Annotated in this window: 210 protein-coding genes, 5 tRNA genes and 7 pseudogenes (2 of these 222 cut by a window edge); 110 read left to right on the forward strand and 112 right to left on the reverse strand. The window is 62.9% G+C overall.

Features of this window, described 5'->3' with window-relative positions; all coding sequences use genetic code 11:
• The 10 genes from J3E64_RS06470 to J3E64_RS06515 form a co-directional block, all read right to left on the reverse strand.
• Positions 1-21, reverse strand: the beginning of a protein-coding gene (locus J3E64_RS06470; RefSeq protein ID WP_253341172.1) for a biliverdin-producing heme oxygenase. It extends 585 nt beyond the left edge of the window; 21 of the gene's 606 nt are visible here — the first part of the coding sequence; its start codon is at positions 19-21; its stop codon lies off the left edge, out of view.
• A gap of 45 nt (positions 22-66) precedes the next feature.
• Positions 67-1509, reverse strand: coding sequence for a surface lipoprotein assembly modifier (locus J3E64_RS06475; RefSeq protein ID WP_253341179.1), 1443 nt, complete (start codon positions 1507-1509; stop codon positions 67-69).
• Between the two features lie 163 nt (positions 1510-1672).
• Complete coding sequence (locus J3E64_RS06480) at positions 1673-2560, reverse strand: Slam-dependent surface lipoprotein (RefSeq protein WP_253341181.1); 888 nt, start codon at positions 2558-2560, stop codon at positions 1673-1675.
• Positions 2560-5583: a TonB-dependent receptor gene (locus J3E64_RS06485; RefSeq protein WP_253341183.1), complete on the reverse strand. Its 3024-nt coding sequence runs from the start codon at positions 5581-5583 to the stop codon at positions 2560-2562. Before J3E64_RS06485 ends, J3E64_RS06480 begins: the two co-directional genes overlap by 1 nt.
• 245 nt (positions 5584-5828) lie before the next feature.
• The gene (locus tag J3E64_RS06490) at positions 5829-6878 is read right to left on the reverse strand and encodes a FecR domain-containing protein (protein ID WP_253341185.1); all 1050 of its coding nucleotides are present in this window, start codon (positions 6876-6878) and stop codon (positions 5829-5831) included.
• Entirely contained in the window at positions 6875-7399 is a 525-nt protein-coding gene (locus J3E64_RS06495) for a sigma-70 family RNA polymerase sigma factor (protein ID WP_253341187.1), read from the reverse strand. Before J3E64_RS06495 ends, J3E64_RS06490 begins: the two co-directional genes overlap by 4 nt.
• 58 nt (positions 7400-7457) lie before the next feature.
• On the reverse strand, positions 7458-7766 hold the full coding sequence (locus tag J3E64_RS06500; protein ID WP_253341189.1) for a DUF3325 family protein: 309 nt from the start codon (positions 7764-7766) through the stop codon (positions 7458-7460).
• On the reverse strand, positions 7759-9465 hold the full coding sequence (locus tag J3E64_RS06505) for a PepSY domain-containing protein (protein ID WP_253341191.1): 1707 nt from the start codon (positions 9463-9465) through the stop codon (positions 7759-7761). Before J3E64_RS06505 ends, J3E64_RS06500 begins: the two co-directional genes overlap by 8 nt.
• Positions 9466-9481: 16 nt before the next feature.
• The gene (locus tag J3E64_RS06510) at positions 9482-9754 is read right to left on the reverse strand and encodes a hypothetical protein (protein WP_253341193.1); all 273 of its coding nucleotides are present in this window, start codon (positions 9752-9754) and stop codon (positions 9482-9484) included.
• Positions 9755-9821: 67 nt separating this feature from the next.
• A complete protein-coding gene (locus J3E64_RS06515; RefSeq protein WP_253341195.1) occupies positions 9822-11981 on the reverse strand; it encodes a TonB-dependent siderophore receptor in 2160 nt (719 codons plus the stop codon).
• 318 nt (positions 11982-12299) lie between these two features.
• Between J3E64_RS06515 and J3E64_RS06520 the strand changes: the two genes are divergently transcribed.
• Both J3E64_RS06520 and J3E64_RS06525 read left to right on the forward strand, forming a co-directional pair.
• Positions 12300-12923, forward strand: coding sequence for a glutathione S-transferase family protein (locus J3E64_RS06520; protein ID WP_253341197.1), 624 nt, complete (start codon positions 12300-12302; stop codon positions 12921-12923).
• A 318-nt stretch (positions 12924-13241) separates the two neighbouring features.
• The gene (locus J3E64_RS06525) at positions 13242-13478 is read left to right on the forward strand and encodes a hypothetical protein (protein WP_253341199.1); all 237 of its coding nucleotides are present in this window, start codon (positions 13242-13244) and stop codon (positions 13476-13478) included.
• A gap of 136 nt (positions 13479-13614) precedes the next feature.
• Here the strand turns inward: J3E64_RS06525 and J3E64_RS06530 are convergent, their stop codons facing one another.
• The 3 genes from J3E64_RS06530 to J3E64_RS06540 form a co-directional block, all read right to left on the reverse strand.
• Complete coding sequence (locus tag J3E64_RS06530; RefSeq protein ID WP_253341200.1) at positions 13615-13917, reverse strand: hypothetical protein; 303 nt, start codon at positions 13915-13917, stop codon at positions 13615-13617.
• A gap of 206 nt (positions 13918-14123) precedes the next feature.
• Positions 14124-15386, reverse strand: coding sequence for an RNA polymerase sigma factor (locus J3E64_RS06535; RefSeq protein WP_253341202.1), 1263 nt, complete (start codon positions 15384-15386; stop codon positions 14124-14126).
• The gene (locus J3E64_RS06540; protein WP_253341204.1) at positions 15370-15747 is read right to left on the reverse strand and encodes a YciI family protein; all 378 of its coding nucleotides are present in this window, start codon (positions 15745-15747) and stop codon (positions 15370-15372) included. Before J3E64_RS06540 ends, J3E64_RS06535 begins: the two co-directional genes overlap by 17 nt.
• 292 nt (positions 15748-16039) lie before the next feature.
• Between J3E64_RS06540 and J3E64_RS06545 the strand changes: the two genes are divergently transcribed.
• The 5 genes from J3E64_RS06545 to J3E64_RS06565 all read left to right on the forward strand — a co-directional run bounded on the left by J3E64_RS06545 (position 16040) and on the right by J3E64_RS06565 (position 18822).
• Positions 16040-16444, forward strand: coding sequence for a DoxX family protein (locus J3E64_RS06545; RefSeq protein ID WP_253341206.1), 405 nt, complete (start codon positions 16040-16042; stop codon positions 16442-16444).
• A 65-nt stretch (positions 16445-16509) separates the two neighbouring features.
• Positions 16510-16953 (forward strand): SRPBCC family protein, encoded by a 444-nt coding sequence (locus J3E64_RS06550; protein ID WP_239807338.1) that lies wholly within the window; start codon positions 16510-16512, stop codon positions 16951-16953.
• Between the two features lie 45 nt (positions 16954-16998).
• Complete coding sequence (locus tag J3E64_RS06555) at positions 16999-17430, forward strand: SRPBCC family protein (RefSeq protein ID WP_253341208.1); 432 nt, start codon at positions 16999-17001, stop codon at positions 17428-17430.
• Positions 17431-17635: 205 nt separating this feature from the next.
• Positions 17636-18160 (forward strand): DUF899 family protein, encoded by a 525-nt coding sequence (locus tag J3E64_RS06560; protein ID WP_253341210.1) that lies wholly within the window; start codon positions 17636-17638, stop codon positions 18158-18160.
• A gap of 8 nt (positions 18161-18168) precedes the next feature.
• Entirely contained in the window at positions 18169-18822 is a 654-nt protein-coding gene (locus J3E64_RS06565; protein ID WP_253341212.1) for a glutathione S-transferase family protein, read from the forward strand.
• Positions 18823-19221: 399 nt separating this feature from the next.
• On the opposite strand, the pseudogene J3E64_RS06570 reads toward J3E64_RS06565, so the two are convergent.
• Positions 19222-19515: pseudogene (locus J3E64_RS06570) on the reverse strand (cobyric acid synthase CobQ); the annotation flags it as partial.
• 121 nt (positions 19516-19636) lie between these two features.
• Entirely contained in the window at positions 19637-20089 is a 453-nt protein-coding gene (locus tag J3E64_RS06575; RefSeq protein WP_253341218.1) for an Rrf2 family transcriptional regulator, read from the reverse strand.
• Between the two features lie 88 nt (positions 20090-20177).
• Between J3E64_RS06575 and J3E64_RS06580 the strand changes: the two genes are divergently transcribed.
• The 12 genes from J3E64_RS06580 (at position 20178) to chrA (ending at position 28500) form a co-directional block, all read left to right on the forward strand.
• Positions 20178-20585 (forward strand): group III truncated hemoglobin, encoded by a 408-nt coding sequence (locus J3E64_RS06580; protein WP_253341220.1) that lies wholly within the window; start codon positions 20178-20180, stop codon positions 20583-20585.
• 2 nt (positions 20586-20587) lie between these two features.
• The gene (locus tag J3E64_RS06585; protein ID WP_253341699.1) at positions 20588-20866 is read left to right on the forward strand and encodes a DUF1971 domain-containing protein; all 279 of its coding nucleotides are present in this window, start codon (positions 20588-20590) and stop codon (positions 20864-20866) included.
• 45 nt (positions 20867-20911) lie between these two features.
• Positions 20912-22123 (forward strand): NO-inducible flavohemoprotein, encoded by a 1212-nt coding sequence (gene hmpA / locus J3E64_RS06590; protein ID WP_253341222.1) that lies wholly within the window; start codon positions 20912-20914, stop codon positions 22121-22123.
• Positions 22124-22134: 11 nt separating this feature from the next.
• Positions 22135-22599, forward strand: coding sequence for a hypothetical protein (locus J3E64_RS06595; RefSeq protein WP_253341224.1), 465 nt, complete (start codon positions 22135-22137; stop codon positions 22597-22599).
• 105 nt (positions 22600-22704) lie between these two features.
• Positions 22705-23373: an HPP family protein gene (locus J3E64_RS06600; RefSeq protein ID WP_253341226.1), complete on the forward strand. Its 669-nt coding sequence runs from the start codon at positions 22705-22707 to the stop codon at positions 23371-23373.
• 304 nt (positions 23374-23677) lie between these two features.
• Entirely contained in the window at positions 23678-24043 is a 366-nt protein-coding gene (locus J3E64_RS06605) for a hypothetical protein (RefSeq protein ID WP_253341228.1), read from the forward strand.
• Positions 24044-24110: 67 nt separating this feature from the next.
• Entirely contained in the window at positions 24111-24464 is a 354-nt protein-coding gene (locus J3E64_RS06610) for a helix-turn-helix transcriptional regulator (RefSeq protein WP_253341230.1), read from the forward strand.
• Positions 24461-24982, forward strand: coding sequence for an arsenate reductase ArsC (locus J3E64_RS06615; protein ID WP_253341232.1), 522 nt, complete (start codon positions 24461-24463; stop codon positions 24980-24982). Before J3E64_RS06610 ends, J3E64_RS06615 begins: the two co-directional genes overlap by 4 nt.
• A complete protein-coding gene (arsC, locus tag J3E64_RS06620; RefSeq protein WP_253341234.1) occupies positions 24979-25407 on the forward strand; it encodes an arsenate reductase (glutaredoxin) in 429 nt (142 codons plus the stop codon). Before J3E64_RS06615 ends, arsC begins: the two co-directional genes overlap by 4 nt.
• Positions 25408-25416: 9 nt before the next feature.
• Entirely contained in the window at positions 25417-26505 is a 1089-nt protein-coding gene (gene arsB / locus J3E64_RS06625; RefSeq protein ID WP_253341236.1) for an ACR3 family arsenite efflux transporter, read from the forward strand.
• 22 nt (positions 26506-26527) lie between these two features.
• On the forward strand, positions 26528-27292 hold the full coding sequence (gene arsH / locus J3E64_RS06630) for an arsenical resistance protein ArsH (RefSeq protein ID WP_253341245.1): 765 nt from the start codon (positions 26528-26530) through the stop codon (positions 27290-27292).
• On the forward strand, positions 27292-28500 hold the full coding sequence (chrA, locus tag J3E64_RS06635) for a chromate efflux transporter (protein ID WP_253341247.1): 1209 nt from the start codon (positions 27292-27294) through the stop codon (positions 28498-28500). The genes arsH and chrA overlap by 1 nt, the downstream gene beginning before the upstream one ends.
• A gap of 560 nt (positions 28501-29060) precedes the next feature.
• On the opposite strand, the gene J3E64_RS06640 is transcribed toward chrA, so the two are convergent.
• Genes J3E64_RS06640 through J3E64_RS06655 form a run of 4 tightly spaced genes read right to left on the reverse strand, consistent with a single transcriptional unit; the run spans position 29061 to position 32364 of the window.
• Complete coding sequence (locus J3E64_RS06640; RefSeq protein ID WP_253341249.1) at positions 29061-29960, reverse strand: plasmid partitioning protein RepB C-terminal domain-containing protein; 900 nt, start codon at positions 29958-29960, stop codon at positions 29061-29063.
• Entirely contained in the window at positions 29953-30834 is an 882-nt protein-coding gene (locus tag J3E64_RS06645; RefSeq protein WP_253341251.1) for a plasmid partitioning protein RepB C-terminal domain-containing protein, read from the reverse strand. The genes J3E64_RS06640 and J3E64_RS06645 overlap by 8 nt, the downstream gene beginning before the upstream one ends.
• Positions 30831-31544 carry a recombinase gene (locus J3E64_RS06650; protein ID WP_253341252.1) on the reverse strand — a complete coding sequence of 238 codons (714 nt, stop codon included), beginning with the start codon at positions 31542-31544 and terminating at the stop codon, positions 30831-30833. Before J3E64_RS06650 ends, J3E64_RS06645 begins: the two co-directional genes overlap by 4 nt.
• Entirely contained in the window at positions 31528-32364 is an 837-nt protein-coding gene (locus tag J3E64_RS06655; RefSeq protein WP_253341254.1) for a recombinase family protein, read from the reverse strand. Before J3E64_RS06655 ends, J3E64_RS06650 begins: the two co-directional genes overlap by 17 nt.
• A gap of 100 nt (positions 32365-32464) precedes the next feature.
• On the opposite strand from J3E64_RS06655, the gene J3E64_RS06660 reads away from it, so the two are divergent.
• From J3E64_RS06660 to J3E64_RS06670, 3 genes are all read left to right on the forward strand, one after another.
• The gene (locus J3E64_RS06660; protein WP_253341256.1) at positions 32465-32845 is read left to right on the forward strand and encodes a hypothetical protein; all 381 of its coding nucleotides are present in this window, start codon (positions 32465-32467) and stop codon (positions 32843-32845) included.
• Between the two features lie 112 nt (positions 32846-32957).
• Positions 32958-33218 (forward strand): ribbon-helix-helix domain-containing protein, encoded by a 261-nt coding sequence (locus tag J3E64_RS06665; RefSeq protein WP_253341262.1) that lies wholly within the window; start codon positions 32958-32960, stop codon positions 33216-33218.
• A 3-nt stretch (positions 33219-33221) separates the two neighbouring features.
• Positions 33222-33644 carry a putative toxin-antitoxin system toxin component, PIN family gene (locus tag J3E64_RS06670; RefSeq protein WP_253341264.1) on the forward strand — a complete coding sequence of 141 codons (423 nt, stop codon included), beginning with the start codon at positions 33222-33224 and terminating at the stop codon, positions 33642-33644.
• A gap of 416 nt (positions 33645-34060) precedes the next feature.
• Here the strand turns inward: J3E64_RS06670 and J3E64_RS06675 are convergent, their stop codons facing one another.
• The 4 genes from J3E64_RS06675 to J3E64_RS06690 form a co-directional block, all read right to left on the reverse strand.
• Positions 34061-34516, reverse strand: a complete 456-nt coding sequence (locus tag J3E64_RS06675) for a hypothetical protein (protein ID WP_253341266.1) — start codon at positions 34514-34516, stop codon at positions 34061-34063.
• Positions 34517-34532: 16 nt separating this feature from the next.
• A complete protein-coding gene (locus tag J3E64_RS06680) occupies positions 34533-35387 on the reverse strand; it encodes a hypothetical protein (RefSeq protein WP_253341268.1) in 855 nt (284 codons plus the stop codon).
• Between the two features lie 88 nt (positions 35388-35475).
• A complete protein-coding gene (locus J3E64_RS06685; protein ID WP_253341270.1) occupies positions 35476-36345 on the reverse strand; it encodes a hypothetical protein in 870 nt (289 codons plus the stop codon).
• Positions 36346-36512: 167 nt separating this feature from the next.
• A complete protein-coding gene (locus tag J3E64_RS06690; protein ID WP_253341272.1) occupies positions 36513-36716 on the reverse strand; it encodes a hypothetical protein in 204 nt (67 codons plus the stop codon).
• A 328-nt stretch (positions 36717-37044) separates the two neighbouring features.
• Here J3E64_RS06690 and J3E64_RS06695 point away from each other — a divergent pair, with 328 nt between their 5' ends.
• Complete coding sequence (locus J3E64_RS06695) at positions 37045-39078, forward strand: ParB/Srx family N-terminal domain-containing protein (protein ID WP_253341274.1); 2034 nt, start codon at positions 37045-37047, stop codon at positions 39076-39078.
• 90 nt (positions 39079-39168) lie between these two features.
• Here J3E64_RS06695 and J3E64_RS06700 read toward each other — a convergent pair whose 3' ends face one another.
• The 7 genes from J3E64_RS06700 to J3E64_RS06730 all read right to left on the reverse strand — a co-directional run bounded on the left by J3E64_RS06700 (position 39169) and on the right by J3E64_RS06730 (position 46435).
• Positions 39169-39981, reverse strand: coding sequence for an energy transducer TonB (locus J3E64_RS06700; protein WP_253341276.1), 813 nt, complete (start codon positions 39979-39981; stop codon positions 39169-39171).
• Positions 39978-40259 (reverse strand): DUF3325 family protein, encoded by a 282-nt coding sequence (locus tag J3E64_RS06705; protein WP_253341278.1) that lies wholly within the window; start codon positions 40257-40259, stop codon positions 39978-39980. The genes J3E64_RS06700 and J3E64_RS06705 overlap by 4 nt, the downstream gene beginning before the upstream one ends.
• Complete coding sequence (locus J3E64_RS06710) at positions 40256-40561, reverse strand: hypothetical protein (RefSeq protein WP_253341280.1); 306 nt, start codon at positions 40559-40561, stop codon at positions 40256-40258. Before J3E64_RS06710 ends, J3E64_RS06705 begins: the two co-directional genes overlap by 4 nt.
• Positions 40558-42135, reverse strand: a complete 1578-nt coding sequence (locus J3E64_RS06715) for a PepSY domain-containing protein (protein ID WP_253341282.1) — start codon at positions 42133-42135, stop codon at positions 40558-40560. Before J3E64_RS06715 ends, J3E64_RS06710 begins: the two co-directional genes overlap by 4 nt.
• A 47-nt stretch (positions 42136-42182) precedes the next feature.
• Positions 42183-44741, reverse strand: a complete 2559-nt coding sequence (locus J3E64_RS06720; RefSeq protein WP_253341284.1) for a TonB-dependent siderophore receptor — start codon at positions 44739-44741, stop codon at positions 42183-42185.
• 131 nt (positions 44742-44872) lie between these two features.
• Positions 44873-45832 (reverse strand): FecR family protein, encoded by a 960-nt coding sequence (locus J3E64_RS06725; RefSeq protein WP_253341286.1) that lies wholly within the window; start codon positions 45830-45832, stop codon positions 44873-44875.
• Between the two features lie 93 nt (positions 45833-45925).
• Positions 45926-46435, reverse strand: coding sequence for an RNA polymerase sigma factor (locus tag J3E64_RS06730; protein WP_253341288.1), 510 nt, complete (start codon positions 46433-46435; stop codon positions 45926-45928).
• A 39-nt stretch (positions 46436-46474) separates the two neighbouring features.
• Here J3E64_RS06730 and J3E64_RS06735 point away from each other — a divergent pair, with 39 nt between their 5' ends.
• The 5 genes from J3E64_RS06735 to J3E64_RS06755 are packed head-to-tail and all read left to right on the forward strand — an operon-like array spanning position 46475 to position 52500.
• Positions 46475-46765 (forward strand): hypothetical protein, encoded by a 291-nt coding sequence (locus J3E64_RS06735; protein WP_253341290.1) that lies wholly within the window; start codon positions 46475-46477, stop codon positions 46763-46765.
• The gene (locus J3E64_RS06740) at positions 46762-47004 is read left to right on the forward strand and encodes a DUF2188 domain-containing protein (protein ID WP_253341292.1); all 243 of its coding nucleotides are present in this window, start codon (positions 46762-46764) and stop codon (positions 47002-47004) included. Before J3E64_RS06735 ends, J3E64_RS06740 begins: the two co-directional genes overlap by 4 nt.
• A gap of 33 nt (positions 47005-47037) precedes the next feature.
• On the forward strand, positions 47038-48798 hold the full coding sequence (locus tag J3E64_RS06745) for a hypothetical protein (RefSeq protein WP_253341294.1): 1761 nt from the start codon (positions 47038-47040) through the stop codon (positions 48796-48798).
• Complete coding sequence (locus J3E64_RS06750; RefSeq protein ID WP_253341296.1) at positions 48795-50606, forward strand: hypothetical protein; 1812 nt, start codon at positions 48795-48797, stop codon at positions 50604-50606. The genes J3E64_RS06745 and J3E64_RS06750 overlap by 4 nt, the downstream gene beginning before the upstream one ends.
• A 49-nt stretch (positions 50607-50655) precedes the next feature.
• Positions 50656-52500, forward strand: a complete 1845-nt coding sequence (locus J3E64_RS06755) for a hypothetical protein (protein WP_253341298.1) — start codon at positions 50656-50658, stop codon at positions 52498-52500.
• 100 nt (positions 52501-52600) lie between these two features.
• On the opposite strand, the gene J3E64_RS06760 is transcribed toward J3E64_RS06755, so the two are convergent.
• On the reverse strand, positions 52601-53101 hold the full coding sequence (locus J3E64_RS06760) for a hypothetical protein (RefSeq protein WP_253341300.1): 501 nt from the start codon (positions 53099-53101) through the stop codon (positions 52601-52603).
• A 195-nt stretch (positions 53102-53296) separates the two neighbouring features.
• Between J3E64_RS06760 and J3E64_RS06765 the strand changes: the two genes are divergently transcribed.
• Both J3E64_RS06765 and J3E64_RS06770 read left to right on the forward strand, forming a co-directional pair.
• Complete coding sequence (locus tag J3E64_RS06765; RefSeq protein ID WP_253341302.1) at positions 53297-53884, forward strand: DUF433 domain-containing protein; 588 nt, start codon at positions 53297-53299, stop codon at positions 53882-53884.
• Positions 53881-54255, forward strand: coding sequence for a DUF5615 family PIN-like protein (locus J3E64_RS06770; protein ID WP_253341304.1), 375 nt, complete (start codon positions 53881-53883; stop codon positions 54253-54255). Before J3E64_RS06765 ends, J3E64_RS06770 begins: the two co-directional genes overlap by 4 nt.
• Here J3E64_RS06770 and J3E64_RS06775 read toward each other — a convergent pair.
• From J3E64_RS06775 to kdpF, 7 genes are all read right to left on the reverse strand, one after another.
• Positions 54240-54728: a DUF6088 family protein gene (locus J3E64_RS06775; protein ID WP_253341306.1), complete on the reverse strand. Its 489-nt coding sequence runs from the start codon at positions 54726-54728 to the stop codon at positions 54240-54242. The two genes, J3E64_RS06770 and J3E64_RS06775, sit on opposite strands and share 16 nt — an antisense overlap.
• A gap of 140 nt (positions 54729-54868) precedes the next feature.
• The gene (locus J3E64_RS06780; protein WP_253341314.1) at positions 54869-56137 is read right to left on the reverse strand and encodes a site-specific integrase; all 1269 of its coding nucleotides are present in this window, start codon (positions 56135-56137) and stop codon (positions 54869-54871) included.
• 329 nt (positions 56138-56466) lie between these two features.
• Positions 56467-57174 (reverse strand): response regulator, encoded by a 708-nt coding sequence (locus J3E64_RS06785; RefSeq protein WP_253341316.1) that lies wholly within the window; start codon positions 57172-57174, stop codon positions 56467-56469.
• A 9-nt stretch (positions 57175-57183) separates the two neighbouring features.
• Complete coding sequence (kdpC, locus tag J3E64_RS06790) at positions 57184-57771, reverse strand: potassium-transporting ATPase subunit KdpC (RefSeq protein WP_253341318.1); 588 nt, start codon at positions 57769-57771, stop codon at positions 57184-57186.
• Positions 57772-57780: 9 nt separating this feature from the next.
• Complete coding sequence (kdpB, locus tag J3E64_RS06795; protein WP_253341320.1) at positions 57781-59808, reverse strand: potassium-transporting ATPase subunit KdpB; 2028 nt, start codon at positions 59806-59808, stop codon at positions 57781-57783.
• An 11-nt stretch (positions 59809-59819) separates the two neighbouring features.
• A complete protein-coding gene (gene kdpA, locus J3E64_RS06800; RefSeq protein ID WP_253341322.1) occupies positions 59820-61523 on the reverse strand; it encodes a potassium-transporting ATPase subunit KdpA in 1704 nt (567 codons plus the stop codon).
• Between the two features lie 15 nt (positions 61524-61538).
• Positions 61539-61628, reverse strand: coding sequence for a K(+)-transporting ATPase subunit F (kdpF, locus tag J3E64_RS06805; protein ID WP_253341324.1), 90 nt, complete (start codon positions 61626-61628; stop codon positions 61539-61541).
• A 252-nt stretch (positions 61629-61880) separates the two neighbouring features.
• On the opposite strand from kdpF, the gene J3E64_RS06810 reads away from it, so the two are divergent.
• The 3 genes from J3E64_RS06810 (at position 61881) to ligD (ending at position 68489) form a co-directional block, all read left to right on the forward strand.
• Positions 61881-64562 carry a sensor histidine kinase KdpD gene (locus tag J3E64_RS06810; protein ID WP_253341325.1) on the forward strand — a complete coding sequence of 894 codons (2682 nt, stop codon included), beginning with the start codon at positions 61881-61883 and terminating at the stop codon, positions 64560-64562.
• Between the two features lie 359 nt (positions 64563-64921).
• Positions 64922-65785 carry a Ku protein gene (locus tag J3E64_RS06815; RefSeq protein ID WP_253341327.1) on the forward strand — a complete coding sequence of 288 codons (864 nt, stop codon included), beginning with the start codon at positions 64922-64924 and terminating at the stop codon, positions 65783-65785.
• 184 nt (positions 65786-65969) lie between these two features.
• Entirely contained in the window at positions 65970-68489 is a 2520-nt protein-coding gene (gene ligD, locus J3E64_RS06820; protein ID WP_253341329.1) for a DNA ligase D, read from the forward strand.
• Between the two features lie 121 nt (positions 68490-68610).
• Here ligD and J3E64_RS06825 read toward each other — a convergent pair.
• The 9 genes and pseudogenes from J3E64_RS06825 to J3E64_RS06865 form a co-directional block, all read right to left on the reverse strand.
• Positions 68611-68752, reverse strand: a pseudogene (locus J3E64_RS06825) (IS3 family transposase); the annotation flags it as partial.
• A gap of 62 nt (positions 68753-68814) precedes the next feature.
• Positions 68815-69186 (reverse strand): tRNA-binding protein, encoded by a 372-nt coding sequence (locus J3E64_RS06830; RefSeq protein ID WP_253341331.1) that lies wholly within the window; start codon positions 69184-69186, stop codon positions 68815-68817.
• A 6-nt stretch (positions 69187-69192) separates the two neighbouring features.
• A complete protein-coding gene (locus J3E64_RS06835) occupies positions 69193-69867 on the reverse strand; it encodes a DUF2490 domain-containing protein (protein ID WP_253341333.1) in 675 nt (224 codons plus the stop codon).
• 142 nt (positions 69868-70009) lie between these two features.
• The gene (locus tag J3E64_RS06840; RefSeq protein ID WP_253341335.1) at positions 70010-72007 is read right to left on the reverse strand and encodes an acetyl/propionyl/methylcrotonyl-CoA carboxylase subunit alpha; all 1998 of its coding nucleotides are present in this window, start codon (positions 72005-72007) and stop codon (positions 70010-70012) included.
• Positions 72007-72288 (reverse strand): hypothetical protein, encoded by a 282-nt coding sequence (locus tag J3E64_RS06845; protein ID WP_253341337.1) that lies wholly within the window; start codon positions 72286-72288, stop codon positions 72007-72009. The genes J3E64_RS06840 and J3E64_RS06845 overlap by 1 nt, the downstream gene beginning before the upstream one ends.
• A 130-nt stretch (positions 72289-72418) precedes the next feature.
• On the reverse strand, positions 72419-73414 hold the full coding sequence (gene bioB, locus J3E64_RS06850; RefSeq protein WP_253341701.1) for a biotin synthase BioB: 996 nt from the start codon (positions 73412-73414) through the stop codon (positions 72419-72421).
• 2 nt (positions 73415-73416) lie between these two features.
• On the reverse strand, positions 73417-75570 hold the full coding sequence (gene scpA / locus J3E64_RS06855) for a methylmalonyl-CoA mutase (RefSeq protein WP_253341339.1): 2154 nt from the start codon (positions 75568-75570) through the stop codon (positions 73417-73419).
• Between the two features lie 112 nt (positions 75571-75682).
• Positions 75683-76126, reverse strand: a complete 444-nt coding sequence (gene mce / locus J3E64_RS06860) for a methylmalonyl-CoA epimerase (protein ID WP_253341341.1) — start codon at positions 76124-76126, stop codon at positions 75683-75685.
• A 13-nt stretch (positions 76127-76139) separates the two neighbouring features.
• Positions 76140-77672, reverse strand: coding sequence for an acyl-CoA carboxylase subunit beta (locus J3E64_RS06865; protein ID WP_253341343.1), 1533 nt, complete (start codon positions 77670-77672; stop codon positions 76140-76142).
• 121 nt (positions 77673-77793) lie between these two features.
• Between J3E64_RS06865 and J3E64_RS06870 the strand changes: the two genes are divergently transcribed.
• The 5 genes from J3E64_RS06870 to J3E64_RS06890 all read left to right on the forward strand — a co-directional run bounded on the left by J3E64_RS06870 (position 77794) and on the right by J3E64_RS06890 (position 83108).
• Positions 77794-79209 (forward strand): short-chain fatty acyl-CoA regulator family protein, encoded by a 1416-nt coding sequence (locus tag J3E64_RS06870; RefSeq protein ID WP_253341703.1) that lies wholly within the window; start codon positions 77794-77796, stop codon positions 79207-79209.
• A 68-nt stretch (positions 79210-79277) separates the two neighbouring features.
• Positions 79278-80378: a redox-regulated ATPase YchF gene (gene ychF / locus J3E64_RS06875; protein WP_253341350.1), complete on the forward strand. Its 1101-nt coding sequence runs from the start codon at positions 79278-79280 to the stop codon at positions 80376-80378.
• A gap of 51 nt (positions 80379-80429) precedes the next feature.
• Positions 80430-80924 (forward strand): DNA-deoxyinosine glycosylase, encoded by a 495-nt coding sequence (locus tag J3E64_RS06880; RefSeq protein ID WP_253341352.1) that lies wholly within the window; start codon positions 80430-80432, stop codon positions 80922-80924.
• Positions 80925-81013: 89 nt separating this feature from the next.
• Positions 81014-82564, forward strand: a complete 1551-nt coding sequence (locus J3E64_RS06885) for an alkaline phosphatase (protein WP_253341354.1) — start codon at positions 81014-81016, stop codon at positions 82562-82564.
• 79 nt (positions 82565-82643) lie between these two features.
• Positions 82644-83108, forward strand: coding sequence for a MaoC family dehydratase (locus J3E64_RS06890; RefSeq protein ID WP_253341356.1), 465 nt, complete (start codon positions 82644-82646; stop codon positions 83106-83108).
• A gap of 7 nt (positions 83109-83115) precedes the next feature.
• Here J3E64_RS06890 and J3E64_RS06895 read toward each other — a convergent pair whose 3' ends face one another.
• The 8 genes from J3E64_RS06895 to dusB form a co-directional block, all read right to left on the reverse strand.
• Positions 83116-83619 (reverse strand): hypothetical protein, encoded by a 504-nt coding sequence (locus J3E64_RS06895; RefSeq protein WP_253341358.1) that lies wholly within the window; start codon positions 83617-83619, stop codon positions 83116-83118.
• A 72-nt stretch (positions 83620-83691) separates the two neighbouring features.
• Positions 83692-85008: a GTPase HflX gene (gene hflX / locus J3E64_RS06900; RefSeq protein WP_253341360.1), complete on the reverse strand. Its 1317-nt coding sequence runs from the start codon at positions 85006-85008 to the stop codon at positions 83692-83694.
• Positions 85009-85135: 127 nt separating this feature from the next.
• Positions 85136-85618: an RNA chaperone Hfq gene (gene hfq / locus J3E64_RS06905; protein ID WP_253341362.1), complete on the reverse strand. Its 483-nt coding sequence runs from the start codon at positions 85616-85618 to the stop codon at positions 85136-85138.
• Between the two features lie 148 nt (positions 85619-85766).
• The gene (locus J3E64_RS06910) at positions 85767-87137 is read right to left on the reverse strand and encodes a sigma-54 dependent transcriptional regulator (RefSeq protein ID WP_253341364.1); all 1371 of its coding nucleotides are present in this window, start codon (positions 87135-87137) and stop codon (positions 85767-85769) included.
• Positions 87127-89394: an ATP-binding protein gene (locus J3E64_RS06915; protein ID WP_253341366.1), complete on the reverse strand. Its 2268-nt coding sequence runs from the start codon at positions 89392-89394 to the stop codon at positions 87127-87129. The genes J3E64_RS06910 and J3E64_RS06915 overlap by 11 nt, the downstream gene beginning before the upstream one ends.
• A gap of 108 nt (positions 89395-89502) precedes the next feature.
• The gene (ntrC, locus tag J3E64_RS06920) at positions 89503-90948 is read right to left on the reverse strand and encodes a nitrogen regulation protein NR(I) (RefSeq protein ID WP_253341705.1); all 1446 of its coding nucleotides are present in this window, start codon (positions 90946-90948) and stop codon (positions 89503-89505) included.
• Positions 90948-92057, reverse strand: a complete 1110-nt coding sequence (locus J3E64_RS06925) for a nitrogen regulation protein NR(II) (RefSeq protein ID WP_253341368.1) — start codon at positions 92055-92057, stop codon at positions 90948-90950. The genes ntrC and J3E64_RS06925 overlap by 1 nt, the downstream gene beginning before the upstream one ends.
• Positions 92054-93076: a tRNA dihydrouridine synthase DusB gene (gene dusB / locus J3E64_RS06930; RefSeq protein WP_253341370.1), complete on the reverse strand. Its 1023-nt coding sequence runs from the start codon at positions 93074-93076 to the stop codon at positions 92054-92056. Before dusB ends, J3E64_RS06925 begins: the two co-directional genes overlap by 4 nt.
• Before the next feature lie 99 nt (positions 93077-93175).
• On the opposite strand from dusB, the gene J3E64_RS06935 reads away from it, so the two are divergent.
• Both J3E64_RS06935 and J3E64_RS06940 read left to right on the forward strand, forming a co-directional pair.
• Positions 93176-94363: a bifunctional 2-C-methyl-D-erythritol 4-phosphate cytidylyltransferase/2-C-methyl-D-erythritol 2,4-cyclodiphosphate synthase gene (locus tag J3E64_RS06935; protein WP_253341372.1), complete on the forward strand. Its 1188-nt coding sequence runs from the start codon at positions 93176-93178 to the stop codon at positions 94361-94363.
• A 4-nt stretch (positions 94364-94367) separates the two neighbouring features.
• Positions 94368-94886: a CinA family protein gene (locus tag J3E64_RS06940; protein ID WP_253341374.1), complete on the forward strand. Its 519-nt coding sequence runs from the start codon at positions 94368-94370 to the stop codon at positions 94884-94886.
• Here J3E64_RS06940 and J3E64_RS06945 read toward each other — a convergent pair.
• Together J3E64_RS06945 and lipA are read right to left on the reverse strand one after the other, a co-directional pair.
• Positions 94832-95308, reverse strand: a complete 477-nt coding sequence (locus tag J3E64_RS06945; RefSeq protein WP_253341376.1) for a type II toxin-antitoxin system RatA family toxin — start codon at positions 95306-95308, stop codon at positions 94832-94834. The two genes, J3E64_RS06940 and J3E64_RS06945, sit on opposite strands and share 55 nt — an antisense overlap.
• A gap of 8 nt (positions 95309-95316) precedes the next feature.
• The gene (lipA, locus tag J3E64_RS06950) at positions 95317-96318 is read right to left on the reverse strand and encodes a lipoyl synthase (protein WP_253341708.1); all 1002 of its coding nucleotides are present in this window, start codon (positions 96316-96318) and stop codon (positions 95317-95319) included.
• A 7-nt stretch (positions 96319-96325) separates the two neighbouring features.
• On the opposite strand from lipA, the gene J3E64_RS06955 reads away from it, so the two are divergent.
• From J3E64_RS06955 to J3E64_RS06970, 4 genes are all read left to right on the forward strand, one after another.
• Positions 96326-96979, forward strand: coding sequence for a carbonic anhydrase (locus tag J3E64_RS06955; RefSeq protein ID WP_253341378.1), 654 nt, complete (start codon positions 96326-96328; stop codon positions 96977-96979).
• On the forward strand, positions 96979-97719 hold the full coding sequence (locus tag J3E64_RS06960) for an NYN domain-containing protein (protein ID WP_253341380.1): 741 nt from the start codon (positions 96979-96981) through the stop codon (positions 97717-97719). Before J3E64_RS06955 ends, J3E64_RS06960 begins: the two co-directional genes overlap by 1 nt.
• On the forward strand, positions 97719-98000 hold the full coding sequence (locus tag J3E64_RS06965; RefSeq protein WP_253341381.1) for an acylphosphatase: 282 nt from the start codon (positions 97719-97721) through the stop codon (positions 97998-98000). The genes J3E64_RS06960 and J3E64_RS06965 overlap by 1 nt, the downstream gene beginning before the upstream one ends.
• A gap of 99 nt (positions 98001-98099) precedes the next feature.
• Positions 98100-99134, forward strand: a complete 1035-nt coding sequence (locus J3E64_RS06970) for a cytochrome-c peroxidase (protein ID WP_253341710.1) — start codon at positions 98100-98102, stop codon at positions 99132-99134.
• Between the two features lie 164 nt (positions 99135-99298).
• On the opposite strand, the gene ettA is transcribed toward J3E64_RS06970, so the two are convergent.
• The gene (gene ettA / locus J3E64_RS06975) at positions 99299-100984 is read right to left on the reverse strand and encodes an energy-dependent translational throttle protein EttA (protein ID WP_253341382.1); all 1686 of its coding nucleotides are present in this window, start codon (positions 100982-100984) and stop codon (positions 99299-99301) included.
• Between the two features lie 97 nt (positions 100985-101081).
• Here ettA and J3E64_RS06980 point away from each other — a divergent pair, with 97 nt between their 5' ends.
• The 3 genes from J3E64_RS06980 to J3E64_RS06990 all read left to right on the forward strand — a co-directional run bounded on the left by J3E64_RS06980 (position 101082) and on the right by J3E64_RS06990 (position 103141).
• Complete coding sequence (locus tag J3E64_RS06980) at positions 101082-102455, forward strand: M28 family peptidase (RefSeq protein ID WP_253341383.1); 1374 nt, start codon at positions 101082-101084, stop codon at positions 102453-102455.
• A gap of 157 nt (positions 102456-102612) precedes the next feature.
• Positions 102613-102813: a hypothetical protein gene (locus J3E64_RS06985; protein ID WP_253341384.1), complete on the forward strand. Its 201-nt coding sequence runs from the start codon at positions 102613-102615 to the stop codon at positions 102811-102813.
• Between the two features lie 251 nt (positions 102814-103064).
• Positions 103065-103141: transfer RNA gene (locus J3E64_RS06990), tRNA-Pro, on the forward strand.
• Between the two features lie 323 nt (positions 103142-103464).
• On the opposite strand, the gene J3E64_RS06995 is transcribed toward J3E64_RS06990, so the two are convergent.
• A complete protein-coding gene (locus J3E64_RS06995) occupies positions 103465-103881 on the reverse strand; it encodes a pseudoazurin (protein WP_253341712.1) in 417 nt (138 codons plus the stop codon).
• Between the two features lie 163 nt (positions 103882-104044).
• Positions 104045-104587, reverse strand: a complete 543-nt coding sequence (locus J3E64_RS07000) for a rhodanese-like domain-containing protein (protein WP_253341385.1) — start codon at positions 104585-104587, stop codon at positions 104045-104047.
• Positions 104588-104711: 124 nt separating this feature from the next.
• Here J3E64_RS07000 and J3E64_RS07005 point away from each other — a divergent pair, with 124 nt between their 5' ends.
• Together J3E64_RS07005 and J3E64_RS07010 are read left to right on the forward strand one after the other, a co-directional pair.
• On the forward strand, positions 104712-105470 hold the full coding sequence (locus J3E64_RS07005; RefSeq protein ID WP_253341714.1) for a quinoprotein dehydrogenase-associated SoxYZ-like carrier: 759 nt from the start codon (positions 104712-104714) through the stop codon (positions 105468-105470).
• Entirely contained in the window at positions 105467-106411 is a 945-nt protein-coding gene (locus J3E64_RS07010) for a quinoprotein relay system zinc metallohydrolase 1 (protein ID WP_253341386.1), read from the forward strand. The genes J3E64_RS07005 and J3E64_RS07010 overlap by 4 nt, the downstream gene beginning before the upstream one ends.
• A 44-nt stretch (positions 106412-106455) precedes the next feature.
• Here the strand turns inward: J3E64_RS07010 and J3E64_RS07015 are convergent, their stop codons facing one another.
• From J3E64_RS07015 to J3E64_RS07030, 4 genes are all read right to left on the reverse strand, one after another.
• Positions 106456-108747: a TonB-dependent receptor gene (locus tag J3E64_RS07015; protein WP_253341716.1), complete on the reverse strand. Its 2292-nt coding sequence runs from the start codon at positions 108745-108747 to the stop codon at positions 106456-106458.
• A gap of 78 nt (positions 108748-108825) precedes the next feature.
• Positions 108826-110847, reverse strand: a complete 2022-nt coding sequence (locus J3E64_RS07020) for a TonB-dependent siderophore receptor (protein WP_253341387.1) — start codon at positions 110845-110847, stop codon at positions 108826-108828.
• A 107-nt stretch (positions 110848-110954) separates the two neighbouring features.
• Positions 110955-112340, reverse strand: coding sequence for a porin (locus tag J3E64_RS07025; RefSeq protein ID WP_253341388.1), 1386 nt, complete (start codon positions 112338-112340; stop codon positions 110955-110957).
• Positions 112341-112459: 119 nt separating this feature from the next.
• On the reverse strand, positions 112460-113416 hold the full coding sequence (locus J3E64_RS07030; RefSeq protein WP_253341389.1) for a PQQ-dependent catabolism-associated beta-propeller protein: 957 nt from the start codon (positions 113414-113416) through the stop codon (positions 112460-112462).
• A gap of 149 nt (positions 113417-113565) precedes the next feature.
• Here J3E64_RS07030 and pedF point away from each other — a divergent pair, with 149 nt between their 5' ends.
• Together pedF and J3E64_RS07040 are read left to right on the forward strand one after the other, a co-directional pair.
• Positions 113566-113991, forward strand: a complete 426-nt coding sequence (pedF, locus tag J3E64_RS07035; protein ID WP_253341395.1) for a cytochrome c-550 PedF — start codon at positions 113566-113568, stop codon at positions 113989-113991.
• A 44-nt stretch (positions 113992-114035) separates the two neighbouring features.
• Positions 114036-114854 carry an ABC transporter substrate-binding protein gene (locus tag J3E64_RS07040; RefSeq protein ID WP_253341719.1) on the forward strand — a complete coding sequence of 273 codons (819 nt, stop codon included), beginning with the start codon at positions 114036-114038 and terminating at the stop codon, positions 114852-114854.
• Between the two features lie 104 nt (positions 114855-114958).
• Here J3E64_RS07040 and J3E64_RS07045 read toward each other — a convergent pair whose 3' ends face one another.
• Positions 114959-115819, reverse strand: a complete 861-nt coding sequence (locus tag J3E64_RS07045) for a hypothetical protein (RefSeq protein ID WP_253341397.1) — start codon at positions 115817-115819, stop codon at positions 114959-114961.
• A 476-nt stretch (positions 115820-116295) separates the two neighbouring features.
• On the opposite strand from J3E64_RS07045, the gene J3E64_RS07050 reads away from it, so the two are divergent.
• Positions 116296-118047 (forward strand): methanol/ethanol family PQQ-dependent dehydrogenase, encoded by a 1752-nt coding sequence (locus tag J3E64_RS07050; RefSeq protein WP_253341399.1) that lies wholly within the window; start codon positions 116296-116298, stop codon positions 118045-118047.
• 12 nt (positions 118048-118059) lie between these two features.
• Entirely contained in the window at positions 118060-118851 is a 792-nt protein-coding gene (locus J3E64_RS07055; protein ID WP_253341401.1) for a response regulator transcription factor, read from the forward strand.
• Between the two features lie 9 nt (positions 118852-118860).
• On the opposite strand, the gene J3E64_RS07060 is transcribed toward J3E64_RS07055, so the two are convergent.
• From J3E64_RS07060 to adh, 5 genes are all read right to left on the reverse strand, one after another.
• Positions 118861-121107 (reverse strand): NahK/ErcS family hybrid sensor histidine kinase/response regulator, encoded by a 2247-nt coding sequence (locus J3E64_RS07060; protein ID WP_253341403.1) that lies wholly within the window; start codon positions 121105-121107, stop codon positions 118861-118863.
• Positions 121104-122246, reverse strand: coding sequence for an FIST N-terminal domain-containing protein (locus J3E64_RS07065; protein WP_253341405.1), 1143 nt, complete (start codon positions 122244-122246; stop codon positions 121104-121106). The genes J3E64_RS07060 and J3E64_RS07065 overlap by 4 nt, the downstream gene beginning before the upstream one ends.
• 33 nt (positions 122247-122279) lie before the next feature.
• On the reverse strand, positions 122280-123575 hold the full coding sequence (locus tag J3E64_RS07070; protein ID WP_253341407.1) for a DUF3422 domain-containing protein: 1296 nt from the start codon (positions 123573-123575) through the stop codon (positions 122280-122282).
• Positions 123575-123967, reverse strand: a complete 393-nt coding sequence (locus J3E64_RS07075) for a DUF779 domain-containing protein (RefSeq protein ID WP_253341409.1) — start codon at positions 123965-123967, stop codon at positions 123575-123577. The genes J3E64_RS07070 and J3E64_RS07075 overlap by 1 nt, the downstream gene beginning before the upstream one ends.
• A 117-nt stretch (positions 123968-124084) precedes the next feature.
• Positions 124085-125605, reverse strand: a complete 1521-nt coding sequence (gene adh / locus J3E64_RS07080) for an aldehyde dehydrogenase (RefSeq protein WP_253341411.1) — start codon at positions 125603-125605, stop codon at positions 124085-124087.
• Between the two features lie 273 nt (positions 125606-125878).
• Here adh and J3E64_RS07085 point away from each other — a divergent pair, with 273 nt between their 5' ends.
• Complete coding sequence (locus tag J3E64_RS07085; RefSeq protein WP_253341413.1) at positions 125879-126364, forward strand: ECF-type sigma factor; 486 nt, start codon at positions 125879-125881, stop codon at positions 126362-126364.
• Here the strand turns inward: J3E64_RS07085 and J3E64_RS07090 are convergent.
• From J3E64_RS07090 to J3E64_RS07100, 3 genes are all read right to left on the reverse strand, one after another.
• Positions 126352-128739, reverse strand: coding sequence for a serine/threonine-protein kinase (locus J3E64_RS07090; protein ID WP_253341415.1), 2388 nt, complete (start codon positions 128737-128739; stop codon positions 126352-126354). The genes J3E64_RS07085 and J3E64_RS07090 overlap by 13 nt on opposite strands.
• Before the next feature lie 16 nt (positions 128740-128755).
• Complete coding sequence (locus tag J3E64_RS07095) at positions 128756-130585, reverse strand: autotransporter outer membrane beta-barrel domain-containing protein (protein WP_253341417.1); 1830 nt, start codon at positions 130583-130585, stop codon at positions 128756-128758.
• Positions 130586-130655: 70 nt separating this feature from the next.
• A complete protein-coding gene (locus tag J3E64_RS07100) occupies positions 130656-133940 on the reverse strand; it encodes an autotransporter domain-containing protein (protein WP_253341418.1) in 3285 nt (1094 codons plus the stop codon).
• 220 nt (positions 133941-134160) lie between these two features.
• Between J3E64_RS07100 and J3E64_RS07105 the strand changes: the two are divergent.
• Positions 134161-134462: pseudogene (locus tag J3E64_RS07105) on the forward strand (transposase); the annotation flags it as partial.
• 85 nt (positions 134463-134547) lie between these two features.
• A pseudogene (locus J3E64_RS07110) lies at positions 134548-134637 on the forward strand (IS5/IS1182 family transposase); the annotation flags it as partial.
• On the opposite strand, the gene J3E64_RS07115 reads toward J3E64_RS07110, so the two are convergent.
• Positions 134609-134896 (reverse strand): PepSY domain-containing protein, encoded by a 288-nt coding sequence (locus J3E64_RS07115; protein ID WP_367398609.1) that lies wholly within the window; start codon positions 134894-134896, stop codon positions 134609-134611. The pseudogene J3E64_RS07110 and the gene J3E64_RS07115 sit on opposite strands and share 29 nt — an antisense overlap.
• A 285-nt stretch (positions 134897-135181) precedes the next feature.
• On the opposite strand from J3E64_RS07115, the gene J3E64_RS07120 reads away from it, so the two are divergent.
• The 6 genes from J3E64_RS07120 to J3E64_RS07145 all read left to right on the forward strand — a co-directional run bounded on the left by J3E64_RS07120 (position 135182) and on the right by J3E64_RS07145 (position 141777).
• A complete protein-coding gene (locus J3E64_RS07120) occupies positions 135182-137443 on the forward strand; it encodes a TonB-dependent receptor (protein ID WP_253341420.1) in 2262 nt (753 codons plus the stop codon).
• Complete coding sequence (locus J3E64_RS07125) at positions 137440-138018, forward strand: hypothetical protein (RefSeq protein WP_253341422.1); 579 nt, start codon at positions 137440-137442, stop codon at positions 138016-138018. The genes J3E64_RS07120 and J3E64_RS07125 overlap by 4 nt, the downstream gene beginning before the upstream one ends.
• Positions 138015-139547 carry a PepSY domain-containing protein gene (locus J3E64_RS07130; RefSeq protein WP_253341424.1) on the forward strand — a complete coding sequence of 511 codons (1533 nt, stop codon included), beginning with the start codon at positions 138015-138017 and terminating at the stop codon, positions 139545-139547. The genes J3E64_RS07125 and J3E64_RS07130 overlap by 4 nt, the downstream gene beginning before the upstream one ends.
• Before the next feature lie 16 nt (positions 139548-139563).
• Positions 139564-140319 (forward strand): SIMPL domain-containing protein, encoded by a 756-nt coding sequence (locus tag J3E64_RS07135; protein ID WP_253341426.1) that lies wholly within the window; start codon positions 139564-139566, stop codon positions 140317-140319.
• Between the two features lie 320 nt (positions 140320-140639).
• Positions 140640-141086, forward strand: a complete 447-nt coding sequence (locus J3E64_RS07140; RefSeq protein ID WP_253341428.1) for a DUF6326 family protein — start codon at positions 140640-140642, stop codon at positions 141084-141086.
• Positions 141073-141777 carry a DUF4386 domain-containing protein gene (locus J3E64_RS07145; RefSeq protein WP_253341429.1) on the forward strand — a complete coding sequence of 235 codons (705 nt, stop codon included), beginning with the start codon at positions 141073-141075 and terminating at the stop codon, positions 141775-141777. Before J3E64_RS07140 ends, J3E64_RS07145 begins: the two co-directional genes overlap by 14 nt.
• 282 nt (positions 141778-142059) lie before the next feature.
• On the opposite strand, the gene J3E64_RS20820 is transcribed toward J3E64_RS07145, so the two are convergent.
• The 7 genes and pseudogenes from J3E64_RS20820 to J3E64_RS07180 all read right to left on the reverse strand — a co-directional run.
• Positions 142060-142518, reverse strand: a complete 459-nt coding sequence (locus tag J3E64_RS20820; RefSeq protein WP_367398610.1) for a LysR substrate-binding domain-containing protein — start codon at positions 142516-142518, stop codon at positions 142060-142062.
• Positions 142467-142592, reverse strand: a pseudogene (locus J3E64_RS07155) (VOC family protein); the annotation flags it as partial. The pseudogene J3E64_RS07155 and the gene J3E64_RS20820, both read right to left, overlap by 52 nt.
• Positions 142589-143680, reverse strand: a complete 1092-nt coding sequence (hppD, locus tag J3E64_RS07160) for a 4-hydroxyphenylpyruvate dioxygenase (RefSeq protein WP_253341433.1) — start codon at positions 143678-143680, stop codon at positions 142589-142591. The gene hppD and the pseudogene J3E64_RS07155, both read right to left, overlap by 4 nt.
• 23 nt (positions 143681-143703) lie before the next feature.
• Entirely contained in the window at positions 143704-144090 is a 387-nt protein-coding gene (locus J3E64_RS07165) for an SDR family oxidoreductase (protein ID WP_253341435.1), read from the reverse strand.
• A 6-nt stretch (positions 144091-144096) separates the two neighbouring features.
• Positions 144097-144366, reverse strand: coding sequence for an NAD-dependent epimerase/dehydratase family protein (locus J3E64_RS07170; RefSeq protein ID WP_253341437.1), 270 nt, complete (start codon positions 144364-144366; stop codon positions 144097-144099).
• Positions 144363-145601, reverse strand: a complete 1239-nt coding sequence (locus J3E64_RS07175; RefSeq protein WP_253341439.1) for an amino acid aminotransferase — start codon at positions 145599-145601, stop codon at positions 144363-144365. Before J3E64_RS07175 ends, J3E64_RS07170 begins: the two co-directional genes overlap by 4 nt.
• A gap of 35 nt (positions 145602-145636) precedes the next feature.
• Positions 145637-145756, reverse strand: a pseudogene (locus tag J3E64_RS07180) (phenylalanine 4-monooxygenase); the annotation flags it as partial.
• Between the two features lie 327 nt (positions 145757-146083).
• Between J3E64_RS07180 and J3E64_RS07185 the strand changes: the two are divergent.
• The 3 genes from J3E64_RS07185 (at position 146084) to J3E64_RS07195 (ending at position 148075) form a co-directional block, all read left to right on the forward strand.
• Positions 146084-146554: an Lrp/AsnC family transcriptional regulator gene (locus J3E64_RS07185; protein ID WP_253341441.1), complete on the forward strand. Its 471-nt coding sequence runs from the start codon at positions 146084-146086 to the stop codon at positions 146552-146554.
• Between the two features lie 401 nt (positions 146555-146955).
• Positions 146956-147558, forward strand: a complete 603-nt coding sequence (locus J3E64_RS07190) for a YitT family protein (protein WP_253341723.1) — start codon at positions 146956-146958, stop codon at positions 147556-147558.
• Between the two features lie 4 nt (positions 147559-147562).
• On the forward strand, positions 147563-148075 hold the full coding sequence (locus J3E64_RS07195; protein ID WP_253341443.1) for a hypothetical protein: 513 nt from the start codon (positions 147563-147565) through the stop codon (positions 148073-148075).
• A 7-nt stretch (positions 148076-148082) separates the two neighbouring features.
• On the opposite strand, the gene J3E64_RS07200 is transcribed toward J3E64_RS07195, so the two are convergent.
• From J3E64_RS07200 to J3E64_RS07210, 3 genes are all read right to left on the reverse strand, one after another.
• Positions 148083-149381, reverse strand: a complete 1299-nt coding sequence (locus J3E64_RS07200) for an MFS transporter (protein WP_253341445.1) — start codon at positions 149379-149381, stop codon at positions 148083-148085.
• A gap of 353 nt (positions 149382-149734) precedes the next feature.
• On the reverse strand, positions 149735-151162 hold the full coding sequence (locus J3E64_RS07205) for a CapA family protein (RefSeq protein WP_253341447.1): 1428 nt from the start codon (positions 151160-151162) through the stop codon (positions 149735-149737).
• A 63-nt stretch (positions 151163-151225) separates the two neighbouring features.
• The gene (locus tag J3E64_RS07210; protein WP_253341449.1) at positions 151226-153487 is read right to left on the reverse strand and encodes a TonB-dependent receptor; all 2262 of its coding nucleotides are present in this window, start codon (positions 153485-153487) and stop codon (positions 151226-151228) included.
• Positions 153488-154189: 702 nt separating this feature from the next.
• Between J3E64_RS07210 and J3E64_RS07215 the strand changes: the two genes are divergently transcribed.
• From J3E64_RS07215 to J3E64_RS07260, 10 genes are all read left to right on the forward strand, one after another.
• Complete coding sequence (locus J3E64_RS07215) at positions 154190-155770, forward strand: hypothetical protein (RefSeq protein WP_253341451.1); 1581 nt, start codon at positions 154190-154192, stop codon at positions 155768-155770.
• Positions 155771-155781: 11 nt separating this feature from the next.
• Positions 155782-156792, forward strand: coding sequence for a membrane dipeptidase (locus J3E64_RS07220; protein ID WP_253341453.1), 1011 nt, complete (start codon positions 155782-155784; stop codon positions 156790-156792).
• The gene (locus J3E64_RS07225) at positions 156789-158033 is read left to right on the forward strand and encodes an aromatic ring-hydroxylating dioxygenase subunit alpha (protein ID WP_253341455.1); all 1245 of its coding nucleotides are present in this window, start codon (positions 156789-156791) and stop codon (positions 158031-158033) included. The genes J3E64_RS07220 and J3E64_RS07225 overlap by 4 nt, the downstream gene beginning before the upstream one ends.
• Before the next feature lie 36 nt (positions 158034-158069).
• Positions 158070-159047, forward strand: coding sequence for an ornithine cyclodeaminase family protein (locus tag J3E64_RS07230; RefSeq protein WP_253341457.1), 978 nt, complete (start codon positions 158070-158072; stop codon positions 159045-159047).
• 90 nt (positions 159048-159137) lie between these two features.
• Positions 159138-160394, forward strand: a complete 1257-nt coding sequence (locus J3E64_RS07235; protein WP_253341459.1) for a sarcosine oxidase subunit beta family protein — start codon at positions 159138-159140, stop codon at positions 160392-160394.
• A gap of 7 nt (positions 160395-160401) precedes the next feature.
• Entirely contained in the window at positions 160402-160707 is a 306-nt protein-coding gene (locus J3E64_RS07240; RefSeq protein ID WP_253341461.1) for a sarcosine oxidase subunit delta, read from the forward strand.
• Positions 160704-163625 carry a sarcosine oxidase subunit alpha family protein gene (locus J3E64_RS07245; RefSeq protein WP_253341463.1) on the forward strand — a complete coding sequence of 974 codons (2922 nt, stop codon included), beginning with the start codon at positions 160704-160706 and terminating at the stop codon, positions 163623-163625. Before J3E64_RS07240 ends, J3E64_RS07245 begins: the two co-directional genes overlap by 4 nt.
• Entirely contained in the window at positions 163618-164157 is a 540-nt protein-coding gene (locus J3E64_RS07250) for a sarcosine oxidase subunit gamma (RefSeq protein ID WP_253341465.1), read from the forward strand. Before J3E64_RS07245 ends, J3E64_RS07250 begins: the two co-directional genes overlap by 8 nt.
• Positions 164154-165014 (forward strand): formyltetrahydrofolate deformylase, encoded by an 861-nt coding sequence (purU, locus tag J3E64_RS07255; protein WP_253341467.1) that lies wholly within the window; start codon positions 164154-164156, stop codon positions 165012-165014. Before J3E64_RS07250 ends, purU begins: the two co-directional genes overlap by 4 nt.
• 24 nt (positions 165015-165038) lie before the next feature.
• Positions 165039-166571, forward strand: coding sequence for a hypothetical protein (locus J3E64_RS07260; RefSeq protein WP_253341469.1), 1533 nt, complete (start codon positions 165039-165041; stop codon positions 166569-166571).
• Between the two features lie 20 nt (positions 166572-166591).
• Here the strand turns inward: J3E64_RS07260 and J3E64_RS07265 are convergent, their stop codons facing one another.
• The 7 genes and pseudogenes from J3E64_RS07265 to J3E64_RS07295 form a co-directional block, all read right to left on the reverse strand.
• Positions 166592-167863, reverse strand: a complete 1272-nt coding sequence (locus tag J3E64_RS07265; RefSeq protein ID WP_253341471.1) for an MFS transporter — start codon at positions 167861-167863, stop codon at positions 166592-166594.
• Positions 167864-167886: 23 nt separating this feature from the next.
• Entirely contained in the window at positions 167887-170292 is a 2406-nt protein-coding gene (locus tag J3E64_RS07270; protein WP_253341472.1) for an FAD-dependent oxidoreductase, read from the reverse strand.
• A gap of 72 nt (positions 170293-170364) precedes the next feature.
• Positions 170365-171009 carry a TetR/AcrR family transcriptional regulator gene (locus tag J3E64_RS07275; protein WP_253341474.1) on the reverse strand — a complete coding sequence of 215 codons (645 nt, stop codon included), beginning with the start codon at positions 171007-171009 and terminating at the stop codon, positions 170365-170367.
• A gap of 640 nt (positions 171010-171649) precedes the next feature.
• Positions 171650-171826: pseudogene (locus tag J3E64_RS20650) on the reverse strand (ATP-binding protein); the annotation flags it as partial.
• A 635-nt stretch (positions 171827-172461) separates the two neighbouring features.
• Positions 172462-172537 (reverse strand) — tRNA-Ile (locus tag J3E64_RS07285).
• A 33-nt stretch (positions 172538-172570) separates the two neighbouring features.
• On the reverse strand, positions 172571-173608 hold the full coding sequence (locus J3E64_RS07290; RefSeq protein ID WP_253341476.1) for a polysaccharide deacetylase family protein: 1038 nt from the start codon (positions 173606-173608) through the stop codon (positions 172571-172573).
• A gap of 48 nt (positions 173609-173656) precedes the next feature.
• The gene (locus J3E64_RS07295) at positions 173657-175381 is read right to left on the reverse strand and encodes a HAMP domain-containing sensor histidine kinase (RefSeq protein WP_253341478.1); all 1725 of its coding nucleotides are present in this window, start codon (positions 175379-175381) and stop codon (positions 173657-173659) included.
• A gap of 201 nt (positions 175382-175582) precedes the next feature.
• Here J3E64_RS07295 and J3E64_RS07300 point away from each other — a divergent pair, with 201 nt between their 5' ends.
• Positions 175583-176056, forward strand: a complete 474-nt coding sequence (locus J3E64_RS07300; protein ID WP_253341480.1) for an Lrp/AsnC family transcriptional regulator — start codon at positions 175583-175585, stop codon at positions 176054-176056.
• Positions 176057-176071: 15 nt separating this feature from the next.
• On the opposite strand, the gene J3E64_RS07305 is transcribed toward J3E64_RS07300, so the two are convergent.
• Both J3E64_RS07305 and J3E64_RS07310 read right to left on the reverse strand, forming a co-directional pair.
• Positions 176072-177322 carry a lipopolysaccharide assembly protein LapB gene (locus J3E64_RS07305; protein ID WP_253341482.1) on the reverse strand — a complete coding sequence of 417 codons (1251 nt, stop codon included), beginning with the start codon at positions 177320-177322 and terminating at the stop codon, positions 176072-176074.
• A gap of 100 nt (positions 177323-177422) precedes the next feature.
• Complete coding sequence (locus J3E64_RS07310) at positions 177423-178694, reverse strand: hypothetical protein (RefSeq protein WP_253341484.1); 1272 nt, start codon at positions 178692-178694, stop codon at positions 177423-177425.
• A 263-nt stretch (positions 178695-178957) separates the two neighbouring features.
• Here J3E64_RS07310 and gyrA point away from each other — a divergent pair, with 263 nt between their 5' ends.
• Together gyrA and J3E64_RS07320 are read left to right on the forward strand one after the other, a co-directional pair.
• A complete protein-coding gene (gene gyrA, locus J3E64_RS07315) occupies positions 178958-181648 on the forward strand; it encodes a DNA gyrase subunit A (protein WP_253341486.1) in 2691 nt (896 codons plus the stop codon).
• Positions 181645-181992 (forward strand): DUF952 domain-containing protein, encoded by a 348-nt coding sequence (locus J3E64_RS07320; protein WP_253341488.1) that lies wholly within the window; start codon positions 181645-181647, stop codon positions 181990-181992. Before gyrA ends, J3E64_RS07320 begins: the two co-directional genes overlap by 4 nt.
• A gap of 10 nt (positions 181993-182002) precedes the next feature.
• Here the strand turns inward: J3E64_RS07320 and J3E64_RS07325 are convergent, their stop codons facing one another.
• Positions 182003-183121 carry a glycosyltransferase gene (locus tag J3E64_RS07325; protein ID WP_253341490.1) on the reverse strand — a complete coding sequence of 373 codons (1119 nt, stop codon included), beginning with the start codon at positions 183119-183121 and terminating at the stop codon, positions 182003-182005.
• Positions 183122-183166: 45 nt separating this feature from the next.
• On the opposite strand from J3E64_RS07325, the gene J3E64_RS07330 reads away from it, so the two are divergent.
• From J3E64_RS07330 to J3E64_RS07360, 7 genes are all read left to right on the forward strand, one after another.
• On the forward strand, positions 183167-184045 hold the full coding sequence (locus J3E64_RS07330) for a lysophospholipid acyltransferase family protein (RefSeq protein WP_253341492.1): 879 nt from the start codon (positions 183167-183169) through the stop codon (positions 184043-184045).
• 33 nt (positions 184046-184078) lie between these two features.
• Positions 184079-184723: a phosphoribosylanthranilate isomerase gene (locus J3E64_RS07335; protein ID WP_253341494.1), complete on the forward strand. Its 645-nt coding sequence runs from the start codon at positions 184079-184081 to the stop codon at positions 184721-184723.
• Positions 184724-184822: 99 nt separating this feature from the next.
• Entirely contained in the window at positions 184823-186064 is a 1242-nt protein-coding gene (trpB, locus tag J3E64_RS07340; RefSeq protein ID WP_253341496.1) for a tryptophan synthase subunit beta, read from the forward strand.
• A gap of 2 nt (positions 186065-186066) precedes the next feature.
• Positions 186067-186882 carry a tryptophan synthase subunit alpha gene (trpA, locus tag J3E64_RS07345; RefSeq protein ID WP_253341498.1) on the forward strand — a complete coding sequence of 272 codons (816 nt, stop codon included), beginning with the start codon at positions 186067-186069 and terminating at the stop codon, positions 186880-186882.
• The gene (accD, locus tag J3E64_RS07350; RefSeq protein ID WP_253341500.1) at positions 186879-187730 is read left to right on the forward strand and encodes an acetyl-CoA carboxylase, carboxyltransferase subunit beta; all 852 of its coding nucleotides are present in this window, start codon (positions 186879-186881) and stop codon (positions 187728-187730) included. The genes trpA and accD overlap by 4 nt, the downstream gene beginning before the upstream one ends.
• Before the next feature lie 27 nt (positions 187731-187757).
• Complete coding sequence (locus tag J3E64_RS07355; protein ID WP_253341502.1) at positions 187758-189089, forward strand: folylpolyglutamate synthase/dihydrofolate synthase family protein; 1332 nt, start codon at positions 187758-187760, stop codon at positions 189087-189089.
• A 69-nt stretch (positions 189090-189158) separates the two neighbouring features.
• Entirely contained in the window at positions 189159-189599 is a 441-nt protein-coding gene (locus J3E64_RS07360; RefSeq protein ID WP_253341515.1) for a DUF6628 family protein, read from the forward strand.
• Here J3E64_RS07360 and J3E64_RS07365 read toward each other — a convergent pair.
• Both J3E64_RS07365 and J3E64_RS07370 read right to left on the reverse strand, forming a co-directional pair.
• Complete coding sequence (locus tag J3E64_RS07365; protein WP_253341517.1) at positions 189584-190909, reverse strand: MFS transporter; 1326 nt, start codon at positions 190907-190909, stop codon at positions 189584-189586. The two genes, J3E64_RS07360 and J3E64_RS07365, sit on opposite strands and share 16 nt — an antisense overlap.
• 81 nt (positions 190910-190990) lie before the next feature.
• On the reverse strand, positions 190991-191449 hold the full coding sequence (locus J3E64_RS07370; RefSeq protein WP_253341519.1) for a response regulator: 459 nt from the start codon (positions 191447-191449) through the stop codon (positions 190991-190993).
• A gap of 175 nt (positions 191450-191624) precedes the next feature.
• Between J3E64_RS07370 and J3E64_RS07375 the strand changes: the two genes are divergently transcribed.
• A complete protein-coding gene (locus J3E64_RS07375; RefSeq protein WP_253341725.1) occupies positions 191625-192545 on the forward strand; it encodes a pseudouridine synthase in 921 nt (306 codons plus the stop codon).
• On the forward strand, positions 192542-193081 hold the full coding sequence (gene rsmD, locus J3E64_RS07380; RefSeq protein ID WP_253341528.1) for a 16S rRNA (guanine(966)-N(2))-methyltransferase RsmD: 540 nt from the start codon (positions 192542-192544) through the stop codon (positions 193079-193081). Before J3E64_RS07375 ends, rsmD begins: the two co-directional genes overlap by 4 nt.
• A gap of 555 nt (positions 193082-193636) precedes the next feature.
• On the opposite strand, the gene J3E64_RS07385 is transcribed toward rsmD, so the two are convergent.
• Positions 193637-194035 carry a GFA family protein gene (locus tag J3E64_RS07385; RefSeq protein ID WP_253341536.1) on the reverse strand — a complete coding sequence of 133 codons (399 nt, stop codon included), beginning with the start codon at positions 194033-194035 and terminating at the stop codon, positions 193637-193639.
• A 106-nt stretch (positions 194036-194141) separates the two neighbouring features.
• Here J3E64_RS07385 and J3E64_RS07390 point away from each other — a divergent pair, with 106 nt between their 5' ends.
• Both J3E64_RS07390 and J3E64_RS07395 read left to right on the forward strand, forming a co-directional pair.
• Positions 194142-196418, forward strand: coding sequence for an ATP-dependent helicase (locus J3E64_RS07390; RefSeq protein ID WP_253341727.1), 2277 nt, complete (start codon positions 194142-194144; stop codon positions 196416-196418).
• Complete coding sequence (locus J3E64_RS07395; RefSeq protein ID WP_253341538.1) at positions 196415-196717, forward strand: putative quinol monooxygenase; 303 nt, start codon at positions 196415-196417, stop codon at positions 196715-196717. The genes J3E64_RS07390 and J3E64_RS07395 overlap by 4 nt, the downstream gene beginning before the upstream one ends.
• A gap of 51 nt (positions 196718-196768) precedes the next feature.
• Here the strand turns inward: J3E64_RS07395 and J3E64_RS07400 are convergent.
• From J3E64_RS07400 to J3E64_RS07410, 3 genes are all read right to left on the reverse strand, one after another.
• Positions 196769-196844 (reverse strand) — tRNA-Ala (locus J3E64_RS07400).
• 69 nt (positions 196845-196913) lie between these two features.
• Positions 196914-196989: transfer RNA gene (locus J3E64_RS07405), tRNA-Ala, on the reverse strand.
• Positions 196990-197080: 91 nt separating this feature from the next.
• Positions 197081-197416: a TIGR02300 family protein gene (locus J3E64_RS07410; RefSeq protein WP_253341540.1), complete on the reverse strand. Its 336-nt coding sequence runs from the start codon at positions 197414-197416 to the stop codon at positions 197081-197083.
• A 178-nt stretch (positions 197417-197594) separates the two neighbouring features.
• Between J3E64_RS07410 and aroA the strand changes: the two genes are divergently transcribed.
• The 7 genes from aroA (at position 197595) to J3E64_RS07445 (ending at position 204119) form a co-directional block, all read left to right on the forward strand.
• Positions 197595-198905, forward strand: a complete 1311-nt coding sequence (gene aroA, locus J3E64_RS07415; RefSeq protein ID WP_253341729.1) for a 3-phosphoshikimate 1-carboxyvinyltransferase — start codon at positions 197595-197597, stop codon at positions 198903-198905.
• Entirely contained in the window at positions 198902-199153 is a 252-nt protein-coding gene (locus J3E64_RS07420; protein WP_253341542.1) for a hypothetical protein, read from the forward strand. The genes aroA and J3E64_RS07420 overlap by 4 nt, the downstream gene beginning before the upstream one ends.
• Complete coding sequence (gene cmk / locus J3E64_RS07425) at positions 199150-199779, forward strand: (d)CMP kinase (RefSeq protein WP_253341543.1); 630 nt, start codon at positions 199150-199152, stop codon at positions 199777-199779. The genes J3E64_RS07420 and cmk overlap by 4 nt, the downstream gene beginning before the upstream one ends.
• 175 nt (positions 199780-199954) lie before the next feature.
• Complete coding sequence (rpsA, locus tag J3E64_RS07430) at positions 199955-201667, forward strand: 30S ribosomal protein S1 (RefSeq protein WP_253341545.1); 1713 nt, start codon at positions 199955-199957, stop codon at positions 201665-201667.
• A 161-nt stretch (positions 201668-201828) separates the two neighbouring features.
• Positions 201829-202125, forward strand: coding sequence for an integration host factor subunit beta (locus tag J3E64_RS07435; RefSeq protein ID WP_253341547.1), 297 nt, complete (start codon positions 201829-201831; stop codon positions 202123-202125).
• A gap of 52 nt (positions 202126-202177) precedes the next feature.
• A tRNA-Leu gene (locus J3E64_RS07440) sits at positions 202178-202263 on the forward strand.
• A 71-nt stretch (positions 202264-202334) separates the two neighbouring features.
• Positions 202335-204119: a cation:proton antiporter gene (locus tag J3E64_RS07445; RefSeq protein ID WP_253341549.1), complete on the forward strand. Its 1785-nt coding sequence runs from the start codon at positions 202335-202337 to the stop codon at positions 204117-204119.
• 8 nt (positions 204120-204127) lie between these two features.
• Here the strand turns inward: J3E64_RS07445 and J3E64_RS07450 are convergent, their stop codons facing one another.
• From J3E64_RS07450 to J3E64_RS07475, 6 genes are all read right to left on the reverse strand, one after another.
• Positions 204128-205066 (reverse strand): glutaminase, encoded by a 939-nt coding sequence (locus J3E64_RS07450; RefSeq protein WP_253341556.1) that lies wholly within the window; start codon positions 205064-205066, stop codon positions 204128-204130.
• A 45-nt stretch (positions 205067-205111) separates the two neighbouring features.
• Positions 205112-205603, reverse strand: a complete 492-nt coding sequence (locus J3E64_RS07455; protein WP_253341558.1) for a methylated-DNA--[protein]-cysteine S-methyltransferase — start codon at positions 205601-205603, stop codon at positions 205112-205114.
• 252 nt (positions 205604-205855) lie between these two features.
• Complete coding sequence (locus J3E64_RS07460; RefSeq protein WP_253341559.1) at positions 205856-206983, reverse strand: glycosyltransferase family 1 protein; 1128 nt, start codon at positions 206981-206983, stop codon at positions 205856-205858.
• A 91-nt stretch (positions 206984-207074) separates the two neighbouring features.
• Positions 207075-209969, reverse strand: a complete 2895-nt coding sequence (locus tag J3E64_RS07465; protein ID WP_253341561.1) for a pitrilysin family protein — start codon at positions 209967-209969, stop codon at positions 207075-207077.
• A 100-nt stretch (positions 209970-210069) separates the two neighbouring features.
• Positions 210070-211446: a DEAD/DEAH box helicase gene (locus tag J3E64_RS07470; protein WP_253341563.1), complete on the reverse strand. Its 1377-nt coding sequence runs from the start codon at positions 211444-211446 to the stop codon at positions 210070-210072.
• A 286-nt stretch (positions 211447-211732) separates the two neighbouring features.
• On the reverse strand, positions 211733-212203 hold the full coding sequence (locus J3E64_RS07475; RefSeq protein ID WP_253341565.1) for a pyridoxamine 5'-phosphate oxidase family protein: 471 nt from the start codon (positions 212201-212203) through the stop codon (positions 211733-211735).
• 98 nt (positions 212204-212301) lie between these two features.
• On the opposite strand from J3E64_RS07475, the gene J3E64_RS07480 reads away from it, so the two are divergent.
• The 11 genes from J3E64_RS07480 to J3E64_RS07530 all read left to right on the forward strand — a co-directional run bounded on the left by J3E64_RS07480 (position 212302) and on the right by J3E64_RS07530 (position 221458).
• Positions 212302-212877 (forward strand): NifU family protein, encoded by a 576-nt coding sequence (locus tag J3E64_RS07480; protein WP_253341731.1) that lies wholly within the window; start codon positions 212302-212304, stop codon positions 212875-212877.
• An 88-nt stretch (positions 212878-212965) separates the two neighbouring features.
• Entirely contained in the window at positions 212966-213595 is a 630-nt protein-coding gene (gene tsaB, locus J3E64_RS07485) for a tRNA (adenosine(37)-N6)-threonylcarbamoyltransferase complex dimerization subunit type 1 TsaB (protein WP_253341575.1), read from the forward strand.
• Entirely contained in the window at positions 213592-214071 is a 480-nt protein-coding gene (locus J3E64_RS07490) for a GNAT family N-acetyltransferase (RefSeq protein WP_253341577.1), read from the forward strand. Before tsaB ends, J3E64_RS07490 begins: the two co-directional genes overlap by 4 nt.
• A gap of 122 nt (positions 214072-214193) precedes the next feature.
• Positions 214194-214616: a MucR family transcriptional regulator gene (locus J3E64_RS07495; RefSeq protein WP_253341579.1), complete on the forward strand. Its 423-nt coding sequence runs from the start codon at positions 214194-214196 to the stop codon at positions 214614-214616.
• 125 nt (positions 214617-214741) lie between these two features.
• The gene (locus J3E64_RS07500; RefSeq protein ID WP_253341581.1) at positions 214742-215164 is read left to right on the forward strand and encodes a Fur family transcriptional regulator; all 423 of its coding nucleotides are present in this window, start codon (positions 214742-214744) and stop codon (positions 215162-215164) included.
• A 4-nt stretch (positions 215165-215168) separates the two neighbouring features.
• Positions 215169-215927 carry a 1-acyl-sn-glycerol-3-phosphate acyltransferase gene (locus J3E64_RS07505; RefSeq protein ID WP_253341583.1) on the forward strand — a complete coding sequence of 253 codons (759 nt, stop codon included), beginning with the start codon at positions 215169-215171 and terminating at the stop codon, positions 215925-215927.
• A gap of 9 nt (positions 215928-215936) precedes the next feature.
• Positions 215937-217286 (forward strand): tRNA (N6-isopentenyl adenosine(37)-C2)-methylthiotransferase MiaB, encoded by a 1350-nt coding sequence (miaB, locus tag J3E64_RS07510; RefSeq protein WP_301287167.1) that lies wholly within the window; start codon positions 215937-215939, stop codon positions 217284-217286.
• 103 nt (positions 217287-217389) lie between these two features.
• Positions 217390-218388, forward strand: coding sequence for a PhoH family protein (locus tag J3E64_RS07515; RefSeq protein ID WP_253341585.1), 999 nt, complete (start codon positions 217390-217392; stop codon positions 218386-218388).
• Positions 218389-218406: 18 nt separating this feature from the next.
• Positions 218407-218919 carry an rRNA maturation RNase YbeY gene (gene ybeY, locus J3E64_RS07520; protein WP_253341593.1) on the forward strand — a complete coding sequence of 171 codons (513 nt, stop codon included), beginning with the start codon at positions 218407-218409 and terminating at the stop codon, positions 218917-218919.
• A gap of 8 nt (positions 218920-218927) precedes the next feature.
• Positions 218928-219875, forward strand: a complete 948-nt coding sequence (locus J3E64_RS07525) for a hemolysin family protein (RefSeq protein ID WP_253341595.1) — start codon at positions 218928-218930, stop codon at positions 219873-219875.
• 95 nt (positions 219876-219970) lie between these two features.
• A complete protein-coding gene (locus J3E64_RS07530) occupies positions 219971-221458 on the forward strand; it encodes a DUF2142 domain-containing protein (RefSeq protein ID WP_253341597.1) in 1488 nt (495 codons plus the stop codon).
• Here J3E64_RS07530 and J3E64_RS07535 read toward each other — a convergent pair.
• Genes J3E64_RS07535 through J3E64_RS07550 form a run of 4 tightly spaced genes read right to left on the reverse strand, consistent with a single transcriptional unit; the run spans position 221432 to position 225144 of the window.
• A complete protein-coding gene (locus J3E64_RS07535; RefSeq protein WP_253341735.1) occupies positions 221432-222070 on the reverse strand; it encodes a phosphatase PAP2 family protein in 639 nt (212 codons plus the stop codon). The genes J3E64_RS07530 and J3E64_RS07535 overlap by 27 nt on opposite strands.
• On the reverse strand, positions 222048-223442 hold the full coding sequence (gene lpdA, locus J3E64_RS07540; RefSeq protein WP_253341605.1) for a dihydrolipoyl dehydrogenase: 1395 nt from the start codon (positions 223440-223442) through the stop codon (positions 222048-222050). Before lpdA ends, J3E64_RS07535 begins: the two co-directional genes overlap by 23 nt.
• 11 nt (positions 223443-223453) lie before the next feature.
• The gene (locus J3E64_RS07545) at positions 223454-223858 is read right to left on the reverse strand and encodes an acyl-CoA thioesterase (protein ID WP_253341607.1); all 405 of its coding nucleotides are present in this window, start codon (positions 223856-223858) and stop codon (positions 223454-223456) included.
• A complete protein-coding gene (locus J3E64_RS07550; protein WP_253341609.1) occupies positions 223858-225144 on the reverse strand; it encodes a pyruvate dehydrogenase complex dihydrolipoamide acetyltransferase in 1287 nt (428 codons plus the stop codon). The genes J3E64_RS07545 and J3E64_RS07550 overlap by 1 nt, the downstream gene beginning before the upstream one ends.
• 181 nt (positions 225145-225325) lie before the next feature.
• Between J3E64_RS07550 and J3E64_RS07555 the strand changes: the two genes are divergently transcribed.
• Complete coding sequence (locus tag J3E64_RS07555; RefSeq protein WP_253341619.1) at positions 225326-225781, forward strand: universal stress protein; 456 nt, start codon at positions 225326-225328, stop codon at positions 225779-225781.
• A gap of 15 nt (positions 225782-225796) precedes the next feature.
• On the opposite strand, the gene rnr is transcribed toward J3E64_RS07555, so the two are convergent.
• Positions 225797-228094 (reverse strand): ribonuclease R, encoded by a 2298-nt coding sequence (rnr, locus tag J3E64_RS07560; protein WP_253341737.1) that lies wholly within the window; start codon positions 228092-228094, stop codon positions 225797-225799.
• 87 nt (positions 228095-228181) lie between these two features.
• Here rnr and J3E64_RS07565 point away from each other — a divergent pair, with 87 nt between their 5' ends.
• Both J3E64_RS07565 and J3E64_RS07570 read left to right on the forward strand, forming a co-directional pair.
• Positions 228182-229300, forward strand: a complete 1119-nt coding sequence (locus J3E64_RS07565) for a 2OG-Fe(II) oxygenase (protein ID WP_253341621.1) — start codon at positions 228182-228184, stop codon at positions 229298-229300.
• A gap of 45 nt (positions 229301-229345) precedes the next feature.
• Positions 229346-230413, forward strand: a complete 1068-nt coding sequence (locus J3E64_RS07570) for a PA0069 family radical SAM protein (RefSeq protein WP_253341739.1) — start codon at positions 229346-229348, stop codon at positions 230411-230413.
• A gap of 4 nt (positions 230414-230417) precedes the next feature.
• Here J3E64_RS07570 and dnaE read toward each other — a convergent pair whose 3' ends face one another.
• Positions 230418-230686 carry the 3' portion of a DNA polymerase III subunit alpha gene (gene dnaE, locus J3E64_RS07575; protein WP_253341624.1) on the reverse strand. It continues 3280 nt past the right edge of the window, so 269 of the gene's 3549 nt are visible here — the last part of the coding sequence; the start codon falls outside the window, past its right edge; the stop codon is at positions 230418-230420.

Raw genomic sequence — 230686 nt, forward strand, 5'->3', positions numbered from 1 at the left:
TGCGGATATTGTCGTGGTCATGGGTAATCACTCCTGTTGAGGTTGGTCGAAGAAATCTGCGGGACGCTAGAAGGCATGGCTGAGCCTCAGGCTGGCGCTGGTGCGGTCGTAGGAATACAGCCAGTCGATGTTGCTCTCGATGTGGGTGTGCTGGACCACGATCTCGGGCACGAGCCCGGCAAATTTCAGTGCGGGAAAACGCGCGATCGCAGTGGCGTTGAACTGGTCGTCCTGGCGCTGCGCCGCGAACAATTCGCTATAGGCCCGGTATCTGCGATATCGGTAGGAACCGATCAGCAGCAGGCTGGCGTCCGTTCCGAAAGACTTGTTGAGACCAAGCCGCACGCCCCCCTGGTCATAGGAGTCGACCGGATCGTCAGTGTCCTTGACGGAAAAATCCGGGCCGCCGAACAGCGTCCAGCCCGGTGCCACCGCGTACCAGGCGGTAAGGCTGATATCGGTCAGAGGGCCGTCTTGCCGGTCGTAGGTAGCCAATCGGTAACGGAAATCGCGGTAGGCGCCCTCAAACCGAAGCGTCGCGCTGGGCGATAGAATATGCGTCCATTCGGCATTGATGCCGGGCGCGTCATAGAGGATCGACGACCCAAGCGAGCCGATCTCGAACGATGGGGACAGGGCAATCGTGTTCCGGGCGGACTGGTATCGATAGCCGACGCGACCGATCGCGGTCGCTTGCGAATAATCGTGCTGATCGGGATAGATGTCGCCGTAGAGCAGTCCGCGCGCCCTGATGCCGTGGTGGCCGCCAAGCGGGATATCGCGGCCCAACGTCGCCTCGAAATTGACACCGGCAGCGGCGATCGGGTCAGGAACCTTGCGGTCGAACAGACATGTCCCGTCATCGGCTTCGAGCAGACAGGTATAGCTGGCCGAGGACTGATTGAGATTTGTGCTGTAGGTCGGCCCGACTGCGATCCTGCCTTGCCATCCGCGCCGCCGCTCCAAAGCATGGAGAAAGGCGTCTACCGTCTGACGCACATTGACGGCCTGATCGCCTTCTTCGGCCAACAGCGTGTGTGCAGCTTGGAATGCGCGACGCGCTTCACGATCCTTGTGATTTTCGAACAGCACGCGCGCGAGTTCGAGCTGGCCGGGAAGAAAGTCGGCTTGGAGCGCCAGCAGCGCACGATACTCGGCTTCCGCAGCGGACAGATCTCCACCTTCGCGTGCCAGGCCGCCCTTGCCATAATGGACCAGCATCGGGTCGCGATCGGGATAGCGCCGATAGGCGGCGAGGAAGCGCTGTACGTCGGGCCATTGCTTGCGCGTGATCGAGATATAGAGCGCCTTCCCCATATCATTGGCATTGTCACCGACCGAATAGGTCTGGCCGTCGATTTCAAGCGAGGTCGGAACATCGAGCGCATCGGCGTCTTCGAGCAGTTCGGATTCGCTTTCGCGCTTCTGCCCCTCCATTTGTTGATCGAGGCGCAGCCTCGTGTCCTGATCGGCCGAGCTTTGCGCGAAAGCGGTGGAAGGCAGGGCCATGGCACCGGCGCACAGCATCACGCCCCAAAGGCGGAGCAAGGAAATGGATTGGACGGAGCCAGCCTGCTTGTCAGGTGTCAGATACAATCGCGGTTCGTTTCGATAGGAGAAAAGGCCGGAACCGATTGGGGGTCCGGTTCCGGCCAAAGTCATTCAGGGTTAATCAGTTCTCTCCGCCGAACGCGGTATCGTACTGGTTGCTGCTGAAGCTCACGATACCAGCCAGGGCTTGCGCAGCCGACCCGAAGAACTGTCCGCTTACGTCGCCATTGCTGGCCAGAGTGGCGGTGGTGCTTGGGTTGGTCGCATCGGCCGTGCCAAAACCTGAAATCGCGGATCCGAAGATGTCAGCCGTTCCGATATCGATCTTGAGAGCCGAATTCTGAATCGAGCCGGTCAGCTCACCGGCGCCAAAATTGGCCGTGAACGTGCCGCTCAGCGGCGTTCCACTCGATGCATAGTTGCTTATGCCCTTGACGGTGTAGTTCGCCGAACCGCTGCTCGGCATATTGCCGCTGCTCGTGGCGCCTGTGCCACCATAATAGACGGTGTGGTCGCCCGCTGTGGCGCTGCCGGTCTGCGACCACTCACCGAAATAGAGGTCATATGAGCCGACCTTGGCGAAGTCGAAGCGACCGTAAGTGCTGTGATCGTCGACGTCGGTCGTCGTGGCCGTGAATGTCGTGACACCATTGCCATCGGTCCCGAGGACATTTTGCAGGCCCAGAAAGTCGACATATTGAGTTGAGGTCAGGGCCGGCACATTGATGCCGACCTCGCCCGAACTGTGCGGTCCGCCATTGACGGTACTGACATCGATCTTGACCTTGGCGGTATTGCTGGATTCACCGACGACCTGCGCATGGGCACTGCCGGCAAAGGCGGCAGATGCCAGAAGTGCAGCCGCAGCGAGCTTGAGATGTGTATTCAACATGGTATTCCTCCTTGGGTTGAGGCACCCGACCATTCGGGCGCTGTCATCCAGGGTCGTCACCAGCATCTCCGATTGAGAAGATTGATAGATGTGGTGGCGGCCCTGAATTCGGTGCATCAGAACCTCCCGGTCAGGCTCAACCGCACGGTGCGCCCAGGGGCTGGCAACAGCGATCGCGACAAGGGATCCAGATAGTAACGGTTGTTGAGATTGAGGCCGGTCAGTTCCGCGGTGAAGCGCTCGTTGATCCGGAATTTCGCATAGGCATCGAAGGTGAGAATCTCGTCCCAAGTGAACGGGATGTTCAGCACGCATCCGCCAACGCAATCGTCCGGGTCCGTGAACTCGTCGAGCTGCGGGTTGTCATATTTGCTGTACCAGGTCAGGCGGCCGCCCAGTTCCAGGCGCCGGTCGAAAAAGCGTCCACCGACCGTCCAGTTAAGGGAGTCCTCCGGTATCGCCTGGGTCAGCAGGAAGCTGGAGAGAAAACCGTATTTCACGCAGTCGGGCACGCGCCCTCGTGACGGATCCATGGTCGCGGCGACACTTTCGTCGCAAACCTTGTTGGTGGTCATATGACCGGCGCTGAGATCGGTGAAGAAGCTTCCGTTATCATAGCGGGCCTGTAGCTCGAAGCCGGCGATTACCTGCCTGTCCAGATTGCTGAACATCAGGTTGGTATCCCGTTCGATCACATCGTGGGTCGTGTTGTGATACCAGGTGAGCTTGAGGTCGGCGTGCTGAGCCTCGCCATGAAGGTTGAAGAGCGGGCGTAGATCCTGGATGAATGCCGCCTCCCAGGAATGGATGCGTTCGGGCTTGAGGTCCGCGAGTGGGTTGAGCGATGCCGAAAAGCCGACCGTGCTTTCGAACATGCTCGGGAAGCGATAGGCCTGCGCATAGCGCAGGTAGGCGCGGCTGCTGCCGCTGAGATAGACCGTCGCCGAGGCGCTCGGCGCCCAGCCATGGTCGGACCTTCGTTTGGCTTCGGTAACGGCGACGGCCATGTTGTTGGCGCTGACGACGCAGCTGCCGTCTGTGTAGTTCTCAACGCTGGCCAATGAGCCATTTAGGCAGACATTGTCAGCGCGGTGAAAATTACCATCAGCATCAGGCTCCCATATGCCGGTATGGGAAACGCCGAATGGATAAGGGTCGGCCAGATATCTCTCGACATTCCGCGGAACAATTCTCTCGATTTGCTCCGGCGTAGCGCCAAGCGCGGCGTATCGTTCCCTTAGATATGCTTCGTAAGCCTCTGCGCCATATTCCGTCGTTTCATATTCAACATCAAAAGTCGGAGTCACATATCGGTCGATGGAGCCGCCATTGAATTCCAGAAGTTCGGGCAGGAAGTCGTCCTGCGCCCAGTAGCCGGAATAGGTGATTCCGGCATTGAGCTTCAGAAACGGTGCAGGCCGCCATTCGCCGCTGAAATTGATGCGATATTCCTCGCGGCGGCCGGCGCGAGGATATTGACGCCAGCCATTGGCCACCGCATCGGTGTATTCATCATCCGAGCGCAGCTTCTCATGCTGCCAGCTGCCTTCAAGCAAAAAATCGAGCGTCGAGGTCGGGCTGAACTGATTGCTGGCGGTAAAGCCATAGCGGTCATTGTCAGCGTTCGAGACTGCGCTGTTGATGATGATCGGGTCTTCGACCGATGCCGAATTGGGAAACCCGCCTGCACTATAAGTGTCGCTGACGGTATCGGTCGCCCAGATATTGGCTTTGAGATCGATCCAGCGGCCCTCCGGCTGCCATTTATATTCGGCGTTGTAAGCCTGGAGATGAACCTTACTCAGCGGCCATTGCACATTACCGAAGGAATCGACGCTGCCGCTGAACACGCGCGACGGCATGATCTCACCGAATTTCGTGCGGCTGTCCCGGAAACCGAGCTGGAGATACTTATCGTCGGCAATCCGCCAGGTGCCTTTGAGGAGGAACGATTCCAGCTCACTCGAAGTGTTGGGAATCTCATTGCCCGGCTCATAGTTCAGCCCGAGCCTGCGCACATAGTTGTCGGAGAGATTGGCCGCCAGATCCTCCTGCTGGTAGTAATCGGGCGCTGTCTTGCCGGAGAAGTAATTGCCGCGTTCGCGGAAGGCATAGGCTCCGAAAAGATCGAAGTCGCTGATCCGGCCCGCAGCGGCAATCCGGATCGCTCGGTCCCCGAATGAAAATGCCTCGTTGTCGTCTTCAGTTCGCAGGTTCACGCGCAGTGAGGGGTCGCCATAGGGATATGTCGGGCCGATCCCTCCATCGGTGAAGCCGGGAACATCGCGGTAGTCCTGGCCGGTGAGTAGCGTCGGCAAGCGCGGGTTGATGGAGTTGTTGCCGCCCTCCAGCCTGAGTTCGAGACCGAAATTTCGACCGGGCTCCAGAATGTCATCGGCATCGAGCGTATTGATAACAACGGCACCGCCGGTCGACCCATTCACACCGCGGATGGACACAGGCCCCTTCAAGACCTGCACGTCCGATATGAGGCTGGGATCGATGTAGTTGCGATTGCTCGCACCGTTATAGCCGCGCCAGACCGTCAGCGCCTGTTCGGTCCCGTCGACGATGACCGGTACGCGTCCGGGCCCCTGGACACCGCGAATACTGGGATCGAGCGCGCCACCATTACGGGCATCACCGCTAAAGACGTTGACCATGCCCTTCAGCACATCGGCCGTGTTCACGCCTTTGTAGCGCTCGACCTCTTCCCTGCCGGCGAAGGATGATGAAATGTCGAGATCATAAACCTCGTTGTGGCCGCGCGCATCCCGTTCCGCGCCGGTTTCGCGCTCAACCGTGGTCGCGCCTTCGATCTGCAGCGTGTCGAGTTGAATGGTGCCGTCGCCATTTGTCGCCGCTTCCGGGGCGCGCTCGAGTGCGATGCTGTTGCCATTGACCCAGCGGAAGCCAATCCCCGTGCCGCTCAATAGCCGATCTAGGGCCTCGACCGGAGTGAGGTTGCCGCTGATGGGCGTTGACGTCAGGCCGGACAGGATACTGCCGTCCACTGTCACCTGAATTGCGGCCTGGTCGCCGAAAGCCGTGACCGCACTGGTCAGGGGCTGTGCGGGAATATCGAAGTAGCGTGTGTTCCGTGCCTGCTCTTCGTCAACCGAAGAAGCCTGCTGCGCCATGCACGGCACTGCAACCAACGCGAGCGCTAAAGCCGTGCTCCCAGCCAGTGTCCGTACTGAAATCCTTGCGCCATATGTGGTGCCCCCCGATGCTTTCACAAAACCGTCCTTCCATCCTTATTGCTCCTGCGAGTTAATCGCATAAACTGCGTGCAAGGATGAGACGAAATGGATCGCGCGATCTTCGGTCGGATCGCGAATTTTTTTCGAGAACTCGTTAGAAGATTGAAAAGACGCCGGGAATTTTAGTCAGCAGATACAATCAGGAGCCAAGGCGTGACGGAGCGGACACTGGCTCCATGTTGCCGGACCATCAGGCGCAACGCCTCTTCGGGAGCGTGAACGTCAAACACGCCAGTGACCCTGCGCTGCCCAAGCGCTGAACTGGTCAGCACGATCGCTCCCGAATAATAACGACGCAGTTGGTCGATCCCTTCCGAGAGTGGCACGTCTTCGATTATCAGCCGCCCGTGCCTCCAGCTTCCCATAGAGGAAATGGCCATGCGGCTCCGGTCTACCGAGTGGGACGGTCGAGCAAGATGGATACGATCGCCGGGCCTTAGCATGATGGGCGCTTTGTCATCCCAGGCTACCTGGACACCGCCCCGTGCGAGCATCACATCGATCGAGTCATCGTCAAGGCCGACATCGAAGGCGGTGCCCGTCACCCTAACCCGTGCATTGGCAGCCGAGACCGTGAAGGGGTGCTTCTCGTCAGGTGCGACATCGAACCAGGCTTGCCCTGCGAGCAGGCGTACACCACGCTGGCCATCTTCGTAGTTTACGGCAATTGCACTGCCGGTATCGAGCGTTACGGACGATCCATCCGGCAGCGTCACATTACGCATTTCTCCGGTACCAGTGCGATAATCGGACTGCCACATCAGCAACAAGGTAGGAGCACTGACGACGGCAAGACACGCGGCGGCGGCAGCGCCGACCATGGCGGTGATCGCTCGCTTCGGGCGAAAATGCCATCGGCTTGCCCTGCCCCGGTGTCTGACAGGCGGTATGGACGCAGACGGTGCCAATTGTCCGGCGAGCGTCCAGCTCTCCTTAGCGGCGGAAAAAGCTCGCTCATGATCGGCGCTTCGCGCGCACCATTCGTCGACTTCACTTTGCAGTTCGGGATCGGCCTGAAGCTGTAGCCACAAGTCGGCCGCCTCGCGCACCAGTTCATTGCGTGACATGCCGCCTTCGTGATGTTTCAACTCATCGCGCATCAGATCGTCCGGTTTCCCTTTTGGACTAGACGAAACTGCCGGGAAAATCTTCGGTGTTGCAGCCGAATTCATAAATGGCCGCCATCCATCAGCTTGATCATGCAATGTTCGAGCGCGGCACGAACAAGCTCGTATGCACGCGTCTGTGAGAGCTCGAGCGCTACGCCAATCTCGGCGTAGGTCAGCCCTTGCATGCGATGCATGTCAAAAGCCAAGCGCTCGCGCTCAGGCAGCTCGGCAAGGGCGCGATGAAGAGCCTTCAACTTTTCGCGTCCTTCCATCGCGCGGTCGGCATCCACAGCAAGATCGGGAATTTCTGGTAGGCGTGTTTCGTCTGCCCAGTTTTCCGAAGCCTGACGACGCGAGATATCGAGAGCCAGGTTGCGGACGATACGGTAGAGATAACCGACCGGCTGCCGGATCAGGCGCGTTTTGGCATCATGCGAACCGGCTTCGGAAAAGCGCAGCCACGCGTCCTGTACCACGTCCTCGGCAAGCGCCCGGTCGCCTACGATCGGTGTGGCATAGTCGATCAATTCCGCGCGGTGACGCAGATAGAGGTTCAGTTTTCGGCTATGCTGCTCCGATCCCATATCCGTTCCGATCTATGGCGCCATAACAACGCCAGCGGATTATCGCCAAAATGGAACCTCAATCCCTATTCGGTGACACCGCAAATCGCGCATGCAGCGTGAGCGACGCTGCGACTGTCGCCGCTGCGACGGTCAGAAGCATGGGCCACACCAATGCGGCCATCGACACGGGATCGGCGGCGGCACACGGCAGGAAGGCAATGGCAAGCAGCGCTGCACCCGCAAGCCGCAGCCTGCGTCTTGACCTCGCAGGCCGCACACGGTTGCCCATCACCTGCCGCCAATGCGCCTCGATCGAGAGTGCCAATGTCCCCATCCCGACAAGGGACATGAGGAAGGCCAGGAAGGTCAGGGCGCCGTCAGACATGGGCCTGCCGTCCGATTGAGGCTGTTTCAGGGGAGGCTTTCAGCGTATGCGAGGTCATCGCAGCACGTCGCCCGAGCCGATATGCGGCCAAGGCGGCCGCCCCCGCCCCCGCCAGCAACACCAGATCGACGCCCGCGACCGGCCAGTACCCCATGCCGACAGTTGACAACAAGTGATCACCTGTCGTTGCCCAATTGGCCAGTACAGCCGCAAGTGCGAGTCCTGCAATCATCCAGCACTGATCGCGCCAGGCAGGAGAGGTACCGCCGACCGCGACCCGAGGTGAACGAATGGCGGCATGCAGCAACGAGAACAGCCAAGCGAACCAGAAGACTCTCATCTGCCACACGTCATGACCGGCCAGATCTATGGGCAGCAGTCGATTTGCGAGCAGCATTGCGCATGTGGCGACAAGCATGCCGCTCACGCTCGCTACCGCCAGCGCATCGACAATCCGGGCGCCCGGTATGCTCGTCTCGGCGTGCTTGCGCTTGCGCTTTTCCACGAAGAACAGGAACCCGGTCGCAATGCACGCGCATCCCATCAGGCCGCCGATGAACAGAAGCCAGCGGAGCGGCCAGTGCCGGAAGAACTGGAAATGCAGGCCGTAAAGGAAGCCGTCCACCGCCTCGACGGCGCTGGCAGGTGGATCTTCGTAGATGAGCTCGCCGGTAGCGGCGCTAAAGTGCAACGTTTCGCCAGTGGCTACGCGGTCGACTGTGTCACGGCTGATCGAAACATAGGAATCGGCATCTCCAAGATGCGCAATGTAAACCTCTCCCACTTCCCCCGGGACGCCATTCGCCGCCCAGCGCGCCCTGGCGTCCTGCATCATGGCATCGACCGAGGCGAGCCCGCCCGGCCTGCCCGAGGGTTCGGCAGCGAGGCCGGTGCGCTCGGCATCCGCTGCCTCCTGCACTTCCATCAATGGATTCATCAACGCCGTCGGCGAGGGGAAATACATATAGGCAAAGATCAGCAGGCCCGACAGCGAGATCAGGAACAGGAATGGCAGCGCCAGCACGCCGGTCATATTGTGCAAATCCAGCGTCGAGCGCAGCCGCCCCTTGCCCGGCCGGAAGGTGAAAAACTCGCGGAAAATCTTGCGGTGCATAACCACGCCCGTGACCAGCGCCACCAGCATCCCCATTCCCGCCAGGCCGACGATCCAATAGCCGAGATTCTTCCACTCCAGATGCAGCATGTAATGTAGCGGAAAGAAGAAGCCGGTACCCAGCGCCAGCCGGTCCTGCAGGTCTGGCGGCAAGCGTTCGCCGGTCTGAGGGTCGATCGACGCATAGCCATAGACATGGACGTGATCGAGAAGAGGATCGCGGGGTTTGTTGGGTACATCGAACGCCACGTACATCCGCACCAGCGGGTCACGGTGGTTGGTGTAGACGCCCATGTCGGACGCCTTCATGTCCTCAGCCGCCGGCAGTGTTCCGATCACCTCCGCCGCAGTGTGCTCCACGCTGTGGGGATCGGGCCGGACCTGCGCGATCACAGGACGCACATCACGATCGAAGGAAGGGAATGGCGCTGCTTCGGCCCGCGTCTCCGGCACACTCCAGCGGTCGATCTCTCGATCGAACACCGACAGCGAGCCGAAAAAGAAGACCACCATCAACACGAAGCCGAGTATGAGGCCCAGCCAGGTGTGAAGATATGCCATCGACAGGCGAAACGTTTCGCGCATCGTCCCTTCCCTTTCTCTAGAGCAACTGCCGCGAAAGCAGCCATGCGCCCACACACAGCGCCAGCCCACCACCGCCCAGCACCAGCCATACGCGGGCCAGACGGCGCTCGGCGAAGGCCCACAGCATCGCCGCCAGATAGACGATGACGCTCAGCAGCCAGGCCAGTGTCTGCGCCTCGAAGTAACGCAACCCGAATATGAAGCCGGTCAGCGTGGTCGACACTACGAAGCCGTTGGTAAAGACGTATCCACCTGCGATCGCCGCGGCAAAACGGCCGAGTGTCGGCATCCAGGCGACTCGCCTCGCTCGCTGGGAAGCACTCATATGGGTCTTCCCATTCGCGATGACCGCGCGATCAAAATCCATACCGCAAGGTCACGCGGGCATTGCGCGGTTCGCCGTAAATATAACCTCCGAACCACGAATTGGTATTATAGTAGGTCTTGTCGAAGACGTTGTTGACGTTGAGCTGAAGTGACAACTGATCCGTCAGATCATACGCGGCCATCAGATTGACCAGCGCATATGCTTCCTGACCCACGGATTCTGTTTCGCCAGTTTCCGGATTGTCAGCTGTCTGTGGCGGGCGACTTTCCCAACGAAGCGATCCGCCCAGACTGAAACCATCGAGCGCGCCGCTGAAGTCGTACCTTGTGGCCATTCGGAACACGCTGCGCGGTTGATGGGCCTGCACGTCGATACCGTCGGGATCCTGGGCCTTGAAGTGGCTCCACCCGACGCTGATATCCCAGGCAGGGAGCAGTTCGCCCTGCATTTCCAGCTCATAGCCTTTCGAAACGACGCCCTGCGCCGGGCGCGAAGCAACGTCTGTCGTACCGGGCACAAAGTAGCCGTCATCCGGAACGGCAAAATTGTTCTGCTCGATACGGAACACGGCCGCCGAAGCACGCAGACGGCCATCCATCAGGTCCGCCTTCAGCCCCGCTTCGTAGTTGTTACCTTCGAGCGGATCGAGATAACGCCCATCGCGATCGCGCGCGGTCTGCGGATTGAAGATGCTGGTATAACTGACATAGGCGGACAAATAGTCGTTGAAGTCGAAGATCAGGCCAGCATAGGGCGTGAATACGTTGTCGTGCTCGATCGTGTAGGGTTCGGGCGTATAGAGCGCCTCCTCCTCATCCCGCTTCCATGAACTTAGCCGCGCGCCGGCGATCAGTTTCAGGCTGTCGAGAATCTGGAAGCGAGTAGCGGCGTAAACGGCGCTTTGCTTGGTCGTGCCGAACCCGCTCATGCGGTAGCGTTCACCCCATACCGGTTCAGGATAGCTGCCGTCCCATTCGTTGAAATTGCCAACAGGAGCGACCGTGGCAGCATCTGGATCGCGATTGGTCCAACCGTTTTTGAGACGGTTGTGCATCGCGCCCACCACCAGTTCATGCTGGCGACCGAACAAGTGGTAGTCACCCTTGAGCTGAAGGTTGAAGTTCCATTGCTTGGGATTGGTTAGATACCAGTATGGCCATACATCCATTCCCAACCCGGTTTCGCGGTCCGGATTGCCCCAGAGCCAGATGAGCTTGGAATCCTCAGTCTGCTCGGCATAGGACACATCGCCGCGCAGTAGCCAGCTTTCCCCCAGTTCCTGTTCGATCGTGACGAAGGCGGCCTTTTCGATCGTGTCCCACTCGTTCCATTCGGCACCGGTCGTCCTCGATCGCGACCATTCGGCGACCGAGCCGTCTGCATACCAATAGGGCAACTGCGCCCACATCACGCCGTCGCGCTCGTCCTTCTGGTAACTCGCGCCTGCACTGATCCGCGTACCCGGTCCGAGATCCGCGCCAAGCACACCATAAAGGGTAATGCCTTTGCTGCTTTCCAGATCGATGAAGGCATCCTGAGCATAGACTTCGGCCACGAGCCGGGCACGCACCGAACCATCGGCTGTCAACGGCGCGCCCACGTCGATCATACCCGAATAGTGATCCCAGGAACCTGCCTCCACCGTGATCTCGCCGGTAAGCTCGCGCGCGTCGGCCTTCTTGCGCACCATGTTTATCGAGGCTGAGGGTTCGCCCGCACCCTGTAACAGCCCGGTCGAACCACGAATAACTTCGATCCGTTCGTAAATTGCCGCGCTGGTTTCTTCGAGGCCGACATTGCCCGTGGCGAAGGGCATCCCGTCGAGCTGGAAATTGGTGATGTCGAAGCCGCGCGCGGAGAGGAGATTGCGACCGCGATCCACCCTCTTCACCGAAATGCCAGTGGTGTATTCGAGCACGTCGGCAACGGTTGCGGCCCCCTGATCATCCATCTGCTCACGGGTGATGATCGAAATCGACTGCGGCGTTTCGCGCGGGGTCAGGTCAAGCCCTGTGGCCGCAGCGTTCGCTTCGATCCCGCGGCCATAGACGATGATGGTGTTGCCTGTCTGAGCGGCCTTGTCCGGCTCCTCCTGCGCATCGCCCCTGTCCTGCGCCAACACAGGAGCCGAGAGCGCACTTGCCGCACACAAGGCAAGCCTGAAACCTGGAAAAAGCGGACGCAACACATTGACCCCCTGAGATATGCAAATGTCCGCAGGCAACTAGTCTAAATGATAATGCGAATCAATAGTGTGTTGCGATTATGGTGCGCTCAGCAGATTGGCGCCTCTTCCCAGCATCAACGACAGGCAGTTTCCTTGATGCTGGGAAGAGACGACTTCCCCGGCATGTTGCCGAGTCGCGAAGGCAATTATGGATCCTAGTCGGGGAGCAGAAGGGAAAGACCTGCCTGTCGGACGCCTGAGCTTAACTGTCCCATTTCTCTGTAGCATCGAACCAGACACCTGTATGCGGTCGGCAATGACAGAGGGAGATGCCGCAATATGAACGAGTTGGTTATTTGGACGCTCGATTGGGTGCCGGAAGGGCCACAAGGTTTCGTGCGAGACCTTCGCTTGCGGTGGGCTTGCGAAGAGGCCGGTTTCGACTACTCAGTGCGGACAGTGCCGTTCGAAGGTCGTGAAACCAATCATCTCGACATGCAGCCTTTCGGCCAGGTTCCGATGCTGTCCAATGGAGAACTTCAAATGTTCGAGAGCGGTGCGGGGCTACTGCATCTAGCTCGAAGAAGCGAAAAGCTGATGCCCCGCGACCAGATCGGAGAAGCCGAAACGCTACAGTGGACAGTCGCCGCGCTCAATTCAATTGAGATGGTGACCGTCCCTTGGTGGTTTCTGGAGGTGACCGGAGTTCAGGAAAACCACCTTACCGATTGGATGGAAAGCCGCCTCGACCACATGGAACGCGTTCTGAAGGAGCGGGAATGGCTGGCCGCCGGTCGTTTTACCGTTGCAGATCTGCTGATGGCTGATGTGCTGCGTGTCGAGAAAGTGCGTGCATTTGGAGATCGCCCCGCGACCGAGGCTTACGTCACGCGCATCACGAAGGGTCCGGCATTCAACAGGGCGCATGCCGATCAGATGGCACACTTTGCCCCTGCTAGCTGAAGTCTCCCAATCGAACCCGCTTCTGCCATATCCGGCCGAGAACCCATCGCTGCGCATGCCGGCCGTAGTTACTTGGGGGCCTTGTATCGGACCTAGCGATCGATCCGGATTTCGCGCATCAATCCAAATGCCTCCGGTGTACCCGTACCGGCACGGTGAAGCGCTCCTACAAGCGGTAAAGGGTGCCAGGCTGGTGAACTCGACGGCGGAGGCCACGAGTTGCATCCGGTTCACTGGGACCAAATAATCGGTGGGACTCGGGCATTCGGACAGCGCGAAAAACGTGCCCGTTCAACAAATGAAAGAAGGGAGGAGGCCATGACCAAGGTGATCGTTTCGGGTTTTTCGCTTTCAATCGACGGCTACGGCGCCGGGCCAGACCAGAGCCTCGACGAGCCGCTCGGAAAGCGCGGCGAGGAACTGCACACGTGGATGGTCGAAACGGCCATGTTCCACGAAATGCTGGGCAAGGGCGGCGGCTCGCGGGGCGTCGACAACGACTATGTCTTCGGCCTCGAATTCGAAAACATCTTTTGGTTCGATGCGATTCTCTGAGAAAATGAGCGTGTATTGCATTGTAAACCTCTCCCGGATCAACGTGGCGCCCCGACGGGCATGCCGTTCAAGAGACTGCCTTACGCCAACTAGATTGGGCAGAATCAACAACCTGCGAGATAACCGGTTGCAGTACCTACTCGTCGGGCACTCCATCCTCGTCCTTGTCCATCGTTTCGGGCTGACCGTCTCCGTCCCGATCATATGCGTCGGGTTTACCGTTGTTGTCCGTGTCCCAGGCGTCGGGCTGCCCATCGCCGTTCGTATCCCAAGCATCGGCTTTGCCGACGCCATCCGTGTCCCAGGCGTCAGGTGTTCCATCACCGTTCGTATCGACAGTTGGTTCGGACCCTTGAGCTGCAACGCTCTGCATTGTCGCAGGAGACATGAGTAACCCGGCAGACAGACCAGTCGTCTTAAATATTGAGGGGAAATTCATGATAGATACTCCAAACAGTACGTGTTCCCCTGATGATCGAGTGATATGAAAACTCGGAATTTTCTCAAGCGACATTAGATGGGCGGTTAGGAGCACAAGGTGCGCGGACATGGATTTTCAGCTCATCGACAGAGCGAAGCGCCCCGTCGTTCCCACCAGCGCGAGACCGGGCGATGCTGGGTTAGCTGGGACCTGTTGGATTCCGCTCAGCTGGTTTGCGCCCCGCTCCTTTCCAATCTATCGAGCTGTTTGCGGATATGTGTTGCATCGGCGGCGGTGCTGGCGAGCCCAATGGCAGCACCGAAAGCATCACGCGCTTCATCGTTGCGCCCCAACTCGCGCAAAAGCGCCCCGCGCACCCCGTGAAAATAGAAATATCCGCCGAGCGCGTTGTCCAGAGGTGCGATCATGTCCAGCGCGGATTGCGCCCCTTCAAGCTTCCAGACGGCAACTGCCCGATTCAGCGTGACGACCGGCGACGGGGCGCGCCGTTCAAGCGCTTGGTAGAGCTGATCGATACCCGCCCAGTCGGTATCTTCAGGCTTGCCTGCACGGGCATGCAGCGCCGCGATCGCCGCCTGGATCTGATAGGGGCCGGGCTGGTGGTGCAACATGGCCTTGTCGATTATCGCCAAGGCTTCTGCGATCATGGAGCGGTTCCAGAGTGAACGGTCCTGATCCTCGAGCAGGATCGGCGCGCCGGTTTCATCGAAACGGGCGCCCTGACGCGAATGCTGAAGGAGCATCAGCGCCAGAAGCCCCATCATTTCAGGCTCGGCGGGGAACATGCGCAGCATCAGCCGCGCCAGCCGGATCGCTTCGCCGCACAGGTTCGCGCGTTCGCTTGCCGGATTGGCATCCGTATAGCCTTCGTTGAAGACGAGGTAGATCATTGCCGAAACCGCCGCGAAACGCTCCGAGCGCTCCACCGGTCCCGGCGTTTCGAACGGAACGCCGGCCTTGGCGATGCGTGCTTTTGCCCGCGTGATGCGTTGTTCCATCGCGCGTTCATGGACGAGGAATGCACGGGCAATGTCGCGCACGGAAATTCCGGAGACGATACGTAGCGCCAGCGCGATTTGCTGGGTGGCGGGTAGGTCCGGATGGCAGCAAACGAAGAGAAGGCGCAGGATATCGTCCCGGTAGTCGGCAGAATCGAGCCGCTCGGCAAGAACCGGCTCGACATCCTCTCTGTCCGACATGGCATCTTCCGGCGGTAGCTCTGTTAGCTTCGACTGCCGCCGCACATGATCGAGCGCCGTGTTGCGCCCCACCATGATCAGCCAGCCTTCCGCATCGCGCGGCGGGCCGTTTTCCGGCCAGGACTTCAGTGCGCGCAGGCAGGCTTCCTGGAAGGCTTCCTCCGCCAGGTCCAGGTCGCGGAAATAGCGCAGCAAAGCGGCGATCGCGCGCGGGCGGGCGCCGATAAGCCGGGATTCAATCCAGTCGGGATCAGGCGGCTGGGGCATCGTCGATTGCCGATCCGTCAGGATAGTAGAGCATCACCGGCCGGATCTCGTAGGCGCCGCCGGGATTGGCCACCGCGAGTTCCCGGGCGATGGCGAGCGCCTGGTCGAGATTGTCGACATCGACCACATAAAACCCGAGCAGCTGCTCCTTGGTTTCCGCATAAGGCCCGTCAACAACAAGATTTTCCGACTTGCGCAGCGTCGTCGCGGCACTCGTCGGCATAAGCCGCAGCATGGGTCTGAAGTTGTCGGCCCATTTGCGATGGACCTCATCAAGGCGCGCCATGACAGCGGCGTCCTCTTCCTTCGTCCAGGCGGACGTTACCATCTCGTCATTATAGCACAGCAATGTGTACAGCATTTTTGAGTCTCCGTTCTCCAAGGACGCTGCCGCCGGCCGCGATCCGACATCCGATCCAAATAAATTGCCGCCGGGATTTCGTCGGTTCCGGAGGGTCGGCACAATCGAAGAGAGCATAGCTCCCCGCATGGTGGCGTCGAGGGGTGTTTCCCATGTCGGGAAGTAGGCCGCGGTCCTTCCATGGGCTCACTTGCCCTTCGGAAAGAGGCGTCAAAAAAGTTGTGGTGCATGTCGGAATGACGCGCAGGCATTCGTCCTCGGGCTGACTTCAATGTCCAAGAGGAAGAAACACATGAACCCCAAATCCATGACGTGGACGGGCCGCGTGCTGACAGGAGTATTCACGCTTTTCATGCTCAGCGCTTCAATTCCGCCGAAGCTGCTCGGGATGCCGATTGCAGGGGAAACCCTGGCGCAGCTCGGCTGGCCGCCGGGCTATGCGCTACCAATTGGTATCCTCGAACTCATCTGCCTGGCGCTATACCTGATCCCACGCACCAGTCTCCTTGGCGCTGTGCTGATGACCGGATTGCTTGGCGGTGCCATGGCAACACAGATACGCGCGGAGAGTCCGCTCTTCAGCCACATCCTGTTCGGTCTGTATCTCGGGCTCTTCATGTGGGGCGGACTGTGGCTGCGCAGCCCACAGCTCAGGGCCTTGTTTCCCTTTGCACGCGTGGCGGCGGAAAAAAGTTAGACCCGATGTCGGGACGCCGGGGATCCATTCGTCCTCGGGACACCAGTATTCAAGAGGAGAGCAAAATGCCGAATACAATTCGCCTGCACCGCGTCATCGCGGCCAAGCCGGAAAAGGTCTTCCGGGCTTTCATCGAACCGGACGCAGTCGCCAGCTGGCTTCCGCCCTACGGCTTCATCTGCACGGTCCACGAGTTGGAGGCCAAGGTCGGCGGAACGTACAAAATGTCCTTTCGCAACTTTACCACCGGCCACAGCCACAGCTTTGGCGGCGAATATATCGAATTCCTCCCCGGCGAACGCCTGGTCTATACCGACAGCTTCGACGATCCGAATATGCCTGGTGAAATGCGCACGACCGTCACCTTCAGGGCTGTTTCGATGGGCACGGAAATGACTGTCGAACAGGAAGGCGTGCCAGACATGATCCCGCCCGAGGCCTGCTATCTCGGTTGGCAGGAATGCCTCGACAAACTGATCCGGCTCGTAACGCCCGAAATCGAGCAATAGCGCCGAACTGCATCTTTCATCCTCATTTCCGAAGGAGCCAATCATATGACCAGCCAAAAGATCACGGTAGAAACGACCGTAAACGCACCGGTCGAACGGGTATGGCAGGCCTATACCAGTCCCGAGGACATCAAGCAGTGGAACGCGGCGTCCGACGACTGGCACACACCGACTGCAACAGTCGATCTGCGCGAAGGCGGGATCTTTTCCTCCCGCATGAAGGCCAAGGACGGCAGCATGGGTTTCGACTTTGCCGGAACCTACACGAAGATCGAGACGCACAAGCTGATCGAATATGAATTCGGCGGTCGCCACGCCAAGGTCGAATTTACGCCCGGTTCCGAGGGTGCGCGCGTTAGTGTGACGTTCGAAGCGGAAGGAGAAAATTCGATCGAGATGCAGCGCGATGGATGGCAGTCGATCCTCGACAACTTCAAGCGCCATGTCGAGGCGCGGCAAAGGGAGACCATCGAATGACCGACGAATTCCCCCACATGTCCTTCCCAAACGAGAGTCAGGAATATCGCGAGGCACGCAACGCGCTGCTCGATGCGGAGATCGCGCTGCGACGGCAGGCTGAATCCGTTGCAAGAATCCGTCGTGACTGCCACCCGGTGGAACGATCCCGGAGGATTTTGTCTTCGAACGGATCGGCGCCCATCAACGGCCGGAACAAGTGCATTTGTCGGAATTGTTTGACGATTTCCCGACCCTGCTGATCTACAGCTACATGTTCGGGCCTGAACGTGACGTTCCCTGTTCTGGCTGCACGCACCTGCTCGACTGTATCGAGGGCGCGGCGCGCCATGTGCCACAGCGCGCGCCGTTCTATGTGGTGGCCGCCTCCCCGATCGCCCGGCTTGCCGCCTGGGCGCATGAGAGGGGATGGACGCATCTTCAGCTGCTCTCCACGGCTGGCAATGACTATAACGCGCATTACTATGGCAACACCGCTGCGCTGACACAGGACATGCGCGCCGCGCGCGGTTACAAGCCCGACGAGAACTGGGACGAGCCGATGCTCAATGTCTTCCGGAAGGAAGGCGATACGATCCGGCACTTCTGGGGCAGCGAACTGGTGTTCGCGCCCGACGATCCGGGGCAGGATCATCGCGGCCTCGATTGTGCTGATCCGGTCTGGGGCCTGCTCGATACGACGCCGGAAGGGCGAGGAGACTGGTTCCCGAGTGTCGACTACGGAAAATGAGGCGTCCCATGACACCCACCATAACCGCCTTTGCCAACTCCCCCGATCGCGGGCAGGGTCTCGCACGTGACATGCGGATCCGCTGGGCGCTTGAAGAGGTCGGCCAGGCTTATGAAGTTCGCCTGCTCTCGTTCGCCGAGATGAAAGAACCCGCGCATTTGACGCTGCATCCGTTCGGACAGATTCCGACCTATGAGGAAGGCGATCTCGCGCTGTTCGAGACGGGGGCGATCACCTTTCATATCGCGGAGCGCCATGCTGGTCTGCTGCCGCGCGATGCTGAGGGGCGGGCACGCGCGATCGCCTGGATGTTCGCCGCGCTCAACACGGTGGAGCCGCTGATTGTCGAACGCGAAGCCGCCTCGTACATGGAGCGCGACAAGCCGTGGCACGAGCATCGGCTGCCGATGATGGAAGATCGCATCCGCACGCGGCTCGACCAACTTTCCGCGCGGCTCGGTGAAGCGAAATGGCTCAATGGGGCATTCAGCACCGGCGATCTGATGATGGTATCGGTGTTGCTCCGGCTGAAGGCATCGTCGGATATGTTGGCCGAATTTCCGAACCTGTCGGCCTATGTTGCTCGCGGAGAAGCGCGGCCGGCATACAAGCGCGCGTTCGCGGCGCAGCTGGAAGTGTTCGAGGCTTCGTCGGAAGGCTGACGGAAACCCTTTGGGAGACGCGCTATGCTCAGGACCACGCTTGCACTGTCCGCATTCTATCTCGCTGCTGTTGGGATCGGACTGACATTCTTCCCGCTGGCTTTCGGGGTCGGTGCTGTTCCGCCAGATGCTTCGCTGGAACTCATTTCACTGCTCCGTCTGCTAGGCGGGCCGTTTTTCGGCATCGCGGCGCTCAACTGGCTGTCGCGCGGGCAGGAGCCTTCCGCGCTGAGCAACGTCCTGATTGCCAATCTGATCGGATTCGGGGCGGTGGCCGTCAACGATATGTGGGGTGTGGCAACCGGAGAAGCGCGGGAAATCGCGAAAATCTTTCTGATCATCCATCTCCTGTTCACGATGGCGTTTAGCCTGCTTATCCGAAAAGCCCGTCGAGCGCCGAGTGCCGCACAGTAAGGGATGATCCATGACGAGCTGCGAAGTCCGATCCGCCTGCGGTTTCAGCAGCACAGGGTTCATGTCGGTATGCAACTCGACGCGGGCGGCCACTACCTGGAGAGCCAGCGCGCGACCGATCTCCCCACCATCGACCGTGACGGCAGTGTTGTTCGACATGTTCTGCGGCTTGAACGGCAGGACATTAAGCCCGCGATTGACGGGCGCGCGGCATGGTCCGGCGACAAGCACCGACTTGCCGACATCCGATCCGGTTCCCTGCAGCATTACAGCACCCATGCCATCGCTCCCGCAATCATCCATAGAAACACCCACGCACGCATAAGCATCGTGTGCCTCTCACGGCTGCCTCCGACCATCAGAGAAGGAGCAGATTTTCTTGACCGGCTTCGCCTGGCCCTCAGTTTGCAGGGCCAGCCATCCGTGGATGGTCGGTCGTGGAATTGAGCAGATGCCCAAAATCTCCGCGCCTTGCCAGCACATCGGCGAGCGAATAGCCGTCGAGGATGGTGAGGAAGCCCCGCAGCGCCTCGTCCAGCACGCTGGTCAGGCCGCAGGCGGGCGCGATCAGGCATGAGCCACATTCGACGAGATCGAAATCGTCCTCGGTGTGGCGGATCAGTGCGCCGACATTGATTTCTTCTGCGGAACGCGCAAGCCGGATACCACCTTTGCGCCCGCGCACGCTTTCCAGATAGCCGGCGTTTACCAGGTCGTTGACGATCTTCATCAGATGGTTTTGCGAGATGGCATAGGCTTGTGCGATCTCGGCGATCGAGCATAGCCGATCGGGTTGCCGACCCAGATAGAGCAGCACACGCATCGCATAATCGGTGTAGCGCGTGAGGCGCATCGTCTGATCTCCAAAAAATGTATAATTGTTGCATGTTTTATTGCATCAGTATAGATGCATTGTTGATACATGATTTGGAGTCGTGGCAATGGCCGGATTGAAACTGGACGATGCGGGATTGGAAGCGTTGGTGCAGGCCTTCTATGCCCGGGTACGGGCGGATGCCGAACTCGGCCCCATCTTCAATGATGCGATCGATGACTGGCCGTATCATCTGGAAAAGCTAACCGCCTTCTGGTCCTCGGTCATGCTCACCAGCGGGCGCTACAAGGGGCAGCCTGTTCCCGCGCATGTGAAGCACAAGGGCAGGATCACGCTCGAGCTGTTCGACCGCTGGCTCGGCCTGTGGGAGCAGACCACCGGTGAGCTGATGGAACCCAACGCGGCCGCCGCCCTTCAAGCCAAGGCCGCGCGCATCGCCGAAAGCCTTCAACTCGCCATGTTCTTCCGACTGGATCGCCGGACCGTCGCTGGCGATACCCGCAAGGTCGCATGACGATGGACGACATTCGCCCTTATCGGTCCACGCCGGTATTCGACCAGGACACGCTTCCAGCCGCCCTGCGCGCCCGCCACGATACTAAAGCAGGAGTGTGGGGCCTGGTCCGTGTCATCGAAGGTGAACTCAGGCTCACCTATCTGGATCCGCCTTCGGAAGTCGTACTGACGCCCGGCACCCCCGGCCTGATCCTTCCGCAACAGCCGCATTTCGTGACGCCGCTCGGCCCAATGAAAATGCAGGTCGATTTCTACGATCAGCCGCCGCCTGACGGCTGATCCGCGCATTTTCTTTCCACTTCCCATTCATCACAGGAGATTTCGATGTCGCAACCTCTTAGCGATCAGACCATTGGGCTCGTCAAGGCCACCGTTCCGGCCCTCGAGGCCCACGGCCTCGACATTGTACGCGAGATGTATTCGCGCATGTTTCAGAACCCGGAAATCCGCGACCTGTTCAACCAGTCGCATCATGGCGATGCCGGTTCGCAGCCGCGCGCACTGACGGGTGCGATCCTGGCCTATGCCAGCAATATCGACAATCTCGGCGCGCTGGCGCCTGCCGTTGAGCGGATCGCGCAGAAGCATGTCGGCCTGCAGATCCTGCCCGAACATTATCCCTATGTTGGCGAAGCGCTGCTCGGTGCGATCAAGGCGGTGCTGGGCGACGCAGCGACGGAGGAAATTCTCGAAGCCTGGGGCGAAGCCTATTGGTTCCTCGCCAATATTCTGATCGCGCGTGAAGACCGCATCTACACCGAGCAGAAGGAAACGGCCGGTGGCTGGAACGGCTGGCGCGACTTTCGCGTGGATGAGGTCATCCGCGAAAGCAGCGTGATCAGTTCCTTCATCCTGCGCCCAGCCGATGGCGGGCCGGTGATGGACCACAAACCGGGACAGTATCTGACCTTCTGGTTGGAGATTCCGGGGCATCCTCCGGTCAAGCGCAACTATTCAATATCCTCTGCGCCGAATGGTGAGAGTTATCGCATCTCGGTCAAGCGCGAGCCACGGGGTCTGGCCTCGGGATGGCTGCATGACGGGGCGAAGCCCGGAACCATCCTGAAAGTCGCGGCGCCAGCCGGCGAATTCTTCCTCGCTGAACATGCCGAGAGGCCAGTGGTGCTGCTGTCGGGTGGCGTCGGCCTGACGCCGCTGGTGGCGATGCTGGAAGCCCTGGTCAAAGCCGATGCTGATGTTCCCGTGCAGTACATTCACGGGACGCACGATCGGGAAACGCACGCCATGCGCGGGCACATTCGCGCTCTAGCGGAACGCAGCAAGGTGGTGAAGGTTGTCGACTTCCACCAGACGCCGCTGGCCGATGAGGTCAAGGACCTGGACTATGATGAAGCCGGGATCATCACCGACGAATGGCTTGTCGCCAACACGCCTGTTGCCGAGGCCGACTATTACATTTGCGGACCGCGTCCGTTCCTGCGCCATGCGGTCTCAACTCTGTCGCTGGCGGGCGTCCCGTCCGATCGCATCCACTATGAGTTCTTCGGTCCCGCCGACGAGCTGCTGGCCGCCTGACGGAGAGACCTATGGACGACATCATCATGGCGCGCGCGATCCATGTCCTTTCAGTCCTCTTCTGGATCGGAGGGGTGGGCTTCGTGACGCTCGTGGTGATGCCGTCCATTCGCGGCTCCACCGCCCCGGATGACAGGCTTGCCGCATTCCACCGGATCGAGGGGCGCTTTGCGCCGCAAGCCCGGGTCTGGGTTCTGCTCGCCGGTGCCAGCGGCTTCTGGATGATCCATCGCGCGCAAATGTGGGATCGGTTTGCCTATCCGCAGTTCTGGTGGATGCATGCGATGATCGGGTTGTGGGCGATCTTCTTCGCCATGCTGTTCCTGGTCGAGCCGCTGTTTCTCCACCGGCGCATGCAGAATTCGTCCGACCCTGCAAAGGACTTCAGGCGCATGGAGCGGCTGCACCGCATTCTTCTCCTGATCGCGGTGGTTACGGTGCTTGGCGCTGTCGCGGGCAGCTACGGCCTGTTCTGAGCCTCGAAACGGATCGAACCGCGCCCTGCAGGCGCCTTTCACAATCCCAATTAGCATTGGTCTCGCCCCTCGGGGTGGGAACGATAGAATCTGGACCATTCATACGTGAAGTTTTTCAAGCCCATTCTGGCGGGCGCGCACCGCAAAGATCGAATTCTTGCCTGCATCGGCGCGATACTCGGTATCATAGTGACTGTGATGGTCTGCGCGACCATTCCGCACGAGATCGCGGATCTCCCGATCATCGTTGCGCCGCTTGGCGCATCGGCGGTTCTGGTTTTCGCCGTGCCTTCCAGTCCTTTGGCGCAGCCATGGCCCGTAATTGGCGGCAACATCATATCCACGCTGATTGGCGTGGCCGTCTTTCAGGCAATCCCGAACCCAACGATCGCCGCCGGCGTTGCGGTGGGCGCCGCCATATTGGCGATGTCGATGCTTGGCTGCCTCCATCCCCCCGGCGGAGCGGCCGCGCTGACAGCCGTGATCGGAAGTCAGAACATTCACATTGCCGGCTTTGCGTTCGCTTTCCTGCCCATAGGGCTGAATTCGATCACTCTTGTCATTGCGGCGATGCTGTTTCACCGAATGAGCGGCCACAGCTATCCACACCGGCTCATCGCTCCGCTTCCACTGCCCACAACCGGCGTACAGCTTCAGGACATCGATGCCGCCCTCGACGACATGCATGAGAGTTTCGACATTACGAGGGAAGACCTCAAAGCCCTGCTTTCGCGCGCTGAACATCACGCAGCCCAGCGGCAGGCTTCGCCGTAGGCCAGAACATATCGAGGGATTGCGGAGGAGTCGGGCGCCGCGAACATTCCGGTCATTCCAGGCCGATCTCGCCGTATCATACATTCCCGTTCGATCGCCAGCCATAATGACCACAAGTGGACAGGAGAACGGATCGACAGCTTCAGCTTCTCGAAGGGCGGTAGCCGCTGCATAGGTGAGCAATCGCTCTATCGTGCGACGGCCCGGCCCGATTTCGCATACCTATTCGCGATTCCATATTTCCATGGTAGTCGAACTATCGAATCGATTCGATCATTGTCGGTTCGTGCATGGGAGAACGTCTATGAAACGGATAGCCGCAATAGCTGCGCTGTCGCTTATCTCCGCTCCGGCCGTGGCACAGTGGGAACCCCCGGATGAAGTTCTTCAGGTCCGTATCAAAGGCGATGGCGACTGGTTTGTGCGATGCCAGTACAAGAATCGCAAAGGCGAGGACGTAACGGACGAAGCACGCGGACCGCGTGACGAGCGCCTGCATATCCGAACATCACAAGGCAGTTGCACCTACCAGAGCGCTGCAAGTGAAACGCTGACGATCCGGCTCAAGAGCCCGCTTTACCGGTGCACCCTGCCGGAGCCCGGCGAGGGGTGCGAACAAACCTTCCCTGCGGGCATTTCGGGACAGTTCGAAATCCGCCGGAGGAACTAGGTCCATGGTACGTCATGAGAGATTGGCAACAGCTTGCTCAGTTCCATCTTTCCGCTACAGGAGAAATATGGAACTGAAAGATGCCGCCGCTGCCCTGTCCGCCCTCGGTCACACCGGACGCCTCTCGGTGTTCCGCCTGCTGGTGCAGGCGGGACCAGAGGGGGTTGCCGCCGGCGAGATCGCCCGGCACCTCGACGTGCCCCCGAACACGCTTTCGACAAATCTTAACATTCTTTCGCATGTCGAACTGATCGAGAGCCGGCGCGAGGGACGCTCGATCATCTACACCGCGCGCTATGCGGACATGACTGCGCTGCTCGAATTCCTGATGCAGGATTGCTGCAATGGCGCACCGGAAATCTGTGCGCCTTTGGCCGATGTCGCGCTCAAGAGCCATTGCCGTCCGGAAGGCCGTGCATGAGCGACGGAAGCTACAAGGTGCTGTTTCTCTGCACCGGAAATTCGGCACGTTCGATCCTCGGGGAAGTATTGATGAACCAACTCGGGCAAGGCCGGTTCAGGGCCTATAGCGCTGGAAGCCAGCCCAAAGGCCAGGTCCATCCGATGGCAATCGAGGTGCTGAAAAGCGCCGGTCTTCCGACCGAAGGCCTGCGCTCGAAGAACTGGAGCGAGTTTTCACGTTCTGATGCGCCGGAGTTCGATTTCATCTTCACCGTCTGCGACAATGCTGCCGGAGAGAGCTGCCCGGTCTGGCCAGGCAAGCCGCTGACGGCGCATTGGGGAATCGAGGATCCAGCTGCCGTCGAGGGCGATGGTCAGCGCAGAGCGTTCGAAGATGCGCTGCGTTTCCTGCGCAACCGCATCTCGCTGTTCCTTGCCCTTCCGCACAGTGCCCTGGACGAGATGGCGATGCGCGGGAAGCTCCGGGAAATCGGGCGCAGCGAAGGAGCCAGTGCAAAAGCGGAGGACGCACAATGAGCGCCGATCTGGTCATCTATCACAATCCCGAATGCGGCACGTCGCGCAATGTGCTGGGCCTGATCCGCAATGCCGGGATCGAACCGCATGTCATCGAATATCTCAAATCCCCGCCCTCGCGCGCGATGCTGGTCCAACTGCTCGAACGCGCCGGACTAAGTCCGCGAGAACTGCTGCGCGAGAAGGGCACCCCGTTTCACGACCTCGGATTGGGTGACGAGACGTTGTCAGACGATGTGCTGATCGATGCGATGATGGAGCATCCGGTCCTTATCAACCGTCCGCTGGTCGTCTCGCCGCTCGGGGTCGGGCTTTGCCGCCCCTCGGAAGCCGTGCTCGACCTGATCCCGACCATGCAGCAAGGCGCCTTCGCCAAGGAAGATGGCGAACAGGTAATCGACGAACGCGGCGAGCGGGTGGGTTGAGAGGAACGCATGGCAACGGAACCGCAAGACATCGCCGCAGCAAACGAAGCGGGTAACCCATCTGCCTCTCCGCTCGGGATCTTCGAGCGCTGGCTCTCACTGTGGGTGGCACTGTCGATCGTCGCGGGCGTTGTGCTCGGCTATCTGGCTCCCGGTGCGTTCGGTGTGCTGGCACGCTTCGAGATCGCCTCGGTCAATCTGGTCGTGGCGGTGCTCATCTGGGCGATGATCTACCCGATGATGATCGGCGTCGATTTTGCCAGTGTGCGCGACATCGGCTCCAAGCCGCGCGGCCTCATTATCACACTGGTGGTGAACTGGCTCATCAAACCCTTCACCATGGCCGGACTTGCCGTGCTGTTCTTCAACGTTCTTTATTCCGGGATCATCCCTTACGAGGACGGGCAGCAATATATCGCCGGGCTGATCCTGCTCGGGGCCGCGCCCTGCACGGCGATGGTGTTTGTCTGGGCACAGATGACGAAGGGCGATCCGGCTTACACGCTGGTGCAGGTATCGGTGAACGATCTCGTCATGATCGTTGCCTTCGCTCCGATCGTGGCGCTCTTGCTCGGCGTGACCGACATTGTTGTGCCGTGGCAAACGCTGCTCCTCTCGGTCGTTCTTTATGTCGTGATCCCATTGGCGGCTGGTGCGATTACACGCCGCCGGGTGATTGCAGCCCATGGCGGCGACAGTGCTGCTGTCGATGCCTTTACCGCCAGGCTGAAGCCGTGGTCGATCATCGGTCTGCTCGCGACTGTGGTGCTTCTGTTCGCCTTTCAGGCGGGAACGATCATCGGCCAACCGTTGCTGATCCTGCTGATCGCAATACCAATCATCATCCAGTCCTACGGCATCTTCGTTATTGCCTATGGCGCGGCCTGGTTGTGGCGCTTGCCGCATGCGATTGCCGCGCCCTGCGCACTGATCGGGACATCCAACTTTTTCGAACTGGCCGTCGCGGTGGCCATTGGTCTGTTCGGCCTATCAAGCGGCGCCGCGCTGGCAACGGTGGTCGGGGTGCTGGTGGAAGTGCCGGTGATGCTTTCACTGGTCGCCTACGCCAACCGGACACGTGCGCGGTTCCCGCAATAACCTTTGAGCCAACGGACCTTGCATGACGCGCCTGCGAACTCTTCCCGATCCCGATAGTTTCCCCGCCCTGAAACCCGAATACCTGCGTGCGCAGCCTGCGCTTGGTCTCGGCCCGCTCGATCCGCCGCCCCGGATATTGTTGCTTTACGGTTCGCTGCGCGATCGCTCTTATTCGCGGCTGGCCGTGGAGGAAGCGGCGCGCCTGTTGCAGCTATTCGGGTGTGAGACGAGGATATTCGACCCTTCCGACCTGCCGTTGCCCGATCAGGTCGAAGATGACGATCACCCGGCCGTGCACGAACTCCGGGAACTCTCGCTTTGGTCGGAAGGGCAGGTCTGGTGCAGCCCCGAACGCCACGGCCAGATCACCGGACTCATGAAGGCGCAGATCGATCACCTGCCGCTCGCCTATAAAGGCCTGAGGCCCACGCAGGGCCGGACTCTGGCGGTCATGCAGGTCTGCGCGGGCTCGCAAAGCTTCAACAGCATCAATGCGCTGCGTATTCTCGGCCGGTGGATGCGCATGTTCACGATCCCCAATCAGTCGAGCATCGCCAAGGCCTATGAAGAGTTCGACGAAGCCGGCCGTATGAAACCCTCGAGCTATTATGACCGGATCGTCGATGTGATGGAGGAACTGGTGCGCTTCACCGTGCTTCTGCGGCCCCATGCAAACCAGCTTGTAGACCGCTACTCGGAGCGAAAAGAGCGGGACGAGCCCGTCGATACCCACGTAGAGTTAGCTGGGCTGGAAGCTCCCTGCGTATCGCGAGATAGGCGGAGTTAATGCCCAGTCAGGCCGACGAAAGTGCCAAGGCCGGAACCGCGGCCGAGGTCTTCCTGGCATTCCTTAAACTGGGCTGTACCTCATTTGGCGGGCCGATCGCGCATCTGGGATATTTCCGCGAAGAACTCGTCGTGCGCCGCCGCTGGCTCGATGATCGCGACTATGGCGAACTCCTCGCCCTGTGCCAGTTCCTTCCGGGACCGGCTTCGAGCCAGGCTGGATTCGCGCTCGGATTGATGCGCGCGGGGCCGCTGGGCGGACTTGCGGCATGGACTGCGTTCACGTTCCCCTCGGCCGTGCTCATGTTCGCCTTCGCATTCTTCACCGGGATATTGTCCGGGCCTTTATCCGACGCAGCACTACATGGACTCAAGCTCGCAGCCGTGGCGATCGTTGCCCAGGCGCTGTTCGGCATGGCCCGCAACCTCACACCTGATACGCCGCGATTGATATTGGCGATCGCCGTGACCATCGCCATGCTGCTTGTCGCGACACCTGCAGCGCAAATCGCGATGATCGTATTCGGTGCTCTCGCTGGCCTCATCATCCTTCGGGCACCCGGAATGACACCTGCCGAGAATGTCGGCTGGATGCCGGGACTGCGAACCGGAATAGTGTGTCTCGTGCTGTTCGCCGCTCTTCTGTTCCTGCTTCCTCTTGCGGCGATGCTGGGAAGTCCGTCGCTTGAGCAAGCGGACATCTTCTATCGCGCGGGCGCTCTGGTGTTCGGTGGTGGGCATGTGGTCTTGCCCTTGTTGAGCGCAGGCCTTGTTCCGGGTTGGATGAACGCGGACACCTTCCTTGCCGGATATGGCGCGGCACAGGCCTTGCCGGGGCCGCTGTTTGCGATTTCAGCCTATCTTGGTGCAGAGGCTATGCCGTCCGCGAGACTGGGCGGCGCCTTGCTGGCCCTCGCTATGATCTTTTTGCCGGGCATGTTGCTCATCGCCGCTGCGCTTCCGTTTCGCGCGGTCGTGACTGGCAGCGCACGAGCGCAATCTGCCATTGCCGGGGCCAATGCCGCCGTGGTGGGGATACTGGCTGCTGCCCTGTATGATCCGCTCTGGACGGCCACCGTCGTTTCGCTAGAGGACGCCGCAATCGCAGTGGCAGGTTTTTTGCTCTCGGTGCGCTTCAAAGTGTCGCCGCTCATCGTCATTGTCGGCACGATTGGCGCAGGCTGGGCAATCACGGCTTTCCGAACGTAGACGCGGCCGTTCGCGTGGGGCTGTGCCTCAAGGAGTAAGAGAGCGCCCGCATAGTCATCGAACTCGGCCGCCTACCGCTTTCGCACCTCGCCAGAGCTGCCTGTAGGACTGACCCTCGCCTCAGACACATCATTGGTGCAACCATCATGTCTGCTGTCGGGTGAAGGTTAACGACGGGGATGGCACGCACACCACCACCTCAGATCACGGCTTCCAATGGGAGCTATCCTAAATTGAACAAGAAGAATCTGCCATTCCCGATCGTCCCAATTGCCGCCACAGACGTTCCTTGCCGTCTAATCGCCCTCCAACCACTTTTAGGCCGCGCTGGAAAATAACCCCCTTGTGTTTGCATGAGCCTCAATCGGACCTACGGCCCTATTAATAGGTGGAGGAACATCTAAATAGGGGATGAGCATCGAGATTTAGACAATAACCTCCATACGGTCGAGAGTTCTATATTGTCTAGCATACAATAGTCAGCGAACTGCAGATGTATATGAGACTGCATAGTGCGGAATTATAACGTATTCCTAGAATCTTATGGTGCAAATCCGTGTTCAACTTGCTCCCATCTGCTCCAGGGAAGCTGCGCCGATGATGACCTGAAACTCAGCCAGAATATCAGGATGATATTTGGTGAGATAGCCCTGGATATTTTCGTTCTCCACCAACCGGCCAAGATAGCGTGACGCCAGCACGAGCTGGAGAACATCGTCACCATAGGTTTCCTCGACCGCCTTGAAATCCCGGTTCAGGCTTTCCAGTTCGCGCTCCATCCGCGCCATCTGCTCGGGCGTCATGCCGTCGATCTTCTTGGGTTGATCGGGCTTGGTGAGATCCGATTGCTTCGTCGCCGCCAGGATCGCCTTGGCATAGGCGAGCGTAAAATTGTTGACCGAAATCATCAGTTCCGCAGCCTCGATCTGGCGCAATGGCTTCATCTTGCGCAGCACATCGAAGGCATGGCTGTTGACGTTCTTGTCTTTGAGAAGATTGGCGACCTCCGGGGAAATGCCGGACAGCAAGGTCTTCCTGCGGTGGAGCGCCGACTTGTTGATACCGAGAGCCTGAGCGATTTTCTCTTCTGAGGCCCCTCGCTCGATAGCTCGCAAGATCATATAATGCTCCTGCACCGTTGCCAGGCGATTGACTCGCTTGTTGTAGGTGAAAGTGTCATCGTCATCGGCAACGATGCAGCGCGCTTCCTCAATGCCGTGTTCGCGCAGAGCATGATACCGCAGGTGGCCATCGAGGAGCATCCGGCGCCCCTCCTTGTCCGCTTTCGCGACCGCCAAGGGCTCGACCAGACCTATTGCCAGAATCGACTTCTTGATCCGGCCATATTTGCGCGACGAAGCAATGCGCGGTGTCATTTGCCGAAGCGGAAGGAGGTCGTCGAGCCGCACGACGATGGCGTCCTGTTCAAATGCAATGCGAATGGCGTCAATATCAGCCATCGGTCATCCCCAGTCGTTCGGCGAGCGGCAGTGGCAAGGTGGCCATCGCTTCGGCGCGTAGAAGAGTGACAAAATGCTCCTCCTCCAGCAGCTTCTTGAGCGCGTTGACGATAAACAGCAGGCGGCCCTGGGTGAGTGACGCCTTTTTCACCAACGCCTTCTGCCGATCGACTTCCTTCTGATACGCCCGGACCAGCGATGCGGCGGTAGGCTTGCGGCTGGCCGCGCGAGATGCGGATCGAAGTCCCTGGATGCCTTTTCCGAGTTGATTGCGTTCCTCGACGATCCTGCGGATGGCGACGACCTGGTCGCCGGGCAAGGCTTTGGTTTCATAAGCTTCCGTCAGTGCGCGTTGAACCTCGTGATCATTGGCGCGGGCGATTTCGATAGCGATCGTCGGCGGGATGATCTTGCGCTCGACAGCATCGAGAAGCCGATCCTCGCCTTTGTCGAGAAGCATGCAGATCAAGGAAATATACTCGCTGCTGAAACCGAGCTTTTTTCCGAGTTCTGTATGGTTGTAGCCGCGGTCGCGGATGGCGCCGATTTCCCGGACGAGTTCGAGCGGTGACATATCACGTCGCGCCATGTTCTCGACCAGACTCATCACGAAACAATCCTCGCGGTCCACCGCGACGACCATGGCCGGGATCGTCGATTGCCCAAGTTGCTGGAACGCCTCCATGCGACCCTGACCGCAGACGAGTTCATACCGCTTACTTCGGGGAATCTGCCGCACCGTGACCGGCCGTTTGAGGCCAACGGAGGCAATGCTCTCGACCAGCTCGTCAAATACCTTGCGATTGCGCGCACGGGGGTTGAGAATATCGATGTTCGCGATCGGGATCGTCCTGATTTCGGCGGTGTCTGTCATGCGCTCCTCACAAGAGAATGGCGCCGTGCGAGATGATAAAGCGGCGCAAGGTCGTCGGTCCGATAGGCGTCGAGATAGAGCCCGTTGTCTTCCGCCATGCGGATGCGTTGGCTGGAACCCACATCCAGCCAGGGCAGGAGATAGTAGTCGCGCGGATGCTTGTTGCCAGCATCGAGCCGGACCGCGACGGTGATATCGGGCTTGAGGCTTGTATCCAGACGGATCTTCCAGCGGAGCGATCCCGCCGCTGTCTCCTGGCAGCGCACGATGGCAATGGAGAGCGACACCTCGCCATTCAATGTCAGCAAATCAGTGACTGGATCGACCGATACCGTCGCACCGACACGCTCTATCTCTGCAATCGTCGCTGCGACGATTTCGGGATGCATGAGGCGCAGGGCGCGATTGGTTTCGAGATAGCGGTAGTCCCGAAGGGGCCTGTAGCCGATCAGCTGATAGGCGCGCAGCAGACTGCCGAAACGATGGCGATATGCCGCGCTCGACGGCATGTCCTCTACCTGGTCGATAATCAGGCCGGACAGAGCCCCTTTGCTGGAGAGAAGAGCGGCCAGCAATTGCAATAACTCGTCGTCCGTGAAGCGACGCGCGCGCTCAGCAAGAATCTGCTGGGCTGCCGTGAACATGCGAAGGTCCACGATCGGCTCGAACGCGCCTACGTCCCTGACCCACATATCAGGCGTGTTGGCCACGCGCTTCTGCTTCAGCTTGAAGGAAAACGCGGTTGTAGACGTTGTTGCCGATGTATTTCTCGTTGATCAGAATTTGGCGAATGACCGCCCGGTTCCACGGCTTGCCGAGATCGGTTCGATGGCCCTCACCATTGAGTATTTCGGCAATTTCGCGCTCGGATCGATGCTCATTGACGAACAGCGCATAGATGCGTTGGACGACGGCTACCTCAGCGGGCGGACCTGGCACGAGTATGACCCGGTCCGTCTGCAGACTCTTATGTTCACCGCGCGCGAGCGGAGCCTTCAGCTCGTTGCGTTCATTGACGAGATGGCGGCGAAGTCCGTAGCCGGCCGGGCCGCCCTGGCGATAGCCGAGTTTGATCAGTCGGCATTGGCCAGTGAAAACCTTGGCCGAAAGCTCGCGGCTATATTCTCCCGCCATCGCGCGCTTCATGCTCTTGATGATGGTGGCGCTCAGGCTGCCATCATTCTCGAACTGCTCCGCGCAATAATGAACCGTGATGCCGGCTTCCCGGCAGATGAACTCATAATAGGCGCTTTCATCGGCGTCCTGGAAGCGCCCCCAGCGGGATACGTCGTACACGAGTATGTGCTGATAATCCGCCGCGCCGGAACGAACGTCGCCGATCAATTGCTGAAGTGCATCGCGTCCGGCAATGTTAAGACCGCTTCGTCCTTCATCGGCATAAGTTCGAACAATCTCAAACCCGCGTTCCGCAGCATAGGTGGCGATAATGTCGGCCTGATTCTCGGTCGAATATTTCTGATGATCTGTCGACATGCGAACGTATTGCGCGGCTGGGCGCAGCGTCGTCATCTCCTTGTCGTTACCGTTCTCCGGCACCCGCACCTCGGTCTCTGACGGGGCAGGCCCCAGACTTGGTGAAATGGTGCTCTTCTATGGACGGGAGAGCGGTATGTCGTTTTCAAAGAAGGCGCGAAATCTTCGCGCCAATGAAGGAAAAGAAGTTCCAGCGGAGGCGGGTAAGAGCTTTGCATCCGCCATCGCTGGAGCACTTGAGGAAGAGTTCGGTGACACGCCAAGCAAGGTGAAGGTCGTGGCGCGGCTTACTGGCGCCAATGAGAAGACCGTCAAGAACTGGTTTTACGCAAGGAACGGTCCCAGCGGCGAAAGCCTGGTGGAACTGATGCGGCATTCGAGCGTGATCTTGCACCTGATCCTCAACATGGCGGGACATGACGAGCTTCTCGAAGCCTTGAAGATCGCTGCCGCCCGAGATCAGCTGCGCTCAGCATTGTCCACACTGGGCGAATTGCTGGGAGAACCACGCGCGTAGACGAAGCGAGGCCCGTCGAATGAGAACTTGCCCTACCGGGGCAAGGGCTTCCCTTGATAAAAAGTTCGCGAGTCGATATATGCGCTTAGACACATAAACGCACAGGTGACTTATGGGCGAACTGGCTCGGTGGAGTTTGAAAGTATCGCGGGAAACGGACATCGCGCTTCGCACTTTGCTTGCCACGCGCGGCGGCAAGAAGGGTGATATGTCGCGGTTCGTTGAAGATGCGGTCAATCGAGAAGTGCTGCGGGAAACCGTCCGGGATATTCAGGCTCGCAATACGGATGCTGATCCGGACGAGTTGGAACGGCTGATCGAAGAAGAGGTCGGCGCCGCTCGGCAGTCTTTCTGGACACAAGACCGTCACTAACAGATGCGCGTCATTCTCGATACAAATGTGCTGTTGAGCGGGCTCATATCCCCCAACGGTATTCCCGCCCGCCTCATAGAAGCATGGCTGGATCGCCGGTTTGTGCTTGTCAGCCATGCGCTCCAAATTGATGAGATCCGGGAAGTCTCCCGGCGCGACAAGATACGCGCCCTGGTCCGTCCCGCCGAGGTCGGACGTTTGGTAAACCAAATCGGGTTGGTGGCAGACATGCCTGTCGCCCTTCCCCATGTAAGGCGATCGCCCGATCCCCGGGATGATTTTCTCCTTGGCCTATGTGAAGCCGGAAAAGCCGATTGGCTCGTCACGGGAAACAAGGACGATCTGCTCGCGCTCGAACGTCATGGATCAAGCCGCATCGTCACCGCCACAACCCTGGCCCATCAACTGGGTATTGGCAAAAGCTGACGGTTTCGATCACAACTCAGCGAGCGTTTATCTTGATGTCGAAGATTGTGCCGTGAACATCAGCGGATCGGAGTTGGACGTGAAACTGTGCCGTGGCCTGTTGAGAATCGTTGGTTTTCGGTGTTGTTCAATGTTAAGTTCAAAAGTGCAAAGACGCAGCTAGATACCTGTATAAACTGGAAATTTCTCTTCGAAATTCCCTTCTCTTAATCAGCGGGTCCTAGGTTCGAGCCCTAGTGCGTCCACCACCTTTTCAATGACTTAGCAGGAAAATTGACCGTCCCTGGAGGCTCAATTTTCGCCACGTAATCACCACGTAATCAAAAGTGCGCGATGGGCTGTTTGCGGGTGAATCGTTGGGCGATTGCGACGAATTGCACCCCAGGAATCTGGCGCGTCCCTACGGGGACCGGCGCCTAAGCTGGATCGGTCGAGATCGCCCGCAACGCCTTTAACGCGTCGACAAATGGCTGGACGAGCTGCCGTACGGATTGCCGAATCTCGTCGATCATCGCGCGCATCGCGTCCGTTTGTGCGTCCTCGCCGTGCACCATGATGAATTTGGAATAGGCCCTTGCTAGCATGAAAAAGCCGTCGAGGGGCGTGAGCTCACGTTCGTTGCCCGGAGCATCATGCTTGAGCCAGTCGCGAACGTGATTCAGGTGCTGCGCGACGACGTGCTTTTCCGGAATTTGCAGCGCTTCGGCGCCCGCGACCCTGAGCCACCCGAACAATGTCCCGCCCTCGGGTTCCGGCAGCGAACTCTCGGCTGCGCCGGCCAACGTCACCGACGACGCGTAGAATCCTTCCTGCCAAAGCCTGATCGCCTGGTCGATCTGCTCCGCGGCGGCTGCTTTCTTCGTCGTCGGCATCGAGTGAAAATTCCTCTCAAGGCGATCGCTGGTCAAAGCGCCGAAGCAGCAGTCGGGCGGTCACCAGATTGATCTGGAGACGGAACGTCGCATCCTCTTCCTCGGAGAGGCCGGGATGTCCTCCATGGGGATGCATCCGGCTCATCAGGCCCTGAATATATTGCGGCTTCTGATTGTTGATGTTCCATTCGTTGTAGTCGGACAGCAGAAACGGTGGATTGAGCTGGCCGAGAAAGTCGCGTCTCGCCTTGCTGTCCTGTGGCCCGATGTAGCCAAGTCTGTCCGCTATTTCGTTGAGGTAGGACTCGTAGAAGTTGCGCAATGCGCCATTGGCGGACGCCCATTCTCCCCGACCGAAGGCGGACAAGGCATGCTTCAAATGCCCTTTGGTGACGGTCAGGCCATGCCGATCCATCAGCATCACGACCTCGCTTTCCGCTTCCCGAAAATCGAGTTCGGGAATGGCTGTGGGCAACATCCGAACAAGCTTCAATGACGAGCGGGTTCTCCCGCTCCGCCAGGGAAAATCGGCCTCCCCATCGGTTTGGTCTTCGACCAGCTCAAATCCATCGAACCGCAAGCCGGCGATCAATCTTGTCCATTCCGGGCTCGCCTTCGTCTTGGGAGGCGCCTCAATGGCAGTCTCGATCAAAGCCCTGCCCAATGGGACGAGCCCGTGCTCGGTGATTGCATCGATCTCTTCGTCGATGGCGATCTTCGCCAGACTTGCCACGCGTGCAGGCTTGCTGGAGGCGTCGCACCGACCGTCAATACCCCATTGAACCTCAAGAACCGCCATGTCGCTGTGCGACTTGAAGTCGGCCACAACTTCGGCGGCGGCCACGAGGGTCAGGCGATTGAATTTGATCATGACACCTATCTGCCCGAACGCGCCGCGGAGGGGGAGAAAAATCCATGGGTCGATCGACGACTATGCGCCTTGGGCTGACGTGGCGGCGCTAAGCCCGGTCGGCCGGCGGCGGCGGCACCGCATTTTCACGGATGGCGCCGGCAAGGCGCTGTAGGCTTGGCGAACCGCCGAGCGCCTGCCCAATGGACAGCAGCTCGAAATAGAGTCCTTCGGTCTTGTCGCAGGCGATCCGCTGTTCGAGCTCGGCCACCAGGTCGAACAGCGCGCGCTTTTCGGCATTGGCATTGCCAGCCGCGCGATCGAGATGGACCCCGCCGGCATAGTTGGCGAAATAGTCGATGATTTGCTTGCGGGAGATGGTCTGGCCGCGCCGGACTGCTGCCGGCGCATCGAGATAGGCGTTCAAGCGCCATTCTCGCTCAACAAGAGGTTTGAGGGCATTGTCCTCGCTCTTGCCGCGTGTGTCGCGCATGATCGCGCCGGTTTGGACGGCGAAGCCTTCATCGGCATCGGCTGGCACCCCGGTCGTTGGATGATCCACGCGCCAGACCCCCACCATGCTCATTTGCGCTTGGTCGACGATCGCGCCACCTGCGACGAGTGAAGCCGCGTGACGCAGTTCCATCCCTTGATGCTCGGCCAGCCCTGCCAGATCGGGCGCGATAACCGTAGGCGCCCCGTCCAAGCCGTGATGGCGCCAAGCGCGCTGGATCATGTTCTCGTTTAGCAACCGCCGCAAGGTCGCACTGCCTCGGCGAAGCTCGCCGTCCGTCGGCGGCTTGAGCGCGTGCAGCCAAGTGTCGCGGAGCCAATCGAGATCCTCGGCGATAGGCAAATAAGGCGACACCGCGATCCGCTCGGCGCCGGAGCGCAGCACGTTGCGGAAGCGAATTGGCTTGGGTTCCGGCGCAGCCGCTTCATGGGGTGGCACGATGCTTGCGGCTTCTTCCTCATCCATATCGCTGCCTTCCCGATTCCCGGTTCGGCGAGTTTAGCCCAGAAGAATTGTAAAAGGATAATCTGGCGCTTCCCTTCGGGACCGACGCTCTATCTAGGCTCATACTCCACCGAACACTTCGGGCGATTTGGCGCGTTGCGTTAGGATCGTCTGGCGGCGAGCCTACCTTAGCCTGGCGGATTGATGTCAGCCCAATGGGTGACCTCTTCGAGCAGTTGCATGCTTACCGGCTCCTCCCAACCTTGGCGATCCTGATCCCATTGCCCGATCATCGGGCAATCGGTCTCCCAGAACAACAAGCGCCTGCCATCCTTGCGATCATCGGGGAGCGTGGCGATCGGCTCCCACGGGATATGTTTTGCGGTAATCATCGGCGGTACCTCATGAAATCAACGGACATCGCCTTGTAAAGCGCAGTACCCCTATCGCAAAAGGGTGGTGCCGATAGCTCGGCGCAATGACGCCGCAGACGCCAAGTGCGCACGCTTCTTGGCTGGCGCCGCTTTCGCGGCGCGGTGCTTGGGGCTCCGCCCCTGGCGCACTTCGGAGCGTCTTCCGCCCAGCTTCCTCCACGCGCAAGCGCGTTCCGTGCAGCCGGTTCCCCGCGAAGCCGCTCCTCCGTTTGCACCCCCGGTCTCGCCGACGGGCAGGGTTTCAGCGCGGGCTGTCCGCTCGCGCGGAAACCCAAGGAGCAAGGACATGACCAAGCATGCACATATGGAACCCGCTACCGCCCAGCCGGTATCGGGGGTCGAGATTTTCGTACCTTTGAACAAGCTCAAAAAGTCGCCCCGCAACGCGCGCAAGGTACCGCACGGGCAGGACGCCATCGACGCGCTGGCGGCATCGATCCAGCACAAGGGCATGATCCAGAATCTGGTGGTGGAGCCGGAAACGAAGGATGGCGAACCGACCGGCTGCTATCTCGTGACCGCTGGCGAGGGCCGCCGGCTGGCGCAGCTGCTGCGCGCCAAGCGCAGGCAGATTAAGCGGACGCAGCCTATCCGCTGCTATGTCGATACCGAGAATGACGCCGCCGAGATCAGCCTCGACGAGAATGTCACCCGCACCGCGATGCACCCCGCAGACCAGTTCGAGCGGTTCCACGAACTGTCGCAGACCAAGGGATGGGGCGCGGAAGAAATCGGTGCGCGCTTCGGCGTCAGTCCGGAGATCGTCAAACGGCGGCTGCGGCTCGGCGCGGTCAGTCCCAAGCTTATGGAGATTTACCGGCAGGACGGCCTGACGCTGGACCAGCTTGCCGCCTTCGCCATCACCGACGACCATGCGCGGCAGGAACAGGTGTTCGACAACCTCTCGTTCAACAAGGAGCCGTGGATCATCCGGCGCGACCTCACCGCCGACAAGGTGCCCGCCGACGACCGGCGCGCCCTGTTCATCGGCGCCGAGGCCTATGTCGAGGCGGGCGGCACGATCATCCGCGACCTGTTTACCGACGATCGCGGCGGGTTCTTCGAGGATGCGGGCCTGCTTGATACGCTGGTGATCGAGCGGCTGCGCGAGATCGCGGGCGATATGCTGGCCGAGGGATGGAAATGGGCCGAGGTGTCGATCGACTTCCCGCACGATCATGGCCTTCGCCGCCACTATCCGCAGGCGGTGCCGCTCAGTCAGGACGACGAGGCGCGGCTGTCCGAAGCGGTTAGCGAGCATGACACGCTGATCGAGGGCTATTCCTCCTATGACGAAATGCCCGAGAAGGACGCGCGCAGGGCGGAGGACCTGCTGGCCGAGATCGATGCGATCAGTGCGAAGCGGTCGGCCTATGATCCCGAAGTGGTCGCGCGGGGCGGCGCGTTCGTTGCCCTCAATTCGCAGGGGTCGGTGCGGATCGAGGCGGGTTACGTGCGCGCCGAGGACGAGCCGCAGCCCGAACCGGAGCCGGAAAGCGAGGGTGCCGAGGGCGCGGCGCGGTCAGTCGAGGACGGCGGCACCGACACGGACGATATCGGGATGGAGGCCGAGGACGGCGGAGCGGGCAAGCCGCTGCCGGACAGTCTGATCCGCGATTTGACCGCGCATCGGACGCTTGGCCTTCGCCTTGCGCTCGGCACGCGGCCCGATGTGGCGATGGTGTCGCTCACCCATGCGATGGTGCTGCAGGTCTTCCATCATGGCTATGGCCGGTCCTGTCTCGACATCGCGGTGAAAAGCGAGGCGCTTGGCAGCCATGCCGAGGGGATTGCCGATACCGAGGCGGCAGAAACGCTGGCGGCGCGGCATGACGCGTTCGGCGCGGCGCTTCCCGATGATGTGGGCGACCTCTTCGCCCATATCGCGGGCCTCGACACCGAGCGCCGGATGGCCCTGCTCGCGCATTGCGTGTCATTGACCGTCAATACGGTGAAAGTGCCGTGGGAGCGGTCCAGCGGAAATGTCGTGGCGGGCGATGTGCTGGCGCGCGCGCTCGACCTCGACATGACAGCGCATTGGACGCCTGACACTCGCGGCTTTTTCGGGCGGATCACCAAGGCGCAGATCGGCGACGCGGTGCGCGAGGCGGTGTCGGCGGAGGCGGCGGAGCGCATCGCGCCGATGAAAAAGCCTGACATGGCCGAGGCAGCGGCGCAGTTGGTCGCGGGAACTGGATGGCTGCCCGTCCCGCTGCGGACACCGGCAGCCGTCGAGATCGAGCAGGCATCCGACACCGTGATGAGAATGTCGGAGCCGGAAACGGCGGACGAGGACGCCTATTCGATCGCTGCCGAATAGATGACGGGCCGGGGCCGCGCGAGCGGTCCCGGCCTTTTCTCTTCACCTGAAAATTTGCGGCCGCGCCCGATGGGTCGCGGCCGCTATTGCTCATCGCCCCTTCATGAAGAACTCGACCGGCACGACGAGTTCGATCGTATCGCCTCCGACGGTGGCGGGCGGCGACGGTAGCGGCTCCGCGCGCCTGGGCAAGGCGACCGCCTCGCGGTCGAGCGAGGCATAGCCCGAGGAGCGTTCGAGACGCGACGACAGCACGCGGCCTTGGCGATCGATCACGAAGCGGATCCAGGGCACGCCCTGCTGGCGGGCGAACTGGGCGTCGCGCGGATAGCGCTTGGCCTTGTCGAGCGCGGCGAGCACCATGCCTTCCCAGGTCGGGCGGCCCGTGCTTATGCGCGGCGCGGGCGGCAAGGGCTTTGCCGATGGCGCGCTGGTGCGCTCGGCCGGTTCGGCGGTCTGTGGCGCGGGTTGCAGCTCGGAGGCCATCGCCGGCCAATCGATCGGGAGCACGATGTTCGGCAATTCGGCGCGCGGAGGCTCGGGACGCGGTGATGGTTCGGCTTCCGGCTGCTCGATTTGCTCGGGGCCTTGCGGGCGTTCGCTTTCGGGCTTGGGGGGCGCGGCGGGCGGCGCCACGTCGAACACGGTGAGCGCCGGCGCGTCCCGCGCGATATGGCTCGCGCCCCATTGGATGAAGAATGCAGCAACAAAGAATAAATGAACGGCAAGCGTGACGAGCGCGCCCTTGATCCGCGAATCGGTCTGGCTGGCGGCGAGATAGCCACCGGCCCGGCGATATGAGGCGCGCGGTTCGCGTTCGGGCGGCTCCGGTCCGGGGCCGGCAGTATAGCCGCGAGCGGCATCGGCATTTTCCCTCAGGCCGCGATGCCGCTCGAGAATCATGCACGCCGTCCCGAGCGCCAGAGGGCGAGGATGAGGGCGGCCGCGGCGGCCGCGAGCGCTGCCAGCCCGAACCAGAGCACGATCCCGAGAGAAACGCCCAGGTCGTGAATGGACGGAACGAAGGCAGCGGCGAGCAGCGCCCAGCCGGCACCGCGCAGCGCCAGCTTTCGCGATGCCGCCGGCGCCCCATACTGCAACTTGCGGTAATGCTGCGCCATCGACAGAGCGAGCGCGGCAAAACCGGCAGACAGCAGCAGGAAGGCGAGCAGCGCCATCATGCCGCGCCTCCCGGCAGAAGCAGCCAGGCAAACGCCGCGAGCGAAGCGGCGGCGATAACCAGTGCGGCCCACGCCCGCGCCGCGCTGCGGGCATGGAACACCGCCATGATGATCGCGGCGTAGAGCGGGAAGCTGGCCATTGTCGCGGCCAGCAGCGCCTGCGCCTGGCTCACGCCGAGCCGGCCCAGCAGGAGCGCTATCGCCGCAGTGACGAGGCTCGCGAGCACATAGCCGCCGGCGATCGCCGCCAGCGCGCGCGAGGCGAGCGATAGCTTACGGATCGCGGCGGGGGCACGGCTCATGCCAGGGCCTCGACGGGTTCGGCGCTCACGGCCCTGGATTTGACGGCGGCCTGACGCGCGAGAAAAGCGAAAAACAGTCCGACAGCGAGCATGCCGAGATCGAGCGCGGCCAACGCCCAGTCGCCCACGGCAAGCGAATGGCCGAGATGCCGGTCGGTGTTGATCGCGTTCAGCGCCGGAAGCAGCCCCCAGGCGGCGGCCGCGAACCAGCACAGCTCGCGCCATGCCCGTGCCCGTTGCCGCCAGATCGCGAGGATGTAAGCGAGCCCCCAGGCGAGGAACAGAATATGCACCTCCCACGCGGCGCGCCCCTCCATGCCGGCGGGCAGCAGGCGGTTGGCCCAGAAATAGGCGGCGATGCCGACCGGAAGGCCGACGATCGTTCCGAGATTGAGGGTGTCGACGAGAGCGAGGCCGCGATCGGGCGGCGCAGCAGATGCGCGCCGCGCCCGCCTTTTCTCGGTCCACAGGATGAGACCGGTGCCGATCATCGCGGTTCCGGCAAGGCCCGCGCCGATATAAAGAAAGCGCAAAATCGGTCCCGCGAAGATGCCCTCGTGCAGATTGAGAATTGCGGTCCGAAAGCGGCCGGGCGCCGTGGGCTGTTCGAGAGCGAGGATCGGCCGCCCGCTGGCGCCTTCGAAGCGCAACGCCGGCACGTCCTCGGCATAATCGGTGGTGCGCTTGTGCAGCGCGATGCGGGCATCGGCGCGGCCCGGATCCTCGACGCGGATAAAACCGATGCTGCCCGCTCCCCATCGTGCCTCCGCGCGGGCGACGAGCGGCGCGAGGGGCACGAGCGGCGCGGGTGCGGCGTTCACGGCCACGGGTTCCTCCGGCGCGAGGCGGCTGCCTTCGGCGACCGCCCGGTCGCGCGCGGTCGGATCGGGATAAAGCGTCGCAAGCGGGAGCGGCATATAGAGGAACAGATACATGATCAGCCCCGACCAGGTGATCATCAGGTGGAAGGGCAGCGATGTCACCGCCAGCAGCGTGTGCCCGTCGAGCCAGCTGCGCTGGCCCTTGCCGGGACGGAAGGTGAAGAAATCGGCGAAGATCTTGCGGTGAATGACGGTCCCCGAGAGCAGCGCCACCAGCATCGCCATCGCCGCTGCGCCGGTGATCGCGAGCCCGGCCTCCCGCGGCATATAGTGAAGCGCGTAATGCATCGCGTAGAGCGTCTGCCCACCACCCGTCTCGCGGATCGCATCGGTGATCGGCTCGCCGGTACCGGACGAGAGCGCTTCGTCCTTGAATGCCTGCTTCCCGTTCTGGTCGGGGCGTGTGCGCCATGATGCCATGAGCGCAGGCGTTTCGCGATCCCCGGGCAGGCGGATGAACCAGCTTTCCGCAGTTGGCGCCTTGTCCCGCAGCCTGGCTTCGGCGAGCGTGACAAGCCGCGTCGCTGGCGGCCAAGCGGTGGGCGCCGGCAGTTCGGGCCGCATCCAGCGATCGATCTCGCTGTCGAGAAAGCCAAGGGTGCCGGTCAGAAAGATGAAGAAGAGCAGCCAGCCGAAGAGCAGCCCGACCCAGCGGTGAAGCCAGGCCATCGACTGGCGCAAGCCGGTCCCCATCAGCCAGGGTCTCGCCGATCACGCGGCCGTCCTGCCGCCGGCATCGCTCAGAAGCTCCCGCGCAGCGACACCAGCACATTGCGCGGCTCGCCATAATATTGGCAGCAGCGAATGTCCGAGAGCAGCGTCTGGTAGTAGGTCTTGTCGAAGATGTTGTTGAGATTAATCGCCGCCGACCAGTTGTCGGTCAGGCGATAATCCGCGCGCAGGCTGAAGATCGCATAGGCATCCTGCGTCACATCATAGGAGAAGGTGCCGGTCGGCGTGCCGCCCGGCGTGTAGTTGGTGGCGGTCCCGCGAACGAAGCTCTTCGACTGGGCGTTGATGCCGCCGCCGAGACGCAGGTCGGACAGTGCGCCGCGCAGTTGCACCATCGTCCACAGCTTGAACAGATGTTTGGGTGTCAGCGGCTGGAAGATGTTGCCGTCATTGGCGCCATAGCCGGTCTCATATCGGTTCTCGTTATAGGTGTATCCGGCAAAGACCTGCCAGCCGGGCAGCACTTCGCCGGTCAGTTCGGCCTCGACGCCCTGGCTGCGCACTTCGGCGGCGGCGATGTAGCAGCAGCCGGAGATCGGGCTCACCTCGTCGGTCCTGAGGCCTTCGTTCTTGCGCTCGATCCGGTAGGCGCTGAGCGATGCTGTCAGCCGGCCGTCGGCCCAGCTGCCCTTGGCGCCGATCTCGTAACTGGCGCCGGTGATGGGGCCGAGCGGCTCGCCGGAGGAGGCGATCCGGTTGGCCTGCGATTTGAAGATCTCCGAATAGCTCGCATAGAGCGAGACCGACGCGGCCACGTCGTAGGTGACCCCGGCAAAGGGGGTGACGACCCCGTCGTCCTTGTAGCGCGTGACCCCGCTGCTCGTCTGCGCTCCCGTCAGGTAATTGAAACGGTCGAGGACGGAGTTGTACTCGAACTCGCTGTAGCGCAGCCCGATCACCGTGTGCAGCCGCTCGGTGACGTCCGAGCGCAGGCTGCCATAGGCGCCGAACTGCTTCTGCCCCCGCTCGGTGTAGACGATATCGAAAAAGGCGGGTTCGCCCGGATCGGCAAAGCCATCGGGCTCGAAGCTGAAGATGTCGACCGGAATGGCGTCCCGGATCGGGAAGGCATAGCGCGCGCCGTCGGCGTTGACGTCCTGCCAGCTGGTCCCGAGCAAAAGCTCGTGCCCCATGCCGAAGAGCGCGAAACGCCCGTGGAGATTAGCGTCGATGAGCGTCTGGCGATTGGGGAAATGATGGATGCGCCCGTCGAGGAACGGACCCTCGAGCGTGAAGGGGTTCACCGCGCCGATCGAATAGGCGTAGCGCGCGTCGGTATCGGCATAGCGGCGCGAAAGATTGGCCTTGAACGTCCAATCCTCGCCGATCGCCTGCTCGAGCTTGGCGAAGAGTTCGGTCGTCTCGGTGTCCCAAGTGGACCAACTCGTGCATATGCAGGTGCTGCGCGACAGGCCGATGTCCTCGCCGGTCAAATAGCGCGGCAGGCCGATGCCATTGGGAACGGAATCATTCTTCTCGTGGCTCGCGCCCAGCGTCAGGAGCGTGCTGCCCGTCAGGTCGGCCTCGACGATGCCGTAAAGCACCGTCTTCTTGTTCTCGGCCACGTCGTAGAAATAGTCGCGGTCCTCATAGGCCGCCACGAACCGGCCGCGCAGCCGCCCGCCCGCCGCCAGCGGTCCGGTCACGTCGATCTGGACACGATAATGATTCCAGCTCCCGGCAAGCGCATCGAACAGGACCTGACTGTGTTCGAGAGGGCGCTTGCGCACGAGATTGACGGTGGCGCCGGCCTCGCCGGAGCCCGAGAACAGCCCATCGGCGCCGCGCAGCACTTCGACATGGTCATAGGGCGCGAGATCGGGCAGCCCGTAGGAGAGATAATCGTTGAAGATGGTCGGCGAGCCGCCATCGAACTGGACATTGTTCACCGGCAGGCCGCGCGAATAGATATTCTGGCTGCCCTGCACGCCAAGATCCATCACCGTGATGCCGGTGGTCTGGTCGAGCGCCTCGTTGACGTCGATCAGGCCCTGGTCCTGGATTCGCTGCTGCGTGATGACCGAGACGGATTGCTGGATTTGCCGAGGATCGCGGGCCGTCTTGCCGCCGACACCGATCCCGCGCGTGGTGTAGGACCCTGTCCCCTCGGTCATCAGCGGATCGCTGCTCGCGCGGTTGACCCCGCCGCTGCCTGTCGCCCCCTCGACCCGCACCGGGCCGAGTTCGATCGCGCCCGTGGCCGATTGCGGCGCGAGTTCGAGCGTGAAAATGTTCGTTCCCGTCTGGCGGAAGGTCACGCCCGACCCGGCGAGCAGGCGCGACAGGCCTTCGGCGACGCCGAACCGGCCCTCAAGACCCGGCGAGCGGCGTCCCTCGGTCAGCGCGGCATCATAGAGAATCTGCGCGCCGCTCTGCTCGGCGAAGCTGTTGATCGCGTCGGCGAGCGAGCCAGCCGGAACAGTATAGCCGCGGACGGTCTGCGCCGTCGCCGGACCGGCGGGCAGCAGTACGGCCCCCGCCGCCGCAGTGGCAAGAAGAAGCGCGCCCAGCGCCGGGCGTAAAGCGCGGCGGCGGCCTGCGCGGCGTGCGTTGAAAGCTGCAATCATATGTCCCCCATGCGTCGTCGTCCGAAAGGGAGTTTTCGCTAATGCGAAGCGTCCTCAATAGTCTGACGACAGGAGGAGCGATTTGGAAACCTCGCCCGGAGAGAATATTTTTGCGCGGGGTGAGCTGCGTCTCAGCTGTGAAGCAGGATCAGGTGATCGGTGAGGCGCGTCGAGGCGATACCGAGCGTGCGTTCGATCACGCCGATCGCCCCGACCGGATCGCCGATATCGAAGGTGCCGCTGACCGGCCGCTTTGCGAGCTCGGCGTTCGTCACGGCGATATAGCCGCGGTGGTAGCGCGCCAGTTCGGCGACGACCTCGCCGAGCGGCCGGTTGACCACACGGATGCGCCCGCGCGTCCAGGCATCGGCATCGGGAACCGCGATCGAACGCGTCGGACCCACGCCGTTCGGGCCATAGGTGAGCGTCTCGCCTTCGCGCAGCACGGCCGACTGTTCGTGCGCGCTGACCCGTACGCTGTGTTCGGTCACTGAAACGCGCGCTGTGTCCTCGATCCGCCGGACGATGAAGCGCGTGCCGAGCGCGGTCGTGCTGCCGGGTCCTGCGATCACCGAAAAGGGATGATCGGGATCGCGCGCCACGCGGAAAGCGGCCTCGCCCCTGAGCAGCCGGACCGTGCGGCCGTCCTCGTCGAAGGCGATCGCGCTGCCCGTATTGAGAAGGGCGATGGAGCCGTCGGGCAACCTGACTTCACGCCGCTCACCGGTGGCGGTCATGGCGTCGGCCTGGAGCCGCGTCGGCACATCGGCGGCGAAAACCAGCATGAGTGCAAGGCTGGCCGCGATTGCGCCTCCCGCCCACCGGCGCCGCACTGCCCCTTGTCCGCCTATGAAGCGGCGCGCGCGGCGGCGGGCGGGCGGCGGCGGTGCACCGATCCTCGCCCCGCCGAGCCCCTCCCAGACGGCCTCAGCTTGCGCGAAGGCGTGGGCGTGGAGCGGGTCGGCGGCGAGCCATTGGGCCAGCCGGACTTCGTCATCCGCGCTGAGCTCGCCGGTCTCGCGCTGCGCGAACCAGCGTGCAGCCTGCTGGCGGACCGGTTTCGGGATGGGCTGTGCGTCTGGCATCGTCATTGCGCCTCCGGGCGCGGTCGGGCCATGCGGCGGCGCGCCCCTTTCCTCTCTATGACGACCGGAAGCTGGAATTGGAAACCTGCCGCAATGGCCTCATGCACCTGGCTCGAGCCGGTCGAGGCAATGCTCCATGGCCTGCGCGATGTAGCGCGTGACCATCTGGCGGCTGATGCCGAGCCGCAGCGCGATCTCGCTTGCCGGCAATCCCTCGATGCGGCGCAGATGCAGTATCTCCCGGCAGCGCGGTGACAGCTCCGCCACGGCCGCTTCAACGAGGAGCAGGGCTTCCCGGTCCAGCAACTGCCGTTCCGCGAGCGGGCTGCCATCAGCCAACTCTTCGGGCAGCGGGCCGGCCTCGAACAGCGCCGCGCGCCGGCGGTCCGCCTTGGCATGGTCTGCGGCGAGGTTGCGCGCCAGGCGGAACAGATAGGCGTGTTTGTTGGCGATCGGTGGATGGTCAGCGATCTGCTGCACTTTGAGCCACAGGCTCTGCGCCACATCCTCGGCCACGGCCTCGCTGCCAACGATGCGCCGCGCCAGCCGCAGCAGCGACGGGCGTTCGTCGATCAGTAGTCGCGTCAGCGAGGCGGCGTTGGTCAACATATTGGGCGATTCGATTCCGGGACTTGAGGCATAGCCATAATGCGAACGGCTCGCAACAATCACGGGTGGTTGATCATTGGACAAGCGCTCCCTCGATCGCCCGCTTTTCCTTGCCCCGCCCGTGGTTCGTGCGTCTACACCCGCGATCACTATGTTTACGGCTATGCGAGCGCTGACGAAGTGCCGGCGCTCAACGCCGTCTTCGTTCTGTCGCTGAGCGGCATTGATGACGGGGCCGACATCTACAACCAGCTGCGCGACCAGCTCGGCGTCTTCGTCGAGCCGTCCATTATCCATTCCGATATCGAGATCGAAGGAGGTGATCTATGAGTGACAATGACCGCATGGTGTATCGCCGCGCGAGCGACCAGAAATGGGTCGACAAGCGCAACTCCGCTTCCCGCGGCTTCACCTATGATACGCAGACGGCTGCGGCAGCTGCCAGCAAACAGCGCCTGCTCAATTCTGGCGGCGGCGACCTGACGATCAAGGGCCGCGACGGGCAGATCCGCAGCAAAGACACGATCGGGCGTAAGGATCCCTTTCCGCCGCGCGATCGCGAGCATTGATTGACAAATCTCCGGTCGAAGAAGGCAGAAGCCGTGACGGACGACGAAAATCCGAGCGAAATTCGCGCCGAGATCCTTAGCCATGCGGCGAACGGCACGCTGCTCGACGCGATTTTCAACAGCTATGGTCGACGCTGGCTCGATGACAACCACCCGACAATCCTCGCGCTCGCCGAACTGCACAATACCGGCGACATCGATCTTCTGGCGCTCGTAACGCCGCAGACGGTCCAGCCCTATGAGGGCCCCGTCTTCTTTAATGGGCAAAATGTCTTCCGCGCCCTCATCAGCCGATTGCAGTCGTCGGCCGAAGCGCTCCTGCAGACCGTCCAGATCTTGATCGACGCCGCGGGTCAGGACTTGGCCGCTGGCCTTCCGGTTGAGGAGTTCGCCAAATGGTGCGGGTCGGATCCCGCCCGCCCGGCCGAGCTGCTGGCCCTAATTGATCGCAAAGTGCCGAACGCCGAGCGCTTCCTGACGATCGCGCTCAAAAGCGGGGTCGCGGTGGACCGGCATCTTTTTCTCGATCGGGCCTATGACTTTCTCCGGAGCGGCACCGAGACCGAGCAACAAGGCGCAATCAATGCGCTCGGCCAGATCGCGCTTCCCGACGCTGCCGATTGGGATCGCCTGCTCGACGGCTTTGCTGCCCTGCTGGCGCACAATCCAAGCGATACCGTGCGCGCCGCGCTGATAACCGCCGTGGCTCGCCGGCTGAACGGCGCGCCGGGGGACCGTCAGAACAAACTTGCCGAACTCGGTAGCCTCGCGGTGAGGCCGCTGGGAGATCACACGCTCGATACGGCGGCACGGACGATTGCCTTCTATGGCGAGCACCTCACCGAGGCGCTCACCGAAACTCTGCTCGAGGCCCTTGCCGCGATCAACGGCAAGAACAAGGGCACCGTCGAAATTCTCGACATGGCCATGATGAAACTGATCGAGCGTGACGACGCAGAGCGCGCCCGCTGCTATCTGGAGCCACTGTTGCGCCGCGATGACGATCGCATCGAACTCAAGCAGCTCGACTCGCTATGTTACAAGCTGCGCGAAAAAGGTGGCCAGACGCTCGATGATTGGGTGGTGGCCTGGCTGCTGGACGGGGATCGCGACCTTTGCAGCGCGCTCGACGAGGCGCTGTTCGGACCGGGTTCTGACGACTTTCTGTTCCGGGTCGACTTTTCCCGGTTCGGCCTTGTGCCGGCCGACTATCCCTATCTCGCCCGCAAGGCGATCGGCACCTTCTTCCTCAAGCCCAATCTTATGGCGTCGCTCTTGGTATCGCTGTTGCGATCGACGCCAGAGACTGCGGAAGAGGTCGTGAACTTACTGATCGATCCCATTTTGATCAACTATGCCGGGATCGCGGAAACCTATTTGAAGCCAATCGCGCAGGACCGAAATGATCCGGCAAGTGGGGCGGTTCAACGCGCCCTCGAGGGCCAAGAGGCGTATCTCGAAGGCCTGCGATCAGTGGGCAATGTGCCAGAACTCCATCCGTCGGAGCGTGAACGAAGGCTTGAATGGCAACGCCACGCCGACAGCATGGCGGAGGCATATCGCGCCGCCCGGCAGAAATCCGTCTTGGCGTCGATCGCCACGGAGTCGCTGATCCTGTACGGCACGCGAGCCGTCTCCTGGTTTGAGGATCGCGGTACGGACGACAGGCGCCGCATCGAGACGCCAATGGCGAGCATCAGCCATTCTTTCGAGATGCCGCGCGTCGACATTGTCGATCCAGGCGGGCTTCAAATGATGCTGCTTCACTTTCGCGGAGAACCGCGCCCGTCATGAAACTGGTCTTTCGCCAATACCTCGCTTCGTTGCGCGAACGCCGTGAGCTCGACGCGGTCCTTCCGGACCTGCTGAGCGAACTCGGCTATACGGTGATTTCGCGGCCATCGATCGGCACACGGCAATACGGTGTGGACGTTGCAGCAATCAGCCCGCCGAGCGAGACCGGCCAGCGCAAACTCTATCTCTTCTCGATCAAACAAGGCGATCTCACACGTGCCGATTGGGACGGTACGCCGCAAGCGCTGCGCAGCTCGATCAACGATATCATCGATGTCTACATTCCCACGCGCGTCGCCAAGGCCCACCGCAAGCTGGAGATCGTGATCTGCCTGTGTTTCGGCGGCGATGTCCACGAAGCGGTGCGTGACAATGTCACCCAGTTCACCAATGGGCTGTCGCGCGACGGGCTTTCGTTCGAAGAATGGAATGGCGACTATCTCGCAGGACTTCTCGTCGAAGGCGTATTGCGCGAACAACTTGTTCGCCCCGAATTGCGCGCCCGCTTTCAGAAGGCGGTCGCCATGGTCGACGAGCCTGAGGTCGCCTTTACCCATTTTGCCGCGCTGATCGAGAGCCTCTGTGCGACGAGCGAGACAACGCCGCGCCAGCGTGCGACCATTTTACGCCAGCTCTACATCTGTCTTTGGGTGTTCTTTGCCTGGGCTCGCGACACCGGCAACATCGAAGCGCCCTATAGGGCCAGCGAACGCGCCTTGCTGCATGCTTGGCAGCTCGTGCGCGAGGACATCGCCAAGACAAGCAAGGCAAGTGCCGAGATCGGGTCCGCTTATGGCGACCTGACCAACCTCCATTTCATCATCTGGGACACACTCGTCGGCAAGAAAATGCTGACCTTTGCCGAGGTCCGCCATGGTCTGTCCGTCGCCGTAGATTCGGCCTCATCTGCCGACGTCAATCTCAAGCTTTTCGAGACCCTGGGACGCGTCGCCATGCGAGGTCTCTGGTACCTATGGTTGCAAGGGGGCAAGGCCATGTTGCCGGAGGTGCGACCCGATTGGGACTCGCCCGAAGCGCACGCCTTGGCGCAGCAGATCGTTCATATGATCCGCAATAATCCGGTCCTGCTCGCGCCCATCACCGACGAACAGGTCGTTGATATCAGTGTGGCGCTCTTATTCCTCACGATGATGGAAACGTGGAAGCCTGCCGCGCAGAATTATGCCGAAGCGCTTATCGAAAGGATTAGCGTCGCCTACCGAACGCATGGTCGCTACCCAACAATTCACAGCGACTATCGGACCTTGGTCGAACATCCCCGCGAGCGCACAGATGAGTTTCGTAAGGCGCAAACCAAAGGCAGCACGCTCATGCCACTGCTCTCGCTTTGGGCCTCCTCGACGGGGGCCGTACAGGGAGCAACCCACCTCGCCGATTTTTTCTCCAAATATCTGGCCCATTGCAACGCGCAGCTGTGGATCGCAGGCGAGGACACCGAAGAGCGACTCTATGTCGGCAACACCCATCATGGCCTCTCGCTCGGCAGTCTGCCGATCACGGCCGATGGAACTAAATTGGTGAGCATTCTCGAAGATGAGTGCTCCGCCTCGTCGCCCTTCCAGCAACTATCCGCGATTCGTCTTGGGCATTGGCCCATCCTCGCGCTGGCTTGTCGGCACTATCGCTTGCCGCTGCCCCCAGACCTCTGGCTTGGCGTCCTGCAGCAGCTACGCAATGCCGGTGCTGCGAAGTCCGCCAAGGCCGCCGCGCAACGCCGCACCCGGAATCGGGCTTCCCGTGCGGGACAGACGAAGCCCCGGCCGCGGCGCACGAGAAAAGCCCTATGATGATCGAGGATCGAGACGGACTTGGCCCGGGCGGACGGAGGCGGCACGCATGAACGTGCCGAGCGCGCCCGTAGCCTTGCAGGCCTTGCTTGAGGCATCGCCGGACAGCCTGCTTGCAAAACTGCGCTCGGTCGACTGCTCGGATTTCTGGACCGTTTTCGCCAAGGCGCGCGACATTGCGATGGAGGCCCAGGAAAGCGAACGTGCGGCGGCGTTGGATGTCCTGGCGGGGGCGAGCTCGCTCATTCTGCGGCCCGCCGACCCGCTGCAGCCTTTTGCGCCGCTCATCGAGATGGCCCATGGTTCGAGCGCTCGGCCGGAAGCCTATCGCGGCCCGCAGGCCGAAACGTTTGGCGACCTGGCACCTTCGCTGGAGCAGCCGGCGCTAAGGGCTCGCCTCGCCGATCTGGCTTGGGTGCTCGCCAAGCGTGCCGACGCGGCCCGCGTCGCGATCGACGCCTATCTCGAATGCATCCAACGCCTGGTCCAGCGTCGCGGACATATGCGTGGAGATCGTTACAATGCCAGCACGGACCGTGCACTAGACCTCCTCGCTCGCGTTTGCGTCATCCAGCGCCAGCTTGGAGGTAAGGATCAACCACCGAGCCACATTGCGCTGGCCAAACGTGTCCGTGATCAAGCCCGCCGTCGCGGTGACGGGCGGGGGTATCTGGGTGCCGCCGAACTTGCGTTGAATTTCGGCCTCGCCAAGCCGCTATTTCTCGCTCGTGCGGCGGAAAAGCTGGCGTCGAAAGATGCCGACTTCGATGGTGAGCATGTGCAAATTGGCCTGCTTGAGCATTCGGCGCGCGCCTATCAACGCGCTGGCCGCAAGGCAGAAGTTGACCGCGTGCTGATCGCGCTCGCGGAACGGCAGGTGCAAATCGCCGATCGGATGACCAAAGCGCCCTTCCAGGAAGTACATTGGCTCGAACTGGCGATCGCGACACTCCGGCAAATTCGAGGAACCAATGAGCGGCGCGCAGAACTCCAGGCGCGCCTAATCCGCGCGCAAGGTCGCATCGGCGAATTCATGATGCCGGTGTCGACCAAGATCGAAGGCGGCGAGCTGGTCGATAGCACACGGGATCATTTGGAAGGGCTCGATCTATGCGGTGCACTGCTCGCCTATTGCGACCTCTCCCGCTCGCCTTTCGTTCCTGATCTGTACGCCGAAGCGGCGAAATCCTTCGCCAGCACACCGCTCGCCGGACTTTTTGCGCCGCTCATCTTCGACCCAAAATTTAAAGTGGCATCGCGGCTCCCCGCGATCGATTTCGCGGGCCAACCCGACGAGGGTAATCTGCGCTTCAAGATCATCCAGCACGAGGAGATACGTCGCGCGGTCACGGTCGCCGGCCAGATCGAACCGGGCCGTATGCAGATCGTGCTCGATCATCAACCCGACGAGCGCACGCTGATCCGACTGGCATCTGCCAGTCCCCTCGTGCCGCCTGGACATGAACTGTTCTTTGGACGCGGTTTCACCCATTTCTTCAATGCCGACTTCATCGAGGCCGCCCACTTGCTCCTATTGCAGCTGGAGCCGTTACTGCGACATGTTCTCGTTCATGCCGATACGGATATCACACGCTTTCGAGCGGATCAGACGCAATCGAGCGCGACGTTGAGCGTGTTGTTGAACCCACAAGGTCCCTATCGTACTCCGCTCGAGTCGCTTCTCGGTGAAGCAACGATCTTCGAAATTGAGAATCTGTTCGACAGGCAGGAAGGACCTGCGCTCCGCCACCGCCTTGCCCATGGCCTGCTGACGCACGGATTCTTTGGCCGGGCGGACACCATCTATGCGTGTTGGTTCATGTACCGATTGTGCATCGCGCCGTTGCTCGATCATGAGGAAGAGCTGCGACATCACTTGGGGGCTAGCCGCTAGCCCGCATTCTGCATGATGACGCCCGCTAATACTGGAATTGTGAAGCTCTAGAACCGCGCTGCGTCTGCGCATCCCCAAAATTGCGGACGGCCCACTCATATTAGGGCGGCGTGAACGTCCAAAGCGATAGCATAGCCTTCTGACCGGTCCACTCAGCGCCGGCTCTTAGAAAGCCAACTCTCGACAAGTTGGCTTTCATGATTGGGTTATCCGTTGTGGCGAATGCGCGTTCGCGGATTTGCGTCACAATCAGGCCGACAAGGCGATCAGAAAGTCCCCTTCCCCGCATCCTGCTGGCGACGACGACATAGCCCAATTCGGGCGCATCTTCGAAACCAGCGATCGGAAACCCTGCCTTGGCGAACGTGCGGGATCGATACCCGGCGTTCGGTTGCTTCAATGAAGCGGCGCCGACGATGCGGCCCGCCGGGCCCTCGCGCAGCAAAGCGAGCACGCGCACATTCGCCAGTCGCAATGCGATCTGTTCGCGGGTGCCAATGACGGCGCCGCCCTCAACGACGAGTTGTGCCGCCGCATACTGATCGCCATGGTCGAGATCGCTGTACGATCCAACCCAGGAACCCAGCTCGCTTTCATCCATGGATCGCCCGCCTGAAAATGTGGGTGCGCCGGTCTTGATTCATGAGGTTCCCACCCAGCCGAAATATGAGCATGAACGGGCGCAGTAGACGGCACATTTCGCCACCCATGCATCAACGACGCGAGCGCTTCCCCTAGCAAACTTGAATCTGAAAGCGGATGCCCGTATATAGCTCCCTAGCTAGGGAGATATTTTATGGTCGATGTGTTCACGACGCGTGAGGTCGCCGAGTTGGCGAATGTTCCCGTGCGCGCTATTGACAAGGCGGTGGAGGAAAATGTGCTGACAGGCATCCGCCACGTTGTCTGGCGTGGCAAGAAGCGCCGGATGCTACCGCTTCACGCTGTTCCCTATGCGGCCATCGTCGGACGTCTATCGCTAACTCTGACCCGGGGCGACAAGCGGAAGCTCGCGCGCGTACTCGCAGCGCGCTCGCCCGGTAACATGACAGTCGAACCGCTCGAGATCGCGCCGGCTGTATCCGTTGACGTCGCCCGCCTGGTGAATCGCGACCTTGCGGAACGCGCCGTTCGTTACGCGCGTGCTCGCCAGGAATATGTCGAGGAAAATCCTGACATTCTGGGCGGAACGCCGGTCATCAAGGGAACGCGGCTGACCGTTTATGCCATTCAGGGACGGCTTGATGGCGGCGAGAGCATTGACGCGATCCTCGAGGATTATCCCGATCTCAGCCGGGACGCTATCGAAACGGCAGCGCTCTATGCGCGGAGCCACCCGCTGGTCGGCCGCCCCGCTGGCCGGCCGTGGAAGAAGGCGGCTTGAAGCTCTTCATCGATGAATGCCTATCGCCTTCGCTCGCCCGGCTCCTCAACGAGTCGGGCGAGCATGACGCGCTACATCCGCGCGACTATGGCCGCCTGGGCGAACGCGACGATGAGGTGCTTGCTCGCTGTCTTGCAGAGGATCGCATTATCGTCACCGAAAACGCGATCGATTTCCGTAAACTGGTCGCGCGAGAGGAGATTCACCCCGGCCTCATCATATTGCCGAACGTCACTCGTGACGCGTCGTTTACGCTTCTATTGGCGGCCGTCGCACATTTGGACACGCTTGGCGTCGGCTCCGACGTCATGGTCAATCACGTCCTCGAAATCGATGTTGCCGGGACTTTGCAGCTCTATTCACTGCCCTGACGGCTCCCCTCCGCCTGACCTCGCCGCACTCCGTTCAGACCGACGCCATCGCCGCCCATACGACGTTCGAAAACGACATAGTTACCGCCATACCCGATGCGGCGGCGCACGCGATCCGTTACGGCGACCGTCCGACCGGTCGGCACCTGAGCCGATCGGCCGCCAACATATGCGGCGTCAAGCGTTGACGCGCTTGTCGATTTTCCCAGCCGAGCCAGCGCCTCGGTGGCAAGCCGCCTGATGCCCACGATCGGCACGGGCTCGCCCGAAAATGGCGATCGTTCGGCCTTGGCATAAAGACCGTAGCCAATCCGCACTAGCTGCCCATTGTTCATCAATTGGCGAAGCGCGCGACCTACGCTGTCGTAGCTGCCCAGCTTTGTAAAATCTGAACGGATGAACACGTTGCGCGGCGAGCGCGCAATGCGCCGCGCGATGCGCGTCTCAATCGAAAGTGACGCATTAGCATTCATGTTCGCTAGACGCTCCAATTCGCACCAAGGTCACTAGTCACTCATTCTACGCAATCGGGGGGCGGCGGTTGCCGCTTTATAAAGGTACAGCTTCATTCGGCGCTCCCGCCATTTAAGCTGTGGCTTTAGCGCAGGGACGGTCACGCAGCATAACGAACGAATGGCACAACATTCTCGATCGAAGTTCTTGCAGCGATCATGTGCTGCAGTTGCGCGCACCAGGTTTCGAGCGCTTTCTGTTTTTCCGCCTCGTACCGGAAGCGATTATAGACGCCTGCGATCCCGCCGCGCGTCCCGCTGATGTGATTGAGCACAGCTTCGGTCACCTCGACTGGAACGCCAAGTGCCTGAAGGTTGGTCGCACCCGTCCGCCGCAAGTCATGATAGCGCCAGGGCGTGAAGATCACCTCGTCGGGATCCTCGCCTCGCTTCTCCGCCCGCTCGCGCATGATCTCGAGCATGCGCTTGTCCAGCGCGCGCTTGCTCTTCGAAAAGCCCGACGCTGCGGTGATGCCAGTCGTTGTGAACACAATCCCCGACCGCTTTCCTTTGAGGCGATCGAGTTCCGCCACAGCAAGCTGGCTGAGTGGCACGCGGTGTTCTTCACCATTTTTGGCTCGCTCTGCTGGCAATTCCCAGATAGCATTCTCAAGGTCGAGCTCGGACCAGTTGAGCGAGGCAACTTCATCACGGCGTTGCAGAGTCAGGATAAGCAGCCGCACGATCGGACGGAAGATGTCGCTGAGCTCGCCCGAAGCGAGCCAAAGGCAGACCAGTTCTTCGGGCGACAGCACACGCTTGCGGGACGGAACCGCCTTGGGCGCCTTCATTCCAGCGATAGGCGAGACTTCCAAATCGCCTTCGTCCACCGCCCAATTGAACAGCTTGCGCAGCACGGAGTGGATGAGCTTCCGCTGCGCCGGTCGATCGACATAGCCATCGAGCAGCTCGGAAACATCCTTGCGACGAATGGCGGTCAGCGGCCGATTTTTAAAGTGCGGCTTCACTTGCCGCAGAATGCTTTCCGTGCGCTGTCTGGTGCCCTTCCAGTGGGTCTTGAGGTAAAGTTCATCGAACCGATCGACATACGCATCGAAGGCTAATTCCTCGGCCGCCTTCTTCGCTTCCACTTTCTCCTGAACCGGATCGCATCCCTGTTTGACCCGATATAAGAATTCTTCAGCAAAAGCGCGGGCTTCTCCTGGGGTCCACGGACTGCCGTGCATACCGATCGTCGTGCGGCGAGTTGGGCCGCCATCAACGCGATACTGGATCACATAGGACTTCACGCCAGACTTCGTGACCCGCAGGCCAAACCCCTTCAGCACACTATCCCAGATAAACGTGTCGCGCTTCGGATTTGCGGTTGCCTCATCCACCGCCCGTTTTGAAATCTTTCCTTGCGCCATCGCCGCTCGCTTTCGCCAAAACGTTCCAGCGTCGGGAGCGCATCAGCTGCTCCCTCTGCGTAAGCGAGGCGTAACTTTTTGGGATCAAGATTACGCCAAGCCAAGCAAGCTCTAGCAAAGTAGATTCACTTTTTCTAGTTGCAACTTAAGCACTTATCCCACTGGAGCGCACTCGATCCAACTCCAGAAAAGTGGCAAATTGGCGCTCTTAATCAGCGGGTCCTAGGTTCGAGCCCTAGTGCGTCCACCATTTTTCCTACATTAGACCAATAACTTGCACGGCCTGGAACTTGGGCCGAGACGATAGGTCGTCGCACTATGTGGCAGGCCTAGAGCCCGTTGTCTGACGGTCGAATATGCAAGCGATAGCCGACCGCCAATTCGTTGAGGATCAGCTTGGGGCGGGCTGCATCTCGCTCCAGCTTCTGCCGCAGGCCGCGAACCACTATACGAAGATAATCCACCCGATCCTCATGCGCCGGTCCCCACACGGCGCGGAGAAGTTGGGTGTGGCCAATCACGCGGTCGGGCCTGCGTGCCAGTTCGGCCAGGATGCCATATTCCTTGGGAGTGAGATGGACCTCCTCTCCGTCCCTGGTTACGCGGCGATGTGCGAGATCGATACAAACGCCGCCTGTTTCGATCGGGTGATCCTCGCCGTTTCCCGATATCCGGTGCCGGAGCGCGGTTCGGACACGGGCTAGAACCTCTTCCGTATCGAACGGCTTGGTCATATAATCGTCCGCGCTGAGATCGAGGGCGGCCACTTTTTCAGATGTATCCTCCCGGGCGGAAACCACCACCACGGTTGCCCCGGAACGCTGCTTGAGCGGCTGGATCAGTTCCATCCCGTCGCGATCCGGCAAACCGAGATCAAGCAGAACGATCTCTGGCTTTTCGATGTCCGCCAGCGACAGGCCCTCGCGCGCGGTCGCTGCCTCCGATACCGTGTGACCGGCGCGCTGGAGCGCGGCACGCAACAGGCGGCGGATATGTGCTTCGTCCTCGATCACCAGTATCTTTGCGCTCTGCGCCATGGCAAATGATTAGCGGACTGGCGCCATGCGGTCGAGAGCGCGGTTCAGGGCCAGCACATTTACGCGAGGTTCGCCGAGGAAATCCAGTAATGGATTGTCTTGCTCCGATTTGACCAGATCGCGCACAACGTCCTTCGGCAACCCGCGCGCCCTGGCGATGCGATCGACCTGATAGAATGCCGCTTCGGGACTGATATCCGGGTCCAGGCCCGAGCCAGAGGTCGTCACGAGATCGACAGGTACGGCGCGTCCCTGCCCTGTAGCCGCCATGGCGTTCATGTCGGCTTTGACCCGTTCGACCAGCGCCTTGCTTGCCGGACCCAGGTTGGAACCGGCCGAAGCCGAAGCGTCGTAGCCATCCGCGCCGGCGGCGGAGGGGCGTCCGTGAAAGTAGGCATCGCTGGTGAATTTCTGGCCGATCAATTCGGAGCCGATCACACGGCCGCCGTCTCGGATCAGGCTGCCGTTCGCCTGATGCGGAAAGAGGAGCTGCCCCAAGCCTGTCAGAGCGAGCGGGTAAGCGATGCCCAGGAGCGCGGCGAACAAGCCGGAAAGCACGATTGCGGGCCGCAGGGCGGTCTTGAGGTCGGTCAGCATGGGATATCCTTAGGCAAGGTTGAAGCCGGTGACGGCTAGATCGATCAGCTTGATCCCCACAAATGGCGCGACGAGCCCGCCCAAACCATAAACCGCAAGATTGCGGGCCAGCAGCGGCCCGGCCGGCATTGGGCGATAGCGGACACCCTTAAGAGCCAGCGGAACGAGAAGCGGAATGATGATCGCATTAAAAATGATCGCCGACAGCACTGCGCTTTCGGGCGTGCCGAGCCCCATGACGTTGAGCACGCCGAGGCCCGGATAAAGCGCGACGAATATGGCAGGGATGATCGCGAAATATTTGGCGAGGTCGTTGGCGACGGAGAACGTCGTCAGCGCGCCGCGCGTCATCAGGAGCTGCTTGCCGAGGCCGACTATCTCGATCAGCTTGGTCGGGTCGCTGTCGAGATCGACCATGTTTCCGGCTTCGCGTGCTGCCTGGGTGCCGGTGTTCATCGCCACGCCGACATCGGCCTGGGCAAGCGCTGGAGCATCGTTGGTGCCGTCACCGCACATGGCGACGAGTCGGCCCTCGGCCTGTTCCCGGCGGATCAGTGCGAGCTTGTCCTCTGGCGTCGCCTGGGCGAGAAAATCGTCCACCCCGGCCTCGGCCGCGATGGCGGCAGCGGTGAGCGGATTGTCGCCCGTTATCATCACGGTGCGGATGCCCATCTTGCGCAGTTCGCCGAAGCGGTCGCGGACGCCCGCCTTAACCACGTCCTTGAGATGGATAGCGCCCAACAGCCGGCCATCCCGAACCACCGCCAGCGGCGTGCCGCCGGACCGCGCGATCTCGTCGGTGATACGGCGCAGTTCCTCGGCAGCAGGACCATCGGCTGTTTCACCACCAGCGCGGAGCACCGAATCCACCGCTCCTTTTTGGATGAGGGTTCCGGAGACGCGAACGCCGGAAAGGCGTGTCTGTGCTGAAAAGGCGATGACGTCGGACCCGACCGGCAACGTATCAACCCTGAGCGCATGGTGCTCGCGCGCTAGTGTGACGATCGAACGGCCCTCCGGCGTTTCGTCGGCCAGGCTGGATAGCAACGCAGCCTCCGCCAGCGTGTCGATATCCACTCCTGTGAGCGGCTTGAACTCGCTCGCCTGGCGGTCGCCGATGGTGATCGTGCCTGTCTTGTCGAGCAGGAGCACGTCGACATCGCCCGCTGCCTCGACCGCGCGACCGGACTTGGCGAGGACGTTAAAACGGACCAGCCGGTCCATTCCGGCAATGCCGATGGCGGACAGCAGTGCGGCGATCGTGGTGGGAATGAGCGTGATGAGCAGCGCGGCCAACAGGGCGACCGGCACCGAACCGCCTGCGTAGGCCGCGAAGCCGGGGATGGTCGCGACAGCGATGAGGAAGATGATAGTGAGACCCACCAACAAGATAGTCAGGGCCACTTCGTTGGGCGTCTTGCGGCGTTCCGCGCCTTCGACCAGTGCGATCATCCTGTCCAGGAAGCCCTGGCCCGGTTCTGCCGTCACCCGCACCTTGATCCGGTCGGAGATCACGCGCGTGCCTGCGGTCACGGCCGAGCGATCACCGCCGGCCTCGCGGATGACGGGCGCACTCTCGCCGGTGATGGCGGCCTCGTTAACCGATGCGACACCCTCCATCACCTCACCATCGGCAGGGATGAGATCGCCCGTCTCGACCAGGACGATTTCGCCTTTCTCCAACCTGCTGGCCGGCACGATCTCATAGGTGTCGCCCACGCCCAACATCAGCTTCGCCTTAAGCTCCGCCTTGGTCGCCCGGAGGGAGGCAGCCTGTGCGCGTCCGCGCCCCTCTGCCAAGGCTTCCGCGAAAGTCCCGAACAGAACCGTCAGCCACAGCCAGATGACCAGCTGGACCTGGAACCCGATCGACAGACCGGGCTCGCCGAGGATGAGCAGCAGGGTGAGCAGCAATGCGACGCAGGCGGTCACGAACATGACCGGATTGCGGATCAGCTCGCACGGATTGAGTTTGCGGAAGGCGTCGCGGCCCGCTTGAAGCACCAGCGCGGCGCTGAACATGGAAGTGGAAGCCATGATTGCGTCCCTTAGAAGAGCTTGCCCTGGACCATCGCCAGGTGATCGGCGATCGGACCAAGAGCCAGGCTAGGCAGGAAGGTCAGCCCGCCGAGGATGAGGATTATGCCGACAAGCAGGCCGATCCACAGACCGCCCGTGGTCGGGAACGAGCCGCTGGTGGCGGGCGTGTAGCGCTTGGCAGCCAGGCTGCCGGCGATCGCCAACACCGGCACGATCACGAAGAAGCGACCCAGCCACATCGCGATACCGATCAGTCCGTTGTAGAAGGGCGTCCCCGCCGTCAGGCCGGCGAAGGCGGATCCATTGTTTCCCGCTCCCGACGTGAAGGCATAGAGTATTTCCGAGAAGCCGTGCGGTCCCTTGTTGAGCGGACCCGCAAGCCCTGCCGGCAGTACGCTTGCCAGCGCGGTCATGCCTAGGATGACAAGGGGCGGGACGGCGATCGCCAGGATTGCGAGCTTGACTTCGCGCGCTTCGATCTTCTTGCCGACATATTCGGGCGTGCGGCCGACCATCAGGCCTGCGACGAAAACCGCGAGGATGGCGAACAGCAGAAAGCCGTAAATGCCCGCGCCGACGCCGCCGACGATAACTTCGCCAAGCTGCATGTTGAACAGCGGCACCATTCCGCCCAGCGGCATGAAGCTGTCGTGCATGGCGTTTACCGCCCCGCAGGACGCGGCCGTGGTGATGACCGCGAAAAGCGCGGAGGCGGCGATGCCGAAGCGCGTTTCCTTGCCCTCCATGTTGCCGCCGGTCGTGCCGAGGCCATGAAGAAGCGGATTGCCCGCCGCCTCCTGCCAGTAGGTGAAGGCTGTGCCCAGGAGGAACAAAAACAGCATGGCCGCCAGAATGGTCCAGCCCTGCCGCGTGTCGCCGACCGCCTTGCCGAAGCACCAAGTGAGGCCGACGCCGATCGCGAAGATCGAAAGCATCTGGACGAAGTTGGTGAGCGCGGTCGGGTTCTCGAACGGATGCGCGCTATTGGCGTTGAAGAAGCCGCCGCCGTTGGTGCCCAGCATCTTGATGGCTTCCTGGCTGGCGACCGGCCCCAGCGCGATCGTCTGGCGTGCGCCTTCCAGGGTTGTGGCATCGACCGATGCAGCCAGGGTCTGAGGCACGCCGCTGGCGATCAGGAAGATCGCATAGACCGCACAAATCGGCAGCAGCAGATAGAGCGTCACGCGGGTCATGTCGGCCCAAAAATTGCCGACGCCTTTCACCTCTTTGCGAGCGAATCCCCGGAAGAGCGCAAAGGCGATGGCGATACCCGTGGCCGACGACAGGAAGTTGTGAATGGCAAGGCCCAGCATCTGGCTGAGGTTCGAAAGCGTCGCCTCGCCGGAATACCACTGCCAGTTGGTGTTGGTCGTGAAGCTGACGGCGGTGTTGAACGCCCCGTCGGCATTCATCCCCGAAAATTCGCGCGAATTGAGCGGTAGTACGCCCTGCAATCGCAGTACCAGGTACGTCAGCAGAAGTAGAGCCACGTTGAACAGGAGCATGTGGACGGCGTAGCGTCGCCATCCCTGTTCCTCGTCGGGATCGATGCCGGCCAGTCGGTAGAAACCGTGCTCGACCGGCCCGAGGACACGGTGCAACGGCGTCGTGCGCCCCTCGTAAAGCGCGAAGAGCCACATGCCCATCGGCTTCGCCAGTGCGGTGGTCATGGCGACGAACAGCAGGATCAGTGCCCAGCCTTGATAGGTCATAGGAGATGCCTTCGATCAGAAGCGCTCGGGCCGCAACAGGGCGACCACGAGATAGACAAGCAGGGCGACCACGACCGGGCCGGCGATGAGCAACGATGAGGGCATGGCGTCAGGCTCCCTCGCACAGCCGTGCGTAAGCGAGAGTGAGCCCTACGAGACCTAAGATGAGGCCGAGCCAGAGGAGATCGGACATGGTGCATCCTTGCACAGGCGACGTTCCTGAATTGGACCGTCCCGCAGCAGATAGGAGCGACCCGCATTAATTTTCGCGGGCGAAAACCGGCACCGGCATTAAATCGGCATTAAGTCGAAGTTCAATGTTTGGCGTCCGATCTGTCGGCAGGCTAAGCACATGCGATGGCAGATCGCGCGAGCCCTGAGAAACGTCCCTCTCCCGATGCCCTGCTGCGTCAGGCGCGCCGGGAAGAGCGCGGCCAGCTAAAGATTTTCCTCGGCGCGGCACCGGGGGTCGGCAAGACCTATGCGATGCTCGCGGAGGGCGCGGCGCTACTGGCCGAGGGAGACGATGTGGCCGTCGCGGTCGTGGAAACCCACGGCCGGGCGGAGACCGAAGCGCTGCTCCAACCCCTCGAGATCATCCCACGCCGCCAGATCGAATATCACGGCCGAACGCTGACCGAGATGGCACTCGACGCCGTCTTGGCCCGCAAGCCCACGCTCGCACTGGTCGATGAATATGCGCACACAAATGCCGAAGGGTGCCGGCATCCCAAGCGATGGCAAGATGTAGAGGAGCTCCTCGACGCCGGGATCAACGTCTTTACAACGCTGAATATCCAGCATGTCGAAAGCCTGAACGACATCGTCGCCAGCTTCACACGCGTCCGGGTGCGTGAGACGGTACCCGACAGCGTGTTCGAGAACGCCGAGATCCAGGTTGTGGACCTACCACCCGACGAGTTGATCGAACGGTTGAAGGAGGGAAAGGTCTATGTGCCCCATGAGGCGACCCGCGCACTCGGTCATTTCTTCTCGAAGCCCAATCTCTCGGCCCTGCGCGAGATGGCGCTTCGCCGCGCGGCGCTCAGTATCGACCGGCAAATGCTGCAGGATTTGGATGCTACGGCGCTGCAAGGCACGTTCGGTGCCGGCGAGCGGATACTCGTCGCCGTCAGCGAGCAGCCCGGAGCCGATGCCCTCGTCAGGAGCGCGAAGCGCCTTGCCGATGCCCTGCGCGCGCCTTGGATGGCCGTCCATATCGAGACACCGCGCAGCGAAGCCTTCGACGAGGATGCGCGCCGCCGGATCGCTGCTGCAATGGGGCTGGCGGCGACACTTGGTGCAACCATCGCGACCGTGCCGGCGGAAAGCGTCGTTGCCGGTCTGCGCAATCAGGTCGAAGGGATGCGGGCGACCCAGATCGTCATCGGCCGCTCGCGGCGGAGCTGGTGGTTTGAGTTGCGTCATGGCTCGATCGTCGAGGCAATCGTCCGGCATCTGCAGGGTGTCGCCGTTCATGTCATTCCGTTTCCCCCGGCGAAGGGCGATGCCGCACGGGGCCTGAAAGACCTTGTCAGCGGGTGGGGAAGCCCACGGGCATACGGCGTCATCACGTTGCTGCTCACGGTGACCACCGGGCTGGCGGTCCTCGCCTTGCCCTGGATCGGAAACGGTGCGGTCGATCTTCTCTATCTCGTTCCGGTCATCATATCCGCGAGCCTGTACGGCCTGCGTCCGGGCCTGGTCGCGAGCCTCGCGGCCGCGCTGGCCTTCAACTTCTTCTTCCTCGTGCCGACATTCACTTTCACCATCACCGAGCCGCAAAGCGTGCTGACGATGCTGATCCTGACGGCGGTCGCCGCTTTTACCAGCAACCTGGCCGGTAGGCTCCGAAACCGGGCCAGGATCGGCGTTCGAAGCGCCCAGGAAAGCGCGGCTCTTGCCGCTTTCTCGCAGGTTCTGGCCCGCGCGTCCGACCGTGAGGCGACAGCCAGATCAGTATGTGAAGAGGTAGCGCGCCTCTTGAACGTGCAGACCATCCTCTTGGCGGACAAGGACGGATCGCTCCAGACGATCGCTGCGCAGCCCGAAGCCCCCAGCCTCGATCCTATCGATCGTGCCGCGGCCGATTGGGCTTGGAACCGGGGCGAACTCGCTGGCTGTGGCAGTTCCACATTGCCATCGGCGGATTGGCAGTTCCATCCGCTCAAGACGAGCTTAGGCGTGCTTGCCGTGCTGGGCCTTGCGCGCGACGATGGCCGCGACCCAGTACCGGCAGATCGCGCCGTGCTGCTTTCTACGCTGGTCGGCCAGGCTGCCCTGGCGCATGAACGGCTGCATCTGGAGGACGAGATGCGCGGCATGTCGGTCTTGAAAGAACGCGATCGGCTGCGTGCTGCACTGCTCTCGTCGATCGGTCACGACCTGCGCACACCGCTAACCGGCGTCACGAGCGCGATCGAGGCGATCCGGGCCGAACATCCCGACGCGGCGGCGCTGCCCCTTGCGCGCGCGGAGCTTGCACGGCTTAGGCGATTCCTGGATAATCTGGTTGATATGGTCCGGCTCGATGCCGGCGCGCTGAAGCTGACCCCCGAACCGATAGACCTGACTGACGCGGCCGCCAGCGCGGTTCATGACCTGAAGGAAACGCTGCGCGGGCATCACATCGATTTTCAGGTCCCGCCGGACCTGCCGTTAGTGCGAGCGGATGCACGCCTGCTTCATCACATTCTCATTAACCTGCTCGCGAATGCGGTCCAGCACGGAGGCAACGATGGACCTATTACGCTAGGCGCCAAGCGTACGTCCGACGCCGTATTGCTTATCGTGCGAGATTCCGGCCCTGGCCTCGAACCTGGAACAGAGGCAACGATCTTCGAGACATTCACGCAAGGCTCCGGTGGCGATCGTCATGGCGGCAGCGGCCTGGGGCTCGCTATCGTCAAAGGCTTCGCAGAGGCGCTGGGGCTCACTGTGACGGCCGCCAATCATCCTGACAGCGGTGCCCAATTCACTCTGACCTTCGGACCCGCAAACGTCGTGTCATCCGGGCAGGATGAAGAGAGTAGCCCCTAGTTTTCCAGACGCCTTCCGCTTTCAAAATCTGCTGCCGTTCGAACTCGTCGGGCGACGGCATCCCGTTCCTTCTTCACTACGACGAAGCCCCACCCCTCCATAATTCACCACCTCAAATCTGTGCCATTGGCGTTGACGGCGGACAGTCTCCATTTGTTCGGGTAATGTCCGGACCGTTTGGTTGTTTCAGCAAACCCCTCCCGATATGATCCGAACGGATGCCGCTGCTGCCCGTTCCTCATCCCGTTGCAAAGCGGGCGACCATGCGACGGGTGGAATTATCGTCATGCCGAAACGGTCAACAATCCGCCGGAACCCTTGCAATCCCCTGCCGTTCTTGCCTGAGAAAGGAGCGGAAGATGGCGGCACGCGCATATTGGCAGGGCCAGATAAGGCTGGCGCTCGTTTCGATCCCGGTGGAAATCTATCCGGCGGTGAAAAGCGGAGCGTCGATCAGCTTCCGCCAGATCCACGAGCCGTCGGGAAAGCCCGTCAAATATGAGAAAGTCGTCCCCGGCATCGGCCCGGTTGACCGCGACGAAATCCTCAAAGGCTATGAGATCGGCAAGGGCAATTACGTCCTGCTGGAAGAAGACGAGATCGAGGCGGTGAAGCTCGAAAGCAAGCGCACGCTAGAGCTCGTGCAGTTCGTCGATGCCGACGAGATCGACGTCCTTTATTATGAAAAACCCTATTATGTCGTTCCCGCCGACGATCTGGCTGAGGAAGCCTATATCGTCCTGCGCGAGGCGCTTCGCAAAGCGCGGAAGGTCGGGGTTGGGCAACTGTCCGTCCGTGGGAGCGAACAGCTCGTCAGCCTCAAGCCTTGCGGGCGCGGTCTAGTCCTCGAAATCCTGCGTTATGCGGACGAGGTCAACAAGGCCGCGAATTATTTCCGGTCGATCGGTGATGCCAAGCCCGACAAGGAACTGCTCGATTTGGCGGGAACGCTGATCGAGAAAAAAAGCGCGCCCTTTGAAGCGGACGAATTTCACGATCGCTATATCGACGCGCTCAAGGGGCTCATCGAAAAGAAGACCAAGGCCAAGGGCAAGCGCGTAATCGAGGAGGTCGAGGAACCTGCCGCCCAGCGTGGCTCCAATGTCATCGACCTGATGGCCGCGCTCAAGCAATCGGTCGAGGGCAAAACATCGTCATCGGCTAAAGGCAAGGCCTCCTCCTCCGCCGCCGCCAAAGCGCCACGGAAGCGCAAAAGCGCCTGATGGTCCTCAACCCGCCCATGGTGATCGGCCGGTCCGCTCGCGAGATCGCCTTGCGGCGCGGCGTCGCCACATTGGCCGGTCTCATCATGAGGTTCGATGGTGGCGATCGGGACGGCTGTCGCTACTTGCCTGCTGATCGTCATCGGCGGCTTGGAGTGCTGGTTGCCGGGGAAGGAGCGCAGCCGTGACGGCGACAGATCTGCTGGCCGACTATAACCGCAAGCGTGACTTCAAGCGCACGCGCGAGCCTGCCGGTAAGGCGGGCAAGGGAAAGGGCAATCTCTTCATTGTCCAGAAGCATGATGCGACACGGCTCCATTACGATTTCCGGCTCGAAGTTGATGGCGTGCTCAAAAGCTGGGCGGTTACCCGGGGGCCCAGCGTCGACCCGGAGGATAAGCGCCTTGCCGTGCGCACGGAGGATCACCCGCTTTCCTATGCAGAATTCGAAGGGACCATTCCCAAGGACGAATATGGCGGGGGCACGGTAATGCTGTGGGATCGCGGGACATGGGCGCCGGTCGAGGGCAAGAACGCGAAGGATATCGAGAAAGGCCATCTTCACTTCGTGCTCTACGGTAAGCGGATGAGGGGCGAGTGGCTGCTCGTCCGCATGAAGCCGCGCAAGGGCGAAAAGCGCGAGAACTGGCTGCTCCGCAAGATCGAAGACCAATATGCCGGCGGTAGCGACGATCTGGTGGGTACGGGTCTCACCAGCGTGTTGACGGGCCGCAGCATGACCGAAATCGCGGGCGATGAGAAGGGAACCCAGTCCCTTAAAGGCAAGAAGGGTGACAGCTTCGCCAAGGCCATGAATTCGGCGGCGCGGCACAATGCAGACGTTTCGCGCAAACCGCGAAAGACGAAGGCGATCAAGCCGCCTGCCTTCAGAACACCGCAGCTCGCGACCTTGGTGGACAGCGTGCCGACCGGCAATGGCTGGTTCCACGAAATCAAGTTCGACGGCTATCGCTGCCTGATCGCGGTCGCGGGGAAAGACGTGAGGACCTACACCCGCTCGGGCCAGGACTGGAGCGGCAAATTCGGTCCGCTTTGCGAGGCGATGGCCGAACTCGATCTGCCGTCCTGCCTGATCGATGGCGAGATCACAGCCCCGGGAAGTGACGGGAACCCGAGCTTTTCCGCCTTGCAGGAAATGCTGAAGCGCGGACATGGCGCGCAGGGAAAGGACCGGCAGCTCGATTTTCATGCCTTCGATCTGCTGGAGCTCGATGGGGAAGACCTCTCCCGACGCGGCAATCTGGAGCGCAAGGAAATGCTCGCCGCGTTGCTGGCCGATGCCCATCCGCCGATCTTTTTAGCCGATCATATCGTAGGGGATGGGGAGACACTATTCTCTGCAATGTGCTCGGCGGCGCAGGAGGGTATCATCTCGAAGCGTGCCGACGCGCCCTATCGCGGCTGGCGAACGCATGACTGGCTCAAGGTAAAATGCACGCTGCGGCAGGAGTTCGTCATCATTGGGTGGCAGCCGAGCAAGGCGAAAGGGCGGCCCTTCGCATCGCTGCTTTTGGCGCAGCATGAAGGGAAGGCGCTGACGTATAAGGGCAAGGTCGGCACCGGATTCGATGCCGGGACGATGAGCGACATTGCGAAGAAACTGAATGGCCGTTCGCGCAAGACCCCGCCGCTGGAAACGCCGGTGGCCGAGACGCGCGGTGCGAAATGGGTGCGGCCCGATCTGGTGGCGGAGGTCGCCTTTGCCGAATTCACCGCCGAGGGACGCGTGAGGCACGGGTCTTTCCTCGGGCTGCGCAACGACAAGGAAGCAGCGAATGTGAAACCGGAGAAAGCCGAAAAGGCGCCGTCGAAGCAGGATTGCGCGCAGGTCACAATTACCAGCCGTGACCGCATGATCTTCCCGGACGGCAATCTTACCAAGGGCGACCTCGCCGATTATTACCAGGCCATCGCACCGGTCATGCTTCGCCATGCCGCGCGCCGTCCGATCAGCCTCGTCCGCTGTCCGCAGGGCCGCGCGAAGAAATGCTTCTTCCAGAAACATGACAGCGGCAGTTTCGGCGAGCATGTCATGCATGTGCCTATCCGCGATAAGGATGGCGGCGTTGAGGAGTATCTCTATGTCGAGAAAGCAGCCGGTCTGCTCGCTTGTGTGCAGATGGGGACGATCGAATTTCACGGCTGGTGCGCGCATGTCGACGATGTCGAGGCGCCCGACCGGATGATCTTCGATCTCGATCCCGACGAAGGGCTCGACTTCGAGGACGTAAAAAAGGCGGCCTTCGACCTGCGGCGGCATCTTGCGGATATCGGCCTTGTCAGCTTTGCCATGCTTTCGGGCGGCAAGGGCGTGCATGTGATCGTACCGCTGACGCCGGGGCACGACTGGGAAGCCCACAAGGATTTCGCGCGCCGTTTCGCCGAAGCGTTGAGCTTGGCCGAACCCGACCGCTTCGTCGCGACGATGAGCAAGGCCAAGCGCAAGGGCAAGATCTTCATCGACTGGCTGCGCAATCAGCGGGGCGCCACAGCTGTCGTCCCTTATTCGGCCCGGGCCCGCGCCGATGCGCCCGTGGCTGCGCCGGTCGGCTGGGAAGAGTTGCGCGATATCGCAGCACCCACCCGCTTTACGATCCGCGATGGCGATGCGCTGTCCGAACGTGCGTCAGGCAAGGCGCTCAAAGGCTGGGGCGTTGTCGAGCAGCCTTTGCCGGGTTTCTGAAGTTGTTCGCTACCTAAGGGGTGGAGGCTGCGCCCGCGCAGGAACCGATATCCCTTCTCTTCGCTCTGATGATGGCGCTGGCGAAGTAGGCCTCGGCCGGGGTCACGTTGTTCAGGCTCTTGTGGTTCGATAGCAGCCAGGGCTTGTGCAGCACGGTAGCATTGTCGCAACCCGAAGCCTTGAGCGAGATCCAGCGTATCGGTGAGTTGCTCGGCCCGTATGTTGGCGCACAGCTTTCAGCGGATGATGTAGCGCGAATAATCGACCGGGAAACGTAACAACCAAAATCGGTCGAAAACGGAAACGGATGCGGCGCCTCCCGCTGTCAAAATAAGCGCGATCCGTTGGGAACAGCCTTGTCCGGCGCAAACAGGGTCACGGCTCCAGCGTCGTCTGCGAACCCCAGGGTCAGCACTTCCGACATGAATTTGCCGATCTGGCGCGGGGGAAAGTTGACCACGGCGGCCACCTGGCGGCCGGGCAGATCCGCTATCGCGTGGTTCTCGGTGATCTGGGCGCTGGATTTCCTGCGGCCGATGGTCGGGCCGAAATCTATCAGCAGCTTGTAGGCGGGCTTGCGTGCTTCTGGATATGGCTCGGCCGAAACGATCGTGCCTACGCGGATATCGACCTTCAGGAAATCGTCGAAGGCGATCAGATCGGCGGCGGGCGCAGCGGGATCATGGAGCAGGTGCATTTTCCTTCAATGCCGCAATTGCAGCGTCAGGAGAAGCACATGATCCATATCATCGGCGCGCGCGCGCTGGCGCCCATACTGGTTGAGATAGCCGGCCTCCATGGTCGATCTGCCCGATAACGGCAGTTCCAGTCCCGCGAAGCTGCGCACACGGTCGAACCCCTTGCGCGCGCCCCAGCCCGTTTCGTTGAGCGCGAAAAAGGCTTCCGCATAGCCCAGCGCAGCCACGCCGCCATCGGACAGCGGCACGGCCAGCCGCAACATTTCGCGCATTCGCCAGCCTGTGCCGTCGCGACCCTCCACCCGGCGCTGTTCGAGCCGGGTGCGCGACGAAAGGCGGCTTCCACCGAAGCGGGCGAGCGACCAGTTGAGTTGTTGAAAGCTGCGATGCTCGCGCGTCTCCCCGACACTGGGCTGCGACGTGCGGACATGTGCATAGCCCTGATACAAGGTGATCGCGCCGTTCAGCCGAATGCCCAGCCCGGCGCGCAGCAGCATCTGGTCAAGACCGTTGGCGTCCGCGCCGAAGCGCGACTGTATTTCCGCGAAATAGACGACAGGGCCGTCGACGTCCCCCTGTGCTATCGCCTGTATCCAGAATTGTTCATCCTCTGCCGCGCTGGCGGGATGGGCCGCGACGGCGACGAACAGTGCACAGAGAGCGGAAAAGATGCGGCGCATGGACGGCGTTCCTGCATGTGGAAATTGCGCCGTCGGCTATGTCGCCCGTACCGGCCACGCAAGCGCGCGGCCGGTCGGAAACAGGAAATTACAAGCGATTTACAGGGGTGGCGGGCAGATGTCCGGTCGGCCGCCCCTGCCCTCATTCCAGTTCCAGGATGATCGCGTCGACCGGCAGGCTTTCGCCCTGCTCGGCAGACACGCTCTTGACCGTGCCGGCCTTGCCGGCGCGCAGGATGTTTTCCATCTTCATCGCCTCGATCACGGCGAGCGGTTGGCCGACCTCGACCTTGTCGCCTTCCTTGACGTTGAGCGCGACCAGCAGGCCGGGCATCGGGCAGATCAGGAACTTCGAAAGATCCGGCGGGATCTTCTCGATCATGTGCTTGGCGAAGGGCGCGGCGTGCGCCGGCAGGATGCGCAGCTTGTGGCTGGCACCATGGCAGGTCAGCACGAAGCCCGACCGGACCGGGGCCACCTTGACCGCCAGCACATCTTCGCCGAATTCCGCCTCTATCAGGCGGTCGCCGGGGGTATATTCCAGCGCCATGTCGATGGGATCGCCGTCCACGGTGACATCGTCGCCGTCGATCACGACATCATGCACCGCGTCGCCGATCTTCACCTGCCAGCCGGTCGGCGGCGACAGCCGCTTGCCGAGTTGGCCGTCGATGCGGCGGGCACGGTCGGCTTGCGCCATAGCCGCGAAAGCGCCGATGGCGGACAGGCGCTTGAGCAATAACGGCGAGGCGGGGGCGCCGTGGAAGCCCTCGGGATACTCCTCTGCGATGAAGCCGGTGGTGATGTTGCCCGAGCGGAAGCGCTCATGCTGCATCAGGGCGGAGACGAAATCGATATTGTGGCCGGGGCCATCGATCTCGAACTTGTCCAGCGCCTCGATCTGCTTGTCGATGGCCTCCAGCCGCGTCGGCGCCCAGGTGATCAGCTTGGCGATCATCGGGTCGTAGAACATGGAGACCTCGCCCCCTTCCTGCACGCCGTCATCGACGCGGATCAGCGCGCCGGACTCGTCCGTACCGGTTTCGGGCGGATTGTAGCGGATCAGGCGACCGGTCGAGGGCAGGAAGCCGCGATAGGGATCTTCGGCATAGACGCGGTTCTCGATCGACCAGCCGTTGATCTTGACGTCGGCCTGCGTGAAGCTAAGCTTCTCGCCATTGGCGACGCGGATCATCTGCTCGACCAGATCGACGCCGGTGATCTCCTCGGTGACGGGATGCTCGACCTGAAGCCGGGTGTTCATTTCCAGGAAGTAGAAGCCGTCGCCGGTCTTGTCCTCGCCGCTGACGATCAGTTCGACCGTCCCTGCGCTGAAATAGCCGACCGCGCGGGCGAGCGCGACGCACTGCTCGCCCATCTTCTTGCGCATTTCCGGCGACACGAAGGGCGACGGCGCTTCCTCGACCACCTTCTGGTGACGGCGCTGGATCGAACATTCGCGTTCGTTCAGGTAAACGATATTGCCATGCTGGTCGCCCAGCACCTGAATTTCGATGTGGCGCGGGCTCTCGATGAATTTCTCGATGAAGACGCGGTCGTCGCCGAAGGAGGCCAGCCCCTCGCGCTTGGTCGCCTCGAACCCTTCGCGGACATCCTGCTCGCTATAGGCAAGGCGCATCCCCTTGCCGCCGCCGCCGGCCGACGCCTTCATCATCACCGGATAGCCGATCTCGTTGGAGATCTTCACGGCATGTTCGGTGTCGTCGATCACGCCGACGAAGCCGGGCACGACGTTGACGCCCGCTTCCATCGCCAGTTTCTTGGACTCGATCTTGTCGCCCATCGCCGCGATCGCATTGGCGGGCGGCCCGACGAAGATGATCCCCTCCGCGTCCAGCGCCTTGCGGAAGCTCTCCCGCTCCGACAGGAAACCATAGCCCGGATGCACCGCGTCGGCGCCGGTCGCCTTGCAAGCCTCGATGATCTTGTCGGCGATCAGATAGGACTGGGCGGCGGGCGACGGGCCGATATGCACGGCTTCATCGGCCATCAGCACATGCGGCGCGCGGGCATCGGCATCGGAATAGACCGCGACGGTCGCGATCCCCATTTTCTTCGCCGTCCGCATGACACGGCACGCAATTTCGCCACGGTTCGCGATCAGGATTTTTTTGATCATTAGGCTACCTGCCCCCAGTTTTGAAAGGTTTGGCGCACAGCACGCACCATCAGAAATAATATTCGCCCCATGAAGATGAGTACCGGAAGTGGCAGCATAATCATCATGAGTAGAGCCGTTCCCGGCATGTCAGAGTCAGTGAGAGCAACCTGCGCAAATAGTGGGGCGGCAGCGGCCAGACACATCGACAGGGCACCGACCAAGAATTGCTGTCGATACAGCAGCCAGGGCCCAAGCATCAAATATGATGCCATCGAGATCAAGGTAACGGCGAGGAACATCAAGCCGGTTCAATCGCGCACTTCGCCGTCATGCCGGACTTGATCCGGCATCCCGCTTTCTTGCCTCGCAGCGCCAGAGAATAAGCGGGACCCCCGATCAAGTCCGGGGTGACGGAAGTGAGCGCGCGGATCACTCCGCCGCCTCCAGATGGCCGTGCGGCTGGGCCATCATCGGCGTCAGTCCCAGCTTGCCCAGCAGCATCGCGTCCTTGTCGTCGCCCGCATTCGCCGCCGTCAGCAGCTTGTCGCCGGTGAAGATGCTGTTCGCGCCGGCCATGAAGCAGAGCGCCTGGCAGGCTTCCGACATGCTCTCGCGGCCTGCGCTCAGGCGCACCATCGACTGCGGCATCACGATCCGCGCGACGGCGACGGTGCGGACGAACTCCACCTCGTCGATCTTCGCGAGCGGCGTGTCTTTCAGCATGTCGCCCAGCACCGTGCCAGCGACCGGCACCAGCGCGTTGATCGGCACGCTTTCGGGGTGGGGCATGGTGGCGAGCGCGTGGAGGAAGCCGATGCGGTCGCTCCGCGTCTCGCCCATGCCGACGATGCCGCCGCAACAGACATTGATGCCGGCGTTGCGGACATTTTCCAGCGTTTCGATCCGGTCCTCGAAGGTCCGCGTCGTGATGACGTTCGCGTAATTCTCCGGGGACGTATCGATATTGTGATTATAATAATCGAGCCCCGCGTCGGCCAACTGCTTCGCCTGTCTCTCATCCAGCATGCCCAGCGTCATGCAGGTTTCCATGCCCATTTCGCGCACGCCCTGGATCATCGCGACCAGCTTGGGCATGTCGCGCTGCTTGGGGTTGCGCCACGCCGCGCCCATGCAGAAACGGCCCGATCCATGGTCCTTCGCCTGCGCGGCGGCTTGCAGCACGGCCTGCACATCCATCAGCTTGGTGGCTTTCAGGCCGCTGTCCGCCTCGGTCGATTGCGAGCAATAGCCGCAATCCTCGGGGCAGCCGCCGGTCTTGATCGACAGCAGGGTAGAGAGCTGCACCTCGTTGCGCGGATGATTGGCGCGGTGGATCGACTGAGCCTCGAACATCAGGTCGTTGAAGGGCATGTCGAACAGCGCGGCGATCTCGTCGCGGGTCCAGTCGGTGCGGGGGGTAGTCATGTTCAAGCGGCGTCCTCCAGCCCGGCAGGGGGCATGTTGTGGCCGAGGAGGCGCAGCACGTCGGCCGCGCACTCCACGACGTTGGAGCCAGGACCATAGATGCCCTGCACGCCCGCGTCACGGAGGTAGTCATAATCCTGCGGCGGGATGACACCGCCGGCGATCACCTTGATGTCGCTGCGCCCCTGTTCGCGCAGCTTCTGGATCAGTTCGGGGATCAGCGTCTTGTGCCCCGCGGCAAGGCTCGACGCGCCGACCACGTCGACGCCGCTGTCCAGCGCCAGCACCACCGTTTCCTCCGGCGTCTGGAACAGCGGCCCGGACACGACGTCGAAGCCCATGTCGCCGAACGCGGATGCGATGATGTTGGCGCCCCGGTCGTGCCCGTCCTGCCCCATCTTTGCGACGAGGAGTTTGGGCTTGCGACCGAGGCGCCGTTCGACGGCCTGCACTCCGTCGAGAACCTGCTGCCAGCGGCTATCGCCTTCATAGGGCGCCGCATAGACGCCCTTCACCGGCGTCGGCTGCGTGCCGTAGCGATCGAAACTGTCCTCCATCGCCGCGGAAATCTCGCCCAGCGTCGCACGCGCGCGGGCGGCTTCGACCGCATGGGCAAGGAGGTTGGTTTCGATGGACTGCGGCGCGGCGGCGGCATCGCGCAACGCCTGCAATGCGGCCTGGCACGCATCCTCGTCGCGCTCGGCCTTCACCCGGTTGATGCGGGCGATCTGGGCTTCGCGCACCTTGCTGTTGTCGACCTCCAGCGTTTCGAGCAGGTCTTCGTTCGCAAGGCGATATTTGTTGACCCCCACGATGACGTCCTCGCCCCGGTCGACGCGCGCCTGGCGGGCGGCGGCGGCGGTCTCGATCATCGCCTTGGGCCAGCCGGCCGCGACCGCCTTGGCCATGCCGCCTTCGCTCTCGACCCTGTCGATGATCTCCTGCGCGGCGTCGACCAGTTGCTGGGTCAGCGCCTCCACATAATAGCTGCCGCCCAGCGGGTCGACGACATTGCACATGCCGGTCTCTTCCTGGATCACGATCTGCGTATTGCGCGCGATTCGGGCGGAAAAGTCGGTGGGCAGCGCGATGGCTTCGTCGAGCGCGTTGGTGTGGAGCGACTGGGTGCCGCCCAGCATTGCCGCCATCGCCTCGATCGTGGTGCGCATGACGTTGTTGTAGGGGTCCTGCTCGGTCAGCGACACGCCGCTGGTCTGGCAGTGGGTGCGCAGCATCTTGCTGCGCTCGTCCTGCGCCCCCAGCTTCGTCATGACGCGATGCCACAGCACGCGCGCGGCGCGCAGCTTGGCGATCTCCATGAAGAAGTTCATGCCGATGGCGAAGAAGAAGCTGAGGCGCCCGGCGAACTTGTCGATGTCGAGGCCCGAGGCGACGCCATAGCGCACATATTCCGCGCCGTCGGCGATGGTGAAGGCCAGTTCCTGCACCTGCGTCGCGCCGGCTTCCTGCATATGATAGCCGGAAATGGAGATGCTGTTGAACTTGGGCATCTCGCGCGAGGTGTAGCCGAAGATGTCCGAAATGATCCGCATCGAGGGTTCGGGAGGGTAGATATAGGTGTTGCGGACCATGAACTCCTTGAGGATGTCGTTCTGGATGGTCCCGTCGAGCAGCTTCCTGTCGACCCCCTGCTCCTCGCCCGCGACGATGAAGAAGGCCAGGATCGGGATCACCGCGCCGTTCATCGTCATGGAAACCGACATCTTGTCGAGCGGGATGCCGTCGAACAGGATTTTCATATCCTCGATCGTGTCGATCGCCACGCCCGCCTTGCCGACGTCGCCGGTGACGCGCGGATGGTCGCTGTCATAGCCGCGATGGGTGGCGAGGTCGAAGGCGACGCTCAGCCCCTTCTGCCCGGCGGCCAGGTTGCGGCGGTAGAAGGCGTTGGATTCCTCGGCCGTGGAGAAGCCCGCATATTGGCGGATGGTCCAGGGACGGCCCGCATACATGGACGCGCGCACGCCGCGCGTGAACGGGGCGAAGCCCGGCAGGCCCGGATCGACGGTCACGTCCTCGGGAGTATAGAGCGGCTTTACCGTGATACCCTCCGGAGTATCCCAGTTCAGGTCCTTGCCCTTCACTTCCTTGGCGGCGGCGGCGGCCCATTGGTCCAGCGTCGGCTTGTCGGTCATTGCAATCCCTACCCTACCCTTTCGGCACCCCGGGCTTGGCTCAGGAGGCCGTTTTCGTTCGTCCCGCTAAAAAGGGAAGCGGGATCCCCGGATGAAGTCCGGATTGACGGAGTCAGTGACCGGCTCCGTCCTTCGGCGTCTCCATGATCTCCGTCAGCACCCCGTTCATGTCCTTTGGATGGACGAAGAATATCGGCGTGCCGTGGGCGCCGATGCGCGGCTCGCCCAGCACCCGGGCGCCCTTCGCCTCGAACCAGGCTTTGGCCTCAAGAATGTCCGGCACTTCGTAGCACATATGATGCTGCCCGCCGGCCGGGTTCTTGGCGATGAAGGCGGTGATCGGGCTGTTCTCGTCAAACGGCTCGATCAGCTCGATCTGCGTGCCCGCCGTGCCGTTTTCACCGGGCGTATCGACGAAACACACCTTCACCCCCTGCGCGGGCAGGTCGAACGGCTCGTGTATCTTGGTCGCGCCCATGATGTCGCGATAATAAGCGATGCTCTTTTCGAGCGACGGCGTGGCGACGCCGATATGGTTGAGACGGCCGAGTTTCATGGCTGTCCTTTCTTCAAAGCGGAATATTGTCGTGCTTCTTCCACGGATTCTCCAGCGCCTTGTTACGCAGCTTGCGCAGGCCCAGCGCGATGCGCTTGCGGGTCGAATGCGGCTGGATCACCTCGTCGATGAAGCCCTTGCTCGCCGCCACGAACGGGTTGGCGAAGCGCGCTTCATATTCCGCGGTGCGCTCGGCGATCTCGTCCGCCGTCTTGCCGCGGAAGATGATCTCAACCGCGCCCTTGGCGCCCATCACCGCGATCTCGGCAGTCGGCCAGGCATAGTTCAAATCGCCGCGCAGATGCTTCGACGACATGACGTCATAGGCGCCGCCATAGGCCTTGCGGGTGATGACGGTGATCTTCGGCACGGTCGCTTCGGCATAGGCGAAGAGCAGCTTCGCGCCATGCTTGATGATGCCGCTATGCTCTTGAGCCGTCCCCGGAAGGAAGCCCGGCACGTCGACGAAGGTGACGATCGGGATTTCGAACGCATCGCAGAAGCGCACGAAGCGCCCGGCCTTCTTGGACGAGTTAATGTCGAGCACGCCCGCCAGCACCATCGGCTGGTTGGCGATGATGCCCACGGTCTTGCCCTCGATCCGGCCGAAACCGCACAGGATGTTGCCGGCATGGGCCGGCTGCACCTCAAAGAAATCGCCCTCGTCCACCACCTTGCGGATGACTTCGTGCATGTCATAGGGCTGGTTGGCGTTGGCTGGGATCACCGTGTCCAGGCTCTCCTCGATCCGGTTCCACGGATCGGCGCTCGGACGCTCGGGCACCGGCTCGCGGTTGGAGGCTGGCAGGAAGTCAACAAAATCCCGGGTCGCCAGCAGCGCTTCGATATCATTCTCGAATGCGACGTCGGCCACGCCGGAGCGGGTCGTGTGCGTCACCGCGCCGCCCAGTTCCTCCTGCGTGACGATCTCGTTCGTGACGGTCTTTACCACGTCCGGGCCGGTCACGAACATGAAGCTGCTGTCCTTCACCATGAAGATGAAGTCGGTCATCGCCGGCGAATAGACCGCGCCGCCCGCACACGGCCCCATGATGAGGCTGATCTGCGGCACCACGCCCGAGGCCAGGACGTTGCGCTGGAAAATCTCGGCATAGCCGCCCAACGATGCCACGCCTTCCTGGATGCGCGCACCGCCCGAGTCATTGAGGCCGATCACGGGCGCGCCGACCTTCATCGCCATGTCCATGATCTTGCAGATCTTCATCGCGTGCCGCTCCGACACCGCGCCGCCATAGACGGTGAAGTCCTGGCTGAACACGAACACCAGCCGGCCGTTGATCGTACCGGAGCCGGTGACGACGCCATCGCCCGGGATATGCTGTTCATCCATGCCGAAATCGACGCAATTATGTTCGACATACATGTCGACTTCTTCGAAGCTGCCTTCGTCGAGCAGCACGTCCAGCCGTTCGCGGGCGGTCAGCTTGCCCTTGGCATGCTGGGCGTCGATGCGGCGCTGCCCGCCGCCCAGACGCGCGGCGTCCCGCTTTGCTTCCAGCTGTTCGATGATGGCGAGTTTCGACATAGTGAGGCATCTCTCCGAAATTGAGGCGGCCGACAGATTCCGCCTTTCCAGTCTTCCGCGCTTTTCGCAAATGCGAATTTGCCAATTTGCAAATCACGACTTCGCAAACTAAGGACGGATGATGGCTCGCGGCAACCGCATCTTTGCAGGTCCACGCCTGCGCCAACTGCGTCTGGACCACCGGATGGACCAGGCGACCATGGCACAGGCGCTTGGCATTTCCGTGTCTTATCTGTCTCAGCTGGAAAATGACGATCGTCCGCTGACGGCCAAGGTCAAGGCGGCGGTGGCCAGCGCCTTTCCGACCGACTGGGCCAGTTTCGACAGCCGCCAGGACGAGCAATTGCTTGGTGCCTTCACGTTCGCGCTGACTCATCCCGAACTGCCGAGCGCGTCGATGGAGCCGGAGCGGATCGAGAAGCTGCACCTGCAATTCCCTGAATTCGCGGCCCGCTATGTCGACCTGTACAACGCCCATATGCGCGCCAACGAGCGGATCAACATGATCGAGGAGGCGATCGCCAACGATCATGCGGTGCAGGCACGCCTGCCCTGGGAAGCGGCGCGGGACTGGTTCCACGAGGCCGGCAATTACGTCCATGCCCTCGATTGCCTGGCCGAGGAAATGGCGGAAAGCTTCGCGCAGGGCCAGGTTCTGGACGAGGGTATGCTTGTCGAGGCGCTGGCAAGGCGGCACGGCATCGAAACGGTGATTGCGGAAACGCCCGACAGCGCCCTGCGCGCTTATCGCGCCGCGGACCGGCGGCTGTTCATCAACGCCGCGCTTCCCACGGAAAGCCGCAAGTTCATGCTGGCGCATCAGTTGATGATGCTGGAAGGACAGACGGTGATCGCAGATGTGGTCGCCCGCGCCGCCTTGCCCGTACCCGGCGCCGACCGGCTGCTGGCGATCGGCCTGGGCAATTATGCCGCAGGTGCATTGTTGCTGCCCTACGCCGCGTTCCGGGAGGCCGCGCGGGAGATGCGGCATGACATAGATCGGCTGGCGCGGACGTTCGGCGTCAGTTTCGAACAGGCTTGCCACCGGCTGTCGACGCTTCAGCGCCCGGGGCTGCGCGGCATCCCCTTCTTCTTCTGCCGGGTCGACATGGCGGGCAACATCACCAAGCGGCACAGTGCCACGCGGTTGCAGTTCGCCCGTTTCGGCGGGGCGTGTCCGCTGTGGAACGTGCATGAAGCGGTGGCGGTCCCTGACCGGATCAACGTACAACTGGGGGAAACACCCGATGGGGTTCGCTATGTTTCCATGGCCAAGGGGCTGGTGAAGCCGTCGGGCAGTTACAAGCGCACGCCCCGCCGCTATGCCGTGGTGCTGGGCTGCGAAATCGCGCATGCGGCGAATTTCGTTTATGCCGACGGGCTGCAACTGGAGGTGGAGGGCGCGGCAACCCCCATAGGGATCACGTGTCGCCTGTGTCCGCGCCAGAGCTGCGACCAGCGTGCCTTTCCGCCGGCCGATCGCCCCATCCGCGTCGACCCCGACAATCGCCAGATCGTGCCCTACTGGATCGGCTGACGGCTGGCCAAGCGGCGACGGACGCGCTATCGGCGCGGCCATTCACTTTTCATGGCAAGGCAGTCAAAATGGGTTTTCGTTGTGGTATCGTCGGGCTTCCCAATGTGGGCAAGTCGACCCTCTTCAATGCGCTGACGGAAACGCAGGCGGCGCAGGCGGCGAACTATCCCTTTTGCACCATCGAACCGAACGAGGGCCGCGTCGCCGTCCCCGACGACCGGTTGCAGACCATCGCAAAGATCGGTGGGTCGGCGAAGATCATCGAAACGCAGCTTTCCTTCGTCGACATCGCCGGCCTGGTTCGGGGCGCGTCCAAGGGCGAAGGACTGGGCAACCAGTTCCTGGCCAATATCCGCGAGGTGGACGCGATCGTGCACGTCCTGCGCTGCTTCGAAGATGACGACATCACCCATGTCGAGGGGAAGGTGGACCCCATCGCCGACGCCGAGACGGTCGAGACGGAATTGATGCTCGCGGACCTGGAAAGCCTGGAAAAGCGCGTGCCCAACTTCGCCAAGAAAGCGGCGCAGGGCGACAAGGAGGCGAAAGCCGCTGCGTCCGTACTGGGACAGGCGCTCGACCTGCTGCGCGACGGCAAGCCCGCGCGGCTGACCCTGCCCCGCGACCCGGAGGAAGAGCGCATCTTCGCGCAGGCGCAGTTGCTGACCTCCAAGCCCGTCCTTTATGTCTGCAACGTCGAGGAGGATGCCGCATCCGACGGCAATGCCCATTCGGCCCGCGTGTTCGAGAAAGCGGCGGCGGAAGGCGCCAAGGCAGTGATCGTGTCGGCCGCGATCGAGGCGGAACTGATCACCATGCCGGTCGAGGAACGCGCCGAATATCTGGATGCGCTGGGCCTGGCCGAGGCGGGCCTGGCCCGAATCATCCGCGCGGGATACGAACTGCTGGGCCTTATCACCTTCTTCACAGTCGGACCGAAGGAAGCCCGTGCCTGGACCGTGACCAAGGGCAGCAAGGCACCCCAGGCCGCAGGCGCCATTCACACCGATTTCGAAAAGGGCTTCATTCGCGCCGAAACCATGGCCTATGCCGACTATGTCCAGTTCAACGGCGAAGCGGGTGCCAAGGAAGCGGGCAAGTGGCGGTCCGAAGGCAAGGATTACGTCACGCAGGATGGCGACATCATGCTTTTCCGCTTCAATGTCTGAGACGGCACGCTCGGTATCCCTTGCAAAGGCGCAACGCATAGCCGGGCGGGCATGGCACTGAAATTCGCGTTCCCGCCCAGCGTCGATGCCGGGACAAGGCTGCTGATACTGGGCAGCCTGCCGGGCGACGCCTCGATCCGGCAGGGCGAATATTATGCCCATCGCGGCAACGCCTTCTGGCATCTGGTCGGCGACATGCTGGAGGAAGATTTGCGTGGCCAGCCCTATGCCGTGCGGCTGAAGCGGCTGCGCGCGCGCGGTGTCGGCCTATGGGACGTGATGGAGAGCGCGCAACGACCCGGCAGTCTGGACAGCAGCATCAGAGCCGCCGAATTGCGGGATCTGCGCCTCTTCATCCAGCACCTGCCGGCGCTGCGGGCCGTCGCTTTCAACGGCAGGACGGCCGCGACTCACGGGCGGCGGCAACTGGGGGATAGCCCGGACCTCGCGCTCATCGACCTGCCGTCGTCCAGTGGGGCTTATGCCAGCCTGCCGCGCGAGAAAAAGGCGCAGGTCTGGCGGACGCTGCGCGGCTGGATCGTCTGATCAAGCGCGTCATCCTGTCATATTGCGTCGATAGGACTGGCGGCTAATAGCCAGTTCTACAACAACCCGTTCACGAGGTCGCGTTCCGAATGTTCACCCGTCGCCAAATCCTGACAACCGCCGCCGCCACGCCGCTGGTCGGTGCGCCGGCCATCGCAAAGGCACAAAGCTGGTTCGCCGGCTACCCCTTCGCCCTGGGCGTGACGTCTGGTGATCCCGCGCCGGACGGGTTCGTGATCTGGACGAAACTGGCGCCAAAGCCGTTCGAGCCGCACGGCGGGATGCCGATGGTGCCGCTGCCGGTAAAATGGGAAGTGGCAGGCGACGACCGGTTCAAGATCATTGTCGCCTCGGGCGAAGCGACCGCCCGGCCTGAACTGGGGCATAGCGTTCATGTCGAAGTCGCGGGCCTGCAACCCGACCGGCCATATTGGTATCGCTTTTCGCTCGGCAGCGACCAGTCGGCGCGAGGCCGCGCGCGGACCTTGCCGCTGGCGTCAGCGAGCCCTGCTGCCCTGAAATTCGGCGTGGCCGGGTGCCAGAACTATGAAGACGGGCTGTTCACCGCCTTCCGCCATCTGGCGCGGGAAGAGGACATCGCCTTCGTCTATCATTACGGCGATTTCATCTACGAATATAAGCAGCGCGGACCGGACTACGACAAGGATAGTCTGCCCGTCGATCAGGTTCGCCATCATATCGGGCAAGATTGTTTCGATGTCGGCGACTATCGACTGCGCTACGCCCAGTATCTGAGCGATTACGACCTCCAGGCTGCCCGGGCCCAGCATACATGGTTCCCGACCTTCGACGATCATGAGGTGGAAAATAACTGGGTCGGCGATTTTGACTGGAAAGACGTGCCGGCGGAGGTGTTCCGCCTCCGCCGGCAGGCCGGCCTTCAGGTCTGGTACGAATATATGCCCGTTCGCGCCGCCATGTTGCCGCGCAACGGCATCATCACCAATGCCTATCGCGAAGCGCGGTTCGGCGACCTGCTGTCGATCGATTTCCTTGATACGCGCTCGTTCCGGTCGGACCAGCCGTGCGATGACGGTTTCAAACCCTATTGCCCCGGCATCGGCGACAGCAAGGCACAGGTCATCTCGGCGGAGGAGGAAAGCTGGCTGCTCCGTAATCTGGCGCGAAAGCAGACGAGTTGGAACTGCATCGCGCAGCAGGTGATGATGATGTCGCTCGACCGGCGGCGCTACGACGACGAAAAGGAAAAAATCTATAATCTCGATAGCTGGGCGGGCTATGACGTGCCCAGAGACCGCCTGCTGGCGCGGATGCGCGGATTGACCAATGTCGTGGTGCTGACAGGCGACGAGCATCAGAATTTCGCGGGGCTGCTGGAGAGCCAGGGTAAACCCGTCGCAGTCGAATTCGTGTCCACCTCCATCTCCTCGGGTGGTGACGGATCGGACCTGCGCAAGGGCAGCGACGTGATGTTGAAGAATAATCCCGAACTGAAATTCGTGAACGACCAGCGGGGCTATCTGGTCTGTGAGATCACGCCCGATGCCTGGACCACCCATTTTCGCGTGGTGGATCAGGTATCCGTCGCAGGCGGCAGCATCAGCACCCGCGCCAGCATGACGGTGGCACGCGGCGAGCCCTCGCTTCAGATCGCCTGACATTGACGTAAACGTTAAGTGCATCTACATCGGTGCGGTGCGGTGCGGTGCGGTGCGGTGCGGTGCAGGAGCTGTGGCGATGAGCGATATAGTCTATTTCGAAGACATAAGGGTCGGCGACCGCTTCGACTTCGGTCCCGTGACGGTAGACCGCGAAGAGGTGATCGCCTTTGCCTCACGTTACGACCCCCAACCCTTTCACCTGTCCGACGATGCCGCTGCGACCACCCATTTCGGCACCGTCTCCGCCAGCGGATGGCACACGACCGCCCTGTTCATGAAGATGTTCGTAGCGGAAATGCAGAAGAATCCCGGTCATCAGGCAGCCAGCCTGGGCGCAATGGGCGTGGACGAACTGCGCTGGCTCAGGCCCGTGCGGCCGGGCGACACGTTACGCGGCACCAGTGAGGTGATCGACAAGAAATCGTCGCAAAGCCGTCCGGAGATGGGGATCGTCCGCAACAGGGTTACCATCGTCAACCAGGAGGACAAACCGGTGCTGACGATGATCCCGATCGCCCTGTGGAGGACGCGACCGGACTGATCGCTTCCTATTGCGCCGGTTGATTGGCTACGGCGTCCGCCGCCATCAGCCGGATTTCCGCGTCCGGCGACCCCGCGACCTGGACGATGTGCCGACCCGCCGTCATGTCGAACCAGACGATCTTGCGGATCCCGGAACATTGCGGGCCATGTCCGTGGTCGACCGAAGGCACAAGGTCCGCGCCGGCCACCACGTCGATCCATGCCCGACCCGACAGCGCGATGCCCACGCGCGCGGCGGTCCTCAGCGACAGGGTGAAAATGCCGCCATGGCCAGACGCCGCGCCCTTGGCGGGGGGCAGAACATAATGGACATAGTCGGCTGGCGTCAGCGTCGCCGTGACTGGCTTCCCGAGGATCAGCGACGGCGCGCCGTCGGCCTGCGTGCCGGCACGGACCTGCCCGCTTTGCGTCCAGCTTGTCCAGGGTTCCGCCAATGGTGCGGGCGCGGCACAGCCCGCTTCGGCTGGTAAAGGTGCGGCGGCGAGCAGAAGCGCAGCAAAGATCGACATGTCGATGGTCCTTGTCCGGTTCTATCCCTCTATGTCGGGGCGATGGTCCCTTATCAACCGGGACGCGGCCGCCTAGGCGTCGCCGCGCTTGGCGAAGCGCGCAAACGCCGCGTCGGACAGGCGGACCTCGACACGGTTTTCTTCCCCGTCGACCTGGCTCGATAGCACTTCGCCATGTTCGTGCAACCAGGCTAGCGCCGCTCCGTCAGCCACCGGTAGACGCAAACCGTACAGCTTGGCGCCACGCGTCATGCTGTCGCTGATCGCGCGTTGAAGCCGGTCCACTCCCTCCCCCGTCAATGCCGACAGGATCACGACATCGTCGCGGCGCGCGGCCTGTTCGCGCACAAGGACGCGCTCCTCGCCGTCCAGCAGGTCGAGCTTGTTCCACGCCTCGATGATCGCAGGCGCGTCCTCCTCCGCCGCTTCGCCAACGACGCCCAGTTCCCCGAGCACGTCCAGAACATCGTCGCGCTGTGCGTCGCTGTCGGGATGCGCGATGTCGCGTACATGAACGATGAGGTCGGCCGACAGCACTTCCTCCAGCGTCGCGCGAAAGGCGGCAATCAACTGCGTCGGCAAGTCGGACACAAAGCCGACGGTGTCCGACAGGATCGCCTTGTCCAGCCCCGGCAGCGCGATCTGGCGCATGGTGGGATCCAGCGTTGCGAACAACAAATCCTGCGCCATGACGTCGGCGCCGGTCATGCGGTTGAACAGGGTCGATTTGCCCGCATTGGTATAACCGACCAGCGCGATCACCGGCCAGGGCGCACGCTGACGCCGCGCGCGATGCAGACCGCGTGTGCGCGTCACCTGTTCCAGTTCGCGGCGAATGCGCGCCATGCGGTCGCGGATCATCCGCCGGTCGGCCTCGATCTGTGTTTCGCCCGGCCCGCCTAGAAAACCGAAGCCGCCACGCTGCCTTTCAAGGTGGGTCCAACTGCGAACCAGACGCCCTGCTTGATAGTCGAGATGAGCGAGTTCGACCTGGAGACGGCCCTCATTGGTCGCCGCACGTTCGCCGAAAATCTCGAGGATCAATCCGGTGCGGTCGATCACCTTGGTCTCGCACGCCTTTTCCAGATTGCTCTGCTGCACCGGCGACAGGCTGTTGTCGACGATGATGAGTTCGGCCTCTTCCTGCCGGGCCAGGGTCGCCATCTGGTCCACCTGACCGCTGCCGAACAGCGTGGCGGGCTTGCGGTCGCGCACGCGAAAGGCCTGCGCCGCGCGCACGTCGATGCCGATCGCCAGCGCCAGACCGCGCGCTTCCTCCAGCCGGGCGTCGGAATCGCGGCGGTCGGCGCCGTGCGTTTCGGCATGAACGACGATGGCGCGGGCGCCCCGCGTCACCTCATCAGCGGAATCGCGATTGAATACGGCCATGGATATGCAATGCCCTGTAACGGAAAATGCGCGTGCAAAACGGTGCCTCGCCCACATAAGGGTGAACGCTGTCGTGTCGGCAGGAGCATAGGACTATTAGCCCGACCCGGTCCAGGTCGGACCCGGGTCAATCCTCGCCTTCGCCTTCCCCGGTGAGATCGAGCGCGTGCAGCGGCTGAACCGTCGAAATAGCGTGCTTGTAGACCAGCTGAACCATGCCGTCCCGTTCCAACAGCATGCAGAACAGGTCGAATGCGGCGATTTCGCCCTGGAGCATCACGCCGTTCACGAGGAACATGGTGACCGGGCTGCCGGACTTGCGCACCGCCGACAGGAAGATTTCCTGCAACAGCTTTGCCTTGCCATTACCGTCCGATGCCTTGCGGAGGTCCGTCAGGTCCATCGGCTGTGCGGGCATGACCGTGGAAATGGCATGCTTGTAGACGAGCTGCGACTGACCGTCGCGCCGGAGCAGAACCGAAAAATTGTCGAACCAGGTAATGATGCCCTGAAGCTTCACGCCCTTGACCAGGAACATGGTCACCGGGGTCTTGCTCTTGCGCAGGCTATTGAGAAAAATGTCCTGAAGATTGTTGACTTTGTCGGCCATGATTGTCGCCAAGTCCTATATTCTTGGCGGGACGTTACCCGCTCTCGCATCCTTAAGCAGGATGTCTTGCCCGCTTCCGCTTATCGGGAGCATCGCTATTCTACCGCAATTGCGAAGGGACGTCCATGGGCTAGCGTGTCGCCTGCGGTCAATCTTTCCCGTCGGTAATGCCAAGCAACTTCAACTTCCGGTGCAGGGCAGACCGTTCCATGCCGATAAAAGTCGCGGTACGTGAAATATTGCCTGAAAACCGCCGGATCTGGATGCGCAGATATTCGCGCTCGAAACTTTCGCGCGCTTCGCGCAGCGGCGCGCCCATGATCGCGGACTGGCCGATCCCCTCGCCGCCGCCGCCGCTCGTCAGTTCGGCGGGCAGCATGTCAAGCTCGATCCGCCCGATGCGGTCGCCCGGCGCGAGGATCATCGTGCGTTCGATCACATTGCGCAGCTGCCGGACATTTCCGGGCCATTCATTGGCCTGAAGCGCGGCCATCGCGTCGCTGGCGATCTCGGGCGGCGGCACGCGCCGTTCGGCGGCGAAGCGGGCGAGATAATGCTCCACCAGCGGCGGAATGTCGTCGCGCCGTTCCGAGAGAGGAGGAATTGACAAAGGCACGACATTCAAACGGTAGAACAGGTCCTCCCGAAAACGGCGTTCTTCTATTTCCTGTCCAAGTTCGCGCGCTGTCGAGGAAATGACCCGCACGTCGACCTTCACCTGCCGCTGGCCGCCGACGCGGGTGAAACTCTGGTCGGTCAGAACGCGCAGGATCTTGCCCTGCGTGGTCAGTGGCATGTCGGCGATTTCGTCGAGATAGAGCGTGCCGCCGTGGGCCTGCTCCAGGAAACCGGGACGGACCAGTCCGCTCTGATCCTCGATCCCGAACAGTTCCTCTTCGACGCGATCGGGGTCCATCCGCGCGGCCGTGACGATGATGAAGGGCGAATCGGCGCGGCCGCTCCAGCTATGAAGCATTCGCGCAGCGACTTCCTTGCCCACGCCTGCCGGCCCGGAAATGAGCACGCGGCTACCTGTATTGGCGACCTTCTTGATGGTCGCGCGGACGCCATTGATCGCCGCAGACGTGCCGGTCAGCTCGTCGTCCTGCCCGAAACGGGCCCGCAGCGTCTGATTTTCGCGCCGCAGCCGTTCCGTTTCCGTGGCCCGGGACACGAGATGGATCAGCCGGTCGGCCTCGAACGGCTTTTCGATGAAATCGGCAGCGCCCTTGCGGATCGCCGCGACCGCCGTGTCGATGTTGCCATGGCCCGAAATCATGAGGACGGGGATCGTCGGATCGCGCCGCTTGATCACGTCGAGCAGTTCGAGCCCGTCCATCCGCGACCCCTGAAGCCACACGTCGAGCAGGACGAGGGAAGGACGCCGCATGTCGAGCGCATCGATGGCGCTGTCGCTGTTCGCGGCGGTACGGGTGGAAAAACCTTCATCCTCCAGAACACCCGCGACGAGATCGCGAATATCCTCTTCATCGTCGACTATTAGAATATCAAGCGCCATTGACCGTCACTTTTCCTGTCACCTTGCCTTGGGGCAAGGCGATCACCTGCCCCTCTTCCATCCTGTCCAGCGCGCTCGTCGCGAACCGCAACGTCACGCAGGCCCCACCGCCCGGAGCATCATCGAAGCGTATTTCCCCGGCATGCTCCTCCACGATCTTCTTGACGATCGCCAGGCCCAGACCCGTTCCCTTGGTCCGCGTCGTCATATAGGGTTCCAATATCCTGTCCCGCTCGGGCGGCAGGCCCACACCGTCGTCGCGCACTGTGATGACGATGTCGCCTTCATCCCTGGCGAGCGTCATGCGGACATGGCCGCGTGATCCGCCACCTTCCGGAACGGGTTTCGGTTCAATCGCTTCCACCGCATTCTTGACGATATTCGTCAAGGCCTGCCCGAGTTGGCGACGATCGCACACCAGATCCGGTTCCTCTTCGCCCGCGCCATATTCGAAGCGTATGTCCGGATGCGCCACCTCATGCAGAAACAGGGCATGGCGCGCGATGTCACCGATCGCCTCGCGCCGGAACACGGGCTTGGGCATGCGCGCGAATGATGAGAATTCGTCGACGATCCGGCGCAAATCCCCTACTTGCCGCACGATTGTGCCGGTGAGGCGGGTGAAGGTGGCGCGGTCGCTCGTCACCTCCTCGGCATAGCGGCGCTGGAGCCGTTCCGCAGCAAGCTGGATCGGCGTGAGAGGATTCTTGATTTCGTGGGCGATGCGGCGTGCGACGTCTGACCAGGCTGCGCGGCGCTGGTCGGACAGCTGCTGCGTGATGTCGTCAAAGGTCATGATCTGCCCGGAAGCGTCTTCCGATACCTTGACCGCCAGCGTGCGCAGATCGCCGTGGGAACGGACCTGGACGATTCCCGCATCATCCTGCGACTCAATGAGTTCCGCCAGTTCGGGCGACACGTCGGCAAGCGGCCGCCCGACCGGGTCATCGCCTTCTTCGACCAGAATGGCGGCGGCCGAACTGTTCAACAATTGGACCACGCCCTTGCCGTCGACCGACAGCACGCCGGCGCTCACGCCCGACAGGATCGCCTCGATAAAGGCGCGGCGTTCGTCCAGCTGGCCGTTGGCGGCGACCAGAGCGCCGGTCTGCGCCTCAAGACGCTGCGTCATGCGGTTGAAAGCGGATGCCAGAGTGCCGATTTCATCGCGACTTTGCGGGCTCGTCACCCGCGCGGACAGGTCGCCGGCGGTGATCCGCCGGGCAGCCGTCACCAATTCGTTGACGGGCCGGACCATCCAGTCTGCGACCGCAAGAGCGATGTAGACCGCGATCCCCACCAGAAGAAGCGATCCGACGAACAACGCGATATTGAAGCGCAACTGCAGGGCGCGGGATTGGGCGGCGAACAGATCATAATCGGCAATGACCTTTTGCGCGCGTTCGACATTGCTGAAGGAGGAACTGCCCGCATTGCGCGTGGCATAGAGGTAGATCTTGGAAGCCGGGTAGAGCAGGGTTACCGCCTCGACCTCGTTGGGACGTGCCCGGACGACGATGTTTTCCCCGGCCGACAAGCGCTTGATGACTTCGGGAGACAGCATCTCCGATGCCGGCCGATTTTCAGGATCGACAGTCGCGGCCGTCCGGGCGATGCCGTCCTTCCCCACTTCGATGATGGCGGACCGGTTGAGCTTGCGGGTCACGACCTGATAAATATAGCCTTCCGCAAAACGCGGGCTCGATACCTCCGACTGCGTCAGATAATCGCGCAGGTCGCCCGCCATGGTCAGCGTTTCGTCCTGCACCTCGCGCAAATTCTGCTCGTAATAGCCGCGCGCCAGATCGCTTGCGTTCTGCAACATGCCCCGCGCGCTGTCCGAAAACCAGAATTGCACGCCATATTGGAACAGAAGCGACGCAAAGATCACCACAAGCAGCATCGGCACACTGGCAACGATCGAGAAGATGGCCACCAGCCGGACGTGCAACTGCCCGTCACTGCCGATCGCGGATTGCGCGGCCCGCCGCTTGGCAACGCGCCGACCCAGCAAAACCAGCAACGCGATCGCGGGCACAAGGTTCGCGACCAGCAGCAACGCGACGATAGGGGGCGTCAGTAGGGTGTAGGACTGGCCATTGCCCGAAAGCAGATGATAGGTGAGCCCCGCCATGCCGAGGAAGACGATCAGCGTCACGGCCTCGATCAGCGCGGCGAGCCTGCCGCGGCGCAGGATTCGCGGCGCGATCTTCCGCCATGCGGACACGCGTCTGCGAAGGGAAACCGCACCGGTCATAGTGGTATTCCTACAACAACGGCGTGCCTGATCAAACACAGTATTCGCAGGGCTGGCCGTCGCTGGTCGATAGAGGGCGTCGGTTCATCGGCATGGAATCGCGCCGGATCAGTCTCCAAGCCGCAACTGGAGCGGATCGAGCCCGTAATCGGTCAACTTCTTGCGCAGGGTGTTGCGATTGATCCCCAGCAGCCCGGCAGCGCGAATCTGGTTGCCGTCCACGCTGCCAAGCACTTCCTCCAGCAATATCGGTTCGACGACTGCAAGCAGGTCGTCGTGCAGGCTGCGTTGGGGCGTGCCCAGGCCTACCCCCAACTGGCGCTTGGCCCAGTCCCGCACGGCGTGAACGAGCTGATCGGCCGGCATCACATGACCCGTCGGCGCATCGTCCAGGGGCAGAATATGGCGAAGCATGTCGGCGGTGATGATATTTTCGCGGCTCAAAACGGCCAGGCGCTGCATCATGTTCTGCAATTCGCGCACATTGCCCGGCCAGTGCCACGCCATCAGCAATTGCGCCGCATCGTCCGACAGCAACTTGCGCGGCAGGCCTTCCTGCGCGGCCCGTTCCATGAAATGACGGGCCAGCAATATTACGTCCTCGCGCCGGTCGCGCAGCGGCGGAAGCGCGATCGGCACGACATTCAGACGGTAATAGAGATCCTCGCGGAAACGCCCGTCCTCGATCAGGCGAGGCAGGTCCTTGTTGGTTGCCGCTATGATCCGGACATTGACGCGAACCGGCTTCGATCCGCCCACCGTCGTTACCTCGCCCGACTGGAGCACGCGCAGCAACCGGGTCTGGGCCTCCATCGGCATGTCGCCGATTTCGTCGAGAAACAGGGTGCCGCCCTGGGCCTGCTCGAACTTGCCCGCTGTCCTGACATGGGCTCCGGTGAAAGCCCCCTTTTCGTATCCGAACAGTTCCGCCTCGATCAGTTCGCGCGGAATGGCTGCCATGTTGATCGCCACGAACGGGCGGGTCCGCCGCTGACCCAGACTATGGATGGCTTCGGCCACCAGTTCCTTGCCGGTGCCCGATTCGCCCAGAACCAGGATCGACAGATCGTTGGAAAGCACGCGGGCGATGGTGCGGTACACTTCCTGCATCGCCGGCGACCTGCCGACCAGAGGCAGGCCGTCATGCGGCAGATCGCCACCGTCCTCGTTTGCCGGCATGGTTTGCCGCGTACTCAACGCGTCGGCGACGGCTCGCGTCAGTTCATTGAGGTCGAACGGCTTTGGCAGATATTCGAACGCACCCTTTTCGGTCGCGCGAATGGCAGTGTTGAGCGTATTCTGCGCCGAAAGGACGATGACGTTAAGATCCGGCTTCCGGTCGATGATGTCAGCCACACCATCGAGCCCGTCGCCATCCGGCAGCATGACGTCGGTGATAAGGACATCAGGGGAAAAGCTTTCCATCAATTCGCCGCGTTCGCGGATGGATGCAGCCGTTTTTACCCGGTAACCCTGGCGCCGCAGCGCCTCTCCCACCACTACGCAGATGGCCGGATCATCATCGACGACCAGGATCGCTCCGGTTGCGCCCATCACGCGATGCCCATCGGCAGCAGGACGCGGAATGTCGATTCGCCCGCGTCGGCATCGCGCGAATATTGGACGAAGCCGTTCATGTCGCGCACCAGCTTGTCGACCAGCGCAAGGCCAAGCCCCTGCCCATCGCGCTTGCCGGTGATGAACGGGTTGAAGAGATGATCAAGGATATGGTCGGGCACGCCCGGGCCGTTATCGACGATCAATATCTCGATCGGCAGGACCGCACTGCCCTTGCCGTCCCCGATCATCACCGAAACACCATGACGAAACGCGGTTTCGACGCGGATACGCGGGTTCGCAACATGCTCAAGCGCCTCCGAGGCATTTTTGAGCAGGTTTATCATCACTTGGACCAGCGCATCGTCATTGATGTGAGCAAATGGCAAAGATGGGTCATAGTGTTTTGTTATCTTTATATTTCTCGCAAATCCTGCTGACGCGATCCCGGTGGCGCGGTCGATCAGCGGGTAGATGTTGCCGGGCTGGCATTCCAGCGTTCGGTCGGTCGTGAAATCCTGCATCCGGTCGATCAGGGCAGCGATCCGATCCACCTCGTTGCAGATGAGTTGGGTGAGGGCCGAGTCGCGCCCGCCATTGGACGATTCCAGCAATTGCGCCGCGCCCCGGATGCCGGACAGGGGATTCTTGATCTCGTGCGCCAGGATCGCGGCCGCGCCCATGGCCGATCGCGCGCCCCCGGATGTCCCGCGATGTCCGATCTTGCGCGCCTGGCTCTGGGGATGGAGCGAAACCATCCGCCAGCCGTCATGATCGACGATCGGGGCGATCATAAGGTCCACTTCCGTTTCGGCGGTGCGACCGGCGTGAACCTTGATGTCGTATGCGGCGATCGGCTTGTCGCTGTGCCAGATGTCGAACCGCGCCCCCGCCTCGGCAATGCGAATGGTGCGCGACACGTCACTGCCCACGATCGCCGACCGAGCCATGTTGAGCAGCGTTTCCGCCCGGACATTGGCGTCGGCAATACTATTGTCGGGACGGACAAGCAGGCTGGCAACCGGCAGGGCCGTCAGCCGCTCCCCGAGAGATGGCCCGTCCTGCGGCATGCGGAGCGGCGGGACGGACGCCATGGCCATCGTCATGCCGCCTTGCGCAAATCGGCCGGGTCGGCGCCGCTGGCGATCAGCGGCTCGAAAAATCGCGCGAGCATGTCGAGGACCGTCGCCGCGTCCGGTTCCTGGTTGACGCTGTTGCGGAACTCGGCTGATCCGGGCAGCCCTTTGGTATACCAGCCGATATGCTTGCGCGCCATATTGACGCCGGTATGCCTGTCATAATGATCGAGCATTGCATGATAATGCTCTATTATTACACTATATTGCTCTGCCAGCGACGGATCGGAAAGCCGCGTTCCATCGGTCAGCCATGCCATCACCTGCCCGATCAGCCACGGCCGGCCATAGGCGCCCCGTCCGATCATGACGCCGTCCGCGCCGCTCTGGTCCAGCGCCGTGTCGGCATCCTCGATCGAGCAGATGTCGCCATTCACGATAACGGGCAACGTCACTGCGTCCTTGACCTTGCGCACGAACGCCCAGTCGGCGCTGCCCTTGTACATCTGGCACCGGGTGCGGCCATGGACGGTTATGAGCCGGGCACCCAGATCCTCTGCGATATGGGCGAGCTCCGGAGCGTTCAGGCTGGCATGATCCCACCCCATGCGCATTTTCACGGTAACCGGCACGTCTACAGCCTTCACTGTCGCCTCTATCAGCCGGGCGGCAAGCGGCAGGTCTCGCATCAGGGCGCTGCCCGCATCGCCGTTCACGACTTTCTTTACCGGGCAACCCATGTTGATGTCGATGATGGCGGCGCCACGATCGGCATTGAGTTTGGCGGCGTCGGCCATTTCCGCCGGCGAGCAGCCTGCAAGCTGCATCGACACCGGTTCCTCCAGGGGATGCCACGCAGCCTTTTGCAAAGACTGGCGGGTTTCGCGGATCATGGCGGCCGACGCGATCATCTCCGTCACGTTCAGACCCGATCCGTAACGACGTACCAGCGTGCGGAACGGCATGTCCGTAACGCCGGTCATGGGCGCCAGGACGACCGGCATGTCGATGGTCACCGGACCGATGGAAATGGGAGAAAGCCTGCGCATGAAAATCGCCAAAAACCTGCCTAAAAAACAGGCAGCCCATAGCGGGAAAAGGTATGCAGAGCAAGGTGACGGGTCTGGCGGGCGACCCCGCCCTCGTCTATGGCGCGCTCCATGACCTTGGCATGCGACAACAAGACCATCGCTCTCATCGTCGCCGCCGGACAGGGAAGCCGGGCAGGTGGCGATGTCCCGAAGCAGTTTCGCATGATCGGGGGCCGGGCGGTGATTGCCCATGCGGTGGATGCATTGGACCGGTCACCCATTGACCGGATATGGATTGTAACGGGTGCGGGACAGGTCGACATGGCCCGCGCGCTGGTTGGCGACCGCCTCCACATAAGCTTCATCGAAGGGGCGGACAGCCGGCGCGGGTCCGTTCGGGCAGGATTGGAAGCGATCGCCGCCGCTGGCGGCGCGGCGCGGGTGCTGATCCACGACGCCGCCCGTCCTTTCCTTTCGGCAGATGTGACCCACCGCCTGCTGCAAGCCCTCGATGACGCGTCCGGAGCCGTCCCCGTCCTGCCGGTGGCCGATACGCTGGTACGGGATGTGGGCGGGCGGATGGGCGACGGCGTGTCCCGCGAACGACTGATGCGTGTCCAGACGCCCCAGGCGTTCCGCCTCGATACGATATTGGCGGCGCACCGCGCATGGGACCCGGCGCGCGAGGCAACCGACGATGCCGGAATCCTGCGGGCATGGGGCCATGACGTCACTTTGGTGCAAGGCGATGAAAAATTGGAAAAATTGACCTACCCACAGGATTTTGCCCGGGCCGAGGCGATGCTCGCCGCGCGGCGCAGCACCCGGGTCGGCATGGGCTATGACGTGCATCGGCTGGCACCGGACGAGGAATTATGGCTCGGCGGTGTCCGCATCGATCATGACCGGGGGCTGGCCGGCCACAGCGATGCCGACGTGGCGCTTCACGCCATTGTAGACGCGATTTTGGGCGCGCTGGCGGACGGCGACATCGGAAGCCATTTCCCGCCATCCGATCCGCAGTGGCGCGGGGCATCTTCGGATCGTTTCCTGGCCCATGCATGCGAACGCGTCGCAGCGCGGGGCGGCGTCATCGACCATGTCGACCTGACCATCATCTGCGAGGCCCCGAAGATCGGGCCGCACCGGGAAGCCATGCAAGCCCGCATCGCCGCCATCGCTGCACTCCCCATGGACCGGGTCAGCGTGAAGGCCACGACGACTGAGAGGCTGGGATTCGCAGGCCGCCGCGAAGGTATTGCGGCACAGGCGGTTGCCACCCTCTCCCTCCCCGCGCTATCCTGACATCATGCCCGATACCATCCTCCCGCCCGAACTGCTCGCGCTGGCCGAGCGAGTCGTCGCAGCCAATCGCCGCGCAGGCCGCACCGTCGCCGTGGCCGAAAGCTGCACCGGTGGTCTCGTATCGGCTGCCATCACCGAGATTCCGGGCTCGTCCGAAATGTTCGAAGCGGGTTTCGTTACCTATTCCAACGATATGAAGGCGGAAGTTCTTAAAGTTTCGCAGGATGTTCTGGAAACATTTGGTGCCGTTTCCATCGCTACCGCCTGGGCCATGGCGCAGGGTGCGATGAAGATAAGCCGTGCGCATGTCGCGGTGGCGATCACCGGTATCGCCGGCCCGGGCGGCGGTAGCGAGCAGAAGCCGGTCGGTACCGTCGTGTTCGCGCGAGCCGAACGTGGCGCCAGCCCGGACAAGGTCGTCGCCGACCTGCGCACGTTCGAAGATAATGGCCGGGGCGGCGTGCGCCTTCAGGCCGCGCTATGTGCGCTGGAACTGCTGTTGCCGGACGGGCCGACGCCGTAGAGCGCCGCGGCCCTTTCCTCGAAGGCGCCGATCATCTTGCGCAGCGCCTTGTCGAACATCTGACCCGCGAGCATTTCGAACAGGCGGTTCTTGAATTCGAAGTCGACCTCGAAATCGACCAGCACCCCGCCTTTCCCGTCGTCGCGAAACCCCCACTGATTGTGGAGATATTTCAGCGGTCCATCGAGATAATCGACCACAACGCTGTCGGGACAATGCTTTACCACGCGAGAGGTGAAGCTTTCGCGCAATCCCTTGAAGCCCACGATCATGTCCGCGACGGTTTCAGACTCGCTGTCCGACCGCACCCGCATCGCCGTCACCCAGGGCAGGAACTGGGGATAGGCGGGAACGTCGGCCACCAGGTCGAACATCTGTCGCGGGCTGTAGGGAAGGCGTCTTGTTTCGGTGTGCCGGGGCATTCGTCGGATCAGCCCTTTGCCGCTGCCTTGGCAAGCTGAGCCTCTCGCGCCGCGCGCATTTCGGCGAAATCCTGCCCGGCATGATAGCTTGAGCGCGTCAGTGGGCTGGAGGCGACCTGAAGGAAGCCCTTCGCCCGCGCGATGGCCGCATAGGCATTGAACGCCGCCGGCGTCACGAACTCGATCACCTTCGCATGTTTGGGCGTCGGTTGAAGATATTGCCCCATGGTCAGGAAATCGATGTCGGCCGACCGCATGTCATCCATGACCTGGTGCACCTCCAACCGCTCCTCACCCAGGCCCAGCATAATGCCCGACTTGGTGAAGATGGACGGATCGAGCCGCTTCACCGACTCCAGCAGGCGGAGCGAAGCATAATAGCGGGCGCCCGGTCGGATGGTCGGGTAAAGGCGTGGCACGGTTTCGAGATTGTGGTTGTAGACGTCCGGTCGAGCCGCGACGATCATCTCCACCGCGCGCTCATGCTTGTTGCGGAAATCGGGCGTCAGAATCTCGATCGTGGTGTTGGGCGTGGTCCGGCGCAACGCCTCTATGACCTTCACGAATTGTGATGCGCCGCCATCGGGCAGGTCGTCGCGGTCGACCGACGTGATGACGATATGCTCCAGCCCCATCTCGGCGCACGCATCGGCCAGATTCTGCGGCTCCGCGGGATCGACCCGGCGCGGCATTCCCGTCTTCACGTTGCAGAAGGCGCACGCGCGGGTGCACACATCCCCCAGGATCATCACCGTGGCGTGCTTTTTGGTCCAGCATTCCCCGATATTCGGGCAGGCGGCCTCTTCGCATACCGTGGCCAGCCCCTTGTCGCGCATCAGTTGCCGGGTCTCATTATATCCCTTGCTGGTCGGCGCCTTCACGCGGATCCAGTCGGGCTTGCGGACACGTTCGGGACGCGGTGCCGGTGCAGCGATGGGAGTAATCTCGTTCATGGCCTCCAGATAGCGATGCGCGACCGCTCTTGCCAGCCCCGACTTTGTGCGGCACATCGCCCGCATGACCGACTTTGCCGACATGATCGAAGGCTATCGCCGATTCCGCAGCACCGGATGGAGCCAGCAGCGCGAGCGCTGGGACGAACTCAATGAAGGGCAGAGCCCGCGGGTGATGGTGATCGCCTGTTCCGACAGCAGAGTCGACCCGGCACAGATATTCGACACCAGCCCGGGCGAGATCTTCGTGGTGCGCAACGTCGCTGCGCTGGTCCCGCCGTTCGAAACGACACCGGGCCGTCATGGCGTCTCTGCCGCGCTCGAGTTTGCTGTGCAGGTCCTCAAGGTCGGTGAAATCGTGGTGATGGGTCACGGCAAATGCGGGGGGTGCAAGGCCGCGCTGAGCCATGATCTGAAAGACATGCCGCCGGGAGAAGGCGGTTTCATTCACAGCTGGATCGAATTGCTGGATAGCGCGCGCGAACGGGTCGTGGCCGAATATGGCGAGCGCCGCGACCGCGACGCGGAACGCGCGATGGAACAGGAAGGAGTGAGGGTCAGCCTGGACAATCTGCGCACCTTCCCCTGCGTTCGCGCCAAGGAAAAGGCAGGCGAACTCAAGCTCATCGGCAGTTTCTTTGCGATCGCGGACGGGCAACTGCACATTCTGGACGAGGCGACGGGCAGCTTCGGTCCGGCGGCGCTGGACGCCGGCTGATGGCATCGGAAGTGCAGAGCGGCAATGTCGCGCTGCTGATCGACGCGGACAATGTGTCCGCCGTCCATTTCGACGCGGTCCTGACGGTGCTGGCGGAATTCGGCACTGTCAACATTCGCCGCGCCTATGGCAACTGGAAGAAGCCCGCGCTCAAGCGGTGGGAGGCGATCGCCGTTGAACAGGCGATCATGACCCAGCAGCAGTTCGACCTGACCAAGGGCAAGAACGCTACCGACATGAAGATGACCATCGACGCCATGGACCTGATGGCGACGGGCCGGATCACAGGCTTCGGCCTCATGTCTAGCGACAGCGATTTCACGCCGCTTGTCACGCGCATCAGGCAGGATGGCATTCCCGTCTACGGCTTCGGATCGGCCAAGACCCCGCTTGCCTTCCAGAATGCCTGCACACGCTTCATCGATTTGGAGCAGTTGGAAAAGACGCAGAAGAAGTCGAGCGCGGCACTGGACGAACCTGCCGTCCCGGGGGCCGATCCACAGTCCGATACGCCCGTTGGACCGGAACTCAAGACCTTGCTGATCGACGCCTATGGATCGGTGAAGCGGGACGAGAAGGGTTTCGCGCGGCTCGCGGATGTCGGCCGCCTGGCCGGAAACCGGTCGAGCTTTGACGTGCGCAACTACGGATTCAAGAGACTGTCCGACCTCGCCCGGACGCTCGATTATTTCAAGGTCGAGACGCGCGACGGCGAGAGCTGGATCAAGCGCATCCGCTAATGGCGCGCGTCGCCCGCCATCTGATGATCCATGGTCGCGTGCAGGGCGTATGGTACCGCGCCTGGACGGTAGAGACCGCCCGCGCACTCCATGTGTCCGGCTGGGTCCGCAACCGGCTCGATGGCAGCGTGGAAGCGCATGTGGAAGGCGATGCAGCGGCGGTGGACGCCTTCCTCGTGCATGCGCGGCAAGGGCCGCCGGCTGCGCAGGTCGACCGGATCGATGTCGATGACATCGCGCCGTCGGGACTGACCGGCTTCGAAAAGCACCCCACTGGCTGACGCGCTTGGCGCGATGAGCAGTCGTTTGACGAGCCCCTGCGGATTCGTCACGCTCCACCGTTATCACACGCGGGGACGGACAATGGGGGGATCGTGACCATGGTTGTGCCGTTGCGTTTCGTCACATGCTTGACCGGCGGCCTTCTGGCGCTCGGCGCATCCGTCGGGATAACCGGCCTGCCCGCCTGGCGGTGGCAGGGACTGCCCGGCACCGTCTCGGCGCCAGCCGTTCCCGCGGACAATCCCATGAGCGCGGTCAAGGTCGCCCTGGGCCGCCGCTTGTTCTACGATCGCGCCCTGTCCCGCGACGGCAGCATGGCCTGCGCCGACTGTCATCAACAGGCACGCGGATTCAGCGACGGGCAAACGACCCATATGGGGGTTTCGGGCGAAATCGGCATTCGCAACGTGCCCGGCCTTGCCAATGTCGCATGGCGCCCCGCGCTCACCTGGACGGAAGCCGGCATATCCAGCCTGGAGGAACAGGCCCTCATTCCCATGACCGGAACGGCGCCCGTCGAGATGGGCATGGACGGACGGGAAGCGGAACTGGTTCGCCGCATCAATGCCGATCCCTGTTACCGCCGACTTTTCGCACTGGCCTTCCCGAGAAATGGCGCGGACGCGAGCGCGGGCAAGGTCGCCATGGCGCTGGGCGCGTTTCAGCGGACGATGATCAGCTTCGATTCGCGGGCCGATAGGTACATCGGCGGCGATCGCAGCGCGCTGTCACCCATGGCGGTCAGGGGGCTGGCACAGTTCCGGACCGCCGGTTGCGCGCAGTGCCATCAGGGCCGGGATTTCACCGACGCAAAGCTCCACTATGTCGGCACCGCCGCGCCGAGCGAGGCCGACGGCAGCGGCTATGGCGGCAAGCCACCGCCTCCCGGTTTCGTGCCGCCGCCCGATAGTTTCCGGACGCCATCGCTTCGTAACGTCGCCGTGACCGGCCCCTGGCTGCATGACGGCAAGGCGTCGACGTTGGATGAAGCCATCAGGCGGCACGCGGCGAGTCATCTGCCAGGGATCGACATGGATGCGTTGCTCGCCTTTCTCGACAGCCTGACGGATCGCGCATTTCTGACCGCCGGCCATTTGACCAAACCGTCCGCCGCCTGCCCCGTCGCGATATAAAAAAAGGCCGGTCGCATGGACCGGCCCTGAAAGTTTATAGGAGAGGATGCCTGAAAGGCTCTTTCCATATGCTATGACAACGCTGCCTTCGCAAGTGCGAAAAGATCGCCGTTGATTGCAAAATTTGCAATCCGATTGAGCGAGGGGCGTATCCCCTCTTTTCGTCAGCGGGTCAGTTTCTTGTATGCCAGGCGTGTCGGGCGGTCGGCCGCGTCGCCCAGCCGGCGACGCTTGTCCTCTTCATAGGCTTCGAAATTCCCTTCGAACCATTCGACATGGCTGTCGCCTTCAAACGCCAGGATGTGCGTCGCCAGACGATCCAGGAAAAAGCGATCGTGGCTGATGACCACGGCGCAACCGGCGAAATTCTCGATCGCCTCTTCGAGAGCCGCCAGCGTTTCGACGTCAAGGTCGTTGGTCGGCTCGTCGAGCAGCAGCACGTTGCCGCCGCGCTTCAGCATCTTGGCGATGTGGACGCGATTGCGCTCACCGCCGGACAGCTTGCCGACATTCTTCTGCTGGTCCTGCCCCTTGAAGTTGAAGGCGCCCACATAGGCCCGGGTCGACATGTCGTGGCCGTTGACCTTGACGTAATCGAGGCCGTCCGAAACTTCCTCCCAGACGTTCTTCGACGCATCCAGATGGTCGCGACTCTGGTCGACATAGCCCAGGCGGACCGTCGACCCGATGTCGATTTCACCCGAATCCGGTGTTTCCTGACCCGTTATGAGGCGAAACAGGGTCGACTTACCCGCGCCGTTGGGGCCGATGACGCCGACGATGCCGCCGGGCGGCAGCATGAAGGACAGGTCCTCGAACAGCAGCTTGTCGCCATAGGCCTTGGAAATTCCCTTGGCTTCGATCACCTTGCCGCCCAGACGCTCCGGCACCTGAATGACGATCTGCGCCTTGCCTGGCGCGCGATTTTCCTGGGACTGAACCAACTGCTCGAACTTGGCGATACGCGCCTTGGACTTGGTCTGGCGGCCCTTGGGGCCCTGTCGGATCCATTCCAGCTCGTCATTGATCGCCTTTTGCCGGCCGGTCGCTTCGCGATCTTCCTGCTCCAGACGCTTGGCCTTCTTCTCCAGATAGGTGGAGTAATTGCCTTCGTAGGGGAAATATTTGCCGCGATCGATTTCGAGGATCCAGCCCACTACATTGTCGAGGAAATAGCGGTCGTGGGTGATCATCAGCACCGCGCCGACATATTCCTTGAGGTGACTTTCCAGCCAGGTGACGCTTTCGGCGTCGAGATGGTTGGTCGGTTCGTCGAGCAGCAGGATGTCCGGCTTCTGGATCAACAGGCGGGTCAGCGCGATACGCCGCTTTTCACCGCCCGACAGATTTTCGACCGACCAGTCCGACGGCGGACAGCGCAGCGCTTCCATCGCGATTTCCAGCTGGTTGTCGAGCGTCCAGCCATCGGCAGCGTCGATCTGTTCCTGAAGCGTGCCCATTTCCTCCATCAGCGCGTCGAAATCGACGTCTTCCGGCGGATCGGCCATGATCATGCTGATTTCGTTGAAGCGGTCCAGCTTGTCAGCCATCTCGCGCGCGCCGTCCTTGACGTTTTCAAGGACGGTCTTGGTCGGATCGAGCTGCGGTTCCTGCGGCAGGTAGCCAACGGCGATGTTCTCGCCCGGCCAGGCTTCACCGCTGAAATCCGTGTCGATGCCGGCCATGATCTTCATCAGGGTCGACTTGCCCGCGCCGTTCGGGCCGACGATGCCGATCTTGGCACCGCGATAGAATTGCAGGTTGATCTGGTTGAGCACCGGCTTCGCCGCGCCGGGGAAGCTCTTGGTCATGCTCTTCATGACATAGGCATATTGGGATGAGGCGGACATGGTCGCTCGGCTCCGAAGGTAGTCAGGAAAGTCCCGGCGGCGTTAGCGAAGCCGGAACGCATTGGCAAATGGGGTATGCCGGGCTAAGCCGTCACCCATGCAGAAAATCCGTTCAGCCATGCTTTCCGCCCTGCTCCTTGGTGCCGCCCTGGCACCTGCCCCCGCCGTTGCCGCGCCAGCGGACGAGGCCGCGATTCGGGTCGCCGCTTTGCAGGACGATGTCGCATGGGATTTTGCCGAAGGACTGACGACCGAGGTCGGACCGCGCCCCGCCGGTACGCCGCAGGAGGCACGGGCGCGGGATTGGGCGGTGGCGCGACTGACGGCGCTCGGCTTCAAGAACGTCCGCGCCGAACCCTATACCATGCCGGTGTGGGTCCGCGGACGCGACCAGGCAAATATCCTGGCGCCTTTCCCCCAGGCCCTCGTGGTCGCGGCACTTGGCAACAGCGGGTCTACCGGTGAGAGCGGCATCGAGGGCGAGGTCGCCTATTTTTCCAGCCTCGCTGCGCTGGAGGCGGCGCCGGAAGATCAGGTCCGTGGCAAGATCGCCTTTGTCGACCATGGCATGAAGGCAACGCAGGACGGCTCGTCCTACGGCTATTTCGGGGCCGCTCGGAGACAGGGGCCGAGCGTCGCGTCGAAGAAAGGCGCCATCGCCATCCTGATTCGGTCGATCGGCACCGACAATCACCGCGTGCCGCACACGGGTGTGCAGATGTGGGCCGAAGGTGCCAGGCCGATCCCCGCCGGCGCGCTGACCGTGCCCGACGCGGAACAGCTTGTCCGGGTGCTGCATCGCGGACAGCCGGTCAAGCTGCACCTGGTGCTGACCTCCCGGATGTTGAAGGACCAGCCGTCCGGCAACGTGATTGCCGAGATTCCCGGCACCGATCCGGCCGCGGGGATCATCGTCGCGGCGTGCCATCTGGATAGCTGGGACCAGGGCACAGGGGCGATTGACGACGCCACGGGATGCGGCATCGTCGCGGCCGCCGCTTTGCAGGCCGCGAAGGCCGGGCAGCCCCGGCGGACAATTCGCGTGCTGATGGCGGGTGCGGAGGAAGTGGGCGGCGATGGCGCCCGCGCCTATTTCAAGGCACATGGGTCGGAACGGCACGCGCTCGCCATGGAATCCGATTTCGGCGCCGACAGGGTCTGGCGCGTCGACTTCAAACTGCCCGAAGGCCATGGCATGCTCTCCGACCGGATCGGGCAAGCCCTTGCACCACTGGGCGTCGGCGCCAGCACGCAGCAAGCCGGTGGCGGCGCGGACATCGCGCCGCTGGTCAAGGCCGGCGTCCCGGTGATCGACCTCCAGCAGGACGGTACGCGCTATTTCGACATCCATCACACCCCGGATGACACGCTCGACAAGGTCGATCCCCTCCAGCTCAGGCAGAATGTCGCGGCGTGGGCCGTCACGCTCCATCTCGCCGCCAACGCCGAGGAAAGTCTGGCCGATAACTGAACTTTTATAGTAGACAACATCCTGTCGCGTGATTCGGTCATTTCACCGACGCAGAAAAGCATTGATTTGTGCAGCGCACAGGTTAATGCGGGTCGCTCGCGTAGGGCCACATCCGTAACGTGCCAGACGCGGCATAATGCTATGGGAGCCGTACACAATGAAGAAGATCGCTGTTGTTTTCGCTTCGGCCAGCCTGATGGCCCTCGCCGCTTGCGGTGAGAAGCCGGCCAACGAGACCGCGAACGCTTCGAACGCCGTCGTCGAAAACGTCGTCGAGAACGCCATGAATGCATCGGACAACGCGATGAACGCTGCGAACGTCGCGGAGAACGCCGCGAACGCTGCGAACGCGATGTAATCTTCGCACAAGCGAGATTTCAGGGGGCGGGCCGCCATGCGGCTCGCCCTTTTTCATGCCTGTCGCACAATTGCCGGAACCCCAGTCCCGATCAGGGATTTTACCGCCGGACGATCAGGAGGACAGGATGGGCAAGGGCATCTTATTGTGGCTGCTGGGCGTTCCGATCCCCGTGATCCTGCTCCTGTGGCTTTTCTTCCACTGATCTTTCATTGACGATCGGCGCGCATCCCCGCTAAGGCCGCAGCGTTCGGGGAGTAGCGCAGCCTGGTAGCGCATCTGCTTTGGGAGCAGAGGGTCGCAGGTTCGAATCCTGTCTCCCCGACCACACCCCCTTTCCAGGGGTTGTCATGGCTTATCGTTCATCGTCATACATGTGCATGTGTCGGGGAGTCATCCAAGGGGCATCGCTTGGCGGTGCGGGACTAGGCCCGGCGGCTGCTCGCCCGCGACGTCGATCCGGCCGTCGACAAGCAGCAGCGCAAGGCCGCGTCCCTCGCCGCCACACAGACCACCGTCGAACCGGTGGCCCGCGCCTGGTACCAGGAGCGGTCGGCGATGTGGAGCCGGTCGCATTCGGACCGTATGCTCAACATGCTGGAACGCGAACCGTTCACGCCGATCGGCGCGCTGCCGATGGGGCGATCGGGCTTATTTCACCTTGGCGAGATAGGCGGTCATGCGCTTGGCGGCGAAGGGCGGCAGCTTCACCGCCTTGGCGGCGGCCAGATCGGCAGGGCTGATCTTGCCGACCTGCACCAGTGCGACCATACCCATCGAATAGTGCGGCATGCACTTCACGCCATAAAGGCCGGGCTTCGACACGGTCAGCTTCATTTCCTGGTTCATCGCGCCCTTGGTCGGCGTGGCGCCGGTGGGCAGCATGGTCGCAATCGTCTCGGCATTGTGGCTGGGGTTGGTCGGCATGAAGCGGATCGTGTCGCCGACCGCCGCCTTCACATATCCGGGCTCGAACACCATGGCGCCTTCCGCGCCTTGATTCTTCATATGGACGATAATCTCCTTGGCGGCACAAGGAAGCGGCGCGGCGAGCAGGCCAGCGGCCATCAGCGAGGCGAAGATCGAGGGGCGGTTCACGTCACTCTCCAGAACATGGTTTGAATGCGGCGTCAGGCACCGGATTAGGAAGGGAAATGCCGCTTTCCCGATACAGCCCGCAATGGGCCATTGGTCCTACTCCCCTCATTCATATCCGGGTGCAGCAAGATCCTCAGCGTGCGATTCCGCCCTCGGGAATGGCGACGCTGAGCGGCAACCCCAGATCGCGCCAGCCGTCTGTTCCTTCCGCCAGCCACCAGACGGTATCATAGCCCATGGCTCGCAGCCGCTTCGCGGCGTTCCAGCTCATCCAGCAATCGGCACGGCAAAAGACGATGAGCGGCTTGCCTCGCCGCCCCCGCGTCAGCCGCGCCAAGCCGCGCGAGAAACCCGCAACGATCTCCGGGTCCGGTTCACCCCGCCCACTCTCGGGAAACCAGTGCGCGCCGGGAATACTCTCCCGCACCGCCGTCAGCCGCCAGCGCCCGTCCGAATCGCGCCGCCCGCCCTCGGCGGGCATCACGTCGATAAACAGCGCGTCCCGATCTGGCTGCAACTGCGCGGCAGCGGCCGGGGCGATCCGCGTCACCCCACCGGGCGGCCGCAACGTTGGCCCGCGATAATGGGCGGCGCGATAGCCCTGCGCATTGAATAACGGCTCTTCCGCCTGCGCTTGGGACGCCGGCAACAGCAACGCAAGCATCCATGTCCGCATGACCTCTCCCCCCTCGGACCCAAGGTGTAATGGTAGCAGGTGCCGCGCTCGGGTAGATCCCATTCCTAGGGAGAAGGATGTGATCGCAAGGACAAGCCTGTCCGCCGCGCTGCTGCTGTCGCTGATGGTCGCTTCGACTGACCAGGCGCGCGCCGGCCCTCCGGCCGATCCGCTGGGATCGCCGATGTGGACCGCCCATGCCCGAACCCTGTTCGGCGACGATCCGGTCCGCTTCGATCGCCGCGTGAAGGTCGATTTTCCGCCGATCGCCGAAGATCAGCGCGTCTTCCCGGTCTCGATCGACGCCCGCGCCGTCCCTGGCGTCGCGCGCATGATCCTGTTCGCGGATCTCAACCCCATTCCCGTGGCGATTGATTACCGCCCCGAACGGGCCGCCGCCTATCTCGCCACGCGGATCAAGCTCGACCAGCGCACTCCGGTGCGCGGCGCGGTGCAGTTGGCCGATGGACAATGGCTCGTCTCGGGCGGCTGGATAGACGCGACGGGCGGCGGCTGCTCGGCCCCGCCGGCCAGCCGGGTGAAGGGCGACTGGGCGCAGCATCTGGGCGAGATACGGGGCGAAGCCTGGCCGCTCGCCGGTGGCGGCAACCGCCTGCGCCTCAGCTTCCGCCATCCGATGGATACCGGCCTGGTCGCCAATATCCCCACCTATCATCTGGAGACGCTGGCGGTGAAGGATGCCGCCGGCGCGACGCTCGCCAGCATGGAGATCTGGGCGAGCGTCGCCGAAGACCCCGCCTTCACCATCCTGCCTCTGGCCGCTCCCGGCGACACCCTGACCGTGGAGGCCCGCGATACGAACGGGCGCGACTATCGGGCCGAGGTCGCCGTGGCGAAGCAATCGCCGATGCCGCCCAGATGATCCTTTCACGCCGCACCCTGATCGCCGGTGTCGCCGCACTGCCGGTCGCCGCCCTCGCCGCGCCCGATTATGCGATCCTCCCGGTCCCGCTCGCCGACGGCGTCTGGATGATCCGCGGCGCCGACGGCCCGATCGAACCGGCCAATGGCGGCGCCATCGCCAACATCGCGATCATCGCGACGCCGGCCGGCACGGTTCTCATCGATTGCGGCCCCTCCGTCCGCTATGCCCGAGCATTGAAGGCCGTCGCGGAAAAGCTGACCGGCATGCCCGTCATCCGCGTCTACCTGACGCATCTCCATCCCGATCATGGCCTGGGCGCCGCGGCGTTCGACCCCGCCATCGTCTCGGCCCTGCCGGGCACGATCGACGCGTTGCGGGCGGCGGGCCAGGGCTATGCCGATGCCATGTACCGCATCCTCAATGACTGGATGAGGGGCACCGATGTCGTCCTGCCAGGCAAGCCGATCACCACCGATGCCGAGCTTTTCGGCGGCCGGTCCCTGAAACTGCTCGCTCTCTCGGGCCACAGCGGCGCAGACCTCGCGATCCTGGACGAGCGGTCCGGGTTGCTGATCGGCGGTGACCTCGTCTTTCACGACCCTGCGCCGAGCACGCCGACCGCAGATCTGCCGCGATGGCGCGCCAGCCTCGACCGGCTGCGGACGCTGCCGCATGGCGGCCTCGTTCCCGGCCATGGCCCGTTCGACGCCGGCGGCACAGCATCGATCGCCCAAACGCGCGACTGGCTAAACTGGCTCGACGGCGCGCTGACGCAGGCCGTGGCAGAAGGCCTCGATATGGTCGAAGCCGGCGAACTGCCGATCCCCGATCATTTCGCCACAATGACTGCCGCCCGCTACGAACTGCAGCGCAGCGTCTCGCATCTCTATCCGGTTATCGAGGCGCGACTGCTCCCACGCATCGACATGCCGGACTGACCGCCCCGGTCCAGCCGATGAAAGCAGGGCGCCTCGGCGGCCCGTCAGAACACCGCCTTGACGCCGACATACCAGCGGCGCGGACTGCCCGGGCCGTACGCGCGCGGGTCGGATGCGTCGGGTGCCTCCGCCAGTGCGACCTCGCCCACGTCGCTGAACGTGCCGAAGGTCGCATAATGCCGGTCGAAGGCGTTGCGCAACTCGCCGAACAGGCTCACGCCCCTGATGATCCGGACGCTGGCGCGCAGATTGACCACTGAATAGCCCGGCAATTTGGCATTGTCGTTGCCTTCATCGCCGACCAGATATTGGCCCGATCGCGCGAGAATGTCGCCGCCGACTGACCAGTCGCCTGCGGCATAGTTCAGGCTCAGCGTCGCGCTGTGCCGGGGAATACCCGGCAGGCGATCGCCGCGCGCCACCGCGATCGTGCCTTCATCCCCGGCGTCGGGATTGGCCGGACTGGACAGCGTCAGCGGCGCGCGATAGGTCGCGTCGGTGAAGGCATAGCTCAGGCTCGCCGTGAAGCCGCCGCGAACCGCCTTGACGCTCGCCTCCACACCCTGCCGCCGTGTGCTGCCGATATTGCGGAAATAGGCCCGGCCGCGAACGGCGGACGCGACATATTGGATGTCGTCGCGATCGCGCGTGCGCCATGCGGACAACAGCCATTGCACGCGCGCCCCCCCGGCCTCGGCCTGGCCGCTCGCCCCCAGTTCCCAGCTTTTCGCGACAACCTGCTTCAGCGCCGGGTCGGCAATGAAGAAATTGGTGAGGCTGCACGGCGCATCCTCGTCCGCGCAGCTGAGTTCCGCCGGAGTGGGCGCGCGATTGCTCTGCGCATAGCCAGCGCGCAGCGACAGGCCCTCGCTCGCGACATAGTCCAGCTCGATGCCGGGATTGAGCCGGTTATAGCCATGCCGCCCGTTCAGCGCCGCGCCGATCTGGTCCCGCAACACTATCCGCGCATGATTGTAGCGCAGGCCGATCTCTGCCGACAGGCCGGGCGCGATGGGCAGCCGGTCCTGCACGAAGACCCCCAGATAATCGGCACGGGCAACGAGGCCGACCGGCGTTATCGCGCCGTCGGATTGGACGATGAAGGATCCGAGGCCGTCCACGCTGCGATCGTCTGTCAGCGCGCCCAGCTCGACCGATGTGCCGAAGCGCGTCCGGCTATTGTCATAGCTCATGCCCAGCGCGAGATGATTGTCGCCCGCCGGCAGCGGTCGCTCATCGATGATCTGGAACAGCGCACCCATCGCGTCAGTGCGGGTGCGCCCCCGATTCAGGACACCGTAATGGCCGCCATCCAGCATATCGGCAATGGCGCTGTTACCGGCATCGGTCAGGATCGATTGCGCCGCATCGTCGCCAACGGCGGTCAGGCAAAGCACGCCCGATCCGTCATTACATGCCTCGATATCGGCCGCATCGCCATTGATCGTCCGCAGCGTCAATCGCTGCGCATAGAGCGTCCCCTCGATCCGCGTAGGGTCGGTCAGCCGGACCCAGGGATGCAGGCTTACGCGCGCATATTTCGCCTTGCTATTGTCCGGCCAGGTGAAGACGGCGCTGCGGTTCGCCCTCATCAGCTCCACCGGCGCCACGCCATTGCCGGTGAGGTCCGTGTCCGCGCCGATCAGCTTCAGATGCAGGCCGCCGCTCGCCGCGTCGAAGCCGACATCCAGATAGCCATTATAAAGGGTCGAGGGCGAATGCGCCCGCCAACCGCCGTCATGGCTGTACTGGAACGCGCCATAGGCGTTCCAGTCACCCTTGGCGAAACCGCCGGCGATGCTGGCCTCATGATAATCGAAGCGCCCCCCGGTATAGCTCGCCTCCAGCCCCGGATCGGACCGCCCGGTCTTGGTGCTGACGACCATCGCGCCGCCCAGCGCGTTGAGTCCGTAGACAGGACTGGCGTCCAGCAGCTTGACGTCCGCGACCGCCGCCTCCGGCAGCAGGTCGAAGGCGACGGTGTCGCCGAACGGCTGGTTGAAGCGCGCCCCGTCCAGATAGACGGCGATCCCCTGCGCCTGCCCCTGCAAGGGCGAGGCGGTGAAGCCGCGATAGACCAGATTGGGCTGCCACGGATTGCCCTGCGCATCCTGTAGTGAGACGCCCGCGAAGCTGCGGGTCAGCGCTGACAGCAGATCGGGCGTGCCGCCACGCGCGATATCCGCGCTCGACAGGCTCAGCGCGTCGTCGATATCGATCGCTCCGCCCGGCGCCGTGACGACGATCGCGCGGCGCGCATCATCATCTTCGTCCGCTTGCCGTGCCTCCCCCTGCGCGGCCCACAACATCGCCGTGCCCGCCAGCAGCGCACCCATGCCCTTCACGACCCTCTCCCCCGATGCTTCGGGAACAGGGCTATGGGGACGAACCGCCGCGCTCCATTGGACCTTCGGTCAGCGCGAGACGCTGACCCCGATCCAGAATGTGCGTGGCGTGCCCAGGTCCATCGATCCTCCGGCGCTGCGCGTGACGATCGTTTCATCGAACAGATTTTCGCCGCGCGCCGTCAGCGTCACGCCATGGCCGACCGGCAACCGCGCCACCGCGTCCAGTGTCAGCGCGTGCGGCAAAATATCGGTCTGCAGGTCATCCTCATATTGTTTGGACACATAACGCAATGTGGTGGACAGCGAGGGGCCGGCCGCCGGCGCCCATGCGACCGTCGCGCTCGCCGCATGGCGCGGCGTCTGCGCCGGCCGCAGCCCGTCAAACGCCATGCCGGGGGCATCCACTTCGCTATGGCTATAGGCGTAGGACGCCGAGAGCAGGAAATCCCCTGCGCGCGCACTGGCGGTCAGTTCCAGTCCCTTGGCGACGATGCGGTTCACATTCCGCCGCTCGCGCGTATTGGCGGCGACCGTGACGTTGGCGATGGCATCGTCCAGCCGGTTGTAGAAGGCGGTCGCGCCAATGGTGACACCGGACAGGGGCGTCAGGTCGATCCCTGCTTCCACGCCCTTCAGCCGCTCGGGCGTCAGATTCGGATTGGCTCTGGTCATGATGGGAAAGACCACGAACGGCCGATATAACTCGTTCAGCGTCGGCAGGCGGAAGCCGGAATACGCCGCGCCGCGCAGCGCGACCGCTTCATTCACATGCAGGATCGCGCCCGCCCGGCCGGAAAACTGCCAGTCCGACCGATCGGCATAGACGCTGTTCGTCATGGCGCCGGTGGTGGCGTTGACCTGCCGGTAAAAACCGTCGCTGATCGACCAGCGATCCGCCCGCGCCCCCCCGGTCAGCACCAGCGACCCCAGCGTCCAATCATCTTCGGCGAAAAGGCCGGTCGTCACCTGCTGGCCCCCGGCATGACGGCGGAAGGTCACCGGATTAGCCGGGATATTGGCGTTATAGGCATCCTCATACATGTCGCCGCTGGCAAAGCGCGTATCCGCGCCGATCCGCAGCACATGGCTCTCCCCCACCGGCGGTCGCAGCTCGATCTTGCCGCCGATGCCGGTGGACGGCGTGTTTCTCTGGTCTAGCGACTTGCGGAAGGCCGAGGCGGAGATCACGGTGTTGGAGAAGTTGCGCGCCTGAATATAGGCGAGCGCATCCACCTGCCACCGGCCGCGCGACACGAAGCGAACGCTGGCGTCCTGCCCTTCGCTCATCGAATCCCCGCCCCGGAAGCGCAGCGTTCGTTCATCGTGAAAGATCGTGCCGCGAAACTGGATTTCCGCGGTGGCGGTGACCGGCGCGACCACGCGCAAATTGGTCGACCAGCCGTCATAGGCGGCTGGCACGGTGGCGGCGACGCGCTGGTCGCTGGGCGTGGTCTGGAACCCGTCGCCCCGATCCCACCGGCCTGACAGCGATACATAGCCGCCGGCCAGATCGGGCGTCACGCTGGCTGACAGTTCGGTCGCGTCCCTGCTGCCATGGTAGGCACTCGCCGAAAAGCCCGGCAACTGATCGCGTGTCGCGCTGGCCAGTTCGATCGTCCCCGCCACCGCGCCTGCGCCGAACGCCCCCGCGCCCCCGCCGCGCGTCACCCGCACAACGGACAGACGGTCGGGGACCAGCGCGGAAAAGGGGATATAGCCGAAAAAGGGATCGGCCACCGGCACGCCGTCGAGCAGCACCAGCGTCCGGCTCGACGCATTGCCGCCCAGCGCCCGCAGGGTCGCACCTTGATTGGAGGGGTTGGACGAGCGGCTGTCCGACCGGCGGAACTGCTGGAAGCCCGCGACATCGCCCAGCACATTCTCGATCCGTCCCGATGCGCTGTCGAGCAGCCTTTGCCGGTCGATCATCACCGATCCATAGGCCGGCGTCCCCGGCGGCAGCGCCAGCCCCGTCCCGGTGACGATAATCGCCGCGCCTTCGCCGGCCTCATCGGGCGCCTGATCGGGTGTTTCCGCAACGGCGGCCGCCGGCGCGACCAACAGAACGAACGGCAGCAGAATCTTCATGATGCGTCCCTTATCCTCTCCCCCCTTCTCTCTCTTTGCCAAGACGGAAAGGGCCGCATCCCGATTAGAATGCAGCCCTGCCCCGTGACATTGGTCCTTCGGTCGGATCAGAAGAACAGGATCGCCCCCGCCGCCAGCGCGTCGCTGCCGGCGTCGTTGCCGTTATGCGCCCGGGACGTGGTATGGACATATTCGCCCAGCAACGTGACCCAGCTGGTCAGGCCATAGCGCAGCTGCCCGACCCAGCTGGCATTCCTGTCGACCAGTGTCGGATTGGCGAGCGCATCGGCGGCGTTGGCGTAATCCAGCCGGCTCTCGCCATAGCTCGCACCCACCGAAATCTTGCCGAATGTGGCCAAGCCCTGGACATAGAAGCCGTGGCTGTCGCGCTTGTTACCCAGCCCATCGGTATCGAACAGGTTGAGCGCGGTCGTGCCCAGGCCTGACGCGTCATAATAATAGCCGACAAGGCTGACCGGCCCGAATCCGACCTTCGCACCCGCATCCCAGCCCCAGCCTGTATAGTCGGGTCCGGCATCGACATTATGCTTCTGGGTGATGCCCGACGCCCAGATGCGCGTCGATACGTCGCCGAACTTGCCGTCGTAGACGAGCTTCGCCTGGAAGCCGGGCTGCTTGTTGGACTCGCTCGGCCCCGTCAGCGACGACAAGGGCTCGAAAATCCCTACGCTCGCGGTGAAGCCGCTGAAAGACGGCGTTGTATAGGTGATCTGGGGCTGGAAGTCGGTGTAGATGTAGCCGATGCCGATCCGGCCCAGCGTCGTGTTGGACGGCGCCACATTGCCCGCCGGCGTGCCCGACGACAGCAGGGTGATGTCGTTCAATATTCCTTCCGAGCCGAACAAGCCGATGTCGCGGCCGATCTTGACCTCGCCGAACCCGGCCCGGCCGAAGGTCAGATAGGTCTGGCGAAAGTCGATGCCGCTGGTCTGCAGCGCGCGCGGATTGCCGCCGCTGTTCGCCCCGCCACCGACATAGCTGACCGAGTTGATGCCCGGATACATGCCGAAATGCGCGCCGACATCCCACCCTGCCTGGCGGGTCGTGACTTCGACCTTCAGGAAGCCGGGCAGAAGGCCGTTGCGGATCGCCGAGCTGTTGCCGCCCACGGTCGCCACGCCGCCGGTGACCGCATTGTTTGCGCTGGGCGCCTCGCCATTGTCATGCACGTAGAATCCGTTGACGGAACCGGAGAATTTCAGCGTCACGTCGCCCACTTCCAGCCCCACGCCGCTGTCGGCCACGCGCACCGCCGGCTTGCCGCCGCCTGAAGCGCCGTCGGCCACGGCGGGCGCGGCCGCCTTCTCCTCGCTGTCTCCCTTCAACAGCTGCGCATATTCCTCGTCGGAGAGGATGCCCTTTTCATGCAGCCGTTTCAGCAGGTCGGCGGTCGTCCCCGCCACCGCCGGCGTCGCGCTCGCAAACAGGGCCAGCGCGCATGCGGCGCTCCCCAGGAGCCCCTTTCGTCCCATAACATCCTCCCGTTGTTGCTGCCGGTCGTGCCGGCGCGGACGAGACACTGCTGTGCCGTGAAGAGGTGCGAAATTGGACTAAGGTTCTCGTTCCAACGGCGTAATACCCTCTGCGCCGTTCAGGGCGCGGCCACGATTCCCCAGGGCGCGCTTCCCACCGGCACCGTGTCGATCACTCTGGCGCCGGCCAGATCGATCACGGAAACATCGTTCGACAGGCCATTGGCGCTATAGGCTCTGGTGCCATCGGCGTTGATCGCGACATGCCAGACCCGCTTGCCCGTCGCGACATAAGCCCGCACCTTGCGCGTCTCGACGTCGATCAGCGCGACATGATCGGCCCGCCCCAGAGCGACCACCGCCGTCTTGCCGTCGGGCGTGAAGCGGATGCCGCATGGCAGGATGCGATAGGCGGCGACGCCGGGGATATCGAAATGCAGGGTGTCGACGACCTTGCGGGTCGCGACTTCGATGATCTCCACCGTCCCGCCCGTCTCCGCCGCGACCCATAAATTCTTGCCGTCGGCCGTGAACTCGACATGACGCGGCCGCAGATCGACGGGTGTGGCATCAGTCATCGCCTTGGTCGAAAGGTCGATCCAGTTGACGACATTCTCGTCCTCGGATGTGACGACGACCCATCGGCCGTCGGGGCTCTGCGCGACGCCCTCCGGCTCCTTGCCGACATCGACCTGGAAGGCGACGCTCCTGCTGGCGAGGTCGATCGCGGTCAGCGCGGCATTATCCTCATTGGCGACGAAAAGTGTCTTGCCGTCGCGCGACAGGAAGAATTGTTCGGGATCTTCGCCCGAGGGCAGATCCGCGACGATCTTGCCCGTGGCCCGCTCGATCACCTGCACCGCATGATCGGCACTGGCGCAAAGGTAGATATATCGGCCGTCCTTCGACAAGGTGATGCCGCGCGGCCGCCCGCCGACGGGCCAGGTCGCGATCGGCCGCAACGTCGCGGCGTCGATGACGCTCACCGTATTGCCGCGCTCGTTGGAAACATAGAGCGTCTGCGCGCCCGCCGGAACCGGCAACAGCATCAGCCCCGCGAAAACCAGGTTCCTCATCGCGCTCGTCCTCTCCCACGCCTCTTCTCCCAGGGGCTTAGGCGTGCGGCTCGGGCCAAGGGATAGTACCAAAGGCCAATGGGCGCGCGCGATCCCGTCCCTACACTCGACCCCGACAGAAAAATCTACGGGTGAGGATTGGAAGGCTCATGAATTCGGGACGCATCTTGCTGCTGGGCGCCTTGGCGATCTTCGGCGGCGCCACCACAACCAGCCTCCTGGCGCACGGCAATGTCACGCCGCAGGCGGTCGATACTTCCGCCCTGCCCGACATCGGCACCGAATGGCTGCAGAAAAACCCCTATAGCGGCAACGCTACCGCGATCGCGATCGGCGAATCCGCTTATGGCCAGAATTGCGCCCGCTGCCACGGTCTGGATGCGGAGTCAGGGGGCATCGCGCCAGACCTCCGGTATCTGGAAACCGGCGAGTCGGGCGACCAGTGGTTCGCCGAACGCTTCCGGCACGGTTCCAGCCATGACGGGAAAGTATATATGCCTCCCTTCGGCGAAGTGCTGGGGCAAAAGGCCGGCTGGGCCATCCGCTCCTGGCTCGAAACCAGGCATCAGGAGTAAGTCTGGTGCTAAGCCGTCGCGAGCTTCTCCAGGGCGCCGCCGCCATGGCGACCGGATCCTTCCTGTCGCCGCCGGCCGATGCCGCGCCTCTTGCCAAGGTCAAGGACCTGGGAGTGCTTCGGGTCGCAGTCTATAAGGACAACCGGCCCTGGTCCTGGGAGAAAAAAGGTGAATTGATCGGGATCGACGTCGATCTCGCCCAATTGCTTGCGAAGAAGCTGGGCGTGCGCGCGGACATCGCGCAGATCACCGCTGACGAAGGCGTGGAGGACGATCTGCGCAACGCGGTGTGGAAAGGCGGCCTGCTGGGCTTCATGCCCGCCGATATCATGCTGCATGTGCCGTTCGACCGAGCCTTCATGGCGCGGGTGGACCGATGCGCCTTCGTCGCACCCTATTATCGCGAGAGCTTTCAGTTCGCGGGGAAGCGCGACGAAATCGATTGCGATGCGCCGCCGGTCCAATGGACGGGCCGGAAGCTCGCGGCCGAACTGGACTCCATCCCCGATTTCTACCTCATCGGTTTGTCCGGCGGAGCCTTGGCCAGGGATGTCACCCATTATCCGACCGGCGCGCAGGCGGTCACCGCCATGCTGGACGGCAAGGCCGCCGGCGTCCTCGCCAGCCGCGCCCAGATCGAGGCAGTGCTGCATGACCGGGCCGCCGCCGACATCGACCGCCGCAAGATGCCCCTGCCCGCCTTCGCCTCGTCTGGCTGGGACATCGGCATGGCGGTCAAGGAAAACAGCCGCACGCTCGGCGACGCGGTGGAAACGATCATGGCGGACGCCGCCACATCCGGCGAACTGGCCGCGCTGTTCGCAGCGCATGGCGTGACCTATGTGAAGGCGTCGGCGGGGTAGGCGAACGCGGCTATTTATACTCAGTCGTGTGGCCAGCCAATTCGGCTATCGACCAGCTTTTACCGTTTGAAGGGAGTTTAACGTCGCCGAAAAGCAGACTCGTTTTAGCTCCTCGTCAATATGCTCTCCAAAAGGACGACCAGCGCATTTCCCATATCTTTTGGAGATTCGACGTAGCTTGATTGGGGGTAAAAATCATGCGGTCGAAAACCAATCCCTAATGACGCGATGGATATTTTAGAGTCTGATATAATATGTCTAACCACGTCATACAGATGATCGGCCAGATACGTCGGCCCGTTTTCTAAGATCGTAGAGTCATCCACTGGCGCTCCGTCAGATAGGACGATCAATATCTTACGATTTGCTGGATGGTCGATGAGGCGACTGGCCGCCCACTGGATTGCTTCACCGTCAATATTTTCCTTCGTCAGATCATGACGCAGCATTTGCCTGTAAACCCACCCGCCTGTGCTAGCACGGTTGTCCGTGGCGCTACGATATATGATGTGCAACAGGTCATTCAAACGCCCAGGGTTGCGAGGCCGAAAGCGCCATTTCCAACGTTTGCGGGAGCGACCGCCCTTCCAGCGCGAAGTGGTAAATCCCAGCACTTCGCACGAAATACCAAGGGTAATCAGGAACTCTTGAATGATGTCTGCGGTTGCGGCCGAAAATAGCATTTTCTGGCCTCTCATCGATCCTGACTGATCGAATAAGAGCGTGACCACTGTGCCGGTAAGTTGATCTTTGCTCAACTGGCTTTTGATACGGACATCAGCGTCGGCGGCCATTAGATGAAGCTCTGTTCTCCAAGCAAGGAGACCCGTCTGAACTACGTCCCAAGCATCAGCCACGGCCTTGGCATTCGTGGTCGTTAATGGACCAAGAACCTGATCAAGATGATTGGCATCGATCTCAATATCGAACTTGGTCGTGTAAGGGTGATAGACGGGAACAGACATAGCAGTAGGTCTAACGTGGATCAGCCCGCGTCGCCAGTAGCCCGACTTCTGCTTTGCAGGAGGTGCGGCCCAAAATCGGTCATTCCGCTTCCCACCCAAAAATCCTCTGTCCCAATAGGATTTGATCTGCTTCACCCTGGGCGATGGGACAGCCCGACGCCTCGACCCCCATGCCCCCTCCCCGCCGCGCCCCCGTCGCGTTGGCGATGCGCCGCCGTGACCTAACCGTAGCGCTATTGTCGCGTCCGCGGCGCGCCGCTGCGGCAAACCTGTCTCATCCCTGTATCTTTTGCCCGGATTCGCCCGACGACGGTGTGAACTTCGCCCTGTGGCCTCGCCGTCGCCTGCGCGCGGTCCCGACAACTCGCCCCGCCACCGCCCCGACCCAAGGTCCAATTGCCGCCCCCGCCTGCGGGAATAGGGTTCGTATCCGCAGGGGGACGCTGTGCAGCGCCCCGAATATGGGAGGATGATAGATGAAGGGACGTTTCATGCGTTCGCTCTGCGGGGCTGCCGCGCTTTCGCTCGTCGCGGCGGGGGCGCCGCTGCTGGCGCAGAATGCTACCGGCCCGACCGACGCCGACCTGATGGCCGACGCCAGCTCGCCCGGCGACGTGCTGACCTATGGCATGGGTCCGCAGGCGCAGCGGTTCAGCCAATTGAAGCAGATCGACGCCTCCAACGTGTCGAAGCTGGTCCCGGCCTTCGCCGCCTCGCTCGGCGGCGAGAAGCAGCGCGGCCAGGAATCGCAGCCGATCGTCTATGACGGCACCATCTACGTCACCGGCAGCTATTCGCGCCTCTTCGCCTTCGACGCGCGCACCGGCGAGGAAAAGTGGGAATATGACGCCCGCCTGCCCGACGCGATCATGCCATGCTGCGACGTCGTCAATCGCGGCGCGGCGATCTACGGCGACAAGATCCTCTTCGCGACCCTGGACGCGCATATGGTGGCGCTCAACCGCCACACCGGCAAGGTCGTCTGGAACAAGCAGATCGCCGATTATCAGGCCGGCTATTCCGCTACCGCCGCACCCATGGTGGTGAAGGGTAAGGTGATCTACGGCAACTCCGGCGGCGAATTCGGCATTACCGGAGCGGTCGAGGCGCGCGACGTCAACACCGGGGAGCTGATATGGCGGCGCCCGACGATCGAGGGCAATATGGGCACCCTCAACGGCAAGGATAACGGCATCACCGGAAAGACCAATGCCAGTTGGCCGGGCGACCTTTGGAAGACCGGCGGCGGCGCGACCTGGCTCGGCGGCACCTATGATCCGGAAACCAACCTCCTCTTCTTCGGCACCGGCAACCCCGCGCCGTGGAACAGCCACCTGCGCCCCGGCGACAATCTCTACACCTCGTCCACGCTCGCCATCGACCCGGACACCGGCGTCATCAAATGGCATTACCAGACCACGCCGCATGACGGCTGGGACTTCGACGGCGTGAACGAATTCATCCCGTTCGACGCCACGATCAACGGGAAGCCGATGAAGCTGGGCGCGAAGGCGGACCGCAACGGCTATTTCTACGTGCTGGACCGCACCAACGGCAAGCTGGTCAGCGCGTCGAAATTCGTCATGCAGACGACATGGGCGAACGGCATCAACCTCAAGACCGGCCGCCCCAACTATATCGACGCCAACCGCCCGGGGGCGCCGACGACCGCCAAGGGCACGTCGGTCTTCGCCAGCCCCTCTTTCCTCGGCGGCAAGAACTGGATGCCGATGGCCTACAGCCAGGATACCGGCCTGTTCTACATCCCGTCGAACGACTGGGGCATGGACATCTGGAACGAGCCGATCGCCTACAAGAAGGGCGCGGCCTATCTGGGCGCGGGATTCACCATCAAGCCGATCGCCGACGACCATATCGGCGCGCTGCGCGCCATGGACCCGAAAACCGGCAAGATCCTGTGGGAATATAAGAACAAGGCACCGCTGTGGGGCGGGGTGCTGACGACCGCCGGCAACCTGGTCTTCACCGGCACGCCCGAAGGCTATCTCAAGGCTTTCGACGCCAGGACCGGGCAGGAACTGTGGAAGTTCCAGACCGGCTCCGGCGTGGTTGGCTCGCCCGTCACCTGGGAACAGGATGGCGAGCAATATGTGGCGGTGATGTCCGGCTGGGGCGGCGCGGTGCCGCTGTGGGGCGGCGAGGTGGCCAAGACTTTCAAGGACATAAACCAGGGCGGCGCGCTCTGGGTGTTCAAGCTGCCGAAATAAGGAACGAGAGCGATGATCGTCATGGGACGGGGCAATTATGGGCAGACCAATCCGGCCATTCCGCGGGGTGCGATGATGCAGCTTGCCTCGTCCCATGGCTTGCACGATCATGCTGCACGGGGGCGAGGAATGAATCACGATATCGGCGCGGACGCGATCATGGAGCGGGTGCTCATCATCGACGACCATCCGCTGGTCCGCGACGGGTTGCGCAGCGTCATCGCGATCAGCTTCGACAGTTGCGAAATCTTCGAGGCCGCGAGCCTGGAGGAAGCGATCGGGCTGCTGGAGAAGCAGGATAATTTCGACCTCATCCTGCTCGATCTCAACATTCCCGACGTTCGTCGGCTGGACGGCCTGAAACTGCTGCGCGCCCGCTTCCCGATCCTGCCGGTCGTCATGGTCTCGGGCGCGTTCGACCGCCCGATCGTGCAGGAGGCGCTGGCCGCCGGGGCGGCCGGCTTCATTCCAAAATCCTTGAAACGCAGCGGGATCGTCGATGCACTGCATCGCATCGTCGCGGGTGAAATCTACCTGCCCGAAACAATGGGCGACGCCGCCACGCCCTCGGTCGAGGAGGAGGATATCGTCCGTCGCATCGACAGCCTGACGCCGCAGCAGCGCACCGTCCTGGCCCATCTGGTACGCGGCCGCCTCAACAAGCAGATCGCCCACGATCTGGGTGTCTCGATGACCACCATCAAGGCGCATGTCTCCGCAATCCTGCAGAAACTCGGCGTCTTCAGCCGCACGCAGGCGGTGATCAAGGCCAACCGCGTGAGGTTCACGGCGGACGACGAATAAGCCGCTGTCCTATCGCACCATCGTGCGCAACAAGGCCCGAAGCTGGGCGGGCTTCACCGGCTTGTTGAGTACCGGAATCCCACGCTCGTCGAGCAGCATCTTGAGCGGCTCGCCCCGGTCGGCGGAAATGATGATCGCGGGTACCGCGTCCCCAAAATGATCGTTCAGCCGGCGGATCGCCACATCGCCGGTCTCGCCATCGTTCAGATGATAATCGACCAGCATCACGTCCGGCGCCGTGCCGTCCGGAAACCGCGGCGCCGCATCGTCGAACCCGGTCGCCGTCGACACAGCGCACCCCCAGCCTTCCAGCAAGGTCCGCATCCCGCTCTGGATCGACTTCTCATTGTCCACGATCAGCACCTTCAGGCCGCGCATGCCCCGGTCCCGGCCCGGGCCGTCGGTCTGCGCCGCCTCGTCCATCACCACCGCCCCGCGCGGCAGGTCGATGGAGAAGGTCGATCCCTGACCGGGCGTGGACTCCACCGTCACCGCATGCCCCAGCATGACGCTCGCCCGGCGGACGATGGCGAGGCCAAGGCCCTTGCCGCCCTGCCGGTTGTCGAACCGGCGAAACTCCTCGAAGATCAGCGGCTGCTTGTCGGCGGCGATGCCGGGGCCGGTATCGGATACGCTGACCCGGACCCCCGTCGCGCTTTCCAGACAGCGCAACGTCACCGATCCGCGCTGGGTATAGCGCAACGCGTTGGACAGGAAATTCTGCAAGATCCGTCGCAGCAGGCGAATGTCGGAGCGGACCCAGACCGGTTCCGCTTCGAAGCTGAGCGTCAGCCCCGAGGATCGGGCCATCGGCGCAAACTCCACCCGCAAGGCTTCAAGCATCCGATCCAGCCGGAAATCGCTGATTTCAGGCTGGATTGCGCCGGCGTCAAGCCGGCTGATTTCCAGCAATGCTTCCAGCAGATCCTCAACCGAATCCAGCGCCGTCGATGTCTGGCTGACCAGCGCCCGCGTCGGCAGCGCCAGCCGCCGGTCGCCCAACGCCGCGACGAACAGCCGCGCCGCGTTGAGCGGCTGCAGCAGATCATGGCTGGCGGCGGCAAGGAAACTGGTCTTGGACAGGTTGGCTTTCTCCGCGGCGGTCTTCGCATCCATCAATTGCGCCTCGATCTCGCGCCGCTCCGCCACCTCGGCGGCCAACTGGTGGTTGACCGCGACCAGTTCGCCCGTGCGCTCGGCGACCCGCCGCTCCAGCGATTCGGCCGTCTCCCGCAGCGCGCTCTGAGCCCGCAGCATGTCAGTGACGTCGGTGAAGCCGATCACCTGCCCACCCTGCTCCATGGCATTGCTGCGCACCTCGAAGCTGCGCGCGCCGCACCGAACCAGCCGATGTACCCGCTCGCCACACAGACTTTCGCCCCGCCAGTCAAGGCAACCGTCATCCTCCATACCCAGCGTCTCCCGGCACCAGCCGATCAACGCCTGATGGGTGGCGAGACCCATGCTCCAGTCTTCCGGCAGGGTCAGCAGGCGCTGCAATGCTTCGTTCCAGGCCGCCAGCCGCCCCTGCGCGTCGAACAGGCAAACGCCTTCCGACAGATTGTCGAGCGTCGATTGCAGGACGATGTTGCGCTCGGCCAGTTCCCGCGCCCGCTCCCGCGCGTCCTCCGCCTTCGCCTCGGTGATGTCGGTATAGATGCCGACGATGCCGCCTTCGCTGGTGCGCAATTCGTTGATCTGAACCCATCGCCCGTCGGCCAGCGCCTGCACATGACCGCCGTCCGCGACGCTATGCCGGGCGAGCCGATCGGACACCCAGCGGTCCCGCCCCACCAGCGTGCCGCGCGGCTGATTATGGCTGGCGGCCAGCTTGGCGATCTGGTCGAAGGACATGCCTTCCCGCACCTGATCGGCGATCTCGGGCCAGAAGCCCAGATAGGCTTCGTTGAACAGCACGAGCCGGTCCTCGGCGTCGAACAACACGAAACCCTCATTGATGGAATCGATCGCGTCTCGCAGGCGCATCCGGTTGGCGTCGGCGGCGGCGTGGGCTTCGGCGAGGTCGGCATTGGCCTTGGCCAGCCGCCGCAGCGCGTCCTCCAGTTCCATCGTCCGCTCGCGCACCATGGCTTCGAGCGATATAGCAGTCTCGAACATCGAAAAGGCGTTGCCGGCCATGTCGCTGGACCGCTCCACCCTGTCCATCAGCGCGGCGTTGATCTTCCTCAGCTTGCGCACCTCGTTGCGCAGGTCCTCGGCGTCCGGGTTTCCAAAGCCAGGGGCGAGGTCGTTCATCGCCCGATCGCAAGGCCGCTGAAGGTCTGGTTCACGTGCAGCGCATGATATTGCTCGCCATAGGTGTTGAAGCCGATGACGCGGTTACGCGCATACAGCTCCGACACCTGCCGGCCGATCTGCCGCTGCTCGGCATCGATGCGATTAAGCACGCAGTCGAACGCCAGGATGCGATCGATCTGGCCGACCTTGTCACGCAGATCCCCGAACAGCGCCTCCATGCCGGCGATGCGATCGATCGGCTCGCCGACCGCGAGCACGATCCCCTTGTCAATCGCGCAGTAGAAGGTCAGGCTGCCGTCATCATTGGCGCTCTGGATCGATCGTACATGATAGTCGCCGCCGGCTCGCACCATCGGCGGATGTGCGGCAAAGAATTCGACGCCCAGCGCCTCACCGGCATGGCCGGCAAGCCTCAGATATTCACGCGCCGCTGGCTCCGCGTCGATCTCCGTCACGACCCGTGCCTGCGGATCGGCGCCGGTCACCACCATCCGTTCGACGCTCGGCCGATAATGCTGCGCCTTGAAAACATGCATAGGGCGCGGCGTGGAGAGGATCGCGACCACCGCGCCCTGACCATGGAAACGCCCGCCCTCGAAGATGGCCGTTTCGCGAAAGGCCAGGCCATCGCCGGACGAGCCGCCGATCAGCGGTATGTCGCCCAGCGCATCCTGGATAGTCATCGTCAGCAATTCTTCCCGATGGGACATGCCATCGACCAGGAACAGCGCGACATGATTGACCATGTCGCCCAGACGCCGACTGTCGCGATCGGCCACGGCGGCGAGATGCCGTACCGTCTGTCGCGCGGCGACTGGATCGAAATGGTCGATATCTTCGAAGCAGTGCGACGTCAGATGGAAGCCGGACGCGGGAAAGCCTATTACGCTGATGCTGTCTTGGTCATAACCTCGCTCGGTCAGTTCGCCAGAACTGGTGCAGCCGATCGTCACGATCCCATCGCTATGCCGATTGATTGCCCGCGCCAGCCCTGCCCGGTCGAAGCGGTGCGAGCAGAAGATCAGCATGCCCGCCAGCGGTTCGTTGCCGACACGCGCGGCGATCTCGGCCATGGCTCGCTCCGGTTCCGTCGCGTGGCTCGATGCGAAGCCGATTTCCGATGCCAGAACAGCCATCCCCCGATCCCATTCTATTGTGTTTGCTTCAGCTTATGCGCCTTTTTCCGCGCCTTTGTCATCCCGGGAAATGACTCGCCTTCGCAGCCGTCCCATGGCGACAAACATCAGCGCGGGCAGCACCGGCGCCGCGACGCCCAGCGCCAGCGTCGCGGGGAAGCGATGATCGACCTTCTCCACGGCCTTGAGCATGTATGAAAGCAGGCCCAGGGCATAATAGCCGATCGCGACCGCCGACAATCCCTCGACCAGATGCTGCAACCGCAGCTGCATACGGGCGCTGCGATCCATGGAAACCAGCAACCGCGCATTCTGATTTTCGATATGCGTTTCGATCCGGGTGCGAAGCAGCGCGGTGAACTGCGCCATCCGCTCCCCGACCAGGCGCAGCCGCGCGGAAAAAGCGGAGCAGGTCCGCATCGCCGGATGGAAGCGGCGACCGATGAAATCGGGCAGCGACGGAAAGCCGGCGATGGGGTGAGCGTCCAGTTCCATCAGTCGGTCAGCGACGATCTGTGCATAGGCGGCAGTCGCACTCAAGCGGAAATCGCAGTCCCCGGCCAGCGCCAGCCTGGTCGCGGTCAGTGCCGACAGGTCCGCCAGCATATCATCGTCGCGTTGCTCGCCGCCATGCAGACGCCTCGCCGTATCCTCCAGCCGCCGCTCGATCACATCGATCGCCGCCCACCCCGCCTGCGCTACCGGCAGCCCCAGCAACGCCATGTTGCGGTAATTGCCCAGTTCCTGCAGCCGTTGCACGCATCGGGCAAGGTCGCCCGGCTCCAGCCCGTTTGCGGCGATAACCAGCCGGCCATAGCCGTCGTCGTGAATGCGAAAGTCGCTCCACATCCGGGCTCCGCCCGCAACATGGCAGGAGACGAGATGCGACGCGCGGAATTCGGCCTGTTCGACCAGCGGCGCGGCGGCGGCCTCGTCCGCCACGAGCATGACGTGGGTCGCACGGATGACGCGGCCCGGCAGCGTCTCCACCCAAGCGATGGCGCGGCCGCGCTCCTGATCGTCCGGATGCGTCCAGAGCAGCGGCAAGGCCGCTTCCCCCTTCAGCGTGAGCGTCGCGGTGCTGGCTTCGCTGTGGCGCTCCCAGGACATGCGGACATCGTCGGACCAGCGGCTTTCCCGATGTCGCGCGTCATCGACCAGCCATTCCGCCGGCGAATCCGCCAGCGCCCGCGCTTCGGCCCGCCGCTCCTCATCGTCCAGCAGCCGCGCGAACTGGATCGCCTGCGCCGGCAGGGCCAGGCGCGGGAAGCGGCGTAGATGCATCTCGCCGACAACATGGCGCCGCTCGGGATGTTCGGCAAAGCGCATCACCTCCCGCGTGGCGGCTGGCCCGCCGCCGCCAGACGCTTGTCCTCTTCGTCGGTGAAGATTCGCGACCGCACGATGAAACGTACGCCTTCGGGACTTTCCAGCGACATGCCCGCGCCCCGACCCCGCACGACGTCGATGGTGATCTGGGTGTGTCGCCAATAATCGAACTGCGCCGCGCCGATCCACACCGGCACGTCGCCCGCAACATGCCCCAGCAGCACGTCCTGCGCCCCGACCCTGAACTCACCGCGCGGAAAGCACATCGGCGCGGAACCATCGCAGCAGCCGCCCGACTGATGGAACATCAGCGGCCCGTGGACGGCCGTCAGACCCGCAATAAGAGCGTCGGCCACGGAAGTGGTCAGGATGCGCGGGGGAATGTCAATCATGCCCAACCTCCGTTCACCTCTCCCTCGCGGACGAAGGTTTAACGGGAAAGGCGGATGCCCAAGGGCACCCGCCGGCGGCAAAGGCGTCAGGAAAAACGCGCCTACGCCACGATTGCATCAGAAGAAGCCCAGCGCCTTGGGACTGTAGCTCACCAGCAGATTCTTGGTCTGCTGATAATGGTCCAGCATCATCTTATGGGTTTCGCGGCCGATACCGGACTGCTTGTAACCGCCGAATGCCGCATGGGCAGGATAGGCATGATAGCAGTTGGTCCACACGCGCCCCGCCTGGATGCCGCGGCCCATGCGATAGGCGCGCGCGCCGTCTCGCGTCCAAACGCCCGCGCCCAGGCCATAGAGCGTGTCATTGGCAATGGCGAGCGCTTCGGCTTCGTCCTTGAAGGTCGTGACGGCCAGGACAGGGCCGAAAATCTCCTCCTGAAAGATGCGCATCTTGTTGTGACCCTTCAGCACGGTGGGCGTCACATAATAGCCCTCGGACAGTTCACCGTCATGCACCGCGCGGTCGCCGCCGGTCAGCACCTCGGCGCCCTCATCCCTGCCGATAGCGATATAGGAAAGAATCTTCTCCAGTTGATCGTTCGATGCCTGCGCGCCGATCATGGTCGACGGGTCCAGCGGGCTGCCCTGCTTGATCGCCTTCACCCTGGCGATGGCGCGCTCGATGAACCTTTCGTAGATGCTTTCCTGGATCAGCGCGCGGCTCGGGCAGGTGCAGACCTCGCCCTGGTTCAGCGCGAACATGGCGAAGCCCTCGAGGCATTTGTCGAAATAATCGTCGTCGGCGTCCATCACATCCTCGAAAAAGATGTTCGGCGACTTGCCGCCAAGCTCCAGCGTGACAGGAATTAGATTTTCCGACGCATATTGCATGATCAGGCGACCGGTGGTGGTTTCGCCGGTGAAGGCGATCTTGCTGATCCGCTTATTGCTGGCGAGCGGCTTGCCCGCTTCGACGCCAAATCCGTTGACGACGTTCAGCACGCCGGCGGGCAGCAGGTCGCCGATGATCTCCATCAGGACCAGCACTGACATCGGCGTCTGCTCGGCAGGCTTCAGCACCACGCAATTTCCGGCGGCGAGCGCGGGGGCCAGCTTCCACACGGCCATCAGGATAGGGAAGTTCCACGGAATGATCTGGCCGACGACGCCGAGTGGTTCGTGAAAATGATAGGCGATCGTGTCATGGTCGATCTCGCTGATCGATCCTTCCTGCGCGCGCAGGCAGCCGGCGAAATAGCGGAAATGATCGATGGCGAGCGGGATATCAGCATGCGTCGTCTCGCGGATCGGCTTGCCGTTGTCGACGGTCTCGGCCAGCGCGATCAGATCCAGATTGGCCTCCATCCGGTCGGCCATCTTGAGGAGGATATTGGCGCGTTCGGTCGAGCTGGCCTTGCCCCAGGCGTCCTTCGCCGCGTGCGCGGCATCCAGCGCCAGCTCGATATCCTCGGCCGTGCCGCGCGCGATCTGGCACACGACTTGGCCCGTCACTGGCGAAATATTGTCGAAATAGGCGCCCTTGGCCGGAGCGACCCACCCGCCGCCGATATAATTGTCGTAGCGCTCGCGGATCAGCGTTTTGCCCGCGTACTTTTCCATTGCCTGTTCCAGCATGTCCATCTCCCGAGAAAGTTTGAGTTGGACGAATGGTGGCACAGACGGGATATCGGGCAATTAGACCTTAGGTCGCCGAGGCGCCGTCAAAGCAACGGGCGGCGCGCAAGCGCCCATCACCGGGCTCGCACGCTTGCCGCGATGGGCCACGAAGTTCGCCTGATCCCGCATTAACTTGCCCGGCTACAAACACATGTTGCCGGGCATGGCGATTGTCGGCTTTATGGACGGACGCATGGGCGGGAGGATATTATGGCGTCGCCGCAGGAGAGGATGCTCAGCGACCTCTACGACGAGTTGCGCGCCGCCGCAGCGCGGATGTTGCGGCGTGATGCCCCGATCCTGTCGCTGCAGCCAACCGAACTTGTCAACGAGGCTGCGCTGCGGATCGTCCGACTTGAGGCAATGAGCTATAACGACCGCCAGCACTTCTTCGCCACTGGTGCGCGGATCATGCGCCAGGCGATGCTTGATGCCGTCCGCAGCCGAAGGCGTGCCAAGCGGCAAGCGCCGGATATCTGGATCGAAGTGGCTGAAGCGCCTGACCGGATCGACATAGTCCTGCTCGACCGTGCGCTTGAGCGTCTCGAGGGTATTTCATCAGAACTCGCAAAGATCGTCGAACTGCGCTTCTTCGTAGGTTTGACGGTCAGCGAGATCGCGCAGGTGCTCGACTGTTCAGAACCCACCGTGAAACGCAAATGGAAGACCGCAAGGCTTTGGCTCGCTGAGGAACTCGGCGGCGCCTATCGGCAATAGCGATCGCGCACGGCCTCTAGTTTGGGATATTCGAGCCTGTTGTCGCGGGCGGCGAGGTCGCCGTTCTTCGCCAGCGCGTCCAGCAACGCGAGCCCGCGTAGGGCAGCCGCGCAGGCTTGGGCCTTGCGACCGACCCCGGCCTGCATCTCTCCGTGGGCCGCGAGCACTACTGCAAGGTCACGCATGCGGGTCACATCGCCCGTCTGTGCGGCAAGGCGCGCTTCGCGCATGGCGATCTGTTCGCTGGAAACGGCGACCGCCTCATGCTTGCGTCCCATCGCTTGAAGCAACATCGATTTCTCGTCCAGCAACATCAGCATGCCGAAATCCAGCGCCGCATCCCCGCCGGTTGCCCGAACCGAGTTGAGCCGGTCGATTGCGTGCTGGGTCAGCGCCATTGCCTCGCCCTCTTTCGCCAGGTCATCCGCCAATGTGCTCGCGACATCGTAGCTGGCCTGTGCCAATCGTCCTTCCCAGCGCACCGAAGGGCCCTGCGCCAGTTGTGCCCGAACCAGCGCCTCGCCTTCGCGATAGGTCGCCAGCGCGCCCGGCAGGTCCCCCGCGTAATAGCTTGCATCGCCAACCTGGCGAAGCAACGTGAACTCCAGAATTTTCGCCTCGGTCAGCCAGCGTGCCGGGAAAACGTGCTTGCGCAGGCCCGACAGGGTCTCCCGCGACAGCGCGATCGACCGGGCATGCTGGTCGGCCGTTTCCAGATCGAAGGCGCGATTGCGCATCGCCACGAACTGGCCGAGCAAGGCTTCGGCATCGCCGGGCCGCAACGCAAGCGCTTGGGCAAAGGCGTGGGCAGCCCTGTCATTGTCAGCGCCGCCCGCAGTGTCAGAATAGAGCGACCAGCGCGCAAGCCAGATCCAGCCCTGTTCCGTCAGTATCGCGGGATCGTTGGGATGGGCCTTTGCCAGCGGCGCCAGCAAGGCCTCGGCCTTGCGCAGCGACACGATCGCGTCCCGAGGCCGACCAAGATTGGCGGTGCTGCTCAGTCCCTGGATCGTCGCCAGGCGGCGATAGCTGCGGGCAAGGTCGAGTTGCAAGTCCGGCGGAGAACCGGGGACCGTGCGCAGGCGATCGAGATAAGTCCGTGCGGTATCCGCCATGCGGGCGCGAACCTCCACGGTGCCGGGCGCGTCGGCCAACCGGTCGTAGGCATCGAACAGCAGAAATCGCGCGAGCGACCTGACCTCGACAAAGCGGGCATCGGCCTGTGCGCGAGCGCGTTCGGCTCGCCAGTATTGCACCGTCGTCACAACGCTGGTTCCCAAGAGCAACACCGCAGCGGCAGAGCCTATGACCAGAGCACGACGATTGCGGTACGCGAAACGGCTCGCGAGATAGCGCCAGCCCGCATCGCCTTGTGCGCGCACCGGACGATAGTCGCGATGCCGCCGGATGTCTTCGAGCAGTTCGGGAACGTCGGAGTAGCGATCCTCGGGCCGTTCGGCGAGGGCGCGTCCGGCTATCGCTGCCAGGTCGCCCTGCAATATGCCTTGCGGCAGGCGGGTGCCTTCGACCAGTCCCGTCCCGTCGCGCGGCACCGGCTTGTCCAATATCGCCAGCAGCAGCATGCCCAGGCTGAACACGTCGCTTGCCACCGTTGGCATGGTTCCCACCGCACGTTCCGGTGCTGCGTAGCCCTTGGTCAGCGGATAGGGATCACCTGCTTCGTCAGTATCGAGCGCGGCGATCAGACGGGCTATGCCGAAATCGAGCAGGTGGACTCGCCCTTCACCATCGAACAGGACATTCGAAGGCTTGATGTCCGCATGGACCACGAGCTGGCGGTGGGCGAATGCAACAGCCTCGCACACCGCCTCGAATGCGGAGAGCCGATCTTCCAAGCTTGCACTTTTGGCGTGCAGCGCTTGGTCGATGGGAGCGCCTTCGATGAAGTCCATTGCCAGCCAGGGGCGGTTGTCGGCATCGCCGCCATCGACGATCCGCACGATGCCGGGGTGGCGTAGTCGGGCGAGGATACGCCGCTCTTCGGCAAAGCGCGCCTTGGCGCGCGGGCTGGCGATATCGCCGCGGATCAGTTTGATCGCGACGACCTGCTGGAACAAACCGTCGTCTCGTTCGGCACGGACCACAGCCCCCATGCCGCCTCGCGCGATCTCGCCGGTCACCCGAAATGGGCCGATGCGTTGGGGGATATCATCGATAACCGAGAGCGGCCGCGCGAAGCTGTCGGTCGGCAGCAGCCGAAAATCGGTATCATCGCGGGCGAGCAGGGTCTCGACGCGCGCCTGAAGCGCGGCATCTCCGCCGCAGCGCTCACATACCAAGGCGGCACGCGCGGCCTGGTCCTCCAGCGCCAGCGCGGCTTCGACGATCTTCAGGACATCGGCTTCGCTCGCCATCGCTCAAGCCTAGCGGTCAAAAGGTGAAGCGCAAGCTGGCCTGGCCGCCATAGGTCAGCGCCTGCCGCCCGAACCGCGCGTCGCCCGAAAGCGCCGCCGTCACGCCGGGTGCGAATCGGTAGCCGATCACTGCGCCCATCTCTGCCTCGGTGCGGTTGGCGGAGGGTCCCTCGATGCCAAAGCGCCCGGGCGCACTGGCACCGTCACTGGCCATGACGAGGCCGGTGCGGTCACCGGTGACATAGGTCCCGGTCACATGCGCGCCCACCAGCCAGTGCTCGCCTCCATGATCGGCGGCGAGCCCGGCGTGAAGCCGCCACTGTTCGCGGCTGGCCCTAGCGACCGCAAGTGGGGCCAGGCCGCCGCTCTCGGTCGCCGCCGGGCTGTGCCAGCCGAGCCAGTCGGCACCAAGGCTGGGCGTGAGGGTGAAGGCGCCAACCGGAAGGGCATAGCCCGCCTGCACGCCCGCGCCGTAAGTGCTGGCGCGGTAGCGCGCGGTGGATGTGCCGCCGCCCAGTGTCGAGCTGGCGACCGACCGCACCGTCTGCCGCCCGCCGAAGCCTGCCGCGCCAATCCGCCATGGCCCGCCGCTCCACGCCGCGAAGCCGCCCGCCCGCCAGCTTGGCGCGCTGTCGGCGCGTTCGGGGAGGACGGGATCGTCCAGGTGCCAGCGCCAGCGCCCGCCCTCGCCCGCCAGCCCCAGCGTCAGCGCGTCGCTGGCGCGCCAGGCAAGGCCGCCCGTCACGCCGGAGAACGTGCCCGAAGACGATGCGACCCCGCCGCGTGCGTCGAAGTTCGAGCGGCTGGCGATGCCGGCAAGATACATCGAAAGCCGCGAATCCGCGCGCCCCAGTGGCCGCGCCGCCGCCATGTCGCCGCCCGGCAGCAGGCGCGCAAGGAACCGACCGGACTGCTGGAAGCCCATCGCCTGCGCTGCGGGATGGACCCGGCCATAGGCGGCGAAGGGAATGTCGATGGTGATCGTGCCAGTGGAAGTGACCGTGCGGTTCACCGTGTGGGTGACGTAGACGTCTTCAAGAAAGAACGTGCTGAAGTTGGTCTCGTCGTCGCCGACTGCGTAGGTAAGCCCGCCTTCGCAAGTCGTCAGGAATTCGTCGCAGCGGCCACGCTTGCCCACGATAATGTTCGCCGGACCGAAGGTAATGATGGTGACGACGTAGGTGTCGCGCGCCGTGATCGCCGACACGCGGAATTCGGTGATGTCCTCGACGATACCGGCGCGTGTCACAACCGCTGACAGGCGGCGACCGGGGAGCGAGAGCGCGCCAATCTGATCAAGCGCTGCGGCCTGCGCCGAGACGGAATCCGGTGCCGACGCGCTGGAACGTATGACCCCGCCCGCGCGCACATTCGCAGTGATGCCGCCGCCGATATTGCTTGTGATTGTCCGTGTCGTTTCGAACAACCGATATGCCGCCGATCCGCCGAATACGTCCGTAGTGGAATTTTCCTGACCGGGCGTACTGCCGGCATCGCCCGTCTCGAATCCGTAACGCGAAGTCGCCGAACCCAAGAACACGATGCCGCCAGGGGCAGAAATTTGTGTGCGCGGGAAGAAGTCCGGATCGACATCGCGCAAGTCGGTGAAGACGATGTTGAGGCCGCGCTCCGAACTGACGACGGTGGCCCGCAGCGTCTCGGTGCCGTTGCCGATATTCATCGTATAGGGCCGTCCGTCCGGGCCATAGATCACCGGCCCCACCGATCCGACCACCAGCGGCGGCGGATCGGTGTCGGCGGCTTCCTGCGCGGCGGCGGGGAGCGAGCAGGTCAGGGCGGCAAGGGCGGTTGCGGACGCCAATGCGGCGCGGGACAGGCGGATCATGGGACATCTCCCTTCATGTCTGGAAAAGGTGCCGGGGCGTCTCGTGCCGCGCCCCGGCGGGCACTGCGCCTCACCAGCGGATGGCGAGGCCGATCAGGCCGGCATGGCTGGTGTAGCCGCTGCCGAACTGGCCATCGTAGCGCAGCATGAGGCTGGCGTGGGCGGACAGGTCCACCACGGCCCGTGCTCCGATCAGGGCGCTGTCGGGCTCTGAGGGTGCGTTCATGGCGAGCGTGCGCGCAGGCGCGAGGGCGAAGGCGACCGGGACCGAGCGGTCGTCTCCGCTCAGGACCGCCTGGTAGCGCGCCGAGGCGGCGAGTTCGAAGCCCTTGCCCTTGCGGACCACCTCCAGCCCCGCCGATCCGCGCCAGCGGTGCGCCTTCTGCGCACCGACGACGAGCCCCAGCGTATCGCTTTCGGTAAAACCGTCCGAATGGACCGAGACCAGATCGATCCCTGCCACCGGGCGCAGCGTCCACGGCCCGCTCTCAAAGCCGTAGCCCACCTCCAGCGCCGCCCCGGACACGCGAATGCCGTAGCGCGCGGCGGAGGAACCGACGATAGTGCGCGTGGTCTCGGCATGGCCCTTGCCGTAACTTGCCGCAAGCGCCGCGGTGAAGCCGCCGCTCTCGACCTGCAGCGCGGCCGCGCCCTCGGTCAGGGTGACGTCGCCGTTCTCCAGCGCGCCGGGCACATCAATGTCGAGCTTGCCGTGGTCCGCGCCCAGCGCCAGCGATATACCCGGCGCCAGTTGCAGGTTCACGCCAGCCGCGAAGCCATAGGCATCGCGCCGCCCGCGCTGGCGGACCTGGAAGCCATAACCTTCGGCCCAGCCCGCATTCACCGGCCTTGGCGCCGCGATCCGCGAGAGCATGCGCCCGCCAAGGTCGAACAGTCCCGATTGCACCTCGGCATGGATCTCGCCCACCGCAGCGACCTGCCCGGTGAGTTCGTAAGTTTCGCTCAGCGTGGTGGTGACGGTGTCGGTGCGCGACTGATTGATGGAGTAGACGGTATCCACATTGGTGTTCGTGTTTATCTGGCCGGCGTTGACGGTGTAGGCGGTCGCGCTTCCCGCGCTGCATGTGGGTGCCGTCGGGCCGGGCAGCGCCGATATCCCCGTGCACACGGTGCGCGCGCCAATGGTCGTGCTACCTGGCCCGACGACGATCTCCGCGCTGGTCGTTGCGGTCGGATTGCCCGCCAGCGAATAGACCGTGGTCGATGTGGTCGACGTCGTGGTGGTCGAGGCGGTACGGACCGGGTTGCCGATGATCACGCCGGGCCCACCCGCGGTGGTGATGGCTGCGCGCGCCGCGGTCACGCCGTTCTGGACGGCGGAGCTGGCAACGGCTTCGGTGAAGGTCTGGTTGTACAGCGGCTGTCCGCCCTCGATTTTCCCGATGATCCGCGTCTGGAAGGTGTCAATCCGGTTGGTCGTCGCGGTCGGCGCGAGCAAGACGATGCTTTCCGTAGTCGAGGCGGTCGCTGTGATGCCGGTCTGTTGGTCGAGAACCAAATAGACGTTGTTGGGATCATAGGTCAGTCGCGCGGTCGAATCCGGGTTCGTGGACAAGGCGGCGAATGTGCCCGTCACGCCGCCGGCGGCGTTGAGCAATGTGTAGGTGCCCTGTTCGAGGACCACGCCGGTCGCGAACGCCGCCACGCTGCCTGCCAGTGTCGCTGTGCCCGTCACGTTGACCCGGTCGTTGACCCCGTTGCCGATGTCGACCCGGAACAGGCTGCCGCTGTTGGCCACGAAGGTCAGGTCGCCATTGACGGTGAGCGTGCCGATCGCCCCGTCGCCGCCGGGCGAAAGCGTGCCGAACATGGTGAGGCCGCCGGTCGTGCCCGTGCCCTCCAGCCGCGCGCCGCCGTTGACGACGAAGGCGGTGCCGGAAAGGTCGCCGTTCACAACTGTCGTCCCGCCGAACAGCGAGAAATTGCCAGTGCTCCCGGTACCGCCGCCGCCAGTCAGGATCAGCTTGTTGGCGCCGATCTTGTCGAACACCGAAAAGCCGAAATACTGCTCGCCCGCTTGCGCCGCGCCGCCCTTGTTGATCAGGCTCCAGTCGAAGGTCATGTCGGCGCCGGAAGCGGTGTTGCCGAAGCTCAGGCGGTTGATGCCGCTACCGCCCAGAACCGTGCCATTGGTTACGCTGCCGGCGAAGATCGTGTAGCCCATGTTCGTCGTCGCCGCGCGCATGTCGATGGCGACACCGCCGGTGCCGGTGATCGTCCCCTGGTTGGAGATGAAGGTGCCCTGCGAGCCCGTGGCCCCGAGCACAGCGATACCGGTCGTACCCGAGATCGTCCCCATATTGTTGACGACCACCGCCCCGCGCCCCTGGATCGCGGTGGTATTGTCAGCGATCAGGCTGCCGTTATTGGTGACCTGCGTCTGGCTAGATGGCTGGTCGAGGAAGTAGACCGCCGCGGCATTGCCGGTGCCGCTCGTATGCACCTGCGCGCCGGCGTCCAGTGTCAGGCGTCCGGCGAATGCGCCGAACACGATCCCGGCTGCATCCTTGCCGCTGGTATCAATCCGCCCGGTGCCGTTCACGGCGATGGTGTTCGCCGTCGCCGAACTCGATCCGCCAAGCGCGGCGACGCCGGAGGCCCCCGCGCCCGTAGTCATGGTCGAGCCTGCGACCGTGATCGAATTGCTTGGCCCCTGCCCGAAGATGCCCAGCGCGTTGGCCCCGCTGGTGGTGATCGAGCCGGTGGTTCCGAGCAGGATCGAGGCATTGCCGCCGGTCGCGGTCAGCGTCTGCACCGCGCCGGTGCCCGCTCCGACATCGCCGGTCATGGAGATCGAGCCGGAAACATCGATGAGACCCGTGCCGGCAGTGGTCAGGTAGATGCCCTGGGCGTTGGTTGATATGCTGCCGCCGTCACGCAACATGATGCTGGCCCCCGGGCCGGAATAGCTGACGCCGATGCCGCGTGCGGTGATCGAACCCGCAATATCGACCTGGCTACTCTCGGTAGCGCTGCCGCTGGTGGTACTGATGCCAATGCCGCCGCCGTTGGCGGTAGTGATGCGGCTGCCCGCGGCCATGGTCACGTTCGCGCCCTCGCCCAGACGGATGACCGGGAAGCCGGTTGTACCGGCGAGCGAAATCGCGGACCCGGCGAGCATGTTCACAGTGACATTGCGGGGCAGCGTGGTCGCGTCAGCGGTAGTCAGCGGCCCGATCCCGGCGGTGTCCGGGTTGGACGCAGAGGTATCGCAGGTTACGGTTTCGCCATCTGCCGGCAGATTGTTGGAACACCGCGCAAACGCGGCCTGACTGGTGGAAATTCCGAACAAGGCGACCGTCGTCAATAACGCGGATCGTTTCAAATATATCATGATGGCACCCCCTCAGTCGCAAGACAAAAGGCTTAGGCGTCATCGACGGAATAACGGGATCAGGCCAAATCACCGTTTTTCGATACATAAGGCTAAATTTGAGACAGCCGATGTCCATCAGGGCTAGTATCATCGGCTCTGTTGCGAACTTTCGTCCGGATGCCTGCTGCCGGTTTGGTCGACACCGAGACAAGGCGTTTTCACCTATCGGAGAGCAGGAATGCAGAGAAGGAAGTTCAGTCGCGCGTTCAAGCTCGAGGCGGTAAGATGGGTCCGTGGGCGGGGTATTGCTGTTGCGCAGACTGCCCGTGGTCTGGATATGCACGAGAATGGGCTGCGCATATGGGTTCAGGAGTTTTCCGCCGATCCGGTGCAGGCCTTTCCCGGCAACGGTCAGATGAAGCCGGAGCAGTTGGAGATAGAGCAGCTGCGCCGCGAACCGGCCAAGCTGAAGGCGGAAAGAGACATACCAAAAAAAGCCGCCGCCTAATCCGCGAGGGACTCGATATGAAGTTCAGCTTTTAGAGCCCGTTCCGAAATTTGTTGAGCAATACCAGCATGTTGTGATTCACGCCGTCCTGCGAGAGATGGAGTGAACGATGGCATGGACTGGGAAACCACCATTGCATCATCCACGGCATGGGCCACCATCGCCTCCATCCGCATGCTCACCCGCAGAACTGCAAGGTACTGCTACAGTCGAGAAACTTCCGAGTCAGGCACTTAGCCAGCATCGCATCGAGCGACTTCAGGCCGGGATCGTCGCTGGAGGAAGGGGCGCCCGACGCCGCCGATTGGTCCGGCTCGCCAGACACCGCGTCGATTTCATCGTGGAAGATCAGCGGCAGGCCGGTGATGCACAGCATCAGCAGGAAAAGCGTGCAGATCAGGCTGGTCCATTTATGGACGAGGTACCAGGCGCGGATGGTGCCACGTGTCATTACGAAGCGGTTCATTTCTACTAATGCGACCTATTCGCGATAGCGGCATCTTCGCGAGCACTCAATAGCGCGGAGAAATTTTGACGCGCCTGTGTGCGAAGATCAGGTGTTTTGCTCCATTGAAGGTTTTGAGCGTGCACCTGCCTTTCGGCATACAGTCAGAGAATGATAAGAATGTCCCAGGATCAGCCTTGAGGCCATATCCCCAGCGTAGCTCCAAAACCTCTGAACCGAACATTGAAGATGCGATTGACTCGCATTATACGATTGGCTTAAGCGATCCCCGTTCACGGGGGCCTTATGAAGCAACATTATCTTTTTTCCGCGTCGCTGTTTGCTGCACTGGCAACTTCTTCTGCCGTAGCGGCGAACGAAACACCATCTTCGGACGATCAGAATGAGATCATCGTCACCGGCGAAAAGGCGGCCCGGAGCCTGCAGAAGACGACCGCTTCGGTCAGTGTGACCTCTGAAAGGAAACTGACCGAAGAAAATATCCTGACCATCCAGGACGTCTACAACCGGACGGCCAATGTGTCCGAAACCTATGGTTCCTCGGGTTTCTCGATCCGTGGCATCGACCAGCGGGGCGTTTCGGGGGGTGGTGACGCGGCGACAGCGACCGTGTTCGTCGATGGCGCGCCGGTGCCGCAGGATGTGCTGTCGAACGGACCCACCGACATGTGGGATGTGGCGCAGGTGGAGATTTTCCGCGGGCCACAATCGACCATCCAGGGTCTCAATGCGCTGGCTGGCGCGGTGCATATCCGTACCCAAGACCCGACTTTCAACTGGACCGTGAAGGCCCGCGCGCTGGTCTCCTCCTTCGACACCTCGCAGTTCGCCGTCGCTGGGGGCGGCCCGCTGGTGCCGGGCGAACTCGCCTTCCGCGTTGCGGCCGAGAAGCGGGATTCGGATGGCTATATCCGCAATGTCACGCGCAATGCACCGGAAAGCCCGGTCGATTCCACATCGATCAGGAGCAAGCTGCTGTGGACGCCTTCCGCCCTTCCAGGTTTTGAGGCGCGCCTGAGCTACCATCATTTCGAAACGAAGGGTGGCTATCTCTTCACTTATGTCGATGCGACGGTACCCGACTATTTCGATAATCGCACCAACCCGTCGGATTACCCCAACAGCAGCGATGTCGACAACGATCAGGTAACGCTGGACCTGCGCTATGATCTGGGCGGCGGCCTGTCGCTCAGCACGCTCGGTACCTGGACCGATACCGACTTCACCCGAAAATATGATGGCGACTCATCGGCCGCCAGCATCGCCTACAGCGATATCGCGGGCGGGGCGGAAATATTCACCCAGGAACTGCGCCTCAATTATGAAGGCGATCGGCTGAGCGGCCTTGCCGGACTGTTCTACTATAATCGCGACCAATATCGGCGTTCGCATCAGGTGACCTTGGTGCCGACGCCCGGCCCGACCATCGCGAACCTGTTGACCCCCGCATTGGGTGCTCAGACAGCGACGCAGGTCGCGACCCTCTACACCGCCGCGCTACCCAACATTCCGGTGGATTACACGTCAGATTTTCCGACCAAGGTCGAGACGATGGCCCTGTTCGCCGACGCGCGCTATCGGCTGACCGGCCGGCTCTCGCTGCTTGGCGGCTTCCGTTATGATCGCGAACGCAACAAGATCGGCGGCGAGGCGAATGCGCGCTTCGTCGGTACGTTGCCGAACCCGGCGGACTATGGCCCGCTGGCGCCAGCCTTCGTCGGCGTCAATGCTGCCGTGCTTGGGCTCGTGGCCGATGCCAATGGCTCCGCCCCTGCCGGCACGCGCACCTTCAACGCTTTCCTGCCCAAGGCGGGTGTGGAAATGGCCTGGACACCCGACATCGCCACGGCCTTTGTCGCGCAGCGTGGCTATCGCTCTGGGGGCAGCGGTTTCAACACCGCCCGATCGCAGCTCTTTCCCTATGATCCGGAATTTACCTGGAACTATGAACTGTCGCTGCGCTCTGCCTGGCTCGATGGTCGCCTGACCGTCAATGCCAACGCCTTCTACATCGACTGGACCGACCAGCAGACCACAGCGAACTTCGGCAACGGTCTCTATGACACCCATACCGTCAACGCCGGCAAGTCGCATCTCTACGGCTTCGAACTGGAGTTGGGGCATCGAGTCTCGCCCGCGTTCGACTGGTATGCGAGCGTCGGGCATACGCGCACGAAGTTCGACAGCTTCGTGACCGATGTGGGGTCCATTACCGATCTGTCGGGCCTGGAATTCCCTTACGCCCCGAGATGGACCTTGGCGGGCGGCGCCAATATGCGGTTCGGCGGCGGCTTCAACGCCAATATCAACGCGAGCTATCGCAGCGCGGTCTACACGGACGTGGCCATCCCGCAGGCAGATAACCGGGTCGGCGCGCGCACGCTGGTCAACGCCCGCATCGGCTACGAGACCAAGCATTGGAGCCTGTCGCTGTTCGCGAACAACCTGTTCGACGAGAAGTACGACCAGTATCTCAACAGCTTCACCAACTTCGCCGTCATCGGTGCACCGCGCAGCGTGGGCGTCATCCTGGAAGCCGGCTTTTGAGCCCCGTAACGCCCCTCGCCGCGATGGCGCTCATTCTCGGCAGCTCTGCTGCCGGCGCCTGGATGCTGCGCCGCGCCTGGAGCCGCAAGGCCGGCAAGGCGCCGTGGCGATGGGCAGGGCTTTGCATGCTCTTGCTCGCGATCATCGTTGCCGCCTCAATGCTGGGCAAAGGACGCGGAACATTCACGGCCATCACGCTGATGGGCGTCGCCGGACTCAGCGTGGTCGCTTCTGGCTACACCATGAGGCCCCCCAAGGCAGGTCGCGCGGCGCGGGATGGCTTGGCGCCCGAACCGGCGGAGCGGGCGCCAAGCGCGTGGCGCACCACGTTGCGTTGGTCGCTGGCCGGGCCGATCGGCATGGTGGCGGCGATGAGCCTGGGCATCAGCTATGCCGTCTGGGCGCCGGGCGAGGCGCAGACGCGGCTCCTGATCGGTGGGCTGATCGTGCCGCTGGCCTGGGGCGGTGCCATGGCCTGGACCCTGGCCGATAGCCGTATCCGGCGCGCGACAGCCGTTTTGGTGGGAACTGCCATTGCCGGCTTCGGCGCAGCCATGCTCAGGGGATTTACATGACGAAGGGAACAAAGGGCACCGGCTTTCCATCGGCTGATCTCGTGCGCGCCGTGCTCAAGGGACATAGCGGCCTCGGCCTTGCCTTTGCCGCGCTGCTGTATCTCATATGCCTGACCGGAACGATCGCGGTTTTCGCCAATGAATTCCAGCGCTGGGAGAACCCGGCAGCGGAGCATATGGAAACGATGTCCGGGGAGGCTGCCCAGGCCGCCTATCGCACCGCGCTGGACCGCGCGGAAGGGCCGGTCGAGCATGTGCTCATCATCATGCCGAGCGAGGATCGCCCCTGGCCGACCATTCGGGTCGATGCCAAGGATGGGAGCCAGACAAGCTGGGTTGCTGACAACTCCGGGCGCATCACGGGCAAGGTTCGCGAGAGCTGGACGAAGTTCCTGACGCGCCTGCACATCAATCTCCATCTGCCGCGAAGCTGGGGCGGTTTCATCGTCGGCCTGGCCGGGGTTGCCCTGCTCTCTTCGCTCATCTCGGGCGTGCTGGCACATCCGCGCATCTTTCGCGACGCGTTCCACCTTCGGCTGGGCGGTTCGCGGCGGTTGCAGGAGGCCGACATTCACAACCGCATCGGTGTGTGGGGGCTGCCCTTCCACCTGATCGTATCTCTGACCGGCGCACTGCTTGGTCTCAGCACCATCATCATCGGCGCGCTCGGAATGGCGGTGTTCCAGGGCGACACGGCCAAGGTCTATGCCATCTTCACGCCCCCTCATCCGGCAGAGGACGCGCGGCCCGCCCCACCGCTCGACCTGCGCCCAATGTTCACGCAGATAGCCGCGCGGGCGCCGCGCGGGCGCATCAGCTATCTCGCGGTCGAGCATCCCGCCGAAGTGGGTGGCGCTGCCATGTTCGAGGTAGACGATGGATCGTCCCGGCTCGCCAATGCGGACAGCTATGCTTTCGATCGCCAGGGCAAGCTCTATCATCAGCAGAAGGCAGCTGAAAACAATGCGGGTCAGCAGATACTGGGTTCGCTTGGGCCCCTGCACTTTGGCTGGTTCGGCGGCGGCATCATTAAGATCGCTTGTTCTCTGCTGGGCCTCGGGCTCACCTATCTCGCGGCCGGCGGCGTTACCATCTGGCTGGCGCGCAGGCGGGACAAGGGCCGGCCCGCACCCGGGTGGGAGCGGGTGTGGACCGCCCTCGTCTGGGGACAGCCAGTCGCGCTGACCGGCGCCGCGTTCACGGCACTTTTTACGTCGTCGGTCACGCCGTTGATTTGGGTGTGGGCCGCCATAAGCATCGGCGCTCTTGCTGCCGCCGGTCTTTTCCGCCCCGCCACTTTATCGCGGATCGGTAGCGCCATCACGGGCACGTTGTTGATAGTCCTGGCCACGGCTCATCCCACCTTCCTGGGGACAGGCGACAGCATGGCCCTGATCGTCGATGGCGCCCTCGCACTGATCGGGTTCATTTTGCTGGCAATCCTTGTCCTCAGAATCTCGGTGGTCAAAAAGATGTCCCGACTGAACGCCGACGAGCCCGATCGTGGAGACTTGACGGTACGCGTTTGACGAATGGAGATATTTTATGCGGCGCTTGGCTTCAGTCCTTCCGTTGTTGATGCCGTCTGCGGTGATTGCGCAGACCGGCGAGGATGCGCGCCCCCGGATTATCGTCTCCAGCGCCGCGACGATCCCCAGCCCTCCTGATCGCGCGGTTGTCAGCTTCTCCGTTCATGGCGAGGGCACGACCAGTGACGAGGCCGTGCGCGCCATGGTGGCGAAGCGGGACGTGATCGAGAAGGGACTGGCAAGTATCTCAGCGGGATCCGACATACGCGCCGCGCAGATGGGGATAGCCGAGGTGCGAGGGCGTGAATGCAATCGCAACACATACGGCAATCCGCGCCTGTCGACCGGCGAATGCGCCATCATTGGCTATACGGCCGATATCCAGATGGAGGTTCGCACGGCGGCCGTGAACGAGGCCGGCACGATGGTGTCGCTCGCTGGCCGTCTCGGCGCGACCAATCCCCGCATCGACCGCTTCTTTCTCGCCGAGGACAAGGAGATTCGCCGGCGCGGTGTCGCGCAGGCGCTGGCCGAAGCCAAGTTGCAGGCGGAAGCTATCGCTCGCGCCTCGGGCGTCAGGCTGGGCGGAGTCCTCAGCGTGTCCAATCTTAACTTCAATGGCCCCGGCCCGTATGACGATATAGTTGTCACGGCGCAGCATGCCAGCGCGCCGCCACCACCTCCACCCCCGCCGCCCGTTGCGGTCGGACTGAAACCCCGCGCGATCGAAACGCAGGTAAAGGTACAGGTCGTCTACGCGATCCAACCCTGAGGGTGGGCTATCGCGATTGTCGGCATTCGAGGAGCCGTCGCCACTTCTTAGCCGAAAAATTTGCAGGGCAAAGGGCGGCGGCAGTCGACCAATTTACGACCTTTCGAGGCCGCGGCGAGAATGTCAGCTCATGGTCGAACAGCTGCCGTTCCGAAGGTTCGTCCTGGACAAGCGCTTCGTCCCCGTTGCGTTTTGGAGCCGTTCGCGGGACTATTGAGATAGAACGAAAGCGCAGACGTGTGCGCGACAGCAAAAGCATAGTCAAATGCCGGAAGGGAGAGTGCCTGAACGCGGAGGATTTTGCCAAAGAAGGGGGCAACATGACCGATCGTTCCAGAGCGCCGCTCGAAAAGTTTCGGACACCGGCACCTCTCAAATTGTCGGCCCTCTGGGCGTCGGTCATGTTCTGCTACGTCTATGGCGACTATTTCGGCTTGTACATTCCCGGTAAGCTTGCCGAAGTTTCCGCTGGCCGGATGGGCTTCGGGGAGGTGACGCCCGGCAAGCTGATCCTCGTCGCGATCATGATGGCCGTGCCGGGTCTGATGATCGCGCTGTCGCTTCTGCTTCCACCTGGGATTAGCCGCGCGCTCAACCTGCTTTTCGGTATTGGTTACACGGCCATCATGCTGCTGACCATGTCCGGAGGCGCGCCGCCCTTCTATCTCACGCTGGGGGCAATCGAAGTCGTGCTGACCCTGGCAATCGTGACCTATGCGTGGACATGGCCGCGCAGCAAGGGGGGCTTGGCCAATGTCGACGCCTGAGCGTTCCTTGGTGTCGCAGAAGCACGCGCGCCTCGCTGGCCTTTGCTATCTTGTAACCATAGCCGCAGGACTGTTTGCTGAGATCGGGACACGCGGCGCGGTGATCGTACACGGCGATCCCGGTGCCACCACCGCGAAAATCTCGGCCAATCTCACGCTCTACCGGATGGGCGAAGCCGCCGATGTCGCGATGTTGATCTGCTATCTCATGGTCACGGTCTTGCTCTACGGCCTGTTCCGCGAAGGTGGGCGACAGCTCTCGGCAATCGCCGCTATGTTCAGTATCACGGGAATCGCGATCCTTGGAGCTACAGGCATCTTTCACCTCGCGCCGCTTGCACTCCTCGAATCCGGACTGCCTCCAGATGAGCGCGCTGCGCTGATCGGCCTTTCGCTCGATCTTCATGGCGATCTCTACGGTGTGAGCCTGGTCTTCTTCGGCATATATTGCCTGTTAATCGGCGTCCTGGCGATGCGAAGCCGACAAGTGCCGCACGTTGTCGCTGCCTTGATGATGGTAGGAGGCGCCTGCCATCTCGTCACCAAGTTGATGCTGATCATGGTGCCCGAAATCGCGCATGCAATCCCCCGCTTCGTCAATATGATGCCTCTTCTGGGTGAGATGGCTCTTGCGGCATGGCTGACCATCTTCGGCGTGCGCCGCCCGATTGGCGGGCTTAACGCCTCCTGACTGCCTGACCTGCGGCTGTGTTGCCTATCACACCCCTCGCCTAGCGTTGACCCAACGCCTCCACGCAACGATGGCCGCCACGTGGCTGGTCTCGAGTCCTTGAGTCTTCGATTGAACACGCGGCATCGACTTTGACCATTGCAAGCGAGACTAACCGCAACGTCTCACAATCCGGCGTTCGCTCTCGGGTAAAATGACCGAAAGCCGGCAATTGTTAGAGGAGCCGCCGTTCGCTCTACGGGAAGCTGTCGGTTTGCCCTCGGCAACGGGGCGTTGCAGAGATCACGCAGCTTCTGTGTCTCGACCGCTCTGTTTGCAAATCTCGACAACGAGCCCGCGCAACCAGCGATGGCCCGCGTCTGCGTCCATTCGGGGATGCCACATCGCCGAAATTGCAATTTCAGGGGTCGGCACGGGAAGTTTGAAGCTCGCAAAATTCGCGTGCATCTGTGCCGAACCAGCGTCGCCAATCGTAAAACACGAACGCGGCACCAGCGCCACCAGATCGGATTGCTCCGCGATGCGCATCGCATCGCCAAAGCCGGGCACGACCACCGCCACATTCCGATTCAATCCGAGTCCCTCCAAAGCGACGTCAACCGGTCCTGTGAAGGTGCCTCTGCGGGACGCCACCACATGCTTGCAGGCCGCGTATCGCTCGGGCGTTACAGGCGCTGTGAGCAGCGGATGTCCTCGGCGAAGGCGGTGGTGTAGGTCATGCCCAGAACGCGTTGATACCATTCCACCGTCTCCTTCGCGTCGTTGCAGCGATAGGCGACATGGTGGATGCGCTTGAGTTCCGGCGCCTGGGTCATGCCGGTTCTCCCACATGGAGCGCGCCGCGCTGCAACTGGTCGCGCTCGATGCTCTGGAACAGGGCGGTGAAATTGCCCTCGCCAAAGCCTTCGTCCTTCTTGCGCTGAATGAACTCGAAGAACACCGGGCCGATCTGCGGCTGCGCGAATATCTGGAGCAGCAGGCGCGGATCGCCGTCGGCCGTCGATCCGTCGAGCAGGATGCCGCGCGCCTGCAATTCGCCGACCGGCTCGCCATGGCCGGGCAGCCGTTCATCCAGCATCTCATAATAGGTGGCGGGCGGCGGCGCCATCAACGGCACGCCCAGCGCCTTGAGCCTGTCCCACGCGGCGATCAGGTCATCGCACAGCAACGCGATATGCTGGATGCCCTCGCCGTTGTAAGCGCGCAGGAACTCCTCGATCTGGCCGCCGCCCGCCTTGCCTTCCTCGTTCAAGGGGATGCGGATCTTGCCGTCGGGCGCGGTCATCGCCTTGCTGGTGAGACCGGTATATTCGCCCTTGATGTCGAAATATCGGATTTCGCGGAAGCCGAAGACGCGCTCGTAGAAGCGCGCCCAATGGGCCATGCGCCCGCCATAGACATTATGCGTCAGGTGATCGATGATCTTGAAGCCCGCGCCTTCCGGGCGCCGATCGACACCGGGCTCGTAGACGAAATCGATGTCGTAGATCGACAGGCCGCCGCGCTCGTCCTCGTAGCGGTCGATCAGATAGATGATCGAGCCGCCGATGCCGCGCACGGCGGGCAGGCGCAGTTCCATCGGGCCGGTACGCACTTCGACCGGCTCTGCGCCGCGCTCGATGGCGAGCGCATAGGCTTTCGCCGCGTCATTGACTCGCCAGCCCATGCCGCAGGCGGACGCGCCATGTTCGGCGGCGAAATAGGCGGCAGGGCTGCGCGGCTCGTAGTTGGCGATCAGGTTGATGCCGCCCTGTCGCCAAAGCTGCACGTCCTTGGAGCGGTGCCGGGCGATCAGGGAAAAGCCCATGGCGGCGAAGACCGGCTCCAGCAGGCCCTTGTCCGGCGCGCTGAACTCCACGAACTCGAAGCCGTCAAGGCCGATGGGGTTGTCGAACAGGGGCATATCGTCTTCCTCTCGAAGTTGCATTAGCTGGCGACGCCGTTGGTCACCGGGATCAGGGCGCCATGGATGGCGCGAGCGGCAGGCGAGACCAGGAAGGACGCCACTTCAGCGATGGCGTCGGGATGGGTCCAGCTCGACGGATCGGCATCGGGCATCGCGGCCCGGTTGGCCGGCGTGTCGATGATCGATGGCAGCAGCGTGTTGATGCGGATGTGGCTTTCGTCCAGTTCCGCCGCGAGGCTCTGGGTCAGCCGGGCGACGGCGGACTTGGACGCTGCGTAGGGGGCCATACCGGCACCGCTCGGTTCCGCCGCGGCGGCGCCGATCGTCACGATCGCACCGTTCGCCTCCACGCATGGGAGCGCCGATTTCACGACGTTGAGCGTGGTCTCGAGGTTCCTGCGGAACAAGGCCCGTCACAGGTCGGCATTGCCTTGCGCAACCGGTCGCCAATCGAAAGCCCCGGCGAGGTGGAGGACGCGGTCGAGACTGCCCGGGGCCTCTACGGCCGCGCCGACGGATCGCTCGGCTGCATCGGCATCGGCGAGATCGTCGCAAGCGATCGATCGCGGTTGATTGGAAACAGCGCTGCGAACGATGTGCACAACCTCGTGACCCTGCCGTTCCAGAAGCGCGGCGGTCGCTGACCCGAGAACACCCGCCGCGCCGGTGATAATGAGCTTCATGCGGACACTTCCTGCGGCGCGGAAGGATCGGAAGCGCTGTTGCCCCGGTAGCCCGGCAGGTGGGGAAGCACCCCGTCCACGAAACGGCTGAGATTGGTCTGGTTGAGGCCGGCTATATTGATCCGGCCATCGGCCGGCATGTAGATGCCATGCGTGCGCCGGACGGTGGCGATGGCATCGGCATGGATGGGAAGCCGGGAGAAAAGGCCGCGTTGCGTCGCGATCGGCGCCAGAAGGGGGTCAGCCGATGCAAGACCTTGCCGGACTATCTGGAGCCGACGACGCATGTCGGCGAGTTCATCCTCCCAGTCAGTTCGGAGAGCGGGATTATCGAGGATCGTCCGGACAACGGCAGCACCATGATCCGGGGGCATCGACCACAGGCTGCGGGCAATCGTCAGCGCGTTGGTCCGGGCCAGTTCCAACGATGACTCGGTTCCCGAATGGATGAATAGGGCACCCACCCGATCGCGATAGACCGCGAAATTCTTGTCGCAACTATAAGCCAGCAGCGCGTCTGGCACTGCTGCCAGCATGTGCCTCGCGCCTTGCGCATCTTCCTCCATCCCATCGCCAAGACCCTGATAGGCCAGATCGATGAAGGGGATTATGCCACGCTGGAGGCACAGGCCGGCCAGGGCCATCCATTGTTCTTGCGAAAACTGCGTGCCGGTCGGGTTATGGCAGCACCCATGCAGCAGCAGCATGTCGCCGGCCCGCGCCTCCGTCAGCGCGGAGACCATGGCGTCGAAATCGATATCCCCGCCGGTTGCGCCCAGATAGCGATGGGTTCGCACCTGTAGCCCGGCTTCGCGGAAAATCGGCGCGTGGTTCGGCCATGTCGGCTCGCCGATCCAGACCCGCGCGTCCGGTCGTGCTCGCGCCAGCAACTCGGCGCCGACACGCAATGCCCCGGTGCCGCCGGGGGTCTGCAGCCCGAAGCAGCGCGTGCCGAGCCGGTTGCTGCCGGATACCAACTGCCATAGCAGCTGCGCGAAACGCTGGTCGCCCTCGGCCCCGAGGTAGGACTTGCTGGCTTGCTCGGAAAGAAGGACGGCTTCGGCGTCCTTCACCGCGCGCATGACGGGGGTGTCGCCTGCTTCGCTGCGATAGACGCCAACGCCGACGTCGATCTTGTCGGCACGCGGGTCGGCGCGATACTGCGCGATCAGCGCCAGAAGCGCGTCGGGCTTTTGCGACTGGAGGCCCGCGAATGCGTCAGAGGAAACCTTCATGCTCCAGCCTTTGCGTGCGCGTAGCCCTGGCTTGCGGCCTGCCGGGCAAAGAGGCGATCCCAGACCGCATGCTCTTGCGCCGTGTACGAGCCCCAGTCCTGCGGAATGGTCCAGTCGGGAGCCGCACCGGGCGGCAGTAGATCTGTGTTTGCCATGACGACAATTTATCAGGATACCGTGAAAATGCGTTTCATTCATCTGGATTATCGGGCAGAATTTGAATGAAAAGTATCGCCGAATGCCAGTTTGAGATTTGAATCGATCACGTATTTCATGCAAGCGTGTGAGGGGTGAGCCCGCAGTGGCGACACCCCGACGATCGCGGATTGTTGCCTGATCCCACAGATCTACAATGCGCGGCGCTTCCACGTCGACCTGACAGATTTTCCCGAACTGCTCGCTGTGGACGGCCGATGCGGAGAGATCGAAGCGTTCGTCCGCGCGTCGCCGGAAAACCAGCCCGATGCCAATGGAGCGAACGCATGACCGAGAAACGCAAGATCGACGCGATCGATCGCAAACTGTTGCACGAATTGCAGCGCGATGCATCGATCAGCCATGCCGATCTCGCCGAGCGTGTCGGTGCCTCGACAGCCTCCTGCTGGCGGCGGATGCGTGCTCTGGAGGCCGACGGCTTACTCGGCCGCCAGGTCCGCCTGGTCAATGCAGCGCGGCTTGGCCGGGGCGTCAACGTGATCTGCCACATCAAGATCAAGAACAACTCCATCGAGACGACTGAAGCGTTCGAAAGCTTCATCGCGTCACGCGATGAGATCATGGAATGCTATTCGATGTCCGGCGACTGGAACTATCTCCTACGTATCCTGGTTGCCGATGTGGAAGACTACAACCGCTTTCTGATGCGAACCGTGCTGCGGCATCCGTCAATGGCCACGGGGTCGTCACACTTCGCACTGTCGCAAGTGAAATATGCCACGGCCGTGCCGCTATAATGCGGCTGGGCGGCGCGAGTCCTATCCGGACATGCCCAAAAACCGCGACACCGCTGAAACCATACGCCCAAGTCACACGTCCTCCGCCTGGCTGGATGCGCGGTGAACTCCCATCTCCGGCCGCAGGCCAAGCCATCGGCACCCGATCAAGAACATCACCCGCTACAAGCAGGGCCGCATCAACCTGGTGCTCGGCGGCGACGACGCCGGCCGGGTGGCCGCCTTCCGGGGGAGCACGAGCCATTCCACAACGCGCTTGGCAGATTGAATACAGAGATGTATTGTGTAGCGCTTAGGCGGCGCAATCCCGACTGAACATGCTCGGAAGCATGAGCGAGCCGTCTCATCCCAATAGAGTGTTGCCACTAGACGTTTGTACGGGGTCTCAATACGTGAACATCATGCCGCAGCCGGTCGCCCATCACTGGATGGAGGATGTCTATGCCATGATGGTCGGCAGCGTGCTGATCGCGCTCGGTCTCGCCATGCTGAAGGAGGGCGCGCTTGTCTCAGGCGGCGTCGCAGGGTTGGCGTTGTTGCTCGCCCGTATCACCCATTGGCAAGTGGGCCTGCTGCTGGGCATCGTCAATCTGCCCTTTGTCATACTGTCCCATCGGACGATGGGCGCGCGCTTCACCGCGAAGACAATTTTTGTCAATCTGATCCTTATTATCCTGCCAGGCGCGATGCCGCTGGCGATGCGTGGATCGGGGACGGAAGCGCCGTTCGCAGCGCTCGTCGGCGGGTCCGTGATCGGCATGGGGGCGCTGGCCCTGGCCCGCCACGGTGCGGGCATCGGCGGGTTCGGGTCCGTGGCTCTGTGGTTGTTCCGGGCGCGCGGATGGAACGCAGGCCGCACGATGATGCTGCTCGATCTGTTGGTGCTGCTCGCATCCTTTCCCTTCCTCAGCGATCGGCAATGGCTCTGGTCGGTGGCAAGCGCTCTGTCGATCAACGGCATTCTGTTCGTCTGGCACCGGCCGGGCCGTTACACCGGCTATTGACGGGATGACGGACGCCGCCTCGTCAGATTTCGATGTGCGGGCGCAGCTCCTGGACGCCTGGCGCGGAGAACTGTTCGGCGCAGCATTGATGCGGACCCTGCGCCATACCCTCGCCGATGCGGACGATCATGAGGAAGAACTGCACCGGATGGAAAGGGTCGAGATGCTGATGGCGCAGGCGCTACGCGAAACTCTGAGGATCACGCCTGGCCCCGCGGATGTTGCAGCGGCGAACGACCGTGCCCGAAGGGTCGCAGGCGGTTTTCCGGACTGGACTGACTTCGTCGCTGCCAGCATCGTTGCACTGCCCGCGCCCCTCGCCCGCTTCCGGGCGCTGGAGCCCGTAGCGCCGCCGTCGCTGAAGGCGGTCGTGCGCCTTCTGATCGAACATGAGGAACAGCTGGTCGTCTATCTCGATAGCTGCGCAGCCGGACGGCCAGCCAATCAAAATGAGGCGCTGCATACCGTTGAAGCCCGGTTACGCGTCTATCTCATTTCGCCGCCGGAAACGGACTGACGCACTTTCAATCGCGCCGGCCGTCCACGTCCGCTTCATCGATGCCCCTCAGCAGGAAACGTGCACTTACCAGGAACAGCAGCGTCGCCACGCCATAGAGAATCGGCACCAGGAAAAAGGCATAGCGCAGCGAGTCCGCGCCGAACCGCGCATGCAGCAGATCGCTCGTACCGCCGACCAGCAGCGGCCCCAGACCAAGACCCAGCAGATTGACCGCGAAGGTCAGCATCGCCGACGCGGTGGCACGCGAACGGGCACCGGCCAGCGCCTGAATTGCGGCATAAGCGGGCGCGAGATAAAGGCCGCAGGCGGTCGATGGCAGGATCAGCAGCAGCAGCGCCAGCTGATAGTCATGCGCCAGGAACACGCAGGCAGCACTCCCCGCGACCAGCGCGCAGGCAATGCTCGGCAACCAGGCGAGCCAGCGGCGGTCGCGTGCGACCAGCCGATCGCTCAGCAGACCGCCCAGCAACGTCCCGACGAGCAACGGCACGCCCTGGTAAAGCGAGAGCGCCGTCCCAACCTGCCCGGGGCTGTGCCCGAACATCCGCACCAGATAGGAAGGCAGCCACAGGAACAGGCTATATTCGGCAAGGCCCAACGCCACCATCGCGGGAATGAGCAGAGCGAAAGCCGGTCGCCGCAGCAGGCGCCGCATCACGACCATCATCGGCGGCGGCGGGTTCGCCGCCTTTGCCAGTCCTTCCGACAAACCGCGTGGCGGATCCTTGACCAGGGTCAGTAACAGCAGCCCGACCGGCAGGCCCATAACACCCAACACCAGGAACGTGTCGCGCCAGCCGATCTGTTGTTCCAGTTGCCCGGCGATCAACGGCGCGAGCGCGGTGCCGAGAGCGCCACCGAAGCTCAATATCGCCAGCGCCGTGCCGCGCCTTTCTATCGTGAAAGCATCGCCGACCATAGCGTGCGCCGGCGGGATCGCGCCCGATTCGCCTGTACCCACCAGCATCCGGGCCATGAAAAAGCCGACGAAGCTGCCGGCAACGCCGCACAATGCCGTCCCTGCGCTCCAGATCAGCACTGCGCCCAGCAACACATGCATACGGTTGCGATGCTCCGCGAGCCGTGCCACCGGCAACGCCAGCGTGGAATAGAGTAGCGCGAAAGCAGCCCCGGTCAGCAGGCCTATTTGCGTGTCGGACAGGCCCAGGTCACGCTTGATCGGCTCCAGCAGGATCGAAAGCGCATAGCGATCCAGATAGTTGACGAAAAGGAACAAGGTGAGGACCAGCAGCACTCGCTTGGCCGGGAATGCGATCAGATCCTGGCGCCCGCTGTCATCCATTATCATTCTCACAGGGCAGGCTCCACGAATATATGGCCCATGTCAGCTCTGCCGCGCGAGGCAGGCCGCAGGCTCACCACGTCGCCGCCATATCAAGAAAGCCGCCGACCGCGGACCGGCGGCATTGCCTCGTGTGCGGAAGGGGGTACGGCCGTCCGCAGTTTCGGCAGATGCAGGTGCGCGCGAAACCGTGTAAGCCGGCACGCGGGGGCGCGCCCGTGGTCGCGGAGGCAGCCTGCGCCGCGACCGCAAAAAGGGTCAAGGCCGTGATGCGCATCAGCGGCATCGTGCCGCTCCGGGTTCTGCCGCGATCGGACATGATGTTCGCTGCCGCCCGGAACGCCCTCATGCCCTCAACCGCCCGTCAGATCGACGATGCCCACGCCCTTATCGATCCTGATGCGCGTGCCGAAGCGTTGTGACCGGCGCTGGACTTGCTGCAATATCCGAACTGCCTCTGCCCCCGTAGCGATTGCGGGCAGTCCCTGCCTTTCACGCGGGCGGCCATCGAGCGGCTCGCCCAGCGCAATGGGAACGAGCTTTACCTGATAGGGCTTGCCGCCACGATATTCCGTCGTTGCTACGATGCTGTCATACCAGTCACTCGGCCAGGCCGTGCCCAATTCGAAGAACAGGCTGCCAAGACCGTAGAAGATCGGGCGTCCCTTGTAGACCTCCAGCCCTTGCACCGAATGGAGACCCGTTGCGAACACGCCGTCCGCGCCCGCATCGATCGCATCATGGTAAAAGGAGACCAGGAAATCGGCCGGCGCCAGCGTGTCGCCGGACACGATATGATCCTGCGCCCCGTTGGCGGTCTCATGCGCGTGGATGGTAAAGATCACGGTGTCGTTCTGACGCTTGGCGGCGCGGATCGACATCAGCAGCGCATCCCGGTCGCCCTGATCGACGTCGTAGGTTAAGCCCGTGCGGTCGGACAGGCGAAATGTTTCGCCCGTGCGCTCATCCGCATCGTTGGGTTTGATCATGATCTGCGTCGCTTCGGCCGGATAGGCAAGGCCGCTGCGCGCGGCGATACCCCGGATGCTGTCCAGTTCCGCGCGGTTCACCAATGTGATCGCATTGTTGCGCAGCGGATTGACGCCCGCCGCGCCCGGCTGATCGTCGCGCGAAGGCTGCGCCGCAGCGCCGATCTGGACAGTAGAGGTCGCGGCGATCATCGCCACGGTGCCCCTGGGGGTCACCAATATGCCGGGTCGCCGCGCGTCGGACAGGTTGCGCCCGATGCCAGCATGGACGACCTTTGCCGCGTCCAGCGCCGCGATGGTCGCAAGTACGCCTTCGGCGCCATAATCGTAGCTGTGGTTGTTGGATGCCTGCAACAGGGTGAGGCCGAGATCGTCGAACTGGTCGGCTAGCGCGGCGGCATGCAGCGGCCCGCGACCCCGCCCGTTGAAGGTGGCGATATCGAAGACATTCCCTTCCAGATTGGCGAAGCCCGCGTCCGCGCCGCGGAACAGGGCCATGACCTTCTGGACGGCGGGATCGCGCGAAAGCGCTAACGGCCGCCTCAGGCCCAGCAGGTCGCCGCCGGCCGCGATCGTGAAGCCGTCGGCAACGCTCGCGGGCGTCGGGCCTTTTTCGACCGGAGGCGGTCCAAACGGTGACTGGGGATTGGGATCGCCGCGCAGGCGCATCATGCGGTCGTAGACCTGCGTGGATCGCTCCCGTCGTGCCGCCTCGCTGGTGCCTGATTGCTGCGCATGCGCCAGCGATGGCAATGCAGCGAGCGACAGCAGCAATGCCGTCTGAAACCTCATCGTCGTGCCCTTATTCCAAAAAAGGGCCGGACAGTCATTCCTTCCGGCCCCTGCCCGCATCTATCAGAACGTGGCGCTGAGCGTCAGGCCGACGGTCCGCGGCGTGATGAACACCGCCTGCGGCACTTGCGTGCCGTTGCGCGTGTCGACGCTGGTGATGCCCATCTTGTCGAACAGATTGCGAACATAAGCATTGACGCTCCAGCGCTTGTCGATCGAAACGCCAGCGCGCAGATCGACAACCGTATAGGAAGGCAGCTTCGCCCGCTGTAGCACGGCGCGGGCCGAGTTCTGGTTGAACAACCCGATCCGGTTGCCGACATAGTTGACGTTGAACCCGACATAGGCGGTGGCGCTGTCCGTAAGGTCAAAATCCTGCTGCATCGACAGATTGCCAGTGAACCTGGCCGAATAGGGCAAGCGGCTGCCGGCCTGCCCGAACAGGCGCTGGACCGACGTCGTACTCGGATCGATCGACTCTGTGAGCTTTGCGTTCAGGATGGTGGCGTTGGCATCCACCGTGAAACCTTCCCACGCCTTCAGGCTCCCCGACATCTCGACACCCCGGCTACGCGCCCTCTTGCCATTTTCGAAGAAGGCAAACTGGGACGGGAGCGCCGTGTTCTGGAGTTGGATGTCCTTCCAATTCACCTGGAAGGCGGCAATGTCGAAGGTCAGCCGGTTGTCGAGCACCGTGCCCTTGAGGCCCAGTTCATAACTCATGACCGTATCGGAGCCGAAGGTCGGCGCAGCGCCGGGGGTCTGGGTGTTGGGGCCGCCGGGGCGATAGCCGCTGGCGACGCGGGCATAGGCCATCAAGTCGCGGTTGAAGCGGTAGGTCGGCGCGACCAGCCAGGTAACGGCATCTTCCTTCGATGTGAAGAGACTGTCCTCGCCGGGGCCGAACAGAGCCTGAGCGGCCGGATCGATGACGCTCAGCACCCGGTAGTTCTGCTCGTTCTGCGCGTAGCGCAGGCCGCCCTGGATGTCGAACTGCCCGGTAACGTGCCATGTGAGGTCCGCGAACGCCGCCTTTTCTTCGTATGTGGACAAGTTCTCGCCTCTGTAGGCCAACAGGGAAGGCGCGCTGCCCGACCGAGTGATCGTTTGCGACAAAGCGGACCGCTCATTGGTATAGAACAGGCCGGCTAACCAGTCGAATTGCGCGCCCTCGTTGGAGAAGCGCAATTCCTGCGTAAACTTGTTCGTCAGGAGCGGTTCACCGAAAATATAGGTCTGTCCCGCCGGATAGCCGGCAAATGCCTCCAGTGCGCCGCCAAAACGAGCCGTTGAGTCCGAGGCAGTAGCCTGTTCGGTGCGCCCCCAGGCGCTTATCGACGTCACCTGCATGGCGTCGAGGTCGAGCGCGAAACGCGCTGTATAGAGTTGCACCTCGTTTGTGGTCGGGACGACCGCGGCCCGCGCCGTACGACGGTCCGGCAAGCCACGCGCGTCGAAGGTCACGACCCGCTGCGCCGACCCCGCTGCCGGCAAAGGCGCGCAGGCGGAGCAGATGTCGATCAGGGACGAACCCGCCATGTTCTGCTTCTGGTAGAGGGCTGACAAGGTCACGGTGAGGATGTCGATCGGATGCACGACGAGTGCTGCCCGGCCACCATAGACCTCGCGCTTGTTCACGTCCTTTCGTGCGGCGACAATGCTGTCGATATAGCGCGGATCGTCGCGATAGAAGCCGCTGACGCTTAAACCCACCTTGTCGGTGATGATCGGTGCGTTGACGGACCCGCGGACAGACCAGCCTTCGCCGCCGTCCTTGACCGTGTTGACGCCGAGTTCGGCGCGACCCGAAAACTCGCTGGTGCTGGGATCCTTTGTCACATATTTGATGAGGCCGCCAAGGCTCGACGCACCGTAAAGCGTGCCCTGCGGCCCGCGCAGCACCTCGACCCGCTGCAACGTCGCGGGATCGAGATCGGGCAGTGGCGGACGGCCAAGATAGGTTGAAGAACCGAACTGCACGTCGTCGATCAGGATGGCGACGGTCGGGTTGGTATTGCCGCCCGTGGAAATGCCGCGCAACGACACGTTGGTGGTGTTATTGCCCGAAAGCTGAATGCCGGGAATACGCGTGTAATAATCGCTCAGCGACACCAGGTTCTGGGTCGTCAGCGTCTCGGCCGCGACGGCGCTGACCGAGACGGGCACGTCGATAAGCCGTTGTTCGCGCTTCTGCGCGGTGACGACGATGGCGTCGTCACCGTCTGCAGCGGGCGCTGCGCCCGTCTGGGCCCCGGCGGTCCCGGAAGCGAAAATCGCCGCCAGAACCGTCGACATCGATAGAGCGAGATTGAACGCCGTTCGCATAGCTGATCTCCCTGAAATCACTCCAAGCCCCCCATGGCTGGAGTTCCCGCTTACTGTACGTGAGGAATAGCCTAGAATACATTAGTGTCTTGTCAAGCCAGTTGAGCGACCGAGATAGGCCGGTTTATTTTTCGCTCATGTTCAGGCGCAGGGTAGAGGATCGGCAGCGGCTACTCGTTATTTAATGCCCAACATTGAGGTCAAAAATCTCCATCCGCCGGAGCGAGCGCTAAGATTACCTATAATCAAACACTTGGTCTCCTACCTCGCCACTCCACTGGGCAAGGATAACCAATGCGGGCGTCTATCTCGCCCTGCCACGCCAGATGGACGTCGCATCCCGTGGATTCAAAACAAACACAAATGTATGGATTAGGCTGCCGAGGTTCGAGGCAGTCGGCTTGATGCAGACCTCGATTCGCTCCCGACTGTGCTGGACATCGAAAAGACGACGCTGCAGTTGCCGCAACCCTCGCCAGCGGCGATCAACGATCGCAGTTAATTCGCGGAAAGACGTGGTGATAAGGTCGAATTTGCGACGCTGACGGCATCCAAACTTCATTGAGCCAGCTGATAGAGCGCGATTCCTCGACACTGCAGACCGACGATTTGCAGCCCTGTAAGCGGCCATCACAAAAAATTTCCATTGCAGATAGGATACACATATGTATCGTTACTGCCGAACCGTTGGAGACCGCGCCCGTGACATCGAAACGTAAAAGGCTCATCGCGCTGATCGCCGCCTTTTGCCTGCTGCCCGATGCTGTATCGGCGGCGGGCACTGGAGAGATCAAGGCCGCGCCCTCCGCGTCGAGCTGGCCGGCGCTGACCTTCGCGGCGCAGGCCGGACCCCGCCGGTTTTCCGCCACACGCCGCGGAATGTTCGGCGGCAGGCAGGTTGCCTATGTCGCCACTTTGCAGGAAATGCTGATCAAGGACAGCAACGGAAAGCCGGCGTCCAGCCTGTTCGTCTACGCCTTTACTGCCAAGGCGCAAGATGCGACGTCAGCCCGGCCGGTCATCTTTGTCTTCAATGGCGGGCCCGGCGCCGCGTCCAACACACTGATGTTCGGGGCACTCGGCCCGCACCGGCTCGCGCGCTTCGACATGGCCGCGATGGCCGATACGTCGGTGCCCCTGGTCGACAATCGTGACAGCGTGCTCGATGTCGCCGACCTGGTCTTCATCGACGCGCCGGAAACCGGCTTTGGCCGCCCGCTTCCCGGTGCCGATGCGCAGACCTTCCGTTCAAATGATGGCGATTCCTTTGCCTTCGCCCAGGTCATCCTGCGCTGGTTGATCGATCAGGGCCGCATGAACGCCCCCGTTTATATCGCGGGCGAAAGCTATGGGTCGCTGCGCAGCGTGATGCTGGCGCGCGATCTCGCCGCGGCAACGCCGCACCTGTCGGTCGCGGGGCTTATCCTGATCTCACAGGCAATCACTTATAACGGCCCGCCGCAGGCAAGTGTCCGCCGCCTGCCGGACCCGTTGCGCGCAGCGATGCGCCTGCCGGACATCGTGGCGCTTTCCTGGTATCACGGCCTGATCGACAACCGTGCGCGGACACTGGGCCAGGCGATCGAGGCAGCGCAGCATTTCGTCCAGACCGACTATGCGCCGGCGCTCATCGCCGGCAATCGGCTGGCGCCGGCGGAGCGCGCCAAGGTTGCCGGCGGACTTGCAAGGCTGACCGGCATTTCTGCCGAGCGCTGGATCGCTGGCGGACTGCGCATCGACAATCCCCGCCGCCAGTTGCTGGCCGACAAGGGCAAGGCACTCGGCCAATTTGACGGGCGGGAGACCGAGCCGCTTGATGCGGCGCCCCAGGATGCCGATCGCGATTGGGAGGCGATGATGCGTGGCCTGACGCGCACCAGCGAACTTTATGCCGCTGCGCTTGGAGCCAAGGGCGTGCCCGCTTATCGCTCTACCGTCCCCGCCCCATACGACTTCGAGGACACATGGGGCTATATCAAGCCCCCCGCGCCGTTGCTCGACCTCGTCCTTCAGGAGCAGATGCGTGCCCAGCCCGGGCTGCGGCTGATGGTGACGCAGGGTGTGTTCGACACGACCAGTTCGATGGGCGCGACCGACTATCTGTTCAGCCAGTTGGACGTGCCGCCTGATCGCATCAGCTTTGCCCGCTACGGCGGCGGACATATGCTCTATTCTGACGATGCGGGCCGTGCCGCATTTGCGGCTGATATACGGGCTTTCGTCACCGGACGGCCGATCGCCTCGCGCGGTTACCCGACCGTTGCGCCGGCTTCAGCGCCATGAGGAGTGACAGCGTGGAAGGCAAATTCAGCATTGACGTTTCGCGCGCCCGCGCGCTGATCGAGGATACGCTGGTGTGGGATACCCACTCCGGCTTCATGCCTGACCCGGCCGCCGATTTCGACAATCTGGCACTGTGGACTGACGCCGGGATAAATTATCTGTCAATTAACGTGGGCTTTGACCTGATGCCGTGGCAGGACAGCGTGCGCGCTCTGGCCAATTTCCGCCACCGCATCCTCGCCCGGCCGGACCGCTACCGCCTGGTTGAAAGCGCCGCCGACGTGCGCGCCGCCGCTGCCGAGGGCAAGCTGGCCGTGACCTTCGACCTTGAAGGCATGGTGGCGCTGGATGAGCGGATCGAGATGGTAGAGTTCTACCACCATCTTGGCGTGCGACAGATGCACTTTGCCTATAATCGCAACAATGCCGCCGGCGGCGGTTGCCATGACGAGGATTGCGGCCTGACCGCCTTCGGTCGCAACGTCATCGACGAAATGAACCGGCTCGGCATGTTCGTGGATGTCAGTCATGCCGGATATCGCACCAGCATGGATGTCATGGTCCATTCGCGCGCGCCGGTAATCTTCTCGCACAGCAATGCCAAGGCGATCGCGCGCCACGGTCGCAACATCACCGACGAACAGGCGCGTGCCTGCGCCGCGACCGGCGGCGTGATCGGCGTCAACGGCATCGACCTGATGCTGGGACGCGGCGCACCGCTCACGCAGCGGATGGCCGATCATATCGATCATCTGGTGAGCGTCACGGGGCCAGAGCATGTAGGACTGGGGCTCGACTTCGGCTTCCCCGTGGACGTAGCCGACATTGACGAGATCGTCGGCGCCAATCCCCAATTCTGGCCGGTCGAGGAAGGCTATCATGACGGCCCGGTCAGGTTTCTAGCGCCGGCGCAGCTACCAGAGGTCGTCGGCATTCTGATCGGCCGGGGCTATGACGATACGACCCTTCGCAACATTCTGGGCGGCAATTTTATACGCGTCGCGGGAGAAGTGTGGAAATGATCGCTGACTTGCTTGCCTCCCAACGTGAAGGATGGTCGCTCGAGCGCCCCTTCTACCGCGACGCCGACATCTATGCGCTGGAGAATGACCGCCTGTTCCCGCGACAATGGAGCGTCGTCGCCCACGTCGCAGACCTGCCCCAGCGCGGCGCGCATGTTGTGCGCTCGCTTTTCGGGCAGGAGATTATCGTCGTGAACGCTGGCGATCATGGCTTTCGCGCCTATCATAATGTCTGCACCCATCGCGGCTCGCGCATCTGCAAGGGCGACGGCAAAAGCCCGATGCTCGTCTGCCCTTATCATGCCTGGTCGTTCCAGTTGACCGGCGAGTTGAAGACGACCCGCGACCTGCCGGCCGGCGTCGACCCCACTCAGCTTGGCCTGCACCCTGTCGCCTGCCGCGAGATTGGCGGACTGATTCTGTGTGGCCTCGACATAGCCGCGATGCCGAGCCTCGACGCGATGGAGCAGGCCATGCTGCCGACCTTGCGTCAGCACGGGATCGAACGGGCGAAGGTTGCCGCGCGGCGGTCTTATCCGACCCGCGCCAACTGGAAGCTGGTGCTGGAAAATTTCTACGAATGCTATCATTGCCGTCCGTCGCACCCGGAATATTTCCGCATGAACGGCCATATCGCGGCAACCGCCATCAGTGATCCTGCAGCCGCCAGCGACTGGGAGGAAAAGGTCGCAATCTGGCGCGCTGGCCTAGACGACGCTCCTTACAATCGCGAAATCCGCGTGGCGGGCGGCGTGGATGAAGCGCGTTTTACCACCTACCGCCACCCGATTGGCCTCGGTCGCCGCACCGCATCGCGCACCGGCGATCCGGTAGCCCCGCTGATGGGCGGCTTTACCGACTATGACGGCGGCGAGACCGCGCTGCACCTGGGCATGTTCGGCTTCCTTGGCGCCTATAACGATCACGCCGTGCTGTTCCAGTTCGTGCCGATCGGCCCTGATGAGACCGATGTTGTGCTCACATGGTTCGTGGATGCGGAAGCCGATCTCGCCGCAATCGACGAGGATGCGCTGACTTTTCTGTGGGATGTGACCACCCGACAGGACAAGGGCATCGTTGAGGAGAATGCGCGTGGCGTCGATTCGCCCGCTTATCGTCCCGGCCCCTATACCGTGCTGGAAGCGCAGACCGCCGGTTTCGTCAGCCACTATGCCGCGATGATGCGCACCTTGTTATCCCGCGATAGCGGCACACAGGATCCCTTGCGCGTCGTCGCCTGACCACCGGCAGTCCGCAGCATAGCTGGAGACAAGAGCATGGCGCAGGCCGATCCGACCATTCCTTTCTACGATGCCAGCCGGGTCCGCGCCCTGCTCGACTATGATGGCTGCATCGCCGCCGTGCGCGCGGCGATGCGCGATTTTACCGCCGGGGGCACGGAGCAGCCCCTGCGCACCATCATTCCGATCGCGCCGGGCGAGTTGTTCGCCCTGATGCCCGGCATGCTGGAATCGCCTCACGGCTTCGGCGCAAAGGTCATCACCGCCTACGGTGATCCCGACCGGCCGGGCCGCTCTGCGCATCGCGGCGTCGTCGTTCTTTTCGACCGCGCCGACGGGAGGATCGTTTGCATCGCGGATGCGGGCGAGATCACGCATATCCGCACGGCAGCAGCGAGCGCGGTCGCCACCGAAGCGCTCGCCCGGCCCGATGCCTGCCGTCTCGCCATGTTCGGCTGCGGCGCCCAGGGGTGGACGCATGTCCAGGCGATTGCCCGCGTGCGGGCATTGAAGGAAATCATTATCTGGGCGCGCGACGAGGACGCTGCCCATGCGTTTGCCGCGCGCGTGGAGACGGCCACCGGAATCCCGGCACGCGCTGCGCCGGACGGACGAACTGCGGCGGGCGGCGCAGACATCATCTGCACCGTAACCGCGTCGCAGACCCCGGTGCTGTTGGGCGATTGGGTGCGTCCCGGTACGCATGTGAACATCGTGGGGTCGAGCCATGCCGGCCCGGTCGAGATCGACCATGATCTGGTGCTGCGCAGCCGCTTCATCGCCGACAGTCGCCGGTCTGTGCTGGCCGCCGGCGCCGAATTTCTGAACGCCAAGGCGGCGGGCTTGATCGATGACGGCCATATCGTCGCAGAGATCGGGGAGGTGCTGCTCAGGCAGGTTCCCGGCCGATGCTCGGAGCAGGATATAACCGTCTACAAATCGCTCGGCCATGTAGTGCAGGATCTTGCCGCTGCCGCATATGTGCATCAGACCGAAAAGTCGATACGCTATTGAATTGTATTTCTGTTTTCATGGGACAATTTCCTTGATCTCCAAGAAGAAAATTCATACTTCGTTCAATACAGTTATGTATCGGTAGGGTTTATGAGGCGGCTTTATTCAGGCTGGCAGCTATTGCGTGAAGGACTGCGCGGACAGCGCGGCTGGACGCCTGCCTGGCGGGAGCCAGAGCCCAAACCGCGCTACGACGCAATCATCGTCGGCGGCGGCGGCCATGGGCTTGCCACGGCCTATTATCTCGCCCGCACGCATGGCGTGCGCAACGTTGCGGTACTGGAAAAGGGCTGGATCGGCGGCGGCAACAGCGGCCGCAACACTACGATCGTACGCTCCAACTATTATTACCAGCCAAGCGCGGCACTCTACGATCATGCGCTGCGGCTCTACGAGGGCCTGTCGCGCGAGCTGAACTATAATGTCATGCTGAGCCAGCGCGGCCTCATCACGCTGGCGCACAGCCGCCACGATCTGGAAGCGGCGACGCGCTGGGTGGGAGCCATGCGCCTCAATGGCGTGGACACGACAATGCTGTCGGTGGCGAACATCGCCCGCCGCGTGCCCGCGCTCGATGTGTCGCCAGGCGCCCGTTATCCTGTGTTTGGCGGCTTCGTGCAGGATCGGGCGGGAACGGCGCGCCACGACGCCGTGGTATGGGGCTATGCCCGCGCCGCCGATGCGCTGGGCGTCGATATCATCCAAAATTGCGCAGTCACCGGCATCCTTCGCGGCGTCGACGGCCGCGTGACCGGCGTCGAGACCGGCCGCGGGCGGATCATGGCGGACAAGGTCGCACTGGCCGCAGCAGGTCATTCGTCCGTGCTGGCGGACATGGCAGGCTTTCGCCTGCCGATAAGCAGCTATGCGCTCCAGGCCTTCGTGTCAGAGCCGCTCAAGCCGGTGATCGACACGGCCGTGCTCAGCCTCGCCACCGGCACCTATGTCAGCCAGTCGGACAAGGGCGGCCTCGTGATCGGTGGAGGGCTGGATCATTATCTCTCCTACGCGCAGCGCGGCAACCTGCCGGTCGCGCGCTCGGTGCTAGGCGCGATCGCCGAGCAATACCCCTCTTTCGGCCGCGTCCGCTTCGCGCGGCAATGGGCTGGCATCGTAGATGTCGTGCCCGATTCCAGCCCGATCATCGGCGCCTCGCCGGTGCCCGGCCTCTACCTCAACTGCGGCTGGGGCACAGGCGGGTTCAAGGCGATTCCAGTAGGCGGCACGGTGCTGGCGCATCATCTTGCGACCGGAGAGCCGCATCCGCTCGCCGCGCCCTTCGATCTGGGCCGTTTCGCGCGTGGCGCGCTAATCGACGAGGCCGCAGCCTCCGGCATCGCGCATTGAGGCCTTCATGCTCCTGATTTCCTGTCCCCATTGCGGCCCGCGCGACGAGGTCGAATTTTCCTGCGGCGGCCAGAGCCATATCGTCCGCCCGCCCGAGAGCGCAAGCGATGCGGAATGGGCCGCCTATCTGTTCGATCGCGACAATCCTCGCGGAGTGCATCGGGAACGCTGGGTCCATGATCATGGCTGCGGCCAGTGGTTCAATATCGCGCGCGATACGGTGACGCATACGATCAGCGCCGTCTATCCTATGGGCGAGTCAGCGCCGGGCATCGCTGGAACCGGCATGGTCGGTACCGGGGCTTCGCTGTGACGGGGCAGCCCTTCAGATCCGCAACCGGCGGCCGCATCGACCGATCGCGCACGCTGCGCTTCCGCTTTGGCGGCCGCGACTATGTCGGCCACCCCGGCGACACGCTGGCATCCGCCCTACTCGCCAACGGCGTGCGCCTGCTTGGTCGATCCTTCAAATATCATCGCCCGCGCGGCCTGCTCGCCGCCGGAGTCGAAGAACCCAACGCGCTCGTCCAGCTTGGCGAGGGCGCGCGCGTCACGCCCAATGTCCGCGCGACCGAGGTGCCGCTTTATGAAGGTCTGGTGGCAAGCTCGGTCAATTGCTGGCCGAGCGCCCGGTTCGACATCGGTGCGGTCAACGACCTGTTGCACCGCTTCCTGGCCGCTGGCTTCTACTACAAGACCTTCATGTGGCCGAACTGGCACCTTTATGAAGGCTTCGTCCGCCGCGCCGCCGGGCTTGGCCGCCCGTCGCGCGAAGCCGATCCCGACCGCTACGTCACCCGAAACGCCCATTGCGACCTGCTGGTCGTCGGCGCCGGGCCGGCGGGACTGGCGGCGGCGCGCGCCGCGGCGGAGCGGGGCGAACGGATAATATTGGTCGAACAGGACATGGCGATCGGCGGATCCCTGCTGCACGACAACAACATCATCGACGGTCTTGATCAGGATGCATGGATCGCCGGCGTCCGCGCCGCCCTGGACGAAGCGCCCGACGCGCGCATCCTTACGCGAACTACCGCAGTGGGCTATTTCGACCATAATGCGCTGGCGCTGGTCGAGGCGCTCGGCAGCGAAGTCGATTGCGCAGCCACCCCGGATCGTCCGCGCTTCCGCCTCTGGCAGGTGCGCGCCGCACGGGTGGTGCTGGCGACCGGCGCGATCGAACGGCCGCTGGTCTTTGCCGGCAACGATCGACCCGGCGTGATGCTGGCCGGAGCGGCGCGGACCTATGCGGCCCGCTTCGGGGTGCTGCCGGGCAAGCGGGCGCTTGTCGTCACCAATGACGATGAAGCCTATCGCGTGGCCGAAGCACTGATTGCCGCTGGTATGGAGGTCGCGGAACTCATCGATCTGCGCGCGACAGTGCCCGCCGACCTGGCCGCCCGGCTTGCAGCCCACGGCGTCGCAATGACGCGCAACGCCACGGTCGATGCGACCAGGGGTCGCGGCCACATCCGCGCGGCGCGGATTCGGCTCCCGGGCGGCGCGACACGCTGGGTGCGTTGCGACTGCCTGGCGATGTCGGGAGGTTTCAGCCCCGCCGTTCACCTCTTTTCGCAATCGGGGGGCACGCTCCGTTTCGATGAACAGCGCGCCGCTTTCGTCCCCGAACGATCGGTGCAGCCGGAGGTGTCGGTCGGCGGCGCAGCGGGTGACTTCGACCTGACAAGCGCGCTGGCATCCGGCTACCGCGCCGGCGGCGGCACCGGTGCCGCGCCATCGGCAAGCCAGTCGCGTCAGCCCAGCCCGCCCGGTCCGCTGGGACAAGTGGCAGGCGATCCATCTCGCGCATTCGTCGACTATCAGAATGACGTCACCGCCGCCGACGTGGCGCTGGCCGCCCGCGAAAGTTTCCGCTCGGTCGAGCATCTGAAACGCTACACGACACTGGGCATGGCGCCCGATCAGGGCAAGACCTCCAATGTCAACGGCCTCGCCCTACTGGCGGGCGCGACCGCGCGCACGATCGCGGAAACCGGAACGACCCGCTTTCGCTTTCCCTATACCCCCTTGCCCTTGTCGGTCATGGCGGGGTGGCGGCGCGGCGACCTGTTCCGGCCGGTTCGATTCATGCCGGGGCATGGCCGCCATGTCACCGCCGGCGCCCTGTTCGAGGACTTCGGCGGCTGGCAACGGCCAGCCTGCTATCCGCGCGCAGGCGAGGATCGGCATGCGGCCGAACAGCGCGAGGCGCTGGCCGTGCGGCAGGGTGCTGGCCTGTTCGAAGGATCACCGCTCGGCAAGATCGAGATTGTCGGCCCGGATGCCGCGCGTTTTCTGGACCGCATATATGCCAATACCATGTCGACGCTCCAGCCCGGCAAGGTGCGATACGGACTGATGCTGAGCGAGATCGGCGCCATCATCGATGACGGCGTCTGCGCCAGGCTGGCGGAGGACCGCTTCCTCGTCTGCACGTCGAGCGGTGGCGCGGCGCGCATCTCCGCCTGGCTGGAGGAATGGCATCAGTGCGAATGGCCCGACCTCGACCTGGTGATTGCGCCCGTCACGTCGGCCTGGGGCGTGCTGACGCTGAGCGGTCCGGCGGCGCGCGCGATCCTCTCGGCCGTGGGCACGGACATAAATCTCGCGGCCGACGCCTTCCCGCATATGAGCTGGCGACAGGGACTCGTCGGCGGCATGGCCGCGCGCATCCTGCGGGTCAGCTATACCGGCGACCTGTCCTATGAGATCAACGTGCCGGCAAGCCGAGTCCCCGAATTGTGGGACAGGTTGATGGCGGCCGGGGCCGGCCATGGCATCGCGCCGGTCGGGATCGACGCCTGGATGCTGCTGCGCACGGAAAAGGGATATCTGCACATCGGCGCGGACACCGACGGCACCACCACGCCGCTCGATGTCGGCTGGCCGCAGGTGCTGCGCAAGAAGAGCGATTTCATCGGCAAGCGGTCGCTATTCCTGCCGGAAAATCTCAGCGAGGACCGGCTCGCCTTCGTCGGCTTTGCCAGCGATGACCCCGCGATCGCGCTGCCGATCGGCGCGCATGTCCTGGGACCGGACGGCAGCGACGGCTATGTCACCTCATCGGGCTTCAGCCCCACGTTGGGACATGGCGTCGCGCTTGGGCTGATCCGGGGCGGCGCGGCGCGCGTGGGCGAGCGCGTCGTCGTGCGGGGGCTGGATGGCGACCTGCCGGCCCGCGTCACATCCCCCGTTCATTTCGATGCGCAGGGAGAACGGCTCAATGGCTGAAGATTTCGTCCTCGACGCGCCAGGCTGCTCGGTGTCGGAAAGGCACCCGTCCTCGGTCTACATCCTGCGGATACGCCGGCCCGATGGCGCGCTCATCGATCGGATCAGCGCGTTGCTCCGCACGCCGCTTCCGACACAAGCCAATCATGCCGCTGGCACCGCGCCGCGCGTTTTCTGGCGCGCGCCGGGCGAATGGATGCTCACGGGCGCGGAAGCTGTCACGCCTGCGATCGACCATGCGCTGGCGGGCGTGACCGCGCATCTTGCCGACATGACGCAAGCCTGTACCATCTTCCGTGCCAACGGGCCGGCCGCACGCGATTGTCTGTCGATGGGCACTGGAATCGATCTGCACCCGCTTGCCTTCGCCGAGGGGCGCTGCGCCCGGACCCTGTTCGCCGACACCACTGTCCTCATCGACCGTGTCCCGGGAACCGACGCCTTCGATCTTTATACTGACATCGGCTTTGCCGACCATTTGCGCCGCTGGTTCGCCGAGGCGCTTCGCGAATTCAAGGATGAGCGACCATGACCCTGCCGCATTATGTCATCGTGCTGCGCTGCCGGGAGCGCAAAGGCATCGTCGCGGCCGTGTCGGCCTTCCTGCTGGACCGTGATCTTACGATCACCGAATCCAGTCAGTATAGCGACCCGTCGACCGACACCTTCTTCATGCGCGTCGTCTTCCGCCACGAAGGCGGCTCGGCGATCGACGCCGGTGCCCTGCACGCGGCTTTCACGCCGCTCGCCGACGAATTGCGCATGGATTGGGAACTGCACGACCGATCAGTCAAGCCCCGCGTGCTGATCGCCGTGTCGCGGTTCGGCCACTGCCTGCACGACCTCGTCCACCGCTGGCGAGCAGGCATCCTGCCGATCGACATCGTCGGCGTGTTTTCCAATCATGACGACATGCGCTCCTTCGTCGAATGGAACGGCCTGCCTTACCATTATCTGCCCGTGACCAAGGAGACGAAGGACGCGCAGGAGCTGCAGGTCATCGACCTGATCGGCGAAACCGCGGCCGACTTCGTGGTGCTGGCGCGCTACATGCAGATTCTCTCGCCGCGCCTGTGCGATGCACTTTCCTGGAAATGCATCAATATCCATCACAGCTTCCTTCCCAGCTTCAAGGGCGCCAAACCCTATCATCAGGCACATGCGCGCGGGGTGAAGATGATCGGCGCGACCGCGCATTTCGTGACAACCGACCTCGACGAAGGCCCGATCATCGCGCAGGACACACGGCATGTTAGCCACGCGATGACGCCCGAGCAATTCGTCGCTCTTGGTCAGGAAGTCGAATGCGCGGTCCTCGCGCGCGCGGTAGGCTGGCAGGCAGACCACCGCATCATCAGCAACGGCGGCAAGACGGTCGTCTTCGCCTGAACCAGACGCCAAAGGAAGGTCGATATGCGTAACTTCGCCGGAGCAATGATCAGCGGCCTGGCTCTGCTGGCCGCAGCATCGCCATCCGTGGCGGCATCCCCCCGGCAAACGCCGGTCGCCGCCGCCGAAAGCGCGGACGTCGCGGTCACCCGCCACGCCATCACGCTGCGTGACGGGCGACGGATCTCCTATACCGCCCGGGCTGGTTTCCTGCGGCTGGTGAACGACGCGACGAGCGAAGAAACCGCCCATGTCTATTTCGTCTCCTATACTGCGGACCAGCCCGCCGGCGCGGCGCCCCGCCCCGTCACCTTCACCTTTCCCGGCGGCCCGGGCAGCGCCGCGACGCTCAGCCGATCTGCGCCGCTCGTAACGGAGGCGCGCAACGGACGCGCGCAGGTCATCGACAATCCCGACAGCCTGCTCGGCGCAACCGACCTTGTCCTCATCGATCCGGTCGGCACCGGCTACAGCCGCATGACAAAGCCCGAATTCGCGCCGCTTTTCTACGGCATCAAAGCGGATCGCGATGCGCTGGTGGAGGTCGTGCGCCTGTATCTGCAACGGTTCCAGACGACCGATGCGCCGATCTTCTTTACCGGCGGAAGCTGGGGCAGCGTGCGGTCGATCCTGGTCGCCGACGCGGCGATCGACCGGGGCATCCCCGTGCGCGGGATCATGGTATCAGCCGAAGGCGCCAGCCTGTCGATCACCGGATCGGAAACCTATTATGCCAACCTGATCCCCGGCTTCGCGGTCATCGCGCAGGCGCACGGCAAGCTGCCCGCCGACCTTCAGGCCGATCGGGCAAAGGCGATCGCGGAGGCGAAAGCATGGGCATTCGACAGCTATCTGCCCGCCATTGCGAAGGGAAACCTGCTGCCGGCGCAGGATCGCCGCCGGTTGGCGGTGGAGATGGCGCGCTATTCCGGCCTCAAGCCCGAGGTGATCGAACGATATGGCCTGAAGATCGGCGCGGAGGCGTTCACCAACGAACTGCTGCGCGACGAAGGCAAGTCGGTCGGTTTCTACGACACGCGGATCGCCGGTCCGCTCCAGACGAGCGCCTATGACCCGACTCGCGACCCGTCGCTGATGGCGCGGGGCAGCGCCTATCCCAGCCTTGCCGAACGCACATTGCTCAACCGCACGCTCGGCATGACCTCAGACAGTTATTATGCCGGGCCGTTCGGCGGCGGGTGGCCGGTACGCGCAGGCTTCGACGACTGGATGGCGGTCAAATGGGGTATGGGGCTGGAACAGGTACCCGTCGGCCTCGGCGTCGACATCATTTTGCCCGCCTTCCAGCGCATCATTGGAAAGGGCGTGCACGCCTTTTTCGGGCAAGGTCTCTATGACTGGGCCTGTTCGCCCTTTGGCGTCGATTATGTGCGATCGCAGCTGCCCGCAGACCGGGCGGAGCAGATGACGGTTGTGCATTATGAATCGGGACACGGCGTTCCTGCGGTTCAGTTCGCCAAGGATGCCACCGCCTTCATCGGCCGGACATTACAGGCGCCGGCTCCGCCGATGCCGCACCCCTTGATGGGCGAATGACAGGCTGGTCCGTGTCCGCGTCAGCCCTGCCCGGTTCCGGCGCGCTCCAGGTCACCGGGCAAATGCCGCGCCGCCGCCCAATAGTGCCACGCTGCCCAAAATCCCGTCAGGCTGGTCCCCACCAGCACCCAGCGTAGCGATTGCGCCGGGTCGGCAAGATGCGGGCCAAGCAGATCGGACAAAGCCCCGATGGCGAGCGGCGCGATGAGGAGATTGGCGACGTTGGCCGAGAAAACGATAAAGGCGCAGGTCTGCGATCGCATCGTTGCGGGCACCAGGTTGGTCGCCAGCGCCAGCGTCGGCCCAATATAGAGATAAATCATCGGCACAAACAGCCACATGGCAGCCGTCGCGACGATGGGCGAGGTGGTGACATAGGCGAGGATCGACGGAAAAGTGGGCAGGATCGTCGCGATCGCCACGAAGCGCGTCTGCCAGCGCGGGTCGCACGCCTCCAGCCATTTCATGACCCAGGCCGTGCCCAGAGTGACCGCCGCTCCGCCGATGACGTGCATCCATCCCAGCAGTTCGCCGCACTGTTGCACGGACATGCCGTGACTGCGGATCAGGAAAGCGGGTGTCCACCAGACCAGCCCCCAGCCCCAGAAGGTGACGACCGTGGCGCCGGCCAGCACATGGAGCAGCGCGGGCTGGCGACGGACGAACGCGATGGTGGCGCTCAGGCTCACGTCCGCAGCGGGCGGGATGTCGTCCAGCTGTCCGCGCCGCGGCTCCCGGACCGTCAGTCCGACCAGCAGCGCCACGGGCAGGCCCAGCGCGCCGAACACGATCAGCACCATGCGCCAGCCATGATGGTCGGACAGATAGCCGCCAAGCGATGAACCAAGACCCGCGCCGAGCGCCGCGCCCAGCGCGAACAGGGTCAGAGCGAAGCCCCGCGCGCGCGGCGGAAACTTGTCTGCCAGCAGCGACTGACAGGGCGGCGTGCCCCCCGCCTCGCCGATGCCCACGCCGATCCGCACGACCAGCAACTGCCAGAAACTGTGCGTCATGCCGCAGAGCGCGGTCAGCGCCGACCATATGGCGAGGGAGACGACGATCATCCGCTTGCGGCTGTAGCGGTCGGCGAGCAGGCCGAGCGGGATGCCGGCAGTGACATAGAAGACCGCCATCGCCGCGCCGGTGAGCAGACCTACCGCGCCGTCGCTGAGGTGGAACTCCGCCTTGATCGGCTCGATCAACGTCGACACAACGAAGCGGTCGGCGATGTTGAGCGTGTAGACCAGCATCAGCACCGCCAGCACATACCAGCGGTCGCGATCGATCCGCATTGGCACTGGCTGCGCTGCCGCAATCATCCCCGCGCCAGCCTGTTTTCCGGATCGTAAAGCCCGCCCTCCACAATCCGCGCGGGCTTGCGTTCGCCCAGGATCGACACCTCAATCGCCGCGCCGGCTTCCACCATCGCCCGGTCGACATAGGCCATTGCCAGACTGGCGCCCGTGCGATGACCATAGCCACCCGATGTCACGAAGCCGACACGCTCCTCACCCTGCCAGACCGGTTCGTAGCCCGCCGCGTCGGCATCGTCCGCATCGACCTGCATCAGCACCAGCACCTGCGTCGAGGGCGCAGCGCGCGCCGCCAATGCGGCCTCGCGACCGATAAAATCGCCCTTGTTGAAGGCGACGAAGCGATCGAGACCACTCATCGCAGGGGTATAGTCACGGCTGAACTCGCGGCTCCAGATGCCGAAGCCCTTTTCCAGCCGCATCGAATTGAGCGCGTGCAGCCCGAAATCGACGAGCCCGAACGCCGTACCCTCCTGCTCGATCGCAGCATAGACGGCTGATAGGCTTGTTGCAGGCACATAGATTTCGAACGCCAGTTCCCCAGAAAGCGAAAGCCGCGCCACGGTCGCCGGCGCGAAGCCGACATCCCCTTCGCGTACCGCCATGAAGGGGAAGGCGGCGGGCGACAGGTCGATGCCCGTAACCCGTTGCAGCAGCTCGCGCGATCGCGGCCCCGTCAGGATCAGACCGCCCAGTTCAGCGCTACGATTGCGGATCGTCACGCCCTCGCCCGCCAGATGTTCCGCAAACCAACGGCCATGCCAATTCTGGAGATAACCCGATCCGAACAGCAGGAAGCGGTCCTCGGCCAGCCGCATCAGCGTCAAGTCACCCATCAGCCGGCCGCTTTCCCCCAGAAGCGGCGCCAGGCGGATGCGGCCGACCGAAGGCAGGCGATTCGCGATCAGCCGGTCGAGCGCCTGCGCAGCGCCTGGCCCGCTCACCTCATATTTGGCGAAGGATGAGCTGTCGAACACGCCCACGCCTTTGCGCACAGCAGCCACTTCGCGGCCCACGGCGTCGAAGGCGTTGGAGCGCTTGAGGGTCGGCGTCTCGACCGGCGCTTCGCCTTCCAGCGCGAAATAGAGCGGCACTTCTAGCCCGTAGCTGACGCCGAACACGCCGTTCTTGGCCTTCAGCCTGTCGTAGATCGGGTCGACGCGGCACACGCGACCACCTGGCCAATATTCATTGGGATAGGCGAGCGTGAAGCGATTGGAATAAAATTCCTTGGCCTTGTCTGCGACATAGGTGGGCGTCGCATAGTCGCCGAAGCGTGCGACATCCATTGCGAAGATATCGACTTCGGGCTCGCCCTCGATAATCCACTGCGCTAGCGACAGGCCAACGCCACCACCCTGCGCGAAGCCTGCCATCACCCCACAGGCCGACCAATAGTTGGGCACGCCAGGCACGGGTCCGACCAGCGGATTGCCGTCCGGCGTGAAGGTGAAGGGACCGTTGACGATGCGGCGGATACCCGCTTCGGCCACCGCAGGGAAGCGCGCATAACCCTTGATCAGCGCATCGCTCAGCCGCTCAAGTTTGGGTTCCAGCAATTCGGTTTCGCCATAATCCCAGGGCGTGCCCGCGACCGCCCACGGTGTCGCCTCCTTCTCATAGACGCCGACCAGCATGCCCTTGCGCTCCTGGCGCATGTAGATTTCCGCGTCCAGGTCCACGATCAGCGGCAATTCTCTGTCCAGCTCCGCGATCTCGGGCAGGTCGTCGGTCAGAAGATAATGATGCTCCATCGGCACTAGCGGCAGCGACACACCCACCATCGCGCCCATCTCGCGCGCCCACAGACCGGCCGCGTTCACAACATGCTCAGCTTCGATCTCACCCTTGTCGGTGATGAGCCGCCAGCTGCCCCGGCCCGTCGGCTTCAAGTCCATGACGCGGGTGTGACGATAAATCTCCGCGCCGGCCTTGCGAGCGGCCTTGGCATAGGCATAAGTGACGCCGGATGGGTCGACATGCCCTTCGTGCCGGTCATAGATGGCACCATAGACGTCTGCCACGTCGATCAGCGGGCAAAGCCGCTTGATCTCCTCCGGCCCGATCAGCTCGGTCTGCAACCCCAGCACGCGATGTCGTGCGAAGTCCGCGCGCTGGAAATCCCAGCGCGCCTGCGTGGCTGCGATGTTCAGGCCGCCGGTCATGTGCATGCCGACATCCTGCTCGGATAGCGCCTCGATCTCCTTGTAGAGGCTGATCGTGTAGCTTTGCAGCTTCGCGATACCCGGATCGCTGTTGAGCGCATGAAAGCCCCCCGCCGCATGCCAGCTCGACCCCGAAGTCAGCTCCTTGCGTTCGATCAGCGCGACATCGGTCCAGCCCAGCTTGGTCAGATGGTAAAGAATGCTGCACCCGACGACGCCGCCGCCGATCACAGCAACACGCACATGGCTCTTCATACTCGGTCCGTCTTTCATGTAAGGGAGATCGGCGTCGCGGCATCTGCAGTGCCTTGTTGGCTATTCCTTGCTCCGGCGTACCGTCCGCGGCTTCGTATCGGCCGGAGTCTCGAACCCGGTCAGGATACGATAATATATGTCGACCAGCCCGGCGCGCGTGGGCGTGGCTTCTTTCATGCCCAGCGCATAATAGCCGATCTGGTGGAAATAGGTGATCCGCGCCCGGACGAGCGCCTCATTCTCTTCATAGCCGGCGTCCAGAAACAGCCGGCGCAGGGCATCCATGCGGATGTCGTCGACGGTATGGACGACGTCCGCGACCTTGCGGGAGGTCAGCGCCCAGTTGCGCACGGCAGTGTCGTAATCCGGGTTGAAGTCCTTCTCGTCGATCCACAGGCGAATGAGCGCGCGATAACGCTCCGCCGGCGTCCCGGGCCCGCTGATCGCGGCCAGGAAGGGCGTGGTGTTGCTGGCCCGCCAATCCTTGAGCAACTGGTCAAGCAGGTCGGCGCGGCTCTTGAACCGCCAGTAAAACCCGCCGCGCGTCACGCCGCAAGCCTTCGCCAGCCGGTCGATCTTGACCGCCTCCACTCCCTCGGCGATGAGCGTTTCCTTGGCAACCTTCAGCCAATCCTCGGTCGATAGCGCGTTGCGAAGTCCTTCCGTTTCGGCGGCGACTTCGTCAGCGGCACCCGCTGCTGGCACGTTGATGGCGCCCGATCGGGTGCTGACGGCAGGTGAAGGCGTTTTCGGAACTGCAGAGATTGACCTGCGAGAACGACCGTTCGCTGGCAGGGCCGGAATATCGGGGATGGAAGAGCGAGGCATGCAGCCACGATACACATATGTATTCTGGCGACAAGATGTCTTTTCGATAATCGACCAGGCAACCCAGGGAGTAGGTCGCTGTCCGCAACGAGCGCCCACGAAGGGTAATTGGTCAACCTTTCATGTTCTCCCGATTGCTGGCCTACGTAAGGCGGGATCAGGGTGACACACGCTGGGAGTCCGTCCGACAATGTCAGGCCGGGATAATCGCCGACGGAACATGGCCGTGTTTTGGCCCGGAATAGGCAAGCTCGCAGCCTTTGACGAGGGTAACATGGCCATCGATCAGTCAAACGATCCTCGTATGACTGATCAGACGGTTGGTCAGCCCCATCTGTCATCTGGAATTTGTCCGCCGCCAACACTAATGGCGCAGACTGCTGATTGCTGCTGAGAAGTGACTTGGGGTTTTCATCGAGAAGTGACACACCTTTGCGATTATGGTTAGAGTTTCATCGGTGGGTGAAGATGGGGTTTTCTCCTTCCTGGTTTTGGGCTGCTGGGGGAGCTGTTTGAGCCGGAAGTTGTCGTTGCCGGTTTCCCCGGTGTGACATTGATGGGTGAGCCGATCGAGGAGCGCGGTGGTCATCTTGGCGTCACCGAACACGGTGGCCCATTCGCTGAAGCTCAGGTTGGTGGTAATGATGACGTTGGTGTGCTCATAGAGTTTGCTCAGCAGCAGCGCACCGCCTGACGAACCACCACTATTAGGAGCTTTGAGACGAAGGTAAGTCGAAACCAATCTCAGTTGATGTATTTCGGGGTGAGAGCAGAAACCGGGATGGGGCCTGCTGCAGTCAGAATGTCGAGCCGGTCGCGCAAACGCCGAATGTCGGCTCCGGTCAAGACCTGCAATTCGACACGTCACACGGCAATGTCCGCAAAGTCCCATGACTGCTTACACGATCACTGAACTACCGCCGATATAACCGACAGGGTAAGGGATTCAGGCAATCCGTGACAGCGCCTGCAGCGAAAGATGCCTTGTGGCACGCATTTAGGGGTATCGGAGCAATTATACCCCCCAATTTCTCCACAGTTTTGGGGAATCCCTCACGAGACCATACGCAACTCTCGGCGAGCAGCCATCGCTCCAGAATATTTTGAAAAAACAAGTGGATATAAGGAATATCGCTTTGTTCGCCGATACCCCCATTCTGAAAGCCGATGCCCCCACAAATACCCCCAACATGTGGTCGGGGGCATCTATCGATAGAGCAAAATCTCTGCTCAAGAGATTGACAATAAAGGATTTTATAGAAAAATCGGTTGATCGAAGGTCAACCTAAAATCCTTCTAAGTTATTGATTTTATTGATTTTTAAAACGTTGGTGGGCCCGGCAGGACTCGAACCCGCAACCTAGCCGTTATGAGCGGCCAGCTCTAACCATTGAGCTACAGGCCCCACCCGTTTGGACAGACGCGGGATTAGGCACCCTCACGCTGCTTTGCAAGCCTCCCCGCGCACAGGTGCGGCGGCGAGCAACTGGTCGAGGCTGACCGGCGCCACCCCCCGTTTCGCGAGATGGTTCAGCACGGTATCCCACCATGCGTAGAATGCTATTCGATCCGCTTCGCATCGCACATAGGGCGTATGGCCCGGCTCTAGCGTGGGCGAATGGAAACTGAAGTTGAGGACGCGCACCCCTTCCTCGATCAGTGCATCGATCGCGGCAATCGCCTCCGGCGCCGATATGCCCTCAGGCGTGAGCGGCACGCGACTGAGCATGCGCGCCCGCGCCAGCGCTCCGGCAAGCGGTCCCATTCCCTGTGCCGCGCGGTACAGCCGCTCGCCACCGCCGCGAAGCAATCCGGTGAAAGCCGTCGACAGCGGCAATTCCATCAAGGCGCGGGTCGGACCCGCCCAGTAGGGATTTTGCGGCAGGCCGGAAAAATCCGGACCGTGCTGCGCACTGTAGTCGAACCGGCTGCGAACAGAACTGTCGAGCCGGAATCCGGCGGCTTCCAGCAGCCGTGCACTATTTGGCCCGACGCCGTACCGACCGGCGCGATAGGCGATCGGCCGGCGGCCGAAGCGCTGTTCGATGCGGCGGCACAATGCCTCCAGCTTCGCCCGCTCGATCGTTTCCGGCAGGAACCCGGCATAGCTGTTGGGCGCGTTTACATCCTCCACATGCGGCGGGTTGACCCACGGATGCAGATGCGCACCGATGTCGGCCGCGCCATCGGTCACCCATTGACCCATGAGGGCCGCGGCGGCGTCATTGTCGACCACGGGATAATCGGTGACGTAGACCGGCTTTACGCCCGCTGCCGCGAAAAAGGCCTGCCCGCGTGCCAGACCGTCGATTGCCGTCACGCCGTGGCCAGTCCGGCTGAACGGCGCGTTCCAGTCAAATTCCTCTTCGGTGTCGACAAAGAGCATGAAGCGCGTGCCGAGCGACGGGTCCAGCACGATCATGTCCCGGTCCAGCGGCTGTTCCAGCAGATTGCCGTCATGATGAGAAGCGGTCATAGCCCTTCCCTAGCGTCCAATGGTTGCCAGAGCGTTTCCTGCGCACGGTCAGGCGCTGTCGGCAGCTCCGTCACTGGCCAACGCCGCCGGGAGCACCAGCAGGAATCGTCCGGCCTCAACCTCCAGGCAGCCGCCGCCGGCAGACGCGAGGCCTCGAATCAGGCGAAGGGAGAAACCGAGGCCCAACAGCGGACCGTCAACCCAGTCACCATCAGCGTCATAGCCCGGATCGAACAATTGCGCCTCGTCCATGCCTGTCAGACTGGACGGTCGATCGATCGCGAGCACCACGCGCCCTTCCCCGCCGTCAGGCCGAAGCCAGCAGGCACCGGTCAAGGCCTCGTCCTGGGGGGCAACCGAGATGAGGGTGCGCAACAGATGCTGTACCATGCGCTCGCCCTGTACAGGATCCAGCTTCGCCTGCGGCAGATCGCGCGCAATCGCAATGTCGATCCGCGGCGCGCCGACTCCGCCCTGTTCGCGGAACCGCGCGGCGACCTGCGCAACAAGCAATTCGAAATCAATCGGACGGGGATTTGATTCCCGGTCAGCCCGCGACACCCTGGCGGCCAGGTCCAGATCATCGAACGCGGCCAGCAGGTGCCGCGCATCCACAGCGATATTACCGGCCATGCCACGATATTGCGGACCGGCCGGCCCAAACAATTCCTGCTCGATAATCTCCGCAAAGCCGAGGATGGCGTTTAGGGGCGTCCGCAATTCATGCACAAGTTGCCGCAGCGAATCGGCGGACAGGCCGGTCAGGGCGGTAGGCGCAGCCGCCGGTTGCGCGGCGACTTCGTACAGATAGGGTCGGCGCGCCTGTCCCCTATAGCCCTGGAAACGCCCAGACGCCGGATCGAAAAACGGACTTGCGGTCATGCGCCACTCCCCCGCCATCGCGCCTCCGACGATCGTAAAACGACCATTCTGGAAACCACTGCGCCGGGCAAAGGCCCCTGCGACATGACCATCCGGCCCACTATCGCCGCCCAGTCCCGCTTCGCCGAGCGACAGACCGATCAGCGCCGCGCGGGGGCCTGCGTCCACCCAGCGCACAACGCCCGCCGCGTCGGTTTCGAACGCGAAGGCACGAACTGCGTCCATCGGCGGCGCTTCATAGCCCGAAGCCGGGGATGCAGGCGGCCGACGTTCGCTGGTGAAGCGGGCGATCCGTTCGACGAGCGCGCGTATTTGTCCGCCGTCGCCGGCCGGGGCGTCGGCCTTTTGCATTGGCAGCGCATTGGAGCGAGGCGTTTGCGTCGGCGCATCTGGCGCCACCACGGTCAGCAACAACGCATCGTCGGCCTGGTGCTGACGATCCGTGGTCAACACCAGATCGGCCGGGCCGAACGCTTCGAGCGCCTGCATGGCCTTGATGCCCATGTCACGACGGCCGCGCAACACCCCGCGCGCCGTCGGGGAAAGGCCGGGCACCAGGGAAGCCCAATGCTCATCGGGCAATTGCGCGCGCGCCATAGCCGCAGCGGCGATAGACGGACGGTCGTCCGAGAAAAATGCCGCCAGCGTAGCCGAGCGTAAACGCGTGCCAAGTTCGACGACCGTCGCCATGCGCTGTGTTTCCGACACTTTGGGACGTAGCGCATTCAACCGGTCAAGCAGCGCTGCGCGATCTGCAGCCGCCATCGGCGCACGGTCGGCACGGTCGTGCTGCGCCAGCAGGTCGACGCATTGGCGCCACAACGTCACAGCGCCCAGCTCTGCGCGGTCATCACCCGCCAGTACCGTTTGCATCAGATCGTTAAAGCGCACCGAAAATCCCCATTTGCCGCGCTATGCGGCTCGCGCCGATGGCGCCGCCTGCTGTCATGTGTCTATCGATAGGCTCGGGCGCGGCAAAGGGAAAGGGTCGCGATCACGATAGAATCGAGACGTTGCATAGTGGGACAATTGCATTGCCCTGAAATATAATTATGGTGTCGCGCACTAACAGGACAGGAAATAAGCTGAATAATGGCCGGCCCGAATATCGACGACATCGACCTGCAGATTCTGGGAGAGTTGCAGGACAATGGCAGGATGACGAATGTGGAATTGGCCCGAAAGGTGGGCCTGACCGCTCCGCCCTGCCTACGCCGCGTGCGCGCGCTTGAAGAAGCCGGAGCCATCACCGGCTATCACGCCGTGGTGGACCCGGCCATATTGGGATACACGATCTCGGTCTTCGCGATGGTCAGCCTCAAAAGCCAGGCCGAAGCCGATCTTAAAGCTTTTCAGGACCATGTATCGGCTCTTCCGGAAGTGCGCGAATGTCACATGCTGAACGGTGAGATCGATTTCATCCTTAAGGTGGTGGCGAAGGATCTACAGAGTTTTCAGCAATTCCTGACGTCGAAGCTCACTCCAGCGCCCAATGTCGTCAGCGTCAAGACGTCACTGACTATAAGGACCGCCAAGAATCTGCCGGGTGTACCGTTGCCGGTGTGAGAATAGCCGGTGGCTTCAGGCTGCCAGTTTTCCGTTCTGCTGCGCCACCCAAACCGACCAGAAGCCTGCGACGCTGGCCCAGTCGCCTTGCTGCGCCTGCGCCAGTGCCGCCTGCGCGCCGGACAGGTCACCGGAACGTGCGAGCGCCATACCCAGCCGGGCATTGACGCGCGTGACGTCTACGCCACCCTTGGCCAATGCGTCCCGATAGTGGGTTACCGCCTGCGGGAATTGCCCGAGCGAGACGTAATTGTCGGCCAGTGCCAAGGCTTCCTTGCCGCTTGACGCAGTTGCCGCCTTTTTTGCCAGCGCCGGCAGGCCAGCCATCTCCTTGGTCGCCTTGGGGGTCACGGCCTTTAAGAGCTGCGACGTGACGGACTGGGTGGGTGTCAATTTGCCGGACTTCCGCCCGGCCTCGATGATCGCCTTCGCCTCGGCATAATAGCCAGCTTTTTCGGCGAGTTGCGCGTATGACTGATAATCGCGCTCGCTTGCCATCGCGCCATTGGCCGCCTGAAGTCGATACAGGTCAAGCTGGGCCTGTGTTTCCAGACCCGATGCCGACAGATAATTGGTCAGAGCCGACCGCCAGTCTTCGCGGCTGGACGCGCGCTGCAATCTTTCCCGGTATAGCTGCCCCATATCCGCCCAGTCGCCAGCCAGATATGCCATGGAAATGGCCTTATCGATCCAAGGCAGGGGTATGTCCTTGCCGGCGGCGCGCTGGCGCGAGAGGGTTTCGCGGACCAGAGGGCGGGCATCCTTGGGCTTGTTGCGGCGCATGGCGATGTCCGCACGCAGCATCATTGCGTCGGCTTCGTCATACCCCAGCGTTCGCGCATAGTCGAGTTGCGCGAGCGCATCGTCATAATTGCCGACGGCAAATGACAAGTAGCCCGCGATGAAGCGCAGTCTGGGAGCGTCGCTCCGCGGCAGGGCGCTCGTCTTGAACATGTCTGTCAGCGCAAGGCGCTGTGCCTGCACATCGCGCCGTTGGGTGGCCAGTTCGAAGCGCAGGCCAGCCGCCACATAGGCTTCGAAATCGGATGCCGGCATCAGCCCGGAAATACGGGCATTCGCGTTTGTCAGGTCACGCGCCCGCAGCGCACTTTCCGCCGCCTGCACCTGGGTACGGAAATTGTCCGACATCATGATCGGTGGCCCCGCAACGAGCGGCCTTTTCTTAGCCGCGACGGGCGCCGCCACGATCAACGCGACCAACAACGCCGCCGAACCGTAGCGCACCGAACCCTTCAAAACCGTCATGTCTTCCGGCGCTCCCCACCTGCCCGGCCGCGATATCACGCAGCCGATCATTAGAGAGCCGGCCGCGGCTGGCAGCCGGCTTCCCCATCAAATCCGCCTGTCAGGCGCCCTTGCTACCCAGATAGGCCAGCCACAAACCGGCTATCTGCTTGCGCGCGCCGCCCTGCACCGCCTCGAAAGCGGCCTTTGCGCCGGCATTGTCGCCGCTCAACATCTTTGCGATACCCAGCCGGGTGTTCACCTCGTCATTGTCGACGCCACCCTTCTGCTTTGCGGTTTCGAACAGGACAGCCGCCTTGGCATAGTCGCCATAGCCAAGATAGGCGTCCGCAGTCGCAGCCGCGATCTTGCCGGTCGATGCCTTCTGCGCGTCGGCTTCGGCCGACGGCAAGGATGACTTGTCGCTCGCGATCTTCGCGATGGCTGTCTGATAGGTATCGCCGCCCTGGGTGGCATTCAGCACGCCCTTGGATCGCCCCTTGTCGATCACGCTCTTCACTTCACCATATATGCCGGTTTTCGAAGCCATTTCAGCATATTCGGTGAAATCGGCGCCAACGACCAAACCGTCCGACGCCCCCAACAAACGAAGCACGTCAAGATTTTCGCGGCTCGTGATATTGGGATTGGCACGCTGGAACAACCTAACGAGCGTCCGCAAATTCTGTCCGCTAGGTTCCGCCTGATAGGCCATCTTGGCCCAGTCGGTGATTTCCGGCAGCTTCGCCGCGTCCGCCCGGCTCACACCGATCTGATACCATTGGGCGGGCACCTGTTGGCCCGACGCCTTCATTGCTTCCGCACCGGCTTTCAGCGCGGCGAGACCCTGCTGGGTATACCCACGCGCGGGATCCACGGCTGTGTTACTCGTGCCCGCTTTACCGAAGTAAGCCTGGGCAATCAGCGGATTGACCTGTTCGGCCTTGTATCCGGCCGCCAGCGCCGCCTGGGCGCGCTGAAGCGCAACGTCGTAATTCTTGGCGTCCAGCGCACCGCTCGCCGCGAAAAAGTTGAACTGTCCTGCCTGCTCCGGCGGCGTCAAGCCGCTGTCGAGCATCTGGTTGAGCGCTTCGATCTTGCCCGGTTCGTCCTTGGCAGCGATGGCGGTATTGAGCTTGATGGCGCCGATCTGATATTTGTCATCGTTCGATTTCGCCTTGGCGTCCGCATCCGCCAGAGCCGCCTTCGCGCCGGCGAAATCCTGCTTTTCGGTCGCCTGTTGTGCGGTCTGGAGCGATTTGATCACTTCGGGCGAAACATTCAGCTTCATGCCCTTCTTTTCTTCCTTCTTTGCGGCAGAGGCAGGTGCCGTGACAGCACCGCCCGTCAGCGCCAGTGCGAGCGCAAGCGCCACCGGGGTAACAAAACGCATGATCCTCATCTCCTTTGCGCGCCTGACAGGGGGGCTCAGGCGACCTTTCCGTTGAACGCCGATTAGGGGCCGGCGCGTGAACACGCTTTGAACAAGCCTAAATGGCCGTAATTTGCAACTGTTAAGCGCTTGCTCTGTTCCGCGCGCAGCCGCAAGCGCGTGCGCCATCACTCCCGCATTCGCACGCGCGCGAGGGGTGACAGATTTGTTTCGCTGGGCTAGTGCTGCGGGATCATATTGCATCATCCAAAAAGAGAATCGCCTTGACCGACGAGACCGCCCTCGCCGACCCTTCGGACATCAGCCCCATCTCCATCGTGGACGAGATGAAGGCGAGTTATCTCGACTATGCCATGTCGGTCATCGTCGCCCGCGCCCTGCCGGACGTGCGTGACGGATTGAAGCCTGTCCATCGCCGCATTCTCTTCTCGGCCCAGGAATCCGGCTTCGTCTACAACCGCCCCTATCGCAAGTCCGCGCGCCTGGTCGGCGAGGTGATGGGTAAATATCACCCGCATGGCGACAGTTCGATCTACGACGCATTGGCGCGCATGACCCAGGACTGGTCGATGCGTGTGCCGCTGATCGACGGTCAGGGCAATTTCGGCTCGATGGACCCCGATCCGCCGGCGGCCATGCGCTACACCGAGGCACGCCTTGCCAAGGTCGCTGGTGCCCTGCTGGAGGACCTCGACAAGGATACCGTCGATTTCCAGCCCAATTACGATGCATCGGAAAGCGAACCGCAGGTATTGCCGGCCCGTTTCCCGAACCTGCTGGTCAACGGCGCGGGCGGCATCGCGGTTGGCATGGCGACCAACATCCCTCCGCACAATCTGGGCGAGGTGCTGCGGGCCTGCCTCGCCTATATCGACAATCCGGGGATCACGACCGACGAGCTGATCCAGATCGTTCCAGGCCCGGATTTTCCGACCGCCCCGCTGATCCTGGGCCAGTCGGGGGCGCGTAGCGCCTACCACACCGGACGCGGATCGATCATGATGCGCGCGCGGCACGATGTCGAGGAAGGGCGCGGCGATCGCCGTTCCATCGTCCTGACCTCAATTCCCTATCAGGTCGGCAAGAACGGCCTGGTCGAAAAGATCGCCGAGGCCGCCAAGGACAAGCGGATCGAGGGTATCAGCGACATCCGAGACGAATCGAGCCGCGAAGGCGTGCGCATCGTCATGGATCTGAAGCGCGACGCCACGCCCGAGGTGGTGCTGAACCAGCTGTGGCGCAATACGCCGGCGCAGTCGAGTTTCCCGGCGAACATGCTCGCGATCCGGGGCGGACGCCCCGAGTTGCTGGGCCTGCGCGAGATCATCGAGGCGTTCGTTAAATTCCGCGAGGAGGTAATTACCCGCCGGACCAAGTTTGAACTGAACAAGGCGCGGGACCGCGCGCACATCTTGCTGGGCCTGGTCGTCGCGGTCACCAATCTGGATGAGGTGGTGAAGATCATTCGCGGTTCGGCCAGCCCCGCCGACGCCCGCGAGGCGCTTTTGGCGCGCGAGTGGCCGATCGGCGAGATCGCACCCTATCTGCGCCTGGTCGAAGCGATCGAAACGGAGGTCGACGGCGACGTCTACAGGCTGTCCGATATCCAGGTCCGTGCGATCCTCGACCTGCGGCTGCATCGACTCACCGCGCTGGGCCGGGACGAAATCGGCAAGGAACTGGCGGAACTCGCCGAGGCCATCGCCGAATATCTCGCCATTCTGGGCGATCGCGTCAGACTCTATGCGGTGATGCGCGAAGAACTCGAAAAGATCGAAAGCGAGTTCGCCACGCCGCGCATGTCAGAAATCACCGCCGCCGCCGACGGCATCGAGGACGAAGATCTGATCGAGCGGGAAGACATGGTCGTGACGGTGACCATGCAGGGCTATATCAAGCGCACCCCGCTCGAAAGCTTCCGCGCGCAGGCGCGGGGCGGCAAGGGCCGATCGGGCATGGCGACCAAGGATGAGGATGCCGTCACAGAATTGTTCGTGACGTCCACCCATACGCCGGTTCTGTTCTTCTCGACCGTGGGCAAGGTCTATCGCATGAAGGTTTGGCGTTTGCCCGAGGGCGGGCCGGCGACGCGGGGCCGCCCGATGGTGAACCTGCTCCCGCTGGGGCCGGGAGAAACGATTTCCACCGTCCTGCCGCTTCCGGAGGACGAAGCGGAATGGAGCGCGCTGCACGTCATGTTCGCCACCGCCAAGGGATCGGTGCGCCGCAACAGCATGGACGCATTTGCCAATGTGCCTTCGAACGGCAAGATTGCGATGAAGTTCGAAGGCGACGATGAAGATGATCGCCTGATTGGTGTCGCGCTGCTGGACGAGAGCGACGATGTGCTGCTCGCCACCCGCACCGGCAAGGCCATCCGCTTCCCGGCAGACGACGTGCGCGAATTCCAGAGCCGCAATTCGACCGGTGTGCGCGGCATCCGACTGAGCGATGGCGACGAGGTCATATCCCTGTCGATCCTGCATAAGGCCGGCATCGTCGACCAGGATGAGCGGGAGGATTATCTGCGCCATGCTCCGTGGAAGGGTGAGGACGCCGACCGCGCACCGCGCCGGATGGACGATGCCCGCTATGACGCGTTGAAGGGCAAGGAACAGTTCATCCTGACCGTCTGCGCCAACGGCTATGGCAAGCTGAGTTCAGCCTATGAATATCGACGGACCGGCCGTGGCGGTCAGGGCATCACCAATATCGACAATATCGGCCGCAACGGGCCGGTGGTGGGCAGTTTCCCGGCGACGCGCGGGGATCAGCTGATGCTGGTCACGGACCAGGCGAAGCTGATCCGGATGGGTCTCGATTCACTCCGTGTCATCGGGCGCAATTCCGCCGGCGTCCGACTGTTCAACGTGGCCGAAGATGAGCATGTGGTGAGCGCCGCCAAGATCGAGGAGACCGAGGCGGAGGAGGTTGCCCCGGGCGAGGAGGCATGAGCGACCTTTTCGCCTACAAGGTCCTGACCGCCGGGCAGTATGAACAGTTCAAGGCTGATGGGCTTTTCAAGGGCGCGCCGGTCGACATTGCCGACGGATATATTCACCTGTCGACCCGCGAGCAGGCGGCCGAAACGGTTGCCCGGCATTTCGCCGGGCAGGATCGGCTGGTGATGCTGATGGTCGACCTTGCCCCGTTCGGCGACGCGGTGAAATGGGAAGTGTCGCGCGGCGGTGCGCTGTTTCCTCATCTTTACGCCGACCTGGCGTCGAGCGCGATCGCGGGCAAGGTCATACTGCGCATCGGCGACGATGGGCGGCACCAGTTTCCGGCGGGCTTCTAGCGCCCACCTGTCAAAGCTTGGCCCGTTTCATCCGGACAACCCGACCGCGCTTCACCTGATAGTCCCAGCCCGCCCAGCGGATGCGACGGGATGATGCCGCGACAAGCTGCACCGCCAGATGCGCCCAGATCACGACGAAGGGCGCCGCCATGTCCCAGGCGAGCGAACGGCGCGCCGCCTTCGCCTGCTGCGGCTCAAGCACGCGGCCGACGATGCGCCACCGCACGCAGGCCCGCGCCCACGCAGCGGAATAGCCGACGGCAATCGACACCCAGCCGCCTGACACCAGGGCCCATCCCCAGCCCGCAGCCTGCATGGCGACGACTCCGGTCGCCAGCGACCACATGCCCACGCTGTTGGTGACGATATGGCGATATTGCCGTACACCGAAGCCGAACAGGTCGGACGTCTTTCCCGCCAGCGGACTGGCGACCAGAAGGTCGCGTACCGGCCTTAGCCGCAGGCCGGCGTGCCACCCCGCCAGACCGATGGCCATGTCGTCGGAGAGCCTCCCGGCCAGCACGTCATCCAGTTCCAGCCTGCCCGCCACATCGCGCCGCAACGCCATTGCTCCACCCCAGGGCATGGTCGCGCTCGCAAAGCGGGGCAGCGTCGCCAGTTGCATTTCCACGGCCCCGACCAGCATCGCCATGGACGTGGCATCGGGCAGCAGCAGGCGGTATCCGGTGGTGATGTCAGCCTTTCCCCTGTCCAATGGGAAGAGCAGGCGGCCGAGCAAGCGTGCCGGCGGCTCAATGTCGGCATCGATGAAGACGAGGAACCTGTCCTCCGGGCGGAGCGCGCCAAGCGCTGCGCGAATCTTGTGGACCTTCTGCCCCTCGTCATCGGCCACGCCCGCGCGCACGATCCGCACACGTCGCCCTTCCCTTTCGGCCAAGGCTTCGGCGGCCGGACACGTCCCCGAAGTCGCCAGCAGAAGATCAAAGGTGGGCGTCTGTCTATCCAGCCGTTCGATCAGGGCGTCGCCGCCATCCCAATCGTCCCGCACGCTCAATATCACCACCACCCCGTCGGGTGCGGCCTCCTTACGCTCGGTGGGCAGATGACGCAGATAATTCAGCACACCGAGCAACGTCAGCCCCTGAAGGACAATCCAGACCCAGATCATGCGTGCCCCTTTACCGCCTCACCGGCTGCTGTATGACTCCGCGCCATGCTCTCCAACCCCTTTCTCTTCCTGCTGCTCCGGTTGTTGCCCGCGTCGCTCGCATCATGGATCGGGGGACGGCTGTCCGTCCGCTTCGCACGGCCGCGCATGAAACTGCGCGACGCGCGTGCCCGGGCCAATCTGGCCTTGTTGCGTCCGGAACTGACCGAGGCGGAGCGCGAGCGGATATTGACGCGACGTTGGGAAAATGTGGGCCGCACGCTCGCCGAACTGGCCAATGTCGACCGGCTGGTGAGCCCGCGCCATGTCCGCGTGCTGGACGAACCGGGCTATCGCTCCGTGCTGGAGATGCCTGGGCCGATGATTTTCGTTGCCCCGCATATCGGCAATTGGGACCTGATGGCCGCCCATCTGAAGGACGCCATCGACCGGCCGCCGCTGGGCGTATATGACCCGCCCGATAATCCCAGGATCGCCGCCCAGCTTAAGAAGGCGCGGCAAAGCTATATGGGCGACGCGATTACCGGCGGGGGCGGAGCCGCGCGCGCCATCCTGCGTCACCTCGCGCGGGATCAGGCTATGCTCTACATCCTCCTCGACGAACGGCGCGATGGTCAGGTGTGGTTTCCCCGGTTCGGCCGCGATCTGCCCCCGTCGGGAAATCTGGCATTCGCGCTCAAACTGGCGCGCAAGGCCGGTGCGCGGCTGACCCCGTTCTACCTCGTGCGAACAGGTGGGCCGCACTTCGAACTTCACTGGCACGCGCCGCTCGATCCAGGATCGCAGGACGACGAGACCATGGTGGCTGCCATGGATGCCTTCCTGGGCAAGGCCTGCATCGCCCACGCCGACGAATGGCTTGCGCTGCAGGATATGGACCTGACCGTGCCGAACCATGCTCCGGTCCTTTCTGCGGCGATGTGACTTTGCGCCACATCCCGGTTAAAGCGCCACGCCATGCCTAGACTCGCGATCAAGATTTGCGGACTTTCCACGCCGGATACCGTCGGCGCGGCGGTGCGGGCGGGTACGAGCCATGTGGGGTTCGTGCATTTTCCCAAGAGCCCCCGCCATGTCGACCCCGAGCAGATCAGGGCGCTGGCTGCCGCGGTGCCTGCCCATGTCGAGCGCATTGCCGTCGTCGTGGATCCGGACGACGCCCTGATCGCGCGGCTCGTCGATACAGGCGCGCTGTCCGCCATCCAGCTTCACGGCAAGGAAAGCGTGGAACGGGTTGCCGCCATCCGCCAACGCTTCGGGTTGCCGGTCTGGAAGGCGATACCCGTCAAGACCGGCCAGGATGTCGATCGCGCCCGGGACTATGCCGGTGTGGCGGACCGCGTTCTGTTCGACGCCAAGACGCCTGAAGGCGCAGCGCTGCCCGGCGGCATGGGCCTCCGCTTTGACTGGACGCTGTTGAAAGAGAGGACCATGTCTACCCAATGGGGCCTTTCGGGCGGGCTTGACATAGACAATGTCTGCGACGCGATCCGCATTACGCAGGCGCCGTTGATCGACGTTTCTTCCGGCGTGGAGGACGCGCCCGGCATCAAGAGTGTGGACAAGATCATGACCTTCTGCAAAGCGGTATCCGCATGTTGACGCAGACTCTCTTGCTCGCGCGTGTCGAAGGACGATGGCGCTGATCGCTTCCTGACCATCGAAGCGAATGCCCCGTCCTGTCCCGGAAAGATTCATGTCATGACCGATAGCCTGACCTTGCCCAACAGCCTGCGAAGCCAGCCCGACGCCAGCGGCCATTTCGGCGCGTTCGGGGGACGTTATGTCGCCGAAACATTGATGCCGCTGATCCTCGAACTGGAGAAGGTCTATAAGGCGGCGAAGGCCGACCCCGCCTTCGACGAAGAGATGGCCGAGTTACTGCGTACCTATGTCGGCCGTCCCAACCCGCTTTATTATGCAGGTCGTCTGACCGAGGCGCTGCGGGCGCAGGCGCCTGCGGGCAAGGGCGCCAAAATCTACCTGAAGCGCGAGGAACTCAACCACACCGGCGCGCACAAGATCAACAATTGCATCGGCCAGGCACTGCTCGCCCGCCGCATGGGCAAGAGAAAGGTCATCGCCGAAACCGGCGCAGGCCAGCATGGCGTCGCCACTGCGACGGTCGCTGCGTTGTTCGGCATGGAATGCAAGATTTTCATGGGCGCCAAGGATGTGGAGCGGCAAAAGCCCAACGTCTTCCGCATGAAGCTGCTGGGCGCGGAGGTAGTACCGGTTCATTCCGGTTCCTCGACGCTCAAGGATTCCATGAACGACGCGCTGCGCCATTGGGTGTCGAACGTCCATGACACATTCTACATCATCGGTACTGCCGCCGGTCCGCACCCCTATCCCGAGCTGGTCCGCGACTTCCAGTCGATCATCGGCAAGGAAATCCGGACACAGATATTGGAAGCCGAGGGCCGTCTGCCCGACATGCTGATCGCGCCGGTCGGGGGTGGTTCCAACGCCATCGGGATGTTCCATCCATTTCTGGACGATCCGGAAGTCGCGATGATCGGCGTCGAGGCAGCGGGCGAAGGGTTGGACGGAAAGCACGCGGCATCGCTGGCGGGCGGCACGTCCGGCATCTTGCATGGCAACCGGACCTATCTGCTTCAGGACGAGGACGGCCAGATCACCGAGGCACACAGCATATCGGCAGGCCTCGACTATCCCGGCATCGGTCCCGAACATAGCTGGCTGCACGAGATCGGCCGGGTGAAATATGTACCGGTTACGGATGACGAGGCGCTGGCGAGCTTTCAGACGCTGGCGCGGCTGGAAGGGATCATCCCCGCACTCGAATCCGCGCATGCTGTCGCCGCTGCCGAGCGGATCGCCCCGACGCTCGATGCGGGCAAGGTGATCGTCATCAACCTCTCGGGCCGGGGGGACAAGGATATTTTCACGGTCGCCGACGCGTTGGGAGCGGAGATGTGACGATGGACAGGCTTTCCACCTGCTTCGCCGCGTGCAAGACGCAACGCCGCGCCGCGCTGATCACTTTCGTGACTGCCGGCGATCCCGATGTCGCAGCGACACCGGCCATCCTCGACGCACTGGTCGCGGGTGGCGCGGACGTCATCGAACTGGGCATGCCCTTCACCGATCCGATGGCGGATGGACCCGCAATCGAACTGGCGAACCTGCGCAGCCTGGGGTCGGGCACCAGGACCAGCGACATCTTCGCTCTGGCCGCCGGCTTCCGCACGCGCCATCCCGACACGCCGTTGATCCTGATGGGCTATGCCAACCCGATGCTGGTGCGCGGGGCCAACTGGTTTGCAAGCCAATGCAAGGATGCGGGGGTCGATGGCGTGATATGTGTCGACATACCGCCGGAGGAAGATGCCGAAATCGGTCCCGCGCTGCGCTCCGCCGGCGTGCATCTCGTCCGCCTCGCTACCCCGACAACGGACGCCGCGCGCCTGCCCGCCGTCCTGGATGGAGCGAGCGGGTTCCTTTATCATGTCGCTGTCGCCGGCATTACCGGCAAGCAGCAGGCCGCCCAGGCTTCGATCGAAGCGGCCGTCCGCATGCTTAAGGCGGCTACCGACCTGCCGATCGCAGTGGGCTTTGGCGTCCGCACGGCGGAACAGGCCGCCGCCATCGGCCGCGTTGCCGACGGGGTGGTCGTGGGGTCCGCCATCGTCGATATCATCGGCAGCCACGGCACCGCCGCGGCGCCCTTCGTCCAATCCTTTGTCGCCGACCTTGCCGGCGCGCTCATTCCTCGAACCCAGGAGACCGCCGCATGAGCTGGATCAACCGCGTTCGCAACGCCCTGCCCTTCATCCCGAAGAAGGAAACATCGACCGAAACGCTGTGGCATAAATGCCCGGCCTGCGCTGAGATGATCTTCATCAAGGAATGGGAAGAGAATCAGTCGGTCTGTCCCCGGTGCGACCATCATGGCCGGATCGGGCCGATGGCGCGTTTCGAGCAGATACTGGACGCCGGGTTCATTCTGCTGCCGACCCCGCAGGTAAAGGAAGATCCGCTCAAATTTCGCGATTCCAAGCGCTATCCCGACCGGATCAAGGCGGCACGGTCCGCGACCGGAGATCAGGACGCGCTGATCAATGCGCGTGGAGCGATTGACGACGTGCCCGTTGTCTTAGGTGTTCAGAATTTCGCCTTCATGGGCGGTTCCATGGGCATGGGGGTGGGCGCGGCCTTCATTCAGGGCGTCAATGACGCGATCGCGCACAAATGCCCCTATGTCATTTTCACCGCGGCTGGCGGAGCGCGCATGCAGGAAGGCATATTGTCGCTGATGCAGATGCCGCGCGCGACGGTAGCGATCCAGAAGCTGCACGCGGCTTGCCTGCCCTATATCGTAGTGCTGACCGATCCGACCACCGGAGGTGTCACGGCCAGCTACGCGATGCTGGGCGACATCCAGATCGCCGAACCCAACGCATTAATCGGCTTTGCGGGCCAGCGCGTCATCGAGAACACGATCCGCGAAAAGTTGCCCGAAGGATTTCAACGCGCGGAATATCTGCTGGACCACGGAATGCTCGACATGGTGGTGCACCGCCATGCGTTGCGCGAGAAGCTGGCGCAGGTGATGGATTATCTGACCCCGCGCGCCGCGGCCTGAAGCCAGCGACCGGAAAAGGGATCGCCGATGCCGGACCATGCAGTGTCGGATGATCCGCAGGTCCAGGCGCAACTGGACCGGCTATGGTCGCTGTCACCGGGCGCCGACATATTGGGGCTGGACAGGATCACCCGGCTCCTGGCGCGGCTGGGCGACCCGCACCGGGCACTGCCACCCGTTTTTCACGTCGCGGGCACAAATGGCAAGGGATCGACCTGCGCCTTCCTGCGTGCCGCGATGGAGGCGGCGGGGAAGAGCGTCCATGTATTCACCTCGCCCCACCTCGTTCGGTTCAACGAACGGATCAGGATTGCCGGATCGCTGATTTCCGACGCGATGCTCGCCCACTATCTGGCACGCGTGCTCGATGTGACAGAGGGCATCGGCGCCAGTTTCTTCGAAGTGACGACCGCCGCGGCTTTTCTTGCCTTCGCCGAGCATGAGGCGGATGCATGTATCGTCGAAGTGGGACTGGGCGGTCGCCTGGACGCGACCAACGTCATTCCCGACCCCGCCATATGCGGCATCGCGCAGCTGGGCATCGACCATCAGGCATTCCTCGGTGCCACATTGACGCAGATCGCGGCAGAAAAGGCAGGCATAGCAAAGCCGGGGGCGCCGCTCGTCACCCAGCGCTATCCCGATTTCCTGATGCCGGTCATGATCGACGCTGTAGCGCGGGCGCGTACGAAGTGGATCGCCCAAGGCGACGCCTGGGACGCGGCAGCCTATCGCAAGCGCCTGCATTATCGGGACGAACAGGGACGGCTGGACATGCCGCTGCCGCGCCTGGCCGGATCGCACCAGGTGCAGAATGCCGCGCTCGCCATAGCCATGCTGCGCCACCAGCAGTCGGTCCTGCTTCCGGAAGCCGCGGTGAAAGCCGCGCCGCTCTGGGCGCAATGGCCGGCACGATTGCAAAGGCTGGACCCCGGCCCCCTGCTCCGTCCATTACCCGAAGACGCGCAGGTCTGGCTGGATGGCGGCCATAATGCCGGCGCTGGGGAAGCGATCAGTGCCTATTTCTCTGAGGAAAGGTTGTCGGGTCGAAAGCTGGACCTCGTCATCGGCATGTTGGCGAACAAGGGTGCGAATGCCTTTACGGCGCCCTTCGCCGGCAAGATCGCTCATATCCACGCGCTACCGGTGCCGGGGCATGACCATCACCCGCCAGAGCGGTTCGCGGCGCTGGCCGCTGCCTGGGGAATCGGCTGCACGGCCCATGACGGACCGGAAACGGCGATCCGGACAATCGGCGCCGAACGGGATCGCCGCGAGAGGCCTCGTGCGTTGCTGATTTGCGGATCGCTGTATCTTGCCGGCGAGATTTTGAGGCTGAACGCCCAAATTCCCGACTGAATTTATATTTGCGAATAAGTCGCAATAGCGTAATCTGCGATTCGAGATCATCGCAGAAGGCACTCCATCATGGCTTATGAAGAAACGTCATCCCTGGACCTGTACCGGCCCATGCCCGGCGGCTATGGCAACCGCCTGTTCCTGTTTGCAATCCGGCGCATGGCCGCCGCCGGCGTCAGTGATGCGCACGCAGCCAACGCTATGCTGGGAGCGTTCGGACGTGGCTATCGTCGGCCACTGGTCCTGATACGGGCGATGATGCTGGAATTGGCGCGCGCGTCCAGCCGAAAGATACTGGTCGCGCCCTGCTGCTGCGCCCGCATGACAGTCGACGAAGCCACGATCATGCAGACGGCGGGCATCGCGCTGGCCAACCCCAAATCCGCATTCGAGGACATCAGCCATCTGCTTGGAAGCCCGCAGGCGCTGGGCGCCCTTACCTGCATTCAGGCCGTCGCGCAGTCCTTTACCGATCTGGGTCGGCCGCTCGATCTCTATTCGGGGGGCTGATTGGTTGTTTCGGTCGCGGCCGTCCCCACGCTCGCGTCGATCAGACCTGCGCGCATCATCAGCCAGAACAGCAATATGCCCGGTAACGCCACCGCCGTTGTCAGCAGGTAAAAGTTCACATAACCGAACTGCTCGATCATCGCCCCCGCGGTCGTGCCGGTCAGAAAGCGTCCAACGATGCTCGCTGCCGCGGAGATCAGCGCATATTGGGCAGCCGTGAAACGCAGGTCGCACAATGCCGAGAAATAGGCGACGACGGTAACCCCGCCAATGCCGCTGGCAAAATTTTCGAACCCGATCGCACCGGCCATACCCCAGTTGCTCTTGCCCAGCGCGGCAAGCGCCGCAAAGCTGAAATTTGACACGCACATGAGAAGGAGACTCAACAGGACCGACCGTTTCATTCCCATTCGCGCGTAGAGGATGCCGCCGACGAATATCCCGATCAGATAGGCCCAAAAGCCTATGCCGACATCGTAAATGGCGATTTCGTCATTGCTATAGCCCATATCGTCGAACAGCAGCCGGAAAGTTAGGTTCGCCAGCGTGTCGCCGATCTTGTGCAGCAGGATGAACAGCAGGACGAGCAGCGCACCGCGGCGCCGGAAAAATTCCATCAGCGGGCCGGCGATCGATTGCCACACTTCGCCCATGCCGCGGCGCGCCAACGGATCGCGATGCCGTTCCGGCTCACCCAGCAGCAGGCCGGTCAGCATCGCGGGCAAGGCAAAGATAGCGCAGGCCAGATAGGCACCCTGCCAGCCGATCCTCGCCGCAAGCACGAGCGCCAACGCGCCGGCCGCAACCGACCCGATCCGCCACCCATATTGCGACATCCCCGAGCCGACACCGAGTTGCTCGGGCTTGAGCAACTCAATGCGATAGGCGTCAATCACAATGTCGAACGTCGCCCCCGCGACACCGACCAGGATGGCGGCATAGGCGGTCTGGGACAAGCTGGTCGCAGGATCGACCAGCGCCAGATTGGCGACCGCCGCCATGACGAGGACACCGGCGAACAGAAGCCAGGATACACGCTGTCCCAGTCCTCCGATCAGGGGCAGCCTGACCCCATCGACCGCCCAAGCCCACAGCCATTTGAGGTTGTAGACCAGGAACGCCAGCGTGAAGGCCGTTACCGCCTTCTTGTCGATGCCATCCTGCGCCAGCCGCGTGGTCAGCGTGGCGCCGATCATCGCGAAAGGGAACCCGGACGACACGCCGAGAAAAAATGCCGCCAAAGGTCCCTTCTCGATGTAGGGCTTCACGGCATCGACCCAGGTGCGGCGTACCTTAACGGCGTCGGTCATATTGGATATTTGCCCCCGATGGCGTCTGCAAGGGCGTCACCATATGGCCAAATGCGCGACAGGCAAGCGCCGTATAGCCGGTCAGCCGGGCAGGCCGAACAATGTCAGCGCGGGGGGCAATTTGACAGGACGCTTCCCGCGCAGGGCCGCGTCGACGACGCGGATCGCTGCGACCAGATCACGCGGTGCATAAGGCTTTGCCAGGCATCCGATCGCGAGCTCGCAGGCGTCAATGGGACAGTGCGCCGTCACGAACAGTACGGGTAAGGCGCTTGCGGCTGCGTGTCGGGCGACATCGATGCCCGATTTCGAACCATGCAGCGCCACGTCGGCGATCACAAGGTCGACACCACCTGCATCAATGACACTGACGGCATGGTCATGATCATCGACCGTCGCTGCGATCGTGTAACCCGCCTGTGCCAGAGCATGTTCGTTATCGAATGCGACCAGCGGCTCATCTTCCACCACCAGCACGGACCGGATGGCTTCGCGTCGCGGTCGACCGGCGCCTGCTTCCTTCATCAATCCGAAAAACATTTGCCAAGTCCGCCCTGAGTCCGCCATGCAAACGAAACAACGCCATGCCCCGCCCCTGGTTGCCCGGACATCGGCAACATCCGTTCAGTCAGGCGCCGCGACGGCACAGTTCAGCCCTGTTGCCGGCTTACACCCCATATGGGGAGAGCCAGTAGCCATGAAAAGGAACCCGCCTTTGGAACCGCCGAAAAAATCAGGCCCTCCGCGTCGGCCTCGGCCGGGTGGTCCGAAGCGGCAAGGCACGTCGTCCAGCAGTGCTGTCGCCGGTGAAAAGCGTCCGCTCCGGCCGGCGCGCAAGCCGCCCGGACCGGTTCGCCCCGCCAATCCTCATCCGGCGCGTGCCACGGCCAACGCCAAGGGGACCACGGAACCGCAGCGTATCGCCAAGCTGCTCGCGCGCGCAGGCGTGGCATCGCGACGCGAGATCGAACGCATGATCGCCGAAGGCCGCATCGCGCGCGACGGTGTCGCCGTGGAAACACCCGCAACGTTGCTGACCTCGCTGCATGGCGTGACGGTCGATGGCGTCGCCGTCGCCGCACCGCCGCCAGCCCGGCTGTTCCTGTTCCACAAACCCACCGGATGCCTGACGACCGAGCGCGACCCGGCCGGCCGGCCAACGATCTACGACCGGTTGCCGGCCGGCCTGCCCCGCCTGATGCCGATCGGTCGGCTGGACATGAACACCGAGGGCCTGTTGCTGCTGACGACCGACGGAGGGTTCAAGCGGCAGATGGAATTGCCCGCTACCGGTGTCCCGCGCACCTATCGCGCGCGTGCGTTCGGCGAAGTCAGCCAGCAGCAACTGGAGGATTTGTTCGACGGGCTGGAGATTGACGGGGTGCGATACGGCCAGATCGAGGCAAATCTGGAACGACGCACAGGACGCAACCAATGGATCGAAATGACGCTGACCGAGGGCAAGAATCGGGAAGTTCGCCGGGTTCTGGAACATTTGGGTTTGCAGGTGAACCGCCTGATCCGCACAGCCTACGGTCCGTTCGCCTTGGCCGACTTGGCAACCGGCGCGGTTGAAGAGGTGCGGCAGCATGATCTTATCCAGTTCCGCAAGAGCCTGAAGGGCGTTCAGGCATGAGAATCATTTCCGGCCGGTGGCGCGGACGCCCCCTCGTCGCGCCCAGGGGCGATGCGACCCGGCCTACAGCCGACAGGACACGCGAAACATTATTCTCCATGCTGGTCAGTCGCATCGGATCGTTCGAGGGCCTGAAGGTCGGCGACTTCTTCGCAGGTTCCGGCGCATTGGGGTTCGAGGCGCTTTCGCGCGGGGCGGGCTCGTGCCTCTTCGTCGAGCAGGACCGTGACGCGCTGGATGCGATCCGGACAAATGGCGACAAGCTGGGTCTGCGGCCTGATGTGCGTCAGACGAGCGTGATGGCTTTGGGACCCGCAAGCGCACCCTTGGACCTTATGTTCATGGACCCTCCCTATGGCACCGGAGCCGGACAGGTTGCGCTCGACAAGCTGGCCCGGCTTGGATGGGTCGACGCGTCGAGCTGGATCAGCATCGAAACTGATCGGCGGGAGGATGTTGCCGTGAAAGGTTTTGCGATCGATGCGATACGCGATGTCGGAAAAGCTCGCATCACCTTGCTCCGCTTGGAATTTTGATCAGGCACCCTAGCACGAAAAAGCGCGCACGACCCATGGGACATGCGCGCTTTTCCGCTCATGCTCTGATCAGGCGGGTGCCCGCTTGCCGCGTGCCTCACCCGGGTTGATACAACTGTCCTGCACGGTTTTGGAACAGAGCGGGTAATCCTTCGCTTCGGTGGGAGGGGGCGTCATATTCCCGCCGACTTGAACAGGATTTTCCGAAGTTCCCACAGGAGCAGCAGGATCCTGCGGCACGCCCGAAGGTACCGGCATCATTCCCGGATCAGCCGGAACGGCACCCGTGGGCTGCGCAGCATTCGGGTCGGCCGTCTGACCGGCGGGGGGGGTGTGCGGACGGCATGTCTTGCGCCACCGCGCCACCACCGAATGCCATCATACCTGCCATGGCGATACCAGCGATCACGAACCTTTTCATCGGGAACATCCTTTCCGAATTTCTTACCCCGTGAAGCCCGCTCGGCGCGTACCAAACCGCCAGTATGACACGCGCGTTCCGCGCCAAGGCGACCAGAGGTGCCCTCCTAGCGACAAATGGCCAAATGGGCGCGTTCAGGGCATGTTCGGATAGCGATCGAATTTCGGCAGGCCATGCGCTGATCCCATCCATGGTGCGGCCTCCGCCATCTGGACGTGAGCCTGAGGCGGCAAGGCGTTCGCATCGTCCAGCGTCGCGGTCTGGATGTCGATGGCCCCGGGGAAGATAACCGGATTGGTGTAAAACAGGCCGGTGCCGCAAGTCCCGCAAAAATGACGCGTCGCATTTTCCGATGACCCATATTGCATCGGAGTGCCATGGATCGTCACCCGTTCCTGTGGGAACAAGGCCCAACCCACCATCGGCGCGCCTGAGCTTGCCCGACAGTCGGCGCAGTGGCAGATTGCACTATAAGCCGGTTCCCCTTCCGCTTCATACCGGATCGCGCCGCACTGGCATTTTCCCGTCAGCATCGTTTTACCTCTCGCTTGCATGATTCGCTATTTGTTCTCATAGTTGCGCATCCGCCGCAAGCGCCCTGCCCTTGCTCCGACCACGTCCCAAGCCTAGTTACCGATGATGACATTCCCTTCCCCGTCTGCCGAAAACGCGCCCTATCTCGACGGCCTCAACGAGCCGCAACGCGACGCCGTCTTGACGACCGACGGCCCCGTGCTGGTGCTGGCGGGCGCGGGCACCGGCAAGACCGCGGCACTCACGGCCCGGCTCGCCCATCTGATCGCGACCAGGCGGGCGTGGCCATCGGAAATCCTGGCCGTCACCTTTACCAACAAAGCCGCGCGGGAAATGCGCGAGCGGGTCGGACGGATGATAGGCCCTGCCGTCGAGGGCATGCCGTGGCTCGGCACATTTCATGCTATCGCGGCCCGGATGCTGCGTCGGCATGCCGAACTGGTCGGCCTGCAATCCAACTTCACCATTCTCGACACGGACGACCAGCTCCGCCTGCTCAAGCAACTGGTGCAGGCGGAGGGGGTCGACGAGAAGCGCTGGCCAGCGCGGCAACTGGCCGGGCTGATCGATCAGTGGAAGAACAAGGGACTGACCCCGTCAGATATCGGCGCGGGTGAAAGCGAAGGTTACGCCCATGGAAAGGGGCAAAAGCTCTACGCCGCCTACCAGGACCGCCTACGCGCCGTGAACGCGTGCGATTTCGGCGACTTGCTGCTGCATGTTCTCACGATCCTGAAAACGCATCGCGATGTGCTGGAGATGTACCAGCAGCGGTTCAAATATGTGATGGTCGACGAATATCAGGACACCAACAGCAGTCAGTATCTGTGGCTGCGGCTGCTGGCCCAGGCGCGCCGGAACATTTGTTGCGTCGGCGACGATGACCAGTCCATCTACAGCTGGCGGGGTGCCGAGGTAGCCAATATCCTGCGCTTCGAGAAGGACTTTCCCGGCGCGAAGATCATTCGGCTGGAACAGAATTATCGCTCCACGCCCCATATATTGGGCGCAGCGTCGGGCGTCATAGCGGAAAATGGCAACCGGCTGGGCAAGACCCTTTGGACCGACATCGACGTGGGCGACAAGGTGCGCGTGCTGGGCGTGTGGGACGGGCCGGAAGAGGCGCGCCGGGTCGGCGAGGAGATGGAAGCCATCGAGCGTGGTGGCGGATCGCTGGACGAGGTGGCAATCCTGGTACGGGCGCAGCACCAAACCCGCGAGTTCGAAGATCGATTCATCCAGATCGGCCTGCCCTATCGCATCGTCGGTGGATTCCGTTTCTACGAACGCGCGGAAATCCGCGACGCGCTCGCCTATCTGCGGCTGGTCAACCAGCCCGCGGACGACCTGGCGTTCGAACGGATCGTCAACGTGCCCAAGCGGGGCCTGGGCGACAAGGCTGTCGAAAAGCTGCACAGGCTGGCGCGTGCGGAAAATATTCCCCTGGCGCTGGCTGCAGCGCGCATTCTTGATACAGATGAACTGACGCCGCAGGCGCGCCGGTCGCTCGGCGCCTTCATCGGAGATCTGGCGCGCTGGCGCGACCGGGCGTCGACCCTCCCCCACGCGGAACTGGCGCGGCAGATCCTCGACGAAAGCGGTTATACGGCGATGCTACAAGCCGAACGCAGCACCGAAAGTGCCGGGAGATTGGAAAATCTCTCCGAACTCGCGCGCGCGATGGAGGAATATGAGACGCTCGGCGCCTTCCTCGAACATGTCTCCCTCGTCATGGACAATGACGCGCAGCAAGACGAGCGGAAGGTTACGATCATGACCATTCATGCCGCCAAGGGGCTGGAATTCGACAGCGTGTTCCTGGCCGGATGGGAGGAAGGGATTTTTCCCTCGCAACGCGCGCTGGACGAAGGCGGCCTGAACAGCCTGGAGGAGGAACGGCGCCTTGCCTATGTCGCCATCACCCGCGCCCGCCGTCGCTGCACCATCATCCATGCCGCCAACCGCCGGATCTACGGCCAATGGACCAGTTCCATACCTTCCCGGTTTGTCGGCGAGCTGCCGCCCGAGCATGTGGAGCAGGAAAGCAGCATGAGCGGCGGCGCGTCGCTGTGGCGCGCAAACTGGTCCGAGCGCGACGATCCTTTCGCCAATGTTGCGCGCGGCACCGGACGCGGTCCGGGCTGGCAACGGGCGCAATCGTCGGGCCAGTTCAGCCGCGAGCCGGTGCGGATCGTCGAGGCGCGTGCGTCGGCCATCTCGCTGGGTAACAAGGGGCGCAGCGACATGTCGGTGGGCTTGCGCGTCTTTCATCAGAAATTCGGCTACGGCACCGTCGCGGAGATTGAGGGCAACAAGCTGGAGATCGATTTCGAGACCGCCGGGCGAAAGCGGGTGATGGACAGTTTCGTGAGCCTCGCATGATGCTGCTGATCATCGGAACTATCCGTCTGCCGGCCGATATGATGGACCGGGCGCGACCTGCGATGCAGCGCATGGCGGATGCGAGCCGCGCCGAGGATGGCTGCGTCGATTATGCCTATGCCGAGGATGTGTTCGACCGCGGGCTGGTTCATGTGAAGGAGTTGTGGGTCGATCAGGCTGCGCTCGACCTACATTTCGCCTCACCGCACATCGCGCAATGGCGCGCAACATGGCCGGATCTTCAAATCGGTGATCGCGAACTGCGGGCCTATGAGGTTGCAGAACCCCGGCCGGTTTGAAAGGGCGCTTTTCCCGGCAACAGACGTTCAGGCATTGCGATGTCGACAGGGTGGTGGAGCCTAGCGGGATCGAACCGCTGACCTCCTGCATGCCATGCAGGCGCTCTCCCAGCTGAGCTAAGGCCCCATCTGCGCGGCGAGCGCCCGGGTCGGTTTGCCGTCGAACATCCCCGGGGGATGTTCGTGTCAGCAAAACTGGTGGAGCCTAGCGGGATCGAACCGCTGACCTCCTGCATGCCATGCAGGCGCTCTCCCAGCTGAGCTAAGGCCCCGTCACCATGTTCGAAGCGCCGTTTGGGTCCGGCGCCCCGGAGGCCGCTGCCATTAGGAGGCGGAACCTCCCTTGGCAAGCGGAATTTTCAATCAGTTGTCGTCGTCATTATCGTCCTTGCCGGCGTCGACGCCCAGATCGTCGTCGCCGCCCAGATCGACGTCATTATCCGGCGAATCGCCGTCGTCATCGACGTCGATGTCCAGATCCAGATCGTCGTCGGCCGTCTCCAATTCGCCGTCGGCGGTTTCGACAACCTTCTTGGGCGCTTCCTCATAAGGCAGCGGCTGCTTGGACTTCAACACCGGTTCCGGTTCCCAGGCGGTGCCGCAGTTGATGCATGTCACCGGATCTTCCTTGCCCAGATCATAGAAGCGAGTCGCGCATTTCGGGCAGGTCCGCTTCGTGCCCCATTCAGCCTTCACCATGTCCGGCCTGTTCCTTCTTCGATGCCATCAAACAGAAATCACGCGGCGCGACGGTCGTCGCCCGCGAAACGTGGCGCGCCTTGCCATAGCGGGATCGCGCTGTCAAAAGCCCCACGCATTTTTTCGGTTCCATGATAGCGGATACCTCGTGACCCAGCCAAGCGCCCAACCCATCCCGATGACCTTCGCGGCGGCCCGCCCCCTCTCGGGCAGCGTCGGCGTTCCAGGCGACAAAAGCATTTCGCATCGCTCGCTGATGCTCTCCGCGCTGGCGGTGGGAACGAGCCGGGTCGAGGGACTGCTGGAGGGGGAGGATGTACTGGCCACCGCAGCGGCCATGCGGTCTATGGGCGCGCGGATCGAGCGCGATGCCGAAGGCGTCTGGCATGTAGACGGCGTGGGCGTCGGCAGCCTGCTCCAGCCCGAAACGGCGCTGGACATGGGTAATAGCGGCACGTCCACCCGACTGCTCATGGGCCTGCTGGCAAGCCATGACCTGACGGCAACGTTCACAGGCGACGCGTCGCTGAGCAAACGGCCGATGGCGCGCGTTACCGAACCCCTGTCACGCATGGGTGCGACCTTTACGTCAAGCCCGGGCGACCGCTTGCCGCTGACGATGCGAGGCGCTTCCCCGGCCATTCCGCTGGAGTATCGGCTGCCGGTGGCATCGGCTCAGGTCAAGTCGGCGATCTTGCTCGCGGGGCTCAACACGCCGGGCATCACCCGTGTGGTCGAACCGGTCCCCACCCGCGACCATAGTGAGCGGATGCTGCGCGGTTTCGGCGCAGAACTGGATGTGGAGGTGGAAGCCAACGGCACCCGCATCATCACGCTTGTCGGCGAGGCTGAGCTGAAGCCGCAGAATATCGTGGTGCCGGGCGACCCATCCTCCGCCGCCTTTCCAATGGTCGCGGCGCTGCTGGTCCCGGGCTCGCAGGTCACGATCGGCAATATCGGCCTCAATGCCACGCGCGCGGGCCTTGTCGACCTTCTTCGCGAGATGGGCGGATCGGTAGAAATCGCCAATCCGCGCGAAGTGGGGGGGGAGCCGGTCGGCGATCTGGTCGTCACCGCATCCGTGCTGAAGGGCGTCGAGCCCGACCCGGCACGCGCCCCGAGCATGATCGACGAATATCCGGTCGCCTTCGTCGCCGCCGCGCTGGCCCAAGGCCGCAGTATTTTTCGCGGTCTGGAGGAATTGCGAGTCAAGGAATCGGATCGCATCGCCACCATGGCCGAAGGGCTGCGCGCCATCGGCGTGGCGGTCGAGGAACTGGAAGACGGCATCATCATCGAAGGCAGCGGCGGTGCGCCCCTGATGGGAGGCGGCCCGATTTCCACCCGCCTGGACCATCGGATCGCCATGAGCTTCGCGGTGGCCGGGCTGGCGTCCAAAAACGGCGTCACGATCGACGACATGCGGCCGGTAGCCACGAGCTTCCCTGGCTTCACGGCGCTGTTGCGGAATCTGGGCGCGATCGAATGACCTTGGACTGGGCCGACCTTGTGGGTCTGACAGGCAGCACACTGGTCGTGACAGCCTTCGCCTATAGCAACATGGCCAACCGCATCAATTTCGTCCTGTTCAACGCCATGAACCTGCTGGGTGCCATATTCCTGGCCGTGTCGCTGACGGTCCATTTCAACCTGTCATCGATGGCACTGGAAGCGGTCTGGGGAGCGGTTGCGTTGTTCGGCCTGGGCAAGGCGCTTTGGAAGAAGGACAAGATATGATCATCGCCGTCGACGGCCCCGCCGCATCTGGCAAGGGCACCATCGCCAAGGCATTGGGGCGACACTATGGCCTGCCGGTACTGGACACAGGGTTGTTGTATCGCGCGGTCGGCCTGTCGGTCCTGAAGCAGGGCGGCGACCCGGACCATGAAGCCGAGGCAGTGGCGGCCTGTTCCTTCGACGACGCCATCCTGGTCGATCCCGCATTGCGGAATGAGGCCGTCGGAGGCCTGGCGTCGCGGGTATCGGTGCACCAGAAGGTGCGCGACGCATTGGTACAGCGGCAGCGGGATTTCGCGACGCAGCCGGGCGGTGCCATCCTGGATGGCCGTGACATCGGCACGGTGATCGCGCCCGACGCGGATGCAAAGATATTCGTCACCGCCAGCGTCCATGTCCGCGCGGAGCGGCGCTACAACGACGCGATCGCCCATGGCGGCCGTCCCGACATGGATTCGCTGGTCGCCGACATCCAGGCTCGCGATACGCGTGACATGAGCCGCGATCACGCACCGCTCAAGGTGGCGTATGGTGCGGACTTGCTAGATACCAGCGATCTGACTATAGAAGCGGCCGTCCAGCGGGCAATCGCGCTTGTGGACGCCCAGCTTGAAGGTCGTTCCTGAGGGATGGCCCGATAAGGCGCGCGGATATTCCGGGCGCCCTTTTCGCTTATCTGGCCTGCGCGTTCTCAAACCGTAACCCATTGGATACGCAGATGGCATTCGGCCCCCTGCGTAGTTTGGCCAAAGACCATCGGATACAACCGATTGGCCAGCAATGATGAGTGAAGGACTGACCATGGCCTCTACGGCATTTCCCTCGCGCGACGATTTCGCCGCGCTGCTCAATGATTCCCTCGGTGGTGAGGACGGCGGTTTCGAAGGCCGCGTCGTCAAGGGCACCGTTACCGCGATCGAAAACGACCTGGCCGTCATCGACGTAGGCCTCAAGTCGGAAGGCCGCGTGCCGCTGCGCGAATTCGCCGCGCCGGGTCAGAAGGCCGACCTGAAGGTCGGCGACGAAGTCGAAGTCTATGTCGACCGCGTCGAAAACGCCTATGGCGAAGCCATGCTGTCGCGCGACCGCGCCCGCCGCGAAGCCGCTTGGGACAAGCTGGAAGCCGAGTTCACCGAAACCGCTCGCGTCGAAGGCGTCATCTTCGGCCGCGTCAAGGGTGGTTTCACGGTCGACCTAGACGGCGCCGTAGCGTTCCTGCCCGGCAGCCAGGTCGACATCCGCCCGGTGCGCGACGTCACCCCGCTGATGGACATTCCGCAGCCCTTCCAGATCCTGAAAATGGATCGCCGCCGTGGCAACATCGTCGTGTCGCGCCGCGCCATCCTGGAAGAAACCCGCGCCGAACAGCGCAGCGGCCTCATCCAGACGCTGGCCGAAGGCCAGATCATCGAGGGCGTGGTCAAGAACATCACCGATTATGGTGCGTTCGTTGATCTGGGCGGCATCGACGGCCTGCTGCACGTCACCGATCTCAGCTACAAGCGGATCAACCACCCGAATGAGATGATCAACATCGGCGATACCGTCCGCGTCCAGATCATCCGCATCAATCGCGAAACCCAGCGCATCAGCCTGGGCATGAAGCAGCTGGAAAGCGATCCGTGGGAAGGCGCCACCGCCAAGTACCCGGTCGGCGCGAAGCTGTCGGGTCGCGTCACGAACATCACGGAATATGGTGCGTTCGTCGAGCTGGAGCCCGGCATCGAGGGCCTGGTCCACGTTTCGGAAATGTCCTGGACCAAGAAGAACGTGCACCCCGGCAAGATCGTTTCGACCAGCCAGGAAGTCGACGTCATCGTCCTGGAAGTCGATGCCGACAAGCGCCGCATCTCGCTGGGCCTCAAGCAGGCACAGTCGAACCCGTGGGAAAGCTTCGCCGAGCGTCATCCCATCGGTTCGACCGTCGAGGGCGAAGTCAAGAATGCGACCGAGTTCGGCCTGTTCATCGGCCTGGACGGCGACGTGGACGGCATGGTTCACATGTCGGACATCGCCTGGGGCATTTCGGGCGAAGACGCACTGGCGCTGCACCGCAAGGGCGAGACGGTTCAGGCCGTCGTTCTCGACATCGACGTCGAGAAGGAGCGCATCAGCCTGGGCATGAAGCAGCTTGAACGTGGCGGCCCGGCCGCAGGCGGCACCACCGCCGCTGCCGCAGGGTTGAACAAGAACGCGGTCGTTACCGTGACCGTCCTTGAAGTTCGCGACGGCGGCCTGGAAGTTCAGGCCGGCGAAGATGGCGCCACCGGCTTCATCAAGCGCAGCGACCTGGGCCGCGACCGTGACGAACAGCGTCCGGAGCGCTTCCAGCTCGGTCAGAAGTTCGACGCGATGGTGACCGGTTTCGACCGTGCCAAGAAGCCAACCTTCTCCGTCAAGGCGATGCAGATCGCCGAAGAAAAGCAGGCCGTGGCGCAATATGGTTCGTCGGACAGCGGCGCGTCGCTCGGCGACATTCTTGGTGAAGCGCTTAAGGCCAAGAACGAAGGCTGATCATTCGATCGCAGATAATATTGGCAGGCCCGCCGGGACGATGGTTCCGGCGGGCCTCTTTTATTTCCGCGGGCGAAACAAATTCCTCACGCCGATTGTCAATCTGCTGCAAAACCTGTATGATTTCACCTTGGGGAACAGCAGAGGGGGCTGACGAACCGATGATCCGTTCTGAACTCATCCAGAAACTGGCCGATGAAAATCCGGGATTGACCGTGCCCGAAATGGAAAGGATCGTCGATATTTTCTTCCGCGAGATCGTCGATCGGCTGGCTACCGGCGGGCGGGTCGAGCTGCGCGGCTTCGGCGCATTCACGACGCGGGCGCGGGACGCCCGCACCGGCCGGAATCCGCGCACCGGCGAGCAGGTGCCGGTCAGCGCCAAGCGTGTGCCCTATTTCAAGCCCGGCAAGGAAATACGAGAGCGGCTGAACGCGGACGGTGCCGCTGAAGCTTGACGGCATGCCCGGCAGTCGTCAGGGGTAGCGCGCCCCGGCAAGGCGGCGATGCGCGGACGTGGCGAAATCGGTAGACGCAGCGGACTTAAAATCCGCCTTCCCCTGGAATTGCGGGTTCAAGTCCCGCCGTCCGCACCACACTCACCGTTTTCCCTGACCATTCTACCAAAAAGCTGGCTATTGCGGGTTGTTACGGCAATGATGACGGCATGGCCGGTTCGATCAATCCCAACAGTTTCAGCGACTCCCTCGTCATCCTGGGCGCGGCAGGCCTCGTCATCCCCGGTTTTGCGCGATTTCGCATCAGCCCAGTCATCGGCTTCATCCTGGTGGGCCTTGCTGTAGGACCAGCGGGGCTGGGATCGCTGGTCGACCGCTACCCATGGCTTTATCATATCACGATATCGGACAGGGACGCGATCGAGCCCTTTGCCGAACTCGGCGTGATATTATTGCTGTTCTCGATCGGACTGGAGCTGAGTTTTCGACGATTGTGGACCATGCGCACGCAGGTGTTCGGCGTCGGTGCTGCCGAATTGATCGGCAGTGGCCTGCTGATCGCCGGCGGGCTCTATCTGCTGGGCCAGCCGACTGCAGGCGCGGTGGGCCTGGGGCTTGCACTGGCGCTTTCTTCAACCGCGGTGGTGCTGCCGATGGTCGGCACGCAGAGTGCCGTCGGCCGGTCAGCCTTTTCCATGCTGCTGTTCGAGGATCTGGCACTGGTGCCGATCATCTTCATGCTGGGCGCCCTCGCCCCCTCCATCGGCGCAACGCCCGACGGCGCCTGGAACGAACTGGCGAGCACCCTGGTAAAGGGCGGCGTCACGATTGCCGTGATGCTGGTGCTCGGCCGGCTAATCCTTCCCCATATCTTCAGCCAGGCCGCGCGCACCAAGAGCCCCGAGGTATTTCTCGCCGCCAGCCTGCTGGTCGTCATCGTGTCGAGTCTGGCCACGTCCATCGCTGGCCTGTCGCCTATCGTGGGTGCGCTCCTCGCTGGTTTGCTGATTGCCGAAACCGACTATCATGGCGAAGTCGAGGTGATCACCGCGCCGTTCAAGGGGCTGGCGCTCGGGGTCTTTCTTATCACCGTGGGTATGAGCCTAGACATCCGCGTCATCCTGGCCAACTGGCCCAGCCTCATGATGGCGGTCGTAGGCGTGGTTGCCGCCAAGACGCTGGTCACCGCAGGCCTGCTCTATTTTTCCGGCGCCCGAAAGGGCACGGCGCTGGAGGTCGGGTTGCTGATGTCCAGCCCGTCGGAAACGACGCTGATCGTCCTTTCGACCGCTGCGGCGGCGCAACTGATCCTGCCTTCGACAGCCGCCTTCTGGCAGATCGTCACGGCGATCGGCCTCACCATCACGCCGCTGCTTGCACGGATCGGCCATGACGTCGCTCGGCGGCTGGAAATGGCGTTGGGCGAAGAACGGGTTGAAACGGAACAGGTGCAGACCGAAGCCGCCGCCGTGGTCATCGGTTTCGGCCGTGTCGGCCACCTGGTGTGCGATCTGCTCAAGACCCACGGCCAGCGCTTCATTGTCGTGGAGTCGGACCCCGATGTCGTCGCCGACGCGCGAAGGCGTGGCTATCCCATCCTCTTCGGCGATGTCGCGCGAGCGGAAATGCTGGACAAGCTCCGGCTCGGTCATGCGCGGGCGTTGATACTGACCATGGATGACCCGGTGCTATCCGTGCGGGTGACCAAGCGGGTACGCGGATGGGTGCCCGACCTGCCGATCATCGCCCGCGCGCGCGACACCGACCATGCCGCGCAACTATACCGGGCCGGTGCCAGCGACGCCGTTCCCGAAACGCTGGAAAGCTCGCTGCAACTGGCAGAAACGGCACTGGTTGACCTGGGCGTCGCCATGGGGCCGGTCATCGCGTCGATCCATCAAATGCGCGAAGATCTGCGCATCGACATCAAGGAAGCGGCGCAACTCAGCCAAGCGCCGAAATTGCGGCGTTTGCGCGCCGACGAGGTGCCCTAGGCTCCACCTCAATCCGGCGGCGGGCTGAATACCGACCAGCCGGTTCGCTGGGCCAGTTCCTCCAGCGCGCGGGTGCCAAGCTGGCTGTTGCCGCTGGCGTTGAGTCCCGGCGACCAGACAGCAATGGACGCACGGCCCGGCACGATCGCCAGGATGCCGCCCCCGACCCCCGACTTGCCCGGAATACCGACACGAAAGGCGAAATCGCCCGATGCGTCATAATGGCCGCAAGTCAGCATCAGGGCATTGATACGCCGGGCACGCCGGGGCGAAACCACGCGTCCTCCGCCCGGATGCCGTCCGTCAAGCATCAGATAACGGCCGGCCAGGGCAAGCTGGCGGCAATCCATCTCGATCGCGCATTGGTGGAAATAACTGCCGAGTACCAGCTCCGGCGCATGGTGGATGTTGCCGAACGCGCGCATATAGTTGGCGAGCGCCATGTTACGGAAACCGGTCATGGTTTCGGAAGCCGCCACCGCCTCGTTGATAGCGATGCCGTCATCACCCGACAGGTACCGGACGAAGCGCAGCAATTCGCCGATGGCGACCCGCGGCTGATGTCCGCCCAGATTGACATCGGCAACGACGATGGCACCCGCGTTGATGAAGGGATTGCGCGGAATCCCCTGCTCATGCTCCAGCTGAACGATCGAGTTGAAGGCATTGCCGGAGGGTTCGCGCCCGACGCGATTCCACAGTTGGTCGCCAACCTTGCCAAGCGCCAGCGTCAGCGCGAAGACTTTGGAAATCGACTGGATCGAAAAGGGTGTCGTCGCGTGGCCCCCGCACAGCATACGCCCGTCCGCCGTCGCGACGGCCATACCGAAATACGCCGGATCGACCTTCGCCAGCTCGGGGATATAGTCCGCAACCCTACCGCGATGCTCCACCTTCGCCATGCCATCGGCAATTTCGGCTATGATTGCATCCAGGTCCAACGCCATGGCGGAACCATAAGCCAAGCGCTGCGGGCATGAACAGGGGAATATTCAGCCCGCGCGACAAGCCCGCTCATGCTCTATCAGCCATTGTTTGGCGGCCAGTCCCCCGGCAAAGCCCGTCAGCGCGCCATCGGCGCCGACCACCCGGTGACAGGGTGCGACGATGGACAACGGGTTTCGGCCATTGGCTGCTCCTACCGCGCGGCTCGCGGTCGGCCGCCCGATCTGTCGGGCAATCTGGCCGTAGCTGCGCGTTTCGCCGAACGGAATGTCGCGCAACGCCTGCCAGACGCTGCGCTGAAACGCCGTTCCGCGCGGATCGAGCGGCAGGTCGAATTGCCGAAGAGTGCCGGCGAAATAGCGCGCGAGCTGGTGCGCGGTGTTCCGGAGCACGGGATGGTCGTGGTCAGGGGCACATCGCCCGATGCGCACGCGGTCCGGCGAATCGTCGGGCCAGAGAATGGCAACAAGTCCGGCGTTGCTGGCAACCAGCGTCAGGTCGCCGACAGGCGAGGCCTGGGTCGATAGGGAAAGGGTCATGCCGGGCTCCTGCTCAATTTCCCGCGTAAGTTGATTGATTTTGACATTTGCATCCCCTGGCGGCTTGGATGGGCCAGCCAATGTCAAATCGTCAAATTCACTAGAATCGAATATTTCTAGCCGTCCGAAGAGATTCTAACATTCGAGTGAGACTTGGCCTCGACAGGTATCGAATGTCTGGATCAGACCACTAGCGCGGATCGAGATGGCCCGCTTCCTTCGGCTTGCGTTCAAAGCCGGCGTCCAGCATCATCATTCGGTCCGCTTGTAAACGGCGACGGTTTCCCGCGCACATCGATCCCAGCTATAGGCGCCCGAGACCGCCAACCCTTTCGCAATCGCGTCGCGCCGCCATTCGCCATCCAGCAATGCCTGTTCGAGCCTGGCGGAGAAGCCATCGACATCCTCGGGCGCGACGAGCATCGCCGCACCGCCAGTAACTTCCGGCAGGCAGGACGCATCCGCGACGACGGTGGGAACCCCGCTGGCCATCGCCTCCACCGGAGGCAGCCCGAAGCCTTCATAGACGGATGGGTAGATGAAAAGCGCGGCACCGGCGTAAAGCAGCGGCAGATCGTCATTGGGCACGAACCCCAGGTAGCGGACCCAACCCTGCCGGGCGCCCTTTTCCATGAGGCCACGGACTGCATCGCTGAGCCAGCCCGCGCCTCCGGTCACCATCAACGGCCAGCGGGAACGGACTTCTGCCGGCAACTTTTCCCATGCGTGGAGCAGTTCGGCGATGCGCTTGCGTGGTTCCACGGTCGATACGCACAGGGCGTAGCCTTGCGGCGCGAGGTCGTATCGAGCGAGCCTGGCGCGGACATCCTCCGGCGGGCGTGGCCGGAAATCGGGGCTGGCGGCCAGCGGTACCGCGGTTATGCGCCCAAGGTCGAATCCAAGAAAGGCAGCCACTTCCGCCCGGGTCGTTTCGCTATCCGTGATGATATGGCCCGCTCGGTCTACCGACAGGCGAAAATAGCGTTCGAACTGGCGCAGGCGATCCACCGGATGCGTTTCGGGATAGCGAAACACGGAAAGGTCGTGAACGGTTATGACGCCCCCGGTGCCCGCTTCAGGCAGAAAATAATTGGGGCCATGGAACAGGTGCGAACGCATAACCGCGCGGTCGCGCAGGCGTAACGCCCAGCGGTTACGCTTGCGCAGCCACCGCAAGGGCTTGTTGCCCCATAATTTCGGCGTAGCCGGCGGATCGAGCAGCGTGGCGGGATCGTCGATCCATTGCCCGTTCCGATAGAACCGGACCGCACTGATACCGTCGGCATGGGGCACCCGCCGGGCCAGTTCCCAGCTATAGCGCCCTATACCCGACAAGCGCGGCTCCAACGCCTCGACCGACAGGATCAGGCGCAGGCTCATCGCGTCCTGTCCGTCATCTATGTCGTGCCTCCAACCGCTGATACTGACCGGCGCCTAGCTGGCCACAGGATGGCACGGCAAGCGAAATCGCCTATTTCGCCGCGACTCCCTGCGGCAGGACGATGGCCGACCAGCTATGCGCTGGAACAAGATATTTGGCGGCCAGCACCTGCAATTGCGCTGGCGTGACGGAAAGCATGTCGCGCGCCATCGTCTTCATGGCCTCGACCCGAAGCCGATCGAAGCTGCCGCCTTCCATTTGCGTCATCCAGAAATTGTTGCTGGTGCCCGCGCGAGCAAGCGCCTGCTGCATCGGCACGACGGCACGCTGGAGTTCGTCGGCGCTCACAGGGTTACGCACAAGGTCGTCGGCGGTTTGCTTCACCACATCGAAGAAATAGTCGATCCGGTCCGGTCGTATCTGGCTCATGACCAATATCGAGCCGCCATGGTCGAAGCTGAAAGACCAGTTGTTCTGAACACTCGGCGAGTAGGCCGCGCCTTCGGTGGAGCGCAAACGGTCGAACAGGCGATCATTGAATATCTGGGTCAATATCTCGAGCTGGCGCGCCTCCCGCCGAAGCGTAAGGCCGCCGGCGGTCGGCCATGCCATCACGGCTGCCGCCTGGTCCTTGTCGCCGTCGTGGCGCAGGACAACCGGGGTCTCGACATGTGCGGGGAACCCCGTCGTCCGGTTGGCGGCGGGCACCGGCTTGTCCGCGCGTGGCGGAAGAGCCCCGAACGTCGCAGCGACTGCCTGAATGGCCTCGTCCGCCTTCACATCGCCGAAAATCTGCACCTCGATAGGGCCCGATGCGAGGATCGGTTCCCAAGTGGCACGAAAGGATTGTGGGGTGAGAGCCTGGATTTCCTGCCGGGACGGCGTGCGGAACCGGACATCCTTGTCATGCAAAAGCCAATCGAGATCGCGTGCCAGCACCGAATCGGGGGACCGGGACATGGCGTCATAGGCTACCAAAGCACCCGTCTTGGCCCGCGCAATGGGCGCGGGGTCCCACCCGGGGGCCGCGAGCTTTGCCGCCAGCAGGCGCAATTCGTCTCGATAATCCGCCGGACGTGTGACCGCCTGCAATTCGAAAGCATCGTCGTCGATGCCGAAATTCATCCCCATCCGGCGCCCGATGGTCAGTTCGTCCAGTTCGCGCTGGCCCAGCTCACCGATGCCGCTGGGGACCAGCGCATAATCGCCCGCCCAGCTCGCAACCGCCTTGGTCCGGGAAAAGGCAAGGCGGCCATGACCGAAGCGGACGTTGATCCGCACCTTTCCCGGTTCGGCATCATTGGGGAACAGCGTGAGCCGAACACCGTTGGCGAACGTCACGCCATCCATGCCCGGCAAGCCGAACGGCGCACGCGCTTTTACCGTGCCCGGCGCACCGAACGACGGCAGATCGGCCATCGTCACCGGTTTCTCGGAAAGGCGGGCATTGGCGGCGGCCTTGACCGGCGCGGCCAGCGCAACCGCCAGATCAGTCTCCAGCCCCGGCTTTGCCTCGCCGGTCACAAGAACCGCACGAAACACTCCAGCGGTGAAGAGGCGCCGGGTCGAATCCCATAGCTTCTGCGGCGTCATTGCGGGTTTGCCGGCGCGGAAAATATCGAGCGCGGCCTGCGGGCTGACCGTTGTTTCGCGGATATCGACCGCGCTTACCAGATCGCTCGCCTGCTTCGCGGCCGCTTCGGTCGCGGCATTTTCGACCTGAATGGCGAGCGCGGTATCCATCTGGGCATATTCCCGGTCGATCTCCGCCTGGCTGGGCGGGGTGGCCTTTGCGTCCTCGATGATCGCGCGGACATCGTCCAATGCCTTCTTCCAGTCGGCGCCGCTGGGCGTGATAGTCAGGAAGGTGCCGTCTGCCGACCGGGCGACGTCCTGCTGGTCAACGCTGGACTGAAGAAAACTGCCGCCGCCCCGCGCCGCCTGTTCCAGACGACGGCTGACGATTTGAAGCGCCAGCATGTCCGTCAGCTTGTCCTGATTATAGATTATCGTGTCCGCGTGCGGGGTCCATGGCCGCAACCAGGCCATGGTCAGTCCGGTTGGAATGCCCGGTTCCACGACGACACGGGTCGCAGGCAGCGTGGGATCGGGCGTACCGAAATCGGGCAGCGCCGCCCCCTTTCCGGGCACGGTCCAGCTCGCGAAATTTTGCCTGACCAACGCTTCCACCTGCGCCGGATCCATGTCGCCCGCGATGGCGATCACCGCGTTTTCCGGGCGATACCAGCGCTGGTGAAAGGCATCCAGCCGGGCGGCAGTCGCGGCATTGAGCGACGCTATGGTTCCGATTGGCGCGTGGTCGGCTAGCGGTTGGCCCGCGAAGAAAACTTCGCGGCTTGCGTCGGATATGTGGCTCTGCGGCCCCTCTCCTTCCCGCTTTTCCGCGAGCACCACGGCCCGTTCCGCGGCGACCGAGTCCTCGACGATGTTCGGATCAGCCATCATGCCCGCCAGTATCCTGAGGCTTTCATCCAGGCTTTGCTGCGTCGCTTCCGGCAGGTCGAGGGCATAAGTCGTCCCTGTCGGCGTGGTCTGGGCGTTGCTGTCGCTTCCGAACGTCACGCCCAGCCTTTGCCAGATGCGCTTGGACTCCCCATCGGGCACGTGACGCGACCCACGCATCGTCAGATGCTCCATATAATGCGCATAACCCAGTTCATCGGGCCGCTCCATCAGCGAACCCACATCCATACGCAGGCGCACGGACACCTGACCGGGGGGAACGCCATTGCGCCGGATCGCATAGCGCATGCCGTTGGATAGCGTGCCGAACCGCCAGGCGGCATCGATCGGCACGTCGCTATTCTCGTACAGCCACGGACGGGCCTGCGCCTGACTTCCGACATCAAGGGCCGAAGTGGCCGCCGATGGCGCCGTTTGCGCGGCAAGCGGCAGCGGATGCCCCGCGAGTAGCAAGGCGGGCAGGGAAAGCGAACTGGCGACGCGCCGGAAGGATAAGGGCATAGACGCCAAGCCTAACGGCGGATTTCTGAATGGCTACTGACAAATTGTCGCTTGCCGGTCTTGAGGGCGAGACCGGCGATACGATCCCGCCCCAATTTACTCAGCGCGGTGCGCCGGTCCGCTGAACGGCCCCCTTGTGAGCGCCGACACCACTGCGCCGGCGACCGCGAAAGGGCTTTTTCGGGCCGCCGTCATCGCCGCGATGCGCCTTGTCCGGCGTACCGCGCTGGGCCTTTTGCTGATCCTGATAGCGCCGCTGTCCTTCCGACCGCTTCGCTTGCTGCGCCGGCGTCTGCCGCGGGCCCTTGCGCTGCGGCGCGGGCTTGGGAAGATTTCGGACAGCCTCCAGGAAATTGTCGGGCAACGGCACGATGTCCAGCTTGACCCGCGTAGTCCGCTCGATCGCCTTCAGATAGGGCCGTTCATCGTCGGCCACGAAACTGATCGCGATGCCGTCGGCACCGGCACGCGCGGTCCGTCCGATACGATGGACATATTGTTCGGGCACGTTGGGGATTTCGAAATTGATAACATGGCTTACACCGGATACGTCGATCCCGCGCGCGGCGATGTCGGTCGCGACGAGCAGCTTGACCTGGCCCGCCCGGAACGCCTGGAGCGCCGTGGTGCGTTGCCCCTGGCTCTTGTTGCCGTGGATGGCGAATGCCTGGATGCCCGCGCTTTCCAAGAAACGGACGACCCGGTCGGCTCCATGCTTCGTGCGCGTGAAGATGAGGGCACGGTCGATGTCCTCACGCTCCAGGACGAGATGGAGCAGCGCCTGCTTTTCGGCCTGGTTGACGAAGGACGCCTGCTGCCTCACCCGTTCGGCCGTGGTCGATTGTGGCGCCACGCTGACCTTGACCGGGTCATGCAGGAACTGGCCCGCCAGCGCCTCGATTTCCTTGGGCATGGTCGCTGAAAAGAACAGGTTCTGCCGTTCGCGCGGCAGCAGCTTGGCGATACGGCGCAGCGGGTGGATGAAACCCATGTCCATCATCTGATCGGCTTCATCCAGCACGAAGATTTCCGTGTCCTTGATGGTGAAGCACCGCTGGTCGATCAGGTCCAGCAGGCGGCCAGGTGTCGCCACGACGATGTCGACCCCGCGGCTCAGCGCCTTGATCTGGCGATTGATAGGTACGCCGCCGAACACCGTTTCGACGGACAACTTCATGAAGCGACCATAGTCGCGGAAGCTCTGAGCAATCTGAGCCGCCAGTTCCCGCGTGGGCGACAGCACCAGCATGCGGCAGCCGAGCATCGGCGTCGCTTTCGGATGACGCGCGAAATAATCCAGGCTGGGCAGCGCGAACGCCGCCGTCTTGCCCGTGCCGGTTTGGGCGATGCCGCACAGGTCGCGACCTTCCAGCAGGACCGGGATAGCCTTTTGCTGGATGGGCGTGGGGCTGGCATATTTCTTGGCAGCCAACGCTTTGAGAATCGGCTCCGAAAGGCCGAGATCGGTAAATTCCATGATATACTCGCAGATAGCCGGGCGTCGGCCATCCACGGTAATGGACAGGACGCAAGGCGGGTTACGAAACGACCCGCGTGAAAAGGGAAGCCTCAAAAAGCTTGCGCACAAATGTCATTGGCCGGTCCTGCGGACCTTCGGGGACCGGGGACGATCACGCTGCCAATCGCTATGGCCGGTAAGGCCCGTTGTTGCGCAGCAACGCATATGACCCAAGACGTCCGTAAAAGCAAGCGGCCGTGACTCGATGCCACGGCCGCCGGACCGAAGGTCGAATGCCGCGCCGTTACAGCGCGACTTGTGCGTGCTTACCCTTCATCTCGCCGCGGACATCGCCGCCGAACAGCATCCGGAACATGCCCTTGACCGACATGTCCGCACGCCAGATTTCTGCCGTGCCCAAGTCGAAACGCAGCATCAGAAGATCGGGATCGTTCCGTCCCTGCGGATACCAGGCCTCAACCTCCTTTGACCAGTAACGATCGATGATCGCCGGGTCGGTTTCCGGGGCCAACGTGCCTTCGATACAGGCGAACAGATAATGATCCTTGGACGCGAACTGCGCCATGGCCGGACCGCCCGGTGCCAGACGATTGCCGCGCGCGGTGTAGAACCAGAAGCAATGATTGGCGTCGGGATCGAGCTGCGCCGTCATCGGCAGACTATGTTCCTGGCTGCCTTGCAGGCCTATCATCACGAAAGGGCTTGCCGAAATGTCGGCCCAGAAGCGTTCGCGGATATCGGCTTCCTTGCTCATCGTCTCTTCTCCTTTGGCTGTTGCGGTCAATCGCAGGGGCGCGCGTGAAGTTCCCTGCGACGCTTGATCTTCCGGCCGCTAATCGCCACATCGACTCCATGCTGATCGAAACAGAAACAACGCCCAATCCGGCCACCGTGAAATTCCTGCCGGGCAGGGTCGTCATGGGCATGGGCACGCGCGACTTCGCCTCGCCGGAGGAAGCCGATGCTTCACCGCTTGCGAGTGCGCTTTTCAGCCTTGGGGACGTGACAGGCGTCTTCTTCGGCGGCGACTTCATTTCGGTGACGATAGCCCCCGGCGCTCAATGGTCGGACGTCAAGCCCGACATATTGGCAACGCTTCTGGAGCATTTTTCCGCCGACATGCCGCTGTTTTCAGCCGGTAGCGCCGCCGACATCATGGTCCCTGCCGAAGCGGAAGGCATTGGCGACGATCCCGCTGACGCGGAAATAACGACGCAGATCCGAGAGTTGATCGACACGCGCGTGCGCCCCGCCGTTGCCAATGACGGCGGCGACATAGTCTATCACGGTTTTGACAAGGGCACTGTCTATTTGAAGATGCAGGGCGCCTGCTCGGGCTGCCCTTCGTCGGCTGCGACCCTGAAAAACGGGATCGAGCAGTTGCTCAAACATTATGTGCCCGAAGTAATCGAGGTCCGGGCGATCTGATCCGACCCTGTGGATTTGGCAAAATGATACGGATCGACTAACCGATTTCCCGAATCCGTTTCCACGGCCGCGTATCGGGGAGTGTTGCTTGCGTCTGTTGGTGATCGACACTGCGACACAGGCCTTGTCCGTGGCGCTGCTGGACCATGATGTGCCGGTGGGCCATCACCATGAAATAGTTGGCCGCGGCCACGCAGAGGCGTTGATGCCGGTCATTGCCGCCCTGCCCGATGGCGGGCGGGCCGATGCGATCGCCGTCGATGTCGGACCCGGCAGCTTTACCGGCGTCCGGATCGGCGTAGCGGCGGCGCGGGCGCTTGCCATGGCATGGAAGGTTCCGGTCTATGGCTACGGTGCTCCTGCGATCATTGCCGCCCGGGCGGCGCTGGACAATGGCGAGGGACGCTCCATCCTCGTCACGATAACGGGCGGACACGGCGAACTGTTCTGGCAGGTTTTTTCACCTGATGGCAGCAATGCCGAGGGCGAGGTCAGGTCTACACCTATTGCGGAACTGGCGGAACAGATGGATTTTCCCACGGTGTTCGGTACCGGCGCGGAGGCGCTCGTCACGGCGCGTGGATCGGGTTGCGCGGTCAACCTGTATCCGAACGCGGCGGATTATCCGCTGATTGCCGACCTCCCTCCCCTGCCGCCCGTGCCGGTTTATGGCCGCCGCGCCGACGCGATGACGATGAGGGAGCGTGCGGGCGGATGATGTCTGGGCTCCAGCTCGATCTATATGAAGATGGCGAGCGCAACGCGCTGGCCGACGCGATGACAGTAATGGTCGAGGCGTTCGATCCCGCATTTGGCGAGGCGTGGACGCCGGGCCAGTTGGCCGGCATCATGACCATGCCCGGAACCTGGCTTACGCTCGCCCGCGTAGACGCCATGCCTCTCGGTTTCGCTCTGGTTCGGTCGGTGCTGGACGAATGCGAACTCCTATTGCTCGCAGTTGCCCCTCCCTGGCGTGGCCGAGGTATAGGAGAAACACTATTGCGCGACTGCCTGACCATGGCCAGGCGCAGGAATATAGTCTCGATGAATCTTGAGGTGCGGGCGTGCAACAGCGCTGTCCACCTTTATGAGAAAATCGGCTTCGAATATGTTCATCGTCGCCCGGGATACTATCGCGGCAAAGATGGTAAACTATTCGACGCCCTTAGTTTTCGCATTGACATGCGCGCCTGATCCACAAGGGTCTTGCGAAATTCTCCGTCCGGGTCTAGCGAGGCTGCGCCGCTCCTGAAACATATGCTTGGGCGGGTCGCACCATTACAAATCAATATACAGCCTTGGCAGGGATCAGGACCATGGAAACCGAATCGGCGCAGAACGAACTGCTTATTACTTTGACCTCCGACATCGTCGCGGCGCACGTCTCGAACAACAGCGTCGCCGTCTCCGACGTTTCGTCACTCATTCAGAATGTGCATGCGGCACTTGCTGCGCTGAACCAGCCGACGCCGGAACCCGAGGTCAAGCCGGAACCAGCTGTTTCCGTTCGCGCATCGATAAAGCCGGACTATATCGTGTGCCTGGAAGACGGCAAGAAGCTCAAAATGCTCAAGCGCCACCTGATGACGCACTATCAGATGACGCCGGACGATTATCGTGCAAAATGGGGTCTGCCGGCGGACTATCCGATGGTTGCCCCCAATTATGCCGAGCAGCGCCGCTCGCTGGCGAAAAAGATCGGCCTTGGCACCAAGCGTCGTCGCACCCGCAGCAAATAAGCGCGTACCTAAAGAAAACTGGAATTTTTTGCAGGGGTGCATCAATGATGCGCCCCTTTCCTGTGCACCTAAAAGCGGCTAGGCTCAGCCCGAGCCCTTCCGAAATGCTTAATTGGCGAGACTTCATGAACCGCAAGATCGACGTTGAGGCACTGTGCCATGAAAAGGGGCTGCGCATCACTGAGCAGCGCCGCGTCATCGCCCAAGTCCTGAGCGACGCGGAAGACCATCCGGACGTGGAAGAATTGCATCGCCGCTCCGCCGCGATCGATCCGGGCATTTCCATCGCGACGGTGTACCGCACCGTGCGGCTGTTCGAGGAAGCCGGCATTTTGGAACGCCACGATTTCGGCGACGGACGCGCCCGGTATGAGGCCGCGCCCGAATCACATCACGACCACCTGATTGACGTAGAAACTGGCAATGTCATCGAATTCGTCGATCCGGAACTGGAACAGTTGCAACGCCAGATCGCCGAAAAGCTCGGCTTCCGTCTCGTCGATCATCGGATGGAACTTTACGGCGTCGCAATCGAACGCAAGAGCTGAATCCATGATCCCGCTGCGGCGGACGAGACGGATGGCGTTGCTGCTGACCTGCATGTTGCTGTGCCTGCCGCCGCATTTGGTCTGGAAGCTGCTGCGGCGGCCATCGCCATGGCCGCGCCTCTTTCTTGCCATGGCGGCGCGGTGCACGGGTACGAAAGTGCGCATGGACGGCAGGGCGGCGCAGGGAAACCTGTTTCTGCTGGCCAATCATCTGAGCTGGATCGATATCCTGGCGCTGGGCGGGGCAACAGGCGCGGCTTTCGTGTCGCATGACGGCGTGGCCCGGTGGCCGGTCATCGGCTGGCTCGCGCGGCAGAATAACACTTTATTCGTCGCGCGCGAGCGCCGCGGCGCCCTGACCGGGCAGATAGATGCTCTGCGACAGGCGATGCTGGGTCATCAGCCCGTAGCATTGTTTCCCGAAGGCACCACCAATGACGGGCTGACGCTGTTGCCGTTCAAACCCGCCCTCCTGTCCGTGTTGCTGCCGCCGCCCAGGGCCGTAATGATCCAGCCGGTTCATCTGGACTATGGGGCGGATGCGGCGGAGATTGCCTGGCATGGCGACGAACCCGCCGGTGCCAACGCCATGCGCGTTCTGGGACGCAGAGGCAGGCTGACACTGACGATCCGATTTCTTGAACCTTTCGATCCGGCTGCATATGGTGACCGCAAGGCGATTGCATCGGAAGCACGCGTGCGGATCGCGGCGAGCATCGAGCGACACCAGCGGCCTTCCGCTTCCGCATATGCCCCTGTATAGCTGGATCGCATGAATCATAACGACACCGACCGCGCCCCTTCGACTTTCCACGTCAAATCCTTTGGCTGCCAGATGAACGTCTATGACGGCGAGCGCATGGCCGAGATGCTGGGCGCCCGCGGCATGACCCCGGCCGCCGACGGTAGGGATGCCGACCTGGTCGTCCTCAACACCTGCCACATCCGGGAAAAGGCCGTGGAAAAGGTCTATTCCGACATCGGTCGCATGACCCGGGAGGACGGATCGCGTCCGATGATCGCGGTCGCCGGTTGCGTGGCGCAAGCGGAAGGGAGCGAGATCCAGCGCCGCGCTCGCAATGTGGATATCGTTGTGGGGCCGCAGGCCTATCACCGCCTGCCCGACCTGATCGACCGCGCCGGACGGGGCGAGGTCGCAGTGGATACGGACATGCCGGCCGCATCGAAGTTCGGCGCGCTACCTGCCAGGACGAAACAGTCCCGGCCTTCTGCTTTCCTGACGATCATGGAAGGATGCGATAAATTCTGCACCTATTGCGTCGTACCCTATACGCGCGGCGCGGAAATAAGCCGGAGCTGGTCGGCCATTCTGGACGAGGCCAAAGCCCTGATTGATGGCGGTGTTAAGGAAATTACCTTGCTGGGCCAGAATGTGAACGCCTGGTTGGGCATAGATGGTCGCGGCCGGGCTCAGGGAATGGATGGTCTGGTGCGGGCGCTGGCAGATATCGCCGGCCTGGAGCGCATCCGCTACACGACCAGCCATCCCAACGACATGAGCGACGGACTGATCGATGCGCATGGCGAGGTCGAAAAGCTCATGCCGTTCCTGCATCTGCCGGTGCAATCCGGCAATGACCGTATCCTGAAGGCCATGAACCGCAGCCATACCGTGGGCGATTATCTGAAGATCATCGATCGCGTCCGCGCGGTACGCCCGGATATTGCATTGTCGGGTGATTTCATCGTCGGATTCCCCGGCGAAACCGATGCCGAGTTCGAGGATACGCTCAGGATCGTCGAGCAGGTGCGGTATGCGCAATGCTATTCGTTCAAATACAGCCCCCGTCCGGGCACCCCGGCGGCGACGATGGACCATCAAATTCCCGCCGCGGTCATGGACGAGCGGCTGGCGCGCTTGCAGGAGTTGCTGAACAATCAGCAGGCCGCGTTCAATACGGCCACGGTCGGCAAGACGACCGACATTCTGCTGGAGCGCAGGGGGCGCCACGCAGGCCAGTTGATCGGCAAGACGCCGTGGCTACAGTCGGTCCATGTGACGGCGCCCGAACTTGCCCTTGGCGACATGGTCGCAGTCGATATCATCAGTGCCGGTCCGAACAGTCTGGCCGGCCAGCTCAGCAGGAGGAAGGCCGCTTGAACCAAAGCCTCGTCAATCCCGTGCACACGGGACAGCATCACCCCGGCAACCGGCCCGATGGCGGTCGACCCAGGGCCATGACGAGGAAGGGAGGCTGACATCCATGGGCAAGAAACCCAATGTTCGCCCGGCACCCGGCGACCGCGCCCGGCTGGAACTGACGTTCGACCGGCCGCATCTTCTTGGCGCACTGTTCGGACAATATGACCAGAATCTGGTCGCGATCGAAAATCGCCTGGGCGTTTACATTGCCGCGCGCGGCAACAAGCTTCAGATCGAGGGCGAAGCCGAAGCAGCCGCACGCGCACGGGACGTGATGACCGGCCTGTACAATCGCATCGTCGCGGGCCAGGAAGTCGACGGCGGCGCCGTCGACGCGGTGATCGCCATGTCCGCCGAACCCACGCTGGACGGCATCATCCGTCATGACGTCGCCGAACCGCCCAAGGTGATGATCCGCACCCGCAAGAAGACGATCGTGCCCCGGTCGGCGATGCAGGCCAGCTACATGGAGGCGCTGACCCGCAACGACATCATCTTCGCGCTGGGGCCAGCGGGCACCGGCAAGACCTATCTGGCGGTGGCGCAGGCGGTAAGCCAGCTCATCACGGGCAGCGTCGACCGCTTGATCCTGTCCCGACCGGCAGTGGAGGCGGGCGAGCGACTGGGCTTCCTGCCGGGCGACATGAAGGACAAGGTCGACCCCTACCTGCGGCCGATCTACGACGCGCTTTATGATACGTTGCCAGCCGAACAGGTCGAACGACGGATCGCCAGCGGCGAGATCGAAATCGCGCCTCTGGCGTTCATGCGCGGGCGCACGCTTGCCAATGCGTTCATCGTTCTGGACGAGGCGCAGAACACGACCATCGCGCAGATGAAGATGTTTCTCACCCGGTTCGGTGAAGGTAGCCGGATGGTGATCTGCGGCGATCCCAAACAGGTCGACCTGCCGCAGCCGGGCGTTTCGGGACTGGCCGATGCCGTAGCGCGCCTGGACGGGGTGGACGGGATCGCCATGATCCCCTTCGGCATCGGCGACGTGGTGCGTCACCCCGTCGTCGGCCGCATCGTTCAGGCCTATGAGGGACCGGATGCCTGAACGTCAAAGGAGCAAGGCATGATCGACATAGCCGTCCTGCATGAAGAGGGCTGGCCGGGCGTCGATTGGGAGCCGTTGGCCGAGCGGGCGGTGACGGCAGCCATCGCCCATAGTCCCTATGCGGCCTTCTCGACCGACTCCGCTTGCTATGAGGTCGCGGTCAAGCTGACCGGTGATGAAGAAGTCCACCAGTTGAACCGCGCCTATCGCGACAAGGACCGGCCCACCAATGTCCTCTCTTTCCCGATGGTGCAGGCCGATCTGCTGGAAGGCACCGGCAACACCGATGACGGCGAGATACTGCTGGGCGATATAGTGCTGGCGGAAGGCGTGTGTACTGCCGAAGCCGCAGAAAAAGGCATAAGCATCGCCGATCATGCCACACATCTGATCATACACGGCACTTTTCATTTGCTTGGATATGACCATATGGACGACATTGAGGCCGAGGCCATGGAAGCGCTGGAAATTCGGGCGCTCGCAAGCCTGGGCCTTTCTGATCCCTACGGGGATCGCACAACAGGGGATTAAGACGGGAAATGGCTGACGGCAGCCCGAAGGACAGCAACGGTTCCAAGGAATCGGACAGTAGTAGTAGCCACGAGGGCAGTTTATGGAGCGGCATAAAGTCGCTCTTTTTCGGCGAGAATGAAACTCACAGCCTGCGCAAGGAACTGGAGGAGGCACTCGACGACTATGACGAGGAGGAGCAAGGGGAAGACCATGCGCCCCCGTCGAAGGGCGATCTGTCCGCCATAGAGCGGCAGATGGTCCGCAACCTGCTGCACTTTTCCGAACATACGGTCGATGACGTCGCGGTGCCGCGCGGCGACATCATAGCGATCGAGGAAAAGGCCAGTTTCGCGGAGCTTTCGGCCCTCTTCGCCGAGGCGGGACATAGCCGCATACCCGTCTATCGGGAGACGCTGGATACGATTATCGGTATGATCCATATACGCGACGCTTTTGCCATCCTGGCCGGCAAGGCGCCCGTTCCCGACAGCCTTCATCCGCTGATTCGCGAACCGCTCTACGTTCCAGAGAGCATGGGTGCGCTCGATTTGCTGGCGGAGATGCGTGCCAAGCGCACGCACCTGGCCATCGTCCTTGACGAATATTCAGGAACGGAAGGTCTGCTGACGTTCGAGGATCTTGTGGAAGAGATTGTCGGCGAGGTCGAGGACGAGCATGACGACGCGCCGGAAGCTATGCTGGTGCCGCTGGATGCCGGCATGTGGGACGCCGATGCCCGCGCCGAACTGGAGGATGTCGCTGACGAAATAGACCCGAAATTGGCCGACGTGGAGGAAGATGTCGACACTCTGGGCGGCCTTGCCTTCGTACTTGCGGGGCGCGTTCCCGAACCCGGCGAGATACTGGACCATGAGGCAAGCGGCTGGAGGCTAGAGATATTGGACAGCGACGGCCGCCGCGTGACCCGTCTGCGCCTGCATCCGCCGATGGAGCAGGAGGATAGCGAGGAATAGGCGCCTGCTCAGGCGTGCTCGCTAAATGTTAATGGGCCAGGGTTAAGACAGTCCGGCAGGCGGCACTTTGCGTCGCGATCATTTTTTCGGACGATATGCGCAACGCGAAGCTCAGATTGTCGGACAGGTTCCAGCCGGACATGGTGCCGGTGCTGCCGTGGTATGCGTTTGAGAAAGCGCTGTTAGCGATCCTGTGCATCGCAACTCTTTTCTTCACAATCGTCACGCCGCCCTTCCAGGCGCCGGATGAAAATCAGCATTATATGAAAGCTCTTTCGCTCGCCCACGGCCATTTGCTGACCCGGCAGCGCGGCGACGCCGTAGGCGCGGAACTGCCGCGTGCGGCACTGGAGATACACGCGGCCGATTTCCCGACCGAGGTGCCGCCGACTGTTCGTCGCTTCGAAGGCGAGCGGCTTAGGGAGAGCGTGTCAGCGGACGCGCAGCGGCCCGGCCAGGCTTTCGCCGATTTCCCCAATGTCGCAAGCTATGCGCCCAGCCTCTACGCACCCGGGGCGCTGGGGCTGATGGCGGGCAAAGGCATGGGCCTGCCGTGGCTGGCCACCTTCTATATCGGCCGGCTTGTCAATATGGCGACCGGCCTGCTGCTGCTGCTGTTCGCCCTTCGCCTGCTGCCCTTCGGTCGCAACGCGATGCTGGCGACGGCGCTGTTGCCTACCTTCGCTTATCAGACTGGCTCGCTGTCTCCGGATGCAGTTATCAACGGCCTGGGCTTTATCGGCATCGCCCTCGCATTGCGCATCGGCTTTGTCGGGCGGACGCGCGAACGTGACATCGGACTGGCCATTGCCGCGCCGTTGTTGGCACTCGCCAAGGGCGTTTACCTGCCCGTCATGGCTGCCGGCGTCCGGCTCGACCATCTACGCCGAGACGCCCGTCCCTGGTTGCTGATCGGCGCCATGGCGCTGGGCGCCATCGCGTTCGTCGGATGGATGCAATATTCGGGCGGAAGCCAGGTGCTCTACCATATACAGTCGCGCAAGACCGGCGAGACGATGATGACCGCGCCGCTGCGCGATCAGCTTGCCCATGTCATGGCCGACCCGGTCGGCTATGTCCGCATCCTGGTGAGCAGCGTGATCGAGCGCGCGCCGGTCTATCTGCTGCAAATCATTGGCCGGTTCGGATGGAATGCGATCCTGCTGCCGCTGCTGGCCTATCCGCTGGGGCTGCTGATGCTCGGCGCGGGAGTTGCAAGCGGAACGGGAGCCCGTTTCGGTTTGAGCCAAAGATTATGGTGGTTGCTCGTGGCGCTCGGCGTAGCCATGCTGATCGAAACGGCCATGTATCTGACGGGGACGCCGCTGGGCGCGGACTATATTCAGGGAACCCAGGGCCGCTATTTCCTGCCGATATTGCCTCTGGTCCTGATCGCGCTGTCCCCGGCAAAGCCACTTCGCGGGTCGCAACGCTTTTTCGTCGGCAGCGCCGCGTTCCTCCTGCTGATCGCCGCGGCGACGGTCCTCGACAGCTTCTGGATTCATGGCTTCATCACCAGCGACGGCATGCCGCCGCATGAAAGCTTGGCGCGCGCTCTACTGCTCCCGTCGCCGCGCTGGTAGCCAAACAGCGCTCAAACCGAGCCAGCCCAGCCCCTCGATCAATCCGGCACTGACGTCGCTCGGCCAGTGCACGCCCAGCCAGACACGACTCATGCCGATCAACGCGATGATCAAGCCTGCCGCCCAGTAACCGCTGTACCGCCCGCCGAGCATCGCCAATGCGCCGAAGAAAATCATGTTTCCCGCCGAATGACCGCTCGGAAAGCTGTAGCTGTTCACAATGTCGAGATGCGGCAGCAAGTCGGGTCGCGGTGCGGCGAATATCTGCTTGAGGCCAAGGTTCAGCAGTGTCCCGCCGACGACCACCGTCAGCAGCCATAGCGCCGCCCTTCGCGCGCTTCGCCACAGCGCGATCACGCAGATCGACAGCAGGGCAAATCGCCCCACCGTGCCACCGATCGCCGACGCGGCCTGCATGACGATGGTCACGACCCGCCCGACGTCGGTGTCGCGCGCCTGCCCGGCCCACCTCATCGCCCCGATATTGGGTCGGTCGAACCATCCCGCCCGCTGCATGAGCGCGATCGTCAGGACGCAGAAAAGGGCGAAGGCCAGTGCCGCCACGCCTTTCCCTATCTCTCGGCGACGATCAGATATGGAGAGCGCGCCCATATGCGGCCAACACGCTTTCATGCATCGATTCCGAGATGGTGGGATGCGGGAATACCGTGTGCATCAGTTCCGCCTCGGTCGTCTCCAGCGTCTTGCCGACGGTGAAACCCTGGATCATTTCGGTCACCTCGGCGCCAACCATGTGTGCGCCCAGCAACTCGCCGGTCTTGGCGTCGAACACCGTCTTGGTAAAGCCTTCCGACTCGCCCAGCGCGATCGCCTTACCATTGCCGATGAAGGGGAACATGCCGACCTTCACATCGTAACCCGCTTCCTTCGCCTTGGCTTCGGTCAGCCCGACGCTGGCGATCTGCGGGTGGCAGTAGGTGCAGCCCGGAATGTTGCGCACGTCCATGGGATGGGGATGCTTGCCGGCGATAGCCTCGGCAGCGATCACGCCCTCATGGCTTGCCTTGTGCGCCAGCCATGGCGGCGCGGTGACGTCGCCGATCGCCCAGATGCCATCGACGCTGGTCCTGCACATCGGGTCGGTGACGATGTGGCCCCGCTCGGTCTTGATACCCAGTTCTTCGAGGCCGATGTTCTCGGTATTGGGCACGATGCCGATGGCGACGATGACATGGCTGTAATCGCCGCTGACGACCTTTCCGCCCTTGTCCTTGATCGCGGCCTTCACGCCGTTCGCGCCGACTTCCAGCTTTTCGACGCCCGCGCCGGTCATGATGGTCATGCCCTGCTTCTTCAACGCCTTCTCCAGGAAGGCGGACACGTCCTTGTCCTCAACCGGGACGATGCGGTCCATCATCTCGACCACGGTCACATCAGCGCCCATGTCATTGTAGAAGCTGGCAAATTCGATGCCGATCGCGCCCGACCCGATGACCAGCAGCTTGGTCGGCATTTTCGGCGGGGTCATGGCGTGGCGGTAGGTCCACACGCGATTGCCATCGGTCTTCGCAAAGGGCAGGTCGCGTGCGCGGGCACCGGTGGCGACGATGATGTTCTTGGCCGTCAGTTCCTCGGTCTTGCCGTCCTTCGTAACGGAAAGCTTGCCCTTCGCCACCAGCTTGCCGTCGCCCATATGGACGGTGATCTTGTTCTTCTTCATCAGGTGAGTGACACCTTGATTGAGTTGCTTCGCGACGCCGCGCGAGCGCTTCACCACCGCTTCGATGTCGGCGCTGATCTTCTCGGCCGCCAGGCCATAATCCTTGGCGTGTTGCATATAATGGAAAATTTCCGCCGAACGCAGCAACGCTTTGGTCGGGATGCATCCCCAGTTCAGGCAGATGCCGCCCAGATTTTCGCGCTCGACGATTGCAGTCTTCAGGCCCAGTTGCGCCGCGCGGATCGCAGCGACATAGCCGCCAGGGCCGGAGCCCAGCACGATGACATCGTAATTCTCAGCCATGGTCAGTCTCTCTAATCTTGCGTCGCCATAGGCGGCACGGAGCGGGGCTGGCGATCCTCACCGATCGCCACGAAGGTGAAGGTCGCGCGGGTGACGCGATAGGACCGATCATCGTGGCGGGTCCGGCGCCACGCCTCCACGTCGATCTTCATCGACGTGCGTCCAACGGACTTGAGCGTCGCGAATACCGACACTTCATCGCCGACCACGACCGGGCGCAGGAATGTCATGCCTTCAACCGCGATCGTCACAGCGCGGCCGTGACTGTGCCGGGCCGCAACCGAGCCTGCCGCCGAATCCATCAGACTCATCAGCCAGCCGCCGAAAATATCCCCATACGGATTGGTGTCGGCAGGCATGGCGATGACGCGAACCGCCGGGCTCGATTCCGGCGGCTGTTCTTCCAGATGCGGCATCAGGCCAGCATACCCAGCGGATTTTCGACCAGATCCTTGAATAGCTGCATCAGCCGTGCGCCGTCAGCACCGTCGATGGCACGATGGTCGAAGCTGCCGGTCGCGGACATCACCGAGGCAATCTGAAGCGCGTCGTCGACGACATATGGCCGCTTTTCACCCGCGCCGATCGCCATGATCATTCCCTGGGGCGGATTGATGACGGCTTCGAACTGCTTGATGCCGAACATCCCCATGTTGGACAGCGAAGCGGTGCCACCCTGATATTCTTCGGGCTTTAGCTTGCCGTCCTTCGCCCGGGCCGCAAGATCCTTCATCTCGGTCGAGATGGCGGCCACGCCCTTGGCATCGGCACCGGTGACGATCGGGGTGATGAGCCCGCCGGGGATGGAAACGGCCACGGAAATATCCGCGCGCTTGAATTGCAGCATCTGGTCGCCCGCGAACTGGACATTGCATTCGGGCACCTGGATGAGGGCGACGCCAAGCGCCTTGATCAGGAGGTCGTTGACGGACAGTTTGACGTTGCGCCCGGCCAGGCCTTCGTTGAGTTCGCTCCTCAGCTTCAACAACTTGTCCAGCCGAATGTCCACGGTGAGGTAGATGTGCGGCACCTGCTGCTTGGATTCCGTCAAGCGGCGTGCGATCGTCTTGCGCATCCCGTTGAGCTTGATGACCTCATGCGGGATACCGAAATCCTGAGCCGCGACCGGGGCCATTGTCGGCGCAGGTGCCCGCGAGACAGCGGATGGCGCTGCGGCCTGTGTCGGGGCGCTATCCGCCCCCTCCAGATCGGCCTTCACGATGCGCCCATTGGGGCCGCTGCCCGCCAGCTGCGACAAATCAACGCCCTTTGCAGCCGCGAGCCGGCGCGCAAGCGGGCTGGCCTTTATTCGGGTCCCGTCGGCAACAGCGGGCGTTGGTGCCTTTGTTGGTACCGAAGCTTCGACCGTCTTGGCTGGCTTGGCGGGGGCAGGATCTGCTTTGGGCGCTGGTGCGTCATCGGCTTTGCCGGAACTGGCAGCTGCTTCTTTCGCATCTTCGCCTTCCTCTGCGATGATTGCGATGACCGTACCGACCTTTACATTTTCAGTGCCTTGCGCGACCAATATCTTGGCTACCACACCCTCGTCGACCGCCTCGAATTCCATGGTCGCCTTGTCGGTCTCGATTTCTGCGAGCAGATCGCCCGACGACACCTTGTCGCCTTCCTTCACCAGCCATTTCGCCAACGTGCCTTCTTCCATCGTCGGCGACAGGGCAGGCATCTGGATCGTCTTGCTCATGCGTGGGAACCTCTTCCTCTTCTAGGGCGCAGCCTTATCGCGCCTCGTTTCCACTCATTCGCCGGATCGGTCAAGCGACGGCTTGCGAACGGACCGTTTATGCCCCACATTTCACCGCAATGGTTAGCTGGACCGTCAGGGCGTGGCGGGCCGGCCGAAATATGACGGGGGACGATAGGAAGTGCGGACATATCTGGTCGTCGTGGACGAGTCGCCGGAATCCGAGACAGCGCTCCGCTTCGCCGCCCGGCGCGCGGCCAAGACCGGAGGCGCTGTCCGCATCCTGGCCCTGATCCCGCCCGCCGAATTCGTCCAATGGGGCGGCGTTCAGGCCACCATGGAAGACGAAGCACTTCAACGGGCGGAAGCGCTGGTGACGAGCGCGGCCGGAGCCTTGATGGAGGAATCGGGGATCCGCCCCAGCATTACCGTCCGCCAGGGGGAAGCCGTGGCGGTCGTTCGCAAGACACTGGAAGAAATGGACGACGTTGCGGCCCTCGTGCTCGGCGCCGCAGCCAGCGGCCCTCCAGGCAAGCTGGTTTCGCACTTTGCCGGGGCGGATGCCGGCAAACTGCCCTGCCCCATCATGGTCATCCCCGGCGGCCTTGATGCGGACGCGATCGACAGCCTGAGTTGAAGGCTGGCTCCGATATTATTTGCGGTGCTTCCCCCGTTTCGACCCTATATGCCGAACGTTCGCCGGCCGACCGCGCCTGACGCCAGGGCGGACGCGGTCTCGCTTGACCGGTCCGCTCGTCGAAGCCGGCGCATCGGGTAGCGCGAAACGGAGCGAGCCGTTGATCGGGTCCGCCTCAACCAAGCGCAAGTCCAGCCGCTGTCCAACGGAATATCGCTCGCCGCTTTCCATGCCCTCCAGCGCCTTTCCGGCCTCGTCGTAGAAGAAGCGTTCGGTTCCCAGGGTCGACACGGGGACCAGCCCGTCTCCTCCCAGTCCGTCGACAGTGGCAAAGAAACCGAAATTCTGAACGCCGGTGATCCGTGCCGGCATGACGTCGCCGACATGGGCCGCCAGATAGGCCGCCACATAACGATCGATCGTCTCGCGCTCAGCCTCCATGGCGCGCCGCTCATGCGCGGAAATCATCTCGCCGACCCGGCCCATATTCTCATGATCCTCCTGGCTCAGCGAGGACCGCGTCGGTATGTCTCCCTTGGGCGCGGGCATCTCCAGTCCGCAGGCGCCGACCAGCGCACGATGCACCAGCAGGTCCGCATAGCGCCGAATGGGCGACGTGAAGTGTGCGTAGCTGCCCAGCGCCAACCCGAAATGTCCCATATTCTGCGGACCATAATAGGCCTGCGTCTGGCTGCGCAGGATCTGCTCCATGATCTGGGGCTTTTCCTCGGCGTCTCCGATCCGCGCGATCAACTGGTTGAAGGTCGACGGACGCACCACCTGCCCCAGCGCGAAGCTGATGTCGAACGTCGCCAGATAGTCCTTGAGCGCCACCAGCTTGTCGCGGCTCGGCGGTTCATGAATCCGATACATCACCGGCGCCTTCTTCGCCTCCAGCGCCTTGGCGGCCGCGACGTTGGCGGCGATCATATAATCCTCGATCAACATATGCGCGTCGAGCCGCTCACGCACGGCAACGCTGGCAATCCGGCCTGCTTCGTCCAGCACTACCCGCCGCTCCGGCAGGTCCAGCGCCAAAGGATCGCGTGCCTTGCGCGCCTTTTGCAACACCGCCCAACACGCCCACAGCGGCTTCAGCGCCGGCTCCAGCAATTCATGATCCTTCTGCCCGTCGACCGCCGCCTGGGCATTTTCGTAGGCAAGCACCGCCGCCACCCGGATCACGGCCCGGGCAAAGCGCCATGCCGTCACCTTCCCCTGCGCATTGATGGTGAGGTGACAGGCCATCGCCGCCCGGTCCTTCCCCGCGCGTAGCGAGCACATGTCGGACGAAAGCTGGTGCGGCAGCATCGGCACCACCTGATCGGGGAAGTAGACGCTGTTGCCCCGCTTGCGTGCTTCCTTGTCCAGCGCGCTACCGGGACGAACATAATAGCTGACGTCGGCGATGGCGACGATGGCCTTGAAGCCGCCCGGATTATTCTCATCCTCATCGGATGCCGCCCAGACCGCATCGTCATGGTCGCGCGCATCGACCGGGTCGATCGCCACGATCGGCAAGTGGCGCAGATCCTCGCGCCTGTCCTCGTGCAGCAGCAGGGCGGACGCTTTCATCGCCTCCTCTTCCACCAACTCGGGAAATACATGGGGAATGCCGTGCTTGTGAATCGCGATCAGGCTGAAGCTGCGCGGTGCAAAGGGATCGCCCAATATGTCCGTGACGCGCGCTGAAATGCGCGGCGGTCGGCCATGCGGCTCCGCCAGCACCAGATCTCCGGGCCTGGCCGTGCCGGCATCGCTGATCGGCGTGTCCTTGCGAATGCGCTTGTCCACCGGACGCAGCCACAGCTTGCCGTCCGCCATCTCCTCGACCACGCCCAGCAATTCCTCGCTGGCCTTGGCCAGTTTCTTCATGGGGTGGGCGATCCAGCCGCGACCCGCTTCCTCCGTTCGCGCCAGGATACGATCGCCGATGGTAAGGGCGCCCCGCTTCCCGCGCTCCACCACGCGTAGCTTCGGTGCCGCCTGCCCCTCCGCCTCCCAACGTTCGGGCGTTGCTATCAACGTCGTGTCGTCGACGTCGACGATGCGCAATACCGTAACCTTCGGTACGCCTCCCATCTTGTGAAAGGCACGGGCCGGACCGATGTCGACCAACCCTTCGTCCGCCATGTCCTTGAGCAGAGCCTTGAGCGCGATCTTCTCCTGCCCTTTCAGGCCGAAGGCGCGGGCAATTTCCCGCTTGCCCGCAGGCTGGTCGGATCCAGCGATAAATTCCATAACCTGCTCGCGGGTCGGAAGTCCGGCCGGGCGGACCTTTGCGGTCTTTTTCTGCTTTGGGGTAGATGCCATGGACCCGCTATAGGGGCCGCCGCGGTAGCGCGCCAGTGCGGGCTGATGGCGCTTGCCGCACGTCGGCACTCGACGCATGGTGTGGCCATGACTCGTCTGCTTATTCCGGGCGAACCGCTTCCGTGGTTCCATGGTGCCGCACTCGACGGCAATCCGCGTTACGCCTTCAACACGGCGGCGGGCCGGTGGATGCTCCTCCTGATGATGGGCAGCGGGGCCCAGCCGGCGAGCCGGAACGCATTGGCCCTGATACATGCCCATCGCGACCTGTTCGACGATGAGAATGCCTGCTTTTTCGGCGTGACGGTCGATCCGGAGGACGTGGGCGAACAGCGTATCGCCCAGCAACTGCCGGGCATCCGCTGGTTTCTGGATTATGACGGCGCCATCTCCACGCTGCTGGGCGCCCGCGACCAGACGAGCGGAGGAGAGCAGGTCTATCGTCCGCACTGGATATTGGTCGATCCGCTGCTGCGCATGCACCGGATCGCCGCCATTGAGGACGGGCCGGCACTGATCGAGTTGTTGCGCTCCATGCTGCGGCCTGCCCGGCCGGAAACGACCGCACCGGTATTGATCGTGCCGGATATATTCTCCCCGGAACTTTGCCGGCGCCTGATCGACCTTCATGCCGGGAACGGCGGCGAGGATTCAGGCTTCATGCGCGAAGAGAACGGCATCACCGTTATGCGGATCGACCCTGATCACAAAATACGGCGCGACTACACGATCGAGGATCAGCCCCTGGTCAATCATCTGAAGGCGCGGATGAATGTCGCTCTGCGCCCGATGATCCAGCGCGCCTTCCAGTTCGACGTCACGCGCGTCGAGCGCTTCCTGATCGCCTGCTACGATGCAGCGGATGGGGGCCATTTCCGTCGTCACCGCGACAATACCACCAAAGGAACGGCCCATCGCCGCCTCGCCTGCACCATCAACCTGAACGCGGAAGACTTTGACGGCGGCGAACTGCGCTTTCCCGAGTTCGGATCGCGAAGCTACAGGGCGCCCACCGGCGGAGCGCTGGTTTTTTCCTGCTCGCTCCTGCATGAGGCAATGCCTGTCACGCGCGGCCGTCGCTATGCTTTCCTGCCATTTTTCTATGACGAGGATGCTGCGCGACTGCGCGAGCGGAACATGCCGTTCGTGGCGCCCGAAATCAGCGGCTATCGCGCCGAAGCCTCGGGAGAAAACGAAGCCGTCTGAGACCGGTCGCTTGCAAATGTTCTGTTTATGTTCTATTTCTCTGCTATGGGTGTGGAGAAGGGAAGAGGCGCAACATCGAACGCGGAGAGCCGCCGCTTCAACCTGCCCGGGCGGGAAATGGACGGCGCCTGGCTGGACGCGATGGCAGATATCGATGGAGCGCCCCCGCGACTCCGTACCGAGGTGATGGTCGAGCACCCCAGATCCATCATCACCCGCAACACCTCCCCCGACATCGCGTTCAGCCAGTCGATCAACGCCTATCGTGGTTGCGAGCATGGCTGCATCTACTGCTTCGCGCGGCCGACCCATGCCTATCACGACCTGTCGCCCGGCCTTGATTTTGAAACAAAGCTGTTCGCAAAGCCCGATGCTGCGGTGTTGCTTCGCAAGGAATTGGGGAAGCGGGGGTATATCGTGTCGCCGATCGCGATGGGAACCAATACCGATCCCTATCAGCCCGTCGAAAAGGACTGGCGGATCACCCGGGACGTTCTGGAAGTGCTGGCCGAAACGCGCCACCCGACCTTCATCACCACGAAATCAGACCGCATCCTGCGCGACATCGACGTGCTGGCCGATCTGGCGCGCGACAATCTGGTCGCCGTGATGATCTCCGTCACCTCGCTCGATCCGAGAGTCGCACGGACGCTGGAGCCGCGCGCGCCGCACCCCGGGCGCCGGATCGCGGCGATCGAAAAGCTCGCCGTGGCCGGCATTCCCGTTTCCGCCAACATGTCGCCGATCATTCCAGCCATCAATGATCACGAAATCGAGCAGGTCGTGGCGCGTGTTGCCGCCTCCGGAGCACGGGATGTGAATTATATTCTCGTTCGCCTGCCCCACGAAGTCGCCCCTCTCTTCCGCGCCTGGTTGGGTGAACATTATCCAGACCGCGCGGGCAAGGTCATGGCCATGATCCACGACATGAGGGGCGGCCGGGACAATGATCCGACATTCGGCAGCCGGATGAAGGGCCAGGGCGTCTGGGCCGACCTGATCCGTGCCCGCTTTATCAGGGCGCGCCGTCGCGCAGGACTGGGCGGCGAACGGCTGATGCTGCGATCGGACCTGTTTCGCCCGCCAGATGGCGCGCAACTGAGATTATTTTAGCGACCTACCCTACCAGCCGAAGCCCGGACCTCCGCATCTTCGTGCGGTAGCCATCGGCTTTCACATCCATCCGTTTGAAACTGTGAATAGCGATGCCCGGAAGCGTAGCCATGGCGTCGACCTGATCCGCTCCCAGGCTGAAATGGTCGCCGAGGAAAAGGCGCGCGGCGCGTCCGTCGCCTAGCGGCGCACGCAGGAACACTTCGCTGCGGCCACCGCCCGCCCCACCGAGCAGCCCGGCGAGCGCTGTCACAGCCTCAGCCGTTTCGGCGT

It is taken from the genome of Sphingobium sp. OAS761, assembly GCF_024168485.1.
Classification (GTDB): Bacteria; Pseudomonadota; Alphaproteobacteria; order Sphingomonadales; family Sphingomonadaceae; genus Sphingobium.

Bases quoted from the DNA above. Each gene is read 5' to 3' on its own strand.
- J3E64_RS06475 (WP_253341179.1), bottom strand. From the start codon at position 1,509: ATGGCCCTGCCTTCCACCGCTTTCGCGCAAAGCTCGGCCGATCAGGAC.
- J3E64_RS06480 (WP_253341181.1), bottom strand. From the start codon at position 2,560: ATGCACCGAATTCAGGGCCGCCACCACATCTATCAATCTTCTCAATCG.
- J3E64_RS06485 (WP_253341183.1), bottom strand. From the start codon at position 5,583: ATGGCGCAGCAGGCTTCTTCGGTTGACGAAGAGCAGGCACGGAACACA.
- J3E64_RS06490 (WP_253341185.1), bottom strand. From the start codon at position 6,878: ATGAATTCGGCTGCAACACCGAAGATTTTCCCGGCAGTTTCGTCTAGT.
- J3E64_RS06495 (WP_253341187.1), bottom strand. From the start codon at position 7,399: ATGGGATCGGAGCAGCATAGCCGAAAACTGAACCTCTATCTGCGTCAC.
- J3E64_RS06500 (WP_253341189.1), bottom strand. From the start codon at position 7,766: ATGTCTGACGGCGCCCTGACCTTCCTGGCCTTCCTCATGTCCCTTGTC.
- J3E64_RS06505 (WP_253341191.1), bottom strand. From the start codon at position 9,465: ATGCGCGAAACGTTTCGCCTGTCGATGGCATATCTTCACACCTGGCTG.
- J3E64_RS06510 (WP_253341193.1), bottom strand. From the start codon at position 9,754: ATGCCGACACTCGGCCGTTTTGCCGCGGCGATCGCAGGTGGATACGTC.
- J3E64_RS06520 (WP_253341197.1), top strand. From the start codon at position 12,300: ATGAACGAGTTGGTTATTTGGACGCTCGATTGGGTGCCGGAAGGGCCA.
- J3E64_RS06525 (WP_253341199.1), top strand. From the start codon at position 13,242: ATGACCAAGGTGATCGTTTCGGGTTTTTCGCTTTCAATCGACGGCTAC.
- J3E64_RS06530 (WP_253341200.1), bottom strand. From the start codon at position 13,917: ATGAATTTCCCCTCAATATTTAAGACGACTGGTCTGTCTGCCGGGTTA.
- J3E64_RS06535 (WP_253341202.1), bottom strand. From the start codon at position 15,386: ATGCCCCAGCCGCCTGATCCCGACTGGATTGAATCCCGGCTTATCGGC.
- J3E64_RS06540 (WP_253341204.1), bottom strand. From the start codon at position 15,747: ATGCTGTACACATTGCTGTGCTATAATGACGAGATGGTAACGTCCGCC.
- J3E64_RS06545 (WP_253341206.1), top strand. From the start codon at position 16,040: ATGAACCCCAAATCCATGACGTGGACGGGCCGCGTGCTGACAGGAGTA.
- J3E64_RS06550 (WP_239807338.1), top strand. From the start codon at position 16,510: ATGCCGAATACAATTCGCCTGCACCGCGTCATCGCGGCCAAGCCGGAA.
- J3E64_RS06555 (WP_253341208.1), top strand. From the start codon at position 16,999: ATGACCAGCCAAAAGATCACGGTAGAAACGACCGTAAACGCACCGGTC.
- J3E64_RS06565 (WP_253341212.1), top strand. From the start codon at position 18,169: ATGACACCCACCATAACCGCCTTTGCCAACTCCCCCGATCGCGGGCAG.
- J3E64_RS06575 (WP_253341218.1), bottom strand. From the start codon at position 20,089: ATGCGCCTCACGCGCTACACCGATTATGCGATGCGTGTGCTGCTCTAT.
- J3E64_RS06580 (WP_253341220.1), top strand. From the start codon at position 20,178: ATGGCCGGATTGAAACTGGACGATGCGGGATTGGAAGCGTTGGTGCAG.
- J3E64_RS06585 (WP_253341699.1), top strand. From the start codon at position 20,588: ATGGACGACATTCGCCCTTATCGGTCCACGCCGGTATTCGACCAGGAC.
- hmpA (WP_253341222.1), top strand. From the start codon at position 20,912: ATGTCGCAACCTCTTAGCGATCAGACCATTGGGCTCGTCAAGGCCACC.
- J3E64_RS06595 (WP_253341224.1), top strand. From the start codon at position 22,135: ATGGACGACATCATCATGGCGCGCGCGATCCATGTCCTTTCAGTCCTC.
- J3E64_RS06605 (WP_253341228.1), top strand. From the start codon at position 23,678: ATGAAACGGATAGCCGCAATAGCTGCGCTGTCGCTTATCTCCGCTCCG.
- J3E64_RS06610 (WP_253341230.1), top strand. From the start codon at position 24,111: ATGGAACTGAAAGATGCCGCCGCTGCCCTGTCCGCCCTCGGTCACACC.
- J3E64_RS06615 (WP_253341232.1), top strand. From the start codon at position 24,461: ATGAGCGACGGAAGCTACAAGGTGCTGTTTCTCTGCACCGGAAATTCG.
- arsC (WP_253341234.1), top strand. From the start codon at position 24,979: ATGAGCGCCGATCTGGTCATCTATCACAATCCCGAATGCGGCACGTCG.
- arsB (WP_253341236.1), top strand. From the start codon at position 25,417: ATGGCAACGGAACCGCAAGACATCGCCGCAGCAAACGAAGCGGGTAAC.
- arsH (WP_253341245.1), top strand. From the start codon at position 26,528: ATGACGCGCCTGCGAACTCTTCCCGATCCCGATAGTTTCCCCGCCCTG.
- chrA (WP_253341247.1), top strand. From the start codon at position 27,292: ATGCCCAGTCAGGCCGACGAAAGTGCCAAGGCCGGAACCGCGGCCGAG.
- J3E64_RS06640 (WP_253341249.1), bottom strand. From the start codon at position 29,960: ATGGCTGATATTGACGCCATTCGCATTGCATTTGAACAGGACGCCATC.
- J3E64_RS06645 (WP_253341251.1), bottom strand. From the start codon at position 30,834: ATGACAGACACCGCCGAAATCAGGACGATCCCGATCGCGAACATCGAT.
- J3E64_RS06655 (WP_253341254.1), bottom strand. From the start codon at position 32,364: ATGACGACGCTGCGCCCAGCCGCGCAATACGTTCGCATGTCGACAGAT.
- J3E64_RS06660 (WP_253341256.1), top strand. From the start codon at position 32,465: ATGTCGTTTTCAAAGAAGGCGCGAAATCTTCGCGCCAATGAAGGAAAA.
- J3E64_RS06665 (WP_253341262.1), top strand. From the start codon at position 32,958: ATGGGCGAACTGGCTCGGTGGAGTTTGAAAGTATCGCGGGAAACGGAC.
- J3E64_RS06670 (WP_253341264.1), top strand. From the start codon at position 33,222: ATGCGCGTCATTCTCGATACAAATGTGCTGTTGAGCGGGCTCATATCC.
- J3E64_RS06675 (WP_253341266.1), bottom strand. From the start codon at position 34,516: ATGCCGACGACGAAGAAAGCAGCCGCCGCGGAGCAGATCGACCAGGCG.
- J3E64_RS06680 (WP_253341268.1), bottom strand. From the start codon at position 35,387: ATGATCAAATTCAATCGCCTGACCCTCGTGGCCGCCGCCGAAGTTGTG.
- J3E64_RS06685 (WP_253341270.1), bottom strand. From the start codon at position 36,345: ATGGATGAGGAAGAAGCCGCAAGCATCGTGCCACCCCATGAAGCGGCT.
- J3E64_RS06690 (WP_253341272.1), bottom strand. From the start codon at position 36,716: ATGATTACCGCAAAACATATCCCGTGGGAGCCGATCGCCACGCTCCCC.
- J3E64_RS06695 (WP_253341274.1), top strand. From the start codon at position 37,045: ATGACCAAGCATGCACATATGGAACCCGCTACCGCCCAGCCGGTATCG.
- J3E64_RS06700 (WP_253341276.1), bottom strand. From the start codon at position 39,981: ATGATTCTCGAGCGGCATCGCGGCCTGAGGGAAAATGCCGATGCCGCT.
- J3E64_RS06705 (WP_253341278.1), bottom strand. From the start codon at position 40,259: ATGATGGCGCTGCTCGCCTTCCTGCTGCTGTCTGCCGGTTTTGCCGCG.
- J3E64_RS06710 (WP_253341280.1), bottom strand. From the start codon at position 40,561: ATGAGCCGTGCCCCCGCCGCGATCCGTAAGCTATCGCTCGCCTCGCGC.
- J3E64_RS06715 (WP_253341282.1), bottom strand. From the start codon at position 42,135: ATGGGGACCGGCTTGCGCCAGTCGATGGCCTGGCTTCACCGCTGGGTC.
- J3E64_RS06720 (WP_253341284.1), bottom strand. From the start codon at position 44,741: ATGATTGCAGCTTTCAACGCACGCCGCGCAGGCCGCCGCCGCGCTTTA.
- J3E64_RS06725 (WP_253341286.1), bottom strand. From the start codon at position 45,832: ATGACGATGCCAGACGCACAGCCCATCCCGAAACCGGTCCGCCAGCAG.
- J3E64_RS06730 (WP_253341288.1), bottom strand. From the start codon at position 46,435: ATGTTGACCAACGCCGCCTCGCTGACGCGACTACTGATCGACGAACGC.
- J3E64_RS06735 (WP_253341290.1), top strand. From the start codon at position 46,475: ATGCGAACGGCTCGCAACAATCACGGGTGGTTGATCATTGGACAAGCG.
- J3E64_RS06740 (WP_253341292.1), top strand. From the start codon at position 46,762: ATGAGTGACAATGACCGCATGGTGTATCGCCGCGCGAGCGACCAGAAA.
- J3E64_RS06750 (WP_253341296.1), top strand. From the start codon at position 48,795: ATGAAACTGGTCTTTCGCCAATACCTCGCTTCGTTGCGCGAACGCCGT.
- J3E64_RS06755 (WP_253341298.1), top strand. From the start codon at position 50,656: ATGAACGTGCCGAGCGCGCCCGTAGCCTTGCAGGCCTTGCTTGAGGCA.
- J3E64_RS06760 (WP_253341300.1), bottom strand. From the start codon at position 53,101: ATGGATGAAAGCGAGCTGGGTTCCTGGGTTGGATCGTACAGCGATCTC.
- J3E64_RS06765 (WP_253341302.1), top strand. From the start codon at position 53,297: ATGGTCGATGTGTTCACGACGCGTGAGGTCGCCGAGTTGGCGAATGTT.
- J3E64_RS06775 (WP_253341306.1), bottom strand. From the start codon at position 54,728: ATGAATGCTAATGCGTCACTTTCGATTGAGACGCGCATCGCGCGGCGC.
- J3E64_RS06780 (WP_253341314.1), bottom strand. From the start codon at position 56,137: ATGGCGCAAGGAAAGATTTCAAAACGGGCGGTGGATGAGGCAACCGCA.
- J3E64_RS06785 (WP_253341316.1), bottom strand. From the start codon at position 57,174: ATGGCGCAGAGCGCAAAGATACTGGTGATCGAGGACGAAGCACATATC.
- kdpC (WP_253341318.1), bottom strand. From the start codon at position 57,771: ATGCTGACCGACCTCAAGACCGCCCTGCGGCCCGCAATCGTGCTTTCC.
- kdpB (WP_253341320.1), bottom strand. From the start codon at position 59,808: ATGGCTTCCACTTCCATGTTCAGCGCCGCGCTGGTGCTTCAAGCGGGC.
- kdpA (WP_253341322.1), bottom strand. From the start codon at position 61,523: ATGACCTATCAAGGCTGGGCACTGATCCTGCTGTTCGTCGCCATGACC.
- kdpF (WP_253341324.1), bottom strand. From the start codon at position 61,628: ATGCCCTCATCGTTGCTCATCGCCGGCCCGGTCGTGGTCGCCCTGCTT.
- J3E64_RS06810 (WP_253341325.1), top strand. From the start codon at position 61,881: ATGGCAGATCGCGCGAGCCCTGAGAAACGTCCCTCTCCCGATGCCCTG.
- J3E64_RS06815 (WP_253341327.1), top strand. From the start codon at position 64,922: ATGGCGGCACGCGCATATTGGCAGGGCCAGATAAGGCTGGCGCTCGTT.
- J3E64_RS06830 (WP_253341331.1), bottom strand. From the start codon at position 69,186: ATGCACCTGCTCCATGATCCCGCTGCGCCCGCCGCCGATCTGATCGCC.
- J3E64_RS06835 (WP_253341333.1), bottom strand. From the start codon at position 69,867: ATGCGCCGCATCTTTTCCGCTCTCTGTGCACTGTTCGTCGCCGTCGCG.
- J3E64_RS06840 (WP_253341335.1), bottom strand. From the start codon at position 72,007: ATGATCAAAAAAATCCTGATCGCGAACCGTGGCGAAATTGCGTGCCGT.
- J3E64_RS06845 (WP_253341337.1), bottom strand. From the start codon at position 72,288: ATGTTCCTCGCCGTTACCTTGATCTCGATGGCATCATATTTGATGCTT.
- bioB (WP_253341701.1), bottom strand. From the start codon at position 73,414: ATGACTACCCCCCGCACCGACTGGACCCGCGACGAGATCGCCGCGCTG.
- scpA (WP_253341339.1), bottom strand. From the start codon at position 75,570: ATGACCGACAAGCCGACGCTGGACCAATGGGCCGCCGCCGCCGCCAAG.
- mce (WP_253341341.1), bottom strand. From the start codon at position 76,126: ATGAAACTCGGCCGTCTCAACCATATCGGCGTCGCCACGCCGTCGCTC.
- J3E64_RS06865 (WP_253341343.1), bottom strand. From the start codon at position 77,672: ATGTCGAAACTCGCCATCATCGAACAGCTGGAAGCAAAGCGGGACGCC.
- J3E64_RS06870 (WP_253341703.1), top strand. From the start codon at position 77,794: ATGGCTCGCGGCAACCGCATCTTTGCAGGTCCACGCCTGCGCCAACTG.
- ychF (WP_253341350.1), top strand. From the start codon at position 79,278: ATGGGTTTTCGTTGTGGTATCGTCGGGCTTCCCAATGTGGGCAAGTCG.
- J3E64_RS06880 (WP_253341352.1), top strand. From the start codon at position 80,430: ATGGCACTGAAATTCGCGTTCCCGCCCAGCGTCGATGCCGGGACAAGG.
- J3E64_RS06885 (WP_253341354.1), top strand. From the start codon at position 81,014: ATGTTCACCCGTCGCCAAATCCTGACAACCGCCGCCGCCACGCCGCTG.
- J3E64_RS06890 (WP_253341356.1), top strand. From the start codon at position 82,644: ATGAGCGATATAGTCTATTTCGAAGACATAAGGGTCGGCGACCGCTTC.
- J3E64_RS06895 (WP_253341358.1), bottom strand. From the start codon at position 83,619: ATGTCGATCTTTGCTGCGCTTCTGCTCGCCGCCGCACCTTTACCAGCC.
- hflX (WP_253341360.1), bottom strand. From the start codon at position 85,008: ATGGCCGTATTCAATCGCGATTCCGCTGATGAGGTGACGCGGGGCGCC.
- hfq (WP_253341362.1), bottom strand. From the start codon at position 85,618: ATGGCCGACAAAGTCAACAATCTTCAGGACATTTTTCTCAATAGCCTG.
- J3E64_RS06910 (WP_253341364.1), bottom strand. From the start codon at position 87,137: ATGGCGCTTGATATTCTAATAGTCGACGATGAAGAGGATATTCGCGAT.
- J3E64_RS06915 (WP_253341366.1), bottom strand. From the start codon at position 89,394: ATGACCGGTGCGGTTTCCCTTCGCAGACGCGTGTCCGCATGGCGGAAG.
- ntrC (WP_253341705.1), bottom strand. From the start codon at position 90,948: ATGGGCGCAACCGGAGCGATCCTGGTCGTCGATGATGATCCGGCCATC.
- J3E64_RS06925 (WP_253341368.1), bottom strand. From the start codon at position 92,057: ATGACGATGGCCATGGCGTCCGTCCCGCCGCTCCGCATGCCGCAGGAC.
- dusB (WP_253341370.1), bottom strand. From the start codon at position 93,076: ATGCGCAGGCTTTCTCCCATTTCCATCGGTCCGGTGACCATCGACATG.
- J3E64_RS06935 (WP_253341372.1), top strand. From the start codon at position 93,176: ATGGCGCGCTCCATGACCTTGGCATGCGACAACAAGACCATCGCTCTC.
- J3E64_RS06940 (WP_253341374.1), top strand. From the start codon at position 94,368: ATGCCCGATACCATCCTCCCGCCCGAACTGCTCGCGCTGGCCGAGCGA.
- J3E64_RS06945 (WP_253341376.1), bottom strand. From the start codon at position 95,308: ATGCCCCGGCACACCGAAACAAGACGCCTTCCCTACAGCCCGCGACAG.
- lipA (WP_253341708.1), bottom strand. From the start codon at position 96,318: ATGTGCCGCACAAAGTCGGGGCTGGCAAGAGCGGTCGCGCATCGCTAT.
- J3E64_RS06955 (WP_253341378.1), top strand. From the start codon at position 96,326: ATGACCGACTTTGCCGACATGATCGAAGGCTATCGCCGATTCCGCAGC.
- J3E64_RS06960 (WP_253341380.1), top strand. From the start codon at position 96,979: ATGGCATCGGAAGTGCAGAGCGGCAATGTCGCGCTGCTGATCGACGCG.
- J3E64_RS06965 (WP_253341381.1), top strand. From the start codon at position 97,719: ATGGCGCGCGTCGCCCGCCATCTGATGATCCATGGTCGCGTGCAGGGC.
- J3E64_RS06970 (WP_253341710.1), top strand. From the start codon at position 98,100: ATGGTTGTGCCGTTGCGTTTCGTCACATGCTTGACCGGCGGCCTTCTG.
- ettA (WP_253341382.1), bottom strand. From the start codon at position 100,984: ATGTCCGCCTCATCCCAATATGCCTATGTCATGAAGAGCATGACCAAG.
- J3E64_RS06980 (WP_253341383.1), top strand. From the start codon at position 101,082: ATGCAGAAAATCCGTTCAGCCATGCTTTCCGCCCTGCTCCTTGGTGCC.
- J3E64_RS06985 (WP_253341384.1), top strand. From the start codon at position 102,613: ATGAAGAAGATCGCTGTTGTTTTCGCTTCGGCCAGCCTGATGGCCCTC.
- J3E64_RS06995 (WP_253341712.1), bottom strand. From the start codon at position 103,881: ATGGCCGCTGGCCTGCTCGCCGCGCCGCTTCCTTGTGCCGCCAAGGAG.
- J3E64_RS07000 (WP_253341385.1), bottom strand. From the start codon at position 104,587: ATGCGGACATGGATGCTTGCGTTGCTGTTGCCGGCGTCCCAAGCGCAG.
- J3E64_RS07005 (WP_253341714.1), top strand. From the start codon at position 104,712: ATGGTCGCTTCGACTGACCAGGCGCGCGCCGGCCCTCCGGCCGATCCG.
- J3E64_RS07010 (WP_253341386.1), top strand. From the start codon at position 105,467: ATGATCCTTTCACGCCGCACCCTGATCGCCGGTGTCGCCGCACTGCCG.
- J3E64_RS07015 (WP_253341716.1), bottom strand. From the start codon at position 108,747: ATGGGTGCGCTGCTGGCGGGCACGGCGATGTTGTGGGCCGCGCAGGGG.
- J3E64_RS07020 (WP_253341387.1), bottom strand. From the start codon at position 110,847: ATGAAGATTCTGCTGCCGTTCGTTCTGTTGGTCGCGCCGGCGGCCGCC.
- J3E64_RS07025 (WP_253341388.1), bottom strand. From the start codon at position 112,340: ATGGGACGAAAGGGGCTCCTGGGGAGCGCCGCATGCGCGCTGGCCCTG.
- J3E64_RS07030 (WP_253341389.1), bottom strand. From the start codon at position 113,416: ATGAGGAACCTGGTTTTCGCGGGGCTGATGCTGTTGCCGGTTCCGGCG.
- pedF (WP_253341395.1), top strand. From the start codon at position 113,566: ATGAATTCGGGACGCATCTTGCTGCTGGGCGCCTTGGCGATCTTCGGC.
- J3E64_RS07040 (WP_253341719.1), top strand. From the start codon at position 114,036: ATGGCGACCGGATCCTTCCTGTCGCCGCCGGCCGATGCCGCGCCTCTT.
- J3E64_RS07045 (WP_253341397.1), bottom strand. From the start codon at position 115,819: ATGTCTGTTCCCGTCTATCACCCTTACACGACCAAGTTCGATATTGAG.
- J3E64_RS07050 (WP_253341399.1), top strand. From the start codon at position 116,296: ATGAAGGGACGTTTCATGCGTTCGCTCTGCGGGGCTGCCGCGCTTTCG.
- J3E64_RS07055 (WP_253341401.1), top strand. From the start codon at position 118,060: ATGATCGTCATGGGACGGGGCAATTATGGGCAGACCAATCCGGCCATT.
- J3E64_RS07060 (WP_253341403.1), bottom strand. From the start codon at position 121,107: ATGAACGACCTCGCCCCTGGCTTTGGAAACCCGGACGCCGAGGACCTG.
- J3E64_RS07065 (WP_253341405.1), bottom strand. From the start codon at position 122,246: ATGGCTGTTCTGGCATCGGAAATCGGCTTCGCATCGAGCCACGCGACG.
- J3E64_RS07070 (WP_253341407.1), bottom strand. From the start codon at position 123,575: ATGCGCTTTGCCGAACATCCCGAGCGGCGCCATGTTGTCGGCGAGATG.
- J3E64_RS07075 (WP_253341409.1), bottom strand. From the start codon at position 123,967: ATGATTGACATTCCCCCGCGCATCCTGACCACTTCCGTGGCCGACGCT.
- adh (WP_253341411.1), bottom strand. From the start codon at position 125,605: ATGCTGGAACAGGCAATGGAAAAGTACGCGGGCAAAACGCTGATCCGC.
- J3E64_RS07085 (WP_253341413.1), top strand. From the start codon at position 125,879: ATGCTCAGCGACCTCTACGACGAGTTGCGCGCCGCCGCAGCGCGGATG.
- J3E64_RS07090 (WP_253341415.1), bottom strand. From the start codon at position 128,739: ATGGCGAGCGAAGCCGATGTCCTGAAGATCGTCGAAGCCGCGCTGGCG.
- J3E64_RS07095 (WP_253341417.1), bottom strand. From the start codon at position 130,585: ATGATCCGCCTGTCCCGCGCCGCATTGGCGTCCGCAACCGCCCTTGCC.
- J3E64_RS07100 (WP_253341418.1), bottom strand. From the start codon at position 133,940: ATGATATATTTGAAACGATCCGCGTTATTGACGACGGTCGCCTTGTTC.
- J3E64_RS07115 (WP_367398609.1), bottom strand. From the start codon at position 134,896: ATGAACCGCTTCGTAATGACACGTGGCACCATCCGCGCCTGGTACCTC.
- J3E64_RS07120 (WP_253341420.1), top strand. From the start codon at position 135,182: ATGAAGCAACATTATCTTTTTTCCGCGTCGCTGTTTGCTGCACTGGCA.
- J3E64_RS07130 (WP_253341424.1), top strand. From the start codon at position 138,015: ATGACGAAGGGAACAAAGGGCACCGGCTTTCCATCGGCTGATCTCGTG.
- J3E64_RS07135 (WP_253341426.1), top strand. From the start codon at position 139,564: ATGCGGCGCTTGGCTTCAGTCCTTCCGTTGTTGATGCCGTCTGCGGTG.
- J3E64_RS07140 (WP_253341428.1), top strand. From the start codon at position 140,640: ATGACCGATCGTTCCAGAGCGCCGCTCGAAAAGTTTCGGACACCGGCA.
- J3E64_RS07145 (WP_253341429.1), top strand. From the start codon at position 141,073: ATGTCGACGCCTGAGCGTTCCTTGGTGTCGCAGAAGCACGCGCGCCTC.
- J3E64_RS20820 (WP_367398610.1), bottom strand. From the start codon at position 142,518: ATGGTATCAACGCGTTCTGGGCATGACCTACACCACCGCCTTCGCCGA.
- hppD (WP_253341433.1), bottom strand. From the start codon at position 143,680: ATGCCCCTGTTCGACAACCCCATCGGCCTTGACGGCTTCGAGTTCGTG.
- J3E64_RS07170 (WP_253341437.1), bottom strand. From the start codon at position 144,366: ATGAAGCTCATTATCACCGGCGCGGCGGGTGTTCTCGGGTCAGCGACC.
- J3E64_RS07175 (WP_253341439.1), bottom strand. From the start codon at position 145,601: ATGAAGGTTTCCTCTGACGCATTCGCGGGCCTCCAGTCGCAAAAGCCC.
- J3E64_RS07185 (WP_253341441.1), top strand. From the start codon at position 146,084: ATGACCGAGAAACGCAAGATCGACGCGATCGATCGCAAACTGTTGCAC.
- J3E64_RS07190 (WP_253341723.1), top strand. From the start codon at position 146,956: ATGCCGCAGCCGGTCGCCCATCACTGGATGGAGGATGTCTATGCCATG.
- J3E64_RS07195 (WP_253341443.1), top strand. From the start codon at position 147,563: ATGACGGACGCCGCCTCGTCAGATTTCGATGTGCGGGCGCAGCTCCTG.
- J3E64_RS07200 (WP_253341445.1), bottom strand. From the start codon at position 149,381: ATGGATGACAGCGGGCGCCAGGATCTGATCGCATTCCCGGCCAAGCGA.
- J3E64_RS07205 (WP_253341447.1), bottom strand. From the start codon at position 151,162: ATGAGGTTTCAGACGGCATTGCTGCTGTCGCTCGCTGCATTGCCATCG.
- J3E64_RS07210 (WP_253341449.1), bottom strand. From the start codon at position 153,487: ATGCGAACGGCGTTCAATCTCGCTCTATCGATGTCGACGGTTCTGGCG.
- J3E64_RS07225 (WP_253341455.1), top strand. From the start codon at position 156,789: ATGATCGCTGACTTGCTTGCCTCCCAACGTGAAGGATGGTCGCTCGAG.
- J3E64_RS07230 (WP_253341457.1), top strand. From the start codon at position 158,070: ATGGCGCAGGCCGATCCGACCATTCCTTTCTACGATGCCAGCCGGGTC.
- J3E64_RS07235 (WP_253341459.1), top strand. From the start codon at position 159,138: ATGAGGCGGCTTTATTCAGGCTGGCAGCTATTGCGTGAAGGACTGCGC.
- J3E64_RS07240 (WP_253341461.1), top strand. From the start codon at position 160,402: ATGCTCCTGATTTCCTGTCCCCATTGCGGCCCGCGCGACGAGGTCGAA.
- J3E64_RS07250 (WP_253341465.1), top strand. From the start codon at position 163,618: ATGGCTGAAGATTTCGTCCTCGACGCGCCAGGCTGCTCGGTGTCGGAA.
- purU (WP_253341467.1), top strand. From the start codon at position 164,154: ATGACCCTGCCGCATTATGTCATCGTGCTGCGCTGCCGGGAGCGCAAA.
- J3E64_RS07260 (WP_253341469.1), top strand. From the start codon at position 165,039: ATGCGTAACTTCGCCGGAGCAATGATCAGCGGCCTGGCTCTGCTGGCC.
- J3E64_RS07265 (WP_253341471.1), bottom strand. From the start codon at position 167,863: ATGCGGATCGATCGCGACCGCTGGTATGTGCTGGCGGTGCTGATGCTG.
- J3E64_RS07290 (WP_253341476.1), bottom strand. From the start codon at position 173,608: ATGACCGCTTCTCATCATGACGGCAATCTGCTGGAACAGCCGCTGGAC.
- J3E64_RS07300 (WP_253341480.1), top strand. From the start codon at position 175,583: ATGGCCGGCCCGAATATCGACGACATCGACCTGCAGATTCTGGGAGAG.
- J3E64_RS07305 (WP_253341482.1), bottom strand. From the start codon at position 177,322: ATGACGGTTTTGAAGGGTTCGGTGCGCTACGGTTCGGCGGCGTTGTTG.
- J3E64_RS07310 (WP_253341484.1), bottom strand. From the start codon at position 178,694: ATGCGTTTTGTTACCCCGGTGGCGCTTGCGCTCGCACTGGCGCTGACG.
- J3E64_RS07320 (WP_253341488.1), top strand. From the start codon at position 181,645: ATGAGCGACCTTTTCGCCTACAAGGTCCTGACCGCCGGGCAGTATGAA.
- J3E64_RS07325 (WP_253341490.1), bottom strand. From the start codon at position 183,121: ATGATCTGGGTCTGGATTGTCCTTCAGGGGCTGACGTTGCTCGGTGTG.
- J3E64_RS07330 (WP_253341492.1), top strand. From the start codon at position 183,167: ATGCTCTCCAACCCCTTTCTCTTCCTGCTGCTCCGGTTGTTGCCCGCG.
- J3E64_RS07335 (WP_253341494.1), top strand. From the start codon at position 184,079: ATGCCTAGACTCGCGATCAAGATTTGCGGACTTTCCACGCCGGATACC.
- trpB (WP_253341496.1), top strand. From the start codon at position 184,823: ATGACCGATAGCCTGACCTTGCCCAACAGCCTGCGAAGCCAGCCCGAC.
- trpA (WP_253341498.1), top strand. From the start codon at position 186,067: ATGGACAGGCTTTCCACCTGCTTCGCCGCGTGCAAGACGCAACGCCGC.
- accD (WP_253341500.1), top strand. From the start codon at position 186,879: ATGAGCTGGATCAACCGCGTTCGCAACGCCCTGCCCTTCATCCCGAAG.
- J3E64_RS07355 (WP_253341502.1), top strand. From the start codon at position 187,758: ATGCCGGACCATGCAGTGTCGGATGATCCGCAGGTCCAGGCGCAACTG.
- J3E64_RS07360 (WP_253341515.1), top strand. From the start codon at position 189,159: ATGGCTTATGAAGAAACGTCATCCCTGGACCTGTACCGGCCCATGCCC.
- J3E64_RS07365 (WP_253341517.1), bottom strand. From the start codon at position 190,909: ATGACCGACGCCGTTAAGGTACGCCGCACCTGGGTCGATGCCGTGAAG.
- J3E64_RS07370 (WP_253341519.1), bottom strand. From the start codon at position 191,449: ATGTTTTTCGGATTGATGAAGGAAGCAGGCGCCGGTCGACCGCGACGC.
- rsmD (WP_253341528.1), top strand. From the start codon at position 192,542: ATGAGAATCATTTCCGGCCGGTGGCGCGGACGCCCCCTCGTCGCGCCC.
- J3E64_RS07385 (WP_253341536.1), bottom strand. From the start codon at position 194,035: ATGCTGACGGGAAAATGCCAGTGCGGCGCGATCCGGTATGAAGCGGAA.
- J3E64_RS07390 (WP_253341727.1), top strand. From the start codon at position 194,142: ATGACATTCCCTTCCCCGTCTGCCGAAAACGCGCCCTATCTCGACGGC.
- J3E64_RS07395 (WP_253341538.1), top strand. From the start codon at position 196,415: ATGATGCTGCTGATCATCGGAACTATCCGTCTGCCGGCCGATATGATG.
- J3E64_RS07410 (WP_253341540.1), bottom strand. From the start codon at position 197,416: ATGGTGAAGGCTGAATGGGGCACGAAGCGGACCTGCCCGAAATGCGCG.
- aroA (WP_253341729.1), top strand. From the start codon at position 197,595: ATGACCTTCGCGGCGGCCCGCCCCCTCTCGGGCAGCGTCGGCGTTCCA.
- J3E64_RS07420 (WP_253341542.1), top strand. From the start codon at position 198,902: ATGACCTTGGACTGGGCCGACCTTGTGGGTCTGACAGGCAGCACACTG.
- cmk (WP_253341543.1), top strand. From the start codon at position 199,150: ATGATCATCGCCGTCGACGGCCCCGCCGCATCTGGCAAGGGCACCATC.
- rpsA (WP_253341545.1), top strand. From the start codon at position 199,955: ATGGCCTCTACGGCATTTCCCTCGCGCGACGATTTCGCCGCGCTGCTC.
- J3E64_RS07435 (WP_253341547.1), top strand. From the start codon at position 201,829: ATGATCCGTTCTGAACTCATCCAGAAACTGGCCGATGAAAATCCGGGA.
- J3E64_RS07445 (WP_253341549.1), top strand. From the start codon at position 202,335: ATGGCCGGTTCGATCAATCCCAACAGTTTCAGCGACTCCCTCGTCATC.
- J3E64_RS07450 (WP_253341556.1), bottom strand. From the start codon at position 205,066: ATGGCGTTGGACCTGGATGCAATCATAGCCGAAATTGCCGATGGCATG.
- J3E64_RS07455 (WP_253341558.1), bottom strand. From the start codon at position 205,603: ATGACCCTTTCCCTATCGACCCAGGCCTCGCCTGTCGGCGACCTGACG.
- J3E64_RS07460 (WP_253341559.1), bottom strand. From the start codon at position 206,983: ATGAGCCTGCGCCTGATCCTGTCGGTCGAGGCGTTGGAGCCGCGCTTG.
- J3E64_RS07465 (WP_253341561.1), bottom strand. From the start codon at position 209,969: ATGCCCTTATCCTTCCGGCGCGTCGCCAGTTCGCTTTCCCTGCCCGCC.
- J3E64_RS07470 (WP_253341563.1), bottom strand. From the start codon at position 211,446: ATGGAATTTACCGATCTCGGCCTTTCGGAGCCGATTCTCAAAGCGTTG.
- J3E64_RS07475 (WP_253341565.1), bottom strand. From the start codon at position 212,203: ATGAGCAAGGAAGCCGATATCCGCGAACGCTTCTGGGCCGACATTTCG.
- J3E64_RS07480 (WP_253341731.1), top strand. From the start codon at position 212,302: ATGCTGATCGAAACAGAAACAACGCCCAATCCGGCCACCGTGAAATTC.
- J3E64_RS07490 (WP_253341577.1), top strand. From the start codon at position 213,592: ATGATGTCTGGGCTCCAGCTCGATCTATATGAAGATGGCGAGCGCAAC.
- J3E64_RS07495 (WP_253341579.1), top strand. From the start codon at position 214,194: ATGGAAACCGAATCGGCGCAGAACGAACTGCTTATTACTTTGACCTCC.
- J3E64_RS07500 (WP_253341581.1), top strand. From the start codon at position 214,742: ATGAACCGCAAGATCGACGTTGAGGCACTGTGCCATGAAAAGGGGCTG.
- J3E64_RS07505 (WP_253341583.1), top strand. From the start codon at position 215,169: ATGATCCCGCTGCGGCGGACGAGACGGATGGCGTTGCTGCTGACCTGC.
- miaB (WP_301287167.1), top strand. From the start codon at position 215,937: ATGAATCATAACGACACCGACCGCGCCCCTTCGACTTTCCACGTCAAA.
- J3E64_RS07515 (WP_253341585.1), top strand. From the start codon at position 217,390: ATGGGCAAGAAACCCAATGTTCGCCCGGCACCCGGCGACCGCGCCCGG.
- ybeY (WP_253341593.1), top strand. From the start codon at position 218,407: ATGATCGACATAGCCGTCCTGCATGAAGAGGGCTGGCCGGGCGTCGAT.
- J3E64_RS07525 (WP_253341595.1), top strand. From the start codon at position 218,928: ATGGCTGACGGCAGCCCGAAGGACAGCAACGGTTCCAAGGAATCGGAC.
- J3E64_RS07530 (WP_253341597.1), top strand. From the start codon at position 219,971: ATGCGCAACGCGAAGCTCAGATTGTCGGACAGGTTCCAGCCGGACATG.
- J3E64_RS07535 (WP_253341735.1), bottom strand. From the start codon at position 222,070: ATGGGCGCGCTCTCCATATCTGATCGTCGCCGAGAGATAGGGAAAGGC.
- lpdA (WP_253341605.1), bottom strand. From the start codon at position 223,442: ATGGCTGAGAATTACGATGTCATCGTGCTGGGCTCCGGCCCTGGCGGC.
- J3E64_RS07545 (WP_253341607.1), bottom strand. From the start codon at position 223,858: ATGCCGCATCTGGAAGAACAGCCGCCGGAATCGAGCCCGGCGGTTCGC.
- J3E64_RS07550 (WP_253341609.1), bottom strand. From the start codon at position 225,144: ATGAGCAAGACGATCCAGATGCCTGCCCTGTCGCCGACGATGGAAGAA.
- rnr (WP_253341737.1), bottom strand. From the start codon at position 228,094: ATGGCATCTACCCCAAAGCAGAAAAAGACCGCAAAGGTCCGCCCGGCC.
- J3E64_RS07565 (WP_253341621.1), top strand. From the start codon at position 228,182: ATGACTCGTCTGCTTATTCCGGGCGAACCGCTTCCGTGGTTCCATGGT.
- J3E64_RS07570 (WP_253341739.1), top strand. From the start codon at position 229,346: ATGGGTGTGGAGAAGGGAAGAGGCGCAACATCGAACGCGGAGAGCCGC.